The organism is Bacillus solitudinis, from assembly GCF_002797395.1.
Classification (GTDB): domain Bacteria; phylum Bacillota; class Bacilli; order Bacillales; family Bacillaceae_D; genus Halalkalibacter_A; species Halalkalibacter_A solitudinis.
Genome location: NZ_KZ454943.1, coordinates 1,777,651 through 2,008,336, shown reverse-complemented (window position 1 = coordinate 2,008,336; position 230,686 = coordinate 1,777,651). Strand labels below are relative to the sequence as shown.

At 39.4% G+C, this 230,686-nt stretch carries 207 protein-coding genes, 5 tRNA genes, 3 pseudogenes and 1 riboswitch (2 of these 216 running past the window's edge); of the genes and pseudogenes, 172 read left to right on the top strand and 43 right to left on the bottom strand.

Features of this window, described 5'->3' with window-relative positions; genetic code table 11:
- From CEF19_RS09505 to cls (CEF19_RS09350), 31 genes are all read left to right on the top strand, one after another.
- Positions 1-185: the 3' portion of a DUF951 domain-containing protein gene (locus CEF19_RS09505; protein ID WP_100405870.1), read on the top strand. The gene continues 16 nt to the left of window position 1, outside the view; only the last 185 of its 201 coding nucleotides appear in the window; the start codon falls outside the window, past its left edge; it ends in the stop codon at positions 183-185.
- Between the two features lie 101 nt (positions 186-286).
- Positions 287-1,387, top strand: a complete 1,101-nt coding sequence (ychF, locus tag CEF19_RS09500; RefSeq protein WP_100405869.1) for a redox-regulated ATPase YchF — start codon at positions 287-289, stop codon at positions 1,385-1,387.
- Between the two features lie 187 nt (positions 1,388-1,574).
- A complete protein-coding gene (rpsF, locus tag CEF19_RS09495; RefSeq protein ID WP_100405868.1) occupies positions 1,575-1,862 on the top strand; it encodes a 30S ribosomal protein S6 in 288 nt (95 codons plus the stop codon).
- A 24-nt stretch (positions 1,863-1,886) separates the two neighbouring features.
- Positions 1,887-2,378 carry a single-stranded DNA-binding protein gene (gene ssb, locus CEF19_RS09490; RefSeq protein WP_100405867.1) on the top strand — a complete coding sequence of 164 codons (492 nt, stop codon included), beginning with the start codon at positions 1,887-1,889 and terminating at the stop codon, positions 2,376-2,378.
- Between the two features lie 64 nt (positions 2,379-2,442).
- Positions 2,443-2,676, top strand: a complete 234-nt coding sequence (gene rpsR, locus CEF19_RS09485; RefSeq protein WP_100405866.1) for a 30S ribosomal protein S18 — start codon at positions 2,443-2,445, stop codon at positions 2,674-2,676.
- A gap of 208 nt (positions 2,677-2,884) precedes the next feature.
- Positions 2,885-3,820 carry a YybS family protein gene (locus CEF19_RS09480; RefSeq protein WP_100405865.1) on the top strand — a complete coding sequence of 312 codons (936 nt, stop codon included), beginning with the start codon at positions 2,885-2,887 and terminating at the stop codon, positions 3,818-3,820.
- A gap of 11 nt (positions 3,821-3,831) precedes the next feature.
- A complete protein-coding gene (locus CEF19_RS09475) occupies positions 3,832-5,805 on the top strand; it encodes a DHH family phosphoesterase (protein WP_100405864.1) in 1,974 nt (657 codons plus the stop codon).
- Positions 5,802-6,245, top strand: a complete 444-nt coding sequence (gene rplI / locus CEF19_RS09470; RefSeq protein WP_100405863.1) for a 50S ribosomal protein L9 — start codon at positions 5,802-5,804, stop codon at positions 6,243-6,245. Before CEF19_RS09475 ends, rplI begins: the two co-directional genes overlap by 4 nt.
- A gap of 118 nt (positions 6,246-6,363) precedes the next feature.
- Complete coding sequence (dnaB, locus tag CEF19_RS09465; protein WP_100408268.1) at positions 6,364-7,728, top strand: replicative DNA helicase; 1,365 nt, start codon at positions 6,364-6,366, stop codon at positions 7,726-7,728.
- Between the two features lie 176 nt (positions 7,729-7,904).
- Positions 7,905-9,191 carry an adenylosuccinate synthase gene (locus tag CEF19_RS09460; protein WP_100405862.1) on the top strand — a complete coding sequence of 429 codons (1,287 nt, stop codon included), beginning with the start codon at positions 7,905-7,907 and terminating at the stop codon, positions 9,189-9,191.
- Between the two features lie 172 nt (positions 9,192-9,363).
- Positions 9,364-9,439: transfer RNA gene (locus CEF19_RS09455), tRNA-Lys, on the top strand.
- A gap of 15 nt (positions 9,440-9,454) precedes the next feature.
- Positions 9,455-9,529, top strand: a tRNA-Glu gene (locus tag CEF19_RS09450).
- A gap of 14 nt (positions 9,530-9,543) precedes the next feature.
- Positions 9,544-9,620 (top strand) — tRNA-Asp (locus CEF19_RS09445).
- A 12-nt stretch (positions 9,621-9,632) separates the two neighbouring features.
- Positions 9,633-9,708, top strand: a tRNA-Phe gene (locus tag CEF19_RS09440).
- A 51-nt stretch (positions 9,709-9,759) separates the two neighbouring features.
- Positions 9,760-9,832 (top strand) — tRNA-Thr (locus tag CEF19_RS09435).
- 245 nt (positions 9,833-10,077) lie between these two features.
- The gene (gene yycF, locus CEF19_RS09430; protein WP_100408267.1) at positions 10,078-10,785 is read left to right on the top strand and encodes a response regulator YycF; all 708 of its coding nucleotides are present in this window, start codon (positions 10,078-10,080) and stop codon (positions 10,783-10,785) included.
- Complete coding sequence (gene walK / locus CEF19_RS09425) at positions 10,785-12,611, top strand: cell wall metabolism sensor histidine kinase WalK (protein WP_100405861.1); 1,827 nt, start codon at positions 10,785-10,787, stop codon at positions 12,609-12,611. The genes yycF and walK overlap by 1 nt, the downstream gene beginning before the upstream one ends.
- Positions 12,608-13,948 carry a YycH family regulatory protein gene (locus tag CEF19_RS09420; protein ID WP_100405860.1) on the top strand — a complete coding sequence of 447 codons (1,341 nt, stop codon included), beginning with the start codon at positions 12,608-12,610 and terminating at the stop codon, positions 13,946-13,948. The genes walK and CEF19_RS09420 overlap by 4 nt, the downstream gene beginning before the upstream one ends.
- The gene (locus CEF19_RS09415) at positions 13,935-14,708 is read left to right on the top strand and encodes a two-component system regulatory protein YycI (protein WP_100405859.1); all 774 of its coding nucleotides are present in this window, start codon (positions 13,935-13,937) and stop codon (positions 14,706-14,708) included. The genes CEF19_RS09420 and CEF19_RS09415 overlap by 14 nt, the downstream gene beginning before the upstream one ends.
- A 42-nt stretch (positions 14,709-14,750) precedes the next feature.
- Positions 14,751-15,545 (top strand): MBL fold metallo-hydrolase, encoded by a 795-nt coding sequence (locus tag CEF19_RS09410; RefSeq protein ID WP_100405858.1) that lies wholly within the window; start codon positions 14,751-14,753, stop codon positions 15,543-15,545.
- A 273-nt stretch (positions 15,546-15,818) separates the two neighbouring features.
- The gene (locus tag CEF19_RS09405; RefSeq protein WP_100405857.1) at positions 15,819-17,033 is read left to right on the top strand and encodes a S1C family serine protease; all 1,215 of its coding nucleotides are present in this window, start codon (positions 15,819-15,821) and stop codon (positions 17,031-17,033) included.
- A gap of 117 nt (positions 17,034-17,150) precedes the next feature.
- Positions 17,151-17,309, top strand: a complete 159-nt coding sequence (locus CEF19_RS09400; RefSeq protein WP_100405856.1) for a CxxH/CxxC protein — start codon at positions 17,151-17,153, stop codon at positions 17,307-17,309.
- Positions 17,310-17,379: 70 nt separating this feature from the next.
- Positions 17,380-17,859, top strand: a complete 480-nt coding sequence (gene rlmH, locus CEF19_RS09395) for a 23S rRNA (pseudouridine(1915)-N(3))-methyltransferase RlmH (protein ID WP_100405855.1) — start codon at positions 17,380-17,382, stop codon at positions 17,857-17,859.
- 89 nt (positions 17,860-17,948) lie between these two features.
- Entirely contained in the window at positions 17,949-18,137 is a 189-nt protein-coding gene (locus CEF19_RS09390; RefSeq protein ID WP_100405854.1) for a hypothetical protein, read from the top strand.
- A gap of 683 nt (positions 18,138-18,820) precedes the next feature.
- Complete coding sequence (locus tag CEF19_RS09385; protein ID WP_100405853.1) at positions 18,821-19,672, top strand: alpha/beta fold macrolide esterase; 852 nt, start codon at positions 18,821-18,823, stop codon at positions 19,670-19,672.
- 738 nt (positions 19,673-20,410) lie between these two features.
- Positions 20,411-21,031 carry a DUF3298 and DUF4163 domain-containing protein gene (locus tag CEF19_RS09375; RefSeq protein WP_100405852.1) on the top strand — a complete coding sequence of 207 codons (621 nt, stop codon included), beginning with the start codon at positions 20,411-20,413 and terminating at the stop codon, positions 21,029-21,031.
- Positions 21,032-21,380: 349 nt separating this feature from the next.
- Positions 21,381-22,634 carry a hypothetical protein gene (locus CEF19_RS23485; protein ID WP_198510268.1) on the top strand — a complete coding sequence of 418 codons (1,254 nt, stop codon included), beginning with the start codon at positions 21,381-21,383 and terminating at the stop codon, positions 22,632-22,634.
- A gap of 322 nt (positions 22,635-22,956) precedes the next feature.
- Complete coding sequence (locus tag CEF19_RS09365; protein ID WP_100405851.1) at positions 22,957-24,792, top strand: sensor histidine kinase; 1,836 nt, start codon at positions 22,957-22,959, stop codon at positions 24,790-24,792.
- Positions 24,773-25,390 carry a response regulator transcription factor gene (locus CEF19_RS09360; RefSeq protein WP_100405850.1) on the top strand — a complete coding sequence of 206 codons (618 nt, stop codon included), beginning with the start codon at positions 24,773-24,775 and terminating at the stop codon, positions 25,388-25,390. The genes CEF19_RS09365 and CEF19_RS09360 overlap by 20 nt, the downstream gene beginning before the upstream one ends.
- A 440-nt stretch (positions 25,391-25,830) precedes the next feature.
- Positions 25,831-25,977 carry a lmo0937 family membrane protein gene (locus tag CEF19_RS23120; RefSeq protein ID WP_157800925.1) on the top strand — a complete coding sequence of 49 codons (147 nt, stop codon included), beginning with the start codon at positions 25,831-25,833 and terminating at the stop codon, positions 25,975-25,977.
- Positions 25,978-26,125: 148 nt separating this feature from the next.
- Positions 26,126-27,631, top strand: a complete 1,506-nt coding sequence (gene cls / locus CEF19_RS09350; protein ID WP_198510267.1) for a cardiolipin synthase — start codon at positions 26,126-26,128, stop codon at positions 27,629-27,631.
- A 149-nt stretch (positions 27,632-27,780) separates the two neighbouring features.
- On the opposite strand, the gene CEF19_RS09345 is transcribed toward cls (CEF19_RS09350), so the two are convergent.
- The 6 genes from CEF19_RS09345 to rluF all read right to left on the bottom strand — a co-directional run bounded on the left by CEF19_RS09345 (position 27,781) and on the right by rluF (position 34,321).
- The gene (locus CEF19_RS09345; RefSeq protein ID WP_100405848.1) at positions 27,781-28,848 is read right to left on the bottom strand and encodes an AI-2E family transporter; all 1,068 of its coding nucleotides are present in this window, start codon (positions 28,846-28,848) and stop codon (positions 27,781-27,783) included.
- 267 nt (positions 28,849-29,115) lie between these two features.
- On the bottom strand, positions 29,116-30,327 hold the full coding sequence (locus CEF19_RS09340) for a PP2C family protein-serine/threonine phosphatase (RefSeq protein WP_100405847.1): 1,212 nt from the start codon (positions 30,325-30,327) through the stop codon (positions 29,116-29,118).
- The gene (locus CEF19_RS09335; RefSeq protein WP_100408265.1) at positions 30,327-31,172 is read right to left on the bottom strand and encodes an alpha/beta fold hydrolase; all 846 of its coding nucleotides are present in this window, start codon (positions 31,170-31,172) and stop codon (positions 30,327-30,329) included. The genes CEF19_RS09340 and CEF19_RS09335 overlap by 1 nt, the downstream gene beginning before the upstream one ends.
- Positions 31,173-31,505: 333 nt before the next feature.
- Complete coding sequence (locus CEF19_RS09330; protein ID WP_100405846.1) at positions 31,506-32,159, bottom strand: class D sortase; 654 nt, start codon at positions 32,157-32,159, stop codon at positions 31,506-31,508.
- 20 nt (positions 32,160-32,179) lie between these two features.
- On the bottom strand, positions 32,180-33,322 hold the full coding sequence (locus tag CEF19_RS09325; protein ID WP_100405845.1) for a DUF11 domain-containing protein: 1,143 nt from the start codon (positions 33,320-33,322) through the stop codon (positions 32,180-32,182).
- Positions 33,323-33,613: 291 nt separating this feature from the next.
- Complete coding sequence (rluF, locus tag CEF19_RS09320; RefSeq protein WP_100405844.1) at positions 33,614-34,321, bottom strand: 23S rRNA pseudouridine(2604) synthase RluF; 708 nt, start codon at positions 34,319-34,321, stop codon at positions 33,614-33,616.
- A gap of 167 nt (positions 34,322-34,488) precedes the next feature.
- On the opposite strand from rluF, the gene CEF19_RS09315 reads away from it, so the two are divergent.
- Positions 34,489-35,718 carry a sensor histidine kinase gene (locus tag CEF19_RS09315; protein ID WP_100405843.1) on the top strand — a complete coding sequence of 410 codons (1,230 nt, stop codon included), beginning with the start codon at positions 34,489-34,491 and terminating at the stop codon, positions 35,716-35,718.
- 121 nt (positions 35,719-35,839) lie between these two features.
- Here the strand turns inward: CEF19_RS09315 and CEF19_RS09310 are convergent, their stop codons facing one another.
- The 3 genes from CEF19_RS09310 to CEF19_RS23480 form a co-directional block, all read right to left on the bottom strand.
- Positions 35,840-36,829 (bottom strand): class I SAM-dependent methyltransferase, encoded by a 990-nt coding sequence (locus CEF19_RS09310; protein WP_100405842.1) that lies wholly within the window; start codon positions 36,827-36,829, stop codon positions 35,840-35,842.
- A 15-nt stretch (positions 36,830-36,844) separates the two neighbouring features.
- Positions 36,845-38,134, bottom strand: coding sequence for an FAD-dependent oxidoreductase (locus CEF19_RS09305; RefSeq protein ID WP_100405841.1), 1,290 nt, complete (start codon positions 38,132-38,134; stop codon positions 36,845-36,847).
- 445 nt (positions 38,135-38,579) lie between these two features.
- Complete coding sequence (locus CEF19_RS23480) at positions 38,580-38,750, bottom strand: hypothetical protein (protein ID WP_198510266.1); 171 nt, start codon at positions 38,748-38,750, stop codon at positions 38,580-38,582.
- 204 nt (positions 38,751-38,954) lie between these two features.
- Here CEF19_RS23480 and CEF19_RS09300 point away from each other — a divergent pair, with 204 nt between their 5' ends.
- The 6 genes from CEF19_RS09300 (at position 38,955) to ppc (ending at position 46,729) form a co-directional block, all read left to right on the top strand.
- Positions 38,955-39,959 (top strand): methyl-accepting chemotaxis protein, encoded by a 1,005-nt coding sequence (locus CEF19_RS09300; RefSeq protein WP_227521961.1) that lies wholly within the window; start codon positions 38,955-38,957, stop codon positions 39,957-39,959.
- 209 nt (positions 39,960-40,168) lie between these two features.
- Positions 40,169-40,417: a glutaredoxin family protein gene (locus CEF19_RS09295; protein WP_100405840.1), complete on the top strand. Its 249-nt coding sequence runs from the start codon at positions 40,169-40,171 to the stop codon at positions 40,415-40,417.
- Positions 40,418-40,544: 127 nt separating this feature from the next.
- Positions 40,545-41,609: a dual-specificity RNA methyltransferase RlmN gene (gene rlmN / locus CEF19_RS09290; RefSeq protein ID WP_100405839.1), complete on the top strand. Its 1,065-nt coding sequence runs from the start codon at positions 40,545-40,547 to the stop codon at positions 41,607-41,609.
- A gap of 395 nt (positions 41,610-42,004) precedes the next feature.
- Positions 42,005-43,189: a ParM/StbA family protein gene (locus tag CEF19_RS09285; RefSeq protein ID WP_100405838.1), complete on the top strand. Its 1,185-nt coding sequence runs from the start codon at positions 42,005-42,007 to the stop codon at positions 43,187-43,189.
- A gap of 8 nt (positions 43,190-43,197) precedes the next feature.
- A complete protein-coding gene (locus CEF19_RS09280) occupies positions 43,198-43,779 on the top strand; it encodes a hypothetical protein (protein ID WP_100405837.1) in 582 nt (193 codons plus the stop codon).
- Between the two features lie 196 nt (positions 43,780-43,975).
- The gene (gene ppc, locus CEF19_RS09275; RefSeq protein ID WP_100405836.1) at positions 43,976-46,729 is read left to right on the top strand and encodes a phosphoenolpyruvate carboxylase; all 2,754 of its coding nucleotides are present in this window, start codon (positions 43,976-43,978) and stop codon (positions 46,727-46,729) included.
- Positions 46,730-47,124: 395 nt separating this feature from the next.
- On the opposite strand, the gene tatC is transcribed toward ppc, so the two are convergent.
- The 3 genes from tatC to CEF19_RS09260 all read right to left on the bottom strand — a co-directional run bounded on the left by tatC (position 47,125) and on the right by CEF19_RS09260 (position 49,610).
- Positions 47,125-47,754, bottom strand: coding sequence for a twin-arginine translocase subunit TatC (tatC, locus tag CEF19_RS09270; protein WP_227522087.1), 630 nt, complete (start codon positions 47,752-47,754; stop codon positions 47,125-47,127).
- A gap of 176 nt (positions 47,755-47,930) precedes the next feature.
- Complete coding sequence (locus tag CEF19_RS09265; RefSeq protein WP_100405835.1) at positions 47,931-48,140, bottom strand: twin-arginine translocase TatA/TatE family subunit; 210 nt, start codon at positions 48,138-48,140, stop codon at positions 47,931-47,933.
- 27 nt (positions 48,141-48,167) lie between these two features.
- On the bottom strand, positions 48,168-49,610 hold the full coding sequence (locus tag CEF19_RS09260) for an alkaline phosphatase PhoX (protein ID WP_100405834.1): 1,443 nt from the start codon (positions 49,608-49,610) through the stop codon (positions 48,168-48,170).
- 744 nt (positions 49,611-50,354) lie between these two features.
- Here CEF19_RS09260 and CEF19_RS09255 point away from each other — a divergent pair.
- Genes CEF19_RS09255 through CEF19_RS09245 form a run of 3 tightly spaced genes read left to right on the top strand, consistent with a single transcriptional unit; the run spans position 50,355 to position 54,640 of the window.
- On the top strand, positions 50,355-52,586 hold the full coding sequence (locus CEF19_RS09255) for an EAL domain-containing protein (protein ID WP_100405833.1): 2,232 nt from the start codon (positions 50,355-50,357) through the stop codon (positions 52,584-52,586).
- Between the two features lie 23 nt (positions 52,587-52,609).
- Positions 52,610-54,238 (top strand): thiamine pyrophosphate-binding protein, encoded by a 1,629-nt coding sequence (locus CEF19_RS09250; RefSeq protein ID WP_100405832.1) that lies wholly within the window; start codon positions 52,610-52,612, stop codon positions 54,236-54,238.
- A 9-nt stretch (positions 54,239-54,247) separates the two neighbouring features.
- A complete protein-coding gene (locus CEF19_RS09245; protein WP_100405831.1) occupies positions 54,248-54,640 on the top strand; it encodes a carboxymuconolactone decarboxylase family protein in 393 nt (130 codons plus the stop codon).
- Between the two features lie 64 nt (positions 54,641-54,704).
- Here CEF19_RS09245 and CEF19_RS23115 read toward each other — a convergent pair whose 3' ends face one another.
- Positions 54,705-54,863: a hypothetical protein gene (locus tag CEF19_RS23115; protein ID WP_157800924.1), complete on the bottom strand. Its 159-nt coding sequence runs from the start codon at positions 54,861-54,863 to the stop codon at positions 54,705-54,707.
- Between the two features lie 100 nt (positions 54,864-54,963).
- Positions 54,964-55,113, bottom strand: a complete 150-nt coding sequence (locus CEF19_RS23475; RefSeq protein ID WP_198510265.1) for a hypothetical protein — start codon at positions 55,111-55,113, stop codon at positions 54,964-54,966.
- Positions 55,114-55,469: 356 nt separating this feature from the next.
- Between CEF19_RS23475 and CEF19_RS09240 the strand changes: the two genes are divergently transcribed.
- The 9 genes from CEF19_RS09240 (at position 55,470) to CEF19_RS09195 (ending at position 65,291) form a co-directional block, all read left to right on the top strand.
- Positions 55,470-57,218 carry an ABC transporter ATP-binding protein gene (locus CEF19_RS09240; RefSeq protein WP_100405830.1) on the top strand — a complete coding sequence of 583 codons (1,749 nt, stop codon included), beginning with the start codon at positions 55,470-55,472 and terminating at the stop codon, positions 57,216-57,218.
- Complete coding sequence (locus CEF19_RS09235; protein ID WP_100405829.1) at positions 57,218-59,245, top strand: ABC transporter ATP-binding protein; 2,028 nt, start codon at positions 57,218-57,220, stop codon at positions 59,243-59,245. The genes CEF19_RS09240 and CEF19_RS09235 overlap by 1 nt, the downstream gene beginning before the upstream one ends.
- Before the next feature lie 138 nt (positions 59,246-59,383).
- A complete protein-coding gene (locus CEF19_RS09230) occupies positions 59,384-59,812 on the top strand; it encodes a GNAT family N-acetyltransferase (RefSeq protein ID WP_100405828.1) in 429 nt (142 codons plus the stop codon).
- Positions 59,813-60,291: 479 nt separating this feature from the next.
- A complete protein-coding gene (locus tag CEF19_RS09220; protein ID WP_100405826.1) occupies positions 60,292-60,900 on the top strand; it encodes a DNA-3-methyladenine glycosylase in 609 nt (202 codons plus the stop codon).
- Positions 60,901-61,326: 426 nt separating this feature from the next.
- Entirely contained in the window at positions 61,327-62,298 is a 972-nt protein-coding gene (locus CEF19_RS09215) for a hypothetical protein (RefSeq protein ID WP_100405825.1), read from the top strand.
- Complete coding sequence (locus tag CEF19_RS09210) at positions 62,264-62,854, top strand: GGDEF domain-containing protein (RefSeq protein WP_157800923.1); 591 nt, start codon at positions 62,264-62,266, stop codon at positions 62,852-62,854. The genes CEF19_RS09215 and CEF19_RS09210 overlap by 35 nt, the downstream gene beginning before the upstream one ends.
- Before the next feature lie 111 nt (positions 62,855-62,965).
- The gene (locus tag CEF19_RS09205) at positions 62,966-63,400 is read left to right on the top strand and encodes an ureidoglycolate lyase (protein ID WP_100405823.1); all 435 of its coding nucleotides are present in this window, start codon (positions 62,966-62,968) and stop codon (positions 63,398-63,400) included.
- A gap of 51 nt (positions 63,401-63,451) precedes the next feature.
- The gene (locus CEF19_RS09200) at positions 63,452-64,453 is read left to right on the top strand and encodes a Gfo/Idh/MocA family protein (protein ID WP_227521960.1); all 1,002 of its coding nucleotides are present in this window, start codon (positions 63,452-63,454) and stop codon (positions 64,451-64,453) included.
- A 196-nt stretch (positions 64,454-64,649) separates the two neighbouring features.
- Positions 64,650-65,291, top strand: coding sequence for a ThuA domain-containing protein (locus CEF19_RS09195; protein WP_100405822.1), 642 nt, complete (start codon positions 64,650-64,652; stop codon positions 65,289-65,291).
- A gap of 152 nt (positions 65,292-65,443) precedes the next feature.
- Here CEF19_RS09195 and CEF19_RS09190 read toward each other — a convergent pair whose 3' ends face one another.
- From CEF19_RS09190 to CEF19_RS09175, 4 genes are read right to left on the bottom strand one after another with little or no spacing between them, the layout of a single operon-like run.
- Entirely contained in the window at positions 65,444-65,566 is a 123-nt protein-coding gene (locus tag CEF19_RS09190; RefSeq protein ID WP_100405821.1) for an AgrD family cyclic lactone autoinducer peptide, read from the bottom strand.
- Positions 65,550-66,140 (bottom strand): accessory gene regulator ArgB-like protein, encoded by a 591-nt coding sequence (locus CEF19_RS09185; protein ID WP_100405820.1) that lies wholly within the window; start codon positions 66,138-66,140, stop codon positions 65,550-65,552. The genes CEF19_RS09190 and CEF19_RS09185 overlap by 17 nt, the downstream gene beginning before the upstream one ends.
- Before the next feature lie 10 nt (positions 66,141-66,150).
- Entirely contained in the window at positions 66,151-67,416 is a 1,266-nt protein-coding gene (locus CEF19_RS09180; RefSeq protein WP_100405819.1) for a hypothetical protein, read from the bottom strand.
- 32 nt (positions 67,417-67,448) lie between these two features.
- A complete protein-coding gene (locus CEF19_RS09175) occupies positions 67,449-68,249 on the bottom strand; it encodes a sensor histidine kinase (protein WP_100405818.1) in 801 nt (266 codons plus the stop codon).
- A 243-nt stretch (positions 68,250-68,492) separates the two neighbouring features.
- Between CEF19_RS09175 and CEF19_RS09170 the strand changes: the two genes are divergently transcribed.
- The 10 genes from CEF19_RS09170 to CEF19_RS09125 all read left to right on the top strand — a co-directional run bounded on the left by CEF19_RS09170 (position 68,493) and on the right by CEF19_RS09125 (position 80,161).
- Positions 68,493-69,464: a Gfo/Idh/MocA family protein gene (locus CEF19_RS09170; protein WP_100405817.1), complete on the top strand. Its 972-nt coding sequence runs from the start codon at positions 68,493-68,495 to the stop codon at positions 69,462-69,464.
- 267 nt (positions 69,465-69,731) lie between these two features.
- Complete coding sequence (locus CEF19_RS09165) at positions 69,732-70,427, top strand: Na-translocating system protein MpsC family protein (protein ID WP_100405816.1); 696 nt, start codon at positions 69,732-69,734, stop codon at positions 70,425-70,427.
- Positions 70,428-70,565: 138 nt separating this feature from the next.
- A riboswitch (TPP riboswitch) is annotated at positions 70,566-70,677 on the top strand.
- A 98-nt stretch (positions 70,678-70,775) separates the two neighbouring features.
- Positions 70,776-71,546 (top strand): ABC transporter permease, encoded by a 771-nt coding sequence (locus CEF19_RS09160; RefSeq protein WP_100405815.1) that lies wholly within the window; start codon positions 70,776-70,778, stop codon positions 71,544-71,546.
- A gap of 89 nt (positions 71,547-71,635) precedes the next feature.
- A complete protein-coding gene (locus CEF19_RS09155; RefSeq protein WP_100405814.1) occupies positions 71,636-72,676 on the top strand; it encodes an ABC transporter substrate-binding protein in 1,041 nt (346 codons plus the stop codon).
- 21 nt (positions 72,677-72,697) lie between these two features.
- A complete protein-coding gene (locus tag CEF19_RS09150; RefSeq protein WP_100405813.1) occupies positions 72,698-73,438 on the top strand; it encodes an ABC transporter ATP-binding protein in 741 nt (246 codons plus the stop codon).
- Between the two features lie 34 nt (positions 73,439-73,472).
- Positions 73,473-74,144 (top strand): thiaminase II, encoded by a 672-nt coding sequence (gene tenA / locus CEF19_RS09145; RefSeq protein WP_100405812.1) that lies wholly within the window; start codon positions 73,473-73,475, stop codon positions 74,142-74,144.
- A 231-nt stretch (positions 74,145-74,375) separates the two neighbouring features.
- Entirely contained in the window at positions 74,376-75,839 is a 1,464-nt protein-coding gene (locus CEF19_RS09140) for a methyl-accepting chemotaxis protein (protein WP_100405811.1), read from the top strand.
- Positions 75,840-76,271: 432 nt separating this feature from the next.
- A complete protein-coding gene (locus CEF19_RS09135; RefSeq protein ID WP_227521959.1) occupies positions 76,272-77,351 on the top strand; it encodes an ABC transporter substrate-binding protein in 1,080 nt (359 codons plus the stop codon).
- A gap of 18 nt (positions 77,352-77,369) precedes the next feature.
- On the top strand, positions 77,370-79,103 hold the full coding sequence (locus tag CEF19_RS09130; protein WP_100405810.1) for an ABC transporter permease: 1,734 nt from the start codon (positions 77,370-77,372) through the stop codon (positions 79,101-79,103).
- Positions 79,100-80,161: an ABC transporter ATP-binding protein gene (locus CEF19_RS09125; protein ID WP_100405809.1), complete on the top strand. Its 1,062-nt coding sequence runs from the start codon at positions 79,100-79,102 to the stop codon at positions 80,159-80,161. The genes CEF19_RS09130 and CEF19_RS09125 overlap by 4 nt, the downstream gene beginning before the upstream one ends.
- A gap of 199 nt (positions 80,162-80,360) precedes the next feature.
- On the opposite strand, the gene CEF19_RS09120 is transcribed toward CEF19_RS09125, so the two are convergent.
- Both CEF19_RS09120 and CEF19_RS09115 read right to left on the bottom strand, forming a co-directional pair.
- On the bottom strand, positions 80,361-80,918 hold the full coding sequence (locus CEF19_RS09120) for a YpiB family protein (RefSeq protein ID WP_100405808.1): 558 nt from the start codon (positions 80,916-80,918) through the stop codon (positions 80,361-80,363).
- A 192-nt stretch (positions 80,919-81,110) separates the two neighbouring features.
- Positions 81,111-81,407: a DUF3817 domain-containing protein gene (locus tag CEF19_RS09115; RefSeq protein WP_100405807.1), complete on the bottom strand. Its 297-nt coding sequence runs from the start codon at positions 81,405-81,407 to the stop codon at positions 81,111-81,113.
- Between the two features lie 313 nt (positions 81,408-81,720).
- On the opposite strand from CEF19_RS09115, the gene CEF19_RS09110 reads away from it, so the two are divergent.
- The 5 genes from CEF19_RS09110 to CEF19_RS09090 all read left to right on the top strand — a co-directional run bounded on the left by CEF19_RS09110 (position 81,721) and on the right by CEF19_RS09090 (position 86,796).
- Entirely contained in the window at positions 81,721-82,923 is a 1,203-nt protein-coding gene (locus CEF19_RS09110) for a class I SAM-dependent rRNA methyltransferase (RefSeq protein ID WP_100405806.1), read from the top strand.
- Between the two features lie 582 nt (positions 82,924-83,505).
- Positions 83,506-83,835 (top strand): DMT family transporter, encoded by a 330-nt coding sequence (locus CEF19_RS09105; RefSeq protein ID WP_100408262.1) that lies wholly within the window; start codon positions 83,506-83,508, stop codon positions 83,833-83,835.
- Entirely contained in the window at positions 83,835-84,149 is a 315-nt protein-coding gene (locus CEF19_RS09100) for a DMT family transporter (protein WP_100405805.1), read from the top strand. The genes CEF19_RS09105 and CEF19_RS09100 overlap by 1 nt, the downstream gene beginning before the upstream one ends.
- Before the next feature lie 66 nt (positions 84,150-84,215).
- Entirely contained in the window at positions 84,216-86,387 is a 2,172-nt protein-coding gene (locus CEF19_RS09095) for a DNA topoisomerase III (RefSeq protein ID WP_100405804.1), read from the top strand.
- A 19-nt stretch (positions 86,388-86,406) separates the two neighbouring features.
- A complete protein-coding gene (locus CEF19_RS09090; protein ID WP_100405803.1) occupies positions 86,407-86,796 on the top strand; it encodes a VOC family protein in 390 nt (129 codons plus the stop codon).
- Between the two features lie 7 nt (positions 86,797-86,803).
- Here CEF19_RS09090 and CEF19_RS09085 read toward each other — a convergent pair whose 3' ends face one another.
- Together CEF19_RS09085 and CEF19_RS09080 are read right to left on the bottom strand one after the other, a co-directional pair.
- Positions 86,804-86,995, bottom strand: coding sequence for a YwbE family protein (locus tag CEF19_RS09085; protein WP_100405802.1), 192 nt, complete (start codon positions 86,993-86,995; stop codon positions 86,804-86,806).
- Between the two features lie 84 nt (positions 86,996-87,079).
- Positions 87,080-88,621 carry an FAD-dependent oxidoreductase gene (locus tag CEF19_RS09080; RefSeq protein ID WP_100405801.1) on the bottom strand — a complete coding sequence of 514 codons (1,542 nt, stop codon included), beginning with the start codon at positions 88,619-88,621 and terminating at the stop codon, positions 87,080-87,082.
- A 154-nt stretch (positions 88,622-88,775) separates the two neighbouring features.
- On the opposite strand from CEF19_RS09080, the gene CEF19_RS09075 reads away from it, so the two are divergent.
- From CEF19_RS09075 to CEF19_RS09055, 5 genes are all read left to right on the top strand, one after another.
- Positions 88,776-90,431 carry a glycoside hydrolase family 13 protein gene (locus CEF19_RS09075; RefSeq protein ID WP_100405800.1) on the top strand — a complete coding sequence of 552 codons (1,656 nt, stop codon included), beginning with the start codon at positions 88,776-88,778 and terminating at the stop codon, positions 90,429-90,431.
- A 543-nt stretch (positions 90,432-90,974) separates the two neighbouring features.
- On the top strand, positions 90,975-92,453 hold the full coding sequence (locus CEF19_RS09070; RefSeq protein WP_100405799.1) for a degradosome RNA helicase CshA: 1,479 nt from the start codon (positions 90,975-90,977) through the stop codon (positions 92,451-92,453).
- Between the two features lie 263 nt (positions 92,454-92,716).
- Entirely contained in the window at positions 92,717-94,078 is a 1,362-nt protein-coding gene (gene glnA / locus CEF19_RS09065; RefSeq protein WP_100405798.1) for a type I glutamate--ammonia ligase, read from the top strand.
- Between the two features lie 158 nt (positions 94,079-94,236).
- Positions 94,237-95,838 carry a spore germination protein gene (locus CEF19_RS09060; protein WP_100405797.1) on the top strand — a complete coding sequence of 534 codons (1,602 nt, stop codon included), beginning with the start codon at positions 94,237-94,239 and terminating at the stop codon, positions 95,836-95,838.
- The gene (locus CEF19_RS09055) at positions 95,835-97,001 is read left to right on the top strand and encodes a Ger(x)C family spore germination protein (protein WP_100405796.1); all 1,167 of its coding nucleotides are present in this window, start codon (positions 95,835-95,837) and stop codon (positions 96,999-97,001) included. The genes CEF19_RS09060 and CEF19_RS09055 overlap by 4 nt, the downstream gene beginning before the upstream one ends.
- A gap of 2 nt (positions 97,002-97,003) precedes the next feature.
- Here CEF19_RS09055 and CEF19_RS23960 read toward each other — a convergent pair whose 3' ends face one another.
- The gene (locus CEF19_RS23960; RefSeq protein WP_264755130.1) at positions 97,004-97,135 is read right to left on the bottom strand and encodes a hypothetical protein; all 132 of its coding nucleotides are present in this window, start codon (positions 97,133-97,135) and stop codon (positions 97,004-97,006) included.
- Positions 97,136-97,137: 2 nt separating this feature from the next.
- Entirely contained in the window at positions 97,138-98,235 is a 1,098-nt protein-coding gene (locus tag CEF19_RS09050) for a GerAB/ArcD/ProY family transporter (RefSeq protein ID WP_100405795.1), read from the bottom strand.
- A gap of 246 nt (positions 98,236-98,481) precedes the next feature.
- Here CEF19_RS09050 and pgmB point away from each other — a divergent pair, with 246 nt between their 5' ends.
- From pgmB to CEF19_RS08975, 16 genes and pseudogenes are all read left to right on the top strand, one after another.
- Complete coding sequence (gene pgmB, locus CEF19_RS09045) at positions 98,482-99,186, top strand: beta-phosphoglucomutase (RefSeq protein ID WP_157800922.1); 705 nt, start codon at positions 98,482-98,484, stop codon at positions 99,184-99,186.
- A gap of 13 nt (positions 99,187-99,199) precedes the next feature.
- A pseudogene (locus tag CEF19_RS24240) lies at positions 99,200-99,934 on the top strand (HAMP domain-containing protein); the annotation flags it as partial.
- Positions 99,929-100,876 carry a methyl-accepting chemotaxis protein gene (locus CEF19_RS24235; protein WP_406565385.1) on the top strand — a complete coding sequence of 316 codons (948 nt, stop codon included), beginning with the start codon at positions 99,929-99,931 and terminating at the stop codon, positions 100,874-100,876. The pseudogene CEF19_RS24240 and the gene CEF19_RS24235, both read left to right, overlap by 6 nt.
- A gap of 249 nt (positions 100,877-101,125) precedes the next feature.
- The gene (locus CEF19_RS09035; RefSeq protein WP_100405792.1) at positions 101,126-102,496 is read left to right on the top strand and encodes a YjiH family protein; all 1,371 of its coding nucleotides are present in this window, start codon (positions 101,126-101,128) and stop codon (positions 102,494-102,496) included.
- A gap of 201 nt (positions 102,497-102,697) precedes the next feature.
- Positions 102,698-103,381: a uracil-DNA glycosylase gene (locus tag CEF19_RS09030; RefSeq protein ID WP_100405791.1), complete on the top strand. Its 684-nt coding sequence runs from the start codon at positions 102,698-102,700 to the stop codon at positions 103,379-103,381.
- Between the two features lie 20 nt (positions 103,382-103,401).
- A complete protein-coding gene (locus CEF19_RS09025) occupies positions 103,402-105,030 on the top strand; it encodes an ATP-binding protein (RefSeq protein WP_100405790.1) in 1,629 nt (542 codons plus the stop codon).
- Positions 105,027-105,722, top strand: a complete 696-nt coding sequence (locus CEF19_RS09020; RefSeq protein WP_100405789.1) for a response regulator — start codon at positions 105,027-105,029, stop codon at positions 105,720-105,722. The genes CEF19_RS09025 and CEF19_RS09020 overlap by 4 nt, the downstream gene beginning before the upstream one ends.
- A 112-nt stretch (positions 105,723-105,834) precedes the next feature.
- Positions 105,835-106,887: a tripartite tricarboxylate transporter substrate binding protein gene (locus CEF19_RS09015; protein WP_198510264.1), complete on the top strand. Its 1,053-nt coding sequence runs from the start codon at positions 105,835-105,837 to the stop codon at positions 106,885-106,887.
- A gap of 68 nt (positions 106,888-106,955) precedes the next feature.
- Positions 106,956-107,471 carry a tripartite tricarboxylate transporter TctB family protein gene (locus tag CEF19_RS09010; protein WP_157800921.1) on the top strand — a complete coding sequence of 172 codons (516 nt, stop codon included), beginning with the start codon at positions 106,956-106,958 and terminating at the stop codon, positions 107,469-107,471.
- A 13-nt stretch (positions 107,472-107,484) separates the two neighbouring features.
- Positions 107,485-108,975: a tripartite tricarboxylate transporter permease gene (locus CEF19_RS09005; protein ID WP_100405787.1), complete on the top strand. Its 1,491-nt coding sequence runs from the start codon at positions 107,485-107,487 to the stop codon at positions 108,973-108,975.
- A gap of 221 nt (positions 108,976-109,196) precedes the next feature.
- Positions 109,197-110,243, top strand: a complete 1,047-nt coding sequence (locus tag CEF19_RS09000) for an AbrB family transcriptional regulator (protein WP_227521958.1) — start codon at positions 109,197-109,199, stop codon at positions 110,241-110,243.
- Between the two features lie 330 nt (positions 110,244-110,573).
- Entirely contained in the window at positions 110,574-111,842 is a 1,269-nt protein-coding gene (locus CEF19_RS08995; protein WP_100405785.1) for an ammonium transporter, read from the top strand.
- Between the two features lie 6 nt (positions 111,843-111,848).
- Positions 111,849-112,850 (top strand): DUF294 nucleotidyltransferase-like domain-containing protein, encoded by a 1,002-nt coding sequence (locus tag CEF19_RS08990; RefSeq protein ID WP_100405784.1) that lies wholly within the window; start codon positions 111,849-111,851, stop codon positions 112,848-112,850.
- 3 nt (positions 112,851-112,853) lie between these two features.
- The gene (locus CEF19_RS08985; RefSeq protein ID WP_100405783.1) at positions 112,854-113,597 is read left to right on the top strand and encodes a 3'-5' exonuclease; all 744 of its coding nucleotides are present in this window, start codon (positions 112,854-112,856) and stop codon (positions 113,595-113,597) included.
- Positions 113,598-113,640: 43 nt separating this feature from the next.
- Complete coding sequence (locus CEF19_RS08980; protein ID WP_100405782.1) at positions 113,641-113,907, top strand: MerR family transcriptional regulator; 267 nt, start codon at positions 113,641-113,643, stop codon at positions 113,905-113,907.
- Between the two features lie 71 nt (positions 113,908-113,978).
- Positions 113,979-114,248 (top strand): DUF5327 family protein, encoded by a 270-nt coding sequence (locus tag CEF19_RS08975; RefSeq protein ID WP_100405781.1) that lies wholly within the window; start codon positions 113,979-113,981, stop codon positions 114,246-114,248.
- 112 nt (positions 114,249-114,360) lie between these two features.
- Here CEF19_RS08975 and CEF19_RS08970 read toward each other — a convergent pair whose 3' ends face one another.
- Positions 114,361-115,545: an ROK family transcriptional regulator gene (locus CEF19_RS08970; protein WP_100405780.1), complete on the bottom strand. Its 1,185-nt coding sequence runs from the start codon at positions 115,543-115,545 to the stop codon at positions 114,361-114,363.
- A 232-nt stretch (positions 115,546-115,777) separates the two neighbouring features.
- Between CEF19_RS08970 and xylA the strand changes: the two genes are divergently transcribed.
- The 3 genes from xylA to CEF19_RS08955 all read left to right on the top strand — a co-directional run bounded on the left by xylA (position 115,778) and on the right by CEF19_RS08955 (position 119,700).
- Positions 115,778-117,094, top strand: coding sequence for a xylose isomerase (xylA, locus tag CEF19_RS08965; protein WP_100405779.1), 1,317 nt, complete (start codon positions 115,778-115,780; stop codon positions 117,092-117,094).
- 90 nt (positions 117,095-117,184) lie between these two features.
- Positions 117,185-118,684, top strand: a complete 1,500-nt coding sequence (xylB, locus tag CEF19_RS08960; protein WP_100405778.1) for a xylulokinase — start codon at positions 117,185-117,187, stop codon at positions 118,682-118,684.
- A gap of 26 nt (positions 118,685-118,710) precedes the next feature.
- Positions 118,711-119,700, top strand: a complete 990-nt coding sequence (locus CEF19_RS08955) for a Gfo/Idh/MocA family protein (RefSeq protein ID WP_100405777.1) — start codon at positions 118,711-118,713, stop codon at positions 119,698-119,700.
- A gap of 200 nt (positions 119,701-119,900) precedes the next feature.
- Here CEF19_RS08955 and CEF19_RS08950 read toward each other — a convergent pair whose 3' ends face one another.
- Complete coding sequence (locus CEF19_RS08950) at positions 119,901-120,512, bottom strand: GNAT family N-acetyltransferase (protein ID WP_100405776.1); 612 nt, start codon at positions 120,510-120,512, stop codon at positions 119,901-119,903.
- 167 nt (positions 120,513-120,679) lie between these two features.
- Here CEF19_RS08950 and CEF19_RS08945 point away from each other — a divergent pair, with 167 nt between their 5' ends.
- From CEF19_RS08945 to CEF19_RS08930, 4 genes are all read left to right on the top strand, one after another.
- A complete protein-coding gene (locus tag CEF19_RS08945) occupies positions 120,680-121,471 on the top strand; it encodes a hypothetical protein (protein WP_100405775.1) in 792 nt (263 codons plus the stop codon).
- Positions 121,472-121,474: 3 nt separating this feature from the next.
- Positions 121,475-121,861 (top strand): GntR family transcriptional regulator, encoded by a 387-nt coding sequence (locus CEF19_RS08940; RefSeq protein WP_100405774.1) that lies wholly within the window; start codon positions 121,475-121,477, stop codon positions 121,859-121,861.
- On the top strand, positions 121,854-122,543 hold the full coding sequence (locus CEF19_RS08935; RefSeq protein WP_100405773.1) for an ATP-binding cassette domain-containing protein: 690 nt from the start codon (positions 121,854-121,856) through the stop codon (positions 122,541-122,543). Before CEF19_RS08940 ends, CEF19_RS08935 begins: the two co-directional genes overlap by 8 nt.
- A gap of 104 nt (positions 122,544-122,647) precedes the next feature.
- Complete coding sequence (locus CEF19_RS08930) at positions 122,648-123,022, top strand: DUF423 domain-containing protein (RefSeq protein ID WP_100405772.1); 375 nt, start codon at positions 122,648-122,650, stop codon at positions 123,020-123,022.
- Positions 123,023-123,072: 50 nt separating this feature from the next.
- Here the strand turns inward: CEF19_RS08930 and gerQ are convergent, their stop codons facing one another.
- From gerQ to hemQ, 3 genes are all read right to left on the bottom strand, one after another.
- On the bottom strand, positions 123,073-123,564 hold the full coding sequence (gerQ, locus tag CEF19_RS08925; RefSeq protein WP_100405771.1) for a spore coat protein GerQ: 492 nt from the start codon (positions 123,562-123,564) through the stop codon (positions 123,073-123,075).
- Between the two features lie 23 nt (positions 123,565-123,587).
- The gene (locus tag CEF19_RS08920; protein WP_100405770.1) at positions 123,588-124,019 is read right to left on the bottom strand and encodes a cell wall hydrolase; all 432 of its coding nucleotides are present in this window, start codon (positions 124,017-124,019) and stop codon (positions 123,588-123,590) included.
- A 198-nt stretch (positions 124,020-124,217) separates the two neighbouring features.
- Positions 124,218-124,967, bottom strand: a complete 750-nt coding sequence (gene hemQ, locus CEF19_RS08915) for a hydrogen peroxide-dependent heme synthase (protein ID WP_100405769.1) — start codon at positions 124,965-124,967, stop codon at positions 124,218-124,220.
- Positions 124,968-125,517: 550 nt separating this feature from the next.
- Between hemQ and pta the strand changes: the two genes are divergently transcribed.
- Positions 125,518-126,507, top strand: a complete 990-nt coding sequence (gene pta, locus CEF19_RS08910; RefSeq protein ID WP_100405768.1) for a phosphate acetyltransferase — start codon at positions 125,518-125,520, stop codon at positions 126,505-126,507.
- A gap of 50 nt (positions 126,508-126,557) precedes the next feature.
- On the opposite strand, the gene CEF19_RS08905 is transcribed toward pta, so the two are convergent.
- A complete protein-coding gene (locus tag CEF19_RS08905; protein ID WP_100405767.1) occupies positions 126,558-127,391 on the bottom strand; it encodes an octanoyl-[GcvH]:protein N-octanoyltransferase in 834 nt (277 codons plus the stop codon).
- A gap of 202 nt (positions 127,392-127,593) precedes the next feature.
- On the opposite strand from CEF19_RS08905, the gene CEF19_RS08900 reads away from it, so the two are divergent.
- The 5 genes from CEF19_RS08900 to CEF19_RS08880 all read left to right on the top strand — a co-directional run bounded on the left by CEF19_RS08900 (position 127,594) and on the right by CEF19_RS08880 (position 132,116).
- Entirely contained in the window at positions 127,594-127,818 is a 225-nt protein-coding gene (locus CEF19_RS08900; RefSeq protein ID WP_100405766.1) for a YuzB family protein, read from the top strand.
- Between the two features lie 240 nt (positions 127,819-128,058).
- Positions 128,059-129,213, top strand: a complete 1,155-nt coding sequence (locus tag CEF19_RS08895) for a glycerate kinase (protein WP_100405765.1) — start codon at positions 128,059-128,061, stop codon at positions 129,211-129,213.
- 424 nt (positions 129,214-129,637) lie between these two features.
- Positions 129,638-130,936 (top strand): HD domain-containing protein, encoded by a 1,299-nt coding sequence (locus tag CEF19_RS08890; RefSeq protein WP_100405764.1) that lies wholly within the window; start codon positions 129,638-129,640, stop codon positions 130,934-130,936.
- Between the two features lie 14 nt (positions 130,937-130,950).
- Positions 130,951-131,457 (top strand): YwgA family protein, encoded by a 507-nt coding sequence (locus CEF19_RS08885; RefSeq protein ID WP_100405763.1) that lies wholly within the window; start codon positions 130,951-130,953, stop codon positions 131,455-131,457.
- A gap of 128 nt (positions 131,458-131,585) precedes the next feature.
- Entirely contained in the window at positions 131,586-132,116 is a 531-nt protein-coding gene (locus CEF19_RS08880) for a YwhD family protein (RefSeq protein WP_100405762.1), read from the top strand.
- A 326-nt stretch (positions 132,117-132,442) separates the two neighbouring features.
- Here the strand turns inward: CEF19_RS08880 and CEF19_RS08875 are convergent, their stop codons facing one another.
- Positions 132,443-134,512, bottom strand: a complete 2,070-nt coding sequence (locus CEF19_RS08875) for a transglycosylase domain-containing protein (protein WP_100405761.1) — start codon at positions 134,510-134,512, stop codon at positions 132,443-132,445.
- A gap of 210 nt (positions 134,513-134,722) precedes the next feature.
- Between CEF19_RS08875 and speE the strand changes: the two genes are divergently transcribed.
- From speE to CEF19_RS08845, 6 genes are all read left to right on the top strand, one after another.
- Complete coding sequence (speE, locus tag CEF19_RS08870; RefSeq protein ID WP_100405760.1) at positions 134,723-135,547, top strand: spermidine synthase; 825 nt, start codon at positions 134,723-134,725, stop codon at positions 135,545-135,547.
- A 926-nt stretch (positions 135,548-136,473) separates the two neighbouring features.
- Positions 136,474-137,346, top strand: coding sequence for an agmatinase (gene speB, locus CEF19_RS08865; RefSeq protein WP_100405759.1), 873 nt, complete (start codon positions 136,474-136,476; stop codon positions 137,344-137,346).
- Positions 137,347-137,590: 244 nt separating this feature from the next.
- Complete coding sequence (locus tag CEF19_RS08860; protein WP_100405758.1) at positions 137,591-138,034, top strand: YwiB family protein; 444 nt, start codon at positions 137,591-137,593, stop codon at positions 138,032-138,034.
- On the top strand, positions 138,031-139,701 hold the full coding sequence (argS, locus tag CEF19_RS08855) for an arginine--tRNA ligase (protein ID WP_100405757.1): 1,671 nt from the start codon (positions 138,031-138,033) through the stop codon (positions 139,699-139,701). The genes CEF19_RS08860 and argS overlap by 4 nt, the downstream gene beginning before the upstream one ends.
- Positions 139,702-139,884: 183 nt before the next feature.
- Positions 139,885-140,049, top strand: coding sequence for a XapX domain-containing protein (locus CEF19_RS08850; RefSeq protein ID WP_100405756.1), 165 nt, complete (start codon positions 139,885-139,887; stop codon positions 140,047-140,049).
- A gap of 12 nt (positions 140,050-140,061) precedes the next feature.
- Positions 140,062-140,856: an alpha/beta fold hydrolase gene (locus tag CEF19_RS08845; protein WP_100405755.1), complete on the top strand. Its 795-nt coding sequence runs from the start codon at positions 140,062-140,064 to the stop codon at positions 140,854-140,856.
- 80 nt (positions 140,857-140,936) lie between these two features.
- Here CEF19_RS08845 and cls (CEF19_RS08840) read toward each other — a convergent pair whose 3' ends face one another.
- Positions 140,937-142,133 carry a cardiolipin synthase gene (gene cls / locus CEF19_RS08840; protein WP_100405754.1) on the bottom strand — a complete coding sequence of 399 codons (1,197 nt, stop codon included), beginning with the start codon at positions 142,131-142,133 and terminating at the stop codon, positions 140,937-140,939.
- Between the two features lie 148 nt (positions 142,134-142,281).
- Between cls (CEF19_RS08840) and CEF19_RS08835 the strand changes: the two genes are divergently transcribed.
- The 4 genes from CEF19_RS08835 to CEF19_RS08820 all read left to right on the top strand — a co-directional run bounded on the left by CEF19_RS08835 (position 142,282) and on the right by CEF19_RS08820 (position 146,493).
- Entirely contained in the window at positions 142,282-142,896 is a 615-nt protein-coding gene (locus CEF19_RS08835) for a TetR/AcrR family transcriptional regulator (protein WP_100408260.1), read from the top strand.
- 265 nt (positions 142,897-143,161) lie between these two features.
- Complete coding sequence (locus CEF19_RS08830; RefSeq protein WP_100405753.1) at positions 143,162-144,040, top strand: HD-GYP domain-containing protein; 879 nt, start codon at positions 143,162-143,164, stop codon at positions 144,038-144,040.
- Positions 144,041-144,157: 117 nt separating this feature from the next.
- Positions 144,158-144,673, top strand: a complete 516-nt coding sequence (rpoE, locus tag CEF19_RS08825) for a DNA-directed RNA polymerase subunit delta (RefSeq protein WP_319830096.1) — start codon at positions 144,158-144,160, stop codon at positions 144,671-144,673.
- 221 nt (positions 144,674-144,894) lie between these two features.
- Positions 144,895-146,493 (top strand): CTP synthase, encoded by a 1,599-nt coding sequence (locus tag CEF19_RS08820; protein WP_100405752.1) that lies wholly within the window; start codon positions 144,895-144,897, stop codon positions 146,491-146,493.
- A gap of 120 nt (positions 146,494-146,613) precedes the next feature.
- Here the strand turns inward: CEF19_RS08820 and CEF19_RS08815 are convergent, their stop codons facing one another.
- Entirely contained in the window at positions 146,614-147,138 is a 525-nt protein-coding gene (locus CEF19_RS08815; protein ID WP_100405751.1) for a DUF2529 family protein, read from the bottom strand.
- Between the two features lie 239 nt (positions 147,139-147,377).
- Between CEF19_RS08815 and CEF19_RS08810 the strand changes: the two genes are divergently transcribed.
- From CEF19_RS08810 to CEF19_RS08740, 15 genes and pseudogenes are all read left to right on the top strand, one after another.
- A complete protein-coding gene (locus CEF19_RS08810) occupies positions 147,378-147,743 on the top strand; it encodes a response regulator (protein WP_100405750.1) in 366 nt (121 codons plus the stop codon).
- Positions 147,744-148,007: 264 nt separating this feature from the next.
- Complete coding sequence (fba, locus tag CEF19_RS08805; RefSeq protein ID WP_100405749.1) at positions 148,008-148,871, top strand: class II fructose-1,6-bisphosphate aldolase; 864 nt, start codon at positions 148,008-148,010, stop codon at positions 148,869-148,871.
- A gap of 118 nt (positions 148,872-148,989) precedes the next feature.
- Positions 148,990-149,634, top strand: coding sequence for a fructose-6-phosphate aldolase (gene fsa / locus CEF19_RS08800; protein ID WP_100405748.1), 645 nt, complete (start codon positions 148,990-148,992; stop codon positions 149,632-149,634).
- 361 nt (positions 149,635-149,995) lie between these two features.
- Positions 149,996-151,279: a UDP-N-acetylglucosamine 1-carboxyvinyltransferase gene (locus CEF19_RS08795; RefSeq protein WP_100408258.1), complete on the top strand. Its 1,284-nt coding sequence runs from the start codon at positions 149,996-149,998 to the stop codon at positions 151,277-151,279.
- A gap of 29 nt (positions 151,280-151,308) precedes the next feature.
- Positions 151,309-151,581: pseudogene (locus tag CEF19_RS08790) on the top strand (fructose-bisphosphatase class II); the annotation flags it as partial.
- A 341-nt stretch (positions 151,582-151,922) separates the two neighbouring features.
- Positions 151,923-153,197, top strand: a complete 1,275-nt coding sequence (gene rho / locus CEF19_RS08785) for a transcription termination factor Rho (protein WP_100405747.1) — start codon at positions 151,923-151,925, stop codon at positions 153,195-153,197.
- Between the two features lie 110 nt (positions 153,198-153,307).
- Positions 153,308-153,553 carry a type B 50S ribosomal protein L31 gene (locus tag CEF19_RS08780; protein ID WP_100405746.1) on the top strand — a complete coding sequence of 82 codons (246 nt, stop codon included), beginning with the start codon at positions 153,308-153,310 and terminating at the stop codon, positions 153,551-153,553.
- 200 nt (positions 153,554-153,753) lie between these two features.
- Positions 153,754-154,350, top strand: coding sequence for a thymidine kinase (locus tag CEF19_RS08775; RefSeq protein ID WP_100405745.1), 597 nt, complete (start codon positions 153,754-153,756; stop codon positions 154,348-154,350).
- A 352-nt stretch (positions 154,351-154,702) separates the two neighbouring features.
- Complete coding sequence (locus CEF19_RS08770; RefSeq protein ID WP_100405744.1) at positions 154,703-156,022, top strand: ABC transporter substrate-binding protein; 1,320 nt, start codon at positions 154,703-154,705, stop codon at positions 156,020-156,022.
- A gap of 211 nt (positions 156,023-156,233) precedes the next feature.
- Positions 156,234-157,088: a carbohydrate ABC transporter permease gene (locus CEF19_RS08765; protein ID WP_100405743.1), complete on the top strand. Its 855-nt coding sequence runs from the start codon at positions 156,234-156,236 to the stop codon at positions 157,086-157,088.
- The gene (locus tag CEF19_RS08760; RefSeq protein WP_198510263.1) at positions 157,085-157,909 is read left to right on the top strand and encodes a carbohydrate ABC transporter permease; all 825 of its coding nucleotides are present in this window, start codon (positions 157,085-157,087) and stop codon (positions 157,907-157,909) included. The genes CEF19_RS08765 and CEF19_RS08760 overlap by 4 nt, the downstream gene beginning before the upstream one ends.
- A gap of 64 nt (positions 157,910-157,973) precedes the next feature.
- Positions 157,974-159,923, top strand: a complete 1,950-nt coding sequence (locus CEF19_RS08755; RefSeq protein WP_100405742.1) for a beta-galactosidase — start codon at positions 157,974-157,976, stop codon at positions 159,921-159,923.
- A 139-nt stretch (positions 159,924-160,062) separates the two neighbouring features.
- The gene (locus CEF19_RS08750) at positions 160,063-162,291 is read left to right on the top strand and encodes an alpha-galactosidase (protein WP_100405741.1); all 2,229 of its coding nucleotides are present in this window, start codon (positions 160,063-160,065) and stop codon (positions 162,289-162,291) included.
- A 178-nt stretch (positions 162,292-162,469) separates the two neighbouring features.
- Positions 162,470-163,462 (top strand): LacI family DNA-binding transcriptional regulator, encoded by a 993-nt coding sequence (locus CEF19_RS08745; RefSeq protein ID WP_100405740.1) that lies wholly within the window; start codon positions 162,470-162,472, stop codon positions 163,460-163,462.
- Between the two features lie 43 nt (positions 163,463-163,505).
- Positions 163,506-164,057 carry a glycerol-3-phosphate responsive antiterminator gene (locus tag CEF19_RS08740; protein ID WP_100405739.1) on the top strand — a complete coding sequence of 184 codons (552 nt, stop codon included), beginning with the start codon at positions 163,506-163,508 and terminating at the stop codon, positions 164,055-164,057.
- A gap of 134 nt (positions 164,058-164,191) precedes the next feature.
- On the opposite strand, the gene CEF19_RS08735 is transcribed toward CEF19_RS08740, so the two are convergent.
- From CEF19_RS08735 to CEF19_RS08710, 6 genes are all read right to left on the bottom strand, one after another.
- Positions 164,192-165,904, bottom strand: coding sequence for a glycoside hydrolase family 2 protein (locus CEF19_RS08735; protein ID WP_100405738.1), 1,713 nt, complete (start codon positions 165,902-165,904; stop codon positions 164,192-164,194).
- Positions 165,905-166,003: 99 nt separating this feature from the next.
- The gene (locus tag CEF19_RS08730) at positions 166,004-166,894 is read right to left on the bottom strand and encodes a carbohydrate ABC transporter permease (protein ID WP_100405737.1); all 891 of its coding nucleotides are present in this window, start codon (positions 166,892-166,894) and stop codon (positions 166,004-166,006) included.
- An 18-nt stretch (positions 166,895-166,912) separates the two neighbouring features.
- Positions 166,913-167,767, bottom strand: coding sequence for an ABC transporter permease (locus CEF19_RS08725; protein ID WP_100408256.1), 855 nt, complete (start codon positions 167,765-167,767; stop codon positions 166,913-166,915).
- A gap of 146 nt (positions 167,768-167,913) precedes the next feature.
- On the bottom strand, positions 167,914-169,614 hold the full coding sequence (locus tag CEF19_RS08720; protein ID WP_100405736.1) for an extracellular solute-binding protein: 1,701 nt from the start codon (positions 169,612-169,614) through the stop codon (positions 167,914-167,916).
- A 181-nt stretch (positions 169,615-169,795) separates the two neighbouring features.
- Positions 169,796-171,208 (bottom strand): response regulator transcription factor, encoded by a 1,413-nt coding sequence (locus CEF19_RS08715; RefSeq protein ID WP_100405735.1) that lies wholly within the window; start codon positions 171,206-171,208, stop codon positions 169,796-169,798.
- On the bottom strand, positions 171,183-172,931 hold the full coding sequence (locus CEF19_RS08710; protein WP_100405734.1) for a sensor histidine kinase: 1,749 nt from the start codon (positions 172,929-172,931) through the stop codon (positions 171,183-171,185). The genes CEF19_RS08715 and CEF19_RS08710 overlap by 26 nt, the downstream gene beginning before the upstream one ends.
- 338 nt (positions 172,932-173,269) lie before the next feature.
- Between CEF19_RS08710 and glpK the strand changes: the two genes are divergently transcribed.
- From glpK to CEF19_RS08695, 3 genes are all read left to right on the top strand, one after another.
- On the top strand, positions 173,270-174,760 hold the full coding sequence (gene glpK / locus CEF19_RS08705) for a glycerol kinase GlpK (protein WP_100405733.1): 1,491 nt from the start codon (positions 173,270-173,272) through the stop codon (positions 174,758-174,760).
- 219 nt (positions 174,761-174,979) lie between these two features.
- A complete protein-coding gene (locus CEF19_RS08700; protein WP_100405732.1) occupies positions 174,980-176,638 on the top strand; it encodes a glycerol-3-phosphate dehydrogenase/oxidase in 1,659 nt (552 codons plus the stop codon).
- 87 nt (positions 176,639-176,725) lie between these two features.
- On the top strand, positions 176,726-177,181 hold the full coding sequence (locus tag CEF19_RS08695) for a hypothetical protein (RefSeq protein WP_100405731.1): 456 nt from the start codon (positions 176,726-176,728) through the stop codon (positions 177,179-177,181).
- A gap of 66 nt (positions 177,182-177,247) precedes the next feature.
- Here the strand turns inward: CEF19_RS08695 and CEF19_RS08690 are convergent, their stop codons facing one another.
- Entirely contained in the window at positions 177,248-178,561 is a 1,314-nt protein-coding gene (locus CEF19_RS08690; RefSeq protein ID WP_100405730.1) for an FAD-dependent oxidoreductase, read from the bottom strand.
- 161 nt (positions 178,562-178,722) lie between these two features.
- On the opposite strand from CEF19_RS08690, the gene prfA reads away from it, so the two are divergent.
- The 28 genes from prfA (at position 178,723) to spoIID (ending at position 206,228) form a co-directional block, all read left to right on the top strand.
- Entirely contained in the window at positions 178,723-179,793 is a 1,071-nt protein-coding gene (gene prfA / locus CEF19_RS08685; protein ID WP_157800920.1) for a peptide chain release factor 1, read from the top strand.
- Position 179,794: 1 nt separating this feature from the next.
- Entirely contained in the window at positions 179,795-180,664 is an 870-nt protein-coding gene (gene prmC, locus CEF19_RS08680) for a peptide chain release factor N(5)-glutamine methyltransferase (protein WP_100405728.1), read from the top strand.
- Positions 180,665-180,739: 75 nt separating this feature from the next.
- Positions 180,740-181,369 (top strand): stage II sporulation protein R, encoded by a 630-nt coding sequence (spoIIR, locus tag CEF19_RS08675; RefSeq protein WP_100405727.1) that lies wholly within the window; start codon positions 180,740-180,742, stop codon positions 181,367-181,369.
- Positions 181,370-181,594: 225 nt separating this feature from the next.
- Positions 181,595-182,056: a hypothetical protein gene (locus tag CEF19_RS08670; RefSeq protein ID WP_100405726.1), complete on the top strand. Its 462-nt coding sequence runs from the start codon at positions 181,595-181,597 to the stop codon at positions 182,054-182,056.
- A gap of 205 nt (positions 182,057-182,261) precedes the next feature.
- The gene (locus tag CEF19_RS08665) at positions 182,262-183,308 is read left to right on the top strand and encodes an L-threonylcarbamoyladenylate synthase (RefSeq protein ID WP_100405725.1); all 1,047 of its coding nucleotides are present in this window, start codon (positions 182,262-182,264) and stop codon (positions 183,306-183,308) included.
- Between the two features lie 81 nt (positions 183,309-183,389).
- Entirely contained in the window at positions 183,390-183,932 is a 543-nt protein-coding gene (locus CEF19_RS08660; RefSeq protein ID WP_100405724.1) for a manganese efflux pump MntP, read from the top strand.
- A gap of 123 nt (positions 183,933-184,055) precedes the next feature.
- Positions 184,056-184,493 (top strand): low molecular weight protein arginine phosphatase, encoded by a 438-nt coding sequence (locus CEF19_RS08655; RefSeq protein ID WP_100405723.1) that lies wholly within the window; start codon positions 184,056-184,058, stop codon positions 184,491-184,493.
- 228 nt (positions 184,494-184,721) lie between these two features.
- Positions 184,722-185,159, top strand: coding sequence for a ribose 5-phosphate isomerase B (gene rpiB / locus CEF19_RS08650; protein WP_100405722.1), 438 nt, complete (start codon positions 184,722-184,724; stop codon positions 185,157-185,159).
- A 24-nt stretch (positions 185,160-185,183) separates the two neighbouring features.
- Complete coding sequence (locus tag CEF19_RS08645) at positions 185,184-185,747, top strand: TIGR01440 family protein (protein WP_100405721.1); 564 nt, start codon at positions 185,184-185,186, stop codon at positions 185,745-185,747.
- 125 nt (positions 185,748-185,872) lie between these two features.
- Positions 185,873-187,123 (top strand): serine hydroxymethyltransferase, encoded by a 1,251-nt coding sequence (gene glyA / locus CEF19_RS08640; RefSeq protein WP_100405720.1) that lies wholly within the window; start codon positions 185,873-185,875, stop codon positions 187,121-187,123.
- 172 nt (positions 187,124-187,295) lie between these two features.
- Positions 187,296-187,925: a uracil phosphoribosyltransferase gene (gene upp, locus CEF19_RS08635; protein WP_100405719.1), complete on the top strand. Its 630-nt coding sequence runs from the start codon at positions 187,296-187,298 to the stop codon at positions 187,923-187,925.
- A 45-nt stretch (positions 187,926-187,970) separates the two neighbouring features.
- Positions 187,971-189,830, top strand: a complete 1,860-nt coding sequence (locus tag CEF19_RS08630) for a hypothetical protein (protein ID WP_100405718.1) — start codon at positions 187,971-187,973, stop codon at positions 189,828-189,830.
- Positions 189,823-190,407 (top strand): nuclease-related domain-containing protein, encoded by a 585-nt coding sequence (locus CEF19_RS08625; protein WP_157800919.1) that lies wholly within the window; start codon positions 189,823-189,825, stop codon positions 190,405-190,407. The genes CEF19_RS08630 and CEF19_RS08625 overlap by 8 nt, the downstream gene beginning before the upstream one ends.
- 594 nt (positions 190,408-191,001) lie before the next feature.
- The gene (locus tag CEF19_RS08620) at positions 191,002-193,278 is read left to right on the top strand and encodes a S8 family serine peptidase (RefSeq protein ID WP_100405716.1); all 2,277 of its coding nucleotides are present in this window, start codon (positions 191,002-191,004) and stop codon (positions 193,276-193,278) included.
- Between the two features lie 290 nt (positions 193,279-193,568).
- Positions 193,569-193,793 (top strand): AtpZ/AtpI family protein, encoded by a 225-nt coding sequence (locus CEF19_RS08615; RefSeq protein WP_100405715.1) that lies wholly within the window; start codon positions 193,569-193,571, stop codon positions 193,791-193,793.
- A 1-nt stretch (position 193,794) separates the two neighbouring features.
- Positions 193,795-194,187 carry an ATP synthase subunit I gene (locus CEF19_RS08610; RefSeq protein ID WP_157800918.1) on the top strand — a complete coding sequence of 131 codons (393 nt, stop codon included), beginning with the start codon at positions 193,795-193,797 and terminating at the stop codon, positions 194,185-194,187.
- Between the two features lie 6 nt (positions 194,188-194,193).
- Positions 194,194-194,907: a F0F1 ATP synthase subunit A gene (atpB, locus tag CEF19_RS08605; protein ID WP_100405713.1), complete on the top strand. Its 714-nt coding sequence runs from the start codon at positions 194,194-194,196 to the stop codon at positions 194,905-194,907.
- A 71-nt stretch (positions 194,908-194,978) separates the two neighbouring features.
- Positions 194,979-195,191, top strand: a complete 213-nt coding sequence (atpE, locus tag CEF19_RS08600) for a F0F1 ATP synthase subunit C (RefSeq protein WP_100405712.1) — start codon at positions 194,979-194,981, stop codon at positions 195,189-195,191.
- Between the two features lie 173 nt (positions 195,192-195,364).
- The gene (gene atpF / locus CEF19_RS08595) at positions 195,365-195,856 is read left to right on the top strand and encodes a F0F1 ATP synthase subunit B (protein ID WP_100405711.1); all 492 of its coding nucleotides are present in this window, start codon (positions 195,365-195,367) and stop codon (positions 195,854-195,856) included.
- On the top strand, positions 195,853-196,401 hold the full coding sequence (locus CEF19_RS08590; RefSeq protein WP_100405710.1) for a F0F1 ATP synthase subunit delta: 549 nt from the start codon (positions 195,853-195,855) through the stop codon (positions 196,399-196,401). Before atpF ends, CEF19_RS08590 begins: the two co-directional genes overlap by 4 nt.
- Before the next feature lie 21 nt (positions 196,402-196,422).
- Positions 196,423-197,931, top strand: a complete 1,509-nt coding sequence (atpA, locus tag CEF19_RS08585; protein ID WP_100405709.1) for a F0F1 ATP synthase subunit alpha — start codon at positions 196,423-196,425, stop codon at positions 197,929-197,931.
- A 97-nt stretch (positions 197,932-198,028) separates the two neighbouring features.
- Positions 198,029-198,895, top strand: a complete 867-nt coding sequence (gene atpG / locus CEF19_RS08580) for an ATP synthase F1 subunit gamma (RefSeq protein WP_100405708.1) — start codon at positions 198,029-198,031, stop codon at positions 198,893-198,895.
- Positions 198,896-198,991: 96 nt separating this feature from the next.
- Entirely contained in the window at positions 198,992-200,404 is a 1,413-nt protein-coding gene (gene atpD, locus CEF19_RS08575; protein WP_100405707.1) for a F0F1 ATP synthase subunit beta, read from the top strand.
- Positions 200,405-200,529: 125 nt separating this feature from the next.
- Positions 200,530-200,931, top strand: a complete 402-nt coding sequence (locus CEF19_RS08570; protein ID WP_100405706.1) for a F0F1 ATP synthase subunit epsilon — start codon at positions 200,530-200,532, stop codon at positions 200,929-200,931.
- A gap of 1,565 nt (positions 200,932-202,496) precedes the next feature.
- Positions 202,497-202,730 carry a DUF1146 family protein gene (locus tag CEF19_RS08565; protein WP_100405705.1) on the top strand — a complete coding sequence of 78 codons (234 nt, stop codon included), beginning with the start codon at positions 202,497-202,499 and terminating at the stop codon, positions 202,728-202,730.
- A 100-nt stretch (positions 202,731-202,830) separates the two neighbouring features.
- Positions 202,831-203,586, top strand: a complete 756-nt coding sequence (locus CEF19_RS08560; protein ID WP_157800917.1) for a YwmB family TATA-box binding protein — start codon at positions 202,831-202,833, stop codon at positions 203,584-203,586.
- Between the two features lie 44 nt (positions 203,587-203,630).
- A complete protein-coding gene (gene murA / locus CEF19_RS08555) occupies positions 203,631-204,956 on the top strand; it encodes a UDP-N-acetylglucosamine 1-carboxyvinyltransferase (protein WP_100405703.1) in 1,326 nt (441 codons plus the stop codon).
- A 249-nt stretch (positions 204,957-205,205) separates the two neighbouring features.
- Positions 205,206-206,228: a stage II sporulation protein D gene (gene spoIID / locus CEF19_RS08550; protein WP_100405702.1), complete on the top strand. Its 1,023-nt coding sequence runs from the start codon at positions 205,206-205,208 to the stop codon at positions 206,226-206,228.
- A 114-nt stretch (positions 206,229-206,342) separates the two neighbouring features.
- Here spoIID and CEF19_RS08545 read toward each other — a convergent pair whose 3' ends face one another.
- A complete protein-coding gene (locus CEF19_RS08545; RefSeq protein ID WP_100405701.1) occupies positions 206,343-207,710 on the bottom strand; it encodes an MATE family efflux transporter in 1,368 nt (455 codons plus the stop codon).
- Between the two features lie 319 nt (positions 207,711-208,029).
- Between CEF19_RS08545 and CEF19_RS08540 the strand changes: the two genes are divergently transcribed.
- The 11 genes from CEF19_RS08540 to CEF19_RS08490 all read left to right on the top strand — a co-directional run bounded on the left by CEF19_RS08540 (position 208,030) and on the right by CEF19_RS08490 (position 219,623).
- Positions 208,030-208,926 carry a stage II sporulation protein SpoIIQ gene (locus CEF19_RS08540; protein ID WP_100405700.1) on the top strand — a complete coding sequence of 299 codons (897 nt, stop codon included), beginning with the start codon at positions 208,030-208,032 and terminating at the stop codon, positions 208,924-208,926.
- Positions 208,927-209,172: 246 nt separating this feature from the next.
- Positions 209,173-210,756 (top strand): S-layer homology domain-containing protein, encoded by a 1,584-nt coding sequence (locus CEF19_RS08535; protein WP_100405699.1) that lies wholly within the window; start codon positions 209,173-209,175, stop codon positions 210,754-210,756.
- 541 nt (positions 210,757-211,297) lie between these two features.
- Positions 211,298-211,585: a sporulation transcriptional regulator SpoIIID gene (gene spoIIID, locus CEF19_RS08530; RefSeq protein ID WP_100405698.1), complete on the top strand. Its 288-nt coding sequence runs from the start codon at positions 211,298-211,300 to the stop codon at positions 211,583-211,585.
- Positions 211,586-211,694: 109 nt separating this feature from the next.
- A complete protein-coding gene (gene mreB / locus CEF19_RS08525; protein ID WP_100405697.1) occupies positions 211,695-212,699 on the top strand; it encodes a rod shape-determining protein in 1,005 nt (334 codons plus the stop codon).
- A 215-nt stretch (positions 212,700-212,914) separates the two neighbouring features.
- Entirely contained in the window at positions 212,915-213,739 is an 825-nt protein-coding gene (locus CEF19_RS08520) for a flagellar hook-basal body protein (protein WP_100405696.1), read from the top strand.
- A gap of 25 nt (positions 213,740-213,764) precedes the next feature.
- Positions 213,765-214,607 carry a flagellar hook-basal body protein gene (locus CEF19_RS08515; RefSeq protein ID WP_100405695.1) on the top strand — a complete coding sequence of 281 codons (843 nt, stop codon included), beginning with the start codon at positions 213,765-213,767 and terminating at the stop codon, positions 214,605-214,607.
- Between the two features lie 42 nt (positions 214,608-214,649).
- The gene (locus CEF19_RS08510; protein WP_100405694.1) at positions 214,650-214,928 is read left to right on the top strand and encodes a DNA-directed RNA polymerase subunit beta; all 279 of its coding nucleotides are present in this window, start codon (positions 214,650-214,652) and stop codon (positions 214,926-214,928) included.
- 156 nt (positions 214,929-215,084) lie between these two features.
- Complete coding sequence (gene fabZ, locus CEF19_RS08505; protein WP_100405693.1) at positions 215,085-215,510, top strand: 3-hydroxyacyl-ACP dehydratase FabZ; 426 nt, start codon at positions 215,085-215,087, stop codon at positions 215,508-215,510.
- A gap of 44 nt (positions 215,511-215,554) precedes the next feature.
- Positions 215,555-217,264, top strand: coding sequence for a sensor domain-containing protein (locus CEF19_RS08500; protein ID WP_100405692.1), 1,710 nt, complete (start codon positions 215,555-215,557; stop codon positions 217,262-217,264).
- Between the two features lie 268 nt (positions 217,265-217,532).
- Complete coding sequence (locus CEF19_RS08495) at positions 217,533-217,817, top strand: hypothetical protein (RefSeq protein WP_100405691.1); 285 nt, start codon at positions 217,533-217,535, stop codon at positions 217,815-217,817.
- A gap of 258 nt (positions 217,818-218,075) precedes the next feature.
- The gene (locus CEF19_RS08490) at positions 218,076-219,623 is read left to right on the top strand and encodes a C40 family peptidase (RefSeq protein WP_100405690.1); all 1,548 of its coding nucleotides are present in this window, start codon (positions 218,076-218,078) and stop codon (positions 219,621-219,623) included.
- Positions 219,624-219,737: 114 nt separating this feature from the next.
- Here CEF19_RS08490 and CEF19_RS08485 read toward each other — a convergent pair whose 3' ends face one another.
- On the bottom strand, positions 219,738-221,690 hold the full coding sequence (locus CEF19_RS08485; RefSeq protein WP_100405689.1) for a S8 family peptidase: 1,953 nt from the start codon (positions 221,688-221,690) through the stop codon (positions 219,738-219,740).
- A gap of 204 nt (positions 221,691-221,894) precedes the next feature.
- On the bottom strand, positions 221,895-222,911 hold the full coding sequence (locus CEF19_RS08480) for a C40 family peptidase (protein WP_100405688.1): 1,017 nt from the start codon (positions 222,909-222,911) through the stop codon (positions 221,895-221,897).
- Between the two features lie 356 nt (positions 222,912-223,267).
- Here CEF19_RS08480 and CEF19_RS08475 point away from each other — a divergent pair, with 356 nt between their 5' ends.
- From CEF19_RS08475 to CEF19_RS08455, 6 genes and pseudogenes are all read left to right on the top strand, one after another.
- A complete protein-coding gene (locus CEF19_RS08475; protein WP_100405687.1) occupies positions 223,268-224,083 on the top strand; it encodes a DUF6612 family protein in 816 nt (271 codons plus the stop codon).
- A 649-nt stretch (positions 224,084-224,732) separates the two neighbouring features.
- Positions 224,733-228,131, top strand: a complete 3,399-nt coding sequence (locus CEF19_RS08470) for an Ig-like domain-containing protein (RefSeq protein ID WP_100405686.1) — start codon at positions 224,733-224,735, stop codon at positions 228,129-228,131.
- A gap of 310 nt (positions 228,132-228,441) precedes the next feature.
- Positions 228,442-228,569 (top strand): annotated as a pseudogene (locus CEF19_RS24425) (ISL3 family transposase); the annotation flags it as partial.
- A 307-nt stretch (positions 228,570-228,876) separates the two neighbouring features.
- The gene (locus CEF19_RS08465) at positions 228,877-229,770 is read left to right on the top strand and encodes an accessory Sec system S-layer assembly protein (RefSeq protein WP_100405685.1); all 894 of its coding nucleotides are present in this window, start codon (positions 228,877-228,879) and stop codon (positions 229,768-229,770) included.
- A gap of 228 nt (positions 229,771-229,998) precedes the next feature.
- The gene (locus tag CEF19_RS08460) at positions 229,999-230,364 is read left to right on the top strand and encodes a SpoIIAA family protein (protein WP_100405684.1); all 366 of its coding nucleotides are present in this window, start codon (positions 229,999-230,001) and stop codon (positions 230,362-230,364) included.
- Between the two features lie 69 nt (positions 230,365-230,433).
- Positions 230,434-230,686 carry the 5' portion of a ferritin-like domain-containing protein gene (locus tag CEF19_RS08455; protein WP_100408255.1) on the top strand. Its footprint extends 170 nt past the window's final position, so 253 of the gene's 423 nt are visible here — the first part of the coding sequence; the start codon lies at positions 230,434-230,436; its stop codon lies beyond the right edge, outside the window.

Below are 230,686 nucleotides of genomic sequence, written 5' to 3'. Positions count from 1 at the left end.
TTGCTTTACATGATGTAGTAGAAATGAAAAAGCAGCATCCTTGTGGAGAGAACCGTTGGAAGGTCATTCGGGTGGGAATGGACGTTCGCATAAAGTGTCTTGGTTGTCAGCATAGTGTCATGCTACCGAGAAAAGAATTTACAAAGAAAATGAAGAAGGTACTTGAACAGGCTAATCTTTCGTAAGAATAGAGGCAATGACAAGGATAATTTCCTTGTCATTGCCTTGTTTTTTTGAGGAGCTCTCTCTATAATTGGATCTGAATATAAAGAAGGAAGTGAGCCATATGGCGTTGACAGCTGGTATTGTTGGTTTACCAAATGTGGGGAAATCAACATTATTTAATGCAATTACTCAGGCAGGTGCAGAATCTGCTAATTATCCATTTTGTACAATTGACCCAAATGTCGGAATTGTTGAAGTTCCTGATGAAAGACTTCAAAGGTTAACAGAACTTGTGGTACCAAAAAAGACGATTCCAACAGCATTTGAGTTTACTGATATCGCTGGTATTGTAGAAGGGGCAAGTAAAGGAGAAGGGTTAGGGAATAAATTCCTTTCTCATATTCGACAAGTTGACGCGATTTCTCATGTCGTACGTTGCTTTGTTGATGAAAACATTACCCATGTTTCTGGCAGTGTCGATCCTTTACGTGATATCTCCGTGATTAATCTTGAGCTTATTTTAGCCGATTATGAATCAATTGAAAAACGAATGACTAGAGTAGGTAAACTAGCAAAGACGAAAGATAAAGATGCAGTAGCCGAATTAGAAGTTCTTGAGCTGCTACGTGAAGCCTTTGAAAATGAAAAACCAGCTAGAAGTATTGAGTTTACAGATGAGCAGCAAAATATTGTAAAACAGCTTCACCTCTTAACAAGTAAACCAGTTTTATATGTGGCCAATGTGAGTGAGGAAGATTTACTTGGAGATGAGGATAACGAGTATGTAAAGACTGTTAAAGAATTTGCAGCTAATGAAAACAGTGAAGTGATTGTTGTATGTGCAAAAATCGAATCAGAAATTGCAGAACTTGATGGCGATGAGAAACAAATGTTCCTTGAAGAGCTAGGAATCAAGGAATCGGGTTTAGACCAACTAATACGTGCAGCATATCATTTACTAGGACTAAAAACGTATTTTACGGCTGGCGTTCAAGAAGTTCGAGCGTGGACCTACCGCCAAGGGACGAAAGCACCACAAGCGGCTGGTATTATTCATACGGATTTCGAGAGAGGCTTTATCCGTGCGGAAATCGTATCATATGATGATTTAATTGAAGCGGGATCAATGGGTGTGGCTAAGGAAAAAGGAAATGTGCGACTAGAAGGAAAAGAATACGTTGTACAAGATGGCGACATTATTCACTTTAGATTTAATGTCTAATCGATAGTACGAGAGTTAAAAAGTAGAACAACTTTGTTCTACTTTTTATTTTATTGAACTAGATTGCCTCTTGCTTCCAAATACCTGCTCTGTTATAATCAAAAAATGCGAGTAAAATGACTTATATTAATGAGTTTTGCTCCTTGCTCCGTTATTGGAGCCGTTAGACCAAAAGGAGGTGACCGGAATGCGTAAGTACGAAATTATGTACATCATCGCTCCAAACCTAGAAGAAGCAGCAAACAAAGAAATCATTGAACGTTACAATGGTGTTCTAACTACGAATGGTGCTGAAGTTGAAAAGGTTGAGGAGATGGGCAAGCGTCGTTTAGCATACGAAATCAACGATTATCGTGAAGGTTTCTACGTGTTAATTAAAGTACAAGCTGGCTCAGAAGCGATTGCAGAATTTAACCGTCTTATTAAGATTAACGATAACGTTATTCGTGTCTTAATTACTAAAGACGAAGAGTAATAAAATAGATGGGGAGGGTTACGGATGCTAAACCGTGTTGTACTTGTTGGACGCTTAACGCGTGATCCAGAACTACGGTATACGCCAAATGGTGTAGCTGTTGCGAACTTTACGCTCGCAGTTAACCGAACATTTTCAAACCGTCAAGGCGAGCGAGAAGCAGATTTTATTAACTGTGTCGTTTGGCAAAAGCCGGCAGAAAATGTAGCCAACTATTTAAAAAAAGGTAGTTTGGCAGGGGTTGATGGCCGAATCCAAACACGAAGCTATGACAACAATGAAGGTCGTCGTGTCTTTATTACAGAGGTTGTGGCAGAAAGTGTCCAATTCCTTGAGCCGCGGAGTGCAAACCAAGGGCAGGGAAATGATAATTTTGGTGGTGGTCCTGGACCAACGGGTGGTAACGATTTTGGAAAGCAATCAAATCAGAATCGCCAATCAGGTGGGTTTAATGAGGACCCGTTTGCTAATGATGGGAAACCGATTGATATCTCTGATGATGATTTACCGTTTTAATCCCTCTTCTACATTTAGCCAACAAGTAAGATTAAAATAATTTTTGTGAAAGGAGTGCTGTCAAATGGCTCGTCGTGGTCGTCCAAAGCGTCGTAAGGTTTGTTTCTTTACAGTAAACAAAATTACGAAAATCGATTATAAAGACACTGATCTACTAAAGCGTTTCATTTCAGAGCGTGGTAAAATCTTACCTCGTCGTGTAACTGGAACGTCTGCAAAGTATCAACGTCGTCTTACAATTGCAATTAAGCGTGCTCGTCAAATCGCTCTATTGCCTTATGTTAATGATGTGAACTAATAAAAAACACAGTAGGATGAAGCCTACTGTGTTTTTTATTTCGTTTTCTACGAAATTATTCGCTTGGTCGGTATTAGAAAGTATTTCACTTTTATGTCATCGATGTTCCTGGACTTTAAATTTATTAATAAGTGCGCTAAAATAGACAAGGATATGTGAAAGTGTCAAAAGTAAGAAGGTTTTGTAAGGGAAAAAATGAGGTGACTAAGTGAAACGAACGAGAACACTTACAGAGGGAGCCATATTAGCCTCTCTTTTTACAGTTTTTTTGCTAATTAATCTTTATGTTCCGCTAATTAGCATTGTTACATTATGGGTTTTGCCATTACCATTTGTTATTTTTGTAGTAAGAAGAGGATTAAAGCCAGGTCTTATGTTGTTTGCGACTGCCTGTGTACTTTCATTTGTCGTCGGAGGGCTACCAGGGTTACCGTCAGCACTTCTTTTTGGGAGTGCCGGGATTATCATAGGAGAATTGTATCGACGTAAATTAGAGGGGTTCTCCATCCTTATAGGTGGAAGCCTTATGTATACATTTAATATGCTCATTGCATATTTAGCGTTAGTCTTATTTATGGATGAGAATCCGATGACATTTTTTGCTAATCTAATCCGTGAGCAAATTGCCATTTCGGAGTCAATGCTAGAAGGCTTTGGACAATCTACAGAAAACCTTGACCAACTATACCAATTGCTTGATATGCTTGTTTATCTAGCACCTGTTATGATTATCATGATGGGTCTTATTTTAGCGATAATTACAATTATGCTCTCAACTTTGATACTTAAACGATTAGGGCATGAGGTAAAAGGATTGCCCCCTTTTAGGGAATGGAGTTTCCCCAAGTCCTTTTTATGGTACTACTTAATTGTGATAGTCATTGCAATGGTTGGTGTAGAGGAGGGAACCACCTTCTTTCTCATCGTTTGGAACCTGCTTCCTCTTCTTGAAGTAGTTTTAGCTATTCAAGGGTTAGCTGTGGTTTTTTATTATTGTCATTCTAAGAGTTTGAATAAAGCCTTGCCGATATTTATTGTCATTGCTGCGATAATTTTAGCCCCGTTGCTTTACATAATACGTATATTGGGGATTATAGATTTAGGCTTTGACCTAAGAAATCGATTTATGAGTAAGAAAAAATAGGAGCTGACATTATGCCAAAGTTCTTAATGAAACGGTGGCACGGCTACCACATCCTTAGCCTATTTATAGTCGCGGCCTTGTTTATAAGTATTTTAACGTACTATCAATGGAAAATAGGAGTAGTTGGTTTTTTAATTTTAGGTTTGATGGTCATTTATACAATTCAAGCAAGAATAGTATTTGAGAGTGATTTAGAAGACTATATCTCGACGTTGACTTATCGTGTTAATAAGGCGGGAGAAGAAGCTGTAACGAGAATGCCTGTAGGAATCTTGCTTTATAATGAGGCATTACACGTGCAATGGATGAATCCATTTATCACCACAACGTTTGGTAAGGTTTTACTTGACCAAAGCTTAGATGAGCTTAGTGAGGATTTAGTGGCACTTCTTCTTCAAGATGAAGTTGATGATGACGTCGTACAGATAAATGATGCATATTATCATGTCTTAATTAAACGTGATGAACGACTTCTTTATTTCTTTGATGTGACGGATAAAGAAGAGGCGAAAGAACTGTTTGAAGAAGCTCAAACTGTTATTGCTTTAATTTTTTTAGATAATTATGATGAGGTTACTCAAGGAATGGATGATCAAGTTCGTAGCAGTTTAATGAGTCAAGTAACTGCATCCTTAAATCAGTGGGCTACAGAACATGATATCTTCCTACGACGAACGGCATCTGACCGTTTTGTAGCTATCCTAAATAATAAGTCATTGCAGCTAGTCGAGGAAAATCAATTTGATATTATTGATGAGATTAGAGAGATTACTGGAAAAGAAAAGGTACCGATTACGTTAAGTGTCGGGGTTGGAACAGGAGAAACCTCATCAAGAGAAACTGGGAAACTTGCCCAGTCAAGTCTTGATTTAGCATTAGGACGTGGTGGGGATCAGGTTGCCATTAAAAGAAAAAATGGTAAAGTTCAATTTTATGGTGGGAAATCAAATGCGATGGAAAAAAGAACTCGCGTTAGAGCAAGAGTTATTTCTCATGCATTAAGGGATTTCGTCCTCGAAAGTGATCGCGTCATCATTATGGGTCATAAAAATCCAGATATGGATGCAATCGGAGCTTCGATTGGTGTATTGAAAATTGCCAATGTTAATGACAGAGATGGATACATTGTGCTTGATCCAAATGATATAAATCACGATGTCCAAATGCTTATGGAAGAAGTTGAGAAACACGACCACCTTTGGTCTCAATTTATGACCCCTGAAGAAGTGCAGGAGCAAATAACCGAACGTACCCTACTCGTTGTCGTGGATACACATAAGCCTTCGCTTGTTATGGATCCAAGTTTATTACAACGAATTGAAAGAATTGTTGTTCTAGACCACCATCGTCGTGGTGAAGAGTTTATTGAAGATCCAGTTTTAGTTTATATGGAACCTTATGCGTCTTCAACAGCAGAGCTAGTAACTGAGCTTCTGGAGTATCAGCCGAAACAGTTAAAAATGGACCGTCTTGAGGCTACAGCACTGTTGGCCGGGATTATCGTTGATACGAAAAGTTTTGCTGTACGTACGGGAGCAAGGACATTTGATGCGGCATCATTTTTACGTTCAAATGGTGCAGATACAACACTTGTTCAAAAACTATTAAAGGAAAATTTGGACCAGTATGTGAAAAGGGCTAAACTTGTGGAGCATGCTGATTATTATTTAAACGGGTTTGCCATAGCCACAGCTCATGAAGAAGAGACGTTTAGTCAAATTGTGATTGCACAAGCAGCAGATACCCTTTTAATGATGAAGGATGTATTGGCTTCGTTTGTTATCTCAAAACGAAATGATGGGATCATTAGTATAAGTGCTCGTTCCCTTGGGGATGTCAACGTTCAAGTCATTATGGAACGAATGAATGGCGGTGGACATTTGACAAATGCTGCAACTCAATTAGAAAATGTCTCAGTTGACGAAGCAAAAGAGATGCTTCAAGAGGCAATTGATATTGATTATAGAGGAGGACAAGAAATATGAGAGTGATTTTTTTGGAAGATGTTAAAGGTAAAGGAAATAAAGGAGAAACAAAAAATGTGTCAGAAGGCTATGCTAGAAATTATCTTCTGCCAAACAACTTAGCGGCTGAAGCAACAAAAGGTAATATGAAGAATTTGGAAGCGCAAAAAAAGAGTGAACAGAAGAAAGCTGAAGAGGAGCTGGCTGCAGCAATTGCTTATAAAGAAGAATTAGAAGCACTAACGGTGGAAATTAAAGCAAAATCTGGTGAAGGTGGTCGTTTATTTGGTGCGGTGTCAACAAAACAAATTGCGGAAACACTTTCCGGATTGAAAAAGAAGGTGGATAAGCGTAAAATAATGTTGAACGATCCAATTCGTTCACTTGGATTCACGGATGTGCCGATTAAAATTCATCCAGACGTGATTGCTACTGTGAAGGTTCATGTCGTTGCAGAATAATATATAGTTTAGATGGTTGATTTCTAGTTAAATCAACCATCTTGTTTATTTCAGCATTATATAACTAGTAACAATCAACATAGATTAATAAACCAAGAGTTGGAAAGGAATGACGGAGATGAGTGACTTATTTGCTGACCGTACGCCACCTCAAAATATTGAGGCTGAACAAGCCGTTTTAGGTGCGATATTCTTAGCGGATGAAGCACTTGTGACCGCATCAGAGCGTTTAATGCCGGAGGATTTTTACCGTGCTGCTCATCAAAGAGTATATCAAGTAATGCTAGATCTTGCTGGAAAGGGGGAACCTGTTGACCTCGTGACGGTTACAGCAGATCTCCAAGACCGGAAATGGTTAGACGATATTGGTGGCGTCTCGTATTTAGGTGATTTAGCAAATGCGGTCCCAACAGCGGCAAACATCGAGTATTATAGCAGAATTGTTGAAGAAAAATCAGTCCTGCGACGTCTGATTAAGGTTGCTACAAACATAGCAGCAGACGGCTATACAAGTGAAGATGAAGTCGATGCGATACTAGATGAAGCGGAAAAGACAATTCTAGATGTATCGCAACGAAAAAACACAAGTGCATTTATTTCAATTAAGGATGTTCTCGTCGAAACATACGACAAAATTGAAATGCTTCAAAATCATAAAGGTGATATAACCGGGCTTGCAACAGGTTTCTTGGAGCTAGATAAAATGACAGCTGGATTTCAACGAAATGATTTAATTATCGTAGCAGCCCGTCCTTCTGTAGGTAAAACAGCCTTTGCTTTAAATATTGCTCAAAATGTTGCAACGAAAGTGGATGAGAATGTAGCGATTTTTAGCTTAGAGATGGGGGCAAGTCAGCTTGTTCAGCGGATGCTTTGTGCAGAAGGAAATATTGACGCTCAACGCATGCGTACGGGTGCATTAACGGCAGAAGATTGGCAAAAACTAACGATGGCCATGGGGAGTCTTGCAAAAGCAGGTATATATATTGACGATACCCCAGGGATTAAAGTCAATGATATTCGCGCTAAGTGTCGCCGTCTGAAGCAAGAACAAGGTCTTGGAATGGTTATGATTGATTATCTTCAATTAATCCAGGGAAGCGGCCGTGGGGGCGAAAACCGTCAGCAGGAAGTATCTGAAATTTCGCGGACATTAAAGGCAATTGCCCGTGAGTTAGAGGTTCCAGTTATCGCTCTTTCTCAGCTTTCACGTGGAGTAGAATCACGACAAGATAAGCGACCAATGATGTCTGATATTCGTGAATCGGGAAGTATTGAGCAAGATGCTGATATCGTGGCGTTTTTATACCGCGATGATTATTATGATAAGGAATCTGAAAATCAAAATATTATTGAGATTATTATTGCAAAACAACGTAATGGCCCAGTGGGAACAGTCGAGTTAGCATTTATTAAAGAGTATAATAAATTTGTAAATTTAGATAGGCGACATGATGAACGAAGTATGCCACCTGGTGCTTAGAAGTGGGTCTAGCCTTTACAAGAAGGTTAGCCTTCTTTTTTATAATTAGCGAACAAAACAAAAGAGATTTATAATAATTGTTCGTGTTTCATTGACTCCCCCCCTAGTCCTTGGTATACTATGTAATGGTTTTGGAAAATTTCTCGGCTCGTACGTCCGAGGCGGAGGTGCAACAGATGTCATCAGTTGTTGTAGTAGGTACTCAATGGGGCGATGAAGGTAAAGGGAAGATTACAGATTATCTTTCTGAAAAAGCTGAAGTCGTTGCCCGCTATCAAGGTGGAAATAATGCAGGACATACAATCGTGTTCGGCGGAGAAAAATACAAGCTTCATCTCATTCCATCTGGAATATTTTATAAAGATAAAATCTGTGTTATTGGAAACGGAATGGTTATCGATCCAAAGGCAATCATTGAGGAATTAGCATATTTACATGAGCGTAATGTTGATACAAGTAATCTTCGTATTAGCAATCGTGCCCATGTGATTCTTCCTTATCACCTTAAGCTCGACATCGTTGAAGAAGAGCGTAAAGGTGCAAATAAGATTGGAACAACGAAAAAAGGGATAGGTCCTGCTTACATGGATAAAGCAGCACGTATCGGAATTCGTATTGCCGACTTATTAGATAGAGAAGTCTTTGAAGAGAAATTAGAGCGCAATCTAGCTGAAAAAAATCGTCTTTTTGAAAAGTACTATGAAGTAGAAGGCTTTACAAAAGAAGAGATTCTTGAAGAATATTTCGAATATGGGCAGCAAATTGCGAAGTATGTAACAGATACCTCGGTTGTCTTAAATGATGCATTAGATGAAGGACGTCGCGTTCTATTTGAAGGGGCGCAGGGGGTTATGCTTGATATTGATCAAGGTACCTATCCTTTTGTTACATCTTCAAACCCAATAGCCGGTGGTGTGACGATTGGTTCAGGTGTAGGACCAACGAAAATCAACCATGTTGTAGGTGTGTCAAAAGCTTATACAACACGTGTTGGGGACGGTCCATTTCCAACGGAGCTCCATGATGAGATTGGGGATCGTATTCGTGAAGTAGGAAATGAATATGGAACAACCACAGGGCGTCCTCGTCGAGTTGGTTGGTTTGACAGTGTGGTCGTACGTCATGCTCGTCGAGTAAGTGGATTAACAGATTTATCATTGAATTCAATTGATGTTCTGACAGGTATTCCAACATTGAAAATTTGTACTGCTTATACGTATCGTGGAGAAATTATAGAATCGTTCCCTGCTAGTCTAAAAATGTTAGCAGAATGTAAACCTGTGTATGAAGAGTTACCAGGATGGGACGAAGATATTACAGGTGTGAAATCTCTTCATGATCTTCCAATTAATGCACGTCATTATATTGAAAGAGTGTCTCAGTTAACAGGAATCCCATTAACAATTTTTTCTGTAGGACCAGATCGCAACCAAACAAACCTTGTACGTGGTGTTTTTGCGTAAGTAATGTAAGAACGCAAGGTAGAAAATCCCTTGCGTTCTTGATTATTTTTCGGTATCCTTTAAGCAACACATAAAGTTTTTTTAAAAAAATTTTAAAAGAGTATTGCAAGGGTAACTTTATTGTGTTATTATAAATCTTGTCGCTAAGAGATAACGGCGAACAAGACATCAAGAGCCATTAGCTCAGTTGGTAGAGCATCTGACTTTTAATCAGAGGGTCGAAGGTTCGAATCCTTCATGGCTCACCATTTATTTTATTAAGTGGCCCGTTGGTCAAGCGGTTAAGACACCGCCCTTTCACGGCGGTATCACGGGTTCGATTCCCGTACGGGTCACCACTACAATTTTATTTGGTCCGGTAGTTCAGTTGGTTAGAATGCCTGCCTGTCACGCAGGAGGTCGCGGGTTCGAGTCCCGTCCGGACCGCCATTTTTCTAAAATGGCTTGGTAGCTCAGTCGGTAGAGCAATGGACTGAAAATCCATGTGTCGGCGGTTCGATTCCGTCCCAAGCCACCATCTTTAAAAGTTAAAGCCTTACTAGTGTTGGCATGGACAATATATAATTGTGCCGGTCTAGCTCAATTGGTAGAGCAACTGACTTGTAATCAGTAGGTTGGGGGTTCAAGTCCTCTGGCCGGCATCGTTTCTTATAAAGCGCATAGGCGTTTTTTTTTTGTAGTCGAAGAGATGACTACTATTAAGACTTTCTACTATTAGGTGGGAGGTCTTTATTTATTGAAGAGAAAACGGACAATAAGGTTAGATATAAGTAGATTTCACTATTGTAATGAAGGCTTTTTCTAATTACCAGAGGTTCCTAAATACGTTAGTGGTTTAGTTATGTTAGAATATGGAGAGAAACTGAGAATAGGAGCGAACTTGGATATGGATAAGCATATATTAGTAGTAGATGATGAAAAACCAATCGCTGATATTTTGAAATTTAATTTAGAAAAAGAAGGCTTTGAAGTAACCTGCGCATACGATGGTCTTCAAGCGATTGAATGTGTTCAAAAAATAGAGCCTGATTTAATTTTGCTTGATATTATGATACCGCATAAAGACGGCATGGAAGTTTGCCGTGAGGTTCGAAAAAAATATGATATACCGATTATTATGTTAACTGCAAAAGATTCAGAGATTGATAAGGTGTTAGGGCTCGAGCTAGGGGCCGATGATTATGTGACAAAGCCTTTTAGTACACGTGAGCTTCTTGCACGAGTAAAAGCTAATCTACGCCGTCAAAAGGTAAGTGATGATTTACCTTCTCAGAAGGAACTTTCTGTAGGAGAATTAACGATTTATCCTGAGGCATATCAAGTGAAACGACGCGGAGAAACGATTGAGTTAACACATCGTGAGTTTGAGTTAATCCATTACTTGGCAAAGCATCTGGGACAAGTTATGACAAGAGAGCACTTGCTGCAAGCGGTTTGGGGATATGATTATTTTGGCGATGTTCGAACAGTCGATGTAACGGTCCGCCGTTTGCGAGAAAAAGTTGAGGATAACCCAAGCTTCCCAACTTGGATTATTACTAGACGAGGGGTTGGCTATTACTTAAGCCCACCAGAACAACAGGAGAGTTCTTAATGGAACGAAAGGTTGGCTTTTTTAAGTCGATTCAATTTAAGCTAATCGTCATTTATGTTTTACTTATTTTAATTGCGATGCAAATCATTGGCGTTTATTTTACAAAGCAGCTAGAGGAACAGCTAGTTTCCAATCACTTTACGATGCTAGATGAACGTGCTACCTTGCTCGTTTATAATTTGGCACAGGAACTTGTGAAAACAGGAGAAGAACGTAGCTCCCTTAGCTCAGATATTAATGCCTTGCTTCGTGATATTTTTTCTGTGGATAATGCAGAAGTCCAGGTAATAGATGGGAATGGTGTGGTACTCAGTACCTTAAACTTTGCAACGCGCCGTATCATAGGGCAACAAACAACAGAGGTAAGGGTGAAACGAGCCTTGTTAGGAAGCAAGGACCTTTCCCCAACGATTGTTAGGGATAAACAAACAGGCCATCGAATTCGAGTTCTTGCCCTTCCGATTAAATATGAGGATGAAGTAATCGGCGCTGTCTACATCGAGGCTTCAATTGAAGAGATTTATGAGCAAATGCAGGAAATTAATAATATTTTTGCAAGTGCAACATTTATTGCCTTGGCAATAACGGCAGTTCTGGTAATTTTACTTGCACGAACGATAACAGCGCCAATCATTGATATGAGAAGACAAGCGCTCCGAATGGGTCATGGAGATTTCTCTCGCCAAGTTACTGTCTATAGTACAGATGAAATTGGCCAGCTGGCCAAGTCTTTTAATGATCTTACACTTAAGTTACATGAGGCTACACTAACAAGAGACCGAGAGCAGAAAAAATTAAGCTCTGTTTTAACACATATGACCGATGGGGTAATCGCCACAGATGAAGCAGGCGTAATCATTCTAATGAACAAGCGAGCAGAGGAACTACTTAGTGTACCAAGTCGAAAAGTGATGAAGAAGCCTCTGACAGAAGTACTTCGCTTACCTAATGATTTAACAGTTGAAGATTTATACGATGAAACAGATTCGTTGTTATTAGACTTTAGTAGTGAAGAGAATGATTTTTTACTAGAAGCAAATTTCACAGTTATTCAAGAAGAGGATGGTCCAATTAATGGACTAATTACTGTGTTACACGATGTTACGGAACAAGAAAAAATTGAACAAGATCGACGTGAATTTGTAGCAAATGTCTCTCATGAGCTTCGTACGCCCTTAACAACAATGAAAAGCTATTTAGAGGCCTTAGAGGATGGAGCCCTTCGTGATGAGGAACTAGCACCAAGGTTTTTAGGTGTGACACAGAATGAAACAGAACGAATGATTCGTCTTGTTAATGATCTCTTGCAACTTTCGAAAATGGATAGCCATGATTATCGTCTCAGCTTTGACTGGGTTGATTTCAGCCAATTTTTCCACGATGTCATCGATCGATTTGAAATGGTTTCAGAAGATAAACATATTACGTTCACAAGAAATATTACCGGTCATGCAACGTATGTAAATATTGATCGTGATAAATTAACACAGGTGCTCGATAATATTATTTCCAATGCGATGAAATATTCACCAGAGGGTGGCAACATTACGGCAACATTGCTTCATCAAGGACACAATATTCGTGTTAGCATTTCCGATGAGGGTATGGGGATTCCAAGAGAGAGTCAATCAAAAATATTTGACCGTTTTTACCGAGTTGATAAAGCCCGTGCAAGAAGTGTTGGTGGAACTGGATTAGGACTGGCTATTGCAAAAGAAATGGTCCATGCTCACGGTGGCGAGATTTGGGTACAGAGTGAGGATGACCTAGGAACAACGATTTATTTCACGTTACCGTATTCAACATTCAAGGGGGGAGAGGCGTGAATTACGAACATGTCAAAACTGGTTTGCTCATGGGCTTGATTGGGCTAAGTATCATTTTGACTTGGCAGCTTTGGACTTTTCAGCCGGATATTGCCCTTCTTGAAGAAACAGAGACAATAGCTAGTGAACTAGGTGAAGAAAGAAGACTAACAGAAGTCATTAAACCCGAACAAGTCGTTGTCCATCATAGTAATGAGGAATTTAAAATTATGCCAAAAAGTCATCCTCGATTTGAAGACTTGTATGAGGATCTACTTGAATCTCGAATGGAGGAACCGGTTTTACTCGCAAATGGTTCGTTTCCCAATAATTCAAACCAACCAGGAATTGAAATCATTTTTCCAACCGCAATACCAGTTGATACTTTGTTGAATTTAATGCAAATTGACCGTGATAAATTTAGTTTACCGGTTAGTGATGTGAGTCGATTGTATTTGTACAAGGATCCTTCGAAAGAAGATTTATATATTCAGCTTTTATCACCAACTGACCAGCTAGTTGTTGAAGTAGAGACGGACATTTCAGTGCAGCAATTTAACGAGGTTTTTTTCGAATCAGAACAAGAGTATGTAGACGCTACACCATTAAACGCAGGATCAACGATGGCATCAGTTCTAAAAGAAGCTATTTATTTACCGAACGATCACGTAAAGAGCGAACGAATTTCTTATACAACAACGCCTTTATCTGGGGAATTTTTTATGCAGATTCTATTTAGTGATCCGAGCTCAGTTAAGCATTATCACCAGCCTGATGGTGAAGAATTCTTCACCGATGGAAATCGGATTATTAACATCCGCAATAATGGTGATTTCATGGACTATAGCAATCCTTTGCTCTCTGATAACCGTGAAAAAAGTAGTAAACATATTATTCAAAGCAGTTTTGAATTTATAAATGGACATGGTGGTTGGACCGATCCGTATGTGCTTTTTAATTGGTCTTCGTATGAATCGAGAGATGATGTTGAGTATCGCCATCAAATTAAAGGTACACCTGTTATCAGTTTTGAGGGACGGGATTTAATGGGCCTCAGAGTAAGTCGATCTGGCAATCAAACGATTAGTTACGTTCGTCCCCTTTTTGATTTAGACCAATACCCTATTGATGCGGTTGAACGTGTTGAATTACCATCAGGACAAGAGTTAGTAGAGCGACTATCCGAACAAGAGCACTTTTCCTTAAGAAATCTAGAAAAGGCCGTTATCGGTTACGAAATGACAAGACGGAATCCGACGTTTGTTTCGGTTGAACCTCATTGGTTTGTCCTTTACGATGGACGTTGGCAAAAGGTAACATTTAATCAGCAGGAGGAGGAATTAGATGAATTGGAGTAGAACGAAAACCATATTCATTATTACATTCCTTATGCTGAATGTGTTTCTTGTTTTGCAACTGATTGATAAAAATACAGCCAATCAAATTAGTTTGATCACCGAAGCTACGATTCAAGAACGTTTACGTGAAAATAATGTAACCATTGAAAGCGAGTTAACAGAAGAAGATTTATCAGGAGTACTCGTCGTCGGTAAATATATGGAGTTTGCTGAGGATTATGTGGATCAGCTGATTGATCAAGAAGCAAGAATCATTGAAGGAACAACTATTCTCTCTATTTTAGAGGAGCCTTATGTCTTGTCGGAAGAACAGTTTACAGACGATTTAACAAAATTCTTGGAGAGATATATACCAGAAGGAGCCGACTATCGCTTTGGTCGGTACAATCAGGATAATAATCAAATTCTTCTCTATCAAAAGTATGGAGATAAAACGGCTTATACATTAGGGGATGAACCTCTGGTTTTACAGTTAGATGAAAAAAATCAAATTAGAGGCTATCAACAACGTTATTTTGAATTTGAAGAACAGCCAGGACGTGAAAGAGAGATGTATTCAAGTTTAAAAGCAGTTGAAATTCTTTTGAATGATCAGCTTCTAAAAATGAATGTAACGATATCCGATATTGAGTTTGGTTATTATAGCTTTTTTAGTCCCCAAGGCGATGTTCAGGTGTTTGCACCGATGTGGCGAGTAACCGTTGAAGAGGATGTATTTCTAGTGAATGCAATTGATGGGTCTATCCAGCATTTGACGTAAACGAGTGAGTTTTAAAAGGTTAAAAAATTGGAGTGAACCGATATGACGTTACGGTTTAGTGTATTAGCTAGTGGTAGTTCAGGAAATGCCATTTATGTAGAAACAGAAAAGCAAAAGCTACTTATTGATGCAGGCTTAAGTGGCAAAAAAATGGACGAGCTCTTTCAAAAGGTGAATCGTGACCCAAAAGAATTGGACGGAATTCTTGTAAGTCATGAACATAGCGACCATATCAAGGGTGTAGGTATATTTGCTAGAAAGCATAAGCTACCAATTTATGCGAATGAAAAAACGTGGAGCGCGATGGAAGGACAACTCGGAACAATTGCGACAGAGCAAAAGTTTACGTTTGCAACGGGAGAAGTGAAAACGTTTGGAGATTTAGATGTCGAGTCATTTGGCGTCTCTCATGATGCAGCAGAACCGATGTTTTATGTTTTTCATCACGCCGATAAAAAGCTTGTTCTTGCTACGGATATGGGCTATGTAAGTGAACGAATTAAAGGGACGATTCAAGGCGCGGATATGTTTATCTTTGAATCAAATCACGATTTGAATATGCTAAGAATGGGACGATATCCTTGGAATGTAAAGCGTCGTATCTTAAGTGATGTTGGACATGTATCGAATGAGGATGCAGCACTCGCCCTTTCTGAAGTAATTGGTGAGAATACGAGTCGAATTTATTTAGCCCATTTAAGCCTTGATAATAACATGAAGGACTTAGCTAGGCTTACCGTGGAACAGGTTCTTAAGGAGCAAGGTATGGCGGTAGGAGAGCAATTTGAAGTCTATGATACAGATCCGCTTAAGCCGACAGCACTCGCCGTTGTTTAACTAAAAAGGTATTCCAAAGGTCTTATTAACCTGTTGGGATACTTTTTTTGCATGTTAAGCTTTCTAAGTGAAAGGAAATTGAGATTCAGTTAGCTAGTTCTATACTGCTTCTCTACTATGTTGTTTGGGGATTATGCACCAATTTTGTTGGCAATTCTATAGAAGTATCAAAAATAATCGAAAATAAATTAACATGGTAGAAAAGTCCGACATAAGCGATATAATAAGAATATATACGCTAATAATTAATGTGAACAGGAAGGGGTAAATGTCATGGGCTATTATGATAATGTGCCGGAACAGGCTATGAGACAAAGAGCTCCAAAACGAGGTTCAGGTTTGGCAGCTTTTATAGGAGCAGTCATTGGGGGATTGGTTGTTCTCTTTTCAATACCTGTATTATCAAATTTTGGCTTTCTTCCTTATGAAATACAGACAGGTGGAGAAGCTCCCGCTATAACAGAAGAAGCTCCTCAAGAAGGACTACAACAAACGGTCAATTATGCAATAAATTCCGATATTACAGAAGCAGTCGAAAAGGTATCCGATGCAGTCGTGGGTGTCGTGAACTTACAAGAATCTAACTTTTGGTCAGAAGAAGCAAGTGAAGGAACAGGATCAGGTGTGATCTATAAAAAGGAGGGGGACCGCGCATTTGTTGTGACCAACCACCATGTTATTGATCGCGCAAACGGAATTGAAGTTAGTCTAGCAGATGGTTCTCGAGTTCCCGCAAAATTACTAGGATCGGATGTTATTACTGATTTGGCTGTTCTCGAAATTGACGGTAGTCAAATTGAAACAGTGGCTGAGTTTGGGAATTCTGATTCACTTAGAGTAGGAGAGCCAGCCATTGCGATTGGAAATCCACTTGGACTCCGGTTTTCGAGTTCTGTAACACAAGGAATTATTAGTGCTAAAGAACGAAGTATTCCTGTTGATTTAACGGGAAATGGCCAAATTGATTGGCACGCTGAGGTTCTGCAAACAGATGCTGCGATTAATCCGGGTAATAGTGGTGGAGCCCTCTTAAACATTGAAGGTCAAGTTATTGGAATTAATTCAATGAAAATTGCCCAAAGTGCGGTTGAAGGAATTGGATTTGCTATTCCAACAGCGATAGCTTTACCGATTATAGAAGATCTTGAACGCTTTCAGGAAGTACAGCGTCCTCAGTTGGGTGTTGGCATTCGTTCTTTAAGCGAAATTTCAAGTTACCACTGGCAGGAAACATTGAAGCTACCTTCAGAGGTAAAGGCTGGAGTCGTCATAACAAGCGTGGCTCCTACATCGCCAGCCGAAAAGGCTGGAATTCGGGAGTACGATGTTATTGTTGAGATTGATGGAGAAGCGATTGAAGACGGTCATGGTCTTCGCAAGTTTTTATATACGGAAAGAAAAATTGGCGACCAAGTCGAAGTAACAATTTATCGAGAGGGTAAGCGAGAAACGCTCACGGTTCAACTAGCAGAGCAACAAAGCTTTTAAAAATAAATTGTGGATAAAGAACTTCCTACGGGGAGTTCTTTTTTATGCACAAGTATCCACGAGTAGAAAAGATGGTATGCTATAATAAATGTGAAATGAAGAAAGGACGTGAAGGCCTTGTACAGTGCATGTGAAGAACATATTGATCTAGCCATGGATATCGTTATAGATGAACACGAAGCAGCACCAATTATTGAAAAGTACACAGCTGAAGAAACGTTATCCACAGTGTGTAACTTTTGCGCAGAACCCGCTATTTATCAAATTTCAAAGTAATTAGTTATTAACATTGTTGATATGTGGATAACTTCTGTGGATAACTATTGTGGAAGGAGTCATACACATTGTGAATATCTCAATTATTACCGTTGGGAAGTTAAAAGAAAAATATTTAAAGCAAGGAATCGCTGAATATACGAAACGGCTCAGTGCATACGCAAAAATTGACGTCGTCGAAGTTCCTGATGAAAAAGCCCCCGAAAACCTCAGTGATGCTGACATGCGTCAAATCAAACAAAAAGAAGGAGAGCGAATCCTAGCAAAAGTGGGGATGGATACACACGTCATTGCTTTGGCAATTGAGGGAAGCATGCTCACTTCTGAGCAATTAGCAACAAATCTGGACAAGCTGGCAACGTACGGAAAAAGCAAAGTAGCTTTTATTATCGGTGGATCACTCGGGTTATCGGATGAGGTCATGAAACGAGCGGATGACACCTTATCATTTTCAAAAATGACATTTCCTCACCAATTGATGAGGTTGGTGTTGGTGGAGCAAGTTTATCGTGCATTTAGGATAAATAGGGGTGAACCGTACCATAAGTAAGGTTTTTTTGTTTATTTAAAAGAATTTTATAGTAACCTACATAATACTAAAAAGGTTGGAAAAAATAAAAAAAAGGAGGTTTTCAATAAATGAAAAAGTTCGTCTTAGTATTTTTCTTAACCTTTTCTGTTTTTTCGTTAGCGGGTTGTGGAAATGAAGTACCTGAAGAAGGTGAACCAATTGAAGAAATAGAAATGGAAGAAGAGAATGGCCAGATTGAAGAAGTAGAAATAGAAGAAGAGGATCAAATTGGTGACGGCGAAATAATTGATGAGTAACCGTTTACCTATTCAGCAAAAGGGGGTGTGTCGTAAGGTTGATTTTTGACCTTATGGCACAACCGCCTAAGTAATATGAGTACGCAAAATCAGTGAATTTGCGTACTTAATTTTTGCCTATTGTAACATTGTAGTCAAACCACGGCATTTGGGTTTCATTCATCAAAGGGCGCTTCGAATCATATTATGCTCGATTGTCAAACAGACAGGGGCTCCCGACGTTTCACTTTTAGCACCTATTTTGATTTGATGAGAGGGAACAATCAATATTGACAAAAGGGGAATCCCGTGATGGTTTGAAATCAATTGATATGAATGGAGGGTTAAGTGGCTAACTAATTTTTCGAAATTTCTTTGCACAATGAATAGAATAGCACTGAAGGGCTATGTTGTGTGCATAGTAATCGAAGAATGGTTTGCCTCTAGGTAACCCAATTTAGGCATATGTGATTTGAGGTAAGGACTACCTCTACCTTGGACTTGTATGTACTATAAGAAGAAAAATGACCCATATAATTCTACCAGGTGATGGACAAAGACTGGATACATGTACTTATTAGATATGGTATTAAATTCATCATCGGGTTTAATTAACGAGTTCATTCATTACTTCTTTCTCGATTACTGTAAACACAGGCAGCTAGCCTGTGTTTTTTATTTGTAATTAGAGAGGAGATATTTCAATGAATCAACATCTAGTCAAATTTAAGGGAATCGAAATATCTACCGAAAATTTCGGAAATCCGGACAATCCAGCCATGTTATTAATTATGGGGGCTCAAGCATCAATGATTTGGTGGGAAGAGGAATTCTGTAGGCGCTTAGCAGACAAAGGACACTATGTAATTCGCTATGATAATCGTGATGTCGGTCGATCTACAATATACGAACTTGGCAATCCCGCATATACTTTTGAAGATATGGCCGATGATGCTGTTCAAATACTCGATGTATATCAGATTGAGCAGGCTCATATTGTTGGCATATCAATGGGCGGCATGCTAACTCAAATCATATCTCTGCGGCATTCCGAAAGAGTTTTAACTGCTACGCTGATTTCAACATCTAATTTTGCTCAGAATCTCCCTCCGATGGAGAAAAAGGTCATGGACTACTTTTCCAATGCAGGAGCAACAGATTGGACGAATGAAGAATCGGTTGTTGAATTTTCAGTTGGTAAATGGAGAGTTCTAGCAGGTTCAACGCATAAATTTGACGAAGATAGAATATATAATTTAGCAATAGAAGAAGTAAAAAGAAGTAACAATATGGCCAGTATGAATAATCATGGTGTGTTAACAGGTGGCGAAACATACTTGGTAAGGACTGGTGAAATAAACGTTGCTACTCTAGTTATCCATGGTACGGAAGATCCAATTATCCCCTTTGAGCACGGAATAGCCCTTGCTAAAGAAATTCCAGGAGCTATTTTACTTGCATTGGAGGGTACTGGGCATGAGCTTCACTTTGACGACTGGGATACAATAATCGACGCTATATCAAAACACACTGCGAAACCACACCGAATTAACTAGCGGCTCTATATGGTTGAATGGAAAGGAGCCCTGCTCAGTAACACAAATGGGCCATAAATTTAAGGAGTGAGTTTATGAATAAGAAGAAGGATGTATATTTGATGTGGGCTGCTTATACGGCATGTGGTGCAGCACTCCTTCCTGTATGCGCTGCCTCATTTTTGGTGGGGGCTTGGGATCTCAATGGCATTTCCAGGAGATTACAATGCGGCTCCTGATGATCCAGTATCTCAGATTATTGCCTACTGGCTTATGGGGTAGTCAGTGTTGGTGCTGCACTGTTTGCCCTAGCTTTCGTCCATTCTTGGGGTCAGCGTATTCCCCGCATGATATTGCTTATCCCTGCTTGGATTGCTTCTATCGGGCTTATTACATGGGGACTTGGATTCGTTTACCTACGATTTTTCTTGGCCATCGGTCGCGTGTTGTCCGCTCCTGAATTTGTTCTTCAGGATACAAATCCTCGTGCTATCGGATGGGGAGTGTTTTGGTATAGTCTATTTGTTATTTGGGGTATTTCTTTGTGGATAGCGGCCCGGAGATTTTATAAAACTGCCGCTTTTGCTAAACCTTCCAGAACCCTGGAATGAGATTTCTTGAATAGTAAAACCACGCTGAAGCAAGATTACCCCGCTTCCAAAAGTTAGTCTGTATAAAGAGTTTATCACTTTTCCTTTTATACACGTTTTACCTATATATAGAATAGAATGAGTAATAAATATCAGAGGATTGATAAATATGCTCAACACATTACCGGTAAATATTAAAACAGTTGAAGTTAGCGGCGGGCCGGATAAAAAGATCTATTATCCCCAAGTAACTGGCATGCAAAATCAGGAATTTGAAAAATCAATGAACGAGGCGATTGCTTCTCAAACCCAGCAACTTATAAATCAACAAGTTGGGAATATGCCAACATCTGTGGAAGAAATGATTGGGCTATATGAAATCAAAAACAATCAACGTCAAGTGCTCAGCTTATCACTCTCTAATTATACTTATCATTACCATGCTGCTCATGGAATGACGTATATAAAGTCTTTAACGTTTGACTTAAAAAAAGAAAAGCTATGTGAGCTGAAGGAATTGTTTAAGCCTGGAAGTGATTATGTCAAAAGACTTTCAACTTTAATTGATCTGCAAATCCAAAAACGTAATATTCAGCTTCTCGATAGTTTTACAGGTATTAAACCCAATCAAGATTTCTATATTGCGGACAAAGTCCTTGTCATCTATTTTCAACTATATGAACTCACTCCATACGTTTTTGGTTTCCCGATGTTTCCCATCTCCGTATATGATATCGTGGATATCATTGATGAAAATGGTCCACTTGGCCGTATGGCTGTTAGCAATTAATCAGTCAGTTGCTAGGATTTCAATACAAGGAGGGTCAGCCTCGAATATGGCTGGTATGAACATGGCCAATGAAACGATAGAGCAAATGAATTCAAACCAAGTTAAAATAGTGCAATTTATAAAACCCTATTATGGAGAAACCCACCCATAGTAGGGTTTTTTAGGTTCAGCGACAACAGGCCACTCATGCCAAGGTAAATTAGATCGTTATCATAGGCTTTCTAAAAATCTTTCATCTTATTTCTACGCTCATTACTTTAGTTACATTGTTTTAGGAGTCTTTTGAGCTACACTGATTTAAGTATCCTCTGATTAGGGAGGTAATCTGTAATAATAGGAGTGGGTAAATATGCGGAATAAGTTTTTGCAAGCGGGAGTAGGAATGCTTCTTGTAATGGTAATGTTCGCAACGACTGCCACAGCAGCCAGTTTTGCAACATCCGACTGGACGAAAAGCGGTCTCGGTACGACAGAAGTACTGGAAACGGACGATGACGGCATTCAATTTAAGTACGATTTAGTATCCACCAGCATATATTCAGGTCAGTGGTGGAACTTTGAAAGCACGGCGACATCGACAGAAACATTTGAATTTACATGGAGCTACAATTGGTTTCATTCCTGGTACCAGGCGCAGGCAAAGGTTTATGCTTATGCCGAAGGCCCGAACGGCACACAAGAAATCACGTTATATGATAACTGGGCAAGCTTCGATAATCCTGCCAAGCTTGAACTTACAGCGGGCTATAAGTATGGGTTTAAAGTTTTCGGGAAAAATTATGATGGAACAAAGACAGCAAGAGGAGACTTGAAAATTAATATTGTTGGAGATAAAACAGTTCCAACAGCAACGGTAAGTTATAGCAATGAGAACCCGACGAATCAAGAGGTCATCGCCACGATTACGCCGAGCGAATCAGTAACAGTTACAAATAACGGTGGATCTGTAAGTCACACGTTTACGGCGAATGGAGACTTCACATTTGAATTCGTGGATGCGGCAGGTAATATTGGTTCAACAACAGCAACAGTTTCGAACATAGATAAAGCAGCACCAATAATCACAGTCGGGTCATATGCTACAGATCCAACGAACCAAGACGTGGTCGTAACGGCTTCGACTAATGAAGGTACATTGAATGCAGCGAGTCATACGTTTACAGAGAATGGCGAGTTTACGTTCACAGCTGTTGATGCTGCAGGAAACGAAACATCAGAAACGATTACAGTTTCCAATATTGATAAGATAGCTCCGACTTTGACAGTAGAAGCGGATAAAACCTCGCTTAAAGCAAACGGTCATAAACTTGTTGACATTGGACTATCTTGGAATGTAGAGGATAAAGATTCCGGAATTGCCAGCGTTACATTACTTTCTGTAACTAGCAATGAACCTGACAACGGGTTAGGTGATGGAGATACAAGTAATGACATTCAAGGTGCAGATATAGGAACAGCCGATCAATCTATTCAGCTTCGGGCCGAAAGATCTGGTAAGGGCACAGGTAGACTGTATACCATTACTTATGAGGCAGTTGACTTTGCCGGAAATAAGGCAACTGCTTCAGTCGAAGTAACCGTTCCCCATAGTTCAAAAAAGTAAAGATAAAATAGAGACTCTTGAAACCCCTTAGTGGTATATACAGGCTTACCCCCGTATGTGCTACTAAGGGGTTTTTTTTCATTTTCATGAAGCATCTGTAACCAGATGCTATATACCTTTGAAAATATATATTTTCAAAGGTATATAGCTAATCCATTGCAAAAATAATATAATATAGAACACTGATGAACAAATGGTTTGCCCTTTGCTATTAACCCTAATAACATCTCAACTATTATAGATACTAGTCCCTTCTCGGTTTACATACTAAATCATTTCAGCTTACCAATAAATATTAACTCAGGAAAAATCTAATTGGAGGATGAATGAAAAAATGACTTTCCATCTCTATTTATTTAGTTTACTATTACTGGCTACCTGCTGTTCGTTATATATTTCATTTCTTGCATGGAGAAGAAGACGGTTTCCAATTGCAATTAGCTTATGTTTAGGAATGTTATCTGGGGCTTTCTATTCTTTTGGTTATGCGTTTGAAATTGCAAGTACTAGTCTAGAGCAAATTCAATTTTGGCTGAGAATCCAATATATTGGTATTTCCTTTGGTACTTTTATTTGGTTTATAATGGTGCTACAGTATACTGATTTTCAAGTGTTTTTTCGCAAGCAGCACTATATACTGATGGTGGTTGTACCAATAATAACGTTTATTACTCATAATACGAATCAGTGGCATTTTTTGTTTTATAAGGATATTATGATTGATACCACTTCGGATTTCCTACTTGCTGCTATTGTGCCGGGACCCTATTATATCCTTCATGTCTTGTATTCTTACCTCCTTTTTATTATTGGAATGGTTTTATTATATTGCATGTATCGTAAAGCCACCTTACATATGAAAAAGCAAATTGCTTTAGTTATGATAGGTTCAGTTGCACCGTATGGGATTACGCTTGTTTATTTAAGTGGGGTACTTCCTACTTCTTATGATATTTCGCCATTCAGCTTTCTTTTATCAGGTATTTTCTTTATGTGGGGTATCTACCAGTTTAATATGATGAAATTGTCTCCTCTAGCTTTTGAAAAGGCATTTGAATCGATGGAAGATGCCGTTATTTTATTAGATTTAGACAATAGTTTAATCCACTTTAACCAATCAGCAAAAAAAAGCTTCCCTGACCTAGATGATATAAAAGCGATTGGAAAGGATGCTGATAGTATATTTTCTGAGTATCCAAAACTCCTTTCCATCATTAACCAAATACCAACCATTGAGACTAAAGTAAGCTTAGGTAATCATTCAAATTCAACATATTATAATATTCAAGTAACATATGTCAGTAGTAAAAGGTTAAAGCCAGTTGCTAAAATGCTAATGTTAAGTGATGTAACTAAGTCTGTAAATGCGGAAGAGATATTACGTTCTAATGCGAAACAGTTAAAAGAATTGAATATGTTCAAAGATAAAATGTTTACGGTTGTTGCCCATGATATTCGGGATCCACTCGCTATTCTTATGAATTTGATGGAGTTATTAAAAGACGAGGTAAAGCTCTGTGAAGAGGACCACTCTGAAATCACCATGGAAATGGATAAACAAATTCAAAGAACATTTAATCTAGTGGAAAGTTTGCTTAATTGGTATCGAAATCAAAGTGGGCGAATTCTTTTTAACCCAATGACGTGGAACTTACAACAAATTGTGCAAACAAATATTCAATTTTTAGAGATACAAAGGGATGTAAAGAGTATTGAAATATCCACTGATATTTCAAATGACTTATATGTGCAAGCTGATAAACAAATGCTTGACTTGATTTTTCGAAATATTCTTACAAACTCGATAAAATACTCTGGTAACGGTGGGGAAATTATAGTGAAAGCTAGACAAGTTGAAGAAAAAATTATTATTTCTATAGAGGATATGGGAATAGGAATACACCAGGACCAAGCTAAGCGTTTATTAAAGGAAGAATATCCTGACTCTGTGAATGGGACTGGCGGAGAAGAAGGTTCCGGTATAGGCTTAACGTTATGTAAAGAATTTATTCGAGTAAATGGAGGAGATATTTGGTTCACTAGCATTGCTGGTCAAGGTAGTACCTTCTATTTTTCGATTCCATCTGCTGAGAGGGCAGTGACTCATCTAACGAATCACAGGGAAGGAGAAGTGCCAGATGAAAGTTATAATTATTGATGATGAAAATGCAATGCACCTAATAATGAAACGAATGCTTGCCAAGTTTAATGAAATAGAAATAGTAGGTCTGTTTCATGAAACAACGAGGGCCTATGAATTATTAATGGAAAAAGAAGTGGATTTGGCTTTTGTAGATATTCAAATGTCGAGGGAGAGTGGGCTTGATTTTGCAATACGTCTAAGAAAGAGTGGGTGGCTAGGAAAGCTGGTTTTTGTCACTTCTCATAAGGAGTATGCTTTACCCGCATTCAATGTTTATGCTTACGATTATATTGTAAAGCCAATTTCAGAAGAACGGTTACGAGAAACTCTCCGGAGAGTTTTAGCTGAAAAAGCTAATCAAGAAATTGAGGAAATAATACTAGAAAAGACCGAACAAAATGTACTTCCTTTTCTTGTGGAATCCCTCACGAAAAGAGAAATAGAAGTAATGCAATTAATGAGTAATGGATCTACTAATAAACAAATTGCAGTGGCACTTGGATTAAGAGAAGGTACAATAAAAAACCATATTGTTAACATTTTTGGTAAATTACAAGTGAAAAATCGAGTACGGGCGATTACAGTTGCAAAAAAGTTTAAATTGATTCACTAGGATAAGCTGGGTCTATTAATAGAGTATGAGGACAGCATCGGGTATGGCCGGCATGATGAGGGGGAATGAATATGGCCACTGCATTGATGAAGCAAATAAATCTGGACAAGGTGAGTCAAAATTAAACGAACCAGAGTCATCAAACGGCTTCCAAAGACGAGTGCTAGTTCTGCCTAATTATGGTAAAGAGAGGGGTGAAAGTAACGATTATTGTAAACCACAGAGATAAATCGGTGTAGCATCTAAAAGTAGCAGCAGATGCCTAGTGAGTCAAGTGCCCAGTTGCGCTTGACTCATTTTATTTGTTTAGTAAAAGGAGTATTTATAAGAGTAGGGTGAACCCCTGGTAAGAAAGAAGAACAATTGATAAAGTTTAACATGAGCATTCGTGGGTAAATAACTACTAATACGCTAAATCATCTAGTAGAGGAGGAGTTAAGATGCTCTGGACAATTATTTTAGCATTACTCGTACTTTGGTTAATTGGTGCCGTCGTTGGTTTTATGGGAAATATTATTCATATTTTACTTGTGGTCGTGTTAGTGTTAGTTATTATCCGACTTGTTCAAGGGAAGAAAATCATTTAGCGAATGACACCTATAGAAATAAAAGTCATAAAAAGCACCAATCTTAGCAGAGATGACTGAAAAAAGTTTATTTTACTTTTTTCAGTCCCTCATCTTGGGTGCTTTTTCTTTAACCTAAATTTCAAAAAAAATGAATAGAGGAATTCGCATGAAACGCATACGACAATTTATGTTATTTATAGTACAAGTAATTACCCTCTACCTTGCTGCTTTTTCAGACTACTCAAGCAGTATTAAAATTATTTCTCTTCTTGTTTATCTGATGACTTTATTTTCTATTTCATATGTGCTGATGTTAGAAAATCGTTCACCTTATAAAACTCTTCTCTGGATTTATTCACTTTTTTTCTTTCCAATCGTCGGTTATATCTTTTTTATCTACTCAGGGCAGCTAGAAGTTAAAGGACATCTTTTTCGAAGCAAGCGCGAGCAGGCAACTGAATTGATAGGTAATCAATTTTCATTTAAGCCTTCTTCACAATGGAATACTCTCCCCGAAACCGAGCAAAGCTTATCACGGTTAGTCGAGAAATTTAGTAAAAATCAAATTAGCTTCCATACCTCTTCAAAGGTTTTAAAAAATGGAAATGAAACCTATTCTGCTATAATAGAGGCGATTAAGCAAGCTGAACATTACGTTCACTTAGAATATTACACCTTTAGGTCTGATCAAATTGGGCAAGAGATTATTGACCTGCTGTGTAGTAAAGCTAAAGATGGAGTTGAAATTCGGTTTATTTATGATGCATTCGGAAGTAGTTCGTTATCTATGAAAGCATTAAATCAAATGAAGGAAGCTTGTATTGAAGCTCACTGTTTCCTTCCTGTTAAGTACGGATTCTTTAATCAGAAAATAAACTTTCGAAATCACCGAAAAATCATTATAGTCGATGGTGAGGTTGGATTTGTTGGGGGTTTAAATATAGGCGAGGAATATTTGGGGCAGAATACGCGAATTGGATTTTGGCGAGATACCCACCTTATATTAAAAGGGGAAGCAATTAAATCACTTCAAAAAACATTTGTATTAGACTGGGCATTTGTTTCAGGTGAAACTTTATTAGAACAGAAGTATTTTTTAACAAATCTAGTTGAAGACAATCGAGGCGGTATACAAATTATTTCGAGTGGTCCAGATTCATCTACTCAAGGATTGATAGGCGAGTTATATTACGCTATTTTGACATCGGCAAAAAAATCAATCCTGATAGCAACACCGTACTTTGTACCTAATAAAGCAATTCGAACGGCATTATCAATGGCAGCTTTAAAAGGGATTAATGTGAAAGTATTGGTACCTGAAATAAATGATGGCTTTTTAACTCAATATGCAACAAGGTCGTATTTTTCAGAGATGCTTTATCATGGCATCGAAGTATATATGTATCAAAAGGGGTTTCTACATCAGAAAGTGATTATTATTGATGAAGAGTTTGCGTCTGTGGGAACAGCCAATCTTGATATTAGAAGTTTGCATTTGAATTTCGAGGTGAATGCTTTTCTTTTTGAAACCGAAAGCGTGAAAGATCTTGTCGATCATTATAAAGAAGATATGCTCGATAGTATTAAATTAGACAGAGCCACTTATAAAGAACGCGGTCTCATCTTAAAGACAAAGGAATCTTTTGCTCGTCTTTTTTCTCCTATTTTATAAACGAAACCTCAAGGTCTACACTTAGCAGAGAACGATAAGTGGGGCGATTTACTTAAAGTAAAATAAAAGTCCCCCCTAAATTCGTATTTCAATAATACGTACATAGAGAGGAGAGGTGCAATTTCCACTAATTATATAAATAAACGGTATCAGACAAATCGCAGCCGGTAAAAAGAATATAGATTTTTAACGGTTACCTTTAATACAGAATAGACTGGAACAGCTATTAAAACCCCAATGAATCCATACAGATTACCTGCTACTAGCAATAATAAAATAACGGTTAAAGGATGTATGGATAGTTTGTTACCGATGATTAGCGGCGAAACAAAGTTTCCTTCTAATTGTTGGACAATGATTAATAGAATCAAAATCTTTACGCTCATAAAAGGGTCTGTCATAAGAGCAATCACAATGGCTGGTAGTATCCCGATCGCTGGTCCTATGATTGGTATAACTGCTGTGACGATTACAATAATTGATAAAACTAAAGCATAATCTATTCCAATGATAAGGTAGCCAACGTACATTAGAACACCATTTACAAAGGCGACTAACATTTGTCCACCTATATATGTTGAGAGTGTCTCATCAATATCATGTAGTAACCTTTTTCCTTCTTCCTTATGCTTTTCAGGTAGGAAGTTTAAAAGAAAGGGCACTAACTTGTGACCATCCTTTAAAAAGTAAAATAATACAAAAGGAATGATTAGCATTACAGTTATAAAGCTAGTGATTGCAGATAAAATAGTGGCTACATCATTTCCCAGACGTTTACTTTGATTTGCTAAGTAGGTAAGTACTCTGTGTTTTACTTCTTCATAGGAAAATAGGCCAAAATTGTTTTCATCGATTATCTGTTTGGTCTGTTTTTCATTTTCTTCTACTATTGAGGGGAACTCTTCCACAAATTCTGTAGCTTGATTTTTAACAGTGTCACCTATAACGACGCCTCCTACCATTACACTCCCTATCATGACTAAAAACACGAATAAAATTGCTAGCTTACGGGGGAAGTATTTAGATTTTGAAAGGAAAGAGACGACTGGTTTTAATATATAGTACAAGAAGCTAGCAAAAAACAAAGGGAAAAACAAGGTTATAATAAGACTTTTGATTGGGTGAACAATAAATTGAACTTCACTTAATAAGTAAATGACTAATAATATTAAAACGATACCCGATACATATTTAAAGAATGGGTGTTTAATCCACATAATATCCCTCCAAGGTCAAATAAAGAGTTTTATGTTCTTTTCCCATTCCTAGAATGAAATACACGTAAAAAGAATAAATAACAAGACGTTCAAATAAAATGTAAATTTCTTCATAGTAAGGTGTATACATAGATAACGCCCCGCTAAGCATTTATCTACTCAGGGGGGCGTAAGAGACTTTCATCTTTTAATTGGAGATTATCTCCACTTATAAGACTAATTTATAGGCGATATAAGCATTTGAACAAGACTTATTACTATAAATCGTTATTTTAAATCAACTACAATAAAGCATTGGTCATCACTTTTTTGGTAGTAATTCTTGGAGGTGTTTAGCGCTTCCACAATTTCATCCTTAAGTTTAGAGATAGGCAGAGATAGACTTTCGGTTAACAATTTACTTAAATGTTCGGAACCTAGAGGGTCAGTTACACCATCCGTATAAAGCAGAAGCCTTCCTCCCTTCCTATATGTAAAGGTATTTGTTTTAAATTCAATCCCTTCAAATGTTCCAATGGGAGGAGTTGAAGAATGCAGATGATACTGCTTTCCGTTAGGATCCTGCCAGAAGGCGGGTGGATGTCCTGCGTTAATATAATCAATTCTTTGTGTGTTCGTATCTATTAAAAGATAGATAGCTGTACAATAATGCCTTGCTTCCTCGTTGTTTTGAAACAAACTATGTAGGTGGTTATCTAATTCCTTCATAACAAACTCAGCGTTAAATCCTTGTGAGATTAGTCGTCGGAACAAAGAGTGAAGAGACATCGTTATTAACGCTGAAGAAATACCATGACCCATCACATCGAGCAGAATAATACCATAACGATGTTGATCTAATTGGTAAAATCCGTAAATATCACCCGATAATTCATTGGATGCTTCATAGAATGATTCAATTTGAATGTGTTGGTTGAAGATAGGGTCAGTCAATGATGTTACTTGAATTTTTCTAGCAAGCTCCAGTTCTTTTTTTGTGTTTATTTTATATGTTTGATTTTGTTTGTTGAGTTCAAGAAGTTCTTCTTGTTTTTCCCTAAGGTTTTTTAGAGCAACCTCTAACTCTGCATTGGCTTGATGCTTTGCAATTAAAGCGGCCTCTGCCTCCTTTTTTGCTATGAGGAGTTCACCTTCATACTTGCTCCTTTTGCCCATTGGAATAAGCACACAATCAATTACCGTTCTTCCATTTCTCTTTCTAGGAAGAGCGTTCATAATCACAGGTATCTCTTTTCCATTCTCGGATTCTAGGGAGATATTCATTTCCTCAATTTGACGTTCAAGTTTAATCAGGGGTACAAAATAGAACTGATGAAAGAGTTGAGATGGGACTGTAAGGATTGAATTGATGTGCTTCCCTCTCAGTTTGTCAAGATGAGATTCAAGTATCGTAAGTAAGGTATGATTAATAGATAAGATAACGCCATCTTCTGATATAGTTAGAAAGCCACAAGGTGCATAATTTAATCGTTCATCCATTAAATAACTTCACCTTTATCCTCTCGTATAGTGCCTAAAGAAGATTCTTTCAAATAATGTCGGATTAACTGTACAGTTTCATCAGGGTGACTCATATGGGGACAGTGGCCTGTCGCCTCCATCCTCTTTAGCGTACTATTAGGAAGATGTTGATGAATATACTGACCTACTACAGATGGAGCGATAATATCGTCCGAACATTGTAAGATAAGGGAGGGCACTGTTACCCTTTGCAAATCTTTACGGTTGTCTGCGAAAAAGGCAGCCTCAGCAAATTGACGAGCGATAATCGGATCAGTGGAACAAAAACGATCTTCCAGTTCATGTTTTAGTTCGGGGCGGTCTGGATTATTCATTACTGTCGCTGAAAAGACCGTTGCCCAACCTATATAATTTTTCTCCATCATGTCAATTAACCCCAAAAGTTGTTCTTTTTCAAATCCTCCGTAGTAATTAGGAGGATCATTCAAATAGCAGGGGGAAGGGCCAAGCATAATAAGATGAGAGAAGTAATTTGGGCTATTCAGTGATGCTAGCATACCAATCATACTCCCCACAGAATGTCCAACAAAAATAGCCTCTTTTAAGTCTAAAGCAGAACATACATCAAGTACATCCTGTGCATAACCATCAAGAGTTTTATATCTGTTCACATCATATGCTCGTAAGTCTGAATTCCCAGAACCAACATAGTCAAATAAGACAATTTGGTATTCATCTTCGAAAGCGCAAGCAACTGATTCCCATACACTTTGGTCACAGCCGAAACCAGGTGCAAATATCATTGTTCGTGGACCGTTACCTTTAACCTTTACATTATTTCGAGATATAATTTTTGGGTTCATCATAAACTCCTTCCTGTAAGAATTCTACATACAAAGTACATATATATGATAACATGTAATGCTCTATATGTATGCTTAGTTGTTCTATCTATCCCTTATAAGATAAGGCGGGGACTAGGACTAGGACTTATTCTATAGTTAAAGGTCTTAGGTATTTTGAATAATCTTTTGTACTATTTGTTTCTTCTATTCGCAACTCAAAAAATAGTATTTTAAGTTGCTTAAATTGGATGGGTTCATAGTAGGGACGCTAATAATAATCATAGAAAAAAGGTACCACAATGGTACCTTTTTTCTGGAAAAGCTAGCTTTAAGCTTGTAGCAGCATCTATCTTAAACTGAATCGGTTTTGTATGAGGTTTTCTTTGCTTTAATTATTAAACGGTATTCATTTGAATATAAAGGTTCACACGTTATTAATGTTATTTCAGTTGCCTCTGTAGGATCGAGAACCCAAACCTCTTCAGGATCTACTACAAGAATGTCATAAACCTCGAACGTATAGTTCCCACTTAACGTCTTAAAGTGAATTTCATCACCGATTACGACCTCACCCATCCGGTGGAAGAACTTCCCGTAGGTATGACTTCGATGCCCTGCTATGGCCATATTACTGCCTTCTTCAGGAAGAGACGTTGAGGTAATCCAACCAGCTGCGTTATCCAAATCTTCCTTTTCCACACCAGGAACTACCATTACATCGACCTCAATTGCTGGAATCTTAAGCTGCCCTACAATTCCCTTTTGCAAGATGTCCTCTCTATACTGTTTATCTTCAGATGGCTCTGGTTCTGGCAATTCTTCTTCAAAAGACTCGGCTGGTTCCTCATTGTTCGCTATTACAGCATAGGCGAGGTTAAGCTGTTCCCAGTCTTCTTCTAACTCATCTTGTGCTACTGTCACCGTCCACTGCTGGAAGAAAGGGAGACCTAAAAAGAGAACGCCTATGAAGATAAAACTTATGCTTAACCATTGTAATTTCCTCATTTACTTCAGTCCTCTTTGACTTATGCTGTGTAGTTTTTTACTGGCTTGAAACGAATAAACATAATGGTTCCTACTCCAATAAAGAGAGATCCCATAGTAAGATATAACCAACTGGACATCCAGCTTCCTGTTTGTGGCAATGTTGTTATTTCTTCGTTGTCACTGTCTTCTTGAACAATGGTTTCTGTTAAGTCAGTATCTCCATTTGCTACAGGCGTATTGTTCTCAGAATCTTCATCTTCATTTCCTGTATTGCTGTTAGTATCTTCGCCGATATCGCCGTCAATAACGACCTCTACATTTGGAGTAATTGCAACCTCAGTGCCTTCAAAAAGAGCGCCCATGCTGAGATTAAAATCACTATCTAAATCTCCTTTGATTAATCCAGCAATAGGAACTTCAATCGTATCTTCATGGAGTATTAAAGTAAGCACTTGACCATTAATATTTGCATCAAACCCACTAAATTCCTCCATTTCAACCCATTCTAATCCTTCAGGTAAGGTAAGTTCGATTTCAACATTCGATAGCAATTCAGTATCTAATTCTTCAACCTCATTAAGCATTAATAACAAGTTTGTTTCCCAAACTGACTCCTCTAACGCATGCAATACACCTGTTAAGGTTACATTCAGATCAGTCTCACCTACAACGTTTTCTTGGCCATTACCAGCCTCTTCGTTATTCTCATTCTCTTGGCCATTATCATTCTCAGTATTAACACCATTCGCAGCTACTCTAGCATTAATTGTCATGTTCCCAATCCCCTCAGGACCTGAGATAAATGCTGATCTTTCAAAAGTAGCTTCTTCATTTGCCTCTAAATCACCAAGTGAAAAATAGATGTTATTGGTTGGATCTGCATCCAAAGTATCAGTAAGTACAGTGACCGATTGAGGTAATTGTAACTCTACTAGAACATCCGTTATTGCCTCATCAAGATGGTTCTTCGCCTGAATAGTGAAGTTTAGCTGATATTCACCTTCGGCCTCACCATCATCGTAGGTATAATCAACTGTTGCCTCAATATGACCTTCCCCTACATAATCTCTTTCTTCAAATCCTTCTCCAGAGTGGGTTTCTTGTACTATGTCCACTCCTAAAGCAATACCTGGACTCAAAATTAACGTGAAAATCAGAAAACAAACGACAAATTTCTTCAAAGTAATTCCTCCTTTAGTAGTATCTAAGTTTAATTACCCAAACAAATAGTAATAAAAACATCTTTTTTTAAAATATTGAATGAAATTTGCTTTAGAATATGATAACCAAGCTGATTAAAAGAGGTTAAATTATTTTGATGTTTTTTGGGTTACTACTAAAAAGTACTTATTTTCTAGGAAAAAAAATACGGGTCCCCTTATTTTTACTTAGGAAATCCGTATTAATATGAACTTTACACTGCCTATATTAAATCAATCCGTTAGGAAAAGGGCATATGTATGGTAGAACTTTTACCATTCCTTCGGCTCATAGTTAAGTTCTCTAAATAATTGGTTTTTTTCTTTCTTTGATAAATCTCTCCATTGCCCAGGGGGGAGACTGCCTAATTGAATATTCATAATCCGTGTTCTTTGTAATCTGTACACTTCGTATCCTAACTCCCCGCACATGCGACGAATTTGACGGTTTAAACCCTGGGTTAAAATGATTTGAAAATCAAATTTTGATAATTGTTTTACTTCACAAGGGAGTGTTTTCGTATTTAGTATTTCCACACCCTCTGCCATTCTTTTTAAAAAATCTGGAGTAATCGGTCTGTCTACGGAAACAATATATTCCTTTTCATGGCGGTTCTCGACACGGAGAATTTCATTTACAATATCACCATCATTTGTAAGGAGTATTAAGCCATCTGAATCCTTATCTAAACGTCCAATATTAAAAACTCTTAATGGATGATTTACTAAATCGACAATATTACCTTTTACGCCTTTTTCCGTTGTGCTAGTAATGCCTACAGGTTTATTTAAGGCTAGATAGACATAATTACTTGCCATATGAATAGGGTTTCCACTTACAAGGACTTTATCACCAGGCTCGACTTGACTCCCGATTTGTGCTCTTTGCCCGTTTATCGTGACTTTCCCTTCACTTATTAATTTATCTGCGCCGCGCCTAGATGCTTTTCCCGCTTCGCTAATATATTTATTAATACGCATGTTAATCACATCCTTTAGTAGAGAATTGTCTTATTAGGATACCCAAGTATCAACGTATTTTCAAGAAGGAATCAAATGTTCATTCCGCTTGGTAATATATTCTAAAGTGGAAAAGTTTGATAGAATATATTAATATAAAAATTTCCTGCATTCAAAGGTGTGTATACATGAAGCAATTCTCCGGTCTTATTAATAAAAAATTATATTACTTTATCATGTCAACCATTGTGTTTCTAATGATATTAGGATGGTTAGTCTCTAAATCGCGTGCAGTCGAAGGCGAGTTAGGTTATTTTTTGCATTTCCTTCTGGTGGCCATTATATCAACATGTTTATTAGTCTATCCACGTTATGAAACACATATTTTAAGAACCACTATTATTGTAATTGGGTCTGTTTATTTCTATTTGATTTTCTTTTTATATCCCGAAACATGGACCAATGTTATTTTTCTATGTCTAATTCCTGCTTTATCAATTTTATTTTTTGATTCAAAGTTATTTTATTTTTCTTTAATTTTAAATGCGATTTTAATTACAATGACATATAGTTATATTATATTAATTGACGAAAGTAATTTATTTGACCATATTAAACTCGACCTTGTTGGTAACATGATTAACTTCGTTGCAAGCCAATTAATTTTGTATTTTATATTTTTCCAATCTTTTGCAAGAATCAAAAAAATGAAAGTATATTACGAGGAAATTCAAAATTCAGAGCGATTAAAGACGACAGGACAATTAAGTGCTGCTGTGGCACACGAAATTAGAAATCCATTGACCGTAGTTAAAGGGTTTTTGCAATTCTATGGAGAAGATAAATCTTTTAATGTTGAGGTAAAAAGAAATTTTTCTTTAATGATTGATGAGTTGAATACAGCAGAATATGTCATTTCACAATTTTTAACGATTGCAAAGCCGGGAACAGATAAAGTAAGGGAGACCATAGATGTAAAAGTGGTTCTGCAAAGTGTTACAGATTTACTGAAATCATATGGACTTTTATATGATAACGAAATTAATTTAAATGTTGAAGAAAATTGTTATATTGCCGTTAATTTAATAGAGTTTAAACAATTGATTATAAACTTTATTAAAAATGCCATAGAGGCTTCTAAAAAAGGGGATAATATCTCTGTATGGGCGAAGAGGAAGAAGGATTTCATTGAGATTGAAATAATTGATTATGGATGCGGGATGTCAGAAGAAGAAGTTAAAAATCTTGGTGCCCCTTTTTATTCTTTAAAAAGTAAGGGGACAGGTTTAGGTTTGATGATTTGCTTTAATATTGTAGAAAAATACCACGGGACTATTCACTTTAATAGTTCAAAAGGTAAGGGGACCACGATTGTTCTACGTTTTCCCTTTGATAATAAATATCAACACACTTTGTAGATACTTATGAAAACTGCTTACTAGTTGAGTAAATTCGAAAATTAATGGCAGTGGCGACATAATCGTTACTGCCATTTTAGCACGTACTAAGTGAAAACCAAATTTGCTTATCAAGGTAATATTACACCTTTTTATGTTCAAACACTGCTATATACCAGCTTCCCGTTTTAATAAGAGGATTAAACTGACTAATTTTCATGCCGATGTTAGCAGCTATGGTTTCCAATTCGGTTTGATTTGGCAACGGGTGAAGATTCGAATGAGCACTAAAGAAGCTATTAAATGTAGCGGAAAATTCTTTTCCATATTGTGCATTTCTAACTGGTGTGATAATTATAATTTTTCCTTTTTTGTGTGTCCATTTTGAGACTCTTGATAAAAGACTTTCTCTTTTATCAAGATCTATATAGTGCATAATATTGTTTAGCATAACAAGGTCGTTCTTTTGATTGGTCGGAGCCCATTCGTGTAAATCAGCATGAATAATTTTAATATTTGAGAACGACCCACAGGCCTCTGTTGCTCTCTGGACGACAAGAGGGTGATTATCAATTCCAACCATCTCAATATTTGGCTGTTCTTCGGCAACCTTTTGTAAATATCCAGCATGCCCACAGCCGACGTCAACGATTGATGAAATCTCCCCTTCTTTAATTAGCTTTTTATAGATAGGATAGGCAATTGTCTCAATTAATCTAGAGGTTCGGGCAACCACGTCTCCATGCTTTTGGTGATCAAAATGTCTCTTGGTATTTGTCTTCATTAAGTCTGGGTAGGAGAGCAAGGACGGAATATGTAGCTCCATCATTTCTTTAAGTAGGGCTCCAGATAAGGAGCCTCTCTTTGGTAGTAGCTGTAGTTTTCTCACTTGAAAACTTTCAGAAGACTTCTTTTTCAAGTGGTTAATAGCTACACCGACATCAACCCAACTTTTCAATAAATCTTTAGGAACGGAGAGGTTATTAGCTACCTCATCTACTGTTTTTGGATGCTTAAATGCTTTAAAAAGCTTTAATTCATTTCCTACATAAGCATGCCATGAATATAAAAAAGGAATGTTTTTTTTTAGCCATTTTCTTGCTTTTATCGTTTCGCGCCATTCTCCTAACATGTGCTGTCCTCCTAGTTAGTATTTCCACGGATAATCATTTTCCTTATTAAAAAAGTAACGAGAAAGGTTCTTGAGAGGTTTTTTTCGGGCTGGTAATAAACTAGATTGGACAAAGTAATCCCCTAGCGATAAATGTGATAAGCCCAAGCCTGATATATTTAGGATGTGTTTAAAATGCAACCGATGATCATTTCCGAGATTTTTCATACTTCGAATTCTTAGTCTCTGAAATAAATGGAATCTAAAGGAATATAGTAGAGCGGATTGGTCGCTAATCTTGAGCACGAATTCATTCCTTTTTCTTCGAACATGTTCATATGCTTTTAAAGAGGGACGTTCATGGTGAGATTGATAAACAGAACATAATAACTCTCCAAGAATTGCCGCATCCTGCATTGCTAGATTCATACCTTGACCTGCTATAGGGTGAACCGCGTGAGCTGCATCACCAATAATTGCAAAATGGTTATCTACATATCTATTTACATGATAGGTTAAAGGAGTCATTAGTTGAATTTTTGACCAATCATTTAAGGCTAGTGTGTATTCTAATAATTCCGGTGCGAGTTCGTTAAACTCTTTCTGTAGAAAGCGTAATCCTTTCTTTTTTATTAATGGATACTCGCCATGATTTATTAAATATACGGTTCTAACTTGTTGGTTTGGAAGTGGAAATAAGCCAATAAATCGATTATGAGTAGAAATGATTTTCCCCTCTGTTAATGCAGGAGGCCTTGGGAGCGTTGCGGTTAGGTACTGATGATTATAGTGTTTTTTTTTGAGTTTTAACCGCATTTGGTCCCTTGTTGGGGACCTTCTTCCTTCAGCTCCGATAAAATAATCGGCTTTAATGTGAAATGACTTTTTATCCTTTTCAACGATAGCTCTGCTATTCTCAAAGCCTATTAGCCTAGCAGGAGCTATGAAGGTGAATTCATCAAGCTTCATTGCCTCATTCCGAATAATTTCTTTAAGTTCTTCATGAGGAACCATTAAAGCATAATTAATAAAAGGTGATAGCTGTTCGTAGCCTAGCTTCATTTTCATAAGAACATCATTTTCATCGTTATCGAGTTCTACTACATCGATATGATGAATCTTTTGGCCGCATTTTTCCACTTTTGAAAGTAATCCAGCCTCCTTTAAGAGGGCAAGGCTTTTTGGTTGAAGTAGCTCTCCTTTATACACGTGTGAGGGTTTGGCCAATTGTTCAATGACGCATACACATATTCCCTGTGCCGCTAACTTATAGCCCAACAACAGACCGCCAATTCCCCCACCACTAATGAAAACCTGACAATTCATAAAAGACCCAACTCCTTATACGGTTCTTACCCTTTGGTTATCATTAAGAAACTTTTCACATAACAAACTGTGATTTTCTTGGATATTTGGTTATTTTAATTTCTAGTTGAAATGTTTACAGTCAAACGATGGTAGCCCCTTTAAGCCTTAAGTATTTGGTGGATGTAGCTTTTTTTCCCTAGGGATTTCGAGGCTTTTTTATTATTTAAGTATTTTACTCGTGGGAGGTTTTTAAATATTTTGCTAGTGTCTGTGGGATTATTTATTAGGCAAACTAAAAGTGGAGAGGTCATGATTTTTATCAGTTTAGAGGTAGCTAATCCGCGATCCCTCTATAAAAAATGGAGAAGAGACTGTTGGAAGGCCCAAACAGTCTTTTAATGCCGTGCTCGTTTAGAGTATAAGTAGGGAATGTGACCTTTTTTAATAGGATCACTAAACGGGCTTATTGACCACCCTGGGGCCTTACATCTTTCTCTTCTTGACCAATCGCTTCTATTCCTATTTGTTCTTGAACGTTTTCTTGAACCTTTTTATTAGCTAGTTCCTCTTTTTTAAAATTTAAATCAGGTTGCATATTATTATTGCGGCTTGCTTGCTCATTCCAATCCCCCACATTGTTTCACCCCAATTCCATTACCGTATAAAGAGTAGTATGCGAACATTTACATTAATTATTAGTGATTTTCTAATAATTAATACCGTTTACCCAGAGAAACCTTCTTCAAAATTTCATGAATAAGTAGCATTTTTTGTCAAAAAATGTGGTATAATCTCTTTACTATTTGAGGAAAATCACTAACCAAAAGGGGATACCAGTGTGGAGCAAACTACTAGTATAGGTAAGAGTTTAAATGTTTCCGTTCTTATGAATGAATTGAAGCAGGAGAACGTTGAAATGCAAAGTGTAATGAAGAAGATTCGGGACATCTCCACCAAATCAAATATTCTCGCTTTAAACTCAGGAATTGAAGCTGCGCGTGCCGGAGATGCTGGTCGTGGGTTTTCAGTTGTAGCGACAGAAATTAAGAAGTTTGCTGAAGAAAGCTTAAATGCGAGTAAAGAAAGTGAAAGTATTATTAAGAGTATTCAAAATAAAGCAAACGAAATTATTGCTGTGCGGACCGTGGATGTGGCATTTGATACAATTGATAAGATTGATAGAAACTTATTTGAGCGAAACTGTGATGTTCAAGCATGGGCAACTTTTGATGCAATCAAAGATTGTCTTTTGAATCCTACTTCTGAGTCAAAGAAAACAGCGGAAGCATTTTTAAAGAATATTTTTACAATTTATGAAGTATATTTTGATTTATTTGTCCTTGATTTATCAGGTGAAATTATTGTGGCTTCGCAAAATCAAAGTCAAGTTGGCAAGAACATGTCTGAGAGGGAATGGTTTAAAGAAACGATTCGAACCAATGACGTGTATGTGACGGACTTGTATTATTCTTCAGTTGTAGGCGGGCATGCGATGGGATATTCAAGTCCTGTTCGTGATGAGAATGGAAACGTAATTGGTGTGTTGACGACTAGATTTAATTGGAAATATATATTCGACATCATTGACCGAGTGAAAATTGACGAAACGAGTAAGCTGTATGTTATTAATTCCCAAGGATATGTGATTGCGTCAAAGGATCGGACTGGGATTTTAGAAACAAACCTTTCGGATTTAAAGGCGGTTAATTACATTCTTTCGGGAAAAGAAACTCGAGGATATACCTTTGAAGATAATCAACTTTATGCCTATTGTTTAACGGAGGGGTATAATGCCTATAAAGGAAAAGGGTGGTCTGTCATTGTAGTAGAATCGATTATTTAATCAATAAGGTTTCTTCTGGTAGTGATATCCTTTTTACAAAGGCAATGTGGTAACTGAGAAAGGGAAACTATTGAAAGATAAGGGTAATGCAACGGGCCGAACTAATCGAAAAAGACTTTATTACGTTTCGTTAATCAATTATGAATTAAAGTGTTTTTTCTGTTATCATGGAACAACCGAAAGTGTTGAGTTGATAGGAGTGAAAACGGTTGGAGCAACAATGTATAGTATACTCAACAAAAGATTGCATAGAATGTACGTACGTGAAGAAAATGCTTATAGAAGCAGGTATTGAATTTGAGGTTCGGGATATATCAGATAATGTCATCTACCAAGAAGAGGTGAAGCAGTTTGGCTTTCTCGGTGTACCTGTAACTGTTGTGGCAGGGCGTGCTGTGAAGGGATTAACATCAGAGTTGGTTGAATTAGTGGAATTAGTTCAAAACAAGAATTTTTAACAAAATGAGATGTCAGAGGATTTTCTTGTTTAACCAACAAAATTTAAGGTTAAGCTAAACCGATTGCTAGTTGCGATTATCTTCAGTAAAATAGACATGAACTTATGTTTTGAAAAGAGGGTATCCAATGAATAAAGAGTCCATCTATGGATTAACGTTTGAACAACTGACAGAGTGGTTAATGGGTCATGGGCATAAAAAGTTTCGCGCGTCCCAAGTTTGGGATTGGCTATATAGAAAACGAGTGACAACCTTTGCAGATATGAACAATGTCAATAAAGAGGTTCTACAGTTATTAGAAGAGAATTTTGCTATCCAAACGTTGAGTGAGCATGTAAAACAAGAGTCAGCGGATGGGACAATTAAGTTTTTGTTTAAGTTGTATGATGGAAATTTAATTGAAACAGTGTTGATGAAGCATAAATATGGATTCTCTGTTTGTGTAACGACTCAGGTAGGTTGTAACATTGGTTGTAGCTTTTGTGCCAGTGGCTTATTAACGAAGAGCCGTGACTTATCAAGTGGCGAAATTGTTGAGCAGATTATGAATGTACAACTTCACTTAGATGGCGTAGGACAAGAACAGAGAGTGAGTCATGTCGTGGTAATGGGAATTGGTGAGCCTTTTGATAATTTCAAGAATATGGTTGATTTCCTTGACGTTATTAAGGATCAAAAAGGACTTGCTATTGGAGCAAGACATATCACTGTGTCAACAAGTGGTTTAGTTGATAAGATTTATGAGTTTGCAGATATCAAATCTCAAGTAAATTTAGCGGTTTCTTTACATGCCCCTAATGACGAAATACGAACAAGAATTATGAAAATTAACCGAGCGTATCCTATTAAGAAACTAATGGCTGCCATCGATTACTATCTAGATAAAACGAATCGAAAAATCACATTAGAGTATATTCTGTTAAAGGATGTTAATGATCATAAAGACCATGCGAGTGAACTCGCTGATTTAATTGGAAATAGACGTTCGCTTATGTATGTAAACTTAATTCCTTATAATCCTGTTGATGAACATGGACAATATCAACGGAGTAGGGAAGAAGATATCCTTGGTTTTTATGATACGTTAAAAAAGAGGGGTATTAATTGTGGAATTCGCCATGAGCACGGAACTGATATTGATGCAGCATGTGGCCAATTACGAAGTAAACAAATAAAACAAACACAAAGATAAATAATTTTAATGCGCACTATGTGAAAACATAGTGCGTTTTTTGTTTGTAAAGATGAAGTTATAAAAGAGAAAGGAAGTAGGGGAGTCAAATGGCTTTGATAATAGGACAAAAATAGTAGGTAAAAACACTAAAAATGAGTTGTATACAAATATGATTACAAGTATACAATTAGTATTCATAAAGTGTACAAAAATGTTTTCATGTACACAATAGTGAATGCATGTTGTTGTTATAGGGATTTAAAGAAAATCCAGCAAGTGTACATTAATGTACACTTGTATTCGTTTTTGAACACAACTTATGGTTGATTGACGCCTTGTTAAACCTCCTGTAATATGGATGCAAATGGAATTTGATTAGTCTGCTTGAATTAAAATTGAAAGGAAGATGTTTAATGAGTAAAACTAGAATTGCAGCGATTGATGTGGGGAATGACTCGATTAAAGCTCTTTTTGGGAAAGCTGATTTTGAAATTAATATCCCAAATGTGATGGCAAGAGATACAGAAGACAGACCTGTTATAGGTATAGAAGAATTAAATGAGAATGACCCACTTGATGGGATTCACATTAAGGTTCACTCCCCTGCTCTAAAAGAAAACAATGTGATTTACCGTGTCGGGAATTTAGCGACAAAAAGTGACCATGCCACTGAGTTAGATTTAGGAAGTAGTAAGTCGGAGGAAGATCAGACTCTAGTTCTGCTTTTCGCCACTTTGGCCCTCGATGCAGTAAGGGAGGAGAATGGCCCTTCTTTTAAGAAAACAAATCAAGTTATTGAGGCTAACTACACACTAGGGACAGGCTTACCTCTTCGTGAGGTGAAGGAAGGTAAGGACGTTGGTTATCGTTCTCAGCTTTTAAGTTCTGTACATCAAGTCGAGTTTTTAGTCACACCTAAGTACCAGGGACTAAAAGTTAATATAAAGTTTGATGAAGTTAAGGTGTATCCTGAAGGTTTTGCTGCGTATATTAATCTCGTCATGGATCGTGATTTAAATATTATTAATAGAGATTTAATTGATAAACGAATTCTTATTCAAGATATTGGCGGATTATCAACTGACATTGCAGTTATTAAAAATCGTAAAGTTGATGATGACAAGGCTCAAGGATTTAACATTGGAGTATCTGAATCATTAGAAGCTATTCGTGAGGAAATTAGAACTAAACACGGAGTTGAGTTAGATAGCAGACGTGATGTGGTTGAAATTATTACAAAGAAAAATGACCGTAACCATATTATGGTTAAGGGAAGTCGGACAAGCGTGCATGATATCACGGACCGGATTTTACTAGAACTCGCTAAAAAGCAATATCGCCACCTACGCAACATTTGGCAAAAAAACTCACAAACTGAAATTTGTTACTTCGTAGGTGGTGGGGCAATGGTTTTAAAAGACTATCTTAAAGCATTAAATAATAGTTTAGATGGTTATAATATAGATTTTTTTGAAGATGAAAAGGAAAGTATTTGGATGATGGCAAACGCCTATTATAAGCTGATTTCTGACTTCAATCGAAAAAAACAGAAAGAAGTAGAGTTTACGCAAACAGAGAAAAAATCTGTTAAGAGCTAGGTGGTTCGATGAAAAAATCTGGATCAATTCAGAGGGGACAAGCAATTACTTTTCGTCTGCCTTCTGATACCCCTGACCACATTATTAAAGAGTTACAAAAGTTAAAAGAAACAGAAAGAAGAAACTTTTCTAGTAAAATAGCAGGGTATATTTTAGAAGGCGTAAGTCAATCTGTTTCAAAAGATAGAGAGTCGATTACAATTCCTTTACCAAAACAACTAAATAAGGAACAGCGTAATTGGGTAAGACATTCTCATTCCGAAGCATTGCTAGGTACGATTGTCTACCAGTTATTAGAGGATCCGATGAGGGCTACGACGATACTCGCCTCATTGAACAGTCATTCTACTGATATTAATGAAGCGCTCTATCTCCAAGATAGGTTAGATCACCCTTTTGAAACAGTTGAATCAACAATTCAAGAAGAAAGCGTGACGAGAGAAGTCCCTGATAATTTACCAAATATTGATGAATTTGAAATAGACCTGTTACGCTCGCATGAAGAAGTTAGTGCAACAAAAGAAGTATCATCTGAAAATGAGGATGAGGATGATTTATTGGATGACTTTTTGGCGCAAATGAATAAATGAAAAGCCACCCTTGGGTGGTTTTTTTATTGGTTTAAGCTATAGAATTTGGTTAACCTTTTCCTGATTGGGACTTAAAAAGTCCCTTCCGGACAAAAGTTAGCCCTTCTGTTAAACGGTTCAATAAGTTATAATGAAAGATAAAAGTTGTACATTATGCAACAAATAATAGTATGGAAAAAGGTAGGAGGATGGGTAAATGATAGAAGTAGCAGATAGTAATTCACTTTTGCGAAATGATGTCAAAAAACTTGGAAATATTCTTGGTGAAATTCTCGTCCATCAAGGTGGGATCTCACTTTTTAACAAAGTAGAAGAGATTAGAGAGACAACTAAAAATCTCAGAAAAAATTATGATGATGAAGCCTATAAGAGCTTGAAAGGTGAAATCAGTAACTTGAAACCGCCGTTGCGCCAACAAGTTATTCGAGCGTTTTCTATTTACTTCCACTTAGTTAATATTGCTGAGCAAAATCACCGAGTTCGTCGTCGCCGTCAATACCAACTTCAAGAGAATGGTGTTGTTCAGCCAGTTTCAATTGAAAGTGCTGTGGCAACGATTAAAGAACATAAATTTTCAGATGAGGGAATCCAACAAGTACTTAATGATTTGTCGATTGAACTGATTATCACTGCGCATCCGACTGAGGCAACAAAAAGGACTGTTTTAGAAATTCAAAAACGAATTTCAATCATTCTTCAAGGTTATGATAATCCATTGCTGACAAAAAAAGAACGAAAAAGGCTTGATGAAAGTTTATTTAATGAGGTAACTTCCCTATGGCAAACAGATGAGTTACGTCATCGTAAACCAACCGTTCTTGATGAAGTGAAAAATGGCCTTTACTATTTTAATGAAACACTTTTCGAGGTGTTACCAGATATTCATCAGGAATTAGAGGATCAGCTTGAAAATTACTATCCAGATAATAAATGGAGTGTACCGAATTTCCTTCATTTCGGTTCTTGGATTGGTGGAGACCGTGACGGGAATCCTAATGTAACCCCTGAGGTCACGTGGGAAACGTTAAATCTGCAAAGACAACTAGTTATCAAGAAATATGATAAAGCAATTGTTGAGTTAATGAAGCGTTTTGGTCAATCTACAACTCGTGTTGAGATAAATGAACAACTCATCCAGTCTGTAGAACAGGATGAACAAGCATACATGGAGACTAGTGAAGTTTGGCCAGTAGATGCGGAGATTTATCGTAGAAAGTTTGCAATCATGCTTAAGCGTCTACGTCACGTAGGTAAGTCAGAAGTTGGTTACAAAAAGTCTGAAGAGCTTTTGAATGATTTAGTTCTTGTGAAGGACAGTGCAGAGAATCATCAACCTTCTCACCATAAATTAAAAACAATTCGAAAATTAATTCGTCAAATTCAATTATTTGGGTTCCACCTTGCGACACTCGATATTCGAAACCATAGTGGTGAGCACGAGGCGGCGATCACAGAAATTTTAAAAGTTGTTAATATTACTGACAATTATGCAGGTCTTTCTGAAGATGAAAAAGTTAGTGTTCTTAAAGATGTCCTTAAAAATCCACGGCCTTTAATGTTACTTGAAGATGATTACACAAAGGAAACACTTGAAATTTTCAAAGTGTTCAAGATGATAAAGAAAGCCCATTCCGAGTTTGGCAGCCGTTCGATTGAAGTATATTTAGTAAGTATGACGCAATCACCAAGCGACTTATTAGAAGTGCTTGTTCTGGCAAAAGAAGCGGGGATTTATCGTTTGCATGCAGATGGAACAGTGGAAAGTAACTTACACGTAGCACCGTTACTAGAAACAGTTGATGATTTAGTAGCTGGTCCAAAAATCATGAAAACATTGTTTGAAATGGATGTCTACCGAAACCATATAAACGAACGCGGGAATCACCAGGAAATAATGCTTGGCTATTCAGATGGAAGTAAGGATGGTGGAACATTAACTGCGAACTGGAAGCTTTTCAAAGCGCAGCAGGAAATCCATGAAATGGCAAAAGAATTTAATATTGCTCTTAAGTTTTTCCATGGACGTGGGGGATCCTTAGGTCGTGGGGGCGGTCCGTTAAACCGTAGTATTTTATCGCAACCAGCAGAAACACTTGGTGATGGGGTTAAAATAACCGAGCAAGGCGAAGTTTTGTCTTCTCGTTATCTTCTAGGCGATATAGCCTACCGTAACCTTGAGCAAGCGGCATCGGCTTTACTAGAAGCCTCTGCAAAAGCGTCTCTTAATACGGAAAAAGGTCATTTCAGAGAACCAGAGTGGGAAGATGCAATGGAAGAGATTTCGACGTATTCCTTGAAGAAGTATCAATCCCTTGTATTTGAGGATAAAGACTTTTTAACTTATTTCAAACAAGCAACTCCTCTTGGTGAACTTGGTGCGTTGAATATTGGTTCACGCCCAATGAGCCGCAAAGGAAGCCAACGCTTTGAAGATTTACGTGCGATTCCATGGGTGTTTGCGTGGACGCAATCACGGCAAATGATTCCAGCTTGGTTTGCAGCAGGTACTGGCTTAGAAACATTTGCAACAGCTAGCGAGGATAACCTAAAGTTACTGCAAGACATGTATAAGAAATGGCCATTTTTTCAATCAACAATAAACAATCTTCAAATGGCATTGTTGAAGGCGGATTTAACAACAGCGAAGGAATACATTAAGTTGGTTGAAGATAAAACAATTGCTGACCGAATTTTTGACAATATCTCGAGTGAATATAAGCAAACGAAAGATATTTTGTTGCTTATTACAGGTAATCAAGAGTTACTTGACCATACACCAAACATTCAAGAGTCCGTGTATCGTCGTAACCCATATGTAGACCCACTTAACTTCTTACAAGTTGATCTGATTCAAAAGATGCGTCAATCAGAAGAGCAATCTGAAGAATTATTAACAGAAGTATTATTAACAATTAGTGGGGTTGCAGCAGGTCTTGTAAATACAGGTTGATCGTGATGAAAAAGGTAGAGTGATTCACAATCAATAAAATAAACTAACAGAAAAGACAGTGAGAGCCAATTCTCACTGTCTTTTTATATTATAGGCGTGCTTGTCGCGCCGACAGCCGAGGGACGAGGCTCAGTGTTTATAGGCGTGCTTGTCGCGCCGACAGCCGAGGGACGAGGCTCATAAGACAGGATAACAGCTTTAGAAAGCTACTGGATTAGTTAATGCTAAAAAAAGGAGATAAGAGAGAGGAAGCATTTGGCCTCTCTCTTATCTTTAACGGTTAGATTTTACTTGAGAACAAGTTTTACAATTTTTACACGGAAGTAATTCTTGTTTATTTGATGTCAACTTGTCTTTATCCTGATCATCTCTTTTCATATTAACGGAGCAAGTGGTCATGTCATCTCTCCTCCTTTAGATGAGGATGTTGCTTCAATGATTTTCATCTTCCGAAAGACTATTCGACTTAAGGTAATGCTTAATTCATAGAGGAGAAGCAAGGGAATAATAACTAGAACATCGGAAATAAAGTCTGGAGGAGTCACAAACACGGATATAATAATTAAAAGGAAATAAGCTATTTTTCGTCCTTTCGCAAGTTTTTTTGGGTTTACAATACCTAATTTAGTTAGAAACATGATGATAGCAGGCATCTCAAATAAAAAGCCGAACGGCAATGTGAGGTTTAAGATAAATAGGAAATACTTCTCGGCAGTAAAGAATACCTCAAATTGGTCAGCGGCGAGAGTTGTTAGGAATGAAAGTACAAGTGGAAATAAGACAAAATATCCGAAAGCTAAACCTGTTAAAAATAAGAAAAACAGCCCTGGTATGAATGCTAAAGATGCCTTTTCCTCATCTTTCGTTAGAGCTGGTTTAACAAACTTCCAAACTTGATAAGCCGCTACTGGAATTGTTGCAGCGAGTGCCATCACAGAGGCAATCACCATATAAATCCATAGGATATCTCCTGGACCCAAAACTGCTAATTTACCATCTAAATCTTTAACTAGAAACTCATATATCTCCTAAACAAAAATAAAGGAAGTGATGAGAAATAGAATAAAGATGGAAAGAGTTAAGATGATCCGCTTTCGTAATTCACCTAGGTGTTCAATTAGAAGTGTTTGGGATTGTTCCATATGAATCTCCTTCTGTAAAGAGAGTGTATAAGCCTAAGAAGGCTTATACCTCTGGTGACTTAGTTCTTACTTTCACTTTTGTTCACAGCTTGGGGCTTACTTGATTCCGCAGAAGTCTCACCATGAACAAGATCATTTGTGGTTTTTTTAAATTCTTTTAAGGTGTTGCCAAAAGCACGACCTATTTCAGGTAGCTTAGAAGGTCCAAAAATTATTAATGCAATCACAAGGATGAGGACAAGCCCGGGAATTCCGATATTCTGTAACATAATTTACATCTCCAATAGGTTAGGTTTTTATAGTACAGGCATACCGTGGCGCTCTAGAGCGGCGGCTTCAAGTAAAGACATTCCTTGTCTTTCTGCGAAAGCTGTAAGCTTGTCTGATACATGTGGAGCAAGGGGTAGAGGAGGGGCAGCGTGATTCATAGCACGTTGACGAGCAGAGTTTCTCCGTGCAAAAGGCCCCCAAATAGCAAACGTAATACCAGGTGACTGCATATTAACAAAAAGCGTATTCCCATCATGAGAGAAAACAGGACCAGCAAATTCAGAACCGTTTAGTTGGTTCTCTGCAAACGTATAAACCTGTCCCTCAGGAGTAAGACCAATTAATCGATCATTACCATGACCATCTTCAGCAATCCAAAGGTCACCCCAAGGTGTAATTGTAATATTGTCCGGCATTTCTAAGTCATTAGCATCTGTTGATTCATAAAATAGCTCGAGTGTATTTGTTGCAGGGAAGTAACGATATATTCGGCCAAGATTCCCTCCACCCGCGCTTGTATCGTCAAACCAGAAAGCGCCTGCTGAAAACCATGCACCCTCAAGACGACTAAAGGCGATACAATTAAAATCTCTAGCATCTTCTTTCGCCCGTTCTGGATTTACTTGCTTCCAAACGATGCCAAATTTTTGACCATGTTCAAAGTGGCTTGCTGAGGAGGTTGGTAATTCATCAATAGATGCAGCTTCGAGAATACCACCTTCTTGAAGGGATCCAAGTTTTTGGCTACGGTTGTGTGGAGTAAAGCGGTAAAGGTAGCTTGGGTTATTATCTTCTGTTAAATACCAAACACCCGTAGCTGGATCAACAGCACAGGCTTCATGAGAAAAATAGCCCATGTCTCTTATTGGGGTTTTGGACATCTCGTTTTCGGGATCTAGCGGGTCTACTTCAAACACAAAACCATGACCGAGATTGCGTGTTTCCTCACAAGTAAGCCATGTCCCCCATGTTGAAGGACCCCCTGCACAGTTACGAATGTTTCCAGAGTTGCTTACATATTCTTTAATTACCTTTTGGTCAGGACCAACGATAAGCGTTGTTGTTCCGCCAGCCGCACCTTTACTCCATGGGTTTTTCCCGTTTACAGGATAACTTGCATTGGTACTAAGTTCATGATTACGAACGAGAATTGTTGTGTTTTTTTCTCCTTTAAAAGCGGCCATACCATCGTGATTGCCTGGAACTAAATCACCGTTTGTCATTTTGTCACCGGTTTTTGATAGGATGCGATACTTGAACCCTTGGGGGAGGTCGAGAATACCGTCGGGATCCTTGATAAGAGGACCATACCCACCAAAACCACCTGTCGGGTTGGTAGTTGAGGCCATTCCTTTAGATGCTCCGCCTAAGGTGAAAATTCCCGTTGTTCCAAGTGTTAAGGCAAGGGTGCTCATTCCGCCAACTTTTAGAAAATCCCTTCTGTTCAAACCTTCATTACTTGAGCGCATGTATTTTTCCTCCACGATTGTTTGTGATGCTTTACTTGATGAACATCTAATGAAAAGGTACCATATGATAATAAACTCTAAGTTAAGGCGTAGTAATGAATTTATTAAGTATAGGGGATCATTACAAAAGAATGAGATAAAAAGGATAAAAGTATAAGGTCGAGAGGGTATTGCCCGACGAAGGTCATAATAATTTCTCGACAAAAAACTTCATAAAATGTAGTAGAGTCATTTAAGCTGTGATTAAAGTCACAAAATCTGTGTAGATAAAAGAAATATCAGCACCATAATTGTTAAATTTGAGTAAAAATACTATATTTAACTTTAAATAAGAGCCTAGCGATTACTTTTAGCTTAAGTCACTTTTGGGTGAAGATCTTTTAAAGACGCCTTTTTCAAATAATGCACAAATCAGCATCCTATTAACGAGAGGGAACGAAAGTAATAAATTTGCGAAAAAAAGAGAATATTGCTTGGTTAGAAAGATGCATGTTAAGTCAAAAGTATTATGGTAATATTTACATAAAGAAACTATAATTCAACAAAAGGGATAGAAGTGTGACCATATTCCTACATACAATCCAGAACATGTTCTTTTTGGGGTATATCTACTTTGAAAGATTCTACCGAGATAGTAGAATAAGAACGACAACGTTGCTTAACATCCAGGTAGGCACAAGCGGAACCGGTTTTTGTTAAGTAGTCAGTTTATTTCTGATTATATACAATGAGGAGAAGTGCCTTATGATTGAGAAAAGGGATTACATCTCGGAATCAAAATTATTTTGCAAAGAGGTGGCTATGGATTCAAAAGAAATCCCCAATCCAGAAGTGATATTATGTGAAGCTGAATTACAAGACAAGAGGCAACAGTATGAGGAAATTCTATCTGTTGTAGAATTCTTTGGAGAGAAGATTCTAAACTCCTTAAAAGGTGTTCCTCTTTTATTGTCTGTATCAGATAATGAAGGATTTATTCTTTATATGATGGGTGACCCCACAATAATGAAAACAGTCAATGACCTCGGCATTAAGTCAGGTATTCAATTTACAGAACAGGCGATGGGTACTAATGTTGTCAATACTTCATTAAAATACAATAAACAGCCTATCGAAATAGTTGGTTCCGAGCATTATCATGAATATTTGTTTCAAACTGCCTGCTATGCTGTAGCATTTCATGATACCGAGTCTGACCTCCTATTAGGTAGTATAATTATCATGACCTCCATTAAATTTGAAAACCCTCTAATGACTACGATGCTATCAACCACCGTCGATTCCATAGAGAGGGAACTCACCCTGCGAAAACAAAATCGAAAATTGAATGTCTTTAATCAAATCATGATGGATAACACACAAAACTTGATTATTATGACTGATAAACAGGGTACTATTACAGAATGTTCTGATTTAAATCAAATGTTATTGGATATGGAACAAAAGGATATTATTGGGAAATCTATTAACTACTTTTCGCTGCTAAGTCCCTATATTTCTGAAGTATTAAAAAACGGGAATAGTTTCCAAGATATTCAACTAGAATTGACTCAGAAAAGTAAAAAAAGGCTTATTTGTTTGTTTGATAGTTTTCCAATTTATGAAAATGGTAAATTAATTGGAGCATTTGGCCAGTTTAGAAATATTACAGAGAGGTATGTTGCCGAAGAGAGATATAATTATTTAGCTAACCATGATGAGTTAACAGGTTTACCAAATCGACGCTATTATAAGCAAAGAATTTCTGCGCTCATTCAGGAGCAACCAAAATTTGCTGTCCTCTATCTTGATTTGGATAGATTCAAATTAATTAATGATACACTCGGTCATTCTAAAGGTGACTTATTTCTAAAACAGATGGCGATGCGTTTAAAAGAATGTGTTAACTCAGAAGACTTGATTTCTCGAATGGGCGGGGATGAATTCATGCTTTTATTCCCCAATATCGGAAGCGAGTGTGAGGTTGTCAAAAAAGTAGAACAAGTGTTATCGATTTTTCGCGCTCCAATTTTAATGGAGGGTTATGAATTTCATATCACCGCTAGCATAGGAATTGCTCTCTACCCCCAAAGTGGAAAAGACATGGATGAATTAATGAATTATGCTGATACGGCTATGTATAAAGCAAAGTTAAGAGGAAAAAATCAGTATGCGATTTACTCAGAGGAAATGCAAACAAAGTCTCGTGAAAAAGTAGTTATGGAAAATGCTCTTCGAAAGGCAATTGATAAAGAAGAATTTATTGTTTATGTTCAACCACAAATTAATATTAAAACAGGTGAGGTCAAAGGGTTTGAGACGCTAATACGTTGGCAACATCCAGAACGAGGTTTACTCTCTCCTTCAGAGTTTATTCCCTTAGCCGAGGAGACTAATTTAATTATAAAAATTGACCAATGGATGTTACGAAAGGCTTGTGAATATAACAAGAAGTGGCAACAACAAGGGTTTTCTGATTGCCGGATAGCAGTAAATCTGTCGTCGAACCAATTTTCAAGCGAATGTCTTGTTGATGTTGTTAAAGGTGTATTAGAGGAAACAGGTCTTGAAGCAAAATACTTAGAGCTAGAAATTACTGAAACGATGACGCTTGATGTTGAACATACAATCCCAACGTTAAGAAAGTTACGCGATTTTGGTGTTCAAATAAGCATTGATGATTTTGGGACAGGTTATAGCTCAATGAATTATTTAAAGAAATTTTCAATTAATCGTTTAAAAATTGACCGTTCCTTTGTAAGAGACATTTCAAGCGATTCTAACGATTCGGATATTGTAGCTACGATAATTTCAATGGCACATAATCTAGGTGTTGAGGTCATTGCAGAAGGCGTAGAAGAGAAGGAACAGCTCAGATTTTTACAATTTTTGAAATGTGACGAGGTTCAGGGCTATTACTTTAGTAAACCATTACCGGCAGAAGAGATTGAATCAACCTTCCGAGAATTACAGAAGTTGGTAAAGATAAAATACTAATATGTAAAGGAAGGTACGTGCTTATGCAGACTGTTGCAAAAATTTTAGTTAATCACCTTGTAAAGTGGGAGATAACCTATGCATTTGGAATTCCAGGAAAGCCTGTAACTCCTTTAATTTTAGAAATGGACAAGCAGGGTCTCACATTTGTGTTGAGTAAACATGAAAGTGGTGCTGGTTTTGAAGCGTCAGGATATTCTCTACTAAATAAGACACTTGGTGTTGCAGTTGGAACAGCTGGCCCTGGTGGAACGAATCTATTAACTGCAGCAGGACAAGCTTTAGCAACGAAATCCCCTGTTTTATTCATTACAGGACAGCCGCCAATTACCCAGATAGGCAAGGTACTTGGACAAGATAGCTCACTATTTGGGACAGATTTAGTGAAAATGTTTGATTGTGTTACGAAGTTTAGTGCCCGTGTGGATCGTGCAGAGCTGCTTCAACCTCTTCTTACCCATGCTGTTGAACAAGCATTGACTGGAAGGAGGGGGCCTGTACATTTATCGATTCCTCTTGATGTTTTAATGGAGGAGGTGGAAGTATTTGAACTCCCATTACCAGATTTCCATGCCCCTATTATTTCATCGAATATAAACCATGTCATGGAAGCCTTGGATAACGCTAAACGGCCAGTAATCTTAGTTGGATATGGAGTTCATGACCAAGGTTGTTATGGCGAACTTATCTCTTTTGCGGAGCAATGGCAAATTCCTGTTATGACAACGCCAGGGGGAAAAGGAACGATGCCTACTAATCATCCCCTGTCATTAGGACCATTCGGTCTGGGAGGACATTTAAGTACCGATGATTATTTAAGTGAAGGGGTTGACTTGATGATGGTTATCGGAAGTCAGCTTAGTGACCTAGAGACCCCAGGAATGGGCTCTTCCAATTTCCCTAAAAAAATCATTCATTTTGATGACGAGATAAAATTCATTGGAAAAGCAATCCCTGTTCCGACAGTTGCCGTTTTAGGAAATATTAAAGCAAATTTACGAGAATTGCTCGCACGAAGAGAGCAAATATCTGTTAAAAAAGAGTTACCTATAAAGATGAAAAAAACAAGCTTTGCTTCTTCAAATAAGAGTTCTTATTTATCTGGTCAGCAAGTGATGGAAGTAATGAGAACTAGGCTTCCTAGTGAAACACTTGTGTTTGGTGATGCAGGAAGTCATTCTTTTTATGCAATAAAGTATTTTGATATAGAGGAGCCAGGTACGTTCTTTTTTGAAGAGGTATTCGCGACAATGGGAAGAGCAATTGGGTATGCAGTTGGTGCTAAGCTGGCCAGACCGAAAACCCCGGTTGTTTGTCTTACGGGTGACGGATGTTTGTTTATGCACGGAACTGAAATATCAACAGCGGTCAATTATCAGGTCCCCGTAATTTTCGTAGTAATGAATAATGCATGCTTGGATATGGTCGACAAAGGAATGATGGCCCATTTAGGCAAAGCGGTGGGAACGACTTATGATTTTGCGTTAGATGCGGCAAAGTTCGGGGAATCGATGGGCGCTTTATCATTCCGTTGCCGATCGGAGGACGATTTGATAAAGGCACTCGATATGGCAATTGAATGTGATAAGACAGTTGTAATTGAAGTGATAGTTGATCCACAGGAACTGCCACCAACAATGAAACGAGGATGAGGTGAAAGAATGGACAAGCTGCAAACAAATGAACAAAGATACGAGAACGGCATGGAAGTTTTAAGGAAACTAACTGATGAAAACGGTATGAAGGCGATAGAAGGCATTCAGTCAATATTCCCAGACTTTGGCAATATGCTTGTTAGTTTTGGGTTTGGAGATCTTTATTCTCGAGATGGCCTTGATTTAAAACAGAGAGAACTTATTACCCTCACTTCGCTCATTAATCAAGGAGCTAATGAACAATTGCCCTTCCATATACATGCAGCTCTAAACGTTGGCTTAAAGCCTGAGGAGTTGCTAGAACTAACGATGCACTGTGCAGGATATGCTGGTTTTCCTAAGGCGGTCGGAGCGTTAGTTGTAATAGAACGAGTATTTAAAGAACGTAATCTTACTTAGAACAAATAAGGACCTAAAAGATGTCTATTCACTTTTTAGGTCCTTATGTAGTTGGCTGTAAATGTTACCTTTTATTTTGTTCTTGGTCCTTGGTATATTGTCTTTGAGGTGTCATATGCGAGAGTGCAGTCTCCGTAACCTCATTAGCTTCTTCGGCCTGATGTTGGTCTCTTTTAGCCTTTTTCTCTAACTGTTCTAATTGTTTTTGATTGTTTTCAAACATAGCGCTCACATCCCTTTTTCTTTATATTGATAGTATCAACAAAACTTGTGGAAACATGTGTTTAAATTGGTTTAGTAAGCCAGAACCCATTTCTACGTTATTATATCCCCTTTTCCTTATCACTATATTGTTCAGGTAACTTATTTTGGGCAAGGCGCTGCTTAACCTCATTGTAAGTTAAACCAGAATGATTATTGGCTTGTCTTACCTCTTCAATAATCGTCCCAGCCACTGTTTTTTTCTTGTACATTGTTGTCACTCCTTTCTTCTCACTTAGTTTCTACCAGGAAGACGAAAATCTATTCAAAAGAAAAAACTGTTGACAATATTAAATGGAAAAATATACAATATTAACAAATTTAGAAAAGAAGGGTTGCTATTATGGATAATCGAATTATGTCTTACAGAACTAAATATATAGTAGTGACTCATTTTTTAACTAAGTGTGTGTGATTAAACTTATTTTATTGGGGTCACAGGTTTGCACCTTCATCATTATTCAGTCGAAAGTGCAATTGTGCTCCGTGTGTGTTAAATAGTTTGAGACATCATGTGAGTAAAAGCATGATGTCTTTTTGGTTTGCTAAATGAAAGGGGGAGACATATATGTTCTCCGTGCTTTGGAAATTAGGTTGGTTTTTTAAGACATATTGGAAGCGTTACACTGTTTCGATTTCACTATTAATTTTAGCTAGCTGTTTGGATGTCATACCACCAAAGTTGATTGGCCTTGCCATTGATGATATGCATTTAGGTCAGATGACAACAGAACGTTTGAAAGAACTGCTTTTATTCTATGGTGGAATTATTGTTGTTTGTTATCTCATTACGTATGTATGGATGTACCAACTATTTGGAGGAGCCTTTTTAATTGAACGAATATTAAGAACTCGATTTATGAGACATTTGCTACAAATGACTCCAAACTTTTATGAAAAAAACAGAACTGGTGATTTAATGGCTCGTGCAACAAATGATTTGAAAGCAATTTCGATGACTGCGGGTTTTGGGATTTTAACATTAATTGATTCGACGGTATTTATGATAATCATCATTTTTGTAATGGGTATTTCAATCAGCTGGCAACTAACGTTAGCTGCATTACTACCACTACCACTCATGGCGGTAGCAATACGATATTTCGGCAAGCTCATCCATAAACGCTTTATGTTGGCTCAGGATTCATTCGGTGAGCTAAATGACAATGTGCTTGAATCAACAGCGGGTGTCAGAGTAATTCGGGCTTATGTTCAAGAGCAAGCTGACCATCAACGTTTTAAAACTAAAACGGAGGAGGTATTTGCAAAGAATATTGCAGTTGCAAAGGTTGATGCTTTGTTTGAACCAACAATTAAAATTCTCGTTGGGTTTAGTTATGTTATTGGGCTTGGGTACGGTGCTTACCTAGTCTTTTCTCAAAGGATTACACTCGGAGAACTAGTTTCGTTTAACATTTATTTAGGCATGTTGATTTGGCCCATGTTTGCAGTTGGAGAGTTAATCAATATCCTACAACGTGGAAATGCTTCTTTAGACAGGGTCAATGCAACGTTAGCGTATCCACCAGATGTGAAAGAACCGGAAAACCCAATTAATGTATCAATCCCTGAAGAGATAGTCTTTAACAATGTTACGTTTCACTATCCTTCGTCTAAAACAGCAAATCTTAAAGGCATTTCATTGTCGCTACGAAGAGGAGAGACGGTGGGTATTGTCGGGAAAACTGGCAGTGGAAAGACAACGCTAATAAAGCAGTTTTTAAGAGAATATAAGCTGGGAACAGGAAGTATTTTTATCTCAGGTGTTCCAATTGAAGAGATTTCCTTGGATAGAATTCAATCGTGGATTGGGTATGTTCCGCAAGAGCAAATCTTATTTTCCCGAACCATTCGGGAGAACCTCAAATTTGGCAAGGATGAGGTCAGTGAAAAGGAGATTGCCCAAGCATTAACTCTGGCTTCTTTTCAAGGAGATTTACATGCTTTACCTAAAGGACTTGACACCCTTGTCGGGGAAAAAGGAGTGGCTCTTTCAGGTGGACAAAAGCAACGAATCTCAATTGCAAGAGCCCTGATAAAGAACCCAGAGATCCTCCTACTTGATGATGCGATGTCAGCGGTGGACGGTAAGACAGAAGCAACGATTATTAAAAATATTCGCCGTGAACGCAGTGGGAAGACAACATTTATAACTGCACACCGATTAACGGCGGTGGAACATGCCGATTGGATTATCGTTATGGATGAAGGGGTGATAATCGAAGAGGGGACACATGAACAGCTTCTTGAGTTAAATGGATGGTATAAGGAGCAATATGAACGTCAGCAATCTAATACGTACGGGGAGGTGAGTTAATGAAAGAAAAGACAGGAAAACGATTGTTTCGATATGCATCGTTGTATAAACGAACAATTTTACTAGCTCTAGTAATGTTAACTATTGCTGTAGCTGCAGAACTCACAGGACCGTTTATTGCAAAGAAAATGATAGATGATCACTTAATGGGTATAGAGAATCCATGGGTTGAAGTGCAGAGTGATGATGAAAGAACTGTTTTTTACGAAGGAAGTTACTATAAGAGACTAGAACATACAGGAGCAGGAGAACAAGGAGAGAAGGAACTTCAAATTATTCAAGTCGGGCGTGGCTTTTATGCTTCTTCTAGGCACATTGAATTTGATGGCAACCGAACAATGGAAGGTACGACATTAATTATTAAGCAAGGAATTGATTCAGCGTCCTACGAAGTTAGCCAGTTAAGTCGACAGGAACTTTTTGCTTTTTACAAACCAGAAATACGTCCAATGATATGGTTGCTTGCTTTTTATATAGGGCTGCTTATTTTTGCTGCTTTCTTTCAATATGGAAAATCCTTATTACTTCAAACAGCAGCAAATCGAATTATTCAAAGGATGAGAATCGATGTATTTGAGCATATTCAAAAGCTTCCAATTACTTATTTTGATAACCGTCCTGCGGGTAAAATTGTTTCACGTGTAACAAATGACACGGAAGCAATACGTGAGTTATTTGTTAAAGTACTCGCAACGTTTTTTACAAGTAGTATTTATATGATGGGGATTTTTATTGCCCTATTCTTCCTTGATACCACCCTTGCAATGATTACGTTACTGCTAGTACCGATAATGATCATATGGATAATTCTCTACCGGAAATTTGCTTCAATGTATAATCACCTTATCCGCTCACGTGTAAGTGATATTAATGGAATCATTAATGAAGCAATTCAAGGTATGCCGATTATAAGAGCGTTTCGCCGTAGAGAACAAATGTCAACGGAGTTTGAGAAGTTAAATGATGAACATTTCACCTATCAAAACAAGCTTCTTCATTTAAACTCAGTCACATCCCATAATTTGGTGTTTGTCCTTCGTAATCTCGCTTTTGTTGCCCTAATTTGGTATTTTGGAGGTCAGTCAATAGGAGTCTCGGCAGCAATCTCAGTTGGAATGCTCTATGCGTTTGTTGATTACCTCGGTCGCTTATTTCAACCAGTTACAGACATTGTCAATCAACTCGCCCAATTAGAGCAAGCACGAGTGGCCTCTGTCCGTGTATTTGAACTATTAGATGAAGAGGTAGAAGAAAATAGAAAGATGACTGTTACACGCTATCAAGGGAACGTACGATTCGACCGGGTTTCATTTTCGTATGATGGAGCACATGATGTGTTAAAAGATATTAGTCTTGTAGCGAACAAAGGAGAAACCGTGGCTCTTGTTGGACACACAGGATCAGGAAAGAGTTCGATAATTAACCTCCTTTTTCGCTATTATGATATTGAACGAGGTTGCATCACCATTGATGGTCAGGATACGAAAACCATGAATAGACAAGAGCTTCGCAAACATATGGGAATTGTTCTACAAGATCCATTTTTGTTTACTGGAACAATCTCTTCGAATGTTAGCCTTGACAATCCAGTTATTTCAAAAGAGCAGGTAAAAAAAGCGCTACGTGATGTTGGGGCTGACACATTTATAGAGAAATTACCAAACCAATATAACGAACCTGTACTAGAAAAGGGAAGTACACTATCTGCAGGACAACGTCAGCTTATTTCCTTTGCGAGAGCTTTAGCCTATGATCCAGCTATCTTAATTTTAGATGAGGCAACGGCTAATATTGATACAGAAACAGAGGCAATGATTCAACACGCCTTGAATATAGTGAAGGAAGGCCGTACTACCTTTGTCATTGCGCATCGTCTATCGACGATAAGAAATGCGAATCAAATTCTTGTGCTAGATCGAGGCGAAATTGTTGAACGTGGAACACATGAGGAGCTAATAGCGAAGAAGGGGACATATTTTAGAATGCATGAGCTACAACAAGGTAAGCAGTCTGAAAAAGTAGGATGAGGAGAAAGTCTAATCTATCAGGTTAGAGTTTTTTAGCTATAACTGCTCCATACTCCTAAAAATAGGCGGAAAAACGGAAGGCACTTACATCTACCTTTGAATATAGTATTAGATAGAGAAAAAAAGAGGTGTGAGTGCATGCTAATTAGAAGATCGTCAAATGATGAGTTTGAGTTTATTCAAAGCCATAAAAGTCAAGTACAGCATGAGGCTACGATGGGGTATGTTAACGAATCAAATCAGCTTGAGATGGATCTTAACACACCATATCAAGGTCATTACTATGTGTTCGAACATCAATATACGGTACAAGGTTGGGTTTTACTCGGTGAGACAAAGGGTCCTTTTACAAATGATCAGTCAGGAGTTATTTTAGAGCTGTATGTTCTTCCTGCCTACCGAAAATACGGAGTTGGTAAGATGCTCATGAATTTTGCAATTGAACACTTTAAGTATCAAGGTTTAAAAAAAGTTCAGCTAAACGTTTTTTCTGGAAACCCAGCAAGAAAGCTGTACGAACGACTCGGGTTTCATGAGGTGGCATCGTTAATGGAAAGACCGATATGAAAATAAACTCTTACTAACATAAGGTTTAAACGGCTCTCCAGAAACTAATGGAGAGCTTTTTAATTTTAGAGGTTAATGCTTAACAAAGATTGCAATGGCAGGCCCGCCGGATTCGCTCGTTGCTTTACTAAGAAAATCTTAAGAAATACCATAATAAAATGTTAAGAATCTCGGTTTACAATGGAAATATTCTAACAGATTGAAACAGAGTATGCAGAAATGTTAAATCAATCAACGTTACAATTTCGTACAACATGTCCAGACACTCCAATCTTCGCATTTGTTGATGCTCAAAAAATTAGGCGTGTATTCGATAATTTGATTGAAAACAGCTTAAAATATGCGTTAGACCATACGAATGTTTCTCTCTCCATTCAAGTGATTGAAAACAAAGCGATCGTTACTCTTTTTTATAAATTAGTAAGGTCTTATTTTTTTCTTCACTTTATCCTGATAAAATGTTTTGTGGAGATGATTAAATGATAAATAAAATTCTACCGAAAATATTTTATAATCAACCAACGCTAGTGCTTGCTAAGTCGCTACTCGGGAAGCTCCTAGTAAAAGAAACCGATGAAGGCACAGTGGCTGGCTGGATTGTTGAAACGGAAGCCTATATTGGTCCGGGAGATAGAGCTGCCCATAGCTTTAATAATCGCCGCACAAAACGAACAGAGGTGATGTTCGGTGAAGCTGGTCATTTTTACATTTATCAAATGCATACACATCAGCTTGTGAACATTGTTAGTGGAGAAATGAACCACCCAGAGGCAATTTTAATCAGAGCGATTGAGCCGTATCTAGGAATAGATTTGATGTATATGCGGCGGGGGAAAGATAAAAGACTTCATGAATTAACGAATGGACCAGGGAAATTGGCGAAAGCAATGAACATAACGATGGATGATTACGGGAAGCGCTGTGACTTTGAACCACTTTTTCTTGCTGAGGGACAAAATCCACATTTGATTGAATCGGGGCCCAGAATTGGTATTGAAAATAGTGGAGAAGCCAAAGAATATCCTTGGCGTTTTTGGGTAAAGGATAATCGCTTTGTTTCGAGATTACCGAAAAAAAGCACAAAATAACAGGTGTTTCAATCGTATAATCGGGATGATTGTTTATAGGGAAGTGAGCATGTAGGGAGTGGATCTAACGGCTAACTACAAACATCAAATAGATTGAACACCATTTAACAGAATCAATCTCAATTGATGACTAACGAATGTGAATTCACGTGTTTCATGGTGTTAAACATGTTTCATGTGAAACAATTGAGGATTGTCAGGTGACAAAGTTTCGCCTTGAACTGAGCTGTATTTGAATACGGTCAATTTTAAAAGGTAAATCCACCTTTTAAAATCGGCCTTTTTTTAGCTTGTATTTGAGTAAGTTTTTCAACATAGTAAACAAAAAAGTCACCGCTAATAGAAAAGTCGTTGTAAAATAAAAGAACAATCTAAGTAAGTTTAACAACCGATTGGGAATGATCAGGGAGTAAAGGAGCAGCAACGATGAATTTATTTTTCTCAGTCATTATCTATAGTTTGCCGATGTATCTATATGTCTATCTAGCAGTTATTACGATAAAGAACAATCCGAAGAGTAGCAAACACCTAACTTCAGGATTAACTTATAGTTTATTATCGATTTGGTTTTTATTGTCGTTGTTACTTGCACTTGTGCCTAATCAATATGCTGAAACTATTATAGTTTATTGGATACTTCCCGTTATTTTACTTATTACTGTTTTAACATTTCATTTATGGCCCTTACATGACGGGGTTTATAAACGGAAATTCGCATGGGTATTTAAACTACTATTATCACTTTCAGTATTTCTACTTGTAACCTTTTACGTCGATGGTTGGATGGTTCGTGAGTTCATTTATACAGACTCGTCTTTTTCTATGCTTCCGGCAAAAGGTTTTTATGTGTACTGGGTCATTCTATTAACCTATTTATCTATTACTGCGTTTCTAATTATTCGCAAACTAAAAACAAACCCCAAGCTAGCAAAGCTATGGTTATTCGGTCTCGTTTTGTTTGTCGGTTGGACAACGTTAATGATTATTGGTTGGTTGGCAAATGATGGCCAATTCCAGATTTTTACTTACCTCTTGCCGCATGGGACGATTTTTTGGTCTTTAGCGATTTATACTAGTATGAGGAAATTTAACTTTCTCCCATCCTTTGAAAAGCGTTATAAGGTATTATTTAATCAAGCACCGCTAGGAATCTTAGTTTTGGATGAAGAGGCGGTTGTGCGCGAAGCAAGTCCACTTATTCTGCGGTATATTAAACCGAATGGGGAAATAAACGGGAGATGTATTTTTGATTATAGTCTGCCTGAGGGGAGGATTAAATATTTAGAGGAATATAAAGAAATTTTTCAGATGAGAGAGAAATTAAAGAATTTTGAATATCAATTTCATTCAATGCATGGGTCGTGTGCTGACATTACAGATAAATTCAGAATTTGTTGAATTTGATGATGAGCATTTAAAATTCTTAATGATTAGAGATATAACGGAAGTAAAAGTCGTGGAAGCTAAAATGCAATACCTAGCTTATCATGATCCTCTTACTGGTTTGTTAAATCGTTTGGTCTTACATTCCAAGTTTCAAGAGCTCATAACTATAGAAAACCCCTTTTCGATAGTTATGATTGATCTTGATAAGTTTAAAGAAATCAATGATACCTATGGCCACCAAATTGGGGATCAAGTCCTACAATACATCGCCAGCTTATTAAAGCAAGCTGGTGAAGAAACGGACTCTATTTATAGGATAGGAGGAGACGAGTTCCTAATACTTATTATTGAACCAGAAGGTAGTGTAGAGAAGGTGAGAAACTACATTGAGGAGAGTTTAAAACACTCTGTAACTTCGATCGTAGATACCCCACTGTCGCTCTCATTAAGCATTGGGGTTAGCCGCTATCCCGAAGACGGTACAAATGAGGATATATTAATCAAAAGAGCAGATGAAGATATGTATTTAACGAAAAGAACAAAAAAAGGTTCTTTACTAGAAAGGTGATAGTTTTACTTCTATATGCCTCGGTTTACTTTTTTGTTTTGGAAGGAAATGTAGTAGTGATTGAAGAAGAAGTAAACTAAAGCTGAAGTATGTATTGAGGAGGAGATACAAATGAATAATTTAACATTAAAAACCATTACAAAGGAAAGCTTTGCCCCATTTGGGGACGTAATAGAAGTAAACCGTCAATCTAAAGAGACCTTTCAAGTGATTTTAGCGGAAGAAGATGTAGCTGGATGGAGAATCGCTGTATCAAACCTGTCTGGACGAGGCATTGTTAAAAAGCTCGGAAGCCATCCGAATACAAGAGAGTCATTTGAACCAATGAATGGAATTGCCGTTATTATCGTTGCAGAAAAAGACTCACCAGAGGTTATTCATGCCTTTCTTTTAGATAAACCAATTTGCTTACATAAATATGTTTGGCATGCAACGTTAGCTCTCTCTGAGATTGCGGAGCTAAAGATTACGGAGAATGCGAGCAATATCGAGTCACTGCATCATACGTTAGACCAACCTGTTTCTATTGGATTAATTCAAGTTTAAGAAACGAAACTCGTGGAAAAGAGATGTAAAAAAGAGAGGATGGGTCTTCTGATGAGACAAAGACTACTATTAATTGGGCATGGAGGTATAAGCAAGCAGTACATTAGAGCATTTAAAATGAACCAAGAGGCTGAAATTGTCGGGGTAGTCGGTAGGAATCTCGAAAAAGTGAAAGCGTATGCATATGAACACAATATTAAGACATTTGGTACGGATATTAAGGAAGTAGTAAGACAGTCGAAGGCAACCGCGGCAGTTATCTGTACTCCGAATGCACTGCACTATGAAGGTGTCATGACAGCAGCAAAATTAGGTTTACATTGTTTGTGTGAAAAGCCACTAGATATTTCCCCGGAAAAGCAGGATGAGATGATCCAAGTCTGTAAGGATAATAAGGTCATTCTGGCGGTTTCCTATATGCGACGATTTATTAATCATCTTTTATTTATAAAAGATATAATCGCTGCTGGAAAACTAGGAAGAATAATGGTTATGGATGTAACGATAAAGCATTTTCGAGATAAAGAGTATTATCAGTCTTGGCATGGAACGAATGCTTTAGATGGGGGTGGCCCATTTCTTCAACAAGGAAGTCATATTGTGGATTTAGCACAGTGGTTATGTGATGGTTATAAAGAAGTATTAGCTGCAAAAAGATTTCAAGTCTACCATGATATTGAGACAGAAGATCACGGATACGCAATAATACAATATCAAAACGGTGCTGTTGGAATGATTGAAGCGTCTACTGCCAGTATTTCTTTAAAGAATGAGGGAATAGAAATCTCAGGTACAAAAGGATCCATTGCAGCTAATTATCAAGAAATAACAACGTTTGAAGTAGAGGGAATGGAGCTTCCATCCTTTGATAAGTCATTATCGGAAAATGAAGTATTATTTGAAAAGCTAGCTGTAGACTTTGTTCGTTCTATCCAGACGGGGACCCAGCCATTCGTAAACGGAGAAGCCGCAAAAGTGGCGACAGAGCTTATTACTGATATTTATAAAAAGTCAGGTGAACCATTACGTATCGTGCCAAGTAACGAAAGATAGGTATGAAAAATTATAAGAGGCTCCTGAAAAAGGTAAACCCAAACCTTTTTCAGGAGCCTCTAAGCGTCAGGACGATTAGGGAAGCGAGAAGGATACGCATATTAAACGGCTCGTTGTTCCTTCCAATTTAATGTACCCTGATGATAGTGAACCTAAAGAATAGGTCAAAAAGTAGAAAGGAAAGGAGTTGCTACGTGTGTCGAAGAGGATTGTTGCATTAGCTGGTGACTACTATCATGATGAGGCTCTTTGTCAGGAGGTCCTTGGATTGGTGACGGGGTTAATGGAGGGTGTTATTGTTGAATACATCACGACAGATGAATTAGTTGAACAGCTAGGTAGTAAACCGGATGCTGTCATTCTATTTAAATTAAATAAGATCCACCCTGACATCTCGGGGAATAAAGAGGTTTGGATGGACGATCAGATAGCAATGGCAATTAGTAATTATGTGAATCAAGGGGGAGCATGGTTAGCATGGCATTCAGGTTTAGCCTCGTATGAAGTCGCAAGCTATGTCAATATGCTTCGGGGGAAGTTTGAGTATCATCCAGAATTGTCGAAAGTGACCTACCTTTCAGAGAATAGAAATCCAATACTTAATGAAAAGGTCAGCTATGAAATTATTGATGAACATTATATGGTATCGTGTGACGCTAAAGAAACAAATGTATTTCTTCATTCTACATCCAAGGATGGAACTTCAGTAGCTGGATGGGCTCACTCCTTTGGTAAAGGGCGAGTATGCTGCCTTACTCCTGCACATCAAAAAGAAGGATTGTTTCATCCAGAAACAATAAATTTAGTTAAGCAGTCGCTCCAATGGTGTTTGCTTTAAAAGAATGCTGACAAAAACTGATAAATTCCGCCACTAGCTTGTTCTTCATTATCACTATTGGTATACTTTTACGGTAGTAGAATATTATAGTTAAAAACAGCTATTGCATAGCAGAAACTCTCTCAGTGGAGTGAGAGAGTTTCGTCAAAGGGTTATTTCGCCTTCTTTAAGCTTTCTGGTACGTTAGGTGCGTGAATCAGTGGGCTAGATGCGTTTACAAAGACAGTAGAGATACCAGCTGTCACTTTTGACAATGCTTTAGCTGTTTTTTTCATGGATTTCACCTCCTTTACTAGAAAATGTATTTAATTTATGGGTAAGCTTAATACCAGCGGGTGTCAATAATAAAGCTTGAAGCAATGCTCCAATGACAAGGCCAGTTTGGTCATATAGGAAGTAGATGACCAAGGATATAAGAACCCATAAAAGAGCAACCAGTTTCTTTTTTCGTTCCCACTTGGCTGAATGCTTCACTTGATGAGTTTCGTAGTAAGGGGCGAAGCATAATAGGTTAATCAAGATGATAGTTATATAAATAGTGATTAGAATGTTAGAGACAGGTAACCATACAAAAACAAACAACAAGGAAAAACTGGTTAGTGAACAAGCGAGCGAATGTTCGAGATGTGCTCCACCTGTGAGGATGCGAAGAAGCATGAATGAGAAGGCAACTTGAAGGGTCAAAAATGGAATATCAAGAAGCCAACCAGACATAATAATTAAAGTGAAAGTAAAAAGAAGGTTGAACAGGATAGTAAACCCGAAGACGAGTACATCATGTGGCTCTGTTTCGTCTGGGTTTGCTTTTTTTATGAAATCTGCAAAGACAAGGGCCCATCTTTCGAACATAAAATCACCTCTATGTTAATGAACAGGAGATTAATAGCTTTACAGGTTTTAATTGAATATCAACAACGGCATTATTATTTCTAAATTGAAGAAGGGCATCAAATAGTTTTGAATGGGTATTGTGCCTCTCATCTAGTTTAAGGGAACTTGAAATATCAAAGATTATTTTATAGTCAGTAACTTGCACATGAAAGCAAATATGTTTGTCAACAGTATCAGGTGCTTGAGAAAGAGTGAAGATTAAATCATCAAAGATGGTGCTTAGATATCGTATTTGTTGTAATGTTGAAGGTGTCTTATTTGTTATTTCGGCTGTTACATCAATGGTTATCCCCATAAGACTTGCAAGTTTACGCTTATTAATTATGAACGCATAAAGTAAATCATCAAGTATAGTTACGTTTGCATGTAAGTTGGAAGTCCCCGGAAAACTGGGTTTACTGCGACTTAATGTATGTAAATCAATATACTCTTTAATCAAAGGATAGGATCCTCGCTCATAAAGTTTGTTAATTGCAAGAAAATGCCGCGTATAATCTGCGTTTAGCTTTTCTACAATTGCAGCAGTTTGTTGCTCTTGATCAAGATAAAACTTCTTTGCCTCTATTAAGCGTTTCTGTTGAAATTGTGTGTGCAAAATAAGATAGATGCTAAGTATGACAAAGAGAGTAACGATACAGGCTAAGACAAAACTTGGCTTTGAATCCAATCCCTGAGAGAATAGTGCAATCATTGCCAAACAGATAAAAACGAAGATTAACAGTGAATTTACTATAATAATCATTTTGATTTTCTTATTAGATTGTTTTGTTTTAATATAATGACGAAGCTCTAACAAGTTGTAATCGTACTTGGCAATGACATAACAGAGGACAAAAATAGAAGCCGCTGTAATAAGTTGGGCAATTGTCGCTGGGATTGAAAAAAACAAATCAAAATAGCTATAAGCTGATAATGTTGTAACAGTTTCTATATATAAAAGCTGAGTTAGGGAATAAAAACCATATCCAATACTCGTAAAAACGAGTGATTCAAGATAATTAAACTTAAAAAGCAAATAAATAAAGAAAAAGAGTAATAGGATTTGAATAAAGATTATCAGCGATATAGGTAACCCTGTTAACCGAAATAATATCGACAATATACTCATAGTTACAGCTATGAGCAGAATTATTTTTAGGTAGCGCCGATATAAGTAGCCGAGCAAAACAATTGGAAAGGATAAAAGAGCAACCCATTCAATTGTTGATAATAGAAACATTGATAAGTGGTTCATATCCAGTAACTCCTTACTCCGATTGCAATTGATTATCTTTTGTATGAGGAATGCTGACTTTGAGGGAGTTTCAATTTGACTTGAACTCCTTTACTTGGATGATTTTGAATATCCATCGTCCCATTTAACGTTTCAACAATCGTTTTGCATATAGGGAGTCCGAGCCCCGTTCCTTCATCTTTTGTTGTATAAAAAGGGTAGAAAATCTGTTCAAGCTGTTCGTGGGAAAGGCCGGGTCCACTATCAACAATTGTTATAATGATATTTTTACTTTCCTTTGTTACCCGAATATCAATTGACCCATTTTCTTTAATTGCTTCTACAGCATTTTTTACGAGATTAATTAATAGACGCTCAAATCTACCGGAGTTACCAGTTATGTAAATATCATCCAATAAATCGGTGCGAAATGCAACTGAATTATTTACCGTTTGCATGGAATAAATGGTAACGATCTTGTCAATGCAATGTTTAACATCAATGATAGATAGATTATCTTGATTTAGATGGGATTTTGAGAGACTTAGAAGTTCTTGTATTAAAGATTCCATTCTTATTGATTCTTCTCGAATTATTGAGGTATAGTGAGCCATATTAGGGTTTGACTTAATAGATGGATCTTGCTCCATAAATTGAGTAAACCCAATAATTGATGTTAAGGGATTACGAATTTCATGGGCGAAAAATGCAGCCATTCTTCCTATAACTGCATGATAATCTTCAGATTGCTCTGTATCAGTGTGATCTTCTGAAATCTTTTCTTCAGGCTTTTGTATTTTATTATTCTTTGGTTTTTTAGTTTGAAACCATTTTTTAATGGATGAGATATTCATTGAAGTGTTACACTCCTATTGGAATGAAGTAATGTTTCTGTGCCATAGAGAAGACTTGTGGAGTTAATGTCTACTCTTAAATAACTTAATTCTACAAAACCTGGCAGATTCCTTCTAAAAAATAAAAAAATCCAATTTTTTGTAAATATATATAGGTTTTAGTCGATCGTGAAATTAAGACATAAAGAATATCTGTCATTTAGTAATAATTTAGCCTAAAATATAGGGAAAGGAGTGAAGGCAATGGCACTGGAAATTGGCATTATTGGAACCGGAGGGTTTAGTCAACTTCATGCAGGAATTCTTTCGGAGATGGATGGAGTCCGAATGTCAGCTTTTTGTGGAACGAGTAAAGAAAAGGCTGGGAGAATGGCGGCTGAGTTCCACGGAGCAAAGGCTTATGATCAGATAACAGACATGCTCGATGGAATAAAGTTAGATGCGGTCTATATTTGTGTTCCGCCCATGGCTCACGGGGAAATTGAAGCCCAGTTAATTGAGAGAGGGATTCCGTTTTTTGTCGAGAAACCAATTGGGTTAAACCTTGATTTACCGAGTCAGATTTTTGAAAAATTGAAAAAAACCCAAGTCATGACCGCTGTAGGCTATCACTTTCGTTATAAGGATTCAATTCAACATCTAAAAAAGTTACTTGCAAATCAAAATATTGGAATGATCCTAGGACAGTGGATGGGTGCAATGCCGATGGTTCCTTGGTGGAGAAATCAACAAGGTTCTGGTGGACAATTTAATGAGCAAACGACCCACATTGTCGATTTACTTCGGTTTCTTGGTGGTGAAATTGACACAGTGTATGCAACATTTGGCCAGCAGATTATGCAAAAAAAGGTAGAGGATACAACGGTAGCGGATATTGGAACCGTTACCCTGGGCTTAAAGAGTGGTGTAATTGCAAATCTTTCAAATACATGTATACTTCCCAATGGTGTGTCAAGAATTGGTTTATCGGTTTACACGGATGCAGGAATAATGGATTGGGAACCGAACGGCATAAAAGTGAATCGTGATGGAAATCAGACTGATATTGATGATATATCAAACCCTTATGAAATTGAAAACGAAGCCTTTATTCATGCTATTCGAACAGGGGATACGTCCCGGATTTTATCAAATTATCAAGATGCGTTAATGACACAGAGGGTAACGACTGCTGCAATAGAATCTGCGCAAAAAGGTATATTAATAAAGTGCTAAAAAACAGAAGACATTCAGTTTGTTTCAGCTGAATGATTGTGGTATAATAAAGATGATTAATGTCTAGCTGTCATTAATAGTGTATTTTGTAGGTGATTTGTTACAATTAAATCTATCATGTATATGGTAAATGGAAGAACGATATTATAGAAGTCTATCCATGGCCTAACTTCAATTTGAGGTTAGGCCTTTTTGTTGTCTAGTGTATTTCGTGATACCTGAGCGGTTTAATCCGACTCTTCTGCTTAATTGGGGGATTTGTTAGTAATGGAAATGAATAAGACGCGACAAGAAAATTTAACGTATTTGAGCAGTTATTTAAGTAAAATTATAAAAAGAAACTTTGGTAAAGGTCCGGAAACCTGTTTTACGTTTCTACAAGGGCATTATTTACTAGTTCATATTCGCCATTTTATGACACCAGCTGAGGAAGTACTCATGGAAAACAATGAACTAAGGCTAGCAAAGACCTTTCGTTCAACGATTTTGCACGCGGTGATTAATGAATTCAAAATTGAAATAGAAAAATTATTGAACAAAAACTTTGAACCATGTATTTCAGATTGGAATTATTATTCGAATACAGGTTTATTAATGTTTGTAGAAAATTCAATAGAAGTTGAACAAAATGTTGAATATAGAATGAAAGAGAGATTGGCACAATTAATAGGACAGTTATGTACCAATTTCCATAAAGTTCCGGAAAGAATTGAGTGCTTTAATGTTCATAATAGTATTTGCATCATTGAGTGTGAGGGAGTATTGACCGAAGTTGAACATATTTTACATGAAAATAATTGTCTTGATATTCTAACCGAACGAACGGAAAGGCTGAAATTACATTATTTAAAGTATAAAGACAGTTTTGAGAAAGTATTTTCCCGCTCAGTAGAGGATGTTTATATAATGTGGGATCATGTAAAAAACAAGAAATACATCGCTTTTTATTTAAAAGACATCTAAAATCACAAAGCTCAAATGAAGGGTAGAACTCTTTTGAGCTTTTTAGTATTCAAGATTACTTTGAGTCATCGGATTAAAAGACACTTGAAAATGGGTTTGCCGAGAGAATAAAGTATGATATGATTTTCTAGGAAAATTTTATATGTTACGGGGAGCTATGAGGTTGGCTGAGAGGATATCCTGATGAAGATATCGACCCTATAAACCTGAACTGGATAATGCCAGCGGAGGGATGACACGGAATACAGAAATGTAAGCCTACATGCTCCCAAGCATGTAGGCTTTTTTGATAGCACAAGGGTAGAAGGCGCCTATATAGCTTAGTTTCAATGTAGGGGAGAGGTATTCATGAAAAGGTTGCGAGTTTACTGTATGTCGGTATTACCAGCTTTGATAACTGTTGTAGCCTGTCTCATCATTTGGGAGCTGACGGTGTTAATATGGGACGTGGAAGATTGGATATTACCACCACCTAGCCTTATTTCGAGAGCCTTTTTTGAGACGATGCATTTCTTACCAGAGCATATCTGGATGACAACCATGGAGGCCATTCTCGGTTTTCTATTAGGTATTGCAGTTGCATTAGTTATCGCTTTTATATTGGACTTGGCACCTTTTTTAAGGAAGAGTGTGTATCCAATTCTACTATTCTCACAAACCATTCCTATTATTGCAATTGCTCCATTACTAATTATTTGGTTTGGATATGGTATGTTACCCAAAGTGCTAGTTGTTGCTTTAGTAACGTTTTTCCCGGTGGTTGTTAGTGTAGTCGAAGGATTGCAGTCGAGTGACCGTGATATGATTCGTCTCGTGCGTTCAATGGGTGGATCGCATTGGCAGGTGTTTCGTTCCGTTCGATTCCCACACGCTCTTTCTTACCTTTTCACAGGATTAAGAATTGGAGCGACTTACAGTGTGTTGGCCGCAGTCATCTCAGAATGGGTTGGAGCAAGTAAAGGATTAGGTATTTATTTAATTAAGGCGCAAAGTTCATTTGCCACTGATCGCGTGTTCGTTGTAATTGTAATGATTTCGATATTAAGCTGTATGTTATTTTTGCTCGTTCTTTTAGTTGGTCGATGGGTAATGCCATGGAAATACAAACAGCATAAATGAATATAGAGGACATTTTTTAATATCAAGCGAGTAATGATTGTCCTTTAGTCTGTTAAAATTTAATTTAGAAGGAATGGAGAGAAACCAAATTGAAAAAATGTAGTTTAGCTGTTTTATTTAGTATATTGGTCGGTCTTGCCGCATGCGGTCAAAATGGTGAGCCAGATGTAACGACAGATGTTGATGAGGATAAAGTAGAAGAAGCAGTGGAATCAGAAGCTAGTTCCGAGGATGAATTACTTGAGGTGACTGTGCTTTTAGATTGGATTATTAACACGAATCATACTGGCTTATATGTGGCTCAAGACCAAGGTTTTTTTGAAGAAGAGGGTTTAGACCTAACGATTATTGAATCAGCAACAGAGGGCGTGATGCAAGTCGTGGCCGCTGGTCAAGCTGATTTCGGTATTGCTTCACAAAACGAGTTAACGATGGCAAGAGCGCAGGACATTCCGGTGGTTTCTATTGCTGCTATTATCCAAGAGCATACATCGGGTTTTGCTTCACTTGCAGATAAGGGAATTACTTCACCGGAGGATTTTGCCGGAAAAACATATGGTGGATGGGGATCACCAATGGAAGAGGCGATTCTTAATTATGTACTAGAAGCAAGTGACGTTGGTACCACGGAAGTAGAAAATGTGACGGTGGGGTCTTCTGACTTTTTCGTAAATGCCAAACGAGAGATTGACTTTCAATGGATTTATTATGGTTGGACAGGTGTAGAATCAGAAGTTCGAGAAGAAGAAATTAACATGATTTACTTAACAGATATTGACCCGATTTTCGAATACTATGCACCAATTTTAATAAGCAGTGAATCTGTAATCAATGAACAACCTGAGCTTGTTGAAAAGTTTTTAAGAGCTGTAAGCAAGGGCTATGAATTTTCAATTGAGCATCCAGAGGAAGCTGCGGATATTTTAATTGCTGTTGCACCAGAAACAGATGCTGAATTAATAAAGGCGTCTCAGGAATGGTTAAGTACTCGCTATCAAGGGAATGCAACGCAATGGGGAATCCAAGAAGAGGATATTTGGACTACGTTCTCAGCTTGGATGTTAGAAACTGGATTAATTGAAAAAGAGGTTACAAGTGAAGAGGCTATGACAAATAAATTTTTGCCGTAATAGGCCTGTTAGGGAGTTGCCATGCAAGTAAACATTATTGATGTCTACCACTCATTTCAAAATGAAAAGATAATTAACGGACTTAATATTACTTTGCAAAATGGGGAATTTATTTCCGTAATTGGACCAAGTGGATGTGGGAAAAGTACACTATTTAATCTGATTGCTGGACTAGAGCTTCCTGATAAAGGACAGATTTTATTCGCAGGCAAAGACGTGAAAGGGCAACGGGGGCATAGCAGCTATATGATGCAGAAGGACTTATTATTTCCCTGGAAAACAGTGCTTGAAAATGTACTGTTAGGAGCAACGATTACAAGGCAGTCAAAAGAGGAAGCTGAGAAAGAGGCTACAGCTTTATTTCCGATGTTTGGTTTAAAAGGATATGAAAATTATTATCCAAGTGTGTTATCAGGTGGAATGAAGCAGCGTGCTGCACTACTACGCACTTTTTTGCATAAAAAAGACCTGCTCTTATTGGATGAACCATTTGGAGCTCTTGATGCATTAACGAGAGAAAAAATGCACGAATGGCTCTTACAAATATGGAGTCAAATGCAGAGGACAGTGCTGTTTATCACCCACAGCATTGATGAGGCAATCTTTTTATCGGATCGAATTTATGTACTAGCCCCTCGTCCAACCGAGCTTGTTCTTGAAATGAAGGTCTCCCTCCCTCGCCCACGAAGAAAAGCGATGTCTCTGACGCCTGAGTATGCTAGGTTGAAGCAGGAATTAATGAAAGCTCTCTATGAGCAGTAGAGTAGGTCAAATTACGAAAAAAGGATGATGAACAATGAAATTTTCTGAGCAGGTAAGAAAAAAGGTTGATTCAATTTGGGAGGCGAGTTTCCAGCATCCGTTCGTTAAAGGAGTTGCAGAAGGGACGTTGCCACTTGAGTGTTTTGCTTACTACGTACAACAGGATTCCTTTTATCTCTCGAAATTTGCTCAAGTCCAGGCAATAGGTGCAGCGAAGTCTGAAGACTTCCAAACAACAGCTCAAATGGCTTTCCATGCGAAGTCAACTTTTGATGCTGAGCACATGTTGCATGAAGGCTTTGCAAAGGATTTAGATTTAAAGAAAAATGAGCAAGGACACATGGTTGCGGGTGAACCTGCTCCAACAGCTGTGGCGTATACGAATCATCTATTCTCCGTCTCCTATAAAGGTTCATTAGGCGATGTTATTGCTGCAATTTTACCATGTTACTGGTTATACTGGGAAATTGGAGAGAAATACAAAGGATCCAAGCCCGGCCATCCTGTTTACCAAAAATGGATTGATACTTACGGAGATGAGTGGTTTGAGAAACTTGTTAAGGAACAAATCAACCGATTGGATGAGTTAGCGGAGAAAGCTTCTGACGCCCAAAGACAACGAATGGAAGAAATATTTGTAACGAGCAGTCGTTATGAATATATGTTTTGGGAGATGGCCTATACATTAGAAACTTGGCCCGTATAAAAGTAATACAATTATGAGTCTGAAACGTTCAGAAAGGACGTTTTAGACTCTTTTTTTGTAAATCAAGACAACTATTATTATGATGTTGGTTTTAGTCTGCTTTCTATAGTGTAAAGCTAATTTAGTTCAAAGAAAAAGGGATATTTGTAAAAATACCGAAAATTATGTTGAAATTTGGCGAAATAAGGAATAAGATTAACTCAACTTTTACACTAGGAGGATAATGCCAATATGGATATTGCACAAATTCGCTTGAAAGATTTACAAGAAAAAAATAAGGTGGTAGTTTCTGTTTTTTTAGTTTGCCTTTTATTGGGAGCTATACAATCACTAATAAAGGCAGGTATGCTACACACATTAATTTATACAAGTGAATTGGTGGTTATTTTACTAGCTTATGTGATTTTGAAAGCTGTAAAGCAAGATAAACTTTTTAGTTATCTTTTCATTTTTGTTGTTTTTGGCGTTTCCTTTGGAACAATTTACTTTATGGGTGGAACCTTTCTGACAATCTTTATTATTTTTCTATTGACCCTTTTTTCGGCAATTTACTATCAATGGGTTCTTTACTCAATAGGAGCTATTTTAGGTTTTCTAACATTAATTTATAACTATATTGCAATGGAACCAAAAGTAGAAGTTGTAGCTGAAGGTTTTCCAACGATTATATTAGTTTTTCTTTTAACCAACTTTGTGTTAATTGCAATCATTGCTCTAAATAAAAAGCAAACTGCACAAATCGAAAAGTTTTTTGCTAATTCAATAAGTAGTGCAAACGAAAAGGAAACAAATCGTGTTAAGTTGGAGAAAAGTGTAACAGAAATTGGAGAAAAAATTTCCTTTGTGAATCAACGTGTTCAGAATAATCTTCTTTCACAAGGTGAAATAAAGTTGGCAATTCAAGAGGTTTCGGCGACTAGTATAAACCAAAGTGAAAGAGTTACAGAAATTGTTGAAAGCTCAAATGAGACATTAGCAGGAATGCATCAACTGCATCAAGCCTCCAGGCAAGCTCAAGCTGAAGCACAGGAGTCTAAGGATTTATCTCTTGATGGATCAAAGCAAGCCACTATTTTATCGGAACAGATGAACAATCTGCAAAAGGTTATTGAAGTTCTCAATCTCACTTTTACGACATTAACTCAGAAAATTAATGAGACAAATGTCTTTGCAAAAACGATTCGAGATATTACAGAACAGACGAATTTATTAGCCTTGAATGCATCTATTGAGGCTGCAAGGGCTGGAGATGCGGGAAGAGGATTTTCTGTTGTAGCAGATGAAATTCGCAAGTTGGCTGATATCACTAGTGAAACGACAGAAAAAATTACGCGAAATTTACAGGAATTGAACAATGCCAATGGGTCTGCTATTACTAATATGCAAACAAGTACTATTGAAATTGATAAGAGTGTAACCACAGCGATTTCTGTTTCTGATTATTTTGATCGGTTAACTCATTCCCTTCAGAAAGTTTCAGACAAGTTTAATTTAGTAGACTCACTTGCTGGTAGGGTTGAAGGACAAACCAAAGTCATTGAAGAAGCAACCTCTGAATTAGCAGCGGTGATTGAGGAAGAAACAGCAACCTTACAACAAATGTCTGCCACAATTGAAACTCTAAATGACGACAATCAGCAAATAGCAAGCCAGATAAATGAAACGGCTGAACAAACAAAAAGATTACTCTCTTAGAAAATGGTTTTGACGTTCTACCTGCTTTTGAAGCTGCATATAAAGGGTGCCTAACTCTAGTGCTTAACGCGCAAGGGGGTAGGCGCCTTTTTTTTGTTTGAGTTTAATTTACCTGTTAATTTCATGTAAAGTTTTTACGCCAAATTAATACCAAGAACATAAACCAAAACTATAAAACCTTTTAAATAAAGCCCATTACCCATAAGCTCATCCCCATTTACAAAAAATAACAAAGGCGACTGTTCACATTATTTTTACAAAACTACTACTCTTTCTTTATAGTAGATTCATATTTCTCGCTTACTATTTTAAGAGAAGAGAAAAAACAGAGTGAGCTTTATATTTTTGATATGGTTTTGATTCTACATATTCGCAAGAATTTAAAAGTATTTTAAATAGAAATTGGTGCAAACGCCAAAGGAGGAAAAATTTATGAAACAACTATTTTTAATAGTTATAGCTTCTACAATGCTTATTTTGGGAGCGTGCGGAGGAAATGAAACAGGAGGACAAAGCCAACCGGATAAAGAAACGGACTCTGAGGCAGTCGCAGTAACTGTTGAAACTGAGAATAATGAAGATGAAGCAATCAAAATTTCAGGAAAAGTAAGCTTTTATACTTCACAACCTGACAGTGATGCGGCCGAACTAGTCAACGGTTTCAATGAGATTTATCCTGATGTCGAAGTTGACGTCTTCCGTTCAGGAACAGAAGAAGTTATCAGTAAAATTATGGCGGAAAAGAAAGCAGGTGATATTCAAGCAGATGTCCTACTCGTTGCTGATGCCGTTACATTTGGCGCTTTAAAAGAACAGGAACTGCTGCTTGCCTACGAATCCCCAGAGCTTGCTCACATACCAAAAGAGTTTGTAGATGAAGACTATATGTATACGGGAACAAAGGTAATGGCAACGGTCTTAGCAGTTAACACGAATGATTTGACAGAATTACCTACGTCTTGGAGCGTTGTAACAGAGAATGTGGCAGATGGAAAAGTCGTTATGCCTAGCCCGCTTTATTCAGGCGCAGCAGCGTATAATGTGGGTGTGCTTACAAAAACAGACGGATTTGGCTGGGAATTCTTTGAAAAACTTCGTGATAATAATGTCACTGTCGTTCAAGGAAATGGCGGAGTGTTGCAAGCTGTAGCCGGTGGCGAAAAAACCTATGGCATAGTCGTCGACTTTATTGTTGCCCGGGCAAAAGCAGAAGGGTCGCCAGTTGAAGTAATTTATCCGGAAGAAGGAGTACCTGTTATTACAGAGCCAATTGGTATCTTAAGTAATACCGACGATGAACTAGCATCAAAAGCATTTGTTGACTTCGTCTTATCGCAAGAAGGTCAAACAAAGGCAGCTGAGCTTGGCTATACCCCCATTCGAGAAGGAGTCACTGCTCCAGAGGGGTTAAAAGGCATTGCGGATATGAAGGTTGTCTCTCATGATGTGAATGAGCTTTTACAAACTCGCGAACAAGATAAGCAACAATTTATTTCTATCCTTGGAGAGTAATTGAGGTGGCACGTAATTATGGAAGAACAGGTACGAGGAAGATCGCTCTTTAGGTCTTCCTTTTTCTCTATATCAACAAAAAAAGGTCAGCGGTTCTGGCTGTTTGTTTCCCTTCTAATCCTATTTCTGTTTTTTTTATGGCCAATTATCCGACTCATTTCACTAAGCTTTTCTGTGGAAGAGGGACATCTATTTTCAAACTATACTACCATTCTTTTAGAGAAAAGAACGTGGGAGATTTTATCGAATACAGGAATTATCGTTACTGGATCAACGGCTATTGCTGTTCTTCTAGGAATATCATTGGCCTGGATCGTGGCGTACAGTAATATTCGCGCAAAAAAAGTATTACATGTTGCTGTCCTTCTGCCCTTCATCATACCGTCATACATAATTACCCTATCGTGGACACAGTTTTTGAGCAAAAATGGACTGGTCTCGACTCTCCTTGGTTTGCTACCGTGGGCACTAGAGCCAATTAATTTGTACAGCCATACCGGAATGATACTCGTTTTGGGAATCTCTCATTATCCGCTAGTGTTTCTATTAACGATGAGCGTCTTACGTCGTATTCCGCGCGAGCTTGAGTGGGCAGTAAGATCTTCTGGTGGAAACGGTTGGACGACGTTTTGGAAGGTGACATTCCCACTTGCATTACCGGGGATTTCTAGTGGAGGCTTGTTAGCATTTTTAGCGAATCTCGATAATTTTGGTATTCCGGCTTTTCTAGGAATTCCAGCTAATATTTCTGTATTGAGTACAACAATTTATCAAGAGATCGTTGGATTTGGCCCAAGTGCATTTGCTAGAGCGGCCACATTTTCGGTTCTTTTAGGGTTGGTGGCTTTAGTTGGAACGTTACTGCAATGGCTTATCTTACGAAAAACAAGAGAAGGAGAAAACAGTGAAATTGATACAAAGCCACGATTTTCTTTAGGGCATTATCGTCTTCCTGTAGAGATTTTGCTATGGTGCTTTCTTCTTTTTATTAGTATTGTTCCGATGTTTTCGATGTTTGGTTCATCCTTAATTCGTGCCTATGGCCTTCCCTTTGCGCTTGAAAATCTTACGTTAAACCATTATAAGTTTATTTTGCTGGAAAATGATAAGGTGCAGGGAGCGATTTTTAATAGCTTAAAGCTTGCCTTTGGAACCGGAGTCATTTGTTTGGTCATCGGAACAGCTATTGCTTATTACCGCTTACGAAAAAAAACGTTGTTCGGCCAAGGTGTGGAGCTGGCGGTAGGTCTACCTTACGCCTTGCCGGGAATGGTGCTGGCGCTTGCAATGATTCTAACCTGGATGCAACCAATCCCAGGCTGGAATCCTGGCATTTACGGGAGCATTTGGATTTTGTTTATTGCTTACGTGACCCGTTTTATGATTTTGCAGGTACGTGGAAGCATGACAGCAATGTCAACAATTGCCCCATCAATGGAAGAAGCAGCCCATGTATCAGGAGCCAGAATGGTTGCAAAGTGGCAGTCTATCATGTTACCACTATTAGTACCAGGCTTAGTAAGCGGTGCATTTTTGGTGATGCTGACCACTTTAACAGAGCTAACCGTATCAGCACTACTTTGGTCTAGTGGGTCGGAAACGATTGGGTTGATGATTTTCAATTTTGAACAGTCTGGTTATACGACCTATTCGACGGCATTTTCCAGTGTTGTTGTGTTCACGATGCTATTTTTAACGGCTATACTATTGGGGCTTCAGAAGATATATGAAAGAAAGGTGAAACAGGCATGAGTGCAGTCATATCCAACGTTACAAAAAAATTCGGGAAAACAACGGCGCTATCTTCGATTAATTTAACCGTGGACGACGGACAATTTGTTGCCATCCTCGGTCCTTCCGGGTGCGGAAAAACAACGATGCTCCGACTGTTAGCAGGATTTGAAGCGCCGACAGACGGGGAGATTAAAATCGATGGTGTTCAAGTTGCTCACCCTAACAAAACAGTACCACCTGAAAAACGAAACATTGGTATGGTTTTTCAATCGTTTGCACTCTGGCCTCATTTGAAAGTGAAGGAACAGATACGGTTTCCCTTACAACATCACCGCTACACACCTTATGAACTGAAGAAGAGAACGGAAGAGCGAGTCGGCGACATGCTTGATATGGTTGGGCTTGAGGGATATGGTGATAGGATGCCCAATGAATTATCTGGGGGGCAAAAGCAACGTGTCTCGATTGCACGTGCATTGGCACCGCAACCCGCGCTCTTGTTAATGGATGAACCACTAAGCAGCTTGGATGCGGGGCTACGAATGGAACTGCGCAGGGAAATTCAAACCATCCACCAGGCAATGAACACATCGATTGTATACGTGACTCATGATCAAGCGGAGGCTCTGGCCATGGCTGACAAAATTGTTGTAATGAAGGATGGAAGAATTGAACAAATCGGAACTCCAGAGACTATTTATACCAATCCGGAAACAGCCTTTGTCGCACAATTTGTTGGGAAGGCCAATATTATTGAAGGGAAATGGACCGGTACATGCTTCAAGCCATTTAATCATGAATCTGTTATTTGGACAGGAAACGATGTGTCTGTAGCGATAAAAAAACAGGGCTATTTTCCGGTACGACCTGAGCAATTTTATTTGCGTAAAACGGGTGAAGGACTTCCTGGAAAAGTGAGAAATGTTATGTTTCAGGGCAAGGAAATTCACTACTCCATTGAAGTAAAGGGAAATATGTTAAACGTTCATAGTGACTTTCACACCCGCTTCCAAGTCGGAGAAGATGTGGTTGTTGAAGTTCCATTCACGCCAGCATATGAGCAGGTCGGTGGATAACTTACAAAACAGAGTCAATGCTGATTTACTAAAAATTAGAATCTAGATTGCAGTGATATTCCATAAATCGTACAGAGGATGAATAAAAAAGCGGGGCATTCATATTTAAGAAGTAATTAAGTGCTTCAAGCAGAAAATGAGTACACAACTATAATGTATAAGGGTATCTCAACATGTTGAGATACCCTTATTTGTTTGATTAGACTTGTTGTTTCCTTTCGAAACGCTCTTGCTCTTGTCTAAGCTCTTTTAACTTCTCGACCAATTGCTTAAAAATTGTTTCATCTCGTTGGTCCAAGGCATCGTCAATTTGCTTTCGTAGGATACTCATCTCAATAATAATATCAGCTTCAGAGGAGTATTTCTGGAATTGTTTATATCGCTTAAACTTATCTTCAATTACCGTTTCTAAAAGCTGTGTATAGCGGTTGTTTCGCATATTACCAAAAAAGTTAAAGATAATATAAAACTGTGCCGAAGGATTAGCCATCATATCACCTAAAGCCTTTGAAACATCCTCGGACTTTCGTTGATTATAATAATACACGAACCCAGGTTCATCTGAATAAATACTCGATATAACAATTGTTTTTTCCTTTAATTGAATCTTCTCGGTAAAGGAAATATTCTCAAGTAAGCGATGGTGTTTTAATATATACTCTAACACCATTCGTGCCTCTTTTTGTTTCAGTCGATGCTGATCTAGAAACCATTTGATAAATTGACTCTTTTCTGTTGCAGATACCCACTTTTTCATAGTCCCCACCTTGAAAAATTCCTTTAAGTTTCTGTTGGAAAAGGAATTATTTTTCCTTTTTTACAGCTTAATAGTATTCTAACACGGACGTTTTTCAGAAAGAAAGGGAAACACTGTTGTTGATAGTAAGTTTTAGAAAGGGGATTATTTAATATGACTCTCCATTCAAACAAAACAATTCTTTGTTCGTACTTACACCTGTTTCTGTCTTAATAGCTTAGCATCAAAGAAAAAAGGGCCAAAAGGGACGACAGAAGCAATGAGTGCTAAAAAGCCTTTCGATAGCGTCCACCGTAACTTAAACATAGAAAACGCGACATAAGCGACATAAAGGACAAAGAGGAATCCATGAATTGCACCAACGACAGTGACCCACATTGGCATATCAAACATATACTTTAACGGCATAGCAAGTCCTAGAAGTAAAATAAAAGACATTCCTTCTAAGTAACCGATAACTCGAAACTGACTTAGTAAATTCACTTTCATACACTCCTTTTTGAAAACGATAAAGGTTATCGTATTTTATTCATTATAACAAGAAAACATGAGCTTCTATGTGGCGATTTTTTGAATTGTTGCTAATTATTAAATTGATTTGCGACTCACTCCTTCTTCGAATCAAGAACGATCGTATTAAGCGTGTGTCTGAAACGAACGTATTGTATAATTTATTTAACTTTAGTAAAAACAAATCCCAAAGACTTGCTCTTAATGTATAGCTATTTATACTAATTTGGTTAATAGGATAAGACGATTCCATCCTTAATTTAAGGAAATAAAAAAACGATAGGATGACATGATGACTAACGAGATTCGAATAACAGTTCAATCGTCATTTAGCAAAAAAATAAAAAATGGCTTTCCATTGCTAGAGAAGGATGCTCTGGTAAATGGGGATCAATTAAAAAAAGAAGGGACTCTTTTAAGACTAGAAGATAAGCAGCACTCATTTATCGGAAAAGGATATTACGGAAAACAAAATAAAGGCTTTGGCTGGGTATTAACTCAAAACGAGGATGACATTATTGATGCTGAGTTTTTTAAACAACGTATTCAAGCAGCACTCGAAAACCGGAACCGTCTATTTAAAGACAATAACACCACGGCCTTTCGGATTTTTAACGGTGAAGGTGATGGTATTGGTGGGTTGACGATTGACTATTATGATAGTTTCTATGTCCTTACCTGGTATAGTGAAGGCATCTTTGCATTCCGAGATTGGATTGTTGATGCGCTGTGCGCCCTTACTGACTATAAAGGAATTTATGAAAAGAAGCGTTTTGATAAAAAAGGAACGTATTTGGATGATGATGATGATTTTGTTAAAGGAGAGCGAGGAACCTTCCCTTTACTCGTCAAAGAAAATGGTATGACCTTTGCCATCTACTTAAATGATGGGCCAATGGTCGGTGTGTTTCTAGATCAACGTGATGTTCGCGCAAAGATTCGCCAGCAGTATTCACAAGGAAAAACCGTTCTTAATACGTTTTCGTATACGGGAGCTTTCTCCGTTGCGGCAGCACTTGGCGGCGCAAAAAAGACTACAAGTGTTGATTTAGCAAATCGAAGCTTGGCAAAAACAATTGAGCAATTTAGTGTAAATGAAATTGATTATGAGGCTCAGAATATCGTCGTGATGGATGTGTTTCGCTATTTTAATTATGCGCTTAAAAAGAATTTGAAATTTGACCTTGTCATCTTGGATCCGCCTAGTTTTGCCCGTTCGAAAAAGCATACATTTCGTGCAGAGAAGGATTACACAAACCTTTTAAAAGAAACGATTGCAATAACAGAGAATAACGGAGTCATCGTGGCTTCAACCAATTGTAGTACCTTTGGAATGAAAAAATTTAAGAGCTTTATTGAAGCTGCCTTTCGTGAAACGGGAAACCAATACGAGATTCTTGAAACGTACTCTCTACCCGAGGATTTCCGCACGACGAAAGAATTTACTGAAGGAAATTATTTAAAGGTTGTTTTTGTTAGAAAACGGGTCAAATAATTAATTTTAGAGGACCCATTGTAATAATGGAGCCAATTAAAAACTTCTAGCGTCCCGACCGAACATCGACCCGGTCTAAGAGAAGCCACCAGTGGAGATTGCGGTCAACACAGAGGGAAAAAGACCCGGGAGGTGTTCTGTTCATACAGAAACTCCGGGTTTTTTTACTAGAGAAGATAAGTATAAATTTTTGGGGTGCTATTCATGTCGATTTTAGAAGAGCAAGGGGGTGGGGTGTACCTAAAGTCAAAAACGACCTTTATGCCACCCGCCTTAAAACCGGGAAACGATGCCCCTCCTAGCGTTTTGAGAAAAAGCTGCTGCGGAGGCCATTGAAAAAAGGTGAAAACCAAGGCCGCTGAAAAACCCTTTGAAAGCATTTCGAGGAAGCAGTAATGGCTTCACTCGTTGCGCGCCTTGCTATGAGAAAATCACTCATAGCAAGGCTTTTAAAAACCGGGCAACGGCTCAGCGCATTACTAAGAGGTCACTGAAATAGGAAAAGCACCCTTTTTCAGTGACCTTCTGTTGCGCGGCTTTTTTTATTTTGGAAAGAGGGTGTTTTTATTGAAGGAATGGTGGATGGTTCTAGGTGCTGCTTGTTTTGAAATTAGTTGGGTTATCGGCTTAAAGCATGCTACGGGTTTCTTGGAATGGACAGGTACAATCGTCGCAATCGTTTTTAGCTTCGTCTTGCTTATTCGCTCAAGTGCTAACCTGCCAGTTGGTACGGTTTATGCTGTCTTTGTTGGAATTGGAACCTGTGGGACGGTCTTGGCCGATATGCTATTATTTGCAGAACCCTTTCGTTGGCCAGTGATTCTGTTAATTGGTCTGTTATTAATTGGCATAATTGGATTAAAAGTCGTCACGGGAACTACAAATCATCTTAAGAAGGAGGAGGGAGAATAGTGGATTGGTTTTGTCTGATATTTGCCGGTTTTTTGGAAATGTTTGGAGTGGCAATGATTAATCAGTGGCATCGAACGAAAAAACTGTCAGTAATATTGGTTCTAGCGGTCGCTTTTACAATGAGCTTCTTCTTCCTATCAATTGCAATGAAGTCGATTCCAATGGGGACTGCTTACGCTGTTTGGACTGGAATCGGTGCCACCGGAGGGGCTATCCTCGGTATGGCTATTTACGGGGAGTCTAAAGAACGCTTACGTATTTTCTTTATTTTACTCATACTAAGTGCCACCATCGGGTTAAAAGTCTTAACCTAACTGTTATCTTTTTTAAAGGGACGATGCTATGATAAAAAGAGCTATATAAGATGAAAGGATGTTTAGATGAGTAAAACAGTCGTCTTAGCAGAGAAGCCCTCTGTTGCGCGAGATATCGCCAGAGTTCTTCAATGCCATAAAAAAGGAAATGGGTTTCTTGAAGGGAACCAATATATTGTTACGTGGGCCCTCGGTCATCTGGTTACGCTTGCTGAGCCGGAGAGCTATGGTGATACCTATAAAACCTGGAAGCTCGAGGATTTGCCAATGCTTCCTGAACGATTAAATCTCGTTGTAATAAAACAAACAAGTAAGCAATTTCATGCTGTAAAAGCGCAGCTTCAACGTCAAGATGTAAAAAATATTGTCATTGCAACCGATGCGGGGCGTGAAGGAGAGCTTGTCGCACGCTGGATTTTAGCGAAGGTACATGTTAAAAAGCCGGTAAAGCGCTTATGGATTTCTTCGGTCACTGATCGAGCCATTCAAGAAGGTTTCAAAAAACTTAAAGATGGTGCGCAGTATGAAAATCTCTATCACGCCGCTGTTGCTCGTTCAGAAGCAGATTGGTATGTTGGGATGAATGGTACTCGTGCACTAACGACAAAATATAATGCTCAATTATCATGTGGACGTGTACAAACACCGACGCTTGCAATGATTGCTAAAAGGGAAGCTGAAATACAATCGTTTCGACCTCAGCCATTTGAACAAATTACAGCTGAAGCGAATGGACTAACTTTACATTGGCAGGACGGAAAAACGAATGAACCTCGCATCTTTGACTCGAAACGAACCTTAGCTATTCAGAACGAAATAAAAGGTAAAACAGCATTGATTACGGGCGTTAAGAAAACGAACAAAAAAACGATGCCGCCCCAATTATATGATTTAACAGAGGTTCAACGCGAGGCGAATAAACGCTTTGGTTATTCTGCTAAAGAAACACTATCGATTATGCAACGTCTTTATGAGCAACATAAGGTCTTAACCTATCCAAGAACAGATTCTCGCTATTTATCTTCTGATTTAGTTGGGACATTGAAGGAACGCCTTCATGCATGTGATGTACAGCCATACAGGAAGCATGTCGCGAAGATTATTAACCAACCCATTAAGGCAAATTCCTCGTTTGTCGATGATAAGAAGGTCTCTGATCACCATGCGATTATTCCAACCGAGCAAACACCTGGTAACTTAAGTGATAAAGAGGCGAAACTTTATCAGATGGTCGTGCTTCGGTTTATTGCGGTGTTATTTCCTGCATATCTTTATGAGCAGACAACGATACAAGCGAAGATAAATAATGAGGTGTTTACTGCAAAAGGAGATCGCGTTCTACAACTTGGCTGGAAAGAGGTCTACGCAGGTCAAACGAATGAAGCCGAAGCTGTTTCTACACTTCCCGCTTTAAACGAGGGTGAGAAGCTAGAGATAACAGCAACCCATGTGAAAAAAGGAGAAACCGCACCTCCACCAAGGTTTAGTGAAGGCATGCTTCTATCAGCAATGGAAAATCCAACTTCATTTATGGAGGGGGAAGATAAACGGTTAAAAGAAACGCTTGGGAAAACAGGGGGAATTGGGACGGTTGCAACTAGAGCTGATATAATTGAGAAGCTATTTAACGCTTTTTTAATTGAGAAACGTGATAAAGAGGTTATCCTCACTTCAAAAGGAAAGCAGTTACTTGAATTAGTTCCAGAAGATCTCAGATCACCAGCACTAACGGCACAATGGGAGTTGAAGCTTGAACAAATCGCTCAAGGGAAGCTCTCGAAGAATGTGTTTATTTCCGATATGAAACAATATGCAAAGACAGTGGTATCTGAAATAAAAGCTAGTTCAAAAACGTTTAAGCATGATAATGTGACGGGTAGCAAGTGCCCTGAATGTGGAAAGAATTTACTTGAGGTCAATGGAAAAAAAGGAAAAATGCGAGTTTGCCAGGACCGAGAGTGTGGGTATAAAAAGAACATTGCTAAAGTGACGAATGCACGTTGTCCAAAATGTAAGAAAAAGCTTGAGCTCCGTGGGGAAGGTGAAGGACAAACCTTTGCATGTGTATGTGGGCACCGCGAGAAGCTATCAGTGTTTAATGAGCGCCGTAAAGAGAACAAAAATAAAAACTTGTCAAAGCGGGAAGTTTCTAACTATATGAAAAAGCAAAATAAAGAAGATGAATTTAGTAATTCAGCGTTAGCGGATCAATTGGCAAAACTAAAATTGGATAAATAGTAGAGAGGAGACTGGTATTTTGATTGAACCTTTGTGTATTCATCACGTCAGTTTAACGGTAAAATCCCTTGCTGAAACGCGATCCTTTTACCATGATATTCTTTGTCTAAAAGAACTAAAGCGACCAAATTTTAATTTTGAAGGAACATGGTTTCAAATCGGAAATCAACAATTGCATTTAATTGTTGACCCTAATCATACGATAAATTCAGAAAGAACGATTAATAGTCGCGCCCCGCATTTTGCCTTTCGGGTTCGCGACTATTACGAAACGTTAGATTGGTTAAAGGCTCATCAAATCGAAGTCGTTGCAAAGCCGGACAGTCGCAGTGGGTTTGCGCAAATTTTTTGCTCTGACCCATCAGGTAACACGATTGAACTGCATGTTGAGCAAAGCGACCTTCGCTAAAGCGAACTTATAAGATTTCTTGAACACGACCGACTTGACCATCTTCAAGACGTACTTTAATGCCATGGGGATGAAATGAGGATTTTGTTAATAAGGTTTGTACCACACCTTCTGTTAGTTTCCCTGTTCGTTGGTCCTGTTTTAAGACAATTCTTACACGTTGTCCGGGTTTAACGTTAGCACGTTGTTGTCCGTTCATTATATATTCTTCCTTTCTAACTAGAGAATGCTCTTATCATACATGAGAAAACCCATCGTGCCTAATTAAGCACGGTGGGTTTTATTACTTTTCGGTGGATTTTTCCTGTAAAGGGGTTAACGACTTCTGTGCTGGGCCCTCAATTACTTCTCCGTCGTATGAAAAGCGCGATCCATGGCAAGGACAATCCCAGGTTCTTTCGCCATGATTCCAACTTACCTCACAGCCCATATGGGTACAAGTCGTATCGACGATGTGCAATTTTCCTTTAGGGTCTTTATAGGCACCTGCTCGCTTCCCGTCAACTGTAACCACACCGCCTTCATCATTCTCTAATTCCTCAGGAAGGCGATCCCCATTTTCGAATTTCCCCCTCAATAGATGTTTCGTTACATCTGCATTATAAGAAATGAACTGTTTAATGCTCGGATCCGCAATAAAACGAGAGGGACTGAATAATTCCTCGTACGGATTGACCTGACCTAGAATTTTATCTGAAATTAAACGAGCGGCAACCGTCGAATTTGTCATTCCCCATTTACGAAAACCTGTTGCGACAAATGTATTTTTGTGACTTTTTGATAATTCACCGATATAAGGGATTTTATCTAGCGTTACTAAATCTTGTGCAGACCAATGGTAACGGACATCGATCTCCCCAAAGAGCTCGCGACCGAAATCCTCAAGTGCCTCGTAGTGATTTAATGTATCCATTCCTTGCCCTGTTTTGTGCTCCTCTCCACTAATTAGCACAAGTTTTTCTCCATCAACCATCGTATAACGAAGGGAACGCGATGGTTGGTCCGCATTTATATACATTCCACCAGGAAACTTCTCCGTTTTTACTGCGACAATGTAAGACCGGTCTGCATACATGCGTGAAAAGTAAAGACCAGGTAAATCATGAAAAGGAAAATGAGACGCGGAAACAACATATTTTGTACGAACTTTGGCTCCATTTCGAGTGCTAACCGTTTGAATGTCACCAGCGTCTATATCCGTGGATACAGTATGCTCATAAATTTGAATATTTTTATTCGTTAGTTCTTGTACTAAATGAGCTATGTATCGTAAAGGGTGAAATTGAGATTGGTTAGGCATTTTGATAGCAGCTTTAATGTCCATTTCAAACGGAACTTCCTCGACCCATTCACTCGGAATACCGACTTCTTCATAAGCCTTCTGTTCTTTTTTTAATTTAGTAAGACCACGATTATTCGTCGTATAAAGGTAATGATCCTCATTTATTAATTCACATTGGATGTTTTCTTCTTTAACAATGTTCCGAATGAGTTGAATGGCTTCATCTGTAGCCTGATAATATTGGCTCGTTTTTTCTCTTCCAAAGTGTTGGAGCAATTCATCATAAATAACACCATGCTGTGCGGTTATTTTCGCTGTTGTATGACCGGTTGTCCCATTTGCAATTGATGTCGCTTCAACAATGGCAATCCGTAACCCAGAATCTTTTAGCAAATAAGCCGTTGTGATTCCTGTTATTCCTGCCCCAACAATTAGAACATCAACATCAAGGTCTTGTTGTAAAGCAGGGAAAGTTGGAAGAGTCGTTGAAGTAAGCCAATAAGACTCTGGAGCATCAGTTTGATTTGAATTTAGCTCAGTCATATAAAATCCCTCCAAATGTTTATGTACTTGGACATACTATTCCCTAATAAAAAGAAATTATGTATATGTTGGTGAGAATCAAGAAAGGATGGTGACGAGGCATAAGCTTAACTTTTGTGTATAATAATGGAAGTAGGATCGAGGGGGGGTTCATATGGAAAGACATTGGTGGAAAGAAGCGGTTGCCTATCAAATATATCCACGTAGTTTCAAGGATACCAATGGTGATGGTATTGGTGATCTTCAGGGAATTATCGAAAAGCTTTCTTATATAAATAATCTAGGAATTGATGTTATTTGGATCTGTCCGATGTATAAGTCCCCAAATGATGATAACGGCTATGATATAAGCGATTACCAAGATATCATGGAAGACTTTGGGACGATGTCAGATTTCGACCGCCTGCTTAATGAGGTTCACCGCCTAGGGATGAAGCTTATTATCGACCTTGTTATTAACCATACTTCAGATGAACATCCTTGGTTTATTGAATCACGTACCTCTAAGGATAGTCCCAAACGTGATTGGTATATTTGGCGAGAGCCCAAAGAGGATGGAAGCACTCCAAATAATTGGGAATCTATTTTTAGCGGTCCTGCGTGGGAATTCGATGAAAAAACAAAGCAATTCTATATGCATATTTTTTCAACAAAGCAGCCAGATTTAAATTGGGAAAATAAAGAGGTTCGTTACGCTTTGTACGAAATGATGAATTGGTGGATGGCTAAAGGAGTGGATGGGTTTCGTGTTGATGCGATTTCTCATATAAAAAAGCTTCCAGGCCTTCCTGATTTACCAAATCCACAAAGGCTAGAGGTCGTCCCTTCATTTGCTGGACATATGAACCAAGAAGGCATACATGAATTTTTACAGGAAATGAAGACTGAGACCTTTGATAATTATAATGTAATGACAGTCGGTGAAGCGAACGGCGTAAGTGTCGAGCAATCGGATCATTGGGTAAGTGAAGAGCAGGGAGCATTTAACATGATTTTTCAATTTGAACATCTTGGACTATGGGGGAAGGAAACAGATGGGGAGCTTAATCTTCTAAAACTAAAGCACACTTTGACAAAGTGGCAAAAAGGGTTAGAGGGACGAGGTTGGAACGCCCTGTTTCTAGAAAATCATGACCAGCCTCGCAGTGTGTCAACGTGGGGTAATGATAAAGAGTATTGGAAGGAAAGTGCAAAAGCTCTCGCAACAATGTTCTTTTTTATGCAAGGTACACCGTTTATATATCAAGGTCAGGAAATTGGCATGACGAACGTACAATTTTCTACAATCAATGAATACGATGATGTCAGTATGAAAAATTATTATCGGATAGAAATAGAACGAGGACGTTGCCATGAAGAAATAATGACTCTGATTTGGGAGCAGGGGCGCGATAATTCACGGACACCGATGCAATGGGATAATACAATAAATGCAGGTTTTTCGAGCGCAATAAAAACATGGATGGGTGTTAATCCAAACTACCGAGAAATTAACGTTAAAGAACAAGAACAAGACCCCACGTCGATTCTTCATTATTATAAATCGATGATCCAATTAAGAAAGTCATCCGACACACTTATGTATGGAGTTTATAATATAGTTCTTGAGGATAATCCGTATATCTATGCGTATACTAGAACATTAAATTCCGATACGTACCTCATTATTGTAAACATGTTTGCGGAAAGTATCACATTTGATTATCCTGATTTGGACAATCGAGGTAGCCTAATTTTGGCCAATGCTAATACTAATAGTGACATGATTTATGAACTAGCTCCATATGAAGCAAGGGTCTACCATTTTTAGAACTGCTATTTTATATTTATATTGCCTTTTCTATACAAACGTGGTAAGATTAGCTTTAGCTTAAAAAGCAAATTTTAGCGCTGACCTGATTAAGGAATATGCGACACATAGCATAAGGATGCCGACCATATTCCTTGTTGTGGAATATGGTTTTTTAATGTGTTTTTCTGAACGATTAAGGAAAACTTATAGATAAGATGTCTAGCTTTGGCTGTTTTTCAAGGAGAACAGGTTTGGGTTTAGAGAAAAGAAAAGTTCTTCATTGGAAGTCAAGAAATCTGATGAGTGAAAACACTCAATGATTTATGAATCCAACGATTAAACTCCTTAGAAGAATTAAGGAATAGCCAACGAGCGACTCCTTAAATCATTTAAAGGAAATCCAAGCAGGCAACTTCCTAAAAGACTTAATGGAAATTCGTGCTAAGGAACTCCTTTAAATGCTAAAGGGAATTCAAAGAGTAACTCTCCTTGAATTTTGACATCTTCGTGTCGCGGCTCATAAGGCGCTAGAACAATTCGAAAAAAAAGGGGATTACAAATTTGGCAACATTTTATGAATTTGGTTTGAATCAAGAAGTGGTTAAAGCAGTAACGAAAATGGGTTTTGATGAGGCAACGCCAATTCAAAATGCAACAATTCCAACAGCATTAGAAGGAAAAGATGTTATTGGTCAAGCGCAAACAGGAACAGGGAAAACAGGAGCTTTTGGGATTCCGTTAATCGAGCGTATTAACACAGACGAGGATTATATTCAAGGACTCGTACTTGCTCCAACAAGAGAACTTGCAAATCAAGTTGCGGAAGCAGTAACTCAAATGGGTCGTTTTAAAGGTGTACGCACAGTTGTTGTCTATGGCGGCCAAGACATGCGTCGTCAAATTCGTGACTTAAAGAAAAAGCCACATCTTATTATTGCTACACCAGGACGTTTAATGGATCATATGCGCCGTAAAACCATTCGTTTAAATCAAGTCGAAATGGTTGTACTTGACGAAGCAGATGAAATGTTAAATATGGGCTTTATTGAAGACATAGAGACGATTTTAAAGGAAATTCCTAAAGAACGTCAAACACTTCTATTTTCTGCAACGATGCCGAAGCGAATTGAAAAGCTTGCTCAAACATTTATGAAAAATCCTCAAGTAATTGCAGTTAAATCTAAAGAGGTTACGATGGAGAATATCGAACAGCAATACATTGAGCTTCATGAGCGTGAAAAGTTTGATGTACTATGTCGTCTCCTAGACATCCATACACCAGAGCTATCTATCGTCTTTGGTCGTACGAAGCGTCGCGTTGATGAGTTGTCAGAAGCGCTCATTAAGCGTGGATACCGTGCAGAAGGAATTCATGGAGATTTAAATCAAGCTAAACGTGATAGTGTGTTACGTAAATTTAAAACAGGTCTTATTGATGTACTAGTTGCTACAGATGTTGCTGCTCGTGGCCTAGATATTAGTGGTGTCTCTCATGTTTATAACTTTGACTTGCCACAAGATCCTGAAAGCTACGTTCACCGTATTGGTCGTACAGGTCGTGCTGGAAAATCCGGGGTTGCTGTTACGTTTGCAACACCTAGAGAACGTGACCATGTAAAAACGATTGAGCAAGTGTCAAAGAAAAAGATGACAAAGCATCCAATTCCGACATTTGAACAAGCGATTGAAGGCCAACAGAACCTAGCCTTGGAGCAATTACGTTCTGTAATTGCTAGTGGCAAGAATGATGGATACCTTGAGGCTGCGAAAGACTTATTGCAAGAAACAGACGCAACAACAGCACTTGCTGCAGCGTTAAAGCTATTAACAAAAGAGCCTGATGCAACATCTGTAAAGTTAACAGATGAAGCGCCATTACGTGCGAAAAAGCGCCGTTCAGAAGGCGGAGGTGGAGGCGGTAAGCCTTACCGTCAACGTCGTGAGCGTTCGGATCGTCGGAGTGGTGGTCGTAGTGATGAACGCCGACCTTTCCATTTCAGTGGAAAGAAAAAAGCACCACAATCATCAAAAAGAGCTTAAAATGACAATTCTAAAAACACTCTCTATCCTTGAGAGTGTTTTTTTTTCTAACAAATATTACCGCCAATCACCAAGTTTACGATGTGTAATTGAAGGGTATATAGTAATTACAAGAAAAATATTCGAATTTTTGCCTAAAAAAAAACAAAAAACCTTGTTAGATAATCTCACATAACTGTTGCGAAATATTTCATAGACTTTTAAAGTAAAAGGTAACGAAAACACGTCATAATTAATTACATGAAAAGGAAGTGTAGATAAGAATGTCAACTGTATCAGTACCAACTAGAGAAAGTTTAATCCAAGAGATCAAGGAAACTATTGAGGCGAAAAGCGTAGAGCTTTTACATATGCAATTTGTCGATATCGAGGGAATGTTAAAGCATGTTACTATTACAGCTGCTCAAATCGATCAAGCTGTTGAAGGAAGAGTTATGTTTGATGGTTCATCAATTGCAGGTTTCACACCTATTAATCAATCAGACTTGTATTTAGATCCAGACCTTTCGACATTTGCTGTTTTACCTTGGACTGAAGAAGATGGTTATTCTGAGGCTCGTTTCCTATGTAGTGTAAAAAAACCTGATGGTTCAGATTTTGATGGAGATCCACGTAATGTCTTAAAAAAGACAGTTAAACGTGCAAAGGACAACGGTTATTCAATCAGCGTAGGGCCTGAGCTTGAGTTCTTCCTATTTGAAACAGACGAGTATGGGTTACCGACGCAACGTACCCAGGACGTAGGTGGATATTTCGAGCCATCTCCAAAAGATGACGGTGAAAAAGTACGTCTTGCTATTTACAAAGCATTAAAAATGATGGGCTTCACAATTGAAGCATCTCACCATGAGGTAGCAGTTGGTCAACATGAAATTAACTTTAAGTATGCAGACGCTCTAGGTTCTGCTGATGCTGCAACAACATACAAATGGGTTGTAAAAACAATTGCAAAACAATATGGTTTACATGCGACATTCATGCCAAAACCACTTGCTGGTGAAAATGGTAGTGGAATGCACGTAAACATTTCATTATTCAATGATGAAAGACAAGAGAATGTGTTCTATGATGCAAATGGTGATATCGGTCTTTCTGAGACGGCTTATCAATTCATTGCAGGACTAATGGATAATGTAAAGGACTTCGTTGCAGTAACGAATCCACTAGTTAACTCTTATAAGCGTTTGGTTCCTGGCTATGAAGCACCTTGCTATATCGCATGGTCTGCATCAAATCGTTCGGCGCTTATCCGCATTCCAGCAACTCGTGGTGCGGGGACTCGTGTTGAAATTCGTTGCCCAGATCCGGCAGCAAATCCATACCTAGCCTTTGCAGTCATTGCTTCTGCTGGTCTTGATGGTGTTGATCGCGGAGCAACTCCAGTACCTTCAGTTGATGCCGACATTTTCCATATGTCAAAGGCTGAGCTTGATGCACGTGGAATTGAAAACCTTCCAACTAGCTTAGAGGCAGCTCTTACGAAATTTGAAGAAGGATCAATCGGTCGTCAAACATTAGGGGAGCACACATTTAGTGAATACCTTGCACTAAAGCGTAATGAGTGTGATGACTTCCGTATTGCTGTAACAGGCTGGGAAATCGACGCATACCAAGCAAAATTCTAAAAAATTGATTTAAAGAGACCAAAGTGCCATTGGCATTTTGGTTTTTTTTATACGATTAATAGAAAAAACCTTAGCCACAGTGACTAAGGTTTTTTGTATTTTTTTCATATTTAGGCGAATAATAAGGGGGATAAACTTGATTGAAAGGGGGATTAAAGATGAGAAATAAATTTAACTTTTATAAAAAAATACAATCTGATAGAACATCCTCCCTCAAAGAGAAGAAAGAAACTCAGCATTATGGTGATATAGATAAAAGTTTAAAAAATAATATCGATCAAATAAAAAATATTCTTGGAAAGAGTGATGATTTTAAATTTAGAGAATTTGAGGCATATTTTCAAACCTCTTTTAACATTTTTATTTGTTATCTAGAGGGGCTAGTCAATGAGGATATTATCAATTTCCATCTAATCAAACCGCTCATGGAACCCAATTTTGTTAATGGGCAAAAAGACAATATAGGAGAAGATAAGCTGACGATTATAAAAAAGCGAATAGTTAGCTCACCAAATGTAAAAGAAGTAAAATCAATGGATGAAGTCGTTGATGGCATTTTACTAGGAGAAACTGTCATTTTTATAAACAATTATGAATCAGCTCTTCTTGTTGGTACTCAGGGGTTTGAGTCAAGAAGCGTAGAACAACCGGAGACTGAGTCAAGCGTAAGAGGACCAAGAGAAGGGTTTAATGAAGTTCTAAAAGTAAATACGTCTTTAATTCGTAGAAAAATTAATAATCCAAAATTAATATTTGAAAAAATGAGAATTGGAAAGCAAACAAAAACAAAAGTTCAAATCGGGTATATAGAGGGAATTGCTAATCCGAAAATTATTGCAGAAGTGAAAAAACGATTAAATAAAATTGATACTGATATGATTTTAGAGTCTGGATATATTGAACAATTTATAGAGGACCATCCATATTCGATTTTCCCGACGATTGCCAACAGTGAAAAGCCAGATAAAATTGCCGGGAAAATACTAGAGGGCAGGGTGGCCATCTTTTGTGATGGAACCCCCTTTGTGTTAACGATACCCCATGTATTTATTGAAACCTTGCAGGTTACAGAAGATTATTACTCACGCCCCTATTTAGTTTCACTTATAAGACTGTTCCGTGTATTAGCATTGTTTTTAACTGTGGGAACGCCAGCCATATTTGTTTCAATTGCGTCCTTCCACCACGAAATGGTACCATCGCTTCTGCTAATAACGATGGCAGCGGCTGAAGAAAAAGTCCCGTTCCCTGCCTTTATCGAAGCAATGCTCTTAATCATTATGTTTGAATTACTGAGAGAAGCAGGGGTTCGTATGCCGCGACCAGTTGGTTCAGCAATTAGTATTGTAGGGGCGCTCGTTGTTGGGGAGGCTGCTGTTACAGCGGGTTTAGTCAGTGCCCCGATGGTTATCGTCGTTGCTCTTACAGCAATCACTGGGTTTGTCGTGACTGCTTTAAATGATGCCATTATTTTGGCTAGGTTTTTCCTACTTATTTTATCAGCGGCTTTTGGCTTCTATGGGATATTAATGGGGACGTTGATATTATTAGGCCATATTTGTTCTTTGCGTTCCTTTGGTACACCTTATTTAGCGCCAGTGGGTCCTATCTTTTTTGGCGAATGGAAGGATGCCCTTATCCGTGTACCACTATGGCTGCTTAAATTTAGACCACAGTCCATTACCTGGAAAAAATCACAAAGGCAAGGTGGAGACAACAAACCTCAACCTAGTAAGAATGAAGGGGAGGGTCAAAATTGAAAATATGTTTAGTAATTGTTTGCTTATTGTTGCTAGCTGGTTGTTGGGACCGGCAAGAGCTAACTGAAATTGGGATTGTTGCAGGCATGGCGATTGATAAGGATCCGGATACAGGAGAGTTTATGTTAACTTCGCAATACCTCCGACCAGCAGCAGAAAGTACGCAAACTCCCTCTCCGGACAGACCATACTTAATGGTTACAACCACTGGAAAAACGATTTATGAAGTGATGAGAAATGCAAATCAAACAATAGAACGTCAAGGTTTTTTCGAACATAATAAAGTCATCATTATTAGTGAAGAGGTCGCTAGAGATGGTCTACTTCCAGTTGTTGATGCCTTTCAAAGGGGAAAAGAAGTAAGGGGTTATGTCTGGATTGTTATTGCAAAAGGCGCAGAGGCAAAGAAAGTAATTGCAACCAAGGGAAATAACATTTCACGTATTCCTGCTAATTACTTAGTAAGACTAATTGATAATGCTGAACATACAACAGTGGGCATCAATGTTTTAAACTATTATAAGCAAACACTTGGAGACGGGGTTGATCCTGTAATTGGTGTATTAATTTATGAAGAAATAAAAACGGAGCCTTTTGAAAGTGTAAGACTCTCCGGAGGAGCAGTATTTAAAGAAGATAAATTAGTAGGTTTTATTAATGAGGTTGAAACAAGGGGATATAATTGGGTCAGAGGAGAAGGGCCCGTCTTTAGAGGTGCTCTATCACTTCCCTCCTTATTTGAGAAAGATAAGTTTATAACAATTCTTTTAAAAGAGGTAACTTCGCAAATCAAATCTGAAGTAAATGGAGAAGAGATTTCTTTTACGATTAAAGTTGAGCAAGAAGCAAGAATTACGGAACAGCAAGCAACGGGAGAGCTTAAAACTAGGAAGGCACTCATTGAGTACTTAAAGCAAGTAGAAGAACAAACTAAAAAGGTAATTGAACAGGATATAAAGTTGGTCATAGATAAAGCCCAAAGTGAGTTTAAGTCTGATGTTTTTGGTTTTGGTCAGGTATTAAATCGAGATCATCCAACTGTTTGGAATAAAGTGAAGGATGATTGGGCCGGAACATTTTCGAATGTCCCCTACACTGTAGATGTAACTGTTAATATAACGAGTACTGGTTTAATGAAAGGACCTTTCCAACCGAAACAATAAGACTATCGCTTCCATAGTAATGAAAGCGTATGATAAAAAAGGAATACAAGAAGGATGACAAAGAATAGCCCCCCCCCTAGAAAAAGAATAGCTAGGAGAATATCTTCTTTTATGAGTAATTTAATCATTGCCATATTCATTCTCCTTTCACTGGGGGAGATTTCTTCTTTTCCTTAACAACCCATATTAGTAACAATAATACAGGCAGGAACGAAAACAATAAAATACTATAAATGCCATTCTCAATCCCAAGCCATCTTTGATAATCTAAACCTGGGAAACGTTGCAGTGAGTAGAAAGGTAAGAGTAATCCAAAAATAATAATGACCCATTTAGGATTCTGTTTGTTAAATACCCAAGTAATTGCTAAACTAAATCCAAATAAATGTAAAGCTGTTTTATAAAAGCCACCTATAAACATAAGGAAGACGGCAAGACTATCGAGGTTTGTAATAATCTCAGCTATATTTATCGTCAAAACCATTTCTAAAAAGGGAACCTCAGATTTCGATGCTAGTTCAGGACCTAAAACAGCAATCATGAAAAGTAACGAAATCAGAAGAAGTAAGCCTGAAACACTCAAACCCCAAAAGGCCGTCTTTCGAATAAGCTTATGGTCCTGTATAAGGTGGAAAAACATCAAGAAAACAACCATCTCCCCAAATGGAAAGGCTATAACTGTAGGTAACTCTTTTAGTACAAGCCCGATCCCCTCTCCTAATATAGGCTGTAAGGAGTTAATATCAACTTCTCCTGTAAACAGAGTCACAAGATAAAGAACACTTAAAAAAAGCAGAAAATAAGGCATTAATATTTCCGCTGTTCGTGCAAAAACTTCAAAACCTAAAATGAGAATATAGATTGTCACAAAGATAAACAGTAATAAAATAACAGCGAGAGGGGTACTTGGCAGTGCAGTCATATTAATTAGAACACCAAATTCATAAAAGTTGTGACTCGCCTGACTATAAAAATACAAACCAAAAAGAAGTAGCAACGGTTTTGAAAGCTTTTTACCTAAAATCTCATCTAAAATCTTGGCAAAGTTCTGATGCGGAAAGTACCTAGGAAATTGAGTATAAACCCATAACAAACCTAGCCCGATTAGAAAAGCTATGATGATAACAATCCATGCATTTTGTTCCGCACCTATACCTAAAGCAAACAGGGTAGTACTGCCTACTTCAAAAGAAATGATCAGCAAAAATAACTGGATGTTTGAAATACGGTTCATCTTATAACCCCTTAAGAATTGTTGAGGAAAATGTGTTTCAATCTTTATTCATTTTTGCCATAAAGTCTAAGAGCTAAACAGAATATTAAACGAAGACAATTAGATAAGAGCTAAAAATACATGAAGGACTTTTAGGTGGGGTTAGATTTTGCCCCTAAGAATTTACTAGTCGTTTCTTCTCAGGTTATATATTATACTTAGTTAATATAAATAGAAGAAATGTTGATAGGTAAGAGGGGGATTACTGTGTCATACATAAAAGCGGTTATCTTTGATATGGATGGGGTCATTTCAAATACAGTTCCGATTCAATACAAGATTAATAAACGAATAGCTGAGAGGCTAGGTTTTCAATTAACAGAGGAAGAAAATCAAAAATTACAAGGTCTTAGTCGACAAGATACGTTACGAAAACTTGTTGAAACATCTGGAAAGCAACTCTCTCGTTTGGAGATTAATAATCTCAGTGAACAGAGAAATCGGGAGTATCAAGACATTATTAAGACATTAACGAATGCAGATATCCTACCAGGTATTCATACATTCATCGAAGACTTATACAGTCGACAAATAGCGATGGCCGTTGCTTCGGCAAGTCGAAATGCGACATTGGTACTTCAGCAACTTGGGATATTAGAACGATTTGGTCATGTTGTCGATGTATCTAGACTAGAACGAGGAAAGCCAGATCCAGAAATATTTCAAACAGCAGCACAAAAGCTGGGCATGAAAGAATCTGAATGTATTGCAATTGAAGATGGAGAAGCTGGCTTATCTGGGATTTTGCAGACAAGCATGTTTTCGATTGGAATTGGAGAACATGAAGCGATGAAACAAGCACATCTTCATTTGAAGTCAACGAAGGAATTAACCTATCGAAGGGTTGGAGAGGCCATAGAGAAAGAGGGTCTTGCCTTTTTTAACGGAGGCAATAAGAAGAAACAACCATAAAGGGGAGAGTTAGATGGGTTTGCGGACTAAAATTTGTATTGGGTTTTCCTTCATTGTTTTACTAATCATTGGGCTTTCACTGAACACGATTATGAATGCCGAGAAAAGTAACAATGCAATTGATGGTTTACAGGAAGAAAGCATTCCAATGTTACTTGCAACAGAGAGAATGGCCTTTAATGTAGCTGAACGCTTAGCCTTAGCAAGGGGATATGTGTTAATAGGGGATAGTAATTATAAATTAGAGTTTGAAAAGTTAACCAAGGAAAGTTTGGAATTAGGAGCTTGGATTGAAGAAAATACAACAAATCAAGCTGTGCTTCATATTGTTAAAGTAAATGCAGAATGGACAAGCGTTATAATGGAAGAGGTGTTTCCAGAGTTTGATAATGGAAATTTGGATGAAGCAAAACTTATTTTACTAGGCAAAGCTACAAAAAACGCGCGTCAAATGATGAGTATCTTCCGCACAACAGGCGATGAAGACCGCCAGGAGATTACACAGACACTAACTCAAATGCAGCAATCTGGCAACGCATTACAAGCGACGACCTTAATTATTTCTGGGGGAGCTGTGGTTTTAAGTATTCTTGTTGCTGTTTTCATGTCCTCAAGTATGCTACGGCCTTTGAGGCGATTGGTCGCACCAGTCCAGAGGATTGCTGCTGGGGATTTGACGGGATCTACAATTCCAGTGAAAACCAAGGATGAGGTGGGTCAACTTACCCAAGCCTTTAATGAGATGCGTGAGAGTTTGAAAAGTTTAATCGGGAAAACAGCATCAATGACCAATCAAGTTGCAGAAACAGCGGAACGGCTCTCTGCTAGCTCTGAAGAAACATCTGCAGCTACCAATCAGATTGCCGTGACGATTCAAGGTGTGTCCAATACATCGGAGGGGACTGTCATTCAAGCGAAGGAAAGTTCAGTTGCGGCAAAGCAAGTGTACGTTGGTGTAGAGACGATTACAATTGCTACAGCAAGTGCAAGTGATAAAGCAGACGAAGCATCGAAACAGGCTCGGGACGGGGAAGGTGCTATCACACGTGCTGTTGGACAGATTGGAACAATACATCAAACCGTCAGTCAATCCTCAGAGTTGGTAGGTCAGCTAGGCGAACGTTCCAAAGAAATCGGCAATATTTTAAGCATCATAACTTCATTATCAGAGCAGACGAACTTACTCGCATTAAATGCTGCGATTGAAGCAGCGAGGGCGGGAGAACATGGAAAAGGCTTTGCGGTTGTAGCAGACGAAGTTCGGAAGCTAGCAGAAGAATCCAAAGTATCCGCCGAGAAAATCTCTGTTATGATTGGAGCGATTCAAACTGATACTGAGAAAGTAGTAGAAGAGATGAACCGGGGATCAGAGGAAGTTGAGGTTGGAATAAGGGTCATTCACGAGGTGGGGCAATCGTTCTCAAGTATATCTGGCTCGATTGGACAGGTAATACAGGAAATGTTAAGTGTCTCAGATGCAACGCAAAACATAGCGATGAACACCGTTCAATTAAGCGAGTCACTGACGGAGATGGAGGCGTTCTCCATTCAGAATGCCGAGCACTCTCAAGACGTGACCGCGAGTACAGAAGAGCAGTTAGCCGCGATGGAGGAGATCGCAATGTCCTCAGAAATGATGAGTCAGCTAGCAAGTGAGCTTCGATCAGAAGTAAATAAATTTAAGCTATAAAAATATAGCACACCTAAGCGAGAACCTATCAACTTTAGAGTGTGCTATTTGTAATATAAAGAAGGAGAGAATATGCAGGGAATTAACAATTACGAAGCTTTAGAAGTATGGTAGTCATGTGGAACCGCTATCAACACCTGGAAACTATTATAAAATAATTTCTTATGCAAAAATATTCATAATCATGTATAATGATTAAGGCGTATTAAACGATAATGGAAAAACACATTTTTAGAAAAGAGGGGTAAGATGAGTATAGAAAAAACAAATTCAAAAGCTGAGCAATATTCATTAAAGCATTATTTAGCTTTTATTATCCCGTCCATTATTGGGATCTTTTTGTTTATGACCCCTCTAGTTAGTGACGGTGGAATTACTATTCCGGTAGCCTTTTTGGCTGGAATTGTTCAGGATATTTTTGGAGATACATTACCAAACATTTTAACAGCAATTTTACTCATTGCTGCAGTTTTAACAGTTGCCCTTACCTTATTAAAACCTCGTTGGATAATGGGGCAAGAGTTTTGGAAATCGTTGTTTGTTGTTCATCCATTTTGGGTTATTGTCCGAGTTATTGGTGTCGTCTTGGCTGTAATGACTCTTTTCCAAATTGGACCAGAAGCTGTATGGTCAGATGATACAGGTGGGTTTCTCTTATATGTGTTACTGCCTGTTTTGTTCTCCGTTTTTCTATTTGCGGGGTTCTTTCTACCGTTGTTAATGAACTTTGGATTAATGGAGTTATTTGGAACACTTCTAAACAGAGTGATGCGACCTTTATTTCGCTTGCCAGGTCGTTCGTCTATAGACTGTGCCGCTTCATGGATGGGGGACGGGACAGTAGGTGTCTTGTTAACGAATAAGCAATATGAAGATGGACTTTATACAAAACGAGAAGCAGCTGTTATTGGGACGACGTTTTCAGTTGTCTCCATTACGTTCAGTATTGTTGTATTAGAACAAATGAATCTTCAACATTTATTTGTGCAATATTATGCAACGATTGTTATAGCTGGTTTTATTGCAGCAGTTATCTGTCCGCGGATTCCACCGTTATCTCGTAAAAAGGATACGTACATCTCTGGCGAAGCGCGTTCAGCACAATACGAAGCATTAACAGAAAGTGCTTCTTTTAAATCGGGACTTCATCTAGCTCTTAAGCGAGCGAATACGAATAATAGCTTTATGGTTAATCTTAAGGGTGGCGCCAAAAACGTTCTCGATATGTGGTTAGGAGTCATTCCGATTGTAATGGCGCTAGGGACAATTGCTGTCATTCTTGCTGAGACTACACCTTTGTTTTCTATTTTGGGGGCTCCGTTTGTCCCCCTTCTCACATTGATGCAAGTTCCGGAAGCAGCGGCTGCAGCACAAACGATGGTTGTTGGTTTTGCAGATATGTTCCTTCCAGCCATTTTAGGTAGTGGAATTGAAAGTGATTTTACACGTTTTGTCATTGCCTGTGTATCTGTTACCCAGTTAATCTATATGTCTGAAATTGGTGGTTTACTTTTAGGGTCGAAAATTCCTGTTTCCTTTTTAGACCTTGTGATTATCTTTATTGAGAGAACTTTAATTACGTTACCAGTTGTTGTACTTATCGCACATCTTATTTTTTAGTTCGTATAACCATCTTGATAGTGGTTTGATGAAGCGGGCAAGACCTAAAATGAGACAGCTCTTTGTTATTAATAATAAAGAGGTGGTTCATTTTAGGTCTTTTTGTTGCAGTACAGGTAATTTTGTACAGGTTTGTTTGAAGTTCTAATCTCGTTAACTGTTCATGGTAAACTAGATAAAACAAAAGTGGGGAGGGTGTTAATGATGATATTAGGAAATGATTGGAACGATTATTTGAAAGAAGAATTTGAAAAGCCTTATTATCAAGATTTGCACCATTTTTTGAAACAGGAGTATGCAACAGCTACGGTTTATCCGCCAATGGATCAGATATTTAATGCGTTACAATATACATCGTATCAACAAACGAAGGTTGTCATTATCGGGCAGGATCCTTATCATGGCCCGGGACAAGCTCACGGTTTAAGTTTCTCGGTCAAGCCAGGAGTGAGGGTGCCTCCATCACTAAAGAATATATTTAAGGAATTAAAAAACGACATAGGTTGTGAGATTCCTAGTCACGGGTCTCTAGTTCCATGGGCTAAGCAAGGTGTCCTTATGTTAAATACAGTTTTAACAGTAAGAGCGGGGGAAGCTGCCTCTCATAAAGGAAAGGGCTGGGAGCAATTTACAGATAAAGTGATTGAAGTATTAAATGAGAGAAAGCAACCGGTAATCTTCCTTTTATGGGGCCGGCATGCTCAAGCAAAAGTAGATCTTATAACAGGCAACCATTACTTGCTAAAGGCTCCGCACCCAAGTCCCTTCTCGGCGAACCGTGGGTTTTTTGGGAGTGGTCCGTTTTCAAGAGTGAATAGGATTTTAAAGGAAAATGGCGAGTTCCCTATTAACTGGGAACTGCCGAGAGCCAATGACCAAATCTAAACTGGGAGGAGTGAGACAAGATGTTAAATGGAAAGGTTCGTCTCCCTTTTTTAGTGAAAATTATTGTTCTGATTGGATTGCTAACGACCGTTATGCTAAGCTTGCTCGGTCTTTTGCTTAATGAGAGACATGCGTCAACACTAGAGGATGAAATAGGGATGAGGGCGTTAAGTGTAGCTCAAGCTGTTTCTTTGATTCCTGAGGTGCAACAAGCATTTGCTGAGGAACATCCTGAATTAACAATTCAACCGATTGTTGAGCGAATTCGTAAAGAGGTTGGTGCTGAATTTATCGTGGTCGGCAACCGAGAAGGGATTCGTTATTCTCATCCACTCCCTGGTCGTATTGGTAAAACGATGGTAGGGGGAGATAATGAAGCGGCTTTAAATGATGGCCAAGCTTACGTATCAGAGGCAATTGGCTCGTTAGGCCCCTCGATTCGTGGAAAGGTCCCAATCTACAATCAGCAAGGTGAAATTATAGGTGTGGTTTCTGTTGGATTTCTCGTTGACCACATCAATACGATTATTGATGATTATCAATTAGGTTTCTGGATGTTTATCGTGGCAATGATTGCGATTGGACTTCTAGCTGCTTATTTAATTTCTTATCAGCTTAAGAAAGATATTCACGGCTTAGAGCCTGAAGAAATCGGTAGAATGTTTAAAGAGCGCGGGGCAATCCTTGAGTCAATTCATGAAGGAATTATAGCCGTAAACCAAGAAGGAATGGTCGTCATGTTTAACCAGGCAGCAAAAAAGTTTATGGAGCCTCATCTAGTAAAAGGTGATATTATCGGTAGTCCGGTAGTAGCTCTCATTCCAAATACTAGACTACCAGAAGTTCTAGAAACAGGGGTTAGCCAGTTTAATCAAGAGCTATGGATTGGGGACGATTTAGCGATTGTCAATCGGATTCCGATTTTCCTCGAGAATCGGGTCGTTGGTGCCGTCTCAACCTTTCGAAGTAGGAAGGAAATAAAAGCACTAACTGAAGAGTTATCTCAAACCCAAAGTTACGCAGATGCTTTACGCTCGCAAACGCATGAGTTTTCAAATAAATTAAATACGATTTCAGGCTTGCTACAGTTAAATGAAATAAAAGAAGCCATTGAGTTCATTAATAAAGAACATGAAACGCATCAGGAGTCCATTCAATTTTTAATTCAACGAGTAAAGGACCCGATGGTTAGTGCTATTTTACTTGGAAAGATGAACCGGGCACATGAAATGGGTCTTGATTTAACGATTAGTGAAGACAGTTCATTATTGACAGAGCTTACACAAAAGCAGCAAGAAGCTCTTGTCACGATTTTAGGAAACATCTTAGAGAACGCATTTGAAGCGTTAGTAGAGAGCAACCAAGAAAGTCCTGCTATCTATTTAGCTTTTACGGATTTAGGAAATGAATTATTAATCGAAATAGAAGATAATGGTCCTGGGATTGACCCTAAAAAAGAAAAAGAAGTCTTTAAAAAAGGATTTTCTAGTAAAGATGGCTATCACCGTGGATTTGGATTACATCTTGTAAAAAAGGCTGCTGAGGAAGTAGGAGGAACGATTTTTCTTGAGGACGGCGAAAGCGGTGGTGCTTGTTTCGTTGTGACTATTCCAAAAGCCAATGATTTAAACGGAGGTGTGAGGAGATGAATTACGATGTGTTAATAGTGGAAGATGATTTCCGTGTTGCTGAAATTAATCGTCGGTTTATCGAAGAAAAGGAGGGTTTTTCTGTTCTTGGCATTTGCAAAACAGGTGCCGAAGCACTAGCCTTCTTAAAAGAAGATAACAAGAAACCGGATATCCTTTTACTAGATGTTTATATTCCAGACGTTCATGGCCTAGAGTTACTCTGGACGATTCGGACGGAGTATAAAGAGATTGAGATAATCATGTTAACGGCTGCAAAGGAAGTAGAAACCGTTCAAGAAGCGATGAGAGCTGGAATCTTTGATTATATGATAAAACCTCTTGAACAAACTCGAGTTCATAGCAGCCTCGACCGCTATAAACAAAAACAGCAATTATTGGCGAAACAGCAAGAGTTTACTCAAGATGATATCGACCAATTGCGAGAAGGCTTTTTACCGCAAAAAAAAGAGGTTGCTGAGCAGAATGAGTTTCCTAAAGGAATCGATCGATATACGCTTGATAAAGTCATTTTAGTTTTAGAAAAAAATAAGGCTAATGGCGTAACGGCAGTGGAAGGAGCTAAGCAAATTGGTGCTAGTCGTTCAACAGTAAGACGTTATCTAGAATATCTCATTTCAACGGGTTTTATTAAAGCAGAAATGAAATATGGTGACGTTGGGCGCCCTGAACGTCGCTATTTTCTTCTGTGAACAATATGAACAAAATGAGCAGATTGAATTAATTAAAGCTTATGTAACTAATATTCCTCTCTATCTTTTTTAGCGTTAAAGTAAGCGTATAAAGATAAAGGGGGATGTTTCTATGAAGATATGTAAGCGGTTTAAAAGTATCGTTGTAACGATGGCCTTATCTACAACATTAGTATTAACTGCCTGTGGATCAAATGAGTCCGCTGTTAAAGGACCGACCGGAGATACATCAAACGGTAAGACGGAAGAAGTCGCGTCATGGGAACCAACGAAGCCAGTTGAATATATTGCACCAGCCAATCCAGGTGGAGGCTGGGATACCTTAATTCGTCAGTCTTCGAGAACGATAGCAGAAGAGAACTTGGCTCCTCAAAACTTTGCTGCAGTTAATATACCAGGTAGTGGCGGCGCAGTAGCATGGGCAGAGATAGTTGGAGATGCTGGAAATCCACACAAATTATTTGCAGCAAGCCCTCCAATTATTCTTGTTCCATTAACTGGCGCATCTCAGTATAACCATACAGATTTTACACCGATTGCTAGACTTAACACAGATTACTCAGTGGTGCTTGTGAAAAATGATTCACCTTATGAGACAATTAATGACTTATTTACTGACATTAAGGAACGGGGCACTGAGATTAGTGTTGGTGGTGGTTCAGCTGCTGGAAGTATGGATCATGTTGCCATTGCGGGAGCGGCAGTAGAAGCAGGAATTGATGCCAAAACATTGAACTATATTCCATTCTCTGGCGGAGGAGAAGCGATGACAAACCTATTAGGTGGTCATGTTGATGCGGTAACAACTGGCGTTGGGGAAGCGCAAGGACAAATTGAGTCAGGTGAACTTCGTGCCTTAGCAGTATCATCTTCTGAACCATTAGCAGTGCTGCCGGATGTCCAAACATACATCGAGCAAGACATTGATTACACATTCGATATATGGCGCGGAATTATGGGACCAAAGGACATGCCTGAAGAAGCGGTTCGTTTCTACGAAGACATGTACAAAGAAATGGTTGAAACGGAAACATGGAATGAAATTAGTGAGCAGTTAGGATGGATTAATGCTTACCAAAACAGCGAAGAATTTGGAGTATTTCTAGATGAGCAATTTGAACAATTTGAAACAATTTTAGAGGATATCGGCTTAGTTAGCCAATAAAAGGGATGGGGTGGTCCCGTAAAGGCCACCTCCCTTTTTATATCTACAGAATCAGGAGGTGGATGAGGATGAAAGCGTGGCATATTAACAAAAAAATTGCTATAATACTGTTTCTTTTTTCAGTTTTTTATCTCATCGTGGCGTTTCAAATTCCAACCTTTGCAATTCCACGACCAGTGGATTCAGATTTATTTCCTAAAGTACTTGGAGGAATGATGGCAGTTCTTTCAATACTATTGTTCTTTGAAAAAAAAGAGAATCCAGCTGTAGAGGTTTTAGAAGAAGAGGCTGATTTAGCTGAAAAGGAAGAGGTACCTAAGAAAGAGAGCGAAGAGACGGGATGGAAACACCCAAAAATGCAAGTAATTACTACGATCGTTACGCTAATTGTTTATATCGCATTGTTTGAGCATCTTGGTTTCGTCTTAAGTACGATTTGGATGCTGTATTTTTTAACCTTTTATTATGGGTATCGACGTTATGTTATCAATGGCATTGTGACAGTCAGTGTAAGCTTGGGCTTTTACTTAATTATGACAAAGGGACTAGGAGTTTACCTTCCAACAGGTTTACTGCCATTCTAAGGAGGTGAGATAGATGGGAGCTTTACAAAATTTACTCTACGGATTTGAAGTTGCCCTTCAGTGGGAGAATTTATTTTTCGTTTTCATTGGGGTGTTAGCAGGTACAATCATTGGGATGCTTCCTGGGTTAGGTCCGATAAGTGCGCTTGCTTTAATGATTCCAATTACGTATGGGATGGTTCCGGCATCAGGTCTCATTTTAATGGCAGGTGTGTATTACGGGGCCATATTTGGAGGATCTACGTCATCGATATTATTAAATGCACCAGGTGTAGCAGGAACGGTTGCTACCTCCTTTGATGGTTATCCTATGGCAAGGAAAGGTCAAGCCGGGAAAGCTTTGGCGATTGCTGCTTATGCCTCATTTATTGGAGGGACAATAAGTGTGATTGGTTTAATGTTAATCGCTCCTTTGCTTTCAAAGGTAGCTGTTAGCTTTGGTCCTGCTGAATACTTTGCTCTGATGGTCTTAGGGCTAACCGCAGTTGTCAGTTTATCAGATAAATCTCTTGTCAAAGGCTTAATTGCAGCTGTATTTGGCGTGATGATATCAATAGTTGGGATCGATCTTCAAACGGGGACACCACGGTTTACATTTGGAGAAGTAAAGCTATTAGGGGGAATCGACTTCTTAATTATTGCTCTAGGGGTATTTGCGTTAGCGGAAGTATTCGTGATGCTATTACGAGGAAAAGATGCTGCAAAGCAAAGCAAACTTGGCTCCTTAAAGTTATCAAAGAAAGAAGTGAAAGAGATTTCAGCTCCAATCGGACGAAGCTCTGTCCTCGGTTTCTTAACAGGCGTTCTTCCGGGAGCAGGAGCCACGGTTGGCTCGTTTCTAGGGTATACGATGGAGAAGCGACTTGCGAAAGATGGAGATACTTTTGGAAAAGGAAATATTAAAGGGGTGGCTGCTCCAGAATCAGCAAATAACGCTGCATGTGGTGGTTCCTTTGTACCTTTACTCATTCTAGGGGTGCCTGGCTCTGGAACAACGGCTGTATTACTAGGTGCCTTACTTGTTATGGGAGTCACACCTGGTCCCATGATGCTTGAACAGCGACCTGATGTATTTTGGGGTGTAATTGCAAGTATGTATATAGGGAATATCTTCCTACTAGTTTTAAATTTACCACTTATTCCATATATCTCGAAAATATTAAACTTACCAAGAGCAATATTGCTTTCACTCATCGTCGTGTTTTGTATGATTGGTGTGTATGGTTTAAGCTTTAGTACATTTGATTTGGGAATGGTGGTAGCGTTCGGTGTTATAGGGTTGCTAATGAGGCTTTATGATTTCCCAGCAGCTCCACTCATTCTTGCCTTAATTCTTGGAGCGATGATGGAAGAATCAATGAGACGGGCACTACAAATTTCAAATGGAAACTGGTCTGTGTTCATTGATAAGCCGATTTCGTTTAGTTTACTCCTCGTTGCTGTACTATCTCTTGGATTACCATATTTATTTGCAGCTATAAAAAAACAAAGAAGGCTTAAATAGAGCGGTTATAGTGAGGGTACTGAAAAAGGTCGGCTTTTCCTTTTTCAGTGCCCTTTAAGCAATGAGCGCAGCCGTTACTTTAATAAAAAAAGCCCTGCTATGAGGAGGCACTGAAAAAGGGTGCGTTTCCTATTTCAATGCCCTCTGGTCTTTACCTTTTTCAGTGGCTTCGTTATAGCCGATCTATTTGTTTGCTTCTTCAAACAGAAAGGGTGTTGCTCGTGATAAAGCTCCTTTATCTTTGTGTAGCGCTAGGAGTGGGCGCCCTTTTTGCGGGGCTACAAGTACCTGCAGGTTGGTTGTTAGGAGCACTTCTAACAGGTATTATAAGCGCCATTTTTGTGAAAAAAATTACTTTTCCAAATTACCTTTTTAAGGTTTCCATAGCGCTAATTGGTGGGAACATTGGCTTTATGGTTGTGCCGGAGCAATTCTTGACATATCACCAATTGCTTGGTCCATTTTTACTAACCTTACTCATTACATTAGTGATGAGCTTGCTCCTTGGCCGGTTTTTGAAACGATTTTCGGGACTAAATCATAATACGGCCTTCTTTTGTTGCCTACCTGGTGGTGCTTCAGAGGTGATTGGAATGAGCAAGGACTACGGAGCTGATCAACGAATTGTTGCCGCCTTCCATACAACGAGAATTACTCTATTTGTATTGTTCATTCCTTTTATTGTCGGTATGCATGTCCCGAGGCCGATCACGATGGTTGACGTTGAAAAATCAAATGAATTGAATCAAAATTTTTACGCTCTTCTTTTGCTAGCGGTCATTGTTTTATTGACTCTTTACATAGGGGCAAAGTTTCGGTTTCCGGGTTCAGCTTTATTTTTTGCCATTGGATTAGGCTGTATCATACATCAGTGGCTCGTACCAGGAGTAGAAATGCCGTTCTTTGTCACTGGCCTAGCACAAGGGCTAATGGGTGCAATTATCGGGATGAGGTTTGACCGGAACACTTTCGGTGAATTAAGACAGATTGGCTTAGTTAGCTTAATCACCCTGCTTATCTATTTTCTAATGAGCTTTGGTTTGGCAAGTATCTTTTTCTTACTTACGCCTACTGAGTTTTTCACGAGTCTTTTAAGTATTGTCCCTGCAGGCGCGGCTGAGATGGCTTCTACAGCAACCTCACTAAACATTGAACCAACGATGGTTGCGACCTTACAGATGTTTCGAGTCTTGGTTTTGTTTCTAACACTACCTTTTCTTATTAAATGGTTTTCTAAAGACAAATCGAGAGGGTGTCCGAGCGATTAACTTGGACACCCTCTTTTAGGTTATTACAAGAGAAAGATTTACATAGAAAACCACTACATTAAAGTAAATTGCAAGTACACCATCGGATGCTTTTACTTTTCCTGAAATACTTGATGACAAATGACGCTACCTTTTTAAAAATGGTCGTATTAAAAAAGGACTTCGTACAACTGTTCAGCCTTTTTCATAAAAACACCAAAGCGATTTGAATGGGAGGTTATCTTACAAAATGGTAGATTCCTAATTTCCAGGTACGTATAATGAATATTAACAAGAGATGTTAGCTATCTTAACAGCAAGCATTTCACAACTTGAGAGGGGATGTACAAAATGTCAGAAATAGCTCTTATGGATAATTTATGGATAATGATTTGTGCAGTACTCGTACTATTTATGCAAGGTGGATTCATTCTGTTAGAAGCAGGTTCGACAAGAATGAAAAATGCAGGTCATATTGCCGGGAAAACAGTTTTCACTGTCGGAATTGCATCACTAGTTTTTTGGGCAGTAGGTTGGGGATTTGCTTATGGTGATGGAAATGCATTCATCGGTTTATCGGATTTCTTTTTTGGGGATTATTCTACAGCTGAAGAGGGCTTAGTTGGTTCAGTTGATTTCTTCTTCCAATTAATGTTTGCAGCGATAGCTCTAACGATTGCATTTGGAGGATTTGCTGAGCGTGCAAAGTTATCTGCTTATGTTATCTTTGCGGTTCTATTCTCAGCTTTTGTATACCCGATTATTGCTCACTGGATTTGGGGAGGCGGATGGTTAGCTGACTTAGGAAAGCAAGACTTTGCAGGTTCAACAGTTGTTCATTTAACAGGTGCAATGGCAGCTTTAGCAGCAACAATTATTTTGAAACCGCGTCTTGGTAAATACAACAAAGATGGATCAGTAAACGATTTAGCTGGCCATAACCAAGTGTACACAGCTTTAGGTGTTCTTATTCTATGGGTCGGTTGGTTTGGATTCAACGCAGGTAGCACATTAGAAGTAGCAGATGCGTTCTTTGGTTATGTAGCGTTGAATACTCAGTTAGCAGCAGCAGCAGGTGCAGTCGCAGCGTTATTTATTGGATGGGCAATAACAGGGAAGTCTGATGTTCCTACAATGTTAAACGGTGCTTTAGCAGGTCTTGTGGCCATTACTGCTTCTTGTGCATTCGTTGCACCGTGGGCAGCAGTTGTTATCGGTATTATCGCGGGTCTTATTGTATTCTTTAGTATGAAATTCTTTGATAGAGCTAAAATTGATGACCCGATTTTTGCATTATCTGTACATGGTGTAGCTGGGGTATGGGGAACACTTGCAAATGGTTTTTTTGCAACACCAGAGCTAGCATACACAGGTTCTGCAGGTTTATTCTATGGTGGTGGGTTTACCCAATTAGGTGTTCAAGCATTAAGTGTTGTTGCATGTGGTGCTTTCGCCTTTGTCGCTTCATACATTCTGTTAAAAATTACAGCTGCTTTAACTGGAGGATTGCGTGTTTCCGAGGAAGAGGAGATTGTTGGCCTTGACTTAAGTGAACACGGAAGCTATGGCTATCCTGAGAGTATGTCTCCAGTAGAAAAGCGTCCAGGTGCAGGGGCCTAATTTTAGATGTCTGAAAAACTCAGACGTTCTCATGAAGATGACTGGCTGAAACGTTTTGAAATGCTTAAAGATGAACGAATGGCTGATATGAAACATGTAAAGCCTTCATTAGAGGCATTACGCCTCCGTCATGAAGCATTAATAAAAAAGTCAGTTCGTCTAGCCATTGAAAAGATTGAAAGTGAGTGGGGACCACCTCCTACTCACTTTGCTTTCTTTGTAATGGGAAGTGCGGGGCGAAGTGAACAATCCTATTGGAGTGATCAAGATCACGGACTTGTTTATGCAGAAGCAAATGAAAGTTTTCAAGACTACTTTTTAAAGCTTGGAGAAGCAATCGTTGATGCATTGGAATTTGCAGGGTACGAACGATGCGATGGAAAAGTAATGGCATCTGCCACGCGTTGGTGTAAATCGAAACAAGCTTGGAAAGAACAATTACAACATTGGCTTAAAGAAGATACGTGGGAAAACCTACGCTATGCATCAACATTCTTTGATGGTAGACATGTAATAGGGGATAGTATCCTACTTCAAGAGATGAAGGAGATGTTTTTTTCGTTTTTGGAAGAAAATCCATACTTGCTTCGGAGGTTTAGCGAAAATACGGGACGTTTAAGAAGAGGAATTGGTCCGTTTGGTCAACTTATTGTTGAAACAAAGGGAGAACACCAAGGGCAGTTTAATTTTAAGCAAGTGGCATTGTTTCCTTATGTAAATGGATTAAGACTTCTTGCGTTGAAGGAAGGAATTTATGAAACTGCCACGCTACAACGGTTTCAACAATTGCCTGAGAGCTACCAACGAATAAAAGATTTTCAGTCTTCGTTCAAAGCATTACTCGCCAAGCGGCTAGAATGGCAATGTAATGTAACAAGCTACGACGATATTCATTATCTTTCGGTTAAACATCTACCATCTGAAGACAAACGGCAGCTTAAAAAATGGGTGCAAGAGGGACATAACCTCTATAAGCATATCGAAACTCTAATGGGGAGAAGTGATTAGCTCATGATGAACAGTATGATTCAAATCATGAAGCAACTTTCAAGTAAGCTCAGCCCCAGTGTGTACACATCGACACAGCAACGCTCTCAAGCAGAACGTCTTTCTCATTTAAGACAAATTCAGAGAGAGCTAAAGCAGGAAGATGTACTTGATAAACCATTTCATGAATTGCCGTTTGTTGTCTTTGATTTAGAAACAAGTGGTTTTAATCCAGACCATGGCGATTGCATCTTATCAATAGGCGCAATCAAAATGAAAGGTGAGACCATTCTTGACAAAGAAATATTTTATTCAACGGTTCGCTGTTCGAAGCCACCTTCTGAAGAAATATTAAGTTTAACAGGTTTAACCGCAGAGGAGCTAGAAAATTCCCCACCGCTTGTTGAGGTGTTAACGGACTTTTACCGGTTTATTGGTAGGACGACACTTGTTGCGCATCACGCCAGCCACGAAAAAAAGTTTATGTCTCATGCTACGTGGCAAACATTAAGAACAACATTTCAACATCGAATCGTTGATACGTCATTCCTAACGAAAGTGGTTGTACCGAAACAAAACATGATTACATTGGATGAATGCTGTGCACATTATGGGATCCCAACAGAGAACCGCCATCATGCAGCGGAAGACGCCAAAATGACCGCTAAGCTATGGCAGGCTAATCTGCGCTTAGCAAAAGAAGCGGGCTTTGAGTCGCTTCGAGATGTATACACATTTTTAGCAAAAGGAAATACCGCCCAAATGTAATCTTAAAACTGAGGCCTTTTGATGTAGGAGGAGGGGAGGGCTAGTGAAGCGGAACATTCCACGGGAGCAGGCGTGTTTTCCAATTCGAGTCGTCATGGATATGACCAAATTAACTGCAAGACAAATACGCTACTATGAAGAGCAAGGGTTAATTAAGCCGATGCGAAATGATGGAAATCAGCGTATGTTTTCACTCGAGGATATTGAGCGATTTCATGAAATTAAATCGTACATTGAGCAAGGTGTAAACATTGCAGGAATAAAAGCAATTTTTTCCTCAACTAAAAAGCGAAGAAACGGACAACCTTGATTCCGGTTGTTCTTTTCTGCGTTCTTTATGCTATATTAGAGGGATAATCAGGGAAGAACGAGGTGTACGAAATGAATGTTTCAGTTAAGCAGATTTCAGCACAAATGAAGAAACAAATGGACCGTTTAGAGCAAGCGATTGACCGATCTGACAAGCAAACGGTAAAAGAAAGTGTTGCAATAATTGAAGCCTATTGTCAGCTTTTAAAAGATGAGAAGGCACAATCCCAGCCGGTGAGCCAACCTCAGGTTAGAGTTGAGTCAACATCGCCTTCTATTGTTCATGCCCCGTCGAAGCCTTATAAGGAAAAGGAGAATAGTGGAAGCTTATTAGATTTTTAAGAACTTTTGAAAGGAACTGATAAAGATAAGATTTTTACCTTTATCAGTGTCCTTTAGGCAAGCATATGGAAAATAAAATAGATGCCCAAGGCGCCCATTTGGGAACGAGCTATTAAGACTCAATTTCTTGGTAATCTGCCTTTAAAAATTGTTCATTTGAGAAGGCAGCCATTCCGAGTGCTGTTGCATGAACCGTTAGAGTTGAAAAGCTAATTTCAAGATTTTCACGTTGAAATTGAAAATAATTTTGAGCAATTAGTTGCTCAATAGGTTCCCGTAACCACTCTTTGGCTTCAGCTAAACGGTTGCCAATAATAACTCGATGAGGGTTAAATGTATTAACAATTGTATTGATCCCAACGCCGAGTAAAGTTCCTATCTCATGGAATAATTCTATTACCTCTTGATGGTTACTCTTTGCTTCTTTTAATAGTAATTCCAAAGTTATGTTGTCTTTAACTGTAGTAGGCAAGATAGCTTGAGCCTTTAATAACAATGCTTGTTCAGAAGAGTATAGCTCCCAGCAACCTCTATTTCCACATCGACACGTAGGACCATTAATATCAATCGTCATATGACCCATTTCTCCGGAAAAGCCATTCACGCCCCGGTAAAGCTCTCCCTTTAGAATAATCCCGATTCCGATTCCTGTTCCTGCACTTACGTAAATTAAGTTTTCACTAAGCTGGCCAGAGCCAAACTGACTTTCTCCGTAAGCGCCTGCCTTTGCTTCATTTTCAATTAATACTGGCAGTTGAAACGTTTCTTCAACTCCTTCTTTTAGGTGAACATTTTTCCACCCTAAATTGGGGGCAAGCAACACAGTACCTTTATTGTCCACAACGCCAGGGACGCCAATTCCAATCCCGACCACCCCGTAGTGACTTGAAGGTGCGTTATCTAAAAGCTCACGAATAAGAGTGTTAATAGCTTTTAATATAGAATGTGGACGGGTGGAAGGATTGCTCACTTTTTTCTCGTGAACGATATTTCCTTGTAAATCTGTAAGTAAGCCTAGAATATAATTAACACCTAAATCAATACCAATTGAATAGCCGGCCTGTTGATTAAATAGAAGCATTACAGGACGTCTCCCTCCACTGGATTCTCCGGGGCCAGATTCAAAGCAGAGTTGTTCTTCAAGGAGCTCCTGAACGAGTGAAGAAACAGTTCCTTTATTTAAACCAGAACGTTGCGAAATCTCAGCACGCGACAAGGGAGCCTGTTCTTTAATAATCGTTAAAACGAGTGATTTATTGCTTAGTTTTACTAAATGTTGATTCATTGAAATTTTCATTTTTTTCACCTAATTTAAATATGCCTTTTATAAGACATGAATTTTTAAAAAATAGTTTAATTAATTATAATATAAACTTAGTTTATTGAATAGACAAACTAAGTTTAGGTTGTTATAATACGAGAGAAGGTAAGAGCATTACTTAAAAAGCTTCAAAGAAAGCGGTAACATTAGAGACAACATCAACTAATACTAACTTGGTTAAAATAAAACTCATAATGGAGGAATAAAAATGGCGTATTTTGAAAACATCAGTAATATTAAATTCGAAGGTCCAACATCAAAAAGTGAATTTGCTTTTAAACATTATAACCCAACTGAGGTTGTGAATGGAAAAACAATGGAAGAGCTGCTTCGATTCTCGGTGGCTTATTGGCATACATTCACCGCTGATGGGTCTGATCCATTCGGATCGGGGACAATGGTTCGTGGTTGGGACCGCTTAAATGGATTAGACCTCGCGAAAGCACGTGTTGAAGCGGCTTTCGAATTTTTCGAAAAATTAGGGGTTCCCTATTTCTGCTTTCATGACTTTGATATTGCTCCTGAATCTGATACGTTAAAGAAAACAAATGAAGATCTTGATGTAATCGTTGCAATGGTTAAAGATTACATGAAAACAAGCAAAGTGAAGCTTCTTTGGAACACTGCTAACATGTTCACACACCCTCGTTGGGTACATGGTGCGGCAACGTCAAGCAATGCAGATGTATTTGCTTACGCAGCAGCAAAAGTAAAAAAAGGTTTGGAAGTTGGTAAAGAGCTAGGCTCAGAAAACTATGTATTCTGGGGAGGTCGTGAAGGCTATGATACGCTTTTAAATACAGATATGAAGCTTGAGCTTGATAATCTTGCACGCTTTTTCCACATGGCGAAGGATTATGCGAACGAAATTGGTTTCGGTGCGCAATTCTTAATTGAACCAAAACCACAAGAGCCAACGAAGCATCAGTATGACTTTGATGTGGCTACAGGAATCGGTTTCTTAAAAACATATGACTTAGACAAAACGTTTAAATTTAATATTGAAGCAAATCATGCAACACTAGCAGGTCATACGTTTGAGCACGAACTAAGAGTGGCACGTATTAACGGCATGTTAGGTTCTGTGGATGCAAACCAAGGTGATACACTAATTGGTTGGGATACGGATGAATTCCCACAAGATTTATACTCTACAACACTGGCAATGTACGAAATTCTTAAAAATGGTGGATTAGGAACGGGTGGCTTGAACTTTGATGCGAAAGTACGTAGAGCGTCATTTGATACAGATGACTTATTCCATGCACACATTGCAGGTATGGATACATTTGCGATTGGTTTAAAAGTTGCAAGCAAATTAATTGAGGATAATGTCTTTGAAGATATCATTTCAGACCGTTATCAATCATTTACTGAAGGAATTGGTAAGGACATTGTCGAAGGAAAGACAGACCTTAAAAAGCTTGAAGAGTACGCATTAGGTCTTGAGCCAATCAAAAACCGTTCTGGCAGACAAGAACGTATTAAAGCTGTAATTAACCAATATTTACTTGGCTTAGTTTAAGCTATCATATAAAAAGTGCTGGATGAGCTTCTATCTCCAGCACTTTTTTATCCACACAGTGAAGTTTTTCATAACCAAGGAGGAGAGTAAATGAGTTATGTAGTTGGAATTGACTTAGGAACAAGTGCTGTTAAAGTTATGCTAATGAATAAACAAGGGCAAGTTATAAAGGAATCATCGAAATCATATCCGTTAATCCAAGAGAAGTCAGGCTATAGTGAACAAGATCCAGAGGAATGGGTAGAGAAAACAAAGCTAGCTTTACAAGAAATTGTGCAGGAAAATCGTGATATTGCAGAGAAGATAGAAGGGGTTAGCTTTTCGGGACAAATGCATGGACTTGTTCTATTAAATCAGGATTACCAAGTTCAAAGACCTGCCATTTTGTGGAACGACACCCGTACTACGAAGCAGTGTAAAGAGATTTACGAAACCATTGGTGAGGAGAAGTTACTACAGTATACAAAGAATCCAGCATTAGAAGGATTCACACTGCCGAAAATTCTCTGGGTAAAAGAAAATGAGCCTGAAATCCTCAGTAAAACAGCGGTGTTTGTTTTACCAAAAGATTATTTGCGGTTCCGTATGACAGGTGAACTTCATATGGATTACTCCGATGCGGCAGGAACATTATTATTAAACATTAGCGAAAAAACATGGAGTGCCGAAATGTGTGAAAAGCTCGGCCTTGATGTGACCATTTGTCCTCCTTTAGTGGAGTCCCATGCTAATATTGGGACCATTTCAGCTAACTTCGCAGAAGAATCGGGGCTGTCAACGGAAACGAAGGTCTTTGCAGGGGGAGCTGATAACGCATGTGGTGCGATCGGTTCGGGAATTTTATCTGTCGGAAAAACCCTTTGTAGTATTGGGACATCAGGTGTGGTCCTATCCTATGAACCATCAAGTGATTTAGATTTTGAAGGGAAAGTTCACTATTTTAACCACGGTGAAGAGGATGCTTATTATACAATGGGTGTGACGCTAGCAGCTGGTTATAGTTTAAGCTGGTTTAAGGATGTATTCGCAGCAGATGAGGATTTTGAGAATCTCGTCAAAGACGTAGGTTCCGTTCCGATTGGCTCAAATGGGCTATTGTTCACACCATATCTTGTCGGTGAGAGAACACCACATGCTGATTCTGTGATTCGAGCGAGTTTCATTGGGATGGATGCCTCTCATGAAAGAAAGGACTTTGTCCGAGCAATTTTTGAAGGGATTACATTCTCACTCTGTGAATCTATTGAAATTTTCAGAGAAGGCGGCAAAAGAATCGATACAATTGTTTCAATCGGTGGTGGAGCAAAAAATGAAACGTGGCTACAAATGCAGGCGGATATCTTTAATGCTGAGGTTCAAAAGATGGCAAGTGAACAAGGACCAGGTGTGGGAGCAGCGATGCTAGCAGCTTACGGATGTGGCTGGTATGAATCATTAGAGCAATGTGCGAACGTTTGGCTCGATGTTGTAAAAACATATCAACCAAACCCAGAAGCTGTAGAGCGCTACGCAGAGTTATTCTCTATTTATAAAGAAGTTTATCAAGACACAAAAGAATTAAACGAGCGTGTCCAAGCGTTTCGTAAATAGTTGATACAAGTAGGAGGACATTTTTTATGGTAAAGCTTAAATGGGGAATTATTAGCACAGCTCAAATTGGGCAAAATCAGGTAATTCCAGCAATTCACCGAGCAAAAAATGCCGAGGTAGTTGCGATAGCAAGTCCAAACCCAAACGTGCAAGAAGTAGCAAAGAGGCTGAATATTCCTACTGTTTATTCAAGCTACGAAGAACTTCTAGGAGATCCTGCGGTTGATGCTGTCTATATTCCACTTCCTAACCATTTACATAAAGAGTGGGTAAAAAAAGCAGCTGAGCAAGGAAAGCATGTTCTTTGTGAGAAGCCGGCCGCATTAACAGTGGATGAAACAGCAGAAATGGTTGCTGATTGCCAAGAGGGAAATGTGAAGTTTATGGAAGCATTCATGTATCAATTTCACCCGCAACATGAGCGAGTACGTGAGATTATTGCATCTGGTGAAATTGGTGAAGTGAAAACAATGAATTCAAGCTTTACCTTTTATCTTGAGGACGGAACAGGAAACATTCGCCTCGATCCGAATAAAGGTGGCGGAAGTTTATATGATGTTGGCTGCTACTGTGTCCATGTAACTCGGAAGATTTTAGGTTCAGAACCTAAATATGTTCGAGTCGACGGCGATATAGCTATCGACGGCGTCGTTGACACGTCTCTTTTCGCCTATATGAAAATGGCAAACGGCGTTCATGCAACATTTAAGAGTAGTGTGAAGATGACTAATCAAAATGAATATGAAGTTATCGGGACGAAAGGAACGATTTCAGTGCCACGCGCATTCCGTCCAGATATTCAAAATGGGGAAGGTTTGGTAGTGGTTCACACCGCTGCTGAACAACGTACTGAAAAAATCATTGCTGACCAATATGCCCTTCAAATTGAGCATTTCTCTGAAGCTATTCTGACAGATTCGGAGCCTTCTTACACAACCGAAAATACGCTTGGAAATATGCGGGTAATTGATGCTTGCTACGAGGCATTAAGAACAGGAAGCCGTATAAATATTTAAAAAGAGAGGCCACTTTCGCCAAAGTGGGCCTTTTTTTGGTGAGTTCTTGAAACGATCGGGAAGTTGATAACCGGGCCAAAGGTAGCGAAAAGCGAGAGTTGCCGAAAAAAGGTGTAAACTTGCCGAAAAGCCCAGGAAGTTACCGATATTCTGGTCAGAGTTGCCGAAAGAAAGCTGAATTCTGGCTTAAACGTGCTAACTTATGGCCTCCACTCAACCAATACAGCATAATTGAGTGATTCTTCATCAGCTAAGTAGTTAGGTAATGGTTGAACGACTGTTAATCCACGCTTTAACATAAAAGAGAGCACTAAATCGTGAATGCTCCCTCTGGTTACCGCCTCAATATAATCCTCTACGTTCATCTTATGAGCATATTCGTGAAAATTTGGAATGCGGCAGCCAGCAAGAAATCGTTTTAGTCCCAATTGTTTGACCGTTTCTTTTCTAGCTTCATAAAGAGCTTTCGCGACACCCTGTCCTCGGTAGCTTGGGCGAACACATACATCAATTCCGTATAGACTCTCACCATTAGAGTTATGACTATTACGAATATAGCCACGATCCGCAACTTCTTCCCATGTATGAGACTCTCCATTAAATGCAATCAGTAAAGAGGTTGCTGAACCAACAATGATGCCGTCATCTTCCGCAAGAAGAGCACCCTCAGGAAATGTCTCAAAATGAGCTTGTATTTGTTCCCGGCTCCACCAAAGTTCCTCTGGAAATGGTGGGGGAAAGGCTTCCTTTTGAACATCAAGGAGGCCTTCAAAATCGTCAATCGTATAAGGTCTAATTGTATATTTACCCAACCCGAATAACCTCCTTTTTATTATTTATTGTAGCGGATAAATGTAAGCTGTAAAACTACTTTCTCTCACTTTTGAAAATTATTGTAAAAACCCATTGACTGTATTTTTGTATTAGTGTACTATGTAGTTAATACAGTAGTACAAAAAGTTAACAGGAGGTTTTATTAATGTCAGCTTGGTTGAATTTAACAAAGAAGGAGCTGCGGCTTGGGCTCCCCGCTTTTTTATTGCCTGTTATTGCTTTTATCGTTGCTTTAGGGATTGCGATGTATATGGGTAATCGGCATGGTTTTGTTTGGGAAGCGGTTGCTGGTGTGGCCGTTTTTGCTACAGGTATACAAGTATTTTATTTGGTTTATTATTTGCTCCATAGCCTACAATCAGAAAAAAGGAAACTCCATTTATGGTTGCATACACCGATGTCAGGCACCCAGCTTTTGTTAGCTAAAGTTGTTGCTGGTATTGTTGCAATGGTTGCCACAATGATGATAACAGGCACCACGTTACTACTGGCCATTTCTTTTCTGGAAACAGATATTCAAATACCTTGGTCAAACGTTTTGGATGTGGCAGTTGTTGGGGGGATACATCTATTCTTGCTTGCCCTTGACTTTGCAGTTTGGTTTATGTTCTTTTGGATGATTTTCTTGTTATTTAATCGCAAGCTTGGAACGGTTTTTAGCTTTATATCAACCTTTGTCCTTTTTGTGATTACCTCCGCGCTCTATGGACAGTTTATGGAGACTGGTTTGTATGACACGCTGACGATGTGGGGGCAAATGGATATATCAAAGCTACTTACCGATTTATTTATAAACATTGATTCAAATGGTGGAGAAATAATGACGGAAACGGGGCAAATCACTTTGTACTTTGGATACTATGTATTTGAAGGAATTGTTGCGCTCTTGTTATTTTTTGCATCATGTTGGATGCTTGATCGAAAAGTTGAGGTGTAAACGATGACAGATACTTTTCACTCATCACAGCCGATATACACTCAGCTTGCTGAACGAATTAAGAGACAGATTTTGCGAGGAGAATTAAAACCAGGTGATAAGCTTCCTTCAGTCAGAGAGATGGGTATTCAGGTTAGCGTGAATCCAAATACAGTCCAGCGCACATATCGTGAGTTAGAAGGGATGGGAATAGTGGAAACCAGACGAGGCCAAGGAACGTTTGTGACAGAAGAACAAGAGGTTTTACAGCAAATGCGCGAGGAACTTAAGCAGGAGGAAATTTCACAATTTGTAAAAGGAATGCATGAGATGGGGTATTCCGATCAAGAAATTGAAGTTGGTTTACAAGCATTTCTCCTAAGTGGGAAAGGAACTAACAATAATGATTAAACTCGAAAATGTATCAAAAAAGTATATGACAAAAGTTGCTCTTCGTGAAGTTAATCTTGAACTAACCGCAGGTAAAATTGTTGGACTTGTAGGGGAGAATGGTAGCGGTAAATCAACGACATTAAAGTTGATTGCTGGTTTAAGTCAGCCGACGAAAGGGCTGGTTAGCGTAAATGGTGTGAAAGCCACTCATCGAATCGCAAATCAAGTATCTTATTTATCAGAGCTTGATGAGTATTACAGTTTTTACAATGTTGGGCAAACCATTGATTTTTATGCATCACAATTTTCGGATTTCAATAGAGAAAAAGCAGATGAGGTTTGTGCATTTATGAAGCTTGACCGCAATGCTAAGCTAAAGCATCTTTCCAAAGGCAATCGTGGACGTCTGAAAATTGTTCTAACACTTGCACGTGAGGTGCCAGTCATTTTAATGGATGAACCCCTTTCAGGTCTTGACCCGATGGTACGTGATTCGATTGTTAAAGGACTGATTTCTTTTATTGACCTTGAACGTCAAATCGTCCTCATCACCACGCACGAAATTAAAGAAATTGAAATGATACTTGATGAAGTGATAGCGATTAAAGACGGCGATATTATTGGGCATCACAATGTCGAACAACTACGAAGTGAGCAAAACATGGGAATTGTTGAATGGATGACGAAGATGTACGAATAAAATATGGTGCCTAAAAGGTCGCTTTTTGACCTCTTGGGCGCTTCTTTTCGTATCAAGATAACAAGTATGGTAAGCTAGAGAAAAAGAATAGAGGTTAGTGAAAAATGGCAAAGGTATTTCTTTTAATCGGTAGTATTATCATGGCTTTAGCAGTAGCAATTGGAGCATTTGGTGCTCATGGATTAGAGCCGCGCCTGTCGGAGAGAATGATGAAAAATTATCAGACCGGTGTCCAATATCATATGATTCATGGTATAGGTCTTCTAATTGTTGGAGTTGCTGCGCTTAAGCTAACAACATCAACTGCGTTAAACGGCGCAGGCTGGAGCTTTTTAATTGGCATAATATTATTTTCCGGAAGTCTTTATGCGATGGCATTAACAGGCGTTACAAAGCTAGGAGCGATTACACCAATTGGCGGTCTTGCTTTTATTGTTGGTTGGGTCTTGCTCGCCACAGCTGTTACGCGTGGGTTATAAAAATAAGGATGATGCAAAGGTAGTTTACCTTCGCGTCATCCTTATTTTAGTTACGAGTCTTCACGTGGCGAATACTGAGCAAGTTGAGGAGAGGGGGAGTATGGATAATCATAATCAAGAGGCTCGGAAAACTCAACAAAATCTAGATTAACCATTAGCAACAGATAATTAACTCCTGTTTCAAGTTCGCTAAGAATAATATGGTCACGACCAGCTTCCTCTACACGCCCTACAAACACTCGTGCATTCCACTGTGGGTTGTTTTCAAATGTCATATGAACCCTTGCCACTTTTCCTCGGTTTAATCGAAGAATATTCTCAATGTATGATTGCTCAATCGGCAGCATTCCTGGCTCTTGCCCTACTGGTGGGAAGCCTTGCTGTTGCGGGGTAAATGATGGTGTAGCTTGTGTTTGTGGGGCGTAAAAGTAAGGAAGTTGACCTTGTGGCATTTGTGGTTGTTGTTGAAATTGCTGACCATATCCTTGCTGCTGTGTTCCTGCTTGTTGCTGGGCAAACTGGTGAGGATTCCATTGTTGCATGTTTTTCGCTCCTTTATAATAAATTAATAAGTACCATACACTTCTGGACAAGCGGAGGCAAGCGGCGTGTAGTAGCAATGTGCTTTATAGCGCCCTGAATTCCACTGTCCCCACCACTGGGCCGGACATGAACCTTCTGGACGGAAAAACCATAAGGCGAATTCCGCTGACTGGAATCGTTCCCCATCAATCACACGCTTAGCTAGGCGTTTATCACGGTCACGAGCATGTTGGTAGAAGTAGCTTTTTTGAACGGCCTCAAATCCCCCCGGTGATTGAAAGGCCATATGAGGAATCGTATTGACGTTCTCAAAATCCAGACATCTTACTCGAGTTCTATTCACCATAACATTCCCAGCTGACAACATTCCTAAATCACCATCACCTTCTGCTTCTGCTCGCATTAACCTTGCCAACATATCAACATCACTCGATGATGCTTTAATAACTGCCATCTCTTCACCTCCGCTAATATGTTTGGTTCTTGTTGAGGTTGAACGTCTTGCTGCCCTTATATGTAGACAGAAGACAAGAATAGGTAAGCAGTGCAGTCTCCAAACTATATGATTTAATAAGGAACTTATGACCAATAACTTTCTTTTAAGTTTGCATAAGAAAAAAAACCGCCACAATAAGTGACAGTTTTGAATTCATTAAATATAGAAAAAATGTTCGAGATCTTCTTTCTTTAAAAGGTTCCCAACATAGAAGGTACCGAATTCTCCGTAGCGTGCTGATACTTCGTCAAACCGCATCTCGTAAACAAGCTTTTTAAATTGGAGAACATCATCCGCAAACAGAGTAACGCCCCATTCCCAATCATCAAAGCCAACGGAACCCGTGATGACTTGCTTTACCTTCCCTGCATAGCTTCGGCCAATTAATCCATGACTTCTCATCAAGGAACGACGCTCTTCCATTGGGAGCATATACCAGTTGTCTTCACCTTGACGACGCTTGTCCATTGGATAAAAGCAAACATGACTTGATTGTGGGAGCATTGGATACAAACGTGAACGAACATGAGGATTTTGATATGGATCTTCATCGCTCTCGCCGGCCATATAATTACTTAACTCCACTACAGAAACATACGAATAACTAGGAATAGTAAACTCAGCAAAACGAGTTTTGTTAAACGCATTTTCAATCTCGTTTAGTTCTTCCATTGTTGGACGTAAAATCATAAACATCATATCTGCTTTTTGACCAACGATAGAATATACAGCATGACTACCTTGTTCATTTGCTTCTATGTCCTCCCACTTACCGATTAAGTCGGAGACTTCATGAATCATCTGCTGACGCTCTTCACTTGATACTAATTTCCATGCCGGCCAATTTATTGTACGGAAATCATGAAGGCAATACCAACCATCTAATGTAACTGCAGCTTCACTCATCGTAAAAACACTCCTTTAATATGTACTCATACTTCTTATGGATTCAACGTTACTATACCATAAAACGATAAAAACACTAAATGGAAAACATACTAAAAATGCACTAGTACTGGAGGCTATTGAAAAAAGGTGAAAATCGAAGGCCACTTAAAAAGTCCCTTTAGCAGATTCGAGGAAGAAGCAATCGCTCCACGCGTTGCGCGCCTTGCTATGAGAAAACCACTCATACAAGGCTTTTCAAAACCGGACAACGGCTCCGCACATTACTAAGAGAGAACTGAAATAGGAAAAGCACCCTTCTTCAGTGCCCTCGAAAACCGACCTTTTTCAGTTGCCTTAAATCATCAAAGAAGTTGCAATCGCTCTGATGGCCGCCTTCCATTTTAGTAAGATTCTTACCATCATCTCTTTCACCCTCATATTCAATTTACAGAATGGGAAAAATGAAAGCGATTAGAAGATAGACTATTTTTACTTTTTGGTAGACCGTTCCAATTTAAAGAAAAGAGGAGTATTCTTATACCAATGAAATGAAAGGGGAGGATGGGTTGTGAACGAGCTTTTTACAAAAATAAAAGAACAAGTTGAACGACACCAACCAACAATTGTCTTACCTGAAGGAACGGATGAACGCATTTTAGAGGCAGCATCTAAGTTAGCCAAGGACCGCGTACTAAAACCAGTTCTAATTGGAGACAAGTTTGAAGTGCAAGCAAAGGCAGATGATTTAAAGATAAACGTCGATGATGTTGTAGTAATAGATCCACAAACATATGCCGGAATGGATGAGATGGTCGAGGCTTTTGTCAATCGTCGAAAAGGAAAAGAAACCGAGGAAACAGCACGCGAGAAATTATTGGATGTAAACTATTTTGGAACGATGCTCGTATATATGGAGAAGGCAGATGGTCTTGTCAGTGGTGCAGCACACTCTACAGGTGAGACGGTACGACCTGCTTTGCAGATAATCAAAACGCAACCAGGCATAAAAAAAACTTCAGGTGTCTTCGTTATGGTAAAGGAAAATCAGAAGTTTGTGTTCGGTGATTGTGCAATTAATATCGCACCAAATAGTGAAGAATTAGCAGAGATTGCAATCGCAACAGCTGAGACTGCAAAAGTGTTTAATCTAGATCCAAAAGTAGCAATGCTTAGCTTTTCAACAAAGGGGTCAGCCTCATCAATCGAAACACAAAAAGTATCAGAGGCTACAAAAATTGCTCAACAAGCACGCCCTGATTTAGTCATTGATGGTGAGTTTCAGTTCGATGCAGCCTTTGTTCCTGCCGTTGCTCAAAAAAAGGCACCCGACTCGCCTCTTCAGGGACAAGCGAATGTGTTTATTTTTCCTAGCTTAGAATCAGGGAACTTAGGATATAAGATTGCGCAACGACTTGGTGGTTATGATGCCATTGGGCCCATTTTGCAAGGTCTTAATAAACCTGTTAACGATCTGTCTCGTGGCTGTAATGCTTCGGATGTTTATAAATTAGCACTGATTACAGCAATGCAAGCCATTAATTTTAAAATTACGCACTAAAAATTTGGTTGAATTTCACCCTGCTGCTACGGACAATCAGGGTGAAGCTTTTACCCTTTTGTTAGACACTTGTCATTTCGAGTAGTGACACGCTCAAGTTGTTGACCAAACAGAAGACGCTCATCTTCTGTTAAGCTTGACCCTTCAAGTTCCGCACCAAAGTTTTTTAATGTCGTAAGCGCTCTCACTAGGACATCCTGTATTGTGAGCGGTTGTTCTAACAGCTCTGATAAGGATGCCATCGTGTCAGGGATGACGTTGGGAACATCAAACTTTGTCGTTTCGTTTTGGACTGAATGCTTATAAAATTCACGAACAATTTTTGCGCGCTCAGAACCGCTCCCGTTAACAGACAAATATATTTGTACGGCAACGCCGCCCCGGATACGGCGTTGAGAGATTCCGGCGAATTTTTTTCCTTCAATACTTAAATCGTAACTTCCCGGGCAATAAGATCCAATGATTTCTCGTGCTTCTATGGATTGAGTTGCCGATTTGAACATTTCTTGTATGAGGAAAAGCATCGCATCATAGCCAGTGTTTATTGATAAACTTTTGTCCTCTTTCATGATGAGTGAAAGGTTTAACACGCCTGAATCAAGAACAACAGCTAAACCACCCGAGTTTCGAACGATTACGTCATAACCTTTTTCTTCAAGGTAGGAAACCCCTTTTTCAATGATAGGAAGACGACTATCTTGTGTTCCAAGTACTATTGTATCGTGGTGTACCCATGCCCGGAGTGTAAAGGACGATTGTTGTTGTCCAATCACAGTACAAAGTGTGTCATCGTAAGCAAACGATTGAAGGGCCTGAAATGGAGCTCCAAACGTTGTATGATCTAAAAAGCGCCATTTTGACGTGAATAAATTTGCTACATCCATCTAATTTTCTCCCTTGAAAATTCTTTGTTAGCTTATTATAGCACGGGATAGTAATTTTCTCATTGCTCTGATATACTTAAGGATGGTTTAAAATAAATATAATTACATCATCATATATAGCTCGAAGCAATAAGTGAAGGTGTTAAAGCTAAAAGGTAGCGTACTTCACTTAAAGTATCTAAGAATAGAAAGGAAAGGAATCATGGCAAACGAATTTCGTATCTGTGATGAGTGCCAAGCGACCAACTTAAAAACTCTGTTGCCACGTCTAACTAAACTAGACCCTAAAGCAAAAGTTGATATACGCTGCCAGTCGTATTGCGGTCCTGGCCGAAAAAAGTCATTTGCATTCGTAAACAATCGTCCTGTGTCGGCACCTGATGAAAATCAGTTATTAGATAAGGTTCAACAGAAGATAAAGAAGTAAGCGGCATGAGTTCGATATTCGGACTCATGTCTATTTAATTTTCCGGAAAAATATGCGAAGAATATTTATTTGAGTACTGTAATCATCAAGGTAAAGCGGTTCGGAGAGTTGTACTGATGCATCTGCATCATTATGACTCTTTTTTTTTGAGGGTATTTTTTGATGTTTTAACAATGGTGCGTCCTTGTTAGGGCGTTTACAATATAACTATAAGAACGTTTACAAAAGGAGAGGTAGAAAATGAAGAAAATCGTCATAGCACCAGATTCATTTAAAGAAAGCTTTACGGCAATGCAAGCAGCTGTGGCAATTGAGAGTGGATTTAAACGTGTATTTCCTAATGCTGAATATGAAAAAATTCCAATGGCAGATGGGGGAGAGGGTACGGTACAATCACTCGTTGATGCTTTAAAAGGGACACCTCAAAGCATTTCCGTCGTTGGTCCGCTTGGTGATGAAGTAACTGCGGTTTACGGTTTATCAGGTGATGGAAAAGTAGCTATCATTGAGATGGCATCGGCCTCAGGTCTTCATTTAGTTCCACCGCCTAAACGAAACCCTCTTTATACAACAACCTATGGTACAGGACAGTTAATTATTGATGCTCTCGAAAAAGAGGTTGAACACATAATCCTTGGAATTGGTGGGAGTGCGACAAATGACGGAGGAGCAGGGCTCGCACAAGCATTAGGTGCAAAGCTATTAACAAGGGAAGGAACTGAGATTGGCTACGGGGGAGGCGCACTTGAAACTCTATGGAACATAGATATCTCAACAATGGATCCTCGGCTTCGGCATGTGAAAATTGAAGTTGCAAGCGATGTTGATAATCCTTTACTCGGGCCACTAGGAGCCTCCACCATTTATGGTCCACAAAAGGGCGCCACAGTGGAAATGGTTAATGAGCTAGAACAATGTCTTGCTCATTATGCAGAGGTAATCAAAAAGACGCTAGGAAAGGATGTTAAAGATATTCCGGGAGCTGGAGCAGCAGGGGGCTTAGGTGCAGGCTTGCTTTCCTTCCTTAATGCAGATTTAAAGTCAGGAATTACTATTGTTCTTGAAGCTACTCGTTTGAAAGAGAGAATAGCAGGAGCCGATTTAGTGATAACAGGGGAAGGAAGGCTTGATCAGCAGACTATTTTCGGGAAAACTCCGATCGGTGTCGCAAAGGTAGCAAAGGAACAAGGGATTTTCGTTCTAGCTTTTGCAGGTGGTTTAGGAAAAGGGCATGAACATATCTTTGAACATGGAATTGATGCAGCCTTTTCGCTTGTTCCTGGTGCGATGCCTCTAGAAGACGCGATGGAAAATGGATTGAACTATTTAGAAGGAACCGCGGCAAATGTTGCTCGTATCATGGCTATGAAGCAAAGTACCAACTTAGTAACATGACAAAGTATCACAAAAATATAGAAGAGCAGAAGATATCGTAATTTTCTTCTCTTTTTTTGCCCATCACCCTTACTTAGCGAACTACCGCCTACCGCCATTCCTCAATTAACTCACTTCCTCTTTTTTTTAACCGATGAATACGTTATTGCATGAGGTCGGGGGCCTATCAAGTGGAAATCTCACCTTGCCTAGAGGCGAAAGTGAAGTCAGCAAAGCTTGTAAAGAAAATGCTCAAACGAAGAATAGAGAATGAAAACACGGACCATACTATCGAGAAGTTCGCTCAATAACAAAAAGGAAACAGTCTATTCATACGAGTAGACTGTTTCCTTTTAATCTTTCTAAAGAATAGCAAGAAGTGAGACACTGATAGTCAAATTCGTTATAATATACACTATCAACTGGAACATGAGAGGGGACGGCCATGACGAAACCTTATTACGGTCAATTGGAAGAAGAAAAAGTATTCAAGGACCCAGTTCACCGTTATATACATATAAGAGATGAATTAATTTGGGAGTTAATCGGCACGAGAGAGTTTCAGCGTTTACGCCGAATTCGCCAACTAGGAACGACATATCTAACATTTCACGGGGCGGAGCATACGCGTTTCAATCATTCGCTTGGTGTATATGAAATCACGAGAAGAATTTTAGAGAACTTTAATGGGCGGCCTCACTGGGATGATAGTGAGCGGTTGGTTGCCTTATGTGCAGCTCTATTACATGATGTCGGTCATGGTCCTTTTTCACATTCGTTCGAAAAGGTATTTGATACCGATCATGAGGAGTGGACGCGTGAGATTGTATTAGGAGATACCGAGGTTAACCGAGTTCTATCCAACGTGGGCCCGGCATTTGCCAAAGATGTTGCTGATATCATCGAGAAAACCTATTCGAATAAACTAGTGACAAGCATCATCTCAAGTCAAATCGATGCGGATCGAATGGATTATTTACAGAGAGATGCCTATTACACAGGAGTAAGCTATGGCCATTTTGATATGGAACGAATTTTACGGGTGATGCGCCCCGTAGAGGATCAAGTTGTGTTTAAACAAAGCGGGATGCATGCCGTTGAAGATTATATTATGAGTCGGTATCAAATGTACTGGCAGGTTTATTTTCACCCAGTTACTCGAAGTGCCGAAGTGGTTTTAAGTAAAATACTTAAACGTGCCAAGGACTTACACGAAAGTGGTTATGAATTTAAGCAGCTTCCACACCACTTTTATTCTTTTTTTAATGGAAAAGGGAGTCTGAGGGATTATTTGCGGCTAGATGAGTCGATTGCACTCTATTATTTTCAAATATGGCAAGAAGAGGAGGATCGCATTTTACGCGATCTTTGTGTAAGATTTCTAGATAGAAAACTGTTTAAGTATGTTGAATTTAACCCGAATTTACAAATGAATGATTGGCTCAAGTTGCAGTCGTTATTTAAAGAGGCAAATATTGATCCCGATTACTACTTAGTCGTCGATTCCTCATCAGATTTACCATATGATTTTTATCGTCCCGGTGAAGAAGAAGAGCGACTTCCAATCCATCTTGTCCTACCATCAGGCAAAATCCGGGAGCTTTCTCGTGAATCAGATGTGGTAGAGGCCATTTCGGGGAAAAAGCGAACCGATCATAAATTATACTTTCCGCTCGATGTCTTAGAGGATGAGCGTGAACATAAAGAGATAAAGCGGCAAATAGTAGAAATTTTAAGAAAATAAAGGGGGAGAAAGGGTTGTTAAAGGACCATGCAAAGATAATGGCGCTTTTTTTGCAAGCAGGTGAAGTCATCGGACGGAAAAAGCTTCAGAAAATCATCTATATTGCTAAAAAGATGGACATCCCATTTTCTGAGCGCTATAAATTTCATATGTTCGGCCCCTACTCAGATGAATTGACGCTTCGAGTTGAGGAGCTCTGTAATCTAGGGTTTGTTGATGAAATCAAAGAAAATAAAGGGAACTATTATCAATATCGCTATTCGTTATCAAAGGAAGGAACGAGATTTCTAGAGCTTTATGAGTATGATTTACCTGATTCAAAGGCATTAGTTGACAGCTTGAATGAACAGAGTTCAAGGTTTCTTGAGCTCGTTTCCACTCTTCTATACTTTGAGGAGTTATCAAAGGAAGAAGTGACAGAAAAGGTTTTTACGTTAAAGCGAAAACAAAATTATAGTCAAGCCGATATTGATGAGGCGTATCAATATATTGAAGCCCTTAAAGTTATTACCCCCTTTTGAATACGATTTAAAAAGAACAAACCCATTTCTTGTTAGAGTGGGTTTGTCTTGATTTCCAGAGAGAGGGTTGAAATGGTATAATGAACAGTATAAAAACAAGGTGCGAAATACAGAAAGGAATGAACCGAATGGATCTTTTAAATAATGATAACTTAAAAAAGAAAACAGGTGGTTTTACCATTTTAAGTGGTGATTCTACTGGTGGTCATGGTGGTTATGGTGCAGGAGTTATGAACCTTGACAATGTTTCACCTGTTTTTGTTGACCCTAAAGAAGGAGAAGCCTTCATCGATATGGGGGCCCTGCATGCACGATCTGCTGTTGAAAAACGAATTAAGTTTCTGAAAAACAAGGAGGAAGTACCAAACGGAAAGCTGTATTGGCTTGTATGGGTCTCGATCCTTTACAAAGAAGGTCAGCCCTATTACGGTGGAGTGGCCGGCTGTGAAATGACGGTAGATATAGACATTCGTCGAGGGTATAAAAGCTTACCAGATCATGTGAATAAAATGGATAAATCCTTAAAAGGTCATATTCTAGTTGACCATATGGATGACACATCAAAGAAAATCTTAGGAGAATTCCTAAAAGGGTATAGTGAAGAGATGTGGGACCGGTCTGAGGAAAAGCTACACCAAGAGTTGCTTGGTAGTAAATAGAACAATATATTTTGGTTTGTAAAGACCTAAATTTGCTGAACTTTGAACGATTTCCGAACACTCTGTTGGGCTATTGAGCTTTTTGAAAAGACGGAGTAAACTTGAAAGTAGTATAAACATTTATACTAGGACACGAAAAAGCGTGAGGGGTGAGCCCTTCACGCTTTTTCATTTCTGGGATTTATATAAATTAAAATAGAGCATCTTGATGAAGTTATACAACATGTCATTGAATTGACGACACATAGAGGTAATGTCGAGGCTACCAGTTTGCAGTAGCCTCTTCTTTGAGGTGGCGGTACTGAATTACTTTCAAAAATAGGCCGTTAATGACCAAACCATTTAATAAAGCGGTCAAGGAAGCGTTCCTTTGCATGTCCTTCCTCGTTAATCGCTTCGATTTCTTCTTGGTCAGCATCTGGTTCAGGGCATTCCTTCACCGGTTCTGTGCCTTCAAGGAAATAGGTGATTCGATGGGTTGGACAGGAATCTGTCGCAAGTAAGCCATTTTCCGGATTTACGCTTACGCCAACGACACCCTTTGGCTGGTGAAAGTTTAATTTAAGTTGGTCTTTATGGGAATGCTCCATGAAATTCGCCCAAATGCGTTTGGCAATTTGCCCATCCGTGCCATGATTAAGCTTCTGTCCTTGATCGTAACCGACCCAAACTCCTGTAACTAGCTGGGGGGTATATCCAATCATCCAGCTATCGGTAGACGTCGATCCGGATTTCCCGGCAACTGGTCGGCTTACGAGATGGGCGATTGATCCACCTGTGACAGAAGAGTGTGCATTTAAATAGGGGTCAAACATGCCTTTCATTAAATCCGTTAAAATAAACGTTAAGCGTGGATCGAGAATCTGCTCTAATTCAGGTTCATTTTCATAGAGAACCTGGCCTTGGGCATCCACGACTTTACGGATAAAGCGAGGCTTAACAAGTTGGCCTCCATTGGCAAAAGAACTATAACCGCGAACCATTTCAAGGACATTGACAGGTAGTGTACCGAGAGCAAGCGAAGGTAATTCACCTAGAGGACTCTCAATACCAACACGCTGTGCTAGTTCCACGAGTTTGTCAGTACCTAGAAGCAAATGCGTTTTCACAGCAAATATATTATCTGAAAACGCTATCGCTTGTAATAATGTAATAAAGTCATGAGCATAGCGATCGTTGAAATTTCGTGGCGAATACTCAGACCGTCCGTCATCATAAGTAAAGGTAGTCGGTTCACTGAGTAGAGTTGATGCGGCTGTAAAACCATTTTCAAGTGCCGCATAATATAAGAACGGTTTAAAAGTTGAACCAGGTGAGCGTTGTGCTTGTATGGCACGATTATAAGGACTTTCTCCATAGCTTTTCCCGCCAACAAGCGCTTGAACATCACCGGTTCGCGGATTCATAGCGACTAATGCTGTTTGTAATTCTGTATCTGGCATCTCTGCAGCAACCCAGCGTTCAGCTTCTGCCTGTATGTCAGGGTCAAGTGTTGTGTAGATTTTAAGACCTCCAGCTTCAAGCAAGGCTTGATCAATGCCAATATCTTCAATAAGCTGTCGTTCGACGATATCTTGAAAATATGGACCGACCGAAGCAGCATGGTGAAGCTCTTCTCGAACAAAGTTAAGTTCTTCCACTTTAGCATCATTTGCTTGGGCTTGTGTGATGACACCATTTGTAACCATTGATTGCAAGACGACCTTTTGGCGTTTCTTCGCGCGATCATAATCAAAAAATGGCGAATAATAGCTTGGACCTTTAGGGATACCTGCTAGCATGCTCGCTTCGGCTAATGTTAAATGCTCAGCACTTTTACCGAAAAAGTGGTGTGAGGCGGCTTCGATACCATACGCACCGTGTCCATAATAAACGGTGTTTAAGTAGCCTTCGAAGATTTTGTCTTTTTCATAGTTCATTTCTAAACGTAGAGAATATATAAGTTCATTCCATTTTCTTGCCCATGTTTTATCATGACTTAAATAAAGGTTTCGTGCGTATTGCTGTGTAATCGTACTCGCACCCTGGGACTTTCTTCCGGAACGCAGATTAGCAATAATCGCCCCGCCTATTCGGTTTGGATCAAACCCGAAATGAGTATAAAATTTACGATCCTCAATAGAAATTGTGGCATCACGCACGTAAGGAGAAATGGATGAGAGTTCCACCCAGTAACGATTCTCACCTTGATGACTTTCTCCAATTGTCGAGTCATCCGCTCCTAAGAAAACCGTTGTCTGCGAGACATTCAATGGTGGAGGTCCTTGCATTTTTGTATAAGAAAGTAAGGAAACGGCACCAGCCGCTGATAGAACAAGCATTAATAATGCAAGTCGAAATAATAGACGAAACCATCGTCTACGGCGTTTCGTCCGTCGGTCTATGATGACTTCCATGTCTGTCACCTCTTCACTAGATTCGCTGTATCTATGACTAGGATTGGTAGAAAACATGGTTTTTAAACATATCTAGAGTATGATAAATTTTTGTTTGCATTTTTAGCCAATTACTATATACTTTCATTTGTTATAGTCGATAAGAGGTTAGGTAGTAGAGGATTTGAACATCCTTATAGAGAGAAAAAAACTAATAGAGGTGAAGCAGTGATGGAATTATGGTTTACAGAAAAACAAACAGAGCGTTATGGAATTACAGCAAAAATTAAACGGACGTTACATACGGAAAAAACAGAATTTCAACAGCTAGATGTCGTAGAAACAGAGGAATTTGGAAACATGCTTATTCTTGATGGCATGGTTATGACAACCGAGAAGGATGAGTTTGTCTACCACGAAATGGTTGCCCATGTTCCGTTATTTACACACCCAAATCCTAAACATGTTCTAGTTGTTGGTGGGGGAGATGGTGGAGTCATTCGCGAAGTATTGAAGCATCCTTCTGTAGAGAAAGCAACGCTCGTTGAAATAGATGGTAAGGTTATCGAGTACTCAAAAAAATACTTACCTACGATTGCAGGAGCATTAGATGATGCACGCGTGGATGTACAAGTAGATGATGGTTTCATGCATATAGCAAAGGCTGAAAATGCCTATGACGTGATTATGGTGGACTCAACAGAGCCAGTAGGCCCAGCAGCGAAATTGTTTGAAAAGGGTTTCTATGAGGGGATTTCAAGAGCGCTTAAGGAAGATGGGATTTTTGTTGCACAGTCAGACAACCCGTGGTTTACACCAGACTTAATTGCAAAAGTACAGCGCGATGTAAAAGAAATTTTTCCAATTACACGTCTCTACACAGCAAATGTCCCGACGTATCCAAGTGGTCTTTGGACATTTACAATTGGATCCAAAAAGCATGATCCACTAGAGGTAGCGAATGAGCGCTTCCATGAAATTGAAACAAAATACTACACAAAAGACCTCCACAAAGCAGCATTCGCCCTGCCGAAATTTGTTGCGGATTTAGTATAGTCGCGAGTAGCGACGACAGCCGAGCAAAGCCGGCTAATCACTTGACCTTAGGGTTTGATAGTCGCGAGTAGCGACGACAGCCGAGCAAAGCCGGCTAATCACTTGACCTTAGGGTTTGATAGTCGCGAGTAGCGACGACAGCCGAGCGAAGCCGGCTAATCACTTGACCTTGGGGTAGGATAGTCGCGAGTAGCGACGACAGGCGAGCAACGCCGGCTAATCACTTGACCTTGGGGTAGGATAGTCGCGAGTAGCGACGACAGGCGAGCAACGCCGGCTAATCACTTGACCTTGGGGTAGGATAGTCGCGAGTAGCGACGACAGGCGAGCAACGCCGGCTAATCACTTGACCTTGGGGTAGGATAGTCGCGAGTAGCGACGACAGGCGAGCAACGCCGGCTAATCACTTGACCTTGGGGTAGGATAGTCGCGAGTAGCGACGACAGGCGAGCAACGCCGGCTAATCACTTGACCTTGGGGTAGGATAGTCGCGAGTAGCGACGACAGGCGAGCAACGCCGGCTAATCACTTGACCTTGGGGTAGGATAGTCGCGAGTAGCGACGACAGGCGAGCAACGCCGGCTAATCACTTGACCTTGGGGTAGGATAGTCGCGAGTAGCGACGACAGCCGAGCAAAGCCGGCTAATCACTTGACCTTAGGGTTTGATAGTCGCGAGTAGCGACGACAGCCGAGCGAAGCCGGCTAATCACTTGACCTTAGGGTTTGATAGTCGCGAGTAGCGACGACAGCCGAGCGGATAGTCGCGAGTAGCGACGACAGCCGAGCAAAGCCGGCTAATCACTTGACCTTAGGGTTTGATAGTCGCGAGTAGCGACGACAGCCGAGCGAAGCCGGATCAGTTTACTAACCAAGCAGCCAAATGAGAATTGGCTGTAATTAAATTAGATACAAGGAGGAACGTCAATGCGTTTTGATGAAGCCTACTCAGGAAAAGTATTTATAATGAGCAAGCCTAGCTACGAAGACGCGCAAGCCGTAATTTATGGAATGCCAATGGATTGGACCGTATCGTTCCGTCCTGGTTCACGTTTTGGTCCAAGCCGTATTCGTGAAGCATCGTTAGGTTTAGAGGAATATAGTCCTTATATGGACAAGCATTTAGAAGAGGTTAATTATTTTGATGCAGGTGATATTCCACTTCCATTTGGAAATGCAGCCCGAAGCCTTGATATGGTGGAAGATTATCTTAATCAGTTAATCGCAGATGGGAAGTTTCCAATTGGGCTTGGAGGGGAACATTTACTTTCTTGGCCGATATTTAAGGCGATGTTTAAAAAGTATCCGGATATGGCTATTATTCATATTGATGCGCATGCTGATTTGCGAGAAGAGTACGAGGGAGAACCTCTTTCTCATTCGACACCGATTCGCAAGGCTTGCGGTCTAATTGGACCTGGAAATGTATACTCATTTGGGATTCGTTCAGGCATGAGAGAGGAATTTCAATTTGCAAAGGAATCAGGCATGCATATGTCAAAATTCGAAGTAGCAAAACCGTTAAAAGAGATTCTTCCAACACTCGCTGGACGTAATGTGTACGTGACGATTGATATTGATGTACTTGATCCTTCGCATGCCCCTGGTACAGGTACGGCAGAAGCTGGCGGGATTTCATCAAAAGAATTGCTTGAAGCGATAGTAGCGATTGCAGAATCTGACATCAACGTTATTGGAGCTGACCTTGTCGAAGTAGCACCAGCGTATGACCATTCGGAACAAACGCAAATTGCTGCGAGTAAATTTATACGTGAAATTCTACTTGGCTGGGTAAAGTGACATCGACTAATAAGGAAGCTGCTATGGAGTATTCAGGCAGCCTAGAGCTTCTTCTAGCACAGAGGAAGCTCTTTTAAGTTCATCATTATCCTTTCGATGTCATTGTTGATTTCATCCTCGGATTGCACATAACCCTCCTTGATTTTCACCTTTGCCAAGAAAAGAAATCTCGTTCCTTGAACGATATGTTGCAAGTCCTTTATAAACTCGCTAAACTTGAAAAAGAGAAGGGTGTGCGAGCCGAATGCAAAAACCACTTAAACGAATAGTTAAATTGAATTTCCAAACGAGCATCCAGCATGAGAATCATACAGAATCTTACGAGTTTACTGCACGAGGTGAGCTCTTTCATAAAGGAAACCAAGATTACTTAAGATTTGAGGAAGTCTTGTCGGAGCATGAATCGGTGCAAACTACAATGAAATGGGACGGTCAGGAGCTAACACTTATTCGTCAAGGAGTCATCTTAATGAGGCAAGCCTTTATAACAGGCAAAAAAACGGTCGGTCGCTACGTAACTCCTGAAGCTTCGTGGGAAACGGTCGCTCAGACAGAAAAAATACTAGTACAATGGCCAAATGGAAAAAGCCGTGGACGTATTCATCTTCGCTATCGCTTTGCCTTACAAGGACAAGACACAGGCCAGCATGAGGTGCGTTTAACCTTAGAGGAGGACAAAACAAAATGAATAGTATCGAGCAAATTAAGCAGCAATTAAAAGAAGAAATTATCGCTGCGGTAAGCGCAGCAGGTTTAGCAACAGACAAAACGATGCCAGAGGTCGTTCTTGAGACACCGAAGGATAAAACACACGGGGATTATGCAACGAATATGGCAATGCAGCTTGCGAGAGTTGCGAAAAAGGCGCCAAGACAAATTGCCGAAGAATTGGTGGCACATTTAAGTAAAGAGAAATCTGCTATTAAAAAAGTTGATATCGCTGGACCTGGTTTTATTAATTTCTTTTTAGATAATAGTTATTTACGAGACATTGTGCCCGCAGTTTTGCAGGCAGGCGAGCGTTACGGTGAAACGAACGTAGGAAAGGGCAAGAAACTCCAGGTTGAGTTTGTCTCAGCTAACCCAACAGGAAACCTTCACCTTGGACATGCCCGCGGCGCTGCAGTTGGTGATGCGCTCTGTAATGTTCTTGCAAAGGCAGGCTTTGACGTTGAAAGGGAATATTATATTAATGATGCTGGGAATCAAATTAATAATCTTGCTCTCTCATTAGAAGCGCGTTATTTCCAAGCGCTTGGACAAGAGAAAGAGATGCCGGATGATGGTTATCAAGGCCAAGATATCATTGGGTTTGGGGAGGATTTGGTCAAAGAATATGGCGATAAGTATCTGAACGTTCCTGAAAGTGAGCGTCTTGCGTTTTTCCGTGAGTATGGATTGAACAAAGAGCTTGATAAGATTAAACATGATTTACGAGAGTTCCGTGTTGAATTTAACAATTGGTTTTCTGAAACCTCTCTCTATAAAACAGGAAAAGTTGAGGAAACATTAGCTTTATTAAAAGAAAAAGGTGAAACGTTTGAAGAGGACGGAGCAACCTGGTTCCGTTCAACCACATACGGTGATGATAAAAATCGTGTCCTTATAAAAAACGACGGGAGCTACACGTACTTAACGCCAGATATTGCGTACCACCAGGATAAAATGAATCGTGGCTTTGATAAGCTCATTAATATTTGGGGAGCGGATCACCACGGTTATATTCCACGTATGAGAGCAGCAATTCAAGCACTTGGTTATAAGGCAGAACAAATGGATGTAGAAATCATTCAAATGGTGAGCTTGTATCAAGGTGGAGAAAAGGTGAAGATGAGCAAGCGAACTGGGAAAGCTGTAACACTTCGCGATTTGATGGAAGAGGTAGGAATTGATGCAACGCGTTATTTCTTTGCGATGCGTAGTGCCGATTCTCATCTCGATTTCGATATGGATTTAGCTGTTTCAAAATCTAATGAAAACCCTGTTTATTATGTCCAGTATGCACATGCCCGTGTATGTAGCATGCTTCGTCAAGGTGAGGAACTAAATCTCAAGTTTGAAGAATCAACCGATTTATCACCAATTACAACGGAAAAAGAATTTGAACTTCTTAAGGCTATTGGTGCGTTTCCAGCAGTAGTTGCAGAAGCAGCAGAGAAACAACTTCCTCACAGAATTACGAATTATGCGCATGAGTTAGCATCAACTCTACACAGCTTCTATAATGCAGAACGAGTCGTCGATGTTAACGATGAGCCGAAATCAAAGGCTCGACTTGCACTGATGCGAGCGACCCAAATTACTATAAAAAATGCCCTAGATCTTGTTGGTGTTGAAGCGCCACAGCAAATGTAATGCAACCTCCTCCTTCTACGAGTAAGTGGAAGGAGATTTTTTTGGAGTTAGTTTATGGGAATTTATGTTAAATTGCCAAATCCAGTTCATTAAATAATAGTTCCTCCTTATTGTGAAAATATATGAAATTTCGAATAGGGGCACTTAGAATAAGGCATAGTAAGGGCAAAGGAAGGGATGAGTATGCAAGAAATGATATTAGCCTTACTCGCTGGATTGATTGTTGGATTACTATTTGCATTTATTAAATTACCAATTCCTGCCCCGCCCGCATTACCAGGTATATTGGGGATTATTGGCATTTACTTAGGGTTTAAACTATATCAATGGATTCTACCATTTATTTAAGGGGGACACATAATGCCATACGCTAGAGGCAAAGGACCTGCAATCTATTATGAAGTGGAAGGAACAGGAACACCGATTGTATTTTTACATCCACCGGGAATGGGGCATGTAACCTTTAATCAGCAACGGCGATTATCTAGTTTTTTTCAAATTGTTTTTTTAGATTTTAGAGGGAATGGGCGTAGTGGTAGAACGAAAGAACGAGTAACTGTTTCCTCAATGGCTGAAGATGTTCTTCAAGTTATTGACAAGCTACAGCTAGAGAAAGTCGTCGTTTGTGGATACTCAAATGGAAGCTCCGTTGCTCAAGAATTTGCCCTTACATATCCAGAAAGAACAAGTGGAGTTCTGTTATGTGGAGGGTTTCCGGAAGTAAATACGTTTTTCTTAGAAAAGGAATTTGATATAGGAATTTTTGGAGCCAAACATAAATGGATGCCTTTATTTGGTCAAATATTGTCTAAATCGCATTTTAAAGAGAAACCTTATGTTCAATTTTTAAAAAATTATGTAAAAGAAACGAATCCCATCAATCTCGAATCAGCCTACGAAGAAGGATTAGCATATTCCTGTCTCGACCGTATACAAAATTTAAAGGTGCCACTCCTTTTAATATACGGTTCACGTGACTTTTATCTCCACGTTTACCAATGGCAGTATGCCAAGCGTGTGAAGGATCTTGAAATCATCCACGTCTCCAAAGCGACCCATCAAATACCAACAAAGCAACCCGATGAATTTAATGCCATTTTAAAGAACTGGGTAGAACGAAAGATCGCAAAACAAACCCAACAGCTAAACTTGTAAAAAAGGAATTCAAGAATGCGCGACTCGCCCTACTATGAGAGTATTACTCATAGTAGGGCTTTCAAGGGTTTAAAATGAATCTAGAGCAATCCTGAAATCATGGTTGCAATTTTTTCCTTGCTTCTTTGACTGAAGGGGCGTTTTTTGAAAGCTTCTAATGTAAGTCGTTCGGAAGTACCAATATCAAGGTCTAATTCTTTTAAGACTCCTTCTACAAAGGAGGACTCAAAAATCAAACAGTTGATTTCATGATTAAGATGAAAGCTACGTTGGTCAAAATTTGCAGTGCCAATGTCACACATTTGATTATCAATGACAAACACCTTCGTATGAAAAAAGCCGCGGTAATATTGGTATACATTAACCCCCGCCTCTAACAAATCTTTAAAAAAGGGAAATGCAGCCTCTTTTACAAAGGGATGGTCTCCCTGCTTAGGCAATATTAAACGAACATCAACACCTCTTTCTGCAGCCTCAATTAAAGCCTGCTGCAAGTGCGCTCCTGGTATAAAATAAGGGGTACCAACGGTTATGGTATGGTTTGCTTGTTTAATTAAATCTAGAAACGTTTCTTCAAGAAAAACACCATCAGTGGGTAAAATTCGTAACGGAATCGATCCTTTAGAAAGCGAAGGGTAGTGACTGTCCTTCTTCACGTACTTTTGCTTTGCACTTTGCCAATCTTCAAGGAATTGCTCTTGTAAATCTTGAACACCATCCCCTTCCAAGCGAAGATGGTAATCTTTCCATACCCCAAACTTAGGATCGCGTCCTAAGTATTCATCACCAACATTATACCCACCAATGTATCCGACTCGTCCATCGAAAATACTAAGTTTACGGTGGTTTCGGCGATTGAGAGTAAAAAAGAAAAAGGGAAACTGGATAGGATGAGAATAAGCAAATTTCACACCGGACTTCTTAAGTTGTTTAATCGATTTCCGAGATATCTGGCATCCGATTCTGTCGAGAAGAAGTCTGACAGTAACCCCCTCCTTTGCCTTTGTTTCTAATAGCTTAACCATCTTCGTACCAATATGGTCATCGCGGAAAATATAAAAAAGGAGATGAATATGGTCTGTGGCTTGTTGAATATCAGCAAAGGTATGTTTGAAAAAATCATCTCCTGTTGTAAAAAGTTTCACTTCACTGTATCTTGTTTCTTGTACATGACGTTTAGCTTCTTTGCGTTGTTTCCTTAATCCAAATACAAAATCGAGCCGCAACCATATTAAAATAACGCTTATTACAAGCAATGCGATAAAAAATCCGTTCATAATAGAAACCCTCCTTTTTCAAAAGTTTATATTTCCTTAGGCTTTCCAAAAAAAAGGGTTTCATGAGAAAAGATTCTAGAATGTTGTTTGAATATTTAGTATCCTTATATGGAAGTTGATACAATGATGAGGAAGTAGGTTGAAACTATTGAAAAAGAAAACTGTTCCTTCAATGATTAAAGATCCCCATTTAATAAAAAAACGTAGAGAACAAATGATAAAAGCAGCGGTTCACTTGTTTATTGAAAAAGGATTTCATCGAACAACAACAAGAGAAATTGCTAAGCATGCTGGATTTAGTATCGGAACATTATATGAGTACATTGGTGCAAAGGAAGATGTTCTTTATCTAGTTTGCGATAACATTTATGAGGAAGTTCGAGAGCGACTAGCTCAGCATCTTAAACAAGAGGGGGCTGGTCTTGAGAGATTAAAACAAGCGATAACAGCTTATTTTTTAGTTATCGATGAAATGCAGGACGAAGTACTTGTCATGTATCAGGAAACAAAATCTCTCCCAAATGAAGCGTTAAAGTATGTACTTGAAAAAGAAATGGACATGGCAGAGATGTTCGAGTTAATAATTATCGATTGTTTAAAAAGTGGTGAGCTAATGATTACAGAAGATAAAGTTAAGCTTCTTGCTCAAAACATTCTTGTGCAAGGACAAATGTGGACGTTTAGACGTTGGGCCATTCAACGCCATTATTCATTATCTGAATACACCAAGTACCAAATTTCGGGTCTTTTACAGGTCAGATAGTCAAACATAGATAGGAGTATAAATGTAAAATTCAACCACTATCTATGGGGAATAGTCTATGAAAATTATTGCTACTACTGTATGATTATTACAAATTTGTTTATTGTACAAGTAAAGAGGCGATAGTGGTGCAAATAGATAATTATATCGGAAAGACGCTATGTGAGGATATTTACTCTTCTGACGGGTCGCTTTTATTAGCGAAAGGGACCGTTATTACCCATAAATACATTAAACGCATTCAGAGAAAGAGCTAGACTTTAAGATGATAGTTGCAAGTTTAAGTCAAAGTCTGAGAGCTTATCAAGGTGAGAAGAAAGAAGCGCTTATGCTTCAAACAATGACTGAGCTTAAACAAATTTTTCATAACGATCAAAATCATCGTTCTGAAATTAGGAGAGTAGAAACCTATATTCTGTCTCTAGTAAAGGAGATGTCTGAAGAGAAGCACCTTGCTGGTTTAATGCATGACCTCCAAGTAAAAGATGATTATACATATCGACATAATATTGGCGTGTCGATTATCTCGTCAATGCTCGCAAAGTGGTTGAATCTTACTGATGAAGAAATCAATCAAGTGACATTAGGTGGACTTGTCCACGATATAGGAAAGGCTCGCATTGATAAAAACCTATTAACAAAGCCGGGTGCTTTATCAAATGAAGAGTATAGTGCAATTAAGCTTCATACTATATTAGGCTATGAGTTCTTAAAAGAGGATGGAAGTTTTTCAAAGGAAGTATGTCTCATGGCGCTTGAGCATCATGAACGGGGTGATGGGACAGGCTATCCGCACCAAAAGAAGGCAAGTCAAATAAGTTATTATTCTAAAATTATCGCTATTGCTGATGTTTTTCATGCGATGACATCAGACCGAGTCTATCGAAAAGGTCTTTCCTTTTATGATGTATTAAGAGAAATGAAAAACGACTCATTCGGTCGTCTAGATCCATTGATGATTCAGGTATTTATTCGAAAATTAATGAATATGTCAATTGGGAACCGAGCAGAGCTAAATAACGGACTTATCGTTGAAATCTTATTCATTCCGCAAGAGGATCCAATTAATCCCCTTGTTCGCTCACATAAAGAATTTATTGCGAAAAAGTCGGCTTTATATCGAGAAGCTTATTCCTTAAATTAATTGTACTTTCTAGATTTTCATCTACTATCTAGCATATTTGTATAAAATGTGTTTATAATGAAAAAGTATGATCTTTACTCGAAAGAAATAAAGGTGATAAGGAAAGATGGAAAGGACGTGCTCACATTGAATTTAAAGGAAATGGAAAAAGAGGAGCTTCAAGAGTTATCAATGGTAGAAGTTGCCTTCTCTATTATGGTAGAAGAACGAAAGCCATTTGACTATCATGAGTTGGTCAAACGTGTCGCTGAAATTAGAGGCATGACAAAAGAGCAGCTAAATAACCGTATTGCCTTTTTATATACAGATTTAAATATTGATGGACGTTTTCTTACTTTAGGCGATAATCAATGGGGTCTTAAAAGTTGGTATCCTTTGGAGCAAGCTGAAGAGGAAATTACAGCGCCAGTAAAGCCGCGTAAAAAGGTCAAAGCTGACATTGATGATTTGGATGATGATTTCGATGATGTCGATGATGAATTTGAAGATCTTGAAGACGAACTAGATGTAATCTCTAGTGCAGAAGATGCGGATGACGATGATTTTGACGATGACGATGAAGTCGAGACTTTTGGCGATGATGATACTGACGACGACGATGACGATGACGATACAGAGATTAAAGAAGAATAAATTAGCCGAGAATGTGAAGAGATCTTGACTTCCTCGTAAGTTCTAGGTAGAATCATTTTTGGGCTTCTGAAATGCAATTTATGACGGACTATAACAAAAGTGCGCCCCCTTTTTGGGTAAGGTGTCACTTTTGTTTTTTATTTTATATAAACTGTGAGCTGTAACAGCTTGTTTCACTCAGTAAATCAAGTGATTATTAGAACGTGAAGGAGTCGATATAATTGTCAGCAAAGTATATTTTTGTTACCGGTGGAGTTGTTTCATCATTAGGGAAAGGAATTACAGCAGCTTCGTTAGGACGATTGTTAAAAAATCGTGGAATGAAGGTGACCATTCAAAAGTTTGATCCATATATTAATGTTGACCCAGGCACGATGAGTCCTTACCAACATGGAGAAGTATTTGTTACAGATGATGGGGCCGAAACTGATTTAGATTTAGGACATTATGAGCGTTTTATAGATATCAACCTAAATCAAAATAGTAACGTGACAACTGGGAAAATCTATTCGACAGTGCTGAAAAAAGAGCGTCGTGGTGATTATCTTGGTGGGACGGTTCAAGTCATCCCTCATGTAACCAATGAAATAAAAGAGCGTGTTTTCCGAGCGAGCCGTGAAACGAATGCAGATGTCGTTATCACTGAAATTGGTGGAACGGTTGGGGATATCGAAAGCTTGCCATTTCTTGAGGCGATTCGTCAAATAAAAAGTGATGTTGGCGTAGACAATGTAATGTATATTCATTGTACCCTTATCCCGTACTTAGCGGCAGCTGGTGAGATGAAATCAAAGCCAACCCAACATAGTGTGAAGGAGCTTCGAAGCTTAGGTATCCAACCAAACGTTATTGTGGTTCGAACAGAAAAGCCAGTTCCTCAAGAGATGAAAGAAAAGATTGCTCTTTTCTGCGATATTCATAAAGATGCTGTAATTGAATGCCGAGACGCAGAGACTCTTTATCAAATCCCTCTGGATCTTCAAGCTCAGAAGCTTGATGATATCGTATGTAACCATCTAAAACTAAATTGTCAGCAAGCAGATATGACAGAGTGGATATCTCTTGTTGATAAAGTACAGAACTTATCTCAAAAAGTAAAAATTGCGTTAGTCGGAAAATATGTAGCCTTACCGGATGCTTATTTATCAGTAGCCGAAGCGCTCCGCCATGCGGGGTATGCTTATGATGCTGATCTTGAGATTCAATGGGTTGATGCCGAGGCAGTAACAGCTGAAAATGTCTCAAGCTATTTAGATGAGGCAGATGGTGTCTTGGTTCCCGGTGGATTTGGCGATCGTGGAATTGAAGGGAAAATCACAGCTATTCGCTATGCCCGTGAAAAGAACATTCCATTCTTAGGTATCTGTTTGGGGATGCAGCTTGCTTCCATTGAGTTTGCTCGTCATGTATTAAATCTTGAAGGCGCAAACTCATCAGAACTAAACCCTGAAACAAACTATGCTATTATTGATTTATTACCAGAACAAAAAGATATTGAAGATATGGGCGGTACACTACGCTTAGGTTTGTATCCTTGTAAGTTAGTAGAAGGTTCACTTGCCCACGCTGCGTATGGCGAACAAGTAATTTATGAGCGTCACCGTCATCGTTATGAATTTAATAATGAATACCGCGAGCAAATGGAGAAGGCTGGGTTTATTTTCTCTGGGACAAGTCCAGATGGCCGTCTCGTTGAAATTATTGAATTAACGGATCATCCTTTCTTTATTGCATCTCAGTTTCATCCAGAATTCGTTTCGAGACCAACTCGTCCTCAACCGTTGTTCCGTGAATTTATTGGTGCTTCATTAAAAAAATAATTAGTAAAAAGGTCTGACACTTTATTGTTTAGTGTCAGACCTTTTTTTGAAGTGATTCAAAGGACGTTGAGTCATTTCCTAAAAGAGCAGTGGCTCCACAAATGAGTCATGTGACCTTTCTCATTCATATTCTGAAATAATGTCATGAATTGTAAGGTGTAAACAAAAGAATGTGTACAATGCAATAAGCGATGCAGGGTAGCCAATTTTTGAACCATCGTCCTGTGGAACAAGAGATCGCGTCACATCAAGATTAATGTGAACGTCAGCGAGAGTAACGAGTTCGTCATCAGCCTCCTCCACAGTTGAAATGGCAACGAAAGGGATTGAATTCTTATACAAGTCACGAGCAAGGACGAGGATGTCTTCATCAGATGAACGTGAAACAAGAAGGACTCGATCCTGTACTCCTGGAGTATGCATGTTTCCTTGGTTAGCTAAAGGTAAAAAGGTACCCAGCGCTTCTTTGCCATAAAGTGCCTCTGCCGATACAGCAGCCATTTCTTTCGTTCCATACACATAGACAGTGCCTTTTGCAATAATCGTCTGTGCGAGCAACCTGCCAGCATCTTCTAGTGAATCAATTTGCTTTTCTTGAATTGCTTTCATTAGTCCGGTGAGTTGGGTCGTGAAAATTTGAATCATTAGTCGAACTCCTTTTTCATCATTTGAATTCCCATGTCTTATCAAAGAATTATAACGTAAGACTAGAAAGGTTGGAAAGTCTTCAATTCGACAGGCTTAGACAGTACTTGTCGGAAGTTTTTTGTATGAAAAGGGAGGGAGTAAAGGAGGATTATTAAAAGTTTTCTTGAATTGTAGAGTAAAGATATGGATAAGTACGGCACTGAGAAAGTGTCCGATTTAAATAAAGGGGTGTACATATGCAGAAAATATTAGTTGTAGATGACCAATACGGAATTCGTGTGTTATTAAGTGAGATTCTACAAAAAGATGGGTACCAAATCTTTCAAGCAGCTAATGGTGTCCAAGCTTTAAATATTGTCGAAAAAGATAAGCCGGATCTTGTTCTTTTAGATATGAAAATCCCCGGAATGGATGGGTTAGAAATTCTAAAGCGTATTAAAGAGAAGCATGCTGAGATTGACGTTATTATGATGACGGCATATGGAGAGTTAAATTTAATTAACGAAGCAATGCAGCTAGGTGCAATTACTCATTTTGCGAAGCCGTTTGACATTGATGATATTCGCGAAGTAATTAAAAAAAATATCGGCATTAGTAAGTAATTAAAATTCTGAAGGGATACCGGTTTTGTTAAAACTCTCATTAAGGAAGCGTTTACTTTAAAAAAATTAATGAAACTCCTTTGCAAACCGTGTATTTTCAGAAGAGTATGCTATAATAAACACGATTATATTATGAGCAATGCAATTTTAATTAATAAGGATATACATAGTTTTACGGATAGTTCCTTTCTTATGTGGAAAACCTTGTTAAGTAGAAAGTGTATGTTAAAGTGAATTTGCTCTTAATTCGAAGGAGGAAAAAGAATGCCTTTAGTATCAATGACAGAAATGCTGAAAAAAGCGAAAGCGGAAGGCTATGCAGTTGGACAGTTCAACTTAAATAACCTTGAGTTTACGCAAGCAATCTTACAAGCAGCTGAGGAAGAAAAGTCACCAGTAATTTGTGGGGTTTCTGAAGGAGCAGCTCGTTACATGGGTGGATTTAAAACGGTTGTGAAAATCGTTGAAGGTCTTATGGAAGACTATAACGTTACAGTACCGGTAGCTATTCACCTTGATCATGGATCAAGCTTTGAAAAGTGTGTGGAAGCCATCCATGCAGGGTTTACTTCAGTTATGATCGATGGTTCTCATCATCCATTAGAAGAAAACATCGCAATTACGAAGCAAGTTGTTGCGGTCGCTCATGCTATTGGAGTGTCTGTTGAAGCTGAGCTTGGTCGTATTGGTGGACAAGAAGATGACTTAGTTGTGGATGATGCAGATGCAGCATACGCTATTCCTGCTGAGTGTAAAGAGCTTGTAGCAGCAACGGGCGTTGACTGTTTTGCTCCAGCTTTAGGATCTGTTCACGGACCATATAAAGGCGAGCCGAACCTTGGCTTCGACCGTATGAATGAAATTAACCAGCTTGTAGGGATTCCTTTGGTTCTTCATGGTGGTACAGGGATTCCATTAAAGGATGTTCAAAAAGCAATTGAATTTGGACATGCTAAGATTAATGTAAATACTGAAAGCCAAATTTCATCGGCGAAAGCAGTTCGTGAAACACTTGCAGCTAAGCCAAATGAGTATGATCCACGTAAATATTTAGGGCCAGCTCGTGATGCAATTAAGGAAACTGTTAAAGGAAAAATGCGTGACTTCGGTTCTTCAAATAAAGCTTAATAAATTAATGTAAAAGCAGTTCTTTGAGCTGCTTTTACATTAAATCCATATGTCAGATAATTCGACATAGTAAAAATGCAATCGTTGTTATTTTAAAACTATTTATGAGGTGAATAAAATGAAATTTTTTATTGATACAGCAAACGTTTCTGAAATCAAAGAAGCAAGTGAACTTGGAATCGTATCGGGTGTGACAACTAACCCTTCTCTAGTAGCAAAGGAGGGAGTAGATTTCCACGACCGTTTACGTGAAATTACGGCAATTGTACCTGGTTCGGTGAGTGCAGAGGTTATTGCACTAGATGCAGAAGGAATGATTAAAGAAGGTAAGGAGCTTGCTGCAATTGCTTCTAATATCACAGTTAAAGTTCCTATGACTACAGAAGGTCTAAAAGCCGTAGCTGCATTCTCAAAGGAAGGCATTAAAACAAACGTTACTCTTGTTTTCTCAGCAGTACAAGCTCTTTTAGCTGCTCGTGCAGGTGCAACATATGTGTCCCCATTTCTTGGACGTCTTGATGATATCGGGCATAATGGTCTTGAGTTAATCACTCAAATTCGTGAAATTTTTGATATCCATGGACTAGAGACGGAAATCATTGCCGCATCTGTTCGTCATCCTGTGCACGTGACAGATTCAGCGCTAAGAGGTGCTCACATCGCAACGATTCCATTCGGAGTAATTAAATCGTTAGCAAAACACCCACTAACTGACCAAGGAATCGAAAAATTCCTAGCTGATTGGGAAGGCTTTAAGAAATAATTCCTTAATATAAGGAATCACTGAGCGAAGCCCGCTGCTTTTGGTGTATATATTTCACACGACTATGTAGCGGGCTAAGCCATGCCTTTTTGAACCCTTTTAAAACAGCCCCTTCCTTTCTACTCATTCAATAATTCATGTAGTTCCTAGCTAACATTCTATCTCGTTTGTTTAAATTGAAGGCGCAAGAACGACAATTTTCTAGGTTTGTTTTTTAAAAGGATAGGAAAAGGTTGTATAGTAGCTTTTCTTATATTGTACCCATTTTTACACGTTACATTAATTTGATTTTGGTTATAATGGATAAGAAGAAATACTAGAGATTCGAACGATGACGAGCATGGACAGAAGGGATGCAATGATGGATAAATTAATGATTGAAGGCGGACATCCGTTAGAAGGAACAGTTTTGATTAGTGGAGCAAAGAACAGTGCAGTTGCCTTAATTCCTGCAGCAATACTTGCAGATTCAACCGTTACGATTGATAACTTACCCACTATTTCAGATGTGAAGCTTTTAGCTGAGCTTTTAAGAGAAATCGGTGGAGATGTTGAATTAAGCGCTCACGAAATCAGAATTAATCCAGAGCAGATGATTGCGATGCCTCTTCCCAATGGGAAAGTAAAGAAGTTACGTGCATCGTATTATTTGATGGGGGCAATGCTTGGTAAGTTTAAAAAGGCTGTAATCGGATTACCAGGTGGTTGCAATTTAGGACCAAGACCAATTGACCAGCACATTAAAGGTTTTGAAGCTCTTGGTGCAAGAGTAACGAATGAGCAAGGGGCCATCTATCTTCGTGCTGAAGAATTACGTGGTGCGCGCATTTACTTAGATGTAGTCAGTGTGGGCGCGACGATTAATATAATGTTAGCGGCTGTTAGAGCCAAAGGTCAGACAATTATTGAAAATGCTGCAAAAGAGCCAGAAATTATTGATGTAGCGACACTTTTATCGAGCATGGGTGCTAGGATAAAAGGAGCAGGAACAAATGTTATTCGTATTGATGGCGTCGATTCGTTAAAAGGATGCAGACACTCCATTATTCCAGACCGTATCGAAGCCGGCACCTACATGATTATGGCTGCGGCGATGGGGCAAAAAGTGTTAGTTGATAATATCATTCCTTATCACGTTGAATCGCTAATTGCGAAGCTTCGGGAAATGGGTGTAGTGGTTGAAGTATCAGACGACCAAGTACTAATCCATAATGTGGGGAAGAAAAAGGCAGTCGACATTAAAACTCTTGTCTATCCTGGTTTCCCTACCGACTTGCAGCAGCCGTTTACAAGCTTGCTCACACAGGCAGACGGGACGAGTATTGTCACAGATACAATTTATAATGCCAGATTTAAACATATAGATGAACTTCGCCGAATGGGTGCAAATGTGAAAGTCGAAGGGCGTTCATCCATTATTAACGGAAAAACTAAACTGCAAGGTGCCAAAGTACGCGCCAGTGATTTACGCGCGGGCGCAGCTCTGGTTGTAGCTGGTTTAATGGCAGAAGGTATTACAGAATTATCAGGCCTCAGCCATGTAGAAAGAGGCTATGAAAATCTTGAAGAAAAGCTCATCGGGCTCGGTGCGAAAATTTGGCGAGAAAAAATGAGTGAAGAAGAGCTTGACCAAGTAAAAAATTAGGCTTAAGGTAATTCATGCTAGCAGTAAGTAATACGGCATTTGAAGATACAGGTGTTGACATCATGCTTGAGTCTGGTGGTGCTCCAGAAGAACGTTTTAGCTGCGGTTGCCCTTAAACGCCTAGGTGGTGAGCGACAATGTCGACTTCTACCTCGAAATGACGAAGAGTTAATGCGTTGTATAAAGATGGACATTGAAATATGGACGATTTTGTTAAGGGTGACGATTGTACTTTCGCGGCAAAAGGTGTAGCTGATGGAGAGCGTAGCATGAAAAAGAAACCCGATCTTGTTAGTCGTTAAGTTGACAAAGCTGGACACTTGGTCCGGCTTTTCCCTTTTTGAACATGTACTTTCAATAAAAAAATCTATATAATAAATATTAATAAATGAAAACGTTTCCATATTGTTTATTTTTGTTGATTAAGGGTATATGTGAAAAAGATAAACTAGAATTAGATTGAATAATTTACTCGTTTGTGGTTAAAATAGAATCTATAAATTTAATTTATTTTTATAATTTTTTCTATCATCGAAATTTCTCCAGTTTTTCTCCATTCTTATATTCAAGAATTGAGTTCCACCGTCTCTCTTTCAATAGTTAAGTAAAATGGTTTGATAAATAATAGAAGTGTGGTGTCAAGATGGGTGTTAATATCACAGATTTAGAAGGTAAAAAATTAAAAGAACTCTACGAACTCGCAAAAGAATATAAAGTTTCATATTATAGCAAATTAACAAAAAAAGAATTAATTTTTGCTATTTTAAAGGGACAGGCTGAGCAGGATGGGTTAATGTTTATGGAAGGTGTTCTTGAAATAATCCAAACTGAAGGCTTTGGATTTTTAAGACCAATTAATTACATGCCAAGCTCAGAGGATATTTATATATCGGCTTCACAAATTCGTAGATTTGATTTACGAAATGGTGATAAGGTATCAGGAAAGGTTCGCCCTCCAAAAGAAAATGAACGCTATCATGGCTTGCTTCACGTTGAGGCCGTAAATGGTGACGCGCCTGAAACGTCAAAAGAACGCCCTCATTTCCCTGCGCTTACGCCTCTCTATCCAGAACAAAAAATTGAACTAGAGACCGCACCGGGACGAATATCTTCTCGAATTATAGATATGATTTCTCCAGTAGGCTTTGGACAACGTGGTTTAATCGTTGCTCCACCTAAGGCAGGAAAAACATCTTTAATGAAAGAGGTCGCTAACAGTATTGCTGAAAACCATCCTGATGTTGAACTAATTGTTTTACTGATTGATGAACGACCTGAAGAAGTAACTGATATCGAGCGTTCAGTGAAGGCTGAAGTTGTTAGCTCGACGTTTGATGAAGTTCCTGAGAACCATATTAAAGTGACTGAGCTTGTTCTTGAACGGGCGATGCGTTTAGTTGAACAACGAAAAGATGTTGTCATTTTAATGGACAGCATTACGCGCTTAGCAAGGGCTTATAATTTGGTTATTCCACCAAGTGGACGAACATTATCAGGTGGGATTGATCCGGCTGCATTTCACCGTCCAAAGCGTTTCTTTGGAGCTGCACGTAACATCGAAGAGGGCGGAAGTTTAACAATTTTAGCAACTGCTCTCGTTGAAACTGGATCACGAATGGATGATGTTATTTATGAGGAATTCAAAGGGACAGGCAATATGGAGCTTCATCTTGATAGAAAGCTCTCGGAACGCCGTATCTTCCCAGCCATAGATATTCGCCGTTCTGGAACGCGAAAGGAAGAGCTTCTTATGCCGAAAGCTCACCTCGATAAACTATGGACGATTCGCAAAACAATGAATGATTCACCAGACTTTGTCGATCAATTCATTAAACGTGTGAAGGAAACAAAAACAAATGAGGACTTCTTCCAAGCAATGGATCAGGATATGAGTGGGACTGGCCGAAAAAAGGGTTAATTTTTAAAGTTTAGGTTGCAAAATAGCTCAACCACTGATATAATTTCGTCATGTGTGTTAGTAAGATAACTCTGTTTCGAAAAGATTCAGGGCAAAAGGAGTTGAAAGTAATGAAACAAGGAATTCACCCAGAATACAAAAAAGTTGTATTCCAGGACACAAGCACAGGATTTAAGTTTTTGACTGGTTCAACAAAGGGTTCTAATGAGACAATTGAATGGGAAGATGGTAACACATACCCACTTCTGAAAGTTGAAATTAGTGCAGATTCTCATCCGTTCTACACTGGTAAGCAGAAGCTTACTGATATTGGTGGACGTGTTGATAAGTTTAAGAAGAAGTACAATATGAAGTAATTTGATATTCCAACAGGCAAGGGCGAACGATGCGCTTGCCTGTTTTTTTTTAAGTGACTGTTCAAAAATGACGACTCTTTCCCTTTTTGAGCAGTCACTTAAGTACCCTTTTTATAAAAAACTCGTCTGCCATTGAAAAAAGGGATGTTTTTAACACGACTAGCAAAGGTACACCTGAGATGAGGGGTTGAAGGCAAACGATGAAAAAACAAGGTTCGATTGAGGTTATCTGTGGAAGTATGTTTTCAGGGAAATCTGAAGAATTGATTCGTAGGGTAAAGCGAGTTAGCTTTGGGAATCTGAAAGTGCAAGTGTTCAAGCCAGGTATTGATAATCGTTATAGTGAGGATGACGTAGTTTCTCATAATGGAACGAAAGTATGTGCGAGTCCGGTTGATAAACCGATGGATATTCTTGAAAAGGTAGAGCCCGAAACACATGTAATTGCAATTGATGAAGTTCAATTTTTCGATGAAGGTATCGTTGGGGTAGTAGATGAGCTAGCTAATCAAGGTTACCGAGTGATTTGCGCAGGCCTTGATCAAGACTTTCGAGGTGAGTCATTCGGTCCTATTCCAGAATTGTTGACAATAGCAGAAGAAGTGACAAAGCTACAAGCTATTTGTCCTCGTTGCGGTGGGGCAGCAAGTCGAACACAACGATTGATTAATGGACAACCTGCCTCCTATCATGATCCAATTATCCTTGTTGGTGCATCGGAAGCTTATGAACCAAGATGTCGCCATTGTCATGATGTACCAAATCGTCCGAGCCGCCTGACTATTCAAAATGCCTAAACTAATGAATAAAGAAGCGACAATCGTCAAAAGGACGTTGTTTTGAAGCATTAAGAACAGGAAAACGTATTAGCTTGACCAAGTAAAAAGGGCCCGTGATGATGAGTAACATCATTACGGTCCTTTTTTCAATTTTAGATTAATCAATTATCGGCAAAAGGGGCACCCTATAGATGGTTTGTTTAAATAACAATTCAAGAAAAAAGAGAGGTTGAATGGAGGAATATTTAATAGATGAAAATATCGGTTGACATAAGTAAATGTTTTTACTAAAATGTTTACTATAAGGTGAAAACGTTTTCTAGAGGCGTTTTTTTAGCAAATCTATTTGCGAATCTAAGGAGGAAAAAGAATGAAGAAGGTATGGGGCATACTAATTATAGCTGTTTCTTTAATGATGATAGTCGCTTGTTCAGGAAATGGTGGAACAGAAGATACTGGGGAAGCCGGCACTGGAACATCAAGTGATAACGAAAGTATCACTCTTACAGCATGGGCGTGGAATGTAAACGTGGGTGCTTTAGAAGCAGCAATTGCAGAGTTCCAAAACGAACACCCGAATGTCGAATTAGAAGTTCAAGATTTTGGACGATTAGATGTTTACGATAAACTATCAACAGGATTAGCAGCGGGCGGTTTAGGGTTACCTGATATCGTTCTTGTAGAAGATGACCGAATTCAAGGTTATGTTGAGTCGTTTCCGGATGGATTTTTGAACCTTTCTGAAATGGGATATGATGAGCACGAAGAAGTTTTTCCTCAATTTAAAACAGAACTAGCTTCATATGATGGAAGCTTTTATGCAATGCCTTTTGATGCAGGTCCAACAGGATTATTTTACCGTACAGATATTTTTGAAGAAGCTGGCGTGAATGCAGAGGATATCGAGACGTGGGATGATTTCTTAGTAGCAGGAGAGCAAATCAAAGAAGCGACAGGTATTTATGCAATGCCGCTTGATATGTACAAAGATGATCCACTTTTCCGCATGATGTTAAATCAAGAAGATGTTTACTATTTTGACGAAGAAGGAAACATTGATTTCACCAATCCGAAAGCAATAAATGCAATGGAAATGTTAAAGAAGTTTGCTGATGCAGATTTAGTGAAAGATGTTGATGGATGGAATGGTGTGGTATCTTCAACAGTTGACGGTTCAGTAGCAACAGTTCCTTTCGGAGCTTGGTATTATGGAACCATTATTGATCAAGCTAGTGAAACAAGTGGAAATTGGGGAGTTATTCCTTTACCTTCATTTGAAGAAGGCGGAAACCGAGCTGCAAACTTAGGTGGAAGCGCATGGATGATTCCACAAGCGTCTGAGAACACAGAGACTGCTTATGAATTCCTAGAGTTCTTCACTACTTCTGACGAATTACAATTAGTTGCAATGGAAGATCACGGATTATTTCCATCTTTAAATACTGTATACGATTCTGAAGTATTTACTTCTGGCGTCGAATTCTTTGGAGGCCAACCAATTTGGGAACTATTTGCATCTCAAATGGAAGATGTACCAACAGCTTACTACACAGACGATTATTCCCTAGCACTTGATGAAGCCATCAAAGCACAAGCGGATGTCTTCCTAGGAGCAGAACCAAAAAAGGCACTTGAAGAAGCGGCAGAACGACTAAGCAGTCGCTCCCAACGCGAAGTAAATTCACACTAAAGAGTTTTTTCAAAAGGGTGGTTTTCCCTTTTGAAAAAACTCGAAGCAATGAGTGGTTTTCTCATTGACCGCATAGCGGAGAAGCCATTGCCAAACTGAATAAGTGGTTTTCCCTTTTGAAAAAACTCTCAAATCCATGCCACTGCATGGATTTGAATTTTAACTATCTATGTTTTCGTGAAGGAGAAGTCAATAAGAAAGTAGGTTTAACATGAAAACAAAAGCGCATATACCATATTTATTTATCGCCCCTGCTGTTATCTTGTTCTCAATCTTCATGCTATATCCGATTATTTCTTCTTTTATATTAAGCTTTCAAACCAGTATACGAGGAGATATGGTCTTTGCAGGGTTAGAAAATTACAAGCGTTTATTTTCAGATGCAATCTTTTTAACAGCATTAAAGAACACATTTGTTATCATGATTTTTCAAGTTCCCACCATGTTGTTCTTTGCCATTATACTAGCAACATTTTTGAATTCAGCTTTACTAAAAGCAAGAGGATTGTTCCGAGTATCCTTTTTCTTACCCGCAGTAACATCCTTAGTTGCTTATTCTATGATTTTTTCAATTATGCTAATGGGCGATGGTATTATTAATCAGGTATTAGAAGCCATTGGGCTAGGACGTGTGCCTTGGTTGTCACATCCAATTTGGGCAAAGACTGCCCTAATTATAGCGATGACATGGCGCTGGGTCGGTTATAATATGGTCATTTATTTAGCAGCCCTACAAAACATTCCTGAAGAAATTTATGAAGCTGCTAGTATGGACGGTGCTTCAAAGATTCGTCAGTTCTTTGTGATTACACTGCCGCAATTAAAGCCAGTGATGTTGTTTACTGGAGTGTTATCGACAATTGGAACGCTACAGCTATTTGATGAACCATTCACTTTAACAAAAGGTGGACCGAGTGATTCAACGCTAACGATCGGAATGTATTTATACCAAACAGGATTCCGCTACTTTGATTTTGGTTATGCATCAACGGTTGCATACGTCATTGTTGTATTAATTGGAATTTTTACATTCCTACAATTTAAAGTGACAGGTGATGACAAATGAAAAATAAAAAAGTCATACAAAAAATCTCCTTGTACGCATTTTTAATCATAGGTGCCTTAATTTCAATTTTTCCATTTTACTGGGCGTTAGTCGGAGCGACAAATGAGAGTGGAAAGCTCTTTTCAACACCGCCTAGCTTAGTTCCAGGAACAAAGCTAATTGAAAATATTACAAGTTTGAACGAGGCCATCGGAATTTGGCGTGTGCTATTCAACTCATTGTTTGTTTCAAGTGTTTACACCATATTAGCTTTATTAATTAGTACGATGGCAGCCTATGCCTTTGCAAAATTCAAATTTAAAGGACGTACGGCCATTTTTACAGTCTTTTTACTTTCGATGATGATTCCTTATCATGCGACGGTGATTCCTTTATTTAAAATGATGGCGTCCCTCGGTTGGCTTAATACGTATCAAGCATTAATCCTCCCAAATCTCGCCTATCCATTTGCTATTTTCTTAATGCGCCAAAACATGCTTTCTTTTCCAGATGCACTTATTGAAGCAGCAAGAATTGATGGGGCAGGGGAATGGAAAATCTTTTATCGTATTGTTCTACCATCGATGAAGCCAGCGCTTGCAGCAACGGCAATTTTTCTATTTATGTTTCAGTGGAATAACTTTTTATGGCCATTAATTGCTGTAAATACGACAGATATGTATACATTGCCAGTCGCTTTATCGAGTTTGTTTGGACTCTCAAGAATTGACTATGGTCAAGTAATGGCTGGGGTAAGTATAGCGACAGTACCGATTATTATCTTTTTCCTATCGCTTCAACGCCATTTTATTTCTGGAATGCTTGGAAGCGCAGTGAAGTAAATTAGAGGTTTTAGAGAGAGAAAAAATATAGTGATGATCAACGAATGTAGTAGGAGGAGACGGGATGTATCTAGGAGTGGATTATTACCCAGAACACTGGCCTAAAGAGATGATGGACGAGGATATCTTAGGAATCAAGAAAATGCACTCAAACATCGTACGAATTGGCGAGTTTGCATGGCACTTAATGGAACCAAAAGAAGGCAACTATGATTTCTCATTTTTTGATGAAGCTATTGAAAAGTTGAAAAATCAAGATATCAATGTAATGTTTGGTACGCCAACAGCAACCTTTCCTGCTTGGCTCGCAAAAAAGTACCCAACCATCTTGTCAGAAGATGAAGATGGTACCGTACGTTCTTTCGGTGGAAGACGACAGTATTGCTATAATTCTTCGGTTTACCGCGAATTTAGTGCAAGAATCACTGAAAATCTCGTTAAACATTACGAAAACGAGCAAGCGATTATTGCTTGGCAAATCGATAACGAAATTGGACATGAAGGCAGTGACATGTGCTACTGCAAAACATGTCATGAAGAGTTTCACTTATTTTTAGAAAACAAGTACGAAAACATAGATACGTTAAATAGAGAGTATGGAACGATTTTTTGGGGCCAGACGTACAACCATTTTAATGAAGTTCCTATGCCGACCAAGACCATCACGACGCATAATCCATCGTTAAAGCTTGATTGGGCAAGATTTCGTTCATTTTCTTTAAATCGGTTCACGAAGGAACAAACAGACATTGTTCGCAAATATAAGGGAGAGCATCAGTTTGTGACAACGAACATTGCTGGTGGTTTCTTCTCGAAATGGTTTGACCATGAAGAAACGGTAAAGGATATGGACTTTGTCTCGTATGATAATTATCCAGTCTGGGGTGGTTTAACGGAGCCAATACCTCCAGCGGAAATCGCGATGACACATGACTTTAACCGGGGACTCCTAAATAAAAATTATTGGATAGTTGAAGAGTTAATGGGAGCGCAGGGTCATGATATTATAGGTTATTTGCCACGACCAAACCAAGCAAAAATGTGGTCGTATCAAGCATTTGCTCATGGTTGTACAGATATGCTCTATTTTAGATGGCGCGGGATGACAAAAGGAGCTGAACAGTATTGTTACGGTATCGTTGGTCATGATAATAATTATGGCCGTCGTTATAAAGAAGTACAAAACGTATTTTCTGATATTAGAAACTATGAAGAGGTTCTCAAATCTGAAATAAAGTCAGACATTGCCGTTCTCTATGATTATGAAAACATTTGGTCATGGAATTTTCAGCAGCAAAGCTCGGGATTTGATTTTAAAAATGAGCTGATGAGATTGTATACGCCATTTTATAAGCTTAATACGCATATAGATGTTGTCCCGGTTTCGAGAGACTTCTCAGACTACAAAGTGTTGCTTGTTCCAGCTTTACAAATCATTGACGAAGCACTTGCTGAGCGGTTTAGACTGTTTGCTGAAAATGGGGGCACCGTTATCTTTACGTTCCGTACGGGGATTAAAGATCACAATAATAATATATATTTAAAGCAGGCATTGCCAGGTTTTGTAAAGGATATTACTGGAGTAGAAATTCACGAAATTGAAGCTTTATCAGCAGAGCAAATAGTACCTGTCGTAGGGTCTGGTCAATTCGAAGGGGTAAGATCAACCTGTTCAGTATGGAGAGATATTATTACCCCGGTAACAGCTGAGACATTGTTTACGTATGAAGACCCATTTTATTCAGAAGCCGCGCTTACAAAGAATAGCTATGGAAAAGGGACAGTCTATTATGTAGGCGGTGGAATCGAAGAAGATGTGTTAACAGAGATCGCTAAGACCATTGTCGAGAATCAGCAAGTTGATCATATCAGAAGTGAAGATGGTTTGGAGGTCTATAACCGAGTAATTGATAAAAAGGTTTATTACTTTTTAATGAATCATACAGCAGAGACGAAATCATTTGATTCAACGACCTTACAGCCATACGAAAGTAAAATTGTTTGTCGTAATTAAATCATGACAGTGACGGTTCCATTTCAAATGATCTGGGTTAAACTTAGGCATAAGTAGGTCGTTTAGACTCTTTTTGTCAGGCGAAGCTCACTTGAGGTGGAACTGTCTTTTGTTTGTGAAATTCCAAGGAGTGTTCAGGATGCTAGTGCGAGTAAATGAAGAGAATAAGCAGTTTCATTTAACGAATGGTAAAATAAGTTACATCTTTCATGTGATGAAAAATGGTCATTTAGGTCATTTATATTATGGCAAAGCGTTGACGCATCGGGAGGACTTTTCGCGTTTTCAATCGTATAACATCCCCACTCCGTCTAGTTGCCATCCGTATGAAGACGATCCCGCCTTTTCTTTAGAGACCGTTCGCCAAGAATTTCCAGTGTATGGACAAACGGACTTTCGTGAACCAGCGATTAGTATTAGACAGCTTGATGGAAGTCATATTAGTCATTTTCAATACAAGACCTATCGCATTTTAGAAGGTAAGCCTGTTTTGGAAGGATTACCTGCAACCTTTGTAGAAAAGAAGGATGAGGCGACAACATTACAGGTTATCTTAGAAGATACCAAACAAAAACTCATTCTAACTTTAAATTATACAATCTTTTCGAGCGGTCCTGTAATAACGAGAAGTAGTCATATTATCAACGCAGGCGAGGAAAGTGTCTATCTTGAAAGAATGATGGCAGGTTCCATTGACTTTGCTAGTTGTGAATTTGAGATGGTCCAATTATCAGGCGCCTGGTCAAGAGAGCGTCATTTAAAAGAGAGACGTCTAGTAATGGGGATTCAGTCGATTTCAAGCATCAGAGGAGCTAGTTCACACCAGCATAATCCCTTTCTCGCTTTAAAAAGACCAACGACAAGTGAGGAAAGCGGAGAAGTGTATGGTTTTAATTTTGTGTACAGCAGTAACTTTTTAGCTCAGGTTGAAGTGGATCACTACGAAACAGCGAGAGTGATGGTTGGTATCCATCCATTCCGATTTGAGTGGAAACTCGATACCCATCAAAGCTTTCAATCGCCTGAAGTGGTTATGGTTTATTCTGAAAACGGATTAAATGGTATGAGTCAGAGCTTTCATGACTTTTATCGCAACCATTTAATACGGAGTGTTTGGAAAACGAAGGACCGTCCTATTTTAATTAATAACTGGGAAGCAACCTACTTTGACTTTAATGAAGATAAACTGCTCGAAATTGCTAAAGAGGCTAGTCAATTAGGGATTGAATTATTCGTCCTTGATGATGGATGGTTCGGGAAGAGAGACGATGATACCACTTCACTTGGTGATTGGTGGGAAAATAATGAGAAACTCCCTTATGGACTTGAACATGTAGCGAAGAAAATTCGCGAAAATGGGATGGAGTTTGGTCTGTGGTTTGAGCCAGAGATGATTAGCCCGAAAAGCGAGTTATTTCTTGAACATCCAGATTGGGCAATTGAAACACCGAACCGTCATGCTTCGCTTGGGCGGAATCAACGGGTATTAGATTTCACTAGAGGTGAGATTGTAACGTATATTTATAAAAAAATGGCTGCCATTATCAAGAAGACAAATCTGTCATATGTTAAATGGGATATGAACCGTTATGTGACGGAGGCTTATTCGGCAGCGCTTTCTGCAGACCAGCAAGGCGAATTTTTTCATCGCTATATCTTAGGGGTTTATAAATTATATCAACAATTAACTGAGGAATTTCCAAATGTCTTATTTGAATCATGTGCAGGCGGGGGAGGCCGCTTTGATCCAGGAATGTTCTACTACGCGCCACAAGCGTGGACAAGTGACAATACGGATGCTGTTGAAAGATTAAAAATTCAGTACGGAACATCTCTGGTTTACCCTATTTATAGTATGGGTTCACATGTTTCAGCTGTTCCAAATCATCAGACCCTGCGAGTAACTTCACTAAAAACGCGAGCAAACACTGCTTATTTTGGTACATTTGGTTATGAACTTAATCCACTCGAGCTTTCGGATGAAGAAAAACAGGTAGTCAAACATCAAGTAGAAAACTATAAGCAGTATCGTTCTCTAATTCGTGAAGGAGACTTTTATCGTCTATTAAGTCCATTTGATAATAATGAGACAGCCTGGATGATTGTGAGTAAAGACAAGCGAGAAGCGTTGGTCGGGTGGTATAAAGTGTTAGCGGCACCGAATCCAAGAAAACAAACGAATCTTTTGCTTAAAGGTTTAAATGAAAAGGCAGATTATGCAATAGAGGGAAAAGAAGGGACATACTTTGGAGATGAGCTAATGTTCCAGGGGTTAAGTCTTTCCACGGAGTTTAACGGGGTTAATAAAGGGGTGTCTGAGCGGGGCGGAGATTATCAATCAGATGTTTTCCATTTAAAACAAGTTTAAAAAGAGACGTACAAAGTAAAATGCTTGCTGTCGAACGCTCAATTATGAGAACCACACTCATAGTTGAGCTTTAAAGTATTCGGTGGCTTTGCTCATTGCTTTGTGTCTTTTCAAAAAAGGAAACGCATTCCTTTTTTGAAAAGATATATTAATTCAAGATATGTGAGGGGAAGAAAAGATGGCAACGATTAAAGATATCGCTTCAAAAGTAGGTGTATCGATTTCCACTGTATCAAGGGTTCTTAACTATGATTCAACCCTATCAGTAGGAGATGAAACAAAAAAGAAGATATTTCAGGTGGCCGAAGAGCTGTCCTACCGTAAAAAGTATACAAACAATCCTGATTTATCCCGGGTAGCTATAGTGAGCTCCTACAATGAAAATGAGGAGATAGATGATCTCTACTATATGTCAATACGCTTAGGGGTAGAGCAACGTTGTCAATTTCATAACCTACAGCAAGTTAAATTTTTCCATAATCAATATAATGAAATTAAGCAAGAGAACCTCCATGGAATTATTGCAATTGGACGCTTTACGGACGAAGAAGTTACACAATTAAGAGAACTGACTGAGCATATTGTCTTTGTTGACTTTAGTCCCAATCATGAGTTGTTTGATAGTGTGATCATTGATGTCGAAGAAGCGACACGCAAAGTATTAAGATACTTAATAGAACAGGGCTATAAACAAATTGGATACATCGGTGGCCAAAAAACATTTAGGGACCAAAATATTGAATACGGCGAATTAAGAGAAAAAACAGTCCGAGAATACTTGAGTCAGAATGGCTTATTGAATGAGGACTGGATTTATATTAGCTCTAGGTTTTCTGTCGAGGACGGATATAATCTTATGAAGCAAAAGATAATAGAGCAAGGCGATAACCTTCCTGAAGTATTTTTTGCTGGGAATGATTCCGTCGCTATCGGTAGTTTGCGAGCGCTTCATGAAGCAAATATTGCCGTTCCAGATAGAGTGAGTATCATCGGTTTAAATGATGTAAGTGTATCCAAATACGTCTATCCGTCGTTAAGTACCGTAAAAATTCATACGGAACTAATGGGAGAAACAGCGGCAGATTTACTAATGGAACGAATATCTGAGCGGAAAATCCCAAAGAAGGTTATCATTCCAACCGAACTTGTTATTAGAAAGAGCTCTAGATAGACATAGAAGAGTGTGAAAATTCACGGAGGGAGTTTGATGAAGCATGGCATATAAAAATCAACAGGTGCTACCGGCATTCCGAGAATGGAAGCAGCTTGAGAAATTTTTAAGAAGTGACTATCAATACGGGGTGTTATTAGAGAGTCATCTTGGTCAAATCCGTTCTATCATTAACGCGGTGAACAAAGCGGATAAGAAACTCATCTTACATGTGGACTTAATTAATGGGTTAAAGCCAAATGAATACGCAGTTGAATTTTTATGTCAAGAAATGAACCCAGCGGGAATTATCTCAACAAGGGCAGGAGCCGTTCAGGCTGCTAAGAAAAAAGGCGTTGATGCCATTCAGCGCGTATTTTTACTCGATAGCTCGGCAATTGAAACAACGTATAAACTAATCCCTAAAGTCAAGCCAGACTATATTGAGCTATTACCAGGCGTCATTCCCTCACTTATTGAAAAAGTAAGCGCTAAAACAGGGGTCCCGGTCCTAGTTGGTGGACTTATTGATACAGAACAAGACGTCATCAATGCCCTAGAAGCAGGCGCCACCGCCATCACCACCTCAAACCCAAACCTCTGGAAAGAATATTAGAGAAATTTAAAAAAGGTACGATTTTCGAGGGCACATCAAAGGGTGCTTTACCTATTTCAGTGCCCTCGCGATTTTTACCTTTTTTCAATGGCCTTTAAGCAATATGCGGAGCCATTGCCGCTTCTCTGAGACTGTTAAGAAGGTTCGGTTTTTACGTGTTCAGTCGCTTCCTTAAAATACTTTTTCACAGTGGAATAAGCTAATTTGGGTCTGCGGTATGCATCAACAATCCCTTTGCTATTTTGAGTTTGTGCTCGCATGAGGGGCCAGGATCCCTCTTCAGTTACACGGCAATCACAAAACTGCCAGATATACATTCCAGATACGAAGTCTCTTTGAGTGTAGGCTTCTAAATTTTTCTCAATAATGTCTACTTGTCGTTCCTCTGAGCCTTTAACTTTTGTAGGGGAACGAAACCCATAGAAACCATCTCCACCAAATTCACTCATAATCAAGGGCTTGCCGTTCCCTCCAAGTTGATTAGCCCACAACCTACTAGCATCGACTAAATCACCCGGGTCTTCGTCTCCGTACCATTGTGGATACAAATTTAAGGAAACGATGTCTACCAAATCAAAACAAAGTTCCTTATCACGATGGTGAGACGCAAAGCTTAAGGGGCGACTATGATCCAACGAGCGAATTTGTTCAAGTTGCGTTTTATAATGAATACGACCTTCTTCTGTATTACTAGCACATTCATTTAAAATAGCCCAGATGATAATACTCGGGTGGTTATAATGGTTTTCGACCATTTCACGGTTAACCACGTCACATTGTTTAGCAAAATAGGGGTTCTGCATTTGCTCTAAACTTAAGCCTCTTGCATGGTTCTCTTCCCATACTAATATTCCACGCTCATCACATAAATCAAGGAAAATCTCATCATTTGGATAATGGCTCGTTCGAACGCTATTGGCCCCCATATCAATCATTAAGTCAAGGTCATGGATCATTAACTGAAGCGGGAATGACGCTCCGACGAGAGGATGATCCTCATGACGGTTAAATCCTTTCAAAACGACATCTTTATCATTAATTTGAATTCTTTCATTCTTCGTTGTAACTGTTCGAAAACCGACTCTTTCGATTAAATCATCAGAAGGAAACTCTTGTTCTTCTAGAAACAATTGAATATCTAGTAAATAGAGTTGCGGTTTCTCGTGAGACCATTCCGTAACATCGCCAAAAATTATTTTCTTTGTGAGGCTCATGCCGTTAGTTTTAGCAGGAATGGTGGTAGTCCCAATATCAAAAGGGTGCTCATCTAATAACCCTTTGAGAGTAATCGGCATGTCTTTCTCTGCTAAATTGCTCGTGATTACTTCAACCTCAGCTTGCCACACGCCATTTACTTTCTCTGGTGTGAAAGCAATTCGTTCAATGTATGAACTAGCAATTTCCTCTATAGAAATCGGACGAATTATTCCACCATAGGTATAATAATCATTTGGAATATGAAGCGAAGACTTTTCAGAAAATGAGTTGTCGACCTTCACGACGATTTCATGCCGCCCGGGTTCGACGTCGTTAATCACGGTTGAAAAAGGAGTATAGGCATTATAATGCTCCGCTACAAGTATCCCCTTGAAATACACTTCTGCGGTGTGACTTACTCCTTTAAACTCTAACCTAATTGCACTCTTCCGTTCAATATTAACAAACGTACGATACTGCCCCTTCCCACGATAGGTTAATAAATCAGGATGCATTTCCCAGCATCCCGGAACAGGTAGTTGATATGAATAGGCTGGGTTGATTTCATCACTATCAGTTTTAGCAAAATCCCACAAACCACTTAGTTCTTGTTGCTTTCTAACTTTATGAGTCTCAAATAACCGAAGCATAAAAAGACCTCTCCTTATTCAGAAATTAATTAGTGTTTTTCAGCGTAATGAAGAGTGGGCGTAGAACTTTGAACGGAAAGCTTCACCATGCGTAAACCACTATTCCTTGACAGATCCTAATGTAATACCATGAATGAAAAACCGCTGCAAAAATGGATAGACGACTAAGACTGGAACCATCGCAATAAATAACTTCGCCGCATCCAACGTCCGGTTCGAAAGCTCACTCATCCTTTTATATTGCTCCTCTGTCATACTTGACGGATCAACAGCAACCGTCATTTGCTGAATATAAGTTTGGACAGGATAAAACTCTTCGCGCGTCATAAAGATCAAGCCGTATAAAAATTCATTCCAATGATAGACGATTGAAAAGAGCGTAATCGTTGCTAATACAGGAACGGAAAGTGGAATATAGAGCTTAAAGAGAATATACCAAGGACCAGCACCATCAACGAGTGCAGCCTCTTCAAGCGACTTCGGCAAGTTACGGAAGAAGTTAATCGTTAGAATAATATTAAACACGATTGTTTGTGCGCCACCTACTAATACAAGTGACCAAATGCTGTTCATAAGTCCAAGATTTTTAATCGTTAAATAAAGAGGGATTAAACCGCCGTTAAATAACATTGTGAAAATAAGCGTCCACATTAAAAAGTTTCTGAACTTAAAATCTCTCGTTGTTTTTGACAAAGGGTAGGCCATTAACGGAACAATGATAAAGTTTAATGCCGCGCCCAAGGCAACTCGTTTAATGGAAATCCAGAATGATTGAAAAAACTGGCCATCATTTAGTAATTGGGCATAAGAGTTAAAGTTGAAGCCAACCGGCCATAGTACTACTTGCCCCGCTGCTGCAGCCGATTTAGTGCTAAATGAAAGGGCTAATGTGTACCATAGTGGTAAAATACAGGTGATGGCAATCGCGATTAATATGCAAATAAGAGTTACATCAAAAATTTTAGAGCCTAGCGTCTTATCTCTGACCATTTATATCCCTCCGTTCTACTAGAAAATACGGTAGTTTGTTGTTTTATAAGCTAAGAAGTAAGATATCGTAATTAAAATTAACCCAGCGACAGACTTTAATAGGCCAACGGCTGTTGCTAGTTCATACTGCATATTCAACAAGCCGGCCCGGTAAACCCATGTATCAATAATGTCACCTGTGGAATACACTAGTGGGTTATATAAGTTAAAGATTTGGTCAAAACCAGCATTTAAGACATTTCCAAGGCTAAGTACCGCAAGTAAAACGGCAGTCGTTCGAATCCCTGGTAATGTAATATGCCAAAGGAGGCGAAAGCGAGAAGCACCGTCGATACCTGCAGCTTCATATAGGGCTGCGTTAATTCCTGTTAAAGCCGCTAGATAAATAATCGTATTAAAACCAAATTCCTTCCAAATGTCACTTCCAACAACCAAATAGGGAAATAAGTCTGCTCGGCCAAAAAATAAAATTTGATCGATTCCCACGGCACTTAAAAGTTGGTTGACAGGCCCTTGAAAGGAGAAAATATCAAGTAAAATCCCACCTAAAATAACCCATGATAGAAAATGTGGTAGGTAGACAATGGTTTGAATGGAGCGCTTGAAAAATGTGTGGCGGACTTCATTAAGCATTAATGCAAAGACCAATGGGACTAATAAATTTCCGATTATTTTCATGACCGCAATGTAAATCGTATTAAAAAAGATACTTGCTGTATCATTCAGTGAGAACATATATCTGAATGTTTCTAATCCAATAAACTCAGATCCTAATATTCCTTTTCCTGGATTGAAATCTTGAAAGGCTATCACGACTCCGAACATAGGGACGATACTAAAAATAAATATCCAAATAAATCCCGGCAACAGCATCAGGTAATAATGTTTGGCATTTCCTTTATAACGTGTTTTCTTGCGAGTATGTCTAGTCGTTTGCGTCTCGGTTTGTGTTTTCACGTGCCTCTCCTCCTCACTCTTGATTGAAGAAAAGCCCCGGATTGACTCCGGAGCCTATGGAATTATTCAACAATATCGGCAACCTCAGTTGTTATATTTTCTCCACCTTGTGCTGTCCAATCTTCAACAAATTGATCGAAACTATCAAGTGGAGCGGCACCCATGACAATCTTTAAAAAGGTTTCATCTTCTAGCTTTTTAAGGTTGACCCACCGACTTTCCATGGTCTTTGTTTGTGAATAAAGTGAGCTATAGACGCTTTCAATCCCTGTATCCACTAGGGGACTGCCACCTACCATAAGAGAGTACATCCGTTTCCAGGCACCCAAGTCAGCTTGAGGATCCCAATGTTCCATATTTAAGTCATCATACGGTTCTAATTTCACATTTTTTATTTGTTCTGCATCTGAAACGAGTAGCTTATATTCAGGTTTGTCTTCGAAATCTTTAGCTGTTTTTGTTCCTGCTAGGACTTCACGTAAAGCCTCCACGCTATATTCTGTTTCATCAGATGGGGCAAAGACTAGACGTAAAGGATAGTAACCTGGCCCTCCAAGGCTTGGATCGAAAGTAGCTTCATTTTGCAATAAATTATTTAGCATTTTCATAGCAGCCTCGGGGTGTTCATAGCCCTTTCTAACGACAACAAAATTGTTAGATGGCGTACTCATATGAGGTGCATATTTTTCTTCAGCGTTAAGAGGAAGGGCATAAGCCTGCCAGTTCGCATCTGGGTTTTCAGCAATCGCATCACCAAGTGGGCCATAGCCCATCCACCAAGGAGCAAAGAACATACCAGTCTGGCCACTTATGATCGACTCTGCTGAATCTTGTCTTACAGCCATTTCTGGATCAATTAATCCTTTATCATACATATTACGTAATTTACCAAGTGCTTCTTTTGTTTCTGGAAGAATGGAGCCGTAAACGGGGTTTCCGTCGTCTCCTTCTACCCAATAACCAGGGTAAGCATCATACGCAGAGAAAATGCCATCGAAGCCGTAAAGATTATTTGTTGACTCTAAGAAATTAGCATAGAGCTTACCATTTGAATCTGGACCAGCTAATCCTATCGTATCTTGTTTACCGCTATTATTAGGATCCTGCTCAACAAATGCTTGTGCTACTTTTTCTAATTCCTCTACCGTTTTCGGAGGTTCGAGTCCTAACTGGTCGAGCCAATCTTGGCGTACCCATAATAAATGGACACCGTCCGCTTGAAGTTGAACGTTTGGAATGGCCATAATTTTCCCATCGTACGTTACGCTATCCAAGGCAATGCCGCCTGTGCTTTCAATAATTCGTTTAATCGCTGGTGAGGCATAGTTTTCAAACACATCGGTTAAGTCCTCTAATTGGCCAGCCTCATACATCTGTCTCAGTTCAATAGGTCCGACAATCATCGCATCAGGTAAATCATTACTAGCAATAGAAAGGCTTACCTTTTGGTCGTAATTTGCTGGAGACGCTGTGAAGTAGTGTTCAACATCAATATTTAAATTTTCTTTTACACTACGTGTATATTGATTATCTAACGGGGAATCACTTGCTGGTAAACTCGTATCAGTGGGGTCTACCTCTTGCCCAATCCGAATTGTGATCGGTTCGTTGTATTTCCCAAATGGATCTCCAGGTTCAGCTAATGATGCCTTAGGTGTTTCCTCCGCTTGAGAATCATTTGTACCAGTTTCCTCGTTTGAACACGCTGCTAGAACCATAAGAAAGACGAATAGGATTAGTAAAGCTTGAACGGTTTTACGCATGTTAGAACCTCCTCTTAAACTGTTATTTTTTATTGCATCTAGAATATAACACGTATGTAAGCGTATACAATTCAGAGGATAGTCCATAGATTAGGTAGACAAATGAGTGTAAATTAATGAAAGCGCCCCTTAAGAAAGGGCGCTGTGAATATCTTCGAACATTTAGCTACCTTTAAAGCAGTCATTTCTCTACCTTACGATGCTTTTGGCGATATTCACTCGGTAGAACACCCGTACTTTGCCGAAAAAGGCGACTAAAATATTTATGATCAGCGTAGCCTGTGTTTTCCGCAATCCATAAGATTTGCTTATCCGTAAAAGATAAATACTCTTTAGCTTTTTCAACACGGACATGACGAACATATTCATTGAAGGTCATCTCAAACATGTCCTTAAAGCATTGTGAAAAATAACTACGACTCATATTCACTTTATCTGCTATATATTTGGCGCTAAGCGGTGAGGCTAGTTCCTGATTAATAAGAAGGATTGAGCGATAAATACACATCTTTACTTCTTCCGATAGATGTGGCTTCACAACGGCATTATGCAGCAAGGTTTTCATTCTGTATAACCATTTTTCAACCTCAATCCAACTAGAAAAATGAGTAGGCATAACAATTTTCTCAGATGTTAGCGGAAAATAAATGCGATTCCACTCGTTTACAATTAAGTAGAGCTCATTAATTAAGCTTGCAGTCGGTAATTGCAAAGCTTTTAAATCTAGCGCAATCCCTTCTAAAATAATATGGTTATGAACCCAATTAAAAGAGAGTAGGGTTTCCCTTATCTCAGCAATATTCCTTTGGGGAGAAGCCACTTGCTTGTTTGCTAATTCATCAACGGACTTAATGAGTATTCGTGTTGGATCATAGTCGTAGAAAAAGTCCTGTTCGTAATAAGCCAGTAATAGCTGCTGAAGCTTGTTTACTTGCAGTCCTTTAAGTCCCGTTAGATGCATCACCCCGTACATCGTTGTATTAGAGTTTCGTAATGTTCTTAAATTCGTTGAAATCGAATTCAGTTTATCTTGTTCACTTGAAACCCAAAGATAGACACCAGAATTGAGCAACAAAGGTGGATCCGAGTCAATGTTCTCTAACTCATACTGTGTTAGTTCAACGCCCTTTCGTTCAGAAAACCACACATACCCTTCATCTACGTCGAGTATTTCTTCATACGGGGCGGCTATAGCTCGTTTACTACTTTTTTGCGCAGCAAGGGTTCTTTGGTGAATTCTCGCAAGGATCTCATCAAAGCAATCTTGATTGAGCTCGACCTTTGAAATGTAGTCTATTGCCCCTAGTCTAAGCGCTTTTTGGATATAATCAAAGTTTTGGTGAAGAGTTAAGACAACAACGAGAATCGTTGGGAACCGCTCTCTCATAATCATCATTAACTCTAGGCCAGACATGACGGCCATTGAGATATCGGTTAAAAGTAAATCGATATCTGTGGTTTCTAAGATTTCTAAAGCCTTTTCACCATTATTAGCTTCACAGATGACCTCCATATCGAAGTCCTTCCAGGGCATCGCTGAAATAAGGCCTTTTCTTACTAACTTATCATCATCCACGACCATTACTTTTATCATCTACATGCACCTCCTTAATCGGTATGGTTAAAAAGATTATCGTGCCTCGTCCGACATCACTCGAAATGGACAACGTTGCTTTCCCGTCATATTGTCTTTCAATGACTCGTTTTACATAATTCATGCCAATGCCAAGCCCAGCCTTTTGTTGATTAGCAGAATGATTGTTTAAGAGTTGCTCTATTTTCTCTGCTGACATTCCACTCCCATTGTCTTTGACAGCGATTTCAATTTGATTATCTTTTCCACCTTTCACCGTCACGGTGATATGTCCGTCATCACTCAGACCATGGTAGAGAGAGTTTTCTACCAAAGGCTGTAGAATGAATCGAGGTACAGGCGTATCTAACAAGTCATTCTCAACCGCTATGTTAACCGAAAATTCAAAATCATACCGAACTTGTTGTAACGTTAAATACTGTTTCATTGATTCAATTTCTTCACGTATCGTTGATAGCTCTCCTAGTTTGCCTAAATTATAGCTTAGTAGCTTATTAAGCGAGGTAACAATTTGGTCTATTTCTTTTTGACCGTTCAAGACAGCTAGCCAATGGGCTGTATCTAATGTGTTCATGAGAAAGTGAGGGTTAATCTGGTATAATAGTTTCTCAACTTCAAGGTCAGCCCTCCGTTTTTCTTTTAATTCCACCTCTTTAAATAAAGACAAAATTTGTGATTTCATATGTTGGAACTGTCTTAATAGTGCATCAAATTCAGGTATTTTTGTGGTAACTATTCGCGTACCAAAGTCATTATTGGTCATTAAGTGAATTTCCTGATTAAAGTGATGTAAGGGTCTGTATACCATGAGCCACAGTAACCATGCAACAATCAGGCTAAGAACGACAAAAAACAGGGTGAGATAAATCATTTGCACTAACCACTGATTTTTTTCTTCGTTATATTGTGCTTTAGGAATTAAAGAAATAATACTCCACCCTTGAGAAGACGTTCTTTTAAACCAGTAAAAACCATTTATTATCCCAGAATCTCCTTCTTCAAAAGCAGTCTGAGTGGGAAAGACCAATTCTTCGTCACTATAAGTAATATTCCCATTGTGATCAAGAATCAGATAATTAGAGTGTTTTCCTGTTTGGTTCGTCTGCAAGATATCTTGTGTTAAGTTAAAAGCTGATTCAATATAGACATAGATAGGTTCACGTAGTGGTATGTCTACTTGTCGAAGGGTAGAGAGAACATATTGATCGTTATAGCGTTGTAAGCTAACATGTGGCCCCAAATTTTTAATTTTGTAATTGTCAGCAAGTAAAGGGAGATTTTCAATAGAGAAGTTTTCTTTTACTCCATAATTATTAAAGAGAAACCGGTTTTCATCGGGTACATAGTACATGGTTAGCCCAATACTAGGATTACTAAAAGTGAGCACATTAAATTCATTTTTAAATTCACTGTATAGGTGTGCTCGTTCGTATGGATCAACGGCATGTAAATAAGCATCCAATTTGATGCCAACGCTTCCTGGAAAAGCAAGTTGTTGTGAAACATGGTTCAAGTTTACAATTGTATTTTCAAGCGACAGCTCAACTTGCTTTAAGTTGTCCTGTAAAGATGCATTTAATTTACTCGTCAAAATGGAAGACATCGTATGATACGCAAAAACGACTGTACAGATAATAGGAATTAATGTACTAAGAGCAAAGACGAGTACAATTCGCTTTTTTAAAGTGAAGTATTCTGTAAGGTCTGGAATAATTTTAGCCATGATAAAAACATCCTTTTTATTGCCTGTTTTTGATAGCTCTTCCCATAAATATACTTTGTTTAATGGGTAAACAAAACTCTTTTTTGTAATAATTTAGAATTGATAGTTAAAATAATTTATAGAATCCATAGTTTAGAAGATAAAAAGAATGGCGAACTATTTAGTTCCCCAATCCCCAAAACAGAATGATTGAAAGTAGTTGACAGGGTTTACATCTCGCAGTACACTTTTGATAAGTTAATATATGTGACGGAGAAAATGGGAGATCCACAATGAAACTTCATGATTAAATGGAGGGCAATTGTGGATCTTTTTTTGCAGAAAAGGGGAGTGTTGAAATGGAAAAGTATATTCTAGCCTTAGATCAAGGGACAACAAGTTCACGAGCAATTCTTTTTAATGAAAAAGGAGAATCTGTCTATAAAGCACAAACAGAATTTACGCAATACTTTCCAAATCCGGGCTGGGTTGAGCATAATGCCAATGAGATTTGGAGCTCGGTATTATCGGTCATTGCTTCTTGTTTTTCTGAATCAGGAATTTCAGCAAGCCAAGTTGCAGGAATTGGGATTACAAATCAACGGGAAACGACAGTTGTCTGGGAAAAAGATACCGGAAAGCCAATCTACAACGCAGTCGTTTGGCAATCAAGGCAGACATCTGCAATTTGTGATGACCTAGTTGAGAAGGGATATAAAGCTTTATTTCAGAAAAAAACCGGCTTGCTCATTGACGCCTATTTCTCAGGAACAAAAGTGAAATGGATTCTTGATCATGTAGAAGGTGCACGTGAGCGAGCTGAAAAAGGAGAGCTATTATTTGGAACCATGGACACATGGCTCATCTGGAAACTCTCAGGAGGAAAAGCCCATGTGACCGATTACTCAAACGCCTCTAGAACGCTTCTCTACAATATCTATGATTTATCCTGGGACGATGAACTTCTAGAAATTTTAGATATCCCAAAAGCGATGCTTCCTGAAGTGCGGCCCTCTTCTGAAGTCTATGCTCATACTGTTGACTATCACTTCTTCGGTGAGTCTGTGCCAATTGCTGGGGCTGCGGGCGATCAGCAGGCGGCCCTCTTCGGCCAGGCCTGCTATGAAGAGGGAATGGCGAAAAATACGTACGGTACCGGCTGCTTCATGCTGATGAATACCGGTGAGAAGGCTGTTACTTCCAGTCATGGTTTGCTCACAACAATTGCCTGGGGTCTTGATGGCAAGGTTGAATATGCTTTAGAAGGAAGTATTTTTGTCGCAGGTTCAGCGATTCAGTGGCTTCGTGATGGCTTACGGATGATTAAAGATGCAGCCCAAACGGAAGAGTATGCAACAAAGGTCGCTTCAACAGAAGGTGTCTATGTCGTGCCAGCCTTCGTCGGGCTCGGAACCCCGTACTGGGATAGCGATGTTCGTGGGGCTGTGTTTGGTTTAACAAGAGGAACCTCAAAAGAGCATTTCATCCGGGCCACACTCGAAGCCTTAGCTTATCAAACGCGTGATGTCGTCGGAGCAATGGAAGCCGACTCTGGAATTCAACTGAAGAAACTTCGAGTCGATGGTGGGGCAGTTCATAATCAATTCCTCATGCAATTTCAAAGTGATATTCTTAATGTACCCGTGGAGCGGCCAATTATTAGCGAAACAACCGCTTTAGGCGCTGCATATTTAGCGGGGCTCGCCGTAGGCTATTGGAAAAACAAAGAAGAAATTTCAAAACAGTGGGAATTCGATTGCACATTTATGCCCCAACTTGCAGAGCAACAGCGTGATTCACTGTACGAAGGCTGGAAAAAAGCAATTCAAGCCGCGCTGATGTTTAAATAGACTAATGACTTTCGCGTTAGTCTCATGTATACTAGACATAAGTTAATACACGGTAGGAGAAACGGAGAGACCACAAGAGGCCTTTTATCTTTTTTTGAGATAGGGGCGGCTTTTGTGGTCTCTTTTTTGTTGTTTTCTTTGGATTGTTCAAAAAGGGATGATTTTTACCTCTTTGGGTAATCTTTACAACGTGATTTATTCTAAAAGGGGGAAACGAGTATGACATTTTCAAGTACAAAGCGAGCTTCCATCATTACAAAGATGGAGGAGCAACGATACGATATATTGATTATTGGTGGAGGAATTACAGGAAGCGGGATTGCCCTTGATGCGACAACACGTGGAATGAAAACGGCCTTAGTCGAGATGCAGGACTTCGGTGCAGGCACCTCAAGTCGTTCAACTAAGCTTGTTCACGGGGGTCTTCGTTATTTAAAGCAATTTGAAGTGAAAATGGTTGCTGAGGTGGGAAAGGAAAGAGCCATCGTTTATGAAAATGGCCCCCATGTGACAACACCAGAATGGATGCTTTTACCACTTCATAAAGGTGGTACGTTCGGCAAATTTTCAACATCAGTAGGCTTACGTGTGTATGACTATCTAGCAGGTGTTAAACGCAGTGAGAGACGGTCCATGCTTAGCTTAGAAAAAACAAAGCAGCTTGAGCCACTTTTAAAGCAAGAAGATTTAAAAGGTGGCGGCTATTATGTTGAATACAAAACAGATGACGCCCGCTTAACAATAGAAGTTGCAAAAAAAGCGAGTGAGAACGGAGTAACGGCGTTAAACTATGCGAAAGTCGAGTCATTTATTTATGAGGAAAAAAAGATAGTTGGTGCCATTATCGTTGACCAGTTCACAAAGAAATCATTCCGTGTGTATGCGAAGAACATTGTGAATGCAGCCGGCCCATGGGTTGATACACTTCGCGAGCAAGACGGTTCAAAAAAAGGGAAGTCATTGCAACTAACGAAAGGGATTCACGTGGTTATTGACCAAAAGCGTTTTTCCTTGAAGCAAGCATGTTATTTTGATACTCCAGATGGACGAATGGTGTTTGCGATTCCAAGAGACGGAAAAACCTATGTAGGGACAACAGATACCGTCTATAAAGGTGATGTGGCACACCCTCGTATGACAGCAAGTGACCGCCAATATGTACTAGATGCGATTAATTTTATGTTTCCGACGGTCAAGATGAAGATTGAGGATATCGAATCAAGCTGGACCGGCCTTAGACCATTGATTCATGAGGACGGTAAAGACCCTTCTGAAATATCGCGAAAAGATGAAATTTGGACTTCGGATTCAGGGTTAATTACAATTGCAGGTGGAAAGTTGACTGGTTACAGAAAAATGGCGGAAATGGTCGTCAATCAAGTAGCAAAAAGCTTTCAGGAAGAAGAGAATATATTATTTTCACCAAGCCAAACAAAGGATATGCCGATTTCTGGAGGAGATGTGGGTGGTGCAGCAAACTTCGCAACTTTTGTGAAAGAGAAGGTGAAAGCAGCTGAAGCGATTGGACTTGCTAAAGATGAAGCAGAAAAACTTGTACGTCGTTATGGCTCCAACATTGATCGTGTTCTTCACTACGCTAGTGAATATAAGAAACTCGGAATTACTGGTCTAAATTTATTCGTATTTTTGCAAGTCACTTACGCTATCCACGAAGAAATGGCTGCTACACCAGTTGATTTCTTTATTCGTCGAACAGGTGCCTTGTTCTTTGATATTGCTTGGGTGCGTCAGTGGAAACAAGATGTCATTTCCTTTATGGAGATTGAGTTTGACTGGACAGCCGAGCAAAAAAACCAATTCGAGCAAGAGCTAGAAAGGCACATCCATGATGCAGTCGTACCCCTAGAAGCGGAATAAGTCGTGATTGGACAATTTTGCGAGGAGTAAAGCTTGGTATCTGGGCATCCTAAAAAGGCAACCCCATTAATGCAGGAGGTGCCAGACATGAAAGTATGGGTAAGCTGTTTGCTAACGGGCGTTGTTCTTTTGACAGGGTGTAACGACCAGGAAACACCGCAAGCTCAAAATGTAAATATCGATCAAATCACGTATGGCCTACTTGGACCAGGACCAGCAAATTACCACGGGATTCAAAAGTTGCCAACCTACCGCAGCCAAGGGGAAGAAAATACAACGGGTACTAGCTTTCGTAAGATGAATGCTAACCGTCAGGATTTAGGGGACGATCAATTGACGATTCACGAGATCGTTGAAAATGACTCACCCTTTAAAGCGGGAATGGTTATAATTGCAGGTAGTCATGCTTGGGTGAATATTACACCCCCAAGTGACATGGAACCTAACGAGAAAAAGAAAAAACTCAGTGCACTACGTCAGGAATTAACACAGAAAATTCCACGTTACCAAGTGCATCTTCGTGATAACTCAAAAAGCTCTTAGCGCGAATGGCGCTAAGAGTTTTTTTAAAATCAGTGAAGGGAGATTTCCCGTCCCCTTGAATCAGATCTACCCTCGACGTCGTGATGTTTGCTGAATGGGGTCCCATACACTATTGAACGGGGGGGAATAGGCTAAGTCTAGATCCTCAAGCTGAGTCATCGTCATCCGAGCAAACAAAGCGGTTGAGAGCACATCAATTCGTTTATCAACGCCCCTTTTCCCAATGACCTGGGCCCCGAGAAGTTGTTCGGTCTTTTCATGATAAAGTAAACGTACCGTTAATTTGTCTTTGTCAGGATAATACCCTGCGACATGTGGCATTTCCGCTTGAATACTTTTAAAAGGATAGCCGAGTTTCTCAATTTCCTGCGAGGGTAAGCCTGTACTCGCAAGCGTTAAGTCAAAGAATTTAATAATGTACGTGCCGACCATGCCTTGGAAAGGACGGGTTTTGCCAATCATGTTTAAACCGGCTAAACGCCCTTGCTTGTTGGCATGAGTCCCAAGCGGGAAGTAGTCGGCCTTTTCTTTGATACGATGGTATTGCGTTGCACAATCACCCGCTGCGTAGATATCAGGCAGATTGGTTTCCAAATAGGCATTCACCTGGATTGCCCCACTAGCTTGAAGGTGAATGCCTGTTCCATCTAAAAATTCAGTATTAGGTTGAATTCCAATGGCGACAAGGACAAAGTCGGCCTCGAATTCCTCTTGATCCGTAAGAACGGAGTTGACGTGGTCTGTTCCTATAAATTTCTCGACGGACTGGTTAAGCACAACGTTCACCCCGTGTTTATGTGCTTCATCATGAATCAATCCACCAAGCTCTTTATCAAAGCTTTTTGCTAATTGTGGCGAGCGTTCAATAATAGTCACTTGTTTTCCCAGATTAATGAAGTTTTCTGCCATTTCTAGTCCAACTGCTCCGCCACCTATGATGACAATGTTCTTAACCTCTTTTTGCAAATCGTTAAGAATCGCCTCGGCATGTGGGATTGTTTTAACGACGTGAATACCTTGCAAACCGATTCCCTCAATCTCAGGAACAATAGGACGAGCCCCAGTCCCGATGAGGAGTCTGTCGTAGGTAATTTCAAAACCATCTCCGCTCACTGTTTTCGCTTCGGGGTTGATAGCTTTTACTTCATGATTAATCCGCGCGTCGATGCCATGCTTTTCACGGTAGGTATCGACTGTTCTGGCAATGAGCTTGTCGGGCTTTTCTATGACACCGCCTACATAATAAGGAATTCCGCACTGCGCGTAAGAATACACCTCACCCTTTTCGAGGACGATGACCTCAGCTTGTTCTTCATTTCGAACGATTTGCATGGCTGCACTCATGCCGGCTGCGTCGCCACCAATAATTACATATCTCATCTCTAACACCTCTTTATAGCAATCATATTCACACTATTCCCGAAAAATAGAAAAACAATCCTTAGCCAGAATAGACTTAAATGGCCCTCACATTGACCCGCCCCCGCCCATATACTATAATTAGACCGTTATGGACTGGAAATATTAATGAGGTGAAAGCCGTGTTTGATCGTTTGCAATCGTTAGAAGACCGCTACAATCGTTTAAATGAATTATTGAGTGACCCGGATGTTATCAGTGATTCAAAGAAATTACGTGAATTCTCGAAAGAACAATCTGACCTTGAGGAAACAGTGCTAGCGTATCGTGAATATAAAGACGTGAGTGAGCAACTTAAGGATTCAAAGGCGATGCTTGAAGAAAAGCTCGATGATGAAATGTATTCGATGGTTAAAGAAGAAATCGATGAGCTATCAACAAGCCGAGAGGATCTTGAAGCACGTTTGAAAATTCTTTTGCTTCCAAAGGACCCGAATGATGATAAGAATGTTATCGTTGAAATTCGTGGTGCAGCGGGTGGCGACGAGGCGCAGTTGTTTGCTGGTGACCTTTATAAAATGTATAGTCGCTTTGCAGAAGCGCAAGGCTGGCGTTCGGAAGTCATTGAGTCGACATCAACAGAGCTTGGTGGCTTTAAAGAAATCATCTTCATGGTCAACGGAACAGGAGCGTACTCAAAGCTTAAGTATGAAAATGGTGCGCATCGTGTGCAACGTGTTCCGTCAACGGAATCTGGTGGACGCATTCATACATCTACAGCGACGGTTGCCGTTTTACCAGAGGCAGAGGAAGTCGAAGTCAACATTCATGAAAAAGATATTCGCGTGGATACCTTCACTTCAAGTGGCCCAGGAGGACAATCGGTTAATACGACGATGTCTGCTGTTCGCTTAACACATATTCCTACAAATACAGTGGTCTCGTGTCAAGATGAGAAATCGCAAATCAAGAATAAGGAAAAGGCAATGAAGGTTCTTCGTGCCCGTGTGTATGACAAGATTCATTCAGAAGTTCAAGCAGAGTATGACCAAAATCGTAAGCTTGCTGTTGGAACAGGTGATCGCTCTGAGCGGATTCGTACGTATAACTTTCCACAAAGTCGTGTGACGGACCATCGTATCGGCTTAACCCTACAAAAGCTTGATCAAATTCTTCAAGGAAAACTTGATGAAATCATTGAACAGCTTATTATGGAAGAGCAATCCGAGTTAATGAAGCAGGCGGAAGAATAAGATGACGTCCAAGACAATTTACGAAGCCCTTCACTGGGCTTCTTCTTTTTTAGAAGAACGGAATCTCGAACCACCTGCAGCCGAGTTGTTAATTCGTCATCATTTACAAGTGAGTAGAACGGAACTATTTATGCGTTACCGTGACGCCATTACACCTGAGTTTTTTGAGCGTTACGAAAAGGACGTATTGACATATGCAAGTGGAGTCCCAGTTCAGCATATTATTGGTTATGAGGATTTTTACGGTCGACGTTTTAAGGTAAATAAAGATGTTTTAATCCCACGACCAGAAACAGAGGAGCTTGTTCTCGCAATTTTAGAGGAAAAGAAAAAGCTGTTTGCAATAGAACCCGTCCATCTCGTTGATATCGGCACGGGGAGTGGGGCAATTTCAGTAACAATCGCACTTGAGGACCCAGCAATCCATGTTCGTGCAGTGGATATATCCCAAAGTGCCTTACGTGTTGCTAGAGCCAACGCTAGTGCTCTCGGTGCAGACATAACCTTTTTCGAAGGAGATTTATTACAGCCATTACTTGATTTGAACGAAAAGGTTGACATTGTTGTCTCAAATCCACCTTATATCCCACTTCATGAAGAAAAAGAGTTAGCGACACATGTCCGAGATCACGAACCCCATCTCGCTTTGTTTGGTGGGGAGGATGGGTACGACTTATATCGTCGTATGATTGAGCAGCTTCCTAGCGTTCTGCGGTGCAAAGCATTAGTTGGATTTGAAGTTGGTGCCGGTCAAGGAAAAACGGTACGAAAAATGCTAGAGGTCGCCTTTCCTCGTGCAACAACCGAGATTCGTGAAGACATCAATCGCAAGGACCGAATCGTTCTAGCTTATGGAGATATGACGATTTAAATAAAATTTAGAATGCTAGGTTTAAGTTCGTACCGTTCTGTCCACAATGAGTGGTGAAGGGGCGGTGCGAAAACAATGAAATCAAATGTTATTATCTATCTATTATTCTCTTTTTTCGTTTTATTAGTTAGTTGGGAGTCGCAAAATGCACAAGCTGTGGCTACACTTCATCAGGAGGTTAGTCAAGATGATGCCATTCGTCTCCGGATATTAGCAAATAGTGATTCCATTAAAGATCAAGTACTGAAAAGAGAGATTCGTGATGAAGTCAACAAGGCCATTACTAAATGGGTGACGGATATCGCTGATTTAGAAGAAGCGAAAGTAACGATAAAAAACAATCTTCCAAGGATTGAGACGATTGTTCAAGAAGAATTAGCGAAGCAAGGATTAAGTCAAAGCTTCACGGTTTCCTTTGAGGATGTTCAATTTCCGACAAAGATTTATGGTAATATTGTTTATCCAGCAGGCTCGTACCAAGCTGTACTAATTACACTTGGCGAAGGAAACGGAGAAAATTGGTGGTGCGTTCTATTTCCTCCTCTATGCTTTTTAGATATGGCAAATGGAGAAGCAGTCGAGGCAGAGGAAGTTGCTGATGAAGAGCCCCAGCAGCTAGCGACAGAGCAGGGGGAAGAAGTCGAAGTGAAGTTCTTTGTTGTCGAGTTTTTCTCAAGCCTTATCGACCGAATAAAAGGAGCTTAAAGGGCACTGAAAAACCCCTTGAAAGCATTTCGAGGAAGCGCAATGGCTCCGCACATCGCTCGCCCAACTATGAAAAACCATTCATAGCAGGACTTTCAAAAAATGCGACACTTCGCACATTGCAAAAAGGACACTGAAAAACCCGCACTTTTTCAGTGTCCTTGGGTATAACTTGTCCAAGCCTCGCATAGATATCAACCAATGGATATCAGAGGAGTGATGAAGATGAGTATCGTCGTCAGAAAATTAGAGAATAAGGATTTGCTACCCATACAACGGTTATTAGCGAAGGCCGGTTTAACAGAGGATGGCCTTGACCAGCATGTAACCCAATTTCTCGTTGTCGAGGATGAACAAGCAGAAATTATTGGAACCGTAGGGATTGAACAATACAATGAGTATGGTTTATTACGGTCCCTTGTGTTAAATTCACCGATTTGGAATGGTCAGCTTAGCCTTGAATTTTTACAAGTGACATTAGCATATGCCTCGGATCAAAATATATCTAAAGTGTTTCTTTGTGCAAAAGGCACCAATCCACTTTTTCAACAATTAGGGTTCAAGGAGTTACAAGCGGCCGCTGTCCCGTTAGATATCCAGCGTTCTGCGCATTATCAGCAAAATACTGGACCGAATACGAGAGTTTGGGCCTGTGAATTAGCGGATAACTCTGTGAATAAGTTCTAAAATCGATAAGTTACCAACAAGTTATCCACAAGAGTGGATAACTTGTTTTTCTTGTGTTGATGTAACCCTTATGGAAGGATTGATTGTATTTAGAATGATGAGAGAAGAAAAACCTTTTTAAAAGGCGCTTTTCGTCGAATATTTGTCGTTTATTTGACAACGGTAGACAAGGCTAGCAAAATGAAAGTGATAGGAGAGATGAACGATGAGTTATAAACAGACAAAAATTTGGACTGTGGATAACGTTGGGAGTAGATCGTCAAGACCCCCTAATATAAAGGAAGCAGCCCTGTTGATAAAAAATGGCGATGTCGTTGCTTTTCCGACGGAGACGGTTTATGGACTTGGAGCGAATGCGTTAAGTGAAGAGGCGGTACAGGGAATATTTACTGCAAAGGGAAGGCCGAGCGATAACCCTTTAATTGTCCACATTGCTGCTCAAAATCAATTAGAAGATCTCGTTCTCGACATTCCAGAAAAAGCAAAAGTACTCATGAACTCGTTTTGGCCGGGACCACTAACAATTATTTTTCGGAAGAAAGATACTCTTGCCAGAGCAGTGACGGCAGGCTTAGAGACAGTCGGAGTGAGAATTCCCAACCATCCAGTTGCTTTGGCGTTGTTAGAGGAGGCGGGAGTACCTGTTGCTGCGCCAAGTGCAAATCTCTCAGGGAAGCCAAGTCCAACGACTGCTAAGCATGTGTTTGATGATTTAGCTGGTCGGATTGCCGGCGTAGTGGATGGTGGTGTAACTGGAGTCGGCCTTGAATCGACGGTGTTGGATTGTTCACAAGAAAGACCAATAATGTATCGCCCTGGTGGTGTGACAAAGGAAGAAATTGAAGCGGTGATTGGGTGTATTGATGTTGACCCCGCGTTAGTCACAAAGAGTCAAACCCCGAAATCACCAGGGATGAAGTACACACATTATGCCCCAAAAGCAACTCTCATTTTAGTAGAGGAACTAGAGGATCTTCAAAAGCACATTGATGAAGCAAGAGCGCAAGGAAAGAAAGTTGGAGTCTTAACGACGTCAGAGGGATCGAGTAATTATCAAGCTGATGTGGTCATTAGCTGTGGTACGCGCTACGATCTTTCAACCGTTGCTGCTCAATTATTTGGATGCTTACGTGACTTTGATAACCAAGAGATTGATTTAATCCTATCTGAAGTTTTCCCTGAAGAAGGAGTTGGTGCTGCGATCATGAACCGTTTAAACAAAGCAGCAGGAGGACATATTATTAAAGGATAGACAGCCTGTTTTTTAGATAGGTTGTCTATTTTTTCTTGGACTTGCATAGATTGAAATAGCATGTTCAAGGAGTGGGTAGGGATGAATGAGTTTATAACATTGTTCATTATGGCTGGGGCACTTGGGATGGATGCCTTTTCCATTGCGCTTGGAATGGGAATGCTTGGGCTACGCTTAAGACAAATCTTTTATATTGGTGTGACAATCGGGGTTTTTCATATTGTTATGCCGTTAGTAGGCATTGCAGCTGGGAAAGTACTCTCAACATATTTTGATATGATTGCGACCTTTATCGGCGGTGGGTTGTTATTTATCATTGGCTTACAAATGGTTGTCTCCTCCTTAAAGTCAGAGGACGCGTCGCTTGTTAAGCCAGTTGGTTGGGGGCTGTTTTTCTTCGCAATTAGCGTCAGTTTAGATAGCTTTTCAGCTGGATTGAGCTTAGGAATGCTCGGTGCCAAAACCGTCATTACCGTTGCGATGATCGGGGTTATGAGTATGATTCTTTCATGGCTTGGATTATTGATGGGAGCAAGATTTCAACATTATATTGGGTCTTACGGAGAGGTACTTGGAGGCTGCATATTGATTGGATTTGGCATTAAATTATTCCTGCCGCATTAGCATTAGCTCCTATACAGTTTTCGAAATGAGTATGATAAGATGATAAAAAGAGATAAAGATAAGCAAGTGGAGTAAACGTCTACATGAAAGGCAGTAAAGAGTTATGAAGAAAGGACGTAGGTCATGGCAGAAAAGCGTGTGCTGTTTGTATGTACTGGAAATACATGTCGAAGCCCGTTAGCGGAGGCGCTTTTGCGAGAAAAGGCAGGTGACTCGGTTGAGGTGAAATCTGCTGGAGTCCAAGCCTTTCCAGGTGAATCAGCCTCTGAAGGGACAAGACGTGTACTAGAGAAGCGTGGCATTACCCTTCAGCATCAAGCTCAAATGGTTACCGCTGAGTTAGTGGAATGGGCAGATTTGATTTTAACGATGACAGTAAGCCATCGTGATTTGGTCGTTCAACATTATCAAAATAATGCGGATAAGGTGTATACCTTAAAAGAATATGCGGGCAAGGATGACTTAGATATTAGTGACCCGATTGGTGGTCCGCTAGAGGCCTACGAAAAAACGGCTCAGGAAATTGAACAAAGCATCAAGGTTGTTATCAAGAATGATTAGAAGACAGGCGAGAGGGGAAAAACGATCCATGTAGGGAGCGAAAATACCGACAAAGGATGCGTAAAAAGCTTCCATTGGGGCGTCTTGAAGACCAAGTAAAGCAGGTCGGTTTAATTCATAATATCGAACCAGGCATAGAGATTGAAAGAAATAATTAAACAATTTACAATTTAAAAAAGTGAATGTTTCAAACAAGCAGAACGTTCATACAAAAAGTGAGGAATAAATATGAAGATAGCACTAGCCTCTGACCACGGGGGAATGAATATTAAAGAAGAGATAAAGGAATTATTAGAAGAGAACGGCTACGAGTACGAGGATTTTGGTTGTGATTGCACAACCTCTGTGGATTATCCGGATTATGCGCTTCCTGTTGCAAAGAAGGTTGCTGATGGTGAGTTCGATCGAGGGATTCTTATTTGTGGAACTGGCATTGGCATGTCAATTGCTGCGAATAAGGTAAAAGGGATTCGCTGTGCGCTTGTTCATGACTTATTCAGCGCAAAAGCAACACGCGAGCATAATGATAGCAATGTATTATCCATGGGGGAACGCGTCATTGGTGGAGGTTTAGCGCGCGAAATTGCGAAAGTTTGGCTAGAAACAGAATTCCAAGGCGGTCGTCATGCGAACCGTGTAGGAAAAATTTCAAGCTATGAAGCGTAACAAAATCAGGAGGGTGCTTTTATTATGAGCCTGTCACAAGAATTGATTATGGCACAAGTAAAGCAAGCGGTTCAGGATTTACATAAAGTGATGCCTTTAACTGACGAGGTATTGCTCGTCGTTGGGACAAGCACGAGTGAGGTCATTGGCTCCCATATCGGGTCGAATGGATCTCATGAAGCAGCAGAGGCTATTTTCTCGGCATTAACAGATATTCAAGCCGAAACAGGGGTTCATTTTGCTTTTCAATGCTGTGAGCATTTAAATCGTGCGCTTGTATTGGAAGAAGACGCTGCAAAGAAACGCGGCTACGAACTCGTTTCCGCGATTCCTATTCGAAAAGCGGGTGGTGCGATGGCAACCTATGCGTTTTCGAAATTGGAGAAACCGGTCCTTGTTGAGGCAATTAAAGCGGATGCGGGAATTGATATTGGTGACACATTAATCGGTATGCATTTAAAACCAGTTGCTGTCCCCGTTCGTAGTGAGGTTCGATCGATTGGAGAGGCCCATTTAACGATGGCCATAACTCGACCAAAATTAATTGGTGGCGTTAGAGCTGTATATGAGCAAAATTGCGGAACATGAATGATTTTTGTAAATTTCATTAAATAATACGGAAATTCATTGAATGATGTGGTACTATATAATCGAAAAGATATAAAAACGAGATAAAATCCGAATGGTTCGGTTTAATTGAAAGGGGAAAGAGAATGGAAAACTTAAAGAAACAAGACCCGAAAGTGTTTGCCGCAATTCAACAAGAGCTTGGACGTCAACGTGATAAAATTGAGCTAATTGCTTCAGAAAACTTTGTTAGTGAAGCGGTTATGGAAGCTCAAGGTTCTGTGCTAACAAACAAATATGCAGAAGGATACCCGGGTCGTCGTTATTATGGTGGCTGTGAGTATGTTGATATTGCTGAAAATATCGCGCGCGACCGTGCAAAAGAAATCTTCGGTGCAGAGCATGTTAATGTTCAACCGCATTCAGGCGCACAAGCAAACATGGCCGTGTATTTCACAATCTTGAACCAAGGTGACACTGTTTTAGGAATGAACTTATCTCATGGTGGTCACTTAACGCACGGTAGTCCAGTAAACTTCAGTGGCGTTCAATACAACTTTGTAGAGTATGGTGTGGATAAAGAAACGAAACAAATCGATTACGATGTTGTTCGTAACTTAGCACTAGAGCACAAGCCGAAGTTAATCGTGGCAGGGGCAAGTGCTTACCCACGTGCAATTGACTTCAAGAAATTCCGTGAAATTGCTGATGAAGTTGGCGCGTACATGATGGTTGATATGGCACACATCGCTGGTTTAGTTGCGGCAGGACTGCATCAAAATCCAGTTCCACATAGTCACTTTGTTACTACAACAACGCACAAGACATTACGTGGACCTCGTGGCGGAATGATTTTCTGTGAAGAGCAATTTGCCAAAGCGATTGATAAGTCAATTTTCCCTGGGATCCAAGGTGGACCGCTTATGCACGTGATCGCAGCAAAGGCTGTGGCATTTGGTGAAGTGTTAACAGATGAGTTCAAAACATACGCTGGAAATATTATCTCAAATGCAAAGCGTTTAGGCGAAAAACTTACGAGTGAAGGCATTAACCTCGTATCGGGCGGAACAGATAACCATCTTCTCCTTCTTGACCTACAATCCCTTGGCTTAACAGGAAAAGTAGCAGAGCATGCATTAGATGAAGTTGGCATTACAACAAACAAAAACACAATTCCATTCGACCCACAAAAGCCATTTGTTACAAGTGGTATTCGTATCGGTACAGCAGCGGTTACATCACGTGGCTTAGACGGCGAAGCAATGGATGAGCTTGGCGCGATTATTGCGTTAACATTAAAGAACGTCGACAATGCCGAGAAGCAAGAAGAAGCGCGGAATCGCATTGAAGCATTAACGGCTAAGTTCCCAATGTACCCAAATATCTCTTATAGCTAATAGTGTTCAAAATCAGAAGAAGCCTGGCGCGAAGCAGGCTTCTTTTTCGTTAATAGGGAAATAATAAGCGGACAGACTTGATTGACACGAGCTTTTTCTGTAAAATCTCTAAGGATAGAACTACAGATTGTATCCTAAAGAACAGGATCTAAAGACGAAAAGGAGTTTTACAATGAGCAAAGTATTTGTGTTTGACCATCCTCTCATTCAGCATAAGCTAACCTATATCCGCGATAAATCAACAGGTACGAAAGAATTCAGAGAACTAGTTGATGAAGTTGCAGGATTAATGGCGTTTGAAATCACACGTAATTTACCGGTACGTGATGTGACGGTAGAAACACCAGTAGGAACCGCGCATTCGAAAAAAATCGCCGGCAAAAAGCTCGGTCTTGTGCCAATCCTACGTGCAGGTCTTGGCATGGTTGACGGTATTTTACGAATGATTCCAGCCGCAAAAGTTGGACATGTCGGTTTATACCGCGACCCGGAAACTTTGCAACCAGTAGAATACTACGTAAAGCTGCCAACTGACGTGAGTGAGCGCGAATTTATCGTCATCGACCCAATGCTTGCTACAGGCGGTTCCGCCGTCGAAGCGATTAATAGCTTAAAGAAACGCGGCGCAAAAACGATTAAATTAATGTGTCTCGTTGCAGCCCCAGAAGGTGTGGCTACTGTCCAAAAAGCACACCCTGATATTGATATTTACCTTGCCGCCCTAGACGATAAGTTAAATGAAAAGGGCTATATCATCCCCGGCTTGGGTGACGCCGGCGACCGACTATTCGGAACAAAGTAATAGCGAAGCAGGAAAGCACTTCTTTGAGGAAGTGTTTTTTTTTGTATGGCTGCTGATAACCGGGGAGTTGCTGAAACATGGCCGGGAGTTGCTGAAAAGAGTCGGGAAGTTGCTGAAAAAGTGGGCGGAGTTGCTGAAAAGAGCCCGGAAGTTGCCGATAAAATGGCTGAAGTCGCCGAAAAGTTGGGGAAAGTTGCTGATAACCGTGGAGTTGCTGAAAAAGTGGACGGAGTTGCTGAAAAGAGCCCGGAAGTCGCCGAAAAGTTGGGGAAAGTTGCTGATAACCGTGGAGTTGCTGAAAAAGTGGGCGGGGTTGCTGAAAAGAGTCGGGAAGTCGCCGATAAAATGGCTGAAGTCGCTGAAAAGTTGGGGAAAGTTGCTGATAACCGTGGAGTTGCTGAAAAAGTGGACGGAGTTGCTGAAAAGAGTCGGGGAGTTGCTGAAAAAGGGGAGGGAGTTGCTGAAAAGAGCCCGGAAGTCGCCGAAAAGTTGGGGGAAGTTGCTGAGAACCGGGGAGTTGCTGAAAAAGGGGAGGGAGTTGCTGAAAAGAGCCCGGAAGTCGCCGAAAAGTTGGGGGAAGTTGCTGAGAACCGGGGAGTTGCTGAAAAAGGGGAGGGAGTTGCTGAAAAGAGCCCGGAAGTCGCCGAAAAGTTGGGGGAAGTTGCTGAGAACCGGGGAGTTGCTGAAAAAGGGGAGGGAGTTGCTGAAAAGAGCCCGGAAGTCGCCGAAAAGTTGGGGGAAGTTGCTGAGAACCGGGGAGTTGCTGAAAAAGGGGAGGGAGTTGCTGAAAAGAGCCCGGAAGTCGCCGAAAAGTTGGGGGAAGTTGCTGAGAACCGGGGAGTTGCTGAAAAAGGGGAGGGAGTTGCTGAAAAGAGCCCGGAAGTCGCCGAAAAGTTGGGGGAAGTTGCTGAGAACCGGGGAGTTGCTGAAAAAGGGGAGGGAGTTGCTGAAAAGAGCCCGGAAGTCGCCGAAAAGTTGGGGGAAGTTGCTGAGAACCGGGGAGTTGCTGAAAAAGGGGAGGGAGTTGCTGAAAAGAGCCCGGAAGTCGCCGAAAAGTTGGGGGAAGTTGCTGAGAACCGGGGAGTTGCTGAAAAAGGGGAGGGAGTTGCTGAAAAGAGCCCGGAAGTCGCCGAAAAGTTGGGGGAAGTTGCTGAGAACCGGGGAGTTGCTGAAAAAGGGGAGGGAGTTGCTGAAAAGAGCCCGGAAGTCGCCGAAAAGTTGGGGGAAGTTGCTGAGAACCGGGGAGTTGCTGAAAAAGGGGAGGGAGTTGCTGAAAAGAGCCCGGAAGTCGCCGAAAAGTTGGGGAAAGTTGCTGATAGCCGTGGAGTTGCTGAAAAAGCGGGCGGGGTTGCTGAAAAGAGGCCGGAAGTCGCCGATAAAATGGCTGAAGTCGCTGAAAAGTTGGGGAAAGTTGCTGATAACCGTGGAGTTGCTGAAAAAATGGGCGGAGTTGCTGAAAAGAGCCCGGAAGTCGCCGATAAAATGGCTGAAGTCGCTGAAAAGTTGGGGAAAGTTGCTGATAACCGTGGAGTTGCTGAAAAAGTGGACGAAGTTGCCGAAAAGAGCCCGGGAGTCGCCGATAAAATGGCTGAAGTCGCCGAAAAGTTGGGGAAAGTTGCTGATAACCGTGGAGTTGCTGAAAAAATGGGCGGAGTTGCTGAAAAGAGCCCGGAAGTCGCCGATAAAATGGCTGAAGTCGCTGAAAAGTTGGGGAAAGTTGCTGATAACCGTGGAGTTGCTGAAAAAGTGGACGAAGTTGCCGAAAAGAGCCCGGGAATTACCGGAAAATTACCAGAGGTCTCCGAAAAACCGTTCATTATAAAAATTCAGCTCTCAAAAGAGGATATTCTCGACTTGATATGGAATGACTTACTTACACACGAGAGGAGTTGGTTCAATGATTGAAAAACCGCATGGTAAACCCCGGTATTTAAAAAAGTTAGAGGCATTACTTCGAAGGACTCCTTCCGACCATCCTAGCTACCCCTTTATAAAAGAGCAACTGTCTAAAAGTGCATCTGGGTACAAGGGTGAGCAGAACCTATCCTTTTTTCTAAGCTTTCTCCCTGAAAAGGAATATCATATTTTTCATGACCTTCGTTTACTTGATAAAGAACGCTACTTTCAACTAGATATTCTCATCCTTTCTTCTTCCTTTTGTCTCATCCTCGAAGTCAAAAATATTGCAGGCACTTTATATTTCGACCCTCATTTTCATCAATTAGTGCGAACGTTTGAAGGAAGAGAAGAAGCATTTCCGGACCCAATAATTCAAATAACTAGACAAAAAAGACAATTAGAGGAATGGTTCCAATCAAAAAAGATAGCTGTTCCAATTGAAGCCCTGGTGGTTATTGCTAATTCATCTTCTGTAATCAGAACTACTACAGAAAACCAACACCTCTCTCAAACAATCTTGCGTCGTGACTTCCTTCCTCAAAAAATCACGGAGCTAGAACACACTTATCCAAAAAACTCTTAACACACAAACAAATCATCCGCATTAAACAACTACTTCATACCCATGACACCCCTTCAAATACACTTATCTTAGACCAATTTCGCCTAACAACAAAGGAATTAAGAAAAGGAATTTTCTGTTCGAAGTGTGGCTTTCTTCCGTTAGCCCGAGACTATGGATCATGGTATTGTCCCACTTGTAAACATAAAGACAAATTTGCACATATAAAGGCGCTCGAAGATTACGCATTATTAATTAAAACAACGATTACAAACTCTGATGCACAAGATTTTTTACAAATTACGAACCCTAATGTGGTAAAGCGAGTTCTCAAGTCTTTTAGTACATCCTTTGTAGGGATAAAAAAAGCACGCACTTATATACTTGAGTAAGAGAAGTCGAATGAAGTTGCTGATAAAATTGAAAAAATCGCCGAAAACCGGCTTAAAGTTGCCGAAACCCTGAACAAAGTCACCGAAAAAAACCTCGAAGTTGCTGAAATCCAGAAAAAAATTCTTAAACCCCATCCAAACCACACAAAAAAACCTTCATACATGAAATAAACTTCTTCTACTCATACTAATCTTTAACATCGGTGAACGGGAGGAGATTTTGTTGCCTAAAAGATATTGGTTAAGCCTCATTATATTAATAACTATTTTGCTTCCAGTTTTGCAAGTGGAGGCTGCTGTTTTCCCGGATTATCCAGTTTATTCACTGCCTGCTTCACCAGATAGTAAAACGATTGTCATTGTCACCACAGACGGTGAAGTAAGGGTAGAGGAAGTCGCCAAACAAGTGAAAGAAAGTATTCCGACAAGTAATGTACGAAAAGTATTTAACCGCATATATAATGGTTTTTCTATAGAGATCTCAGAAAGTGAACTTAATCTGCTTGAAAGTTTAGAACATATTGAACGTATTGATAAAATGGCGTTTTATCAAACCAATCTTGACAGTAGTGTACCGTTTATAGGTGGCGGTGAGGTGAGCCGCTTAGTAGACGAGGATGGGACGCATCTTACTGGAAAAGGTGTGAAGGTCGCAGTCATTGATACAGGTATTGATTATCGTCATCCGGACTTAAAGGCTAACTATAAAGGAGGATATGATGTTGTCGATTATGACCATGACCCAATGGAAACAACGTCAGCTCAAGGACCTCCTACACTTCACGGAACACATGTTGCGGGGATCATTGCCGCAAATGGCCAAGTAAAAGGAGTCGCACCTGAAGCTGAAATATATGCGTATCGTGCGCTTGGTCCGGGCGGTCAAGGAACAACAGAGCAAGTGATTGAAGCGATTGAAAAAGCAATTGAAGACGGAGTAGACGTCATTAATCTTTCACTCGGAAATACGGTCAATGGTCCAGACTGGCCAACAAGTGTTGCTCTAGATAAAGCCGTTGAGGAAGGCGTCATCGCAGTTACATCGAACGGTAACAGCGGACCGAAAATGTGGACGGTTGGTTCACCTGGGACATCTACAAAGGCTATATCTGTTGGCGCCTCAGCCCCTCCGATAAAAATACCATATTTAACGATTTTCAAGGAAGAAAAGGAGCTTGAACTATTCCCGATAGGTGGCACTCTTCCATGGTCCTTAAAGCGTGACTTCCCCCTCATTGATGGTGGGTACGGAAGAAAAGAAGAACTAGACGAAGTGAAGGCAGAAGGAAGTATTCTGTTAGTGAAACGAGGAAGAATACCATTTACAGATAAAGCGCGATATGCAGAAGCGGCAGGTGCCAAGGGTTTAATTATTTATAACAATCTCCCTGGTGCGTTTGTTGGCTCAGTCGAAGGTGGGGTGAGACTTCCAGTTGTTAGCGTCTCTCAGGAAGACGGGGAGTGGTTACAAGAAATAGTTACTGATAGTAAGGATTCCGTTCAATTACGAACCATTTATCGTGAAAAAGAAGACTTTATTGCCCCATTTAGCTCAAGAGGACCTGTTACACAGACATGGGAAGTGAAGCCAGATTTGGTGGCACCTGGCGTATCCATCGATAGTACCGTTCCGAATGGATACCTTGGCTTAAATGGGACAAGTATGTCAGCACCACATGTGGCAGGAGCTGCAGCGTTAATAAAGCAGGCGCATCCGAAATGGTCACCCGAACAAGTAAAAGCAGCATTAATGAATACGGCTAAAAAGCTTGTAACAGAAGATGGCAATCCTTATCTTCCTCACGAACAAGGAGCTGGACGAATTCAGGTGGATAAAGCGATTGCAGCAACAACCTTAGTATCACCGGGAGCCATCACGTTTGGAAAGTGGACAAAACAAGATCCAAGAGAAAAACGTCACGTCTCATTTACAATTGAAAATCATGATGACGTCACCAGAACATACCATGTTAAGCCACCTTTTGATATTCCGGATGGCTTGCAATGGAAGGTGCCTTTTTCAACAACGATAGCACCAGGAGACAAAAAGGATGTAACCGTAACGGTGGATCTCCTCCCTTCTGTACTAGCCGAAGGGATACATCACGGACAGATCGAAGTCGAAGGTGGAGCCGATATTATTTCAATTCCTTTTGTTTTCTTCATTGAGGAACCAGATTACCCGCGCATTATGGCTTTTAATTTCGGCCATGGCGATATAGAAAACTCCTATCGTTATGAGATGTACTTGCCTGGTGGGGCGGAGGAAGTTGGCATTGCTTTGTACGATCCTGATACGTTTGAATTTATTACTTTTCTTGATGTGAAACGAGATGTTGGACGCGGTATGCTTGGTGGGGAATTTGAAAACCTAGACTTAGCAGACGGTGTGTATAAAGCACTCATTTTTGCTAAACAAGACGGAAAGGAGGACACGCTTGAGAGTTGGGTAACAATCGGAGCTGAGCTTCCTCCAGTAAGCCAAGGGAAAAGGGAATAAGCTAGCAATCAAGGCACTGAGTTTAGCTGCAATAAAAATTGCTAAGCTCTTGTCTTATTTTTTTTTGCTACTGTTCTTGTGAATAAAAAAACATCTGGAGATAATTGAAACATAACCCAGTAACTTAGTATGCTTTTTGTCAATAATGTGAACAATGCTTTATATCAAGTTTTCTTAAAAATTTTTAACATGGAAACGCATTGACACGAGGTATTGACCATAGTACGATTACAAAGGATATAATGGTAAGGGTTACATGTTTGTAGGTTTGCTTGAAGGGAGACGCGTTCATGTCTGAAAGAAAACGTAGCCCATGGCGAGCAATGGCACTAGTCTCAATCATCTCCTCATACATTGTTGGAAGTGTCCTTTCTGGTGTGTTTATAGGGATTTGGCTTGATAATCAATTTGACACGAAACCAATTTTCTTAATCGTGTCATTATTTACATGGCTTTTTGTTGGAGGCTACGGTGTTTACAAAGTAATTGAACCGTTTTTAGGAGACGATGGGTAATATGACTTCAATTGAAAGTAAAATGAAGCACTACTCGGTGACAGTAAGTATATTTACTTCGTTGTTTCTGGTTGGCTACTTGTTCTCCTCGTATCCAGATGTTTTCCTCGGTTTACTACTTGGTACAACAGCCGGTTTGTTTAATCTTTGGACAACCTATAGTAAGGCACAGGTTGTTGGAAGTGTAGCCGACAATGTAAAACAGCGTTCCATTTTCTCCTTTGTTGTTGCAGGTCTTGGTTTCATCATCCGAATTGGTGTGATTTTATGCAGTATATGGTTGGTTGCGAAGTTTCCTGACAACATCGAATTATTTGCAGTCATTACAGGGTTTTCCCTGATATATGTCATTATTATAGTAGATATGCTTATACAAATTGTTAGAAAGAGGTGAAATTATATGGATCATCATGCACCCATGAGGGATATTTTTGGCTTGACCTTTAATATGTCCACTGTACTCATGACAACAGTCGCGTGTCTTATCGTGTTTTTAATTTGTTTTATCGGAACACGGCGAATTGCTATGCGTCCCTCAGGAATGCAAAACTTTCTTGAATGGTTACTTGATTTTGTACGTGGCATTGTTAAAGCGAACATGAGTTGGAAAGTTGGCGGGCAGTTTATTGCATTAGCATTTACTCTGCTATTTTATACCTTTGTCGCGAATATGTTAGGTATTCCATTCGAACTCGTAAACAAAGAAACGCATGAAGTTTGGTGGAAATCACCAACATCAGATCCTGTTTTAACACTGACAATGGCTGTTTTGGTCGTTGTATTGACACATTACTACGGGATAAAAATTCGCGGGTTTGGCGAATACATTAAAGATTATATTCGACCAGTACCGTTTTTACTTCCCTTTAAAATTATTGAGGAATTTGCAAATACGTTAACACTAGGCATGCGTCTATTCGGTAATGTCTATGCAAAGGAAATCTTAATGGTTTTATTGGTTGGTCTGGGTACATCAAGCTTAATTGGTGGATTCGGTGCCATTCTGCCACTTGTTGTGTGGCAAGCATTTGGTATGTTCATTGGTTCAATTCAAGCGTTTATCTTTGCCATGCTTGCGATGGTTTACATGGCACATAAAGTTGAAAGTCACTAATTTTGGGTTACAACGCTCTTTTAGAGCACTAACATAAAAAATTAATATTAATCATAGGGAGGAAATTTATCATGTCATTATTAGGAGCTGCAATTGCAGCAGGTTTAGCAGCGATTGGTGGGTCAATCGCAGTAGCAATTATTGTTAAAGCAACATTAGAGGGCGTAGCGCGTCAACCAGAACTTAAAGGTACACTTCAAACACTTATGTTCATTGGTGTTCCTCTTGCGGAAGCTGTTCCGATTATCGCTATCGTTATCTCTTTCTTATTATTATTCCAATAATAGGAGTACATTCCACATTTTGTGGAGTGCCTATGTGTGAATGGCGATAGTGTTCTCTGAACCTTCGCCATTCCTTGTGTAGGATACAGTTAGAAACATTTGCATGTATGAAAAGTGACGTTAAATAAATAAAAACTACTTATTCTTCACATCCAGGAAAGGAGTGAATCCGCGTGTTTGAAAATATTGCATGGGGCTCTGCTCTCTATCAGTTGTTTGCATTTGTGATTTTATTAGTGTTACTAAATAAATTTGCGCTTAAGCCTCTTATGGGCGTTATGGAAAAGCGTGAGCAAATCATTAATGAGCAAATGGATACAGCGGAAAAGAACCGTAAAGATTCCGAAACGTTCATTGAACAACAACGTGCGGAACTTGAAAAGGCTCGTCAAGAAGCACAAGAGATTATTCAAGCGGCTAAGAAGCTTAGCGAGCAACAAGGTCAAGATATTATGAAAGCTGCAAGAGGCGATGCTGAAAGAATGAAAGAATCAGCAATTGCAGAAATTCAACGTGAGAAAGAGCAAGCTGTTGCCGCTCTTCGTGAGCAAGTAGCAAGTCTTTCTATTCTCATTGCAACGAAAGTTATTGAAAAAGAGCTAAATGCGACTGAGCAAGAAAAGCTCGTTCAGGAGTATCTTAAAGAGGTAGGCGAAGAGCTATGAGCAATCAAGCAGTAGCCAATCGTTATGCCGACGCCCTTTTTCAGCTTGCACTTGAAAAAGGCCTCCTCGATCAAGTTAATCAAGAACTTCAAGTCGTCAAAGAAGTCGTTCAAACGACACCAGCCTTTTCACAATTTCTTGGACATCCAAAAGTAACAACAGAACAGAAAAAAGCTTTTATTCAACAAAGCTTTAAACAAGCTGTTAGTGAAACAAGTTTAAATACACTTCTTTTGCTTGTTGAACGTAATCGAATTGATATTTTAGTAACAATGATTGATAAATTTAAAGCTTTATCTTTTGATGCACAGAACATAGCAGAAGCAACGGTGTATTCTGCACAACCTCTTTCAACAGAGGAAGAATCACAAATTGCTGATCTCTTTGCTAAAAAAGTAGGTAAAGAAAAATTAATAGTTAATAACGTCGTAAATTCAGACCTTCTTGGTGGCTTGAAAATACGAATTGGTGACCGCATTTATGACGGCAGTGTGAAAGCACAGCTTGATCGTCTCGAACGACAGCTCATTGCCGGTACACGTTAGTAGAAGATAGGGGTGAATGAAATGAACATCAAACCAGAGGAAATTAGCTCTCTTATTAAGCAGCAGATTGAAAGCTTTCAGTCTGATGTTCAAGTTCAAGATGTAGGAACTGTTATCCGTGTTGGTGACGGTATTGCCCTTGCCCATGGCCTTGAAAACGTTATGGCTGGCGAGCTTCTTGAATTTTCGAACGGGGTAATGGGGATGGCTCAGAACCTTGAGGAAAACAACATCGGGATTATTATTTTAGGACCATACACGGAGATTCGTGAAGGTGACGAAGTGAAACGCACGGGTCGCATCATGGAAGTTCCAGTAGGCGAAGAACTATTAGGTCGTGTGGTAAATCCACTAGGACAACCAATTGATGGTTTAGGTCCGATTGCAACAACAAAAACACGTCCAATTGAAAGTCCAGCACCAGGCGTAATGGATCGTAAATCAGTTCACGAACCACTTCAAACAGGAATTAAGTCAATTGACACAATGATTCCTATTGGTCGTGGACAACGTGAGTTAATTATCGGTGACCGTCAAACTGGTAAAACAGCGATTGCGATTGATACGATTCTTAACCAAAAAGACGAAGATATGATTTGTATCTATGTTGCGATTGGTCAAAAGGATTCAACTGTTGCAGGCGTTGTGGAAACACTTCGTCAACGTGGAGCACTTGATTATACAATTGTTGTTTCTGCGAGTGCTTCTGATCCAGCACCAATTTTATTCTTAGCTCCATACACAGGCGTTTCTATGGGTGAAGAATTCATGCATAACGGCAAGCATGTACTCGTTATTTATGATGATTTATCAAAACAAGCGGCTGCATACCGTGAGCTTTCATTATTATTACGTCGTCCTCCAGGTCGTGAAGCATTCCCAGGGGATGTATTCTATCTACATTCTCGTTTGTTAGAGCGTGCTGCAAAGCTTAGTGATGCAAAGGGTGGCGGTTCAATTACTGCACTTCCTTTCATTGAAACGCAAGCAGGTGACGTATCGGCGTATATCCCGACAAACGTAATTTCAATTACGGATGGTCAAATCTTCCTTCAATCAGATTTATTCTATTCAGGGGTTCGTCCAGCTGTTAACGCAGGTCTTTCTGTATCACGTGTTGGTGGTTCAGCGCAAATTAAAGCGATGAAAAAGGTATCAGGTACACTACGTCTTGACCTTGCTGCATACCGTGAGCTAGAAGCATTTGCTCAGTTTGGTTCTGATCTTGATAAAGCGACACAAGCGAAGTTAAATCGTGGACAACGTACGGTTGAAGTATTAAAGCAAGATTTGAACAAGCCAATTCCTGTTGAGAAGCAGGTTGCGATTATCTATGCTTTAACAAAAGGCTTCCTTGATGATATTCCAGTTGAAGATGTTCTTCGTTTTGAGTCTGAGCTATTCACATATTTAGACCATAACAAGAAAGACTTGCTTGCATCAATTCGCACAACTGGTAACCTACCTGATGAAGATCTTAACGCTGCGATTGCAGAGTTTAAGAAGGGCTTCGGGGTAACTAGCAAGTAATCAGTAATTAAATCCTCTTTTAACGGTTTTTGAATTGCCGTTTAAACAGGAGGATATAAAAAGCGTACCAGTTTTTGCGAAAAGGTGGTGAATCAAAATGGCTTCATTACGTGACATAAAAGGACGAATAACGTCAACGAAAAAGACAAAACAAATTACCAAGGCGATGCAAATGGTATCAGCTGCGAAATTGAATCGTGCACAAAACAATGCTCAGTCTTTCCAACCGTATACGGAGAAAATTCGTGAGGTGGTAGCAAGTATTGCAGGTGCAGGATCTGAGGCTTCTCACCCTATGCTAGTCGAACGTCCAGTTAAGAAGACAGGCTATATTGTCATCACGTCCGATCGTGGACTTGCTGGTGGGTATAACGCTAGTCTTATTCGTTCTCTTTTAGCGTCAATTAAAGACCGACACAAATCACCAGATGAGTACGGAATCGTCGTTATTGGTAAAATCGGTCGTGATTTATTTAAGAAGAGAAATCTTCCAATTATTCAAGAAGTAGTAGGGATTCCGGAACAACCGGAATTCAATGATATAAAGAATTTAGCTCGTACGACAGTTGAAATGTTTGCGGATGGAATCTTTGATGAATTATTCGTTTGGTATAATCACTTCGTCAGTCCTATTACACAAGAAGTGACTGAAACTAAGCTTTTACCACTTACGAATCTTTCTGAGGACACAAACAAACAATCAAGTGCAACGTATGAGTATGAGCCAAATGAACAAGTCATTTTAGAACGCTTATTGCCACAATATGCGGAAAGTTTAATCTTTGGTGCATTATTAGACGCAAAAGCAAGTGAATTTGGTGCACGGATGACAGCTATGAGTGCTGCGACAGATAATGCAACAGCACTTATTGACTCATTAACACTTTCATATAACCGAGCGCGTCAAGCGGCGATTACCCAGGAAATCACGGAAATTGTCGGTGGAGCAGCGGCATTAGAGTAGTGTAAGGTTTAGAAGGGTTCTGCTATGGGAACTCTTCTCCCTTTAAAACAATGGAACGAATGATGAGATATATTCCTAAAAATAGGGGGCGAAAAAATGAATACAGGTCGCATTACTCAAGTAATGGGTCCGGTTGTTGACGTAAAGTTCAAAAGCGGACAGTTACCACACCTCAACAATGCATTACGTATCGAGCAAAAAGGCTCGGATAAAAATGCAGTTGATGTAAATGTAACATTGGAAGTCGCATTGCACCTTGGGGACGATACGGTTCGTACGGTTGCAATGAGCTCAACAGATGGTCTTGTACGTGGAACAGATGTAGTTGACACAGGTACGGCAATTACAGTGCCTGTTGGGGAAGCTACACTTGGACGTGTATTTAATGTTTTAGGTGAGGCAATTGATTTAGGTGCTCCTGTCGCTGCAGATACTAGACGCGATCCGATTCACCGTCAAGCACCTAAATTTGAAGAACTTTCTACTTCAACTGAGATTCTTGAAACAGGAATTAAAGTTGTAGACTTACTTGCACCATACATTAAAGGTGGTAAAATTGGTCTTTTTGGTGGTGCCGGTGTAGGTAAAACAGTTCTTATCCAAGAATTAATTAATAACATTGCTCAAGAGCACGGTGGGATTTCGGTATTCGCTGGTGTAGGTGAGCGTACACGTGAAGGTAATGACTTATTCCACGAAATGACGGATTCAGGCGTTATCAAGAAGACGGCAATGGTATTCGGTCAAATGAATGAACCACCTGGTGCGCGTATGCGTGTTGCTTTATCTGGTTTAACAATGGCTGAGCATTTCCGTGATCGTGACGGACAAGATGTTCTTTTATTCATTGATAATATTTTCCGTTTCACACAAGCAGGTTCGGAAGTGTCTGCCCTTTTAGGCCGTATGCCTTCAGCTGTAGGTTACCAACCAACACTTGCTACGGAAATGGGTCAATTACAAGAACGTATTACCTCAACAAAAGTCGGTTCAGTAACATCGATCCAAGCGATTTATGTACCTGCCGATGACTATACGGATCCAGCTCCAGCAACAACGTTTGCTCACTTAGATGCAACGACGAACCTTGAGCGTAAATTATCAGAGATGGGTATTTACCCTGCGGTAGATCCACTTGCTTCAACATCTCGTGCGCTTTCTCCTGAGGTTGTTGGAGAAGAGCATTATGGTGTGGCTCGTCAAGTACAACAAACACTACAAAAGTACAGAGAGCTTCAAGATATCATTGCAATTCTTGGTATGGATGAGCTTTCTGAAGAAGATAAGTTAATTGTAGGACGTGCACGTCGTATTCAATTCTTCTTGTCTCAAAACTTCCATGTAGCTGAGCAGTTCACTGGACAAAAAGGTTCTTATGTACCTGTTAAAGAAACAATTAAAGGATTTAAAGAAATTCTTGATGGCAAGTATGATAGTATTCCTGAAGATGCGTTCCGTTTAGTTGGACGTATTGAAGAAGTAGTTGAAAAGGCAAAGCAAATGGCGTAATCACTTTTAAATAAAATGATAAGAGGGACAGGTTCCTTCTCATATCATGACTTTAGAAGTTCGTGTTTAGTTTAAACACTCGTTTAAATAAAAAACCCGTGTTGCTATTCGAGGAGGGTTTTCACATGGAAACAGTTCGTGTAAACGTAGTAACTCCTGATGGCAAAGTGTATGACGGTGATGTGGAAATGGTAAGTGTTCGTACCGTTGAGGGCGAACTTGGTATTTTACCAAGACACATTCCGTTAGTTGCTCCTTTAACAGTAGGAGCAGTGCGCTTAAAGAAAGGCTCCGTTGTTGAGAAAGTTGCAGTGAGTGGTGGATTTGTAGAAGTTCGCCCTGACCAAGTAACGATTTTAGCAGAGTCTGCTGAATTGCCTTCAGGAATTGATGTTGAACGTGCGCAGAAAGCAAAAGAACGTGCCGAAAAGCGCATCAACACTGCAAAGCAAGATGAAGTCGATTTCAAACGCGCTGAGTTAGCACTTAAGCGAGCGGTAAATCGATTAGAAGTATCAGGTAAGTAATATAAGTAAAGGAGTAAGACAGTGCCACCTGGCACCGTCTTACTCCTTTTTTGATAGGCGACAACTCGTTGGCGCCGGCAGCCGACCAAAGGGAGGCTAAGGTTTAGGTTTTAAGGTCTTGGTTTTAAATAGGCGACAACTCGTTGGCGCCGGCAGCCGACCAAAGGGAGGCTAAGGTTTAGGTTTTGAGGTCTTGGTTTTAAATAGGCAACAACTCGTTGGCGCCGGCAGCCGACCAAAGGGAGGCTAAGGTTTAGGTTTTGAGGTCTTGGTTTTAAATAGCGACAACTTGTTGGCCCCGGCAGCCGACCAAAGGGAGGCTAAGGATTAGGTTTTGAGGTCTTGGTTTTAAATAGGCGACAACTCGTTGGCGCCGGCAGCCGACCAAAGGGAGGCTAAGGTTTAGGTTTTGATGTCTTCGTTTTAAATAGGCGACAACTCGTTGGCGCCGGCAGCCGACCAAAGGGAGGCTAAGGTTTAGGTTTTGATGTCTTCGTTTTAAATAGGCGACAACTCGTTGGCGCCGGCAGCCGACCAAAGGGAGGCTAAGGTTTAGGTTTTGATGTCTTCGTTTTAAATAGGCGACAACTCGTTGGCGCCGGCAGCCGACCAAAGGGAGGCTAAGGTTTAGGTTTTGATGTCTTCGTTTTAAATAGGCGACAACTCGTTGGCGCCGGCAGCCGACCAAAGGGAGGCTAAGGTTTAGGTTTTGATGTCTTCGTTTTAAATAGGCGACAACTCGTTGGCGCCGGCAGCCGACCAAAGGGAGGCTAAGGTTTAGGTTTTGAGGTCTTGGTTTTAAATAGCGACAACTTGTTGGCCCCGGCAGCCGACCAAAGGGAGGCTAAGGTTTAGGTTTTGAGGTCTTGGTTTTAAATAGGCGACAACTCGTTGGCGCCGGCAGCCGACCAAAGGGAGGCTAAGGTTTAGGTTTTGAGGTCTTGGTTTTAAATAGCGACAACTTGTTGGCCCCGGCAGCCGACCAAAGGGAGGCTAAGGTTTAGGTTTTGAGGTCTTGGTTTTAAATAGGCGACAACTCGTTGGCGCCGGCAGCCGACCAAAGGGAGGCTAAGGTTTAGGTTTTAAGGTCTTGGTTTTAAATAGCGACAACTTGTTGGCCCCGGCAGCCGACCAAAGGGAGGCTCAAGGTATAGATTTTAAGGTCTAGGTTTTATATAGGCGACAACTCGTTGGCGGCTACACAATGCAAAATCGTTATACATATAAAAACAACCATTCTCAAAGGAATTTCCCTAAAAATGTGTGTAAAGTCATGAGTTGTGACATTCCTGTGATTAATAAATAGGTCCGTACAACTACAAAAAATTTACAGATAATTATAGCTTTTTTCTTTAAAATCCGTTAATATTGATTGTGGATTGCTTTTCATCGACTTGATTCTACATTTTTTAAGGCAATTTCATAGGTAAAAGTCGAATTGAGACGAATTGGGAAAAAAGTGAGTTTTAAAAAAAACAGGATACATAGACGGACCTCTAACATAGAGTAGGAAGAGTGATTGGTCTAATACCTTGTTTAAATGAGCTCTAAAGGAGTTTTTTAACGTGCTAGAAGGCTTTGGACAGCAGGCAGTTATACATATTTTGGTGAATGTCATGTTTCTTGTGATCACCTGGTGGGCATTGCAGTCTTTTAAGTTGGATTTATTTGTAAGGGACCCTCGTGGACCAAAAGCGAAAGTGCTCCTTATCTTATTAACAATTGCCATTGCACACCTAGTTAGCAGCTTCTTTCTTGATTACTTAAATTCATCACTCATGCTTCGATATTTATGGTAATAAGTGATATGTCGAACAGTGACTAGAACTTCCATGTATGTATAGTCTCTCCCTGGTAAAAATGTTAATAATCAATTTTTTCTCGGGGAGGAGAAAAACAATGGCTTCATTACGAATTTTATTGGTAGGTTTAATTATTATTGGTACAGGGTATTTTCATATCCATGCGGAACTTTTGGCGCAAGAGACGATGGACGCATTACCTGCTTTAGTCAAACTTACTGAGTCGGAAGGGCTTGACGTTCAAGAATGGCAGTTGCTTGCTCGAGATGTACAAGGGGTTATTAAAAACAAAGCATCCTTTTTGCAACATGTACATAATATGAGCGTGAAGCTATCGGAATTTGATTTCGATGAACCCGATACATCAACGTCAGAATGGCAAGCAAGGGCGGTGCTCCATCATCCAACTACCAAAATGGTCGAGACCATTCATATTTATGCTTACCCAAGTAATGGAGAACTTGTTCTTTCGTATACGTATGTCATAAAAGGTCAATCTGCTACAAGCCTGGAGTCTGTAGAGACACAGCAACTCGTAGCGGATAGACGTAACGTATTAAATTTAAAGAAAACGAAGGTTTTTTCACAAATTCAATCGAGCTATACTCTAGACGAATCCAAGCCATTGAATGAAACAGCTAGTCATTTGGTTTCAGCCTTAGGGGCGGTAGAGATAGAAGAGTTAAATGAAGAAACGTTTGTCTCGATCTCTGCATATACTGATGAGTGGGAAGACTACATTCTAACAGATGACAAAAAAATGAATGTTCAAGTTGCCATAAGACAAGATATACGAATGGGCTACGGGACAACAGTAACAATAGGAACTCCTATTATTACGACTGAATATTGATGGTAGAGAATAGACTATAATTTCTAGACGCGGAGGGGAATACGTTGGAAAAAATAATCGTCCGAGGTGGCAATCAGCTTCGTGGCACTGTTAAAATTGAAGGTGCAAAAAATGCTGTATTACCAGTGATTGCGGCTTCCATTTTAGCAGAACGCGGCACAAGCCACATTTATGATGTGCCTCCATTGGCTGATGTATACACGATGAAGGAAGTTCTGAAAAATCTGAATATTGATGTAGAATACAAAAATGGGGAGTTTCATGTTAACGCGGAACGCTCATTAAAAACGGAAGCTCCGTTTGAATACGTTCGAAAAATGCGCGCATCGTTTCTTGTGATGGGGCCACTTCTAGCGCGCGTAGGAAAGGCACGAATTGCATTACCAGGTGGATGTGCAATAGGTTCAAGACCGATTGACCAACATCTAAAAGGGTTTGAGGCAATGGGAGCAACCGTGGAGATTGGTAATGGCTTCATTGAAGCTCGTATCGATGGCCACTTAAAGGGTGCAAAAATTTATCTCGATTTCCCAAGTGTAGGAGCCACAGAAAACATTATGATGGCAGCGGTGCTTGCAAAAGGAACGACACTTATTGAAAATGCAGCCGAAGAGCCAGAAATTGTTTGTCTAGCAAATTATTTAAATGCAATGGGCGGGAAGGTTCGTGGTGCAGGTACAGGTGAAATTCGCATTGAAGGCGTAAGTCATCTAGAGGCAGCGGTACACACTGTCATCCCTGACCGCATTGAAGCAGGAACATTTATGGTTGCTGCTGCAATTACAAAAGGAAATGTGCTAGTAGAGGGTGCTGTAGCAGAACATCTTCGTCCACTTATTGCAAAAATGGAAGAAATGGGTGTTGAAATAACGGAAGAGGCTGACGGATTACGTGTCATTGGACCTGAGCAATTAAAGTCGATTGATATTAAAACGATGCCTCACCCAGGGTTTCCGACAGACATGCAGGCGCAAATGATGGCTTTGTTGCTTCGAGCTAAAGGCACGAGCGTTATCACGGAAACTGTTTTTGAAAACCGCTACATGCATGTAGAAGAATTTAGACGCATGAATGGAAACATCAAAATTGAAGGGCGTTCGGCGATTATTTCAGGCCCAACCAATTTACAAGGTGCAGAGGTATCTGCGACAGACCTCCGCGCAGGTGCCGCATTAATATTAGCTGGACTTGTCGCAGATGGTGTCACTCGTGTAACAGAGCTTAAGCACATTGACCGAGGCTATGTTGACATTGCCGAGAAATTCCTTGCACTTGGTGCAGACATTGAGCGCATTGAAGAAATAATCGAATCTGAGATTGAAAACCTTGAGGCGCCAGCCCCATTAAAGTTAAACACAAATCTTGTTTGACCAATAAGCAACCTTGCTTCCTCGTTGAAGTTGGGTTGCTTTATTTTTTGACAAGAGAATTGTATGCGCTTTAATTAATATTTACTACAAATCCATTTTGCTCAAAAAGAGTAAAAGTCATTCCTGTTTATACAAAAGAATTGTTTGAATAACACTAGACAAGTCCATAACCTTTAAATAACTTGTTCTAGATTTAGTCAAGCCCTCATAGAATAAATAAGACACACTTTTCTATTGGAGGCAAAGATAATGAAGCGATTAATCGTTGTAGCTACAATTTTATGCACAGTTATTCTAATTATTCCAACAATGATGGTGATGTTTGGGTCTGAAAAAGCATCCAACACATTACCAGCACAGTCCGGTCCAAAGAATGAAGAACCTATTCTCCCTGTGTATAAACCTGAGGAAGATGTGGCAATCGCTGTTTATCGAAGCCAATCTGAACAAGTGGAGAACATCGCACTTGAAAAATACGTGATGGGCGTTGTCGCCTCTGAAATGCCCGCTGACTTTGAACTAGAAGCCCTCAAGGCACAAGCTCTTACAGCAAGAACTTATATTGTTCAGCATATGATGAACCCGCAAGATATTAAACTTCCTGATGAAGCAGTAGTAACCGATACTGTAACGCATCAAGTATATCAAAGTGAGGCAGACCTTAAAGAACGCTTTGGAGAAGATTATGAGTGGAAGATGAAAAAGATAGAGGAAGCCGTGCTCCTAACAATGGGGGAGGTTTTAACCTATGAAGGGGAACCGATTACAGCCGCCTTCTTTTCAACGAGTAACGGTTATACAGAGAATTCAGAGGACTATTGGCAAAATCAAATTCCATACCTCCGAAGTGTTGAAAGTCCATGGGATCAGCAATCTCCTCGCTTCACCGCAGAAAAAAGGCTAACGGTTTCAGAGTTTCAGGAAAAGCTAGGTGTGACGCTACCGGATGACGGAAGTGTTGGAACGATTGTCTCTCGAACAGATGGAGGCCGAGTTGCAACTGTGCAAATAAACGGGACTGAATTCACCGGTCGGGAAATTCGCGATACGCTTGGTCTTGATTCCTCAGACTTCCAATGGCAGCTTCAAAACCAACACGTGGTCATACAAACTCGTGGGTGGGGGCATGGCGTTGGAATGAGTCAATACGGAGCAGATGGTATGGCGAAGGAAGGAAAGAGCTACAAAGACATCGTGAGCCACTATTATAAAGGCGTTAATATTCAATCCGTCGACCCTTTCATCTCCCGGTACACAGCAAAAAAAGCCTAGTCGACAACTCGTTGCGCCGATAGACTCTCTTCTTCCCTCTATTTGAAGCATTCAAGTTTTTAATCCATCGTGGTGTCTGATTAAGACGCCACGATGGATGTTTTACAAAACTACTCACTTCCCTATTTCCTCGCCTTTTATCATTCTGCGCTGAACCATTAGCAACCGTATAAAAAAACCAATTGCGGCACAGGTAAGACCCAGCGTAATACCAATCCAAAGGCCAAAGGGACCGAGGTCGGTAAAAGCCGAGAGCGAGTAACCAAGCGGAATGCCTATAATCCAATAGGACGTAAAGGCAATAAGGAAGGGAACTTTAACATCCTTGTAGCCCCTAAGTGCACCTTGAAGCCCGGACTGGGTCGCATCAGACAATTGATAAAAAATCGCGATAATAAAAAATTGCCCCGCCATAAAAACAACTTCTGAATCATGTGTAAAGAGGTAAGCAATTGGCTCTCTAAAAAAATAAAGAAAAACAGCGTTCACTGCTAGAAAGCCAATCCCACTAAACACACCTAGACGAGTATATTGTTTAGCTGCCTGTAATTTTCTTCCTCCCACTGAATACCCGACGACAATCGTCAGGGCCATCGAAATGCTTAAAGGAATCATAAACATAAGTGAAGTGAAACTCAGCGCAATTTGGTTGGCAGCGATTGTTACAGTTGTAAACATGGCGCCTATTAATAATGTAACAACGGAGAAAATACTTGTTTCAAAAAAAATAGAAAGTCCAATTGGAATTCCAATGGAAAGTTGTTCCTTCCAAGTCTTCCAAGAAGGCTTCACCCATTTCACAAAAACAAGATAATGCTTAATGGTCGTTAACTTAAACGTCATGATGACGCTAAGAAAGAAAATAATCCAATAGGTGATAGCTGTGGCATACCCTGCCCCAATACCGCCTAATGCGGGTAAGCCAAAATGGCCAAAAATGAATCCATAGTTTAGCAGAACGTTAAACGGTACAGCGAGAACCGTTATAAACATTGTGATTTGAGTAAATCCTTGACCATCAAAGAAGTTCCGAAGAACACTGGCTAGAAACAGTGGGATAACCCCAATCGATAAACCAACTAAATAATGAAAAGCGATATGGTGAACCGCTGGATCTAAACTCATATAGGACAAAATCGGTTCAAGGGACAAGCTACCTACTAGGAATACTAATAAAGCAAGTAAAACAGATAAATAAAGAGACTGTGTGACAGAGTAGGATATTTTATCACGTTGACCGCTTCCGAGTAAGTGAGCAACAATGGGGGTAAGTGCCAGTAAAGTCCCATTAACTCCTGTGAAAACGGGCATCCATAAACTCGAACCAATGGCGACACCAGCTAAGTCATTGGTGCCAACACGGCCAGACATAATTGTATCAACTAAGTTCATCGCGAATAAGCTAACTTGTGTAACCATAATTGGCCATAAAATAGAGAGAAATAAGCTTCCTTTTTCTTTCCGTGTTTCCGCATGGTACATAAATCTTCCCCCACTGACTTTTATCGGCGAATCATATCAGTATTTATTGGTAATTCGTTCGTCAAGAAATCTTAGCAAAAGTATTCAATTATTTCAACCTTGTTGCAGACCTCCTTTATAAATTTAACGACCACCATACAAGAGAGACTAACCTCTTCTCTCTCCCAATTCGAAGCGTCAAATTAACCAATTTTACTTCTATAAATAATTTCCATGCATAATAATAAACACTTTGTCGAAAAATAAATCTAAAAAGAAATTTCAACGAATGTATAGAAACCCAGTAATCTGTTCAGACTGATTGCTGAGGTGATGAGAAATGAGAGAAGAAAATAAGAAATCTTCTAAAAATGAGGAAAACAAATTTAAAGCTCAACGATTAGTAAGAAAAAAATGGTTTGCCCCAGCAGTTTATTTAGCAGCCGCTGCATTTGTACTAAGTGCAGTCTACTTTATGCAAGGTGGAGACGAGGCAGCATTACCTGAAGAAGGCGTCGAGGTTATTGACACGACAAGTCAAAACCAATTAAACCAATATGGTGAAGATGCAGTTCCAGTTACTGCAACAAATGAAGTATTGAAGATGCCTGTAGTTAATGAAGAAGAAGTAGAAATTGTCGGTTATTTTTATGATGTGAATGCGGAATCAGAAGAACAGGAAAGAGCTCTTGTCTACTACAATAATATGTACTATCAAAACAAAGGCATTGATTTGGCAAGTCTAGAAGGTGCAAGTTTTGAAGTTGCTGCTGCATTAAGCGGGACAGTTATTAAAGTAGAACAAGATTCATTACTTGGTAACGTCATTGAAATCAATCATGACAATGGCATCATTACGCATTACCATAGTTTAGAAACGATTGAAGTTGAAAAAGGACAAACTGTTAAACAAGGTGAATTACTTGGGGAAGCAGGACGTAACCTCTACAACAAGGAAGCTGGCGTTCACTTACATTTCGAGCTTCGCTTTGAGGACACGCCAGTAAATCCAAATGACGTATTCCAGCAACCAATTGATTCAATTGGTGACATTGCAAAGGAAAAAGAGGAAGAAAAAGAAACGACAGTAGAAGAATCGTCAGGTGAAGAAGAAGTAGATGGCGATACTAAAGAAGTAGAAAAAGATAAAGAAAAAGAAGATGAAGATGCAGCTGATGACCCGAAAGATACCGATGTTCCAGATGATGCAGATAAGAAAGAAAAGAACGAAGAATAAGTTTGATTCAAGAAAGAAGCAGGATACGAGCGAAACGTATCTGCTTCTTTTTTTGGTGAATTGTTTGTTACTGCACGATTCCCTAGAAAAAAGATGAAACCCATTCCGAACACTTCCGTAATAAAAAGAAGGAGGTGGAATTAAATTAGTAAATTAGTGTTTTTTATCTAAATTTAACATTTATATGAAGGTAAATGAATTGTTTTGTAGAAATGCTTTAGAGATAAACTATCAAGGAGGAGAAGTATGAAAAAAATAATGGGGATTTTCACATTGCTGTGCGTACTAATTATCATGCCAGCATACCAAGCGAGTGCCGCTAGTCTGTTTACAGATGTAGATAAGGATTTTTGGGCATTTGAAGACATTAACACACTTGTTAAAGAAGGAGCTATAAAAGGGTATGAGGATGGGACATTCCAACCGAATAAGCCAGTAACTCGTGCTCAAGCTGCGATAATTTTAACAAAGGTGCTCAACTTAGACACAGCTAAGGCTGGAGAGGTTCCTTACAGAGATATCGAAAAGGAGTACCATGCTTATGCAGAAGTTGCTGCAGTAACTGAAGCTGGATTGATGAGTGGGAATAATGGCAATTTTATACCAAACAAACCGTTAACACGTGCACAAATGGCAGTCCTAGTAACAACCGCTTTTGAATTACAAGGAGATGGAAGCTCAGCATTCCGTGATATTAAGGAAGGCTTTTGGGCAGAAGGTGCAATAGATGCACTTTTTACAAATGACATAACAACGGGATATGAAAATGGTACATTTCGACCGAACGCACCAACAACACGTGCACAATTTGCATCGTTTATTATTCGTGCCGAGGGTAAAGAAGAATCTTTGGCGGAGCTATTAAAAAAGGCATATACGAATCAAATGAATCTTGATACATATCAATTTTCAGGGGCTATGGATTTAGCAATAGAATTACCTGAATCAATGCTAGCAGAACCGGAACTTGCCGAGTTAGGAGCCACGTTGAGTGACATCGAAGTTCAACTAGAAGGTGCATACCAACGTGAACCAAATGTCATCGAAATGGATACAGTCGTGCAAGTAGGCGGCGATGTTGGTGTTTCAATGAAAGTTTCAACCATCATGACTGAGGAAAAAATGTGGATGAAGATTCCGAGCAGTCCATTTATGCCAATTCCTGAGGAAGTAGCCGGCAAGTATATTGAAGTTGATTTAGCAACAATTCCCACCGCTGAAGGAGAAGAGGATTTAGGACAAATTGACCTTGAGCTTCAAACAAAGCTTGCTCTTGCTCTTTATGATGTATATTTTGAACACTTTACGGATGATTTCTATCAAGCTATCAGTCTTGATTCAGTGACTTATCCAAGTAATATCCAAGCAAAACAAGCTGTGAAATTCGAATTATCGAATGAGAACCTAGAGTTATTTGCAGCAACATTACTAGAAGATTTCCTGCCTGACTTTATTACCTACCTGGGAGAGTCACCTGAAATGGCTGAGCAATTAGGGTTGGAAGAAGGCGACCTTGAGTTAGCGCTTGAGGAATTAAATTCATTTAAAGATGAGCTTCCAGCAGCCATTGCAGAACTACAGAATATCCTTGATTTAAAAACATTTGAAGAATTGATTATTATTAATGAAGAAAATCAGATAGCTTATAACGAATTAAACCTAGATGCAAAGTTTCATATTGAAGAAGAAACAATTGGATTAAAATTGAATATGGAGCAGGAAATAACTTCTTTTAATGAGGAAATTAACTTTGCCGAATTCCCTTCAGGCGATGACGTGATCACGTTAGATGAACTTATGATGGTTCTTATGCCTGCTCCAGTTGAGTAATTGACAACGTGTGTCTTGAAGGTTAAACAACCTTCAAGACACACTTTTTTTGGAGAATAAAGGTTTATCTTTACGTACAAAAGGTACTCTTCTAATCACAGCTGGGCGCACGTCGATAATCTATCACGTTGAAAAACGAGTTTACGTTTTGGTAAAAGACTATTCTAGCAAGATCAAAGTGGAACGACTAATGACAGACTCATTGGCTCGGGTCCGTTAAAGTGTCGAATCTTGAAGTTTAGCAGAATATGTTTCAATCTAATATAACGAGAACGCTTGATTCCCCAGGAAATATTTGTCCTGACAGAAATCGACGAAAGCTGTAAAGCGTTCACTTTCCTTTTTTGGAGTAACCCCAAATCTTCTTGAACTTTTAGGGTTTACTAAATTAGAAACGAACGTAAACGCAGACTTTTAAGAGCCACCTAAGATCCCCTTTAGTATGAATTCTGCGCTCGTCCCTTTAAGAATGTGGTATATCTGCCCCTCCTCCCTAATAAACTGTACCAATCACCAACACAGAATTAGGGAGGCGAGTCGTGTGCACGATTACATCAAAGAGCGAACAATCAAGATTGGCAGGTACATTATCGAGACCAAAAAAACTGTGAGGACTATTGCTAAGGAGTTTGGTGTCTCAAAAAGTACCGTACACAAGGACTTAACGGAACGCTTACCGGAGATTAATCCAGAGTTAGCTAGCGAAGTGAAGGTCATCCTTGAGTACCACAAGTCTATTCGCCATTTAAGAGGCGGTGAAGCGACAAAAGTAAAGTACAAAAAGGATATAGAAGATGTGCCATCTAAAATTGTAAAAGCTCCTAACTAAATTTTCATAAAAATTATCCCTGTTTGAACATTTTGTGATAAAATAATTAATTAGGTAAATCGTATTAATAGCTACGGTTATGTTCGGAAAACAGGGAGGAAAAAGAAGCATGTTTGGTCGAGATATAGGAATTGATTTAGGTACTGCAAACGTCCTTATTTACGTCAAAGGTAGTGGCATTGTTCTCAATGAGCCATCCGTTGTAGCTGTTGAAACAACAACAAAGCGAGTATTAGCCGTAGGAGAAGAAGCGTTTCGTATGGTTGGACGTACACCAGGAAATATTGTTGCCATGCGCCCGATGAAGGACGGGGTCATTGCTGATTTTGAAATGACCGAATCAATGCTACGGCATTTCTTAGGCAAGATTAACGTCAAAAGCATTTTTTCGAAGCCGCGTATATTAATCTGCTGTCCAACGAATATCACATCCGTTGAACAGAAAGCGATTCGGGAAGCTGCTGAAAAAAGTGGCGGAAAAAATGTGTACTTGGAAGAAGAACCAAAGGTTGCCGCAATCGGTGCTGGAATGGATATTTTTCAACCGAGCGGTAACATGGTGGTCGATATAGGCGGTGGAACAACCGATGTTGCTGTGCTTTCAATGGGCGATATCGTCACCGCCTCTTCTATTAAAGTCGCAGGTGACAAATTCGATTCAGATATCTTAGCGTACATCAAGAAAAAGTATAAGCTTCTTATTGGAGAGAGAACAGCCGAGAACATTAAGATAAATGTCGCAACAGTATTTCCAGGTGCACGTCACGAAGAAATTGATATTCGTGGACGTGATATGGTCAGTGGACTTCCACTAACGATTACGGTAAACTCAACAGAGATACAACAAGCCTTAATGGAGTCAGTTTCCTATATTGTTCAAGCCTCAAAACAGGTTCTTGAAAGAACACCTCCCGAACTCTCAGCAGATATTATCGACCGTGGTGTTATTTTAACGGGTGGAGGAGCCCTGTTGCATGGAATTGACCAACTACTAGCTGATCAGTTAAAGGTCCCTGTAATCGTAGCAGATGAGCCTATGCATTGTGTCGCAAAAGGAACCGGTATTATATTAGAAAACTTAGATAAAATGTCTAACAAAAAAATTCATATCTAAGATTGCATAAGTTCAACTTCACACATCTTTTGAACACTTTTTAAGTGGTTGTAGGACAAGCCTTTGAGTAAAGATGTTACCTAGTTTCAAAACATAAGAATAAAAATATAAAGTTATTGCAGTGGCGTTCTTCGTGAATGGAAGTAACGTAAAACGCCGACTGCTTTTAGGGATAAGGCTGCTGTGCAGCTTTTCTTATAAAAGGAGGCACGGATATGCTTAGAGGTATGTACGGGGCGGCAGCTGGGATGATTGCTCAGCAGCAACGTCAAGAAATGCTTACAAATAATTTAACAAATGCGAATACACCGGGTTACAAGGCGGATCAAGCTTCATTACGTGCATTTCCTAATATGCTACTAAAAGCAATGGACACCGCAAGTGCTACTCCAGGTCGTGCCCCTTATATCGGGGAACTAACAACAGGTGTTTACTTGCAGGAACGGATGCCGAACTATCGTCAAGGTGACATTCAAGAAACGAATAACAGTACAGACATTGCTCTTTTACAAGGTGTCTTACCACCGACAGAATCAGGACAGCCTGGTGGGTTATTTTATACGGTACAGGATGCCAATGAGGAGCTTCGATACACCAGAAGTAGTAACTTTACACTTGATGGAGAAGGCTATCTAACTACAACAGAAGGCTTCTATGTTCTTGGAACGGATGGACAACGACTTCAAGTTGACAACGACGAATTCAGAGTGAGTGAAAATGGTATGATCACATCAGCCGAGGGCGCTGCGCTTGGGCAAATTAATGTGGTGTATGCAGACAATCCAATGCTACTTGTAAAGGAAGGCAATGGACTTCTCCGACTTGAAAGCGAGGAAGGCCCGCTTCCGACAGCAATTGGGAACGGAGCGATTTCTTTTCAGCTTCAACAAGGCTTTATTGAACGATCCAATGTTGATGCCTCGCAAACGATGACTGAAATGATGAGCGCGTACCGTTCATTTGAAGCGAACCAACGTATACTCCAGGCCTATGACCAAAGTATGGAGAAGGCTGTAAATGAGATTGGGCGAATTGGCTAAATAATTCTCAGGATGAGGGATGAAAATGAACACATCGATGATATCCGCTTCAGTAACAATGGGGCAGCTTCAACGTAAGCTTGATACGATATCTCATAATATAACGAATAGTAATACAACAGGGTTTAAGCGTCGAGAGGCAACGTTTTCGGATCTCTTGTCGCAACAAGTCTACAATCAACACGATTTGAGCAAAGAGGGTGGGCGTCTAACACCATTCGGCTTGCGTGTTGGTTCAGGAGCAAGGATTGCACAAACAGCGCTTCGCTTAGATCAAGGGTCTCTTATCCCAACGGACCGTGAGCTTGACTTTGCAATTGCTGAGAAAAATCATTTTTTTCAAGTGCAATCGTCTGAAAATGGGGAACAGCAAAACCGCTTAACGAGAGATGGAGCTTTTTATTTAAGTGAGGATCCAGATAATGCGGGTCTGCTAACCATTGTAAATAGTAACGGAGATTTCCTTCTAGATGCGAATGGGAATCGAATCAATCTCCCTCTAAACTTTCAAGCCATTAATGTAAGTAACACAGGGGGGCTTTCTGTTACATTAGATGATGGCACGGCGCAAAACATTGCCGACCTTTCCTTAATCCGTGTGATAAAGCCTCAGCTCCTTGAGTCCATCGGGGACAATTATTATCGCATACCGGATGTAGCAACACTAGGCTTTGCTGAGCAAGATGTCTTTGAAGCCGTTGCTGCTGGTGAAGCGTTATTATCTCAAGGGTCGCTTGAAGGATCAAATGTAGATTTAGGGCGTGAAATGTCTGAATTGATAGCAACACAACGTCATTACCAATTCAATACGAGAGCCGTATCGATGGCTGATGAAATGTCAGGCCTTGTAAACGGACTGCGGAGATAACAACACATTAACGATAATGTGTGGGTAACCGAGGAGAAAATCATGAGTGACGTACAAGAAACTAATGAACCAACAACTGAAACAGCCAAAGCCGAGACCCGCGAGGCAAAAAAAGCGGAGAAGCGAAAACGTGGAAGTAAAAAGCTTAGAATTAGGCTCATCCCAATTTGGCTACGGCTTATTATTGTCATCGTTCTTGTCGGTGGTAGTCTCCTACTTGGCCTGATGTTAGGCTATGGCATTTTAGGAGGCGGGACTCCAGCTGATGCCTTGAAGCCTGAGACCTGGTATCATATCTTAGATTTAATGCGTGGAAATTAATTGAGAACCATAGCCATCTGGCTGTGGTTCTTTTATATTAGGCTAAACAGGTCATGTTTAAAGCAGAACTAAATGATTGCAATAGTAAAAGTAAGCATGAGTGAGATTGGATGTGATACAATAAGATAGGTAAAATTTACTGAAAGGTTGATGTGAATGCTTACACTAAAAGAAATTAAAGAAATTATTCCCCACCGTTATCCGTTTCTGCTCATAGATCGAATTGAGGAACTTGAAGAAGGAAAACGAGCAGTAGGCTTGAAAAACGTCACAGCCAATGAAGAATTTTTTAATGGACATTTTCCAGAATACCCTGTTATGCCTGGGGTATTAATTATAGAAGCATTAGCTCAAACAGGAGCTGTGGCTATTTTAATAAAAGAAGAAAACCGTGGTAAAATTGGCTTCTTTGCAGGTATTGATAATTGCCGCTTTAAACGCCAAGTGGTGCCTGGTGACCAATTACGACTCGAGGTCGAAATCACGAGAATGAAGGGACCTGTGGCAAAAGCACGCGGTGTAGCGACAGTAAACGGAGAAATTGCTGCTGAGGCTGATATGACCTTTGCTATTAGCAAATAGTACAGAAAAAGTTAGCTTCATTCTATGAAAGAGAGGATTTCGCGATGAATGCATCTTTTTCCAGGTTTGCAAAGAGTAAGGAAAATGTATTGAAGCTCCTTAACTATATGAATGATGGCCTAATGATTACAAATCAAGCGAAGGAAATCATTGCTGTAAACCCTTCCTTTACCAAAATGACCGGTTATTCATTTGCGGAGGTGGAAGGAAAGAACCCGAAGTTTTTGCAATCCGGTCAGACATCTCGCACAACATTTGAGGAAATGTGGATGTCAATTCGAGAGTCAGGAACATGGACAGGCGAGATCATTAATCGCAGAAAAGACAACTCCAAATTTTACTGTTATATAACGGTGACTGAAATTAGACAAAAGGAACCAGAAGAACGATATTACATCGCAATTATGCGTGATATTACAGAGCGAAAATTAAATGAAGAGAAAATGCATCAGTTCGCTTATTATGATACATTAACAGGCTTGCCAAATCGCAACTATTTCTTTCAAGAACTCAAGCTGGAAATCGCCAAAGCGAAAGAGAAAGAGGAGATACTGGCTTTATTATTTTTTGATTTAGATCGCTTTAAGAAAGTTAATGATTCCTATGGTCATCAGGCAGGCGATGGATTGCTTAGCGATATGGCGGAGAGAATTTCAGAAGTTATTGATGGGATTGGCTTTGTTAGCCGGTTTGGGGGCGATGAGTTCACAGTCTGTCTGCCGAATATTAAGGAAAAGAGCATGGTTAAAGGTATAGTCGAACAGATTTTTAAAATATTCCAAGCGCCGTTTATGATTAAGGGAAACTCCATTTTTATGACAATGAGTATCGGTGTAAGCTTTTTTCCTGATCACGGAACAGATGCTGATACACTTTTGAAGAATGCCGATAGTGCGATGTATCGAACGAAAGATGAAGGTCGAAATCATTTTCGTATTTATGAAATGCATATGAACGATCAAACGGCTGAACAACTTACATTAGAAGGCGATTATTTGCTTGCGCTTCAAACTGGACAATTTGAAGTTTATTATCAAATTCAAATTGATGTTGATGGAAGAACACCGTTTGGTATGGAAGCTCTCGTGCGCTGGAACCATCCTGATAAAGGTATCTTATCCCCGTCCATTTTCATTCCCATTGCAGAAGATACGGGTACAATGGCGGAATTAGATGAGTGGGTGCTAAAGAGAGCATGCCATCAAACGAGAAGGTGGCAAGAAGAAGGCTTGGCTAACTTAGTCATTTCAGTCAATGTCTCAAAATCTTTTTTCAAACAACCAGATTTTATCGTAAGAGTTGAAACCGCACTCACATTATCTGGACTAGCACCTGAGTCACTTTGTTTAGAAGTAACAGAAAACACAGCGATCCTGCAGTTCGAAGATGTAAGAAACAAGCTTTGGAAGCTAAAGGAAAAAGGAATGCGCATCTCACTTGATGATTTTGGGACGGGATATTCCTCGCTAAGCCAGCTTCGATACTTTCCAATTGATACGTTAAAAATTGATCAAACCTTTGTACGTGGATCTAAAGTGAAAGAGAATGAAGCCATTGTAAAACTAATCATTGCAATGGCCGAGAGTCTTAATATGAATGTCATCTGTGAAGGTGTTGAAACCGAGGAACAGCTTAATCTTGTTAAGAAGGAAGGCTGTAGACAGGTCCAAGGCTTCTTATTTAGCCTTCCATTACCAACCGACAAGTGCGGCGAATTACTGAAAAAATTGACTAATTCGAGGAATATTGTATAAATTTCCGAAGATAGGAAAAAGCTTATGTTGACGAACATAAGCTTTTTGCATGCCAATTAGTGTAGAATTTTGTGAGGAATATGGTCTAAATAGCAAATTAACAGAGTTGGTTTATGAGAAACTATGTGACAACTTGTAAATATGGCAGTAGATTACCAAAAAACCCAGCAATGGGTAGACGGTGGAGTTGAAGCTTGGTATGATGCTTACAGGCTAACGGCAAGCGAAAAGAATGTTAGTCACATAAAATATTTTGGGGGTAAGACAAATGAAAAAGAAATTTTTACTTACAACAGCAGCAGCTGTACTATCATTAGGTGTTTTAGCAGCATGTGGAGAAACTGAAGAGCCAGTAAACGATGCTCCAATCGAAGATCCTGCAGTAACTGATCCTGCAGTAGAAGAGCCTGTTGGAGAAGAACCAGCTCTTGAAGAACCAGTAACAGAAGAGCCTGCAGTTGAGGAAGATCCAGCAATGGAAGAGCCAGCAGCTGATGATGAGCTTGAACTAGAAATTGAAGAAGATGCGGCTGAAGAAGAAGCAACGAACTAATTTCTGGCCTTTATAAGCAATTCGGAAACACCTCGCTAATGCGAGGTGTTTTTCGTTGTGATCCGAAATCGTTAATAGATCAGTAAGAGATGTGGAAATAGACGAAAGTGTATTTGTAAAAAAACCTATACTTTGTTAATAAGTATATTTCTTCTTTACAAACTCGTCACATCATAATATTCTGAAAATAGGCAAAAAGTGACTTTTTTCTAGGGGATTAAATAAAGCACTTGATCTTAACGGGAGGTAGATACATTAATGACTGACTCTAGAGTAGCTACACCTATCACTTTATCTCGAAGTAGTAGAATAGCTGTAATCAAATCCAAACCAGCTTCCTCTACACTCAAACGAACAGTACTGACCTCCACGCTCGCAACAGGTGTCTTTCTAAGTACGCCACTTCTAACAGAAGCGGCATTAGGTGATTATCCTCTCGATGTCGGTATGAGCAACAATGATGTTAAAGAGCTTCAAAAGGCATTAAAAGAGAAAGGTCATTTTCACTACCATACAGCAACGGGCTATTATGGGGAGATTACACAGGAAGCAGTCAAAGCCTTGCAAAAAGCAAATGGATTACCTGTAACGGGACAAGCTTCCCTAGAGACGCTTGAACGATTAACCGCAGTCTCAGCTTCATCGTCCTCAAATCAAATTCTTCGTGAAGGAACAGCGAGCCAAGCCGTAACCGACCTCCAAAAGCAATTGAAACAAGCTGGCTATTTTAAGCAAGAGCCATCAGGCTATTATGGCTCTGTCACAACGGAAGCAGTAAAGAACTTTCAGCGTGCTACCCAACTAAAGGTTGACGGGGTTGCGGGACCGAAGACAATGAATGCCTTGCAGAATGCCATGTCTCTTATTGTAGAATCGGACACATCATCAAAGCCCGCCGACTTGAAGCCCACTCGTGCTCCTGTCAAACAGGGTGTTCTTCGCTCTGGTTCGAAGGGACAAATTGTTGAACAACTACAGACTCGTTTGCAACAACTGGGCTATTATACAGAAAAAGTTACAGGCCAGTTCGGCCCAAAAACCAAGGATGCAGTTCGTGCCTTTCAAGAGCAAAACAAATTATTGACCGATGGCATTGTCGGTGCACAAACCTGGGGTGCGCTTAATAATACCAATGTCTCTCCAAATATTATAAAGCCACCAAACCAAGTAATTGAAACGCCAGTAAGTGTCACACCAACACCTGTTTTAGATAACAGTCCACTTCGTCTAGGTTCAAGTGGTGCAGAGGTGTCAAACCTTCAATCTCGGTTACGATCACTCGGCCTCTTCAGTCAAGAACCAACAGGCTATTATGGTACAGTTACTGAGCAGGCAGTCAAAGCATTTCAACGTAAGCAAGGTCTCACAGTCGATGGCGTGGTAGGCCAGCAAACCCTTCAACGTATAAATGAAGCGGCCACTGTTCTGAAACCAACCACTGAAGAATTTAACGTGATGAACCTTGTAGCTGATTCATCTGAGCTTTTAAATATTCCTTATGTTTGGGGCGGAACAACAATCGATGGCTTTGATTGCAGCGGATTTATTGGGTATGTATTCGCAAAAAATGGCATCCAGCTTCCCCGAACGGTTGCTTCAATGTGGGAACGTGGAATAGAAGTCACGGAACCCCAAATTGGCGATCTCGTCTTTTATGAAACGTATGAGCCAGGACCATCCCATGCGGGTATCTATATTGGTAATCGACAATTCGTACATAGTGGAACATCAACAGGAGTGACGGTTGCAAATATGAATACAAGCTATTGGAGTCAACGTTATCTCGGCGTCAAGCGATTACATTAATAGAGGTTATTCCAAAAATAATAGGTCTTGTAGTCTGTACTTCGAAATACGAGGGTACAGGCTTTTTAGCCTAACAAAAAAAGCTAGCCTGGTTAACAACCAGACTAGCTTTTACTATTGATTTAATCGAAAGTCTTCATTTAAAATACGTGAGAGAATCACTGAAAACTGTGCACGAGTTAAAGATTGATTAGGTTTAAAATATCCCTTATCATACCCACTAACAATACCTAAATCAGATAAATGATTAATTTGACGATAGCCTGTCGTCTGCGACGTCACATCTGTATATCTATTAATCACAGAGCTATCACTATTCAACTCGAATGCATTACCAAGAATGGCCGCCATCTGTGCGCGAGTAATCGGCGCATTCGGTCTAAATGTTCCATCGGAGAAACCAGATAAAATTCGACGTTCCGCTGCGATGTTAATCGCACCAGAAGCATAATAATCACTACCTACATCACTAAACAGGGTGTCGCTCTGTGTAGCATCCCAACCAAGTGCCCGACTAATCATTGCAACGGCTTGCCCTCTTCTCACCGGAGCATTTGGTTGAAAATAACCATCATCATAGCCACTGATGATGCGTTTATTTGCTAAATATGAGATATAAGGAGTTGCCCAAAAATTAGAATTCACATCGTGAAAGGAAGTCTGAACAGGCGTCTCCGAACTATCAGTAGCATCAATTACCACTTCATACGTATTGCTTTTTGGCGTTTCTTTCCCGTCTGCATCTACAGCAGCGACAACATATTGATACGATCCAGGAGAGATTAATTGTGAAAAGTTAGGTTGACTAACATTAGCTTGAAGCGTTCCATCCCGGTATACATTATACGACTTCACCTTTTCAGGGGTCGCATGTGACCAAGCGAGTGATAAATCGACTCTTCCATCGGAACGGAGATTTTCAATGTTACCTGTTAAACGATTAGGTGAAGCTAGCACTTCTACTACCTTTTTGGGTGGTTGAATTAACCCGTATCCAAAGCTTTCATCGCGAGTAGAGCTGGTAAGCTTTAAGGCGTTCGTTTGAGCAAGCTTACGAATCTCGTTTGCACTTAAAGTTGGATACGCTTCTTTATATAGCGCCAGAGCGCCAGCTACAAAAGGAGTCGCCATCGACGTCCCACTCATATTTTTATAACCACCACCGAGAAAGGTACTATTAATACCAACGCCGGGGGCTGTAAATTCGATTTCTGGTCCGGTTGCTGAGAAGGCAGCAAGGCGATTCCGCGAATCAACGGCAGACACCGCAATCACGCTTCCATAGCGAGCAGGATACTCAACATCCTTTTTTACCGAATAATCCTCTTTCTTATTACCTGCGGCGGCCACAATCAGAACATTGCGCTCGAACGCATTATCAACTGCTGCTTTTAAAGCAAGAGAAGGGGTCGTTGTTCCTAAGCTAAGATTTACAATATCAATTTGCTGGCTCACAGCCCACTCAATACCTTTAATCGTATCAGCTAGGCGTCCATTTCCAGCACGATCTAAAGACTTAACAGCATACAGCTGTACATTATAAGCAACCCCATAAGACTGGGTGCTCTCTTGTTTGGCTGCAATAATACCAGCACTATGTGTACCATGTCCATTATCATCCTCATAGGAAGTGGTGTAATCTACCATCGATATGCCACCAACTACATTTAAGGCAGGATGAGTTGTAGAAATCCCACTATCTATTACTGCTACTTTAACACCTTTGCCTGTGTATCCATCTGACCAAGAGGCGGGGATATTGAGGTGGTCAATTCCCCAATTCGCATAAGCGGTGGCTTCTACTTGAAACTCTTGATTCATTTCAATAGAGGAAACCGTATCCCATGTTTTCATTTCTGTAATGGTATCCTTCGACGCTTCAACAACGATACCAGGAAAGGTCTCAAATGATTCCAGAATGGTGATGTCATGCTCAGCTAAGCGTTCCTCATCCACCTTATCTTTAAATAAAATGATATACTCCGGTACTTGTGCAGCAACCGACTGAAGCTGAAGAAATGTAAATAAGAGAAATAAAACTAGCGTCCTACTGACATTAACGAACATGTACTCACCCGACTTTCTAAAACAATATTCTATTTAATAGATTCTACGTCTAATTATAAAAGAAGTTTCATAATATTGGAATAGAGAGAAAGAAAGAAAAAAGAAAGAAAGTAGTTTATTAGATAGCGTAAAGGGTAAACCTATTATAAGGCAATAAAAAAAGTGATAGGTTTTTGAAACCTATCACTCAAATGATTCGTTTAATTAATAAAGTGCACGATGTAAGAAGACAGATAGCTGTGCACGAGTTGTTGTATTACCAGGACGGTAGGTACCGTCTTCGTACCCACTCGTAATTCCACTTGCAGCTAAACTCTGAACGAAGCTATAAGATGAACGACTTTCAGCCACATCTTTAAATGAAACTGTGTCGGTTGCTTCTGGTAAATTAAATGCTCTGGTAAATACCACCGCAATATGCTCACGGGTAAAAGGATCATTCGGCTTAAAGTTACCACTTGAATCACCGTTAAACAAACCAGCATCAGTTACAGCTTTAATTTCATTATACGCATGAAATTTAGAGTTAACGTCATTAAATTCTTTCGAGCCACCAGATGGTGATAAGTTTAATGCTCTTGCTAAAATAATTGCAACCTGTGCACGAGTGACAGGCTCACTTGGCTTGAACAAGCTACCAGCATACCCATTGATGATACTATCTTCACCTAATTGTTTAATTTCTCTTTCTGCCCAAAAGTCGGCACGAACGTCATGGTATTGTCCTGCTGGTAATTCTTCAAGAGATACTTTCATAACTTCTGGTTCAGCTTCCAACACACGTCTTGCAGAGACATAACGCGAACCCCAGTAGTAAGGGTCATTCACTGAAGATGTCATCACACCACGAGATGAAGAGGCATGAACAAAGTTTCCACTTCCTACATAAATTCCAGCGTGCGATACACCATTGCCGTCTGTATTAAAGAAGACAAGATCTCCGCTTTGTAAGTCAGACTTCTTAACAGCTTTCCCAGTTCTTGATTGGTCAGCAGAAGTACGTGGCAACTGAACATCCACTTTATTAAACACGTAACGTATAAATCCTGAACAGTCAAACCCGCTTGGAGTCGTTCCACCATACCGATATGGTACCCCGATTTGGTCTCTTGCAGTTCTTTCAACTACATTAGCAGTTGAAGAAGCCTCAGCTCGTTGTAATGGGACAATAGTTGCAAACATGACGAAACTCATGAACACCAACATAATCTTCCTATTCATACAAACACTCCATTCATTTCGACAAATTATATGTATCAATCTAATAATCTACATTTTTTTAACACAAGACTAAGTCTAGCACATGATTATCGTTTTGTTCTTTACAGTTGTGTAACAGAAACAATACAAACACTGTCACAGGAAAAATGTGTATATTTATGGATAAATTTTGAAATAACTAAAATAAGCGTAGTTATAAAGTCATGTAATAATAGAAACTTTACATTAAAGAACAGGAAACATAACTTGTTTCTTAAAAATCAACTTGTGTTCGGGTATGTCGATTTGTACAATAGAGTAGTTAAACAAGTGACAAAGAAAATCAGGTTTCGACCAATATGCTAGGAGAAGATAGAATGAAACAGTGGGGCATTCCGTTTGTAGTTTTATTGTTGCTATTGCTTTCAGCCTGTAATGAGCAGCAATCAACAGAAGAAATATATGATCGCGCAATCGAAGAAACAGAGAAGCTACAAACCGTAAAAATTCAGAGAAACCAAACCTTACGTGCTCAGCAGGAGTCATTCCGCACTCAGTTAGAGGGGTTCGTCCAATACAATCCATTAGAAGCTTTTGGAACGATGAGAATGACGTTGCTGAATTTAAGTGAGCCTCTTGAAATGGAGGTTTACCTCAATAACAATAAATGGGAAATTCGTCCGAAACAATTTGGGGCGAGTTGGCAAACACGTGAGCGCGAAGAGTTCGAGGATGTAATATTCGAAAACCCAACCGTCTACATGAACCTCTTTGAACCATATAAGGAAGAGTTCTTAAAGAAGGAAATTGAGATAGCTTATATGGAAGGAACAGAACCAGAGGATGTAAATCAAAGTGAAAACGAAGAGGAAGAACCGCGAATTCCAGCCTATGAAATTTCCTTTCGAGGCTCAGATGAACAATATAGGCCTCTTGTGAAACAACACTTAGAACAAATGGGCCTCCTCAAACATTCTGATTTGAATGTGGATGAAGTGATGGACACTGTGGAAATTGAACGAATTGATATGACCATTTTCGTAGACAAAGAAACATTTCAAGTCCACCGCATGCAAACACGCTTCCGCTATCTCGTTAACATCCTTGGAGAATTCCGAGTGATTGATGAATCATTACTACTTCGCTTTGCCGAACATAATGAAGCAATTGAATTTGAAGAGTTAATTAACTAGTCATAAAAGGAGTGAACCATGTAATGGTTCACTCCTTCTTTACATTAAATTAATAAACTTTTAGAAAAATTACCAAAAAAGTGAAACCATTTACTAGAATCAAACGTCTAAGTACCGAGGACAAGAAAAAGTTCTCTGAAAATACATGACAAAGTAGAGTCATAAAAGCAAAAGAGGAGCATAGGATGAAAGGGTTGGTCAAATAGGTTTATGTAACATAAATGTAATAAACAAGGATAGAGCTTGATTCTATCAACAAAAAATTCCATAGTTTGACAAGAAACTTGAATAATTGTGTAAAACCTATCAAAATACCCTTTGCAATTTGATAAACTTTGTGTAGAATGACGTTAAGTATTGAATATCTTGCCAATTCATATAGAAAATAACTAGTTTTCTATAAAAGTAACGTACAATCCAGTAGAATCATTGACAGCCCACATTCTACCAATGTATAATCAAGAATGCAGATTTAACGTTATGAATTGGTGATTTTACTAATTTGAGGGGGCGATCGGCGGCTTAATACCTAGGACATAGAGAACAACATTGCTAAAGCCACTAGAATACAAGCTTCATCAAATTAGAACAAATTGTTAATTCTGTACATCACAAAACATGTACATATCTTAAAGGAGGAAATTAGTAAATGAGTTATCAACCTAAATCTTACCGCAAGTTTTTAGCAACATCTTTATCTGCTGCAATCGTAGCATCAGCAGTTGCAGTACCTGTATCAGCAAACGAGGTGACTGCGAGTGCATCGTTCACTGACGTGTCTTCAGATTTCTGGGCAAACGCAGAAATTAGTTATTTAGTAGACAAAGGAATCATCGATGGATATCCTGATGGAACATTCAAGCCGGGTCTAACAATAATCCGTGGTCAAGCTGCTGCATTATTAGCAACTGCTGCTCGTCTTGATGTGCCAGAAACAGTAACAGAGGCTCCTTTCAATGATTTAACTGTTGACAGTTACTTTGCTCCAGTAGCAGAAGTAATGAAAGAAGTTGGATACATCAAAGGTTATACTGATGGTACATTTGGAGCGGGTAACCCTATAACTCGTGAGCAAATGGCTTCAGTCTTAGTTCGTACTTTTGGACTTGAGGATCTTGGTGAAGAAGTAACAGTAACTGACCTTGATACTGTAAGCCCTTCTCACAAAGCTAACGTTGAAATCTTAGCTCAATACGGAATTACATCAACTGATGATAACTCATTCCGTCCAAAGGAAAGTGTAACTCGTGCACAATTCGCTACATTCCTCACGCGTACTCTTACTTACCTAGCTACTGTTGAAGCTGGTCTAACTGGTCTTGAGTTCGTTGATGGAAACACAGTTGAAGTTTCTTTTGATAAAGTAATCACAGCTGCTGAATTAGAAGAAATGGAATTTGCATTCAGTCCAGAACTTGAAGTGACTGGTAAAGCTCTTAAAGAAACGGAAGTAAGTTCTTCTGCTGAAGGTTCTACTGTTGTTCTTACAACCGCAGACCAAGAAGTTGATACTGAGTACACTCTAGTATTAGATGGCGAAGTTACTGTCCTCTCAGGTGAAGGTAAACCTGTACCTGAAGTTGTTGACCTTGCTGTTAACTCTGTGAGTGCAAGTAATAATAAAGAAATTACTATTAAGTTTAATAAAGAGGTTGAAACTGCAACAGCTGAAGATGCAGATAACTATGAGCTTTCAAACGCAGCTTTAGGGGCTGTTACTGCTAAGCTTGCTGATGACAAACAGACGGTTACTTTGACAGTTGCTACTGCTGCAGCTCAACAAGCTAAAACTGATGTAACAGTTAAAAATGTAAAAGATACTGATGGTGCAGCTGTTGCTGAAACCACTGAATCAGTAACTTTCTTTGATACTACAACTCCTACCGCAAATAGTGTGAAAGTTGTTGGTCCTAAAACTTTAGAAGTTGAATTTTCAGAACCATTACAAACTGCTCCAACTTTCGTATTGAATGGTGGGTCATACTCTGTATCACCAACCTTTACATCTGGTGATAAAAAGGTCACTCTAACTTTAGGTGGTACTCTTCCTGAGGCTACTCATACTCTTACTGTATCAGGTGGTAGTGATTACTCAAGTGCAACAGGTTTCGCTGTTGAAAAAACAGACTTAGACTTCACATATGCTGTGGACAAAGTAGCGCCAACCGTTGAAGTTTATAAGTCAACTGAACAAGTTGTAACTTTAAAATTCAGCAAGGCTGTAAAAGCTACTAATCTTAATGCTGACGTGACTGCTTATCACACTTTGAATAACCAAAGTTCTTATAAAGGTACTTTAGCTGCTGTGGATGCTGTTAACGGATATTCTGATACATTTACCGTTACATTCTCTACTCCAATTGCTCCAGGGGCAGGTAAGACTTTATTCTTAAATACAAAAGAAAATAAGTTAGAAGATCTATGGGGTAATGATGTTGAATCTACTTCACTTTCATTTGACCTTGTTTCTGACGTAGTTGCTGCCTCTGTAACTAAAGTTGAAGCTACTGGAAAGAATGCCACTGCTCAAAAAGAAATTACAGTTACTTTTGATGAAGAAGTTGTAAAAGCTGATGCAGAAAACAAAGCTAACTATATTCTTAAAGATGCAAATGGAAATGTTGTAAAAACAGCTGATTTTGCAGATGTAGATACAAACGGTAAGTTTAATAACAATGCTTCAATTGTTTACGATAATGCTACTAAAACTGCAAAGATTACTTTAACAAATGCTCTTGATGCTGCTGGATACCAGTTGACTGTTCAGAACATTAAGGATAAATCTTTCAATTCAAATAAACTCACTTCACAAACTTTAGGTTTCTCTGTAGAAGATAAAATTAGACCTTCTGTTGGAGCAACTACTGTAGTTGATACAAACACACTTTACGTAGACTTTTCAGAAGCAATGAGTTCAACAGGTTTAGCTACAGCTTCTAATTACGAATTTGTTACAAATGGTTCTTTACCAACAAATACAAAAGTTGAAGTTGTAACTAATAAACGAGTGAAGATTACTCTTCCAAACGGTCATGGATTAACTGGAACGGATACAGTTCGTGTCGATGGTTCTCTTACTGACCTTGCTGGTAATTCTATTGGTAGCTTCTATGGTGATTCAACAAATACTTTCACTTTTGGAACACCAACTGCATTTACTCTTACGCCAGCTGCTGACCAAGTTAAGTTAGTAGCAGCTAACCAACTTCAATTTGAAGTTGGAACTGAACTTTCAGCTGTAACTGCTGCTGATTTTACACTTACTGCTACCGGTGCAGATTTAGGTGTTGGAGTATCTAGTGTTACTTATGTAAACAATAATGGAAAAGCAACTGTTACAGTAACGTTAGACGCAGCTTTATCAACAAGTGATTTAAGCACTATTACAAGTTTAGCAATTGCTGACGGTGGTTTGACAAACTCTCTTGGTACAGCTATTAGTGGTGGACCAACTACGTTTGTTGAAGCTTCTGGACACTTCGAAGATAAGTTAGCTGCTAAAGTTACTGGAGTTGAAACTACAGCAACTAACAAAATTACAATTACATTTAGTGAAGGTATTCCAGCTGGTGAAATTGCCAATGCTACTTTCTCTGTTGCAGGTAACACTGTTGCAAGTGTAGCTCATACCCCTGATGCTGATACAGTTGTATTAACATTAACTGATAACATCGATACTGATGCAACTCCAGTTGTTAGTCAAACTGTTGACATCAAAGATGCAAATGGTAATGTTCTTGCTGCAGGAACTGCAACTCCTGATACTGAGGATAGTGTTGCTGCTAGTGTTGCTGGTGATTTCACTAATGCTGATACTAAAATCGTAACTGTAAACTTTAGCGAAACTATGGATGCAGATACTTTAGTTCAAGGTAATTTCTCCAGTACTGCTGGTGGAGCTATCACAGGATTTACTAAAGCTTCTGATAATAAATCAGTGACGATTACATTTACTACTGGTCTTGTTACTAATAATACTGTAGATGTTTCTAGTTCTGTTACTGACGTTGCTGGTAACGCTTCTGGTGCTACCCTAACTAAGAACTAAGTAATCTATATATTATCGGACGATAATATACTTGTTAGGTAGATGCTTCTCACTACTTAAACTATGTTCAAAGACATTAATGAAGAAGTCTCTTGGAGAGCAATTTCCGAGAGGCTTTTTCTATTGGCTCTATTATATATGTTGGGGTTATAAAACATTTGAGGGATAGACTTTAAAATCCCTCTGGATTAGAAGATGTGGTCCTAACTAAAAATGGAATAAATTCAAATGGATTATCAGTTTTTATGTAGAGTGTGAAAAGACGACTCATCGTTGTCCTGAGTTCAACAGTGAATAAAAGTAATCTATTATTACAAAAGTCCCACATTTAAAACTGTTCGAACGCGACACGAATTTATTTTGTAAAGAAGACAGTATCGTTGCGCATGTGGAAAACGTTTTGCAGAGAAGAATTCCTTTATAGCTCGGTATCAACGCCAATTAAAAAAGGTCAACAGTTTATCCCTGCCGCCCCCAACACTTGACTTAGAACCAAATAAAGGGGTTTAGAAATTTGTTTGCTTTATCTATTTCCATTTTAAATTTATTTGAAGTTGGTTATCCACTCAGTTCAATTGTTGCTGCCTTTCGTAGAAATACTTGGATTCTGCCCGAACATCGAATTAGATTTTTTTGAATCTTATCTTTTTTTGTCAAGTTATAAATGCTTTGAAACAATTCAATGTCTTGAGTTAAACTATGTTAAAATCATAATAGATTATTTAAAAATTAAGGAGGCTTCACAATGTCTTTTTTAAAAAATAGAGACAATAATAACTTAAAACTTGACGGAAAGGAAAGTAGTGTTTCTTCTGAGTTATTAGGACATGAAGGGTCAAATTTGTTAGATGAAGAGATTTATACAGAACTATCCTTTTCTCCAAATTGGAATATCTTAAAAGAGGAACTTTATGCTTTCAAGTTTTTAAATGGTGAATGTCTTCCGCTGAAACCAAACCAAATTTCACTAAGTGGGATAGAATTACGTAATAATCAATTAGAGAAAAAGTTAATAGTAACTACCTTTATTCGTAGCAGTCTAGATGTACCTATAAACCTCCCAGAAACAAAATTAGTCTTACTTGATGATAGTAATGCTGTAATCGCACGTAAGCAGTTTGATTTATCAGCTGTTGGAGAAATCCCTCCACGTAGTAGCCGACCATGGACTTTTGAATTTGAACCAAAAGACTTATTGAAGGTCGATATCCCCAAAGAAGGATGGAAACTTGCATTCCAACTAGAGCATAAACATGCTCTAGATTTAGATCCATCTTGGGATAAGATTCTAGATAAAAATGCAAAAAAGCAGCTCCAAGATTTAGTTGAGCGAATGGAAGTACCCAAAAAAGGTGAAGTAAATTTCATGGGAGTGCAAGCTCAAAAAAAGGAAGATGGTGCTCTTCACATAACATTGCTCATTCGTAATGGATCAGAAAAAAACATCAACCTTGAGCAGTTGCCTTTGCAAGTAGAGGACGCTACAAACGAAGTAGTTGCAAAGGGTTCCTTTAAACTCGACAATCTAACAGTTAAAGCTAACACTAGTAAACCATGGACATTTATCTTTCCAAAGGAAATGGCGACAAAAGAAAACCCTGACTTTAGCCGTTGGAAGGCCTACGCACCCCAACAATAGTTTACAATAGAAAGCCTTTTATCTACGAAAATGGAGTAGTTGTAAGGAAAAACTACTTTGTTACTCTGTAAAAAGCCATTGTTAATAAGATGTTTCTAATAGTAGAAAGTCCCAAGCTTATATGGGACTTTTTTTTGATCCATATAGACTTTTACTCTCTCCTCAAATGTTTCCCCACCCCCACAACCGGGTAAAGACAAATAGAGAAATTCTAAGGAGGTTCTACAAATGATTGCTGTAAAACCAAATGATTTAGAAACGGTTCTGGAAGTTGTGGTGACGGGGAAAGTTACGAAAGAGGATATGGAAGACTTTGAGGCTAGATTTAGAAGAGAAAAAGAAAGCAAAGATCAAGTGAACGTCTTGTTAGCGGTTCATGAAATTGAGGGATATAGCTTAAAGGCATTGGTGGCAGACTTGAAATTCAGTGCGAGTCACTGGAAAGAGGTTAATAAGATTGCCGTGTTTACGGATAAGAAATGGATAGAGTTCAGTACGATGGTTAGTAATTCTTTACCTGGAATTGAAGTGAAGCCGTTTGACTTTGGTGAAAGAGAACAAGCCTTGAAGTGGTTTAGTTGGAGGGAAGTTTAATATAAATTGGTCCGGGTATTAATAGAGTAGAGACTTATATTAGAAAGGGTGATTTTAGTGGATAAGAAGATGAATGAGTTACTAGAAGGATTAAATGAAGACCTAGCGAATGAATACGCTGCGAGCATCATGTACACCAACAATGCTGCCGTTGTGTCGGGTTTATACAGACAAACTCTAAAGCCATTTTTCGAAAGTGAAATCGTCGATGAACAGAAGCACGCACTTTATTTGGCGGAGAAGATTAAAGTTCTAGGTGGTACACCGACTACGAAGCCCGCTGATGTTAAGCAGCCTACTGAAGTAAAGGAAATGCTTGAAG

What these genes read in the sequence shown, in the direction of transcription:
- ychF (WP_100405869.1), top strand. Translation starts at nt 287, where the DNA reads ATGGCGTTGACAGCTGGTATTGTTGGTTTACCAAATGTGGGGAAATCA.
- rpsF (WP_100405868.1), top strand. Translation starts at nt 1,575, where the DNA reads ATGCGTAAGTACGAAATTATGTACATCATCGCTCCAAACCTAGAAGAA.
- ssb (WP_100405867.1), top strand. Translation starts at nt 1,887, where the DNA reads ATGCTAAACCGTGTTGTACTTGTTGGACGCTTAACGCGTGATCCAGAA.
- rpsR (WP_100405866.1), top strand. Translation starts at nt 2,443, where the DNA reads ATGGCTCGTCGTGGTCGTCCAAAGCGTCGTAAGGTTTGTTTCTTTACA.
- CEF19_RS09475 (WP_100405864.1), top strand. Translation starts at nt 3,832, where the DNA reads ATGCCAAAGTTCTTAATGAAACGGTGGCACGGCTACCACATCCTTAGC.
- rplI (WP_100405863.1), top strand. Translation starts at nt 5,802, where the DNA reads ATGAGAGTGATTTTTTTGGAAGATGTTAAAGGTAAAGGAAATAAAGGA.
- dnaB (WP_100408268.1), top strand. Translation starts at nt 6,364, where the DNA reads ATGAGTGACTTATTTGCTGACCGTACGCCACCTCAAAATATTGAGGCT.
- CEF19_RS09460 (WP_100405862.1), top strand. Translation starts at nt 7,905, where the DNA reads ATGTCATCAGTTGTTGTAGTAGGTACTCAATGGGGCGATGAAGGTAAA.
- yycF (WP_100408267.1), top strand. Translation starts at nt 10,078, where the DNA reads ATGGATAAGCATATATTAGTAGTAGATGATGAAAAACCAATCGCTGAT.
- walK (WP_100405861.1), top strand. Translation starts at nt 10,785, where the DNA reads ATGGAACGAAAGGTTGGCTTTTTTAAGTCGATTCAATTTAAGCTAATC.
- CEF19_RS09415 (WP_100405859.1), top strand. Translation starts at nt 13,935, where the DNA reads ATGAATTGGAGTAGAACGAAAACCATATTCATTATTACATTCCTTATG.
- CEF19_RS09410 (WP_100405858.1), top strand. Translation starts at nt 14,751, where the DNA reads ATGACGTTACGGTTTAGTGTATTAGCTAGTGGTAGTTCAGGAAATGCC.
- CEF19_RS09405 (WP_100405857.1), top strand. Translation starts at nt 15,819, where the DNA reads ATGGGCTATTATGATAATGTGCCGGAACAGGCTATGAGACAAAGAGCT.
- CEF19_RS09390 (WP_100405854.1), top strand. Translation starts at nt 17,949, where the DNA reads ATGAAAAAGTTCGTCTTAGTATTTTTCTTAACCTTTTCTGTTTTTTCG.
- CEF19_RS09385 (WP_100405853.1), top strand. Translation starts at nt 18,821, where the DNA reads ATGAATCAACATCTAGTCAAATTTAAGGGAATCGAAATATCTACCGAA.
- CEF19_RS09375 (WP_100405852.1), top strand. Translation starts at nt 20,411, where the DNA reads ATGCTCAACACATTACCGGTAAATATTAAAACAGTTGAAGTTAGCGGC.
- CEF19_RS23485 (WP_198510268.1), top strand. Translation starts at nt 21,381, where the DNA reads ATGCGGAATAAGTTTTTGCAAGCGGGAGTAGGAATGCTTCTTGTAATG.
- CEF19_RS09365 (WP_100405851.1), top strand. Translation starts at nt 22,957, where the DNA reads ATGAATGAAAAAATGACTTTCCATCTCTATTTATTTAGTTTACTATTA.
- CEF19_RS09360 (WP_100405850.1), top strand. Translation starts at nt 24,773, where the DNA reads ATGAAAGTTATAATTATTGATGATGAAAATGCAATGCACCTAATAATG.
- CEF19_RS23120 (WP_157800925.1), top strand. Translation starts at nt 25,831, where the DNA reads ATGCTCTGGACAATTATTTTAGCATTACTCGTACTTTGGTTAATTGGT.
- cls (WP_198510267.1), top strand. Translation starts at nt 26,126, where the DNA reads ATGAAACGCATACGACAATTTATGTTATTTATAGTACAAGTAATTACC.
- CEF19_RS09345 (WP_100405848.1), bottom strand. Translation starts at nt 28,848, where the DNA reads ATGTGGATTAAACACCCATTCTTTAAATATGTATCGGGTATCGTTTTA.
- CEF19_RS09340 (WP_100405847.1), bottom strand. Translation starts at nt 30,327, where the DNA reads ATGGATGAACGATTAAATTATGCACCTTGTGGCTTTCTAACTATATCA.
- CEF19_RS09335 (WP_100408265.1), bottom strand. Translation starts at nt 31,172, where the DNA reads ATGAACCCAAAAATTATATCTCGAAATAATGTAAAGGTTAAAGGTAAC.
- CEF19_RS09330 (WP_100405846.1), bottom strand. Translation starts at nt 32,159, where the DNA reads ATGAGGAAATTACAATGGTTAAGCATAAGTTTTATCTTCATAGGCGTT.
- rluF (WP_100405844.1), bottom strand. Translation starts at nt 34,321, where the DNA reads ATGCGTATTAATAAATATATTAGCGAAGCGGGAAAAGCATCTAGGCGC.
- CEF19_RS09315 (WP_100405843.1), top strand. Translation starts at nt 34,489, where the DNA reads ATGAAGCAATTCTCCGGTCTTATTAATAAAAAATTATATTACTTTATC.
- CEF19_RS09310 (WP_100405842.1), bottom strand. Translation starts at nt 36,829, where the DNA reads ATGTTAGGAGAATGGCGCGAAACGATAAAAGCAAGAAAATGGCTAAAA.
- CEF19_RS09305 (WP_100405841.1), bottom strand. Translation starts at nt 38,134, where the DNA reads ATGAATTGTCAGGTTTTCATTAGTGGTGGGGGAATTGGCGGTCTGTTG.
- rlmN (WP_100405839.1), top strand. Translation starts at nt 40,545, where the DNA reads ATGAATAAAGAGTCCATCTATGGATTAACGTTTGAACAACTGACAGAG.
- CEF19_RS09285 (WP_100405838.1), top strand. Translation starts at nt 42,005, where the DNA reads ATGAGTAAAACTAGAATTGCAGCGATTGATGTGGGGAATGACTCGATT.
- CEF19_RS09280 (WP_100405837.1), top strand. Translation starts at nt 43,198, where the DNA reads ATGAAAAAATCTGGATCAATTCAGAGGGGACAAGCAATTACTTTTCGT.
- ppc (WP_100405836.1), top strand. Translation starts at nt 43,976, where the DNA reads ATGATAGAAGTAGCAGATAGTAATTCACTTTTGCGAAATGATGTCAAA.
- CEF19_RS09265 (WP_100405835.1), bottom strand. Translation starts at nt 48,140, where the DNA reads ATGTTACAGAATATCGGAATTCCCGGGCTTGTCCTCATCCTTGTGATT.
- CEF19_RS09260 (WP_100405834.1), bottom strand. Translation starts at nt 49,610, where the DNA reads ATGCGCTCAAGTAATGAAGGTTTGAACAGAAGGGATTTTCTAAAAGTT.
- CEF19_RS09255 (WP_100405833.1), top strand. Translation starts at nt 50,355, where the DNA reads ATGATTGAGAAAAGGGATTACATCTCGGAATCAAAATTATTTTGCAAA.
- CEF19_RS09250 (WP_100405832.1), top strand. Translation starts at nt 52,610, where the DNA reads ATGCAGACTGTTGCAAAAATTTTAGTTAATCACCTTGTAAAGTGGGAG.
- CEF19_RS09245 (WP_100405831.1), top strand. Translation starts at nt 54,248, where the DNA reads ATGGACAAGCTGCAAACAAATGAACAAAGATACGAGAACGGCATGGAA.
- CEF19_RS23115 (WP_157800924.1), bottom strand. Translation starts at nt 54,863, where the DNA reads ATGTTTGAAAACAATCAAAAACAATTAGAACAGTTAGAGAAAAAGGCT.
- CEF19_RS23475 (WP_198510265.1), bottom strand. Translation starts at nt 55,113, where the DNA reads ATGTACAAGAAAAAAACAGTGGCTGGGACGATTATTGAAGAGGTAAGA.
- CEF19_RS09240 (WP_100405830.1), top strand. Translation starts at nt 55,470, where the DNA reads ATGTTCTCCGTGCTTTGGAAATTAGGTTGGTTTTTTAAGACATATTGG.
- CEF19_RS09235 (WP_100405829.1), top strand. Translation starts at nt 57,218, where the DNA reads ATGAAAGAAAAGACAGGAAAACGATTGTTTCGATATGCATCGTTGTAT.
- CEF19_RS09230 (WP_100405828.1), top strand. Translation starts at nt 59,384, where the DNA reads ATGCTAATTAGAAGATCGTCAAATGATGAGTTTGAGTTTATTCAAAGC.
- CEF19_RS09220 (WP_100405826.1), top strand. Translation starts at nt 60,292, where the DNA reads ATGATAAATAAAATTCTACCGAAAATATTTTATAATCAACCAACGCTA.
- CEF19_RS09215 (WP_100405825.1), top strand. Translation starts at nt 61,327, where the DNA reads ATGAATTTATTTTTCTCAGTCATTATCTATAGTTTGCCGATGTATCTA.
- CEF19_RS09205 (WP_100405823.1), top strand. Translation starts at nt 62,966, where the DNA reads ATGAATAATTTAACATTAAAAACCATTACAAAGGAAAGCTTTGCCCCA.
- CEF19_RS09200 (WP_227521960.1), top strand. Translation starts at nt 63,452, where the DNA reads ATGAGACAAAGACTACTATTAATTGGGCATGGAGGTATAAGCAAGCAG.
- CEF19_RS09190 (WP_100405821.1), bottom strand. Translation starts at nt 65,566, where the DNA reads ATGAAAAAAACAGCTAAAGCATTGTCAAAAGTGACAGCTGGTATCTCT.
- CEF19_RS09185 (WP_100405820.1), bottom strand. Translation starts at nt 66,140, where the DNA reads ATGTTCGAAAGATGGGCCCTTGTCTTTGCAGATTTCATAAAAAAAGCA.
- CEF19_RS09180 (WP_100405819.1), bottom strand. Translation starts at nt 67,416, where the DNA reads ATGAACCACTTATCAATGTTTCTATTATCAACAATTGAATGGGTTGCT.
- CEF19_RS09175 (WP_100405818.1), bottom strand. Translation starts at nt 68,249, where the DNA reads ATGAATATCTCATCCATTAAAAAATGGTTTCAAACTAAAAAACCAAAG.
- CEF19_RS09170 (WP_100405817.1), top strand. Translation starts at nt 68,493, where the DNA reads ATGGCACTGGAAATTGGCATTATTGGAACCGGAGGGTTTAGTCAACTT.
- CEF19_RS09165 (WP_100405816.1), top strand. Translation starts at nt 69,732, where the DNA reads ATGGAAATGAATAAGACGCGACAAGAAAATTTAACGTATTTGAGCAGT.
- CEF19_RS09160 (WP_100405815.1), top strand. Translation starts at nt 70,776, where the DNA reads ATGAAAAGGTTGCGAGTTTACTGTATGTCGGTATTACCAGCTTTGATA.
- CEF19_RS09150 (WP_100405813.1), top strand. Translation starts at nt 72,698, where the DNA reads ATGCAAGTAAACATTATTGATGTCTACCACTCATTTCAAAATGAAAAG.
- tenA (WP_100405812.1), top strand. Translation starts at nt 73,473, where the DNA reads ATGAAATTTTCTGAGCAGGTAAGAAAAAAGGTTGATTCAATTTGGGAG.
- CEF19_RS09140 (WP_100405811.1), top strand. Translation starts at nt 74,376, where the DNA reads ATGGATATTGCACAAATTCGCTTGAAAGATTTACAAGAAAAAAATAAG.
- CEF19_RS09135 (WP_227521959.1), top strand. Translation starts at nt 76,272, where the DNA reads ATGAAACAACTATTTTTAATAGTTATAGCTTCTACAATGCTTATTTTG.
- CEF19_RS09130 (WP_100405810.1), top strand. Translation starts at nt 77,370, where the DNA reads ATGGAAGAACAGGTACGAGGAAGATCGCTCTTTAGGTCTTCCTTTTTC.
- CEF19_RS09125 (WP_100405809.1), top strand. Translation starts at nt 79,100, where the DNA reads ATGAGTGCAGTCATATCCAACGTTACAAAAAAATTCGGGAAAACAACG.
- CEF19_RS09120 (WP_100405808.1), bottom strand. Translation starts at nt 80,918, where the DNA reads ATGAAAAAGTGGGTATCTGCAACAGAAAAGAGTCAATTTATCAAATGG.
- CEF19_RS09115 (WP_100405807.1), bottom strand. Translation starts at nt 81,407, where the DNA reads ATGAAAGTGAATTTACTAAGTCAGTTTCGAGTTATCGGTTACTTAGAA.
- CEF19_RS09110 (WP_100405806.1), top strand. Translation starts at nt 81,721, where the DNA reads ATGACTAACGAGATTCGAATAACAGTTCAATCGTCATTTAGCAAAAAA.
- CEF19_RS09105 (WP_100408262.1), top strand. Translation starts at nt 83,506, where the DNA reads ATGGTTCTAGGTGCTGCTTGTTTTGAAATTAGTTGGGTTATCGGCTTA.
- CEF19_RS09095 (WP_100405804.1), top strand. Translation starts at nt 84,216, where the DNA reads ATGAGTAAAACAGTCGTCTTAGCAGAGAAGCCCTCTGTTGCGCGAGAT.
- CEF19_RS09085 (WP_100405802.1), bottom strand. Translation starts at nt 86,995, where the DNA reads ATGAACGGACAACAACGTGCTAACGTTAAACCCGGACAACGTGTAAGA.
- CEF19_RS09080 (WP_100405801.1), bottom strand. Translation starts at nt 88,621, where the DNA reads ATGACTGAGCTAAATTCAAATCAAACTGATGCTCCAGAGTCTTATTGG.
- CEF19_RS09075 (WP_100405800.1), top strand. Translation starts at nt 88,776, where the DNA reads ATGGAAAGACATTGGTGGAAAGAAGCGGTTGCCTATCAAATATATCCA.
- glnA (WP_100405798.1), top strand. Translation starts at nt 92,717, where the DNA reads ATGTCAACTGTATCAGTACCAACTAGAGAAAGTTTAATCCAAGAGATC.
- CEF19_RS09060 (WP_100405797.1), top strand. Translation starts at nt 94,237, where the DNA reads ATGAGAAATAAATTTAACTTTTATAAAAAAATACAATCTGATAGAACA.
- CEF19_RS23960 (WP_264755130.1), bottom strand. Translation starts at nt 97,135, where the DNA reads ATGGCAATGATTAAATTACTCATAAAAGAAGATATTCTCCTAGCTATT.
- CEF19_RS09050 (WP_100405795.1), bottom strand. Translation starts at nt 98,235, where the DNA reads ATGAACCGTATTTCAAACATCCAGTTATTTTTGCTGATCATTTCTTTT.
- CEF19_RS24235 (WP_406565385.1), top strand. Translation starts at nt 99,929, where the DNA reads ATGCGTGAGAGTTTGAAAAGTTTAATCGGGAAAACAGCATCAATGACC.
- CEF19_RS09035 (WP_100405792.1), top strand. Translation starts at nt 101,126, where the DNA reads ATGAGTATAGAAAAAACAAATTCAAAAGCTGAGCAATATTCATTAAAG.
- CEF19_RS09030 (WP_100405791.1), top strand. Translation starts at nt 102,698, where the DNA reads ATGATGATATTAGGAAATGATTGGAACGATTATTTGAAAGAAGAATTT.
- CEF19_RS09025 (WP_100405790.1), top strand. Translation starts at nt 103,402, where the DNA reads ATGTTAAATGGAAAGGTTCGTCTCCCTTTTTTAGTGAAAATTATTGTT.
- CEF19_RS09020 (WP_100405789.1), top strand. Translation starts at nt 105,027, where the DNA reads ATGAATTACGATGTGTTAATAGTGGAAGATGATTTCCGTGTTGCTGAA.
- CEF19_RS09015 (WP_198510264.1), top strand. Translation starts at nt 105,835, where the DNA reads ATGAAGATATGTAAGCGGTTTAAAAGTATCGTTGTAACGATGGCCTTA.
- CEF19_RS09010 (WP_157800921.1), top strand. Translation starts at nt 106,956, where the DNA reads ATGAAAGCGTGGCATATTAACAAAAAAATTGCTATAATACTGTTTCTT.
- CEF19_RS09005 (WP_100405787.1), top strand. Translation starts at nt 107,485, where the DNA reads ATGGGAGCTTTACAAAATTTACTCTACGGATTTGAAGTTGCCCTTCAG.
- CEF19_RS08995 (WP_100405785.1), top strand. Translation starts at nt 110,574, where the DNA reads ATGTCAGAAATAGCTCTTATGGATAATTTATGGATAATGATTTGTGCA.
- CEF19_RS08990 (WP_100405784.1), top strand. Translation starts at nt 111,849, where the DNA reads ATGTCTGAAAAACTCAGACGTTCTCATGAAGATGACTGGCTGAAACGT.
- CEF19_RS08985 (WP_100405783.1), top strand. Translation starts at nt 112,854, where the DNA reads ATGATGAACAGTATGATTCAAATCATGAAGCAACTTTCAAGTAAGCTC.
- CEF19_RS08975 (WP_100405781.1), top strand. Translation starts at nt 113,979, where the DNA reads ATGAATGTTTCAGTTAAGCAGATTTCAGCACAAATGAAGAAACAAATG.
- CEF19_RS08970 (WP_100405780.1), bottom strand. Translation starts at nt 115,545, where the DNA reads ATGAAAATTTCAATGAATCAACATTTAGTAAAACTAAGCAATAAATCA.
- xylA (WP_100405779.1), top strand. Translation starts at nt 115,778, where the DNA reads ATGGCGTATTTTGAAAACATCAGTAATATTAAATTCGAAGGTCCAACA.
- xylB (WP_100405778.1), top strand. Translation starts at nt 117,185, where the DNA reads ATGAGTTATGTAGTTGGAATTGACTTAGGAACAAGTGCTGTTAAAGTT.
- CEF19_RS08955 (WP_100405777.1), top strand. Translation starts at nt 118,711, where the DNA reads ATGGTAAAGCTTAAATGGGGAATTATTAGCACAGCTCAAATTGGGCAA.
- CEF19_RS08945 (WP_100405775.1), top strand. Translation starts at nt 120,680, where the DNA reads ATGTCAGCTTGGTTGAATTTAACAAAGAAGGAGCTGCGGCTTGGGCTC.
- CEF19_RS08940 (WP_100405774.1), top strand. Translation starts at nt 121,475, where the DNA reads ATGACAGATACTTTTCACTCATCACAGCCGATATACACTCAGCTTGCT.
- CEF19_RS08935 (WP_100405773.1), top strand. Translation starts at nt 121,854, where the DNA reads ATGATTAAACTCGAAAATGTATCAAAAAAGTATATGACAAAAGTTGCT.
- CEF19_RS08930 (WP_100405772.1), top strand. Translation starts at nt 122,648, where the DNA reads ATGGCAAAGGTATTTCTTTTAATCGGTAGTATTATCATGGCTTTAGCA.
- gerQ (WP_100405771.1), bottom strand. Translation starts at nt 123,564, where the DNA reads ATGCAACAATGGAATCCTCACCAGTTTGCCCAGCAACAAGCAGGAACA.
- CEF19_RS08920 (WP_100405770.1), bottom strand. Translation starts at nt 124,019, where the DNA reads ATGGCAGTTATTAAAGCATCATCGAGTGATGTTGATATGTTGGCAAGG.
- hemQ (WP_100405769.1), bottom strand. Translation starts at nt 124,967, where the DNA reads ATGAGTGAAGCTGCAGTTACATTAGATGGTTGGTATTGCCTTCATGAT.
- CEF19_RS08905 (WP_100405767.1), bottom strand. Translation starts at nt 127,391, where the DNA reads ATGGATGTAGCAAATTTATTCACGTCAAAATGGCGCTTTTTAGATCAT.
- CEF19_RS08900 (WP_100405766.1), top strand. Translation starts at nt 127,594, where the DNA reads ATGGCAAACGAATTTCGTATCTGTGATGAGTGCCAAGCGACCAACTTA.
- CEF19_RS08895 (WP_100405765.1), top strand. Translation starts at nt 128,059, where the DNA reads ATGAAGAAAATCGTCATAGCACCAGATTCATTTAAAGAAAGCTTTACG.
- CEF19_RS08890 (WP_100405764.1), top strand. Translation starts at nt 129,638, where the DNA reads ATGACGAAACCTTATTACGGTCAATTGGAAGAAGAAAAAGTATTCAAG.
- CEF19_RS08880 (WP_100405762.1), top strand. Translation starts at nt 131,586, where the DNA reads ATGGATCTTTTAAATAATGATAACTTAAAAAAGAAAACAGGTGGTTTT.
- CEF19_RS08875 (WP_100405761.1), bottom strand. Translation starts at nt 134,512, where the DNA reads ATGGAAGTCATCATAGACCGACGGACGAAACGCCGTAGACGATGGTTT.
- speE (WP_100405760.1), top strand. Translation starts at nt 134,723, where the DNA reads ATGGAATTATGGTTTACAGAAAAACAAACAGAGCGTTATGGAATTACA.
- speB (WP_100405759.1), top strand. Translation starts at nt 136,474, where the DNA reads ATGCGTTTTGATGAAGCCTACTCAGGAAAAGTATTTATAATGAGCAAG.
- CEF19_RS08860 (WP_100405758.1), top strand. Translation starts at nt 137,591, where the DNA reads ATGCAAAAACCACTTAAACGAATAGTTAAATTGAATTTCCAAACGAGC.
- argS (WP_100405757.1), top strand. Translation starts at nt 138,031, where the DNA reads ATGAATAGTATCGAGCAAATTAAGCAGCAATTAAAAGAAGAAATTATC.
- CEF19_RS08850 (WP_100405756.1), top strand. Translation starts at nt 139,885, where the DNA reads ATGCAAGAAATGATATTAGCCTTACTCGCTGGATTGATTGTTGGATTA.
- CEF19_RS08845 (WP_100405755.1), top strand. Translation starts at nt 140,062, where the DNA reads ATGCCATACGCTAGAGGCAAAGGACCTGCAATCTATTATGAAGTGGAA.
- cls (WP_100405754.1), bottom strand. Translation starts at nt 142,133, where the DNA reads ATGAACGGATTTTTTATCGCATTGCTTGTAATAAGCGTTATTTTAATA.
- CEF19_RS08830 (WP_100405753.1), top strand. Translation starts at nt 143,162, where the DNA reads ATGATAGTTGCAAGTTTAAGTCAAAGTCTGAGAGCTTATCAAGGTGAG.
- CEF19_RS08815 (WP_100405751.1), bottom strand. Translation starts at nt 147,138, where the DNA reads ATGATTCAAATTTTCACGACCCAACTCACCGGACTAATGAAAGCAATT.
- CEF19_RS08810 (WP_100405750.1), top strand. Translation starts at nt 147,378, where the DNA reads ATGCAGAAAATATTAGTTGTAGATGACCAATACGGAATTCGTGTGTTA.
- fba (WP_100405749.1), top strand. Translation starts at nt 148,008, where the DNA reads ATGCCTTTAGTATCAATGACAGAAATGCTGAAAAAAGCGAAAGCGGAA.
- fsa (WP_100405748.1), top strand. Translation starts at nt 148,990, where the DNA reads ATGAAATTTTTTATTGATACAGCAAACGTTTCTGAAATCAAAGAAGCA.
- CEF19_RS08795 (WP_100408258.1), top strand. Translation starts at nt 149,996, where the DNA reads ATGGATAAATTAATGATTGAAGGCGGACATCCGTTAGAAGGAACAGTT.
- rho (WP_100405747.1), top strand. Translation starts at nt 151,923, where the DNA reads ATGGGTGTTAATATCACAGATTTAGAAGGTAAAAAATTAAAAGAACTC.
- CEF19_RS08780 (WP_100405746.1), top strand. Translation starts at nt 153,308, where the DNA reads ATGAAACAAGGAATTCACCCAGAATACAAAAAAGTTGTATTCCAGGAC.
- CEF19_RS08775 (WP_100405745.1), top strand. Translation starts at nt 153,754, where the DNA reads ATGAAAAAACAAGGTTCGATTGAGGTTATCTGTGGAAGTATGTTTTCA.
- CEF19_RS08770 (WP_100405744.1), top strand. Translation starts at nt 154,703, where the DNA reads ATGAAGAAGGTATGGGGCATACTAATTATAGCTGTTTCTTTAATGATG.
- CEF19_RS08765 (WP_100405743.1), top strand. Translation starts at nt 156,234, where the DNA reads ATGAAAACAAAAGCGCATATACCATATTTATTTATCGCCCCTGCTGTT.
- CEF19_RS08760 (WP_198510263.1), top strand. Translation starts at nt 157,085, where the DNA reads ATGAAAAATAAAAAAGTCATACAAAAAATCTCCTTGTACGCATTTTTA.
- CEF19_RS08755 (WP_100405742.1), top strand. Translation starts at nt 157,974, where the DNA reads ATGTATCTAGGAGTGGATTATTACCCAGAACACTGGCCTAAAGAGATG.
- CEF19_RS08750 (WP_100405741.1), top strand. Translation starts at nt 160,063, where the DNA reads ATGCTAGTGCGAGTAAATGAAGAGAATAAGCAGTTTCATTTAACGAAT.
- CEF19_RS08745 (WP_100405740.1), top strand. Translation starts at nt 162,470, where the DNA reads ATGGCAACGATTAAAGATATCGCTTCAAAAGTAGGTGTATCGATTTCC.
- CEF19_RS08740 (WP_100405739.1), top strand. Translation starts at nt 163,506, where the DNA reads ATGGCATATAAAAATCAACAGGTGCTACCGGCATTCCGAGAATGGAAG.
- CEF19_RS08735 (WP_100405738.1), bottom strand. Translation starts at nt 165,904, where the DNA reads ATGCTTCGGTTATTTGAGACTCATAAAGTTAGAAAGCAACAAGAACTA.
- CEF19_RS08730 (WP_100405737.1), bottom strand. Translation starts at nt 166,894, where the DNA reads ATGGTCAGAGATAAGACGCTAGGCTCTAAAATTTTTGATGTAACTCTT.
- CEF19_RS08725 (WP_100408256.1), bottom strand. Translation starts at nt 167,767, where the DNA reads ATGCTGTTGCCGGGATTTATTTGGATATTTATTTTTAGTATCGTCCCT.
- CEF19_RS08720 (WP_100405736.1), bottom strand. Translation starts at nt 169,614, where the DNA reads ATGCGTAAAACCGTTCAAGCTTTACTAATCCTATTCGTCTTTCTTATG.
- CEF19_RS08715 (WP_100405735.1), bottom strand. Translation starts at nt 171,208, where the DNA reads ATGATAAAAGTAATGGTCGTGGATGATGATAAGTTAGTAAGAAAAGGC.
- CEF19_RS08710 (WP_100405734.1), bottom strand. Translation starts at nt 172,931, where the DNA reads ATGGCTAAAATTATTCCAGACCTTACAGAATACTTCACTTTAAAAAAG.
- glpK (WP_100405733.1), top strand. Translation starts at nt 173,270, where the DNA reads ATGGAAAAGTATATTCTAGCCTTAGATCAAGGGACAACAAGTTCACGA.
- CEF19_RS08700 (WP_100405732.1), top strand. Translation starts at nt 174,980, where the DNA reads ATGACATTTTCAAGTACAAAGCGAGCTTCCATCATTACAAAGATGGAG.
- CEF19_RS08695 (WP_100405731.1), top strand. Translation starts at nt 176,726, where the DNA reads ATGAAAGTATGGGTAAGCTGTTTGCTAACGGGCGTTGTTCTTTTGACA.
- CEF19_RS08690 (WP_100405730.1), bottom strand. Translation starts at nt 178,561, where the DNA reads ATGAGATATGTAATTATTGGTGGCGACGCAGCCGGCATGAGTGCAGCC.
- prmC (WP_100405728.1), top strand. Translation starts at nt 179,795, where the DNA reads ATGACGTCCAAGACAATTTACGAAGCCCTTCACTGGGCTTCTTCTTTT.
- spoIIR (WP_100405727.1), top strand. Translation starts at nt 180,740, where the DNA reads ATGAAATCAAATGTTATTATCTATCTATTATTCTCTTTTTTCGTTTTA.
- CEF19_RS08670 (WP_100405726.1), top strand. Translation starts at nt 181,595, where the DNA reads ATGAGTATCGTCGTCAGAAAATTAGAGAATAAGGATTTGCTACCCATA.
- CEF19_RS08665 (WP_100405725.1), top strand. Translation starts at nt 182,262, where the DNA reads ATGAGTTATAAACAGACAAAAATTTGGACTGTGGATAACGTTGGGAGT.
- CEF19_RS08660 (WP_100405724.1), top strand. Translation starts at nt 183,390, where the DNA reads ATGAATGAGTTTATAACATTGTTCATTATGGCTGGGGCACTTGGGATG.
- CEF19_RS08655 (WP_100405723.1), top strand. Translation starts at nt 184,056, where the DNA reads ATGGCAGAAAAGCGTGTGCTGTTTGTATGTACTGGAAATACATGTCGA.
- rpiB (WP_100405722.1), top strand. Translation starts at nt 184,722, where the DNA reads ATGAAGATAGCACTAGCCTCTGACCACGGGGGAATGAATATTAAAGAA.
- CEF19_RS08645 (WP_100405721.1), top strand. Translation starts at nt 185,184, where the DNA reads ATGAGCCTGTCACAAGAATTGATTATGGCACAAGTAAAGCAAGCGGTT.
- glyA (WP_100405720.1), top strand. Translation starts at nt 185,873, where the DNA reads ATGGAAAACTTAAAGAAACAAGACCCGAAAGTGTTTGCCGCAATTCAA.
- upp (WP_100405719.1), top strand. Translation starts at nt 187,296, where the DNA reads ATGAGCAAAGTATTTGTGTTTGACCATCCTCTCATTCAGCATAAGCTA.
- CEF19_RS08630 (WP_100405718.1), top strand. Translation starts at nt 187,971, where the DNA reads ATGGCTGCTGATAACCGGGGAGTTGCTGAAACATGGCCGGGAGTTGCT.
- CEF19_RS08625 (WP_157800919.1), top strand. Translation starts at nt 189,823, where the DNA reads ATGATTGAAAAACCGCATGGTAAACCCCGGTATTTAAAAAAGTTAGAG.
- CEF19_RS08615 (WP_100405715.1), top strand. Translation starts at nt 193,569, where the DNA reads ATGTCTGAAAGAAAACGTAGCCCATGGCGAGCAATGGCACTAGTCTCA.
- CEF19_RS08610 (WP_157800918.1), top strand. Translation starts at nt 193,795, where the DNA reads ATGACTTCAATTGAAAGTAAAATGAAGCACTACTCGGTGACAGTAAGT.
- atpB (WP_100405713.1), top strand. Translation starts at nt 194,194, where the DNA reads ATGGATCATCATGCACCCATGAGGGATATTTTTGGCTTGACCTTTAAT.
- atpE (WP_100405712.1), top strand. Translation starts at nt 194,979, where the DNA reads ATGTCATTATTAGGAGCTGCAATTGCAGCAGGTTTAGCAGCGATTGGT.
- CEF19_RS08590 (WP_100405710.1), top strand. Translation starts at nt 195,853, where the DNA reads ATGAGCAATCAAGCAGTAGCCAATCGTTATGCCGACGCCCTTTTTCAG.
- atpA (WP_100405709.1), top strand. Translation starts at nt 196,423, where the DNA reads ATGAACATCAAACCAGAGGAAATTAGCTCTCTTATTAAGCAGCAGATT.
- atpG (WP_100405708.1), top strand. Translation starts at nt 198,029, where the DNA reads ATGGCTTCATTACGTGACATAAAAGGACGAATAACGTCAACGAAAAAG.
- atpD (WP_100405707.1), top strand. Translation starts at nt 198,992, where the DNA reads ATGAATACAGGTCGCATTACTCAAGTAATGGGTCCGGTTGTTGACGTA.
- CEF19_RS08570 (WP_100405706.1), top strand. Translation starts at nt 200,530, where the DNA reads ATGGAAACAGTTCGTGTAAACGTAGTAACTCCTGATGGCAAAGTGTAT.
- CEF19_RS08560 (WP_157800917.1), top strand. Translation starts at nt 202,831, where the DNA reads ATGGCTTCATTACGAATTTTATTGGTAGGTTTAATTATTATTGGTACA.
- spoIID (WP_100405702.1), top strand. Translation starts at nt 205,206, where the DNA reads ATGAAGCGATTAATCGTTGTAGCTACAATTTTATGCACAGTTATTCTA.
- CEF19_RS08545 (WP_100405701.1), bottom strand. Translation starts at nt 207,710, where the DNA reads ATGTACCATGCGGAAACACGGAAAGAAAAAGGAAGCTTATTTCTCTCT.
- CEF19_RS08540 (WP_100405700.1), top strand. Translation starts at nt 208,030, where the DNA reads ATGAGAGAAGAAAATAAGAAATCTTCTAAAAATGAGGAAAACAAATTT.
- CEF19_RS08535 (WP_100405699.1), top strand. Translation starts at nt 209,173, where the DNA reads ATGAAAAAAATAATGGGGATTTTCACATTGCTGTGCGTACTAATTATC.
- mreB (WP_100405697.1), top strand. Translation starts at nt 211,695, where the DNA reads ATGTTTGGTCGAGATATAGGAATTGATTTAGGTACTGCAAACGTCCTT.
- CEF19_RS08520 (WP_100405696.1), top strand. Translation starts at nt 212,915, where the DNA reads ATGCTTAGAGGTATGTACGGGGCGGCAGCTGGGATGATTGCTCAGCAG.
- CEF19_RS08515 (WP_100405695.1), top strand. Translation starts at nt 213,765, where the DNA reads ATGAACACATCGATGATATCCGCTTCAGTAACAATGGGGCAGCTTCAA.
- CEF19_RS08510 (WP_100405694.1), top strand. Translation starts at nt 214,650, where the DNA reads ATGAGTGACGTACAAGAAACTAATGAACCAACAACTGAAACAGCCAAA.
- fabZ (WP_100405693.1), top strand. Translation starts at nt 215,085, where the DNA reads ATGCTTACACTAAAAGAAATTAAAGAAATTATTCCCCACCGTTATCCG.
- CEF19_RS08500 (WP_100405692.1), top strand. Translation starts at nt 215,555, where the DNA reads ATGAATGCATCTTTTTCCAGGTTTGCAAAGAGTAAGGAAAATGTATTG.
- CEF19_RS08495 (WP_100405691.1), top strand. Translation starts at nt 217,533, where the DNA reads ATGAAAAAGAAATTTTTACTTACAACAGCAGCAGCTGTACTATCATTA.
- CEF19_RS08490 (WP_100405690.1), top strand. Translation starts at nt 218,076, where the DNA reads ATGACTGACTCTAGAGTAGCTACACCTATCACTTTATCTCGAAGTAGT.
- CEF19_RS08485 (WP_100405689.1), bottom strand. Translation starts at nt 221,690, where the DNA reads ATGTTCGTTAATGTCAGTAGGACGCTAGTTTTATTTCTCTTATTTACA.
- CEF19_RS08480 (WP_100405688.1), bottom strand. Translation starts at nt 222,911, where the DNA reads ATGAATAGGAAGATTATGTTGGTGTTCATGAGTTTCGTCATGTTTGCA.
- CEF19_RS08475 (WP_100405687.1), top strand. Translation starts at nt 223,268, where the DNA reads ATGAAACAGTGGGGCATTCCGTTTGTAGTTTTATTGTTGCTATTGCTT.
- CEF19_RS08470 (WP_100405686.1), top strand. Translation starts at nt 224,733, where the DNA reads ATGAGTTATCAACCTAAATCTTACCGCAAGTTTTTAGCAACATCTTTA.
- CEF19_RS08465 (WP_100405685.1), top strand. Translation starts at nt 228,877, where the DNA reads ATGTCTTTTTTAAAAAATAGAGACAATAATAACTTAAAACTTGACGGA.
- CEF19_RS08460 (WP_100405684.1), top strand. Translation starts at nt 229,999, where the DNA reads ATGATTGCTGTAAAACCAAATGATTTAGAAACGGTTCTGGAAGTTGTG.